Below are 223,849 nucleotides of genomic sequence, written 5' to 3'. Positions count from 1 at the left end.
GACGAGCACTGCCAGGCACAGTGCAACGACTGCCCCCGCCCCCGCGCGCCGTCGCAACACCGGGTCAGGTTATTCCCGACCCGGTCGATCGCCCGCTGCTCCACTCTCCCCAGCAGCTGACGTCTCGGTGGGCAGGACCAAGAGCACGTTGCCGCGATAGTGCCACTGATCGCGGCATCGCCTTCGTGTCTCGGCTGGTTGCCTCTCGGCCCATAGATTCGGGCGAGGCCAGCGTCGTTGACGCATTCTGGCCCCAGGGCCGCGTGTCCGACCATTGTCCGCGTCGCCCACGCCGTGCTCGTCGGTGTCCCCGCTCGGCTGAACGCTCCCCGCGGTGCGGGAGGCTGACGTGCTGAACGCCGGGCCGGATGGTGGCTGCGGGGTGCTGAGCCGGTACCTGGCGTGCCCGAGTCGCCGACGGCCCGCTCGCGGTCGACGCCGAGAGGGCTGTACGGCGTCGCCCACGCATCGCGGCGCTCAGCACAGCATCGGCCACCGGCTCGCGCGCGCTCGGGCTGCCTCCGGACGGTGCTGACCCTGTTCGCCACGTGCGGCGATCTGCCTGGCACCAGCCCGCGCGCAGTCCTGCGGGCGTGCACCCCGTCGCAGCGCGGCCCGCCACCAGCGGCGGCGGAACCGCTGCTCAGACGACCCGGAGCGCGCCCGACCCGCCGTCAGGACAGGGCGGGCGTCCGGGACTCCAGCGCGCTGGTGAGCAGCGCGACCAGCGTGGCGTGCTGGGCGTCGGCCGACGCGATCTCCTCGTCGGACCCGTCCAGCGCGACCGCGGCCAGCCCCGCCTTGTCGTCGATCAGCTCGGCGATGCGGGCGTCGATGGTCTGCGCGGCGAGGATGCGCCAGGCAGTGACCGGCATCGACTGACCGATGCGGTGGCACCGGTCGATGGCCTGGGTCTGCTCCGCCGCCGTCCACGGCAGCTCGGCGAGCACGATGTTCGACGCGACCTGCAGGTTGATGCCGACGCCCGCCGCGGTCAGCGAGCAGACGATGACCTGGACCTCGGGGTCGTTGACGAACGCGTCGATGTTCTTCTGGCGTGCGGTGCGGGACTGGTCGCCCCGGATCGCCGACCAGCGCACTCCCTGCTTGTCGAACGTCGCCTGCGCCTCGTCCATGACGTCGACGTGCTTGGCGAAGAACACGACCTTGCCGGCGCTGCGCGCGAGCTGCGCGGCGTAGTCGGCGGCCAGGGCGGCCTTCGCCTGCCCGATCCGGCGCATCATCGTGAAGACGTTGTCGCCGTTGGGGGAGTTCTCGGCGTCCTTCTGCTCCCACGTGGCGACCAGGCGCACCAGGTCGCGGTCGATGCCGTCGACCTCGCGTTCTCCACGGCGGGCGGCGAGGGCCTCGTCGTAGCGGGCCATCATCCGCGCGGCGAGGTCGCGCTCCGCGGCGCGGATCGACCGTCCGGTGGGGCCGTCGAGCTCGACGGGGAGGTCGGCGATGCGCCGCTCGGGGATGTCGGCGGCGACGTCGACCTTGCGGCGTCGCACGATCCCCATGTCGACGACGGCCTGGCGCGCCTCGGGGTAGAAGTCCCGGTCCGCCGGGGTGAGCCCGGTGTCGGTCAGGGAGTCCATGAGGTCGCCGAGGGGCTTCTTCTCGTCGATCCAGCCGAGGAACTCCCAGATCGCGAGGAAGTCCTCGATGTCGTTGATCAGGGGCGTGCCGGTCAGGGCCATGAGCAGGGGACGGCCCGCGAAGGACCGGATCCGCTCGGACAGCGCCAGCACGTGCTGCGACCGCTGCGAGCCCTTGTTCTTGATGAAGTGGGCCTCGTCGACGACCATCCCGCGGAACCCGAAGTCGCCGAGCCAGCCGACGTGCCGGTCGAGCACGTCGTAGTTGACCACCACGATGTCGGCGAACCCGTCGACGGAGTCGCCGTTGCCGTGCACGGCGGTCACCGTGCGGCGGGGGCACCAGAGTCCGGCCTCGCGGACCCAGTTGGTCTTGACGACGTTCGGCACGACGACCAGCAGCGGGTACGCCTGCGCGGCCTCCGCGGCGAGGAGGGCCTGCGCGGTCTTGCCCAGGCCGGGCTCGTCGGCCAGCAGGAAGGTGCGGTGGCCCTCGGCGACGGCCTCGACGACCTCGGCCTGGTGCGGCATGAGGTCCTGCCCGGCGCGCGTGTGCAGCGTCTCGGGCTCGGGGAGATCCATGCACGCCGGAGCACCGGCGCCCGCCCGCTCGAAGGAGCGCAGCAGGGGCTCCAGGAGCTCCCAGCTCGCGAGCCGCGACGGGCGTGGGGCGGTCGGCCGCGCGATCGAGTAGTCGGGCTCCATGAAGGGGTTGGCGAGCTGGCGCGAGATCACCGACTGCGGGACGACGCCCGAGCGCACCGGCACCACCGGCTCGTCGTCGGGCTCGGGCTCCGGCTCGGGCTCGACCTCGATGCCGGCCTTGCGCAGCATGTCCCGCTCGAGGGAACGGGCCTCGTCGGAGACGACGGCGTCCTCGGAGAGCAGCACCATGAGCCGCGAGTCGCGGACGGCGCTCATGGCCAGCGACGTCGCGACGTCGTCGAGCCGTTTGAGCTGCTCGGCCCGCTTGGTCTCACCGAGCGACTCGTCGGCCCGCACCCGGGCACGCTCGTCGCGCAGCATCAGCGCGACCGCCTGGAACTTGGTGCGGATCGACTCGGTCACCCGGCCGTTGCCGAGCGCGGTCTTGACCTCGCGGACGGCGCGCTGGAGCACCGACAACACGTCGTCGCCACCCCGGCGACCACCACGCCGTCGGTCGTTGCCGGCGCCGCCACGGCGAGCCCTCGTGGGCTGGCCTCCTCGAGCCACGTACTCCTCCTCCGTGCACGACGCCGTCGTGCTGGCCTGTCGTGAGACAGCGAGGGCCCGAGGATGCCGACCCGGTGGGAGCGACCTCGACCCGTTGCCCGGGAGCCCGCCGCAGAACAGGACCGCTCTGCGAAGAACCGGTGCGTCACCCGGACCGTGCGACACCACGAATGGTCCCGCATCCGCGACTATACGCGGACCGGACCCGGACCGGCACGGGACACGCGCGAGGTCAGGCCACGGCCTTGGACTGCTCGACGGCGAGCCGGTCGACCAGGTCGTTCATCTCGTCCCCGGAGTGGCCCTTCACCCAGCGGAAGGAGATGTCGCCCCGGTCGTTGACCAGCGTGATCAACGGCTCCCACAGGTCCCGGCTGACCACCGGCCTCTTCGCGCTCGTCACCCAGCCGCGCGCGATCCAGCCCTTCCACCAGCCGTCGCGGAAGCAGTTGACGACGTAGGTCGAGTCGCTCACCACCACGAGCGGGCCCTCGAGCGAGCGCACCGCCTCGAGCGCTGCGCGGATCTCCATGCGCTGGTTGGTGGTGGGTGCCTCGCCGCCGCTCGCCTGCCGGCCGTCCTTGGTCGCCCAGGCCCAGCCGCCGGGCCCGGGGTTGCCCGAGCAGGCGCCGTCGGTCCAGACCTCGAGCGCGCCCTCGGCGGCGGGCATGTCGGCCCGGGCGGGCTTCGCGGCCTTCTTCGTCGGGGACGCCTTCGGAGCTGTTCCCGACGACGCTGTTCCCGACGACGACGCCGGCTGGTCGCCCGCGTCGGCGCAGGCCACGTGCGCCCACCGCTGGCCGGCCTTCGCGATCTGCTCGCCGGGGGAGACGGGCGCGGCGCACACCCCGCACGTGGTCGCGTACTTCGCGGTCATCGGCACCGCGCCAGGGTAGGTCGCGCCGCGCGCGGCCCGGCCGACCCGGGCACGCGGCTCCCGAGCCGTCCGCGAGTGGTACATGGGGCAGGCCGACGGTCGCGGCGGCCTGCCTGGTGTGTATCTCGCGGAGGGCGGGCGGCGTGCGGCCACGGCGGTCGGCGCTCGTCAGCGCTTCCCCGCACTCCAGGCGTAGGGCAGCTCCGAACCGTTCAGCACGTGGTCGCCCACGGTCTGCAGCTTGTAGATCAGCGGGTTGTGCGTCGAGATCGTGCGCGCGTTGCGCCAGTGGCGGTCGAAGCGCAGCGACTCCGACGTGATCGACGCGCCGCCGACCTCGAACAGCTGGGTCGTCGCGTCGAGCACCGTGGGGATCACGGCGGCCTGGGCGCGGGCGACGTCGAACTCGACGCGGTCGAGCAGGTCGTCGTCGTCGTGCCCGGACAGGATGTGGTCGAGCTGGTCGGCGATGTCGAGCACGATCGTCCGCGACGCGTACGCCGCCGAGGAGAGGCGGCCGATGACCTGCTGCACCAGCGGGTCGTCCTTGGGCAGGTCGGCGGCGGCGTGGGTGAAGGAGCGGGTGCGGCGGCGGACCCAGTCGGCGACGTCGTCGGTGGCGCGCTGGGCGATGCCCGCGAGCACGGCGAGCTGCACGAGCTGCAGGTAGGCCGTGCCGTAGGTCCGGCCCGGTGTCCCGTAGCCCGGCCCGAGCACCCGGTCGGCCGGGACGAACACGTCGTGGAACTCGGTCGTGCCGCTCGCGGTGAGCCTCTGGCCGAACCCGTCCCAGTCGTCGTGCTGGGTGATGCCCTCGGCGTCGGCGTCCACGAGCACGGCGAGCCGGTCCCCGTCGCGGTCGGCGGCGACGATGATGTGGTCGGAGTAGAGGCTGCCGGTGCTGTAGTACTTCGTGCCGTTCAGGCGGTAGCCGTCTCCGTCCGGGGTCAGCGTCGTCCGGTACCGGTCGATCGCGCCGACCCCGGGCTCGGAGATCGCGTTGCCGACGAGGCGGCCGTCGGCCACGGCCCGCAGCCACCGCTCGCGGTCGGGACCGGGCTTCTCGAGCAGCTGCTCCTCGACGAACCACCAGTGCACCCGCAGGGCCTGCGGGAGGTTCGACTCGGCCGCCGCGAGGGCGATGAGCTGCCGGAAGAGCTGGCGCACCGACGCGCCGTGACCGCCGTCCTCGACGGGGACGCGCAGGGCACCGAAGCGCACCTCCTTCAGCGCGGCCACCTCGTCGAACGCAAGGGAGCGGTCGTGCTCGCGCTGCAGCGCGCCCTCGGCGATGCGCGCCAGGACGGGGGCGAAGAGCTCGTCGAGCCGGGCATCGGAGGTAGTGGTGCCGGTGGGTGCGGTCGTGGTCACGGGAGATCCTTTCGCAGGCGGGGACGGCCCTGCAGCAGGCAGGGCGCGTGGCAGGAGGGCGCCCGGCACCGCGAGACGCGGCGGCAGGGCGTGGAGCGGGGGCGGCGACGAGAAGGTCAGCCGCGACACAGCGCGGAGGCGACGCGGGCGAGGTCGATGTGACCCCGCGTCGTCAGCAGCACCGCCGCGATCATGGATCGACCCTAACCCGCCGTCCCGACGGGTCCAAGGCCGTGTGCGGAGGGCAGGCTGGGGACCATGCCGATCGCGCCGGCCCTGTCCGTGTCCGACGAGGTCCGGGCGGCGGTCGTCGCCGGGAGACCGGTCGTCGCCCTGGAGACGACGATCATCACCCACGGCCTGCCCCGGCCCCGGAACGTGACCGCGGCGCGGGACGCGGAGGCGCTGCTGCGCGCGGCGGGGGTCGTGCCGGCGACCGTCGGTGTGGTCGACGGGCGGCCGACGGTCGGGCTGGGCGCTGCGGAGATCGAGCGCCTCGGCGCGGCCGACGAGGTCCACAAGATCGGCACGCGGGACCTGCCGGTGGCGGTGGCGCAGGGCTGGTCGGGTGGCACGACGGTCTCCGCGACCGCGCTGCTCGCGCACCGCGCCGGGGTCGGGGTATTCGCCACCGGCGGGCTCGGCGGCGTGCACCGGGGCGCGTCGGACACGTTCGACGAGTCGGCCGACCTCGTCGCGCTGGCCGGGCTCCCGATCCTCGTGGTGTCGGCCGGGGTGAAGTCGATCCTCGACGTCGGGGCGACCCTCGAGCGACTGGAGACGCTGCAGGTCACGGTGCTGGGCTACCGCACGACGACGTTCCCCGGGTTCTACGTGCGCGACTCCGGCTTCGGGATCGCCGACCGGGTGGAGACACCGGGGGAGGTGGCCGCGGTGGTCCGTGCCCGGGACGCCCTCGGGCTGCGCTCGGCGGTGCTGCTCGCCAACCCGGTCGCCGCGCCCGACGAGCTCGACGCCGAGCTCCACCGCGCCGTGCTCGACGGCGCGCTCGCCGACGCGCAGGCCCGCGGGGTGCGCGGGAAGGACACGACGCCGCACCTGCTCGACCATCTGCACCGCGCGAGCGAGGGCCGCAGCCTGGAGGTCAACCTCGCGCTGTACCGGGCCAACGTCGCGCTCGGGGGAGCGGTCGCCCGGGAGCTCTCAGCGCTCGACGACCGCGGCGAGGTGCGCCAGTGACGACGCCATCGCCGCCTCGTGCACGCCCGGCTCGATCCCGGGCGGCACGTCGACGGCGGTGACGACCACCTCGGTGCCCGTCGGCACCGGGGCCAGCGACCACGTCATGGTCATGACCCCGGCGAACCGCGGGTCGTCCGCGACGAACTCGGTCCGCCACACCACCCGCTCGCCGGTGAGCTCGCCCAAGCCGACCTCCACCACGTCGCTCGCCGCGGTCGACTTGCCGGGCGCGCCGGTCGGATCGAGGTAGGTCAGCTCCATCCGGAACCCGCCGCCCGGCCGCAGGTCCCAGTGCTCGATCCGACCCCGCATGCCGTCCGGCGGCAGCCACGCCATGAGGGCGTCCGGGTCGACGAGGGCGCGGTGGACGGCGTCCGGAGCAGCCGCGACCACCCGCGCGGCGCGGTCGGTGCGGGCCATGCGGCCGATCCTTCCCGACGACGGCCGGCCCTCGCGTTGCCACGGCACGCACGCGCCTGCACCATCACCGGGGAAGTTGGGCTACACAACCGGATCGGGGTCTCGCATGGCGACGCAGCAGCGCGGACGGACCGCCGCGATCTGGTTCTTCGGCGCCCTCGGCGGCATCCTCTGGGGCTTCGACACCGGCGTGATCTCCGGGGCGCTGCTCTACATCCCCGACGACATCCCGCTGAGCCCGTTGCTCCAGGGCCTGGTCGTGTCCGGCCTGCTCGTCGGGGCGATGCTCGGTGCCGGGATCTCCGGCCGGCTGGCCGACAGCCTCGGCCGACGACGGCTGATCTTCGCCGGCGGTGTGGTGTTCGTGATCGGCACGCTCGGCGCGGCCCTCGGGCTGAACGCGGCGATGCTGATCGGGTTCCGCTTCGTCATGGGGATCGGGGTCGGGATCATCTCCGTCGTCGTCCCGATGTACCTCTCCGAGCTCGCGCCGAAGGAGATCCGCGGGCGCCTGACGTCGCTGATGCAGCTGCTCGTGACCATCGGCATCTTCCTGGCCTACGTCACCGACTACGCCTTCTCCGACAGCCACGGCTGGCGCTGGATGATCGGCATCGGGGTGGTCCCCGCCGTGCTGCTCGCGGTCGGGATCTACACGCAGCCGGAGAGCCCCCGGTGGCTCGTGGCGAACAAGCCCGGCGGCGAGCAGGACGCCCGGAAGGTGCTGACCCGGCTGCGGGGGAGCGAGGCGGCGGCCGACGCGGAGCTCGCCGACATCCACGCCTCGGTCGGCGACGAGTCTGCCTCCGACGACCTCGGCCCGAGGGCGCTGCTCGGGCCCCGCCTGCGCCCGGTGTTCGTCGTCGGGATGCTGCTCGTGTTCTTCCAGAACTTCGTCGGGATCAACACGATCATCTACTACGCGCCGACGCTGCTGACGAACGTCGGCTTCGCGGCCGGCGGCGCCATCCTCGCGAACGTCGCCATCGGTGCGGTGAACATGCTGATGACGCTGCCCGGCATGTACCTCATCGACCGTGCCGGTCGGCGTCCGCTGCTGTTGTTCGGGGCGCTCGGCATGTGCGCGGCGATGATCCTGCTGACGGTCACCAACCTCGTCGGGCTCGCGCAGGGGCCGCTGCTGCTCACGCTGACGCTGGTCGGGATCGTCGTCTACATCGCCTCGTTCTCGATCTCCTGGGGCCCGGTGCAGTGGGTGGCCCTGCCCGAGCTCTTCCCGCTGCGGGTGCGGGCCGCCGGGGTGAGCATCTGCGTCACGTTCAACTGGCTGTTCAACATGGCCGTGGCGCTCGCCTTCCCGTCGCTGCTCGACGCCTTCGGGGCCGGCTGGAACTTCCTGTTCTTCGCCGTGATGACGTTCCTGGCGTTCGTCTTCGTCCAGCGCCTGCTGCCCGAGACGAAGGGCCGCAGCCTCGAGGAGATCGAGCGCTCGCTGACCGGGGAACCGGCCCCCGCCGCGCAGGCGTGACGACGGCGGGTGGCCGCGCCACCCGCCGTCGGGAACCCGCCCTTCCGCCGTCGGGGTCGGTCAGAAGGTCAACGACGTCTCGTGCGGACCCTGGTCGAAGCGCCGGCGCCCGGCACGGGCGATGAGGAACAGCACGGTGCCGACCACGAGGTAGACGGCCGCGAGCAGCCAGATCTCCGCGGACTGCTGGAAGAGCAGCGCGACGCTGGCGATGATCGTTAGTACCGGGACGACCCGGGGGATGGTGAAGTGCGGGTGGTCGACCCGGTCGTCCTTGAGCACCAGGCACGAGACGTTCGTCGAGATGAAGACGAACACGAGCAGCAGCACGGTCATGTCCGCGAGGGTGCCGATCCCGCCGACGAAGCTCATGCCGATGGTGGCGCCGCCGACCACCAGGATCGCCACCCACGGCGTGCGGAGCGAGGGGGCGACGTTGCCGAAGACGGACGGGAGCAGCCCCGCCTCGGCGAGCCCGTAGGTGGCCCGGCTGGCCATCACCATGAACAGCAGGGCCCCGTTCGCGATCGCGACCAGGGCGATCAGGGAGAACACCCAGCCCGGGATGGCGAGGCCGGAGGCGGTGATCACCTCGAGGAGCGGGCCGGTGGACTCCGCCATGCGCAGCGGGTCCACGACGATCGCGGAGCCCAGCGCGATGAGCAGGTAGATCACGCCGGCGGTGCCGATCGCGCCGAACAGGGCCCGCGGGTACGAGCGGCTCGGTTCCTTGACCTCCTCGGCCATGTTCGCGGCCGCCTCGAAGCCGAGGAACGAGAAGAACGCCGTCACCGACGCGGCGAAGGCGCCGTACAGGATGGGCTGGTCGGGGGACGGCGTGAGGACGCGGGCGACGTCGCCCCCGCCGCCGCCGAACACGATCGCCGCCACGACGATCACCAGCACCAGGCCGCTGACCTCGATCACGCTGGCCACCACGTTGGCCGAGAGCGACTCCTTCACCCCGCGCAGGTTGATGGCGGTCAGCAGGAGCAGGAAGATCACGGTCACCGGGGCGGCGGGGACGTCGACGAGTTCGGTGAGGTAGTCGCCGGAGAACGCGCTCGCGAGCAGCGCCGCCGTCGTGATCCCCGAGGAGAGCATGAAGAAGCCGACCAGGAACGTGAGGAACGGGACCTTGAAGGCCCGTTCGGCGTACCGGGCGGCGCCGCCCGCGTGCGGGTACTTCGTGATCATCTCCGCGTAGGTGCCCGCGGTCAGCAGCGCGAGGACGAGCGCGAGGACGAGAGGCAGCCACAACATGCCGCCGACGTCCTCGGCCATCGTCCCGACGAGCGTGTAGATGCCGGCGCCGAGGGTGTCCCCGACGATGAAGAAGAACAGCAGGACGGTGCCCACCGTGCGTTTCAGCCTGGTCTCGTGGGCCGCGGTCGCGGTCCCTGCGGGGGCGTCAGCCATCGGGCGATCGTCACATGCAGTGCGCCGAATGTCTGTTTCGTCCTCGTGACCCTCGGTTCCGCTTTCCCGACGACGGGTCACGATCGCCACTCGACCGAGTGTTGCTCACGCGTTCGGCCTAACGTGAACCGCTCCCCTCTGCGACATTCGGCGCATGATGCTCTCGTCGGCACCGTCCCGATCCTTCGGCTTCCGGCGTCGTGACCGGGCCCGTTTCGTCGCCTCCTACGTCCGGGACAAGACCCTGGGGATGGTCACGGACGTGCGGTCGCACCGGCTGCGTCTCGCGGCCTACGAATGGTCCTACTCGGTCGCGCGGTTCGCGGGGCGCCGGCCGGCGCCGCTGAAGGGCCTGCACATCGACGAGGTCGACTCCCGCTTCGGCCGCTTCGCGGTGCGCCCGGGCACCATCGACGCCGCCTGTGCGTCGCCCGCCTTCGAGCGTCCCGACGTCGACCGCCTGCTCGCCGAGCTCGACCGCCTCCGCGCCGCCGGGCGCACCGTCACCTTCCTCGACATCGGGGCCGACCTCGGCACCTACACCGTCACCGTCGCCCGCCACGACCCGGCGGTGACGGTGGTGGCCTTCGAACCCGCCTACGAGTCGCACGGCCTGCTCGCCCACAACGTGGAGCTCAACGGGGTCGCCGATCGCGTGCACCGGGTCCGCGCGGCCTGCGGCGACGGCACGGTCGACCACACCGTGCTGACCTTCGACGCCGAGGAACCGGGCAGCAGCGGCGTGCGGGCCGACCTCGTCGCGGGCGCCCGGCACGAGCAGGTGGCCGTGACGACGGTCGACGCCACGCTCGCCGGGCTGCCCGAGGTGCGGGCCGACGACGTCGTGGTGCTCAAGATCGACGTCGAGGGTTACGAGATCCCGGTCCTCGACGGTGCCCTCGCGACGACCTCGCGCGCCGCGGAGGCGTTCCTGCTGGTCGAGGACTTCGTCGACCACGCGGTGATCGGCTACCTGCAGGCGACGGGCTGGACCTTCGTCGACAAGCTCACGCCGTACAACAGCTTCTGGCGCCGCCGCCGCTGAGGGAGCCCGCTCCGTGATCACCGGGCCTGAGGGCCCTCCGGGGTCCGGTGATCACCGGCCGGCGGAAGGACGGTCCCCACGCGGGCGCTCCGCGCGCGATGATCGGGCCTCCCTGCCGCGACGACGCCGACGGAGCGTGGAGCCATGACCGTGATCCGGGGGGCCGGCCCGCTCGAGGGCACCGCCCTGGGGGAGTTCCTCGCCGGCCTGGACCGGTCGTTCGCCGACTTCGCCGAGCTCCACCGCTGGTCGGTCGAGGACCTCGACGGGTTCTGGCGCGCGATCCGCGACCACTTCGGCGTCGAGGGCCTGTCCGACGAGGTGCTGGTGGGCCGGGAGATGCCGGGTGCGACCTGGTTCCCGGGCAGTGCGATCAACTACGCCGCCCACCTGCTGCAGGGCGATCCGCAGCAGTCGGCGGTCGTCGCGTACTCCCAGACCCGGGAGAGGCGCGAGCTGACCTTCGGCGACCTCGCCGACCGGGTCGCGCGGTGCCGGGCCGGCCTGCGGCGGCTCGGCGTCGGGCGCGACGACCGCGTGGTCGGGTTCCTGCCGAACATCCCCGAGGCCGTCGTCGCCTACCTCGCCTGCGCGTCGCTCGGCGCCGTGTGGGCCGCGTGCGCCCCGGAGTTCGGGGCCCGCAGCGTGATCGACCGGTTCGCGCAGGTCGAGCCGACCGTGCTCCTCACGATCGGCGGCTACGTCTACGGCGACAAGCCGATCGACAAGACCGCCGACGTCGCGACGATCCGGGCCGGGCTGCCGACGGTGCGGCACGTGGTCGCGGTGCCGTACGGGTCGTGGGAGGTGCCGGACGCGACGCCGTGGGACGACCTGCTGGGGGAGGCGGCCGAGCTCGCGTTCGAGCCGGTGCCGTTCGACCACCCGCTCACCGTGCTCTTCTCCTCGGGCACCACCGGGCTGCCCAAGGCGATCGTCCACGGCCACGGCGGCATCCTGCTCGAGCACTACAAGAACCACGCCCTGGCGCTCGACCTGCGCCCCGGCGACCGCTTCTGCTGGTTCACCACCACGGCCTGGACGATGTGGCCGATCCTGGTCTCCGGCCTGCTCTGCCGGGCGGCGATCGTGCTGGTCGACGGCAACTTCCTGTACCCCGACCTCACCGCGCAGTGGCACATCGCGGCCGACGCCCGTCTGACCCACCTCGGCACCAGCCCCGCCTACCTCATGGCCTGCCGCAAGGCCGGCGTCGAGCCACCGGCGGTCGGGGACCTGTCGTCGTTGCGGCTCCTCGGGATCACCGGCTCCCCCCTTCCCGACGACGGGTTCGACTGGGCCGCCGAGCAGCTCGGCACCGGGGTGCTGGTCAACTCGATGAGCGGCGGCACCGACGTCTGCTCGGGCTTCGTCGCCGGCAACCCGTGGCTGCCGGTGTACCGCGGAGAGCTGGCCGGGCCGTGCCTCGGCGTGGACGTCACGGTGTTCGACGAGGCGGGCCGGGAGGTCGTCGACGAGGTCGGCGAGCTGGTCATCCGGGCACCCATGCCGTCGATGCCGGTGCGGTTCTGGAACGACCCGGGCGACGCCCGCTACCGCGAGTCCTACTTCGACGAGTTCCCCGGCGTCTGGCGCCACGGCGACTGGGCGATCCACACCGCCCGCGGCAGCTTCGTGATCACCGGCCGGTCCGACGCGACGCTCAACCGCGGCGGCGTCCGGCTCGGGACAGCCGAGTTCTACGCCGTCGTCGAGGAGCTCCCGGAGGTCGCCGACTCCCTCGTCGTCCACCTCGAGGCCTCCGACGGCGGACCGGGGGAGCTGCTGCTCTTCGTCGTGGTCGCGGGGGGAGGGGTTCTCGACGACGGGTTGCTCGCGCGGATCCGCGGCGCCCTGCGCTCCGAGCTGTCGCCGCGCCATCTGCCCGACGTCATCGAGGCGGTCCCCGCGGTGCCGCGCACGATGACGGGCAAGAAGCTCGAGAAGCCGGTGAAGCAGATCCTCCGGGGCCGGCCCGTCGAGGAGGTCGCGAGCCCCGGGGCCGTCGACGACCCCTCGGCGCTGACGGCGTTCGCGGAGCGGGCGGCCTTGTCCGCGAGTGCTCCGTGAGGCAGGCCGTGTGGCCTGTCGGCGTGCCTGGCGTGCGTCTCGCGCCGGTGGGAGGCGGTGCTCCGTTCGCGAGTGCGACATGAGGCAGGCCGTGCGGCCCGTCGGCGTGCCTGACGTGCCAGTCGCGGGCCCCGCGAGCCGTGGTCAGCCGGTCGGAAGCGTGAGGGACTGTCCCGGGAAGATCATGTCCGGGCGGGTCGCGATGTCGGGGTTGGCATCGGCGAGCGAGCGCCAGCCGCCGGAGACGCCGTGGGAGCCCGCGATGGAGGAGAGGGTGTCGCCGGTCCGGACGGTGTAGTCGCCGCCCCGGGCGGCGTGCTTCCCCGACGACGACGTGCTGCGCTCCGGGGTACTCCGGGTCTTCGTCGCCGGGGTCTTCGTCGCCGGGGTCGACGAGGAGGACGAGGAGGACGAGGACGGGGTCCCGCCCTTCTTCCCGCACACCGGCCACGCGCCGATGCCCTGCCCGTCGAGGACCTTCTCGGCGACCTCGATCTGCTCCTCGCGGGACGCGTTCTGCGGGGCGCCGCTGCCGCCGAACGCCTTCCAGGTCGACTGCGTGAACTGCAGCCCGCCGAAGAACCCGTTGCCGGTGTTCGCGGCCCAGTTGCCCGAGGACTCGCACTGCGCGATCGCGTCCCAGTTGACGGACGGGGCGGCGTCGGCGGCAGGAGCGACGACGGACCCGAGGGCGGCGAGGGTCAGCGGTCCGGTGGTGGAGGCGACCACGGTCCGACGGAGCGGGGTGGTGGCGCGGGGAGCGCGGTGTTTCGCAGGCACGGCGCGACGGTAGGGATCTCCTCCGGGCGGCCCCGGCGATCCTGAGAGCCGGGGGCGAGCGGGTGCGCCGATCTGCGCCCGGAACGCGTCCGGCGACCGGTGACGCCGCCGAAGGGCCGAGCGCGCGGAGCCGGATGCGCCGTCGTCGCCTCAGCGTGGATCCGTTCGGCGCGTCGGCCTGCGCCGAGCGGGCCCGGCGCGCCGACCTCCCGGGTGGAGGTCCGTCGCGCGGATGTGCCCCGCCGAGTCGATGTCCTCCGGTCGCCCTCGGTCCACGGTGGCGGGACGACGGAGACCGCAGGAGAGGCGGAGCCCGGGGTGATCAGGACGTGTCTGACGAGACTCGCCGCGATGTGCGGAGCGGGCGCCTGCGTGCTCTCCGGGTGCGCCGCCGTGACCGATCCGGGTCCGCCGCTGACCCTGACGGTGTCGGCGGTGACCCCGGCCCCGATGACCGTGTGGTTCGACGTCCGTGAGCGGAGCCCGTCCGGTCTGAACGGGCCCAGCGTCGACGCCACGCCGGTGGAGCTGACCCCGGCGCATCCGTCCGCCGTGGTGCCCGTGCCCCGTCGGGCCGGCAACTGGGTCTGGACCCGGGTCGCGGGCCCGGCCGACCGGAACCCGCGCACGATCCTGAGCTGCGAGCTCCGTGCACCGGACGGTCGGGTCCTCGCGGTCGACGCCACCGACCCGCTCGGACCCTCGAGTGAGGACGCGGCCTGCGGGGGCGCTGGCTGACGACGTGGCGCGGTCGGGAGGTGCGCGTCACACCCGTCGTCGCAGACGCGCGAATCCGGGGCAGAGTTTCCCGGCATCCACCGTCTCCACCACGAGGAGCCGCGCGATGACCGCGACCACCGGCATGCAGAAGGGCGACCTCGGGGCCGCCCCGGCCGACACCCACGGCGCCATCTCCAAGAAGACCGTCGAGTTGGACGGCGTCAGCGTCACCGAGGTGACGTTCGGTGTCGGTGCGAAGTGGTCCACGGACCTCAAGCCCGACGTCGGCACCAGCTCCTGCGAGCTGCCGCACGTGGCGCTGGTGCTCTCGGGCACCCTGCACGTGGTCATGGACGACGGCTCCGAGGACGAGTTCGGCCCGCACAGCGTGATGCTGTTGCCGCCGGGCCACGATGCCTGGAGCGTCGGGGACGAGCCGTGCACCTTCGTCGAGTTCTCCCGGGGCAACGACCTCTACGCCTGACTCTCACCCCGACCCGATCGCGATGCCGCCGAGGAGCAGGTCGGCGAGGGTGTCGGCGTAGTGGTCGAGGTCCGTGTCGGGGTGCGCCTCGGCGTACCCGAGCATGGCGTCGACCGCGCCCTGGTACGTGACCGCCATCAGGCGCGGATCGAGGTCGCGCAGGCTCCCCTCCGCCTGGCCGCGGCGGAACAGCGCCTCCTGGGCCCGGTAGGTCTCCTCGTAGTCCGCGAGGCTCAGGCGCCTCGTACCGTCCGGGGACCGCAGGTTGCCGGTGATCTGGGCGAGCGCCGTCAGGGCCTCGCGGTGGGTGAGGTGGAGGCGCGCCGCGTGGTGGATCGCGGCCCGGATCACCTGCGGTACCGGGGCGGTGAGGTCCAGCGCCGCGCCGATGGCCTCGCGGACGGTCCGCACGGTGGCGGTGGCCGTCTCGGCCATGAGGTCCTCCCGCGTCCCGAAGTAGTGCGACACGAGGCCCTTCGACACGCCGGCCCGCTCGGCGATCCGCGCCAGCGATGCCTGGTCGTAGCCGAGGGTGGCGACCGTCGCCACGGTCGCCTCGAGGATCTGGGTCCGCCGCTGGTCCTCGCTCAGCCGCCGCCGGGGGCGTTCGGTCATGCCCCCAGCGTCCCCCGTGCCCGGGCCCGTCCCGCGAGGACCCCGACGCCCACCATCAGCGCGGCGACGACGACCATCTCCCCGCGCATCCACCCCGGGAACGCCGGCAGGAGCGCCTCGACCACGTTGACCAGGGCGAGAACGGACGCGATCACGACGACAGCGGTGAGCGCCCGTCGCGCGCCCCGCCGCGCGGCCCGCAGACGCAGCGGCAGCGCGACCGCGAACACCCCGACGATCACCGCGTGCCCCCACGCCTCACCCGTGGCCAGGGTCGGGGCCGCCCCACTCAGCACCGCCAGGACGACGAGCGTCGCCACCGTGATCGCGACGTAGGCCGCGACGAGCGTCGAGACGCCCCGGAGGTCGGGAACCACGCGAGCAGCATTGTTGGCCATGCGGTCAATATTACTGACCATCGGGTCAATAGCAATCACGGTGTGACGACCTGCGCCCCGTTCGCCAGCGTCGCGATCGCCACGGTCCCGAGCGCGCCGTGACGGTCGAACATCGTCACCGTGCCGAGGGCGATCCCGTCGGACTCGACGCGCGACTCCGCGAACACCCCGACCCCGTCGCCGGCGGCGGGCACGCGCGCGATCGCCAGCGTCAGGTCCGCGTTGATGTACTCCACCCCGAGGGTGCCCCAGCTCGAGGTCAGGTTGGCCGCGTCCGCGATCGCCGCGAGGTGGGCGAGGCCGCTCGGTTCCTCGCCCTCGACGATCGGCGCGGCGGGGAACCAGGTCGCCTTGCGGTGCGCGTTCTCCTGGCGGCGGTCGTCGGTCCAGTCGCCGTCGCTGCGGTAGAGCGTCGGCTCCTCCGGGTCCGGGACCAGCTCGGCGGGCGGCGCCCCGGGCACCGCCGGCAGCGGCGCCGTCCACGTCGTCCCGCTCGTCGGTCCACCCGTGGCCAGCAACAGCAACGACCCGCGGGCGACGGTCCCCGACGCCTGCACCAGCGTCACGTCGACCAGCCGCAGCCGCCGCCCGCCCCGGACGACCGTCGCCTCCACCGTGCCCGGCACCATCGCGCCCGGCCGGAACAGGTCGACGGTCCAGCGCACCGGCCGGAAGCGGTCGGCACCGTCCAGCCGCGCCGCTGCCCGCTCGGCGCCGCGCGCCAGCAGCCCGCTCACCGCGGTCCCGCGCAGCTGGCCCGGCCCGTCGGAACCGCCCCACCCGCTCGTCGCCCGCGGCAGCGGCACCAGGTGCTCGCCGTCGGCCCGGAAGAACGCCGTGGGTCGTGTGGTCATGCCGATGATCGTCGCAGCCAGTCCGCCGCCATCGAGCCGAGCACCCCGAGATCCTTGTACGAGCGAACCTCCTCCGGCAGCGTGTCGAGCACCGACACCAGCCGCGCCGACCAGGCCGGCACCGTCGCGACCTCCGCCAACGGCAGCAGCCGCACGCCGATGAGGAAGAGCACGGCACCGGACATCGGCAGCCGCACCAGGTGCTGGACCTCCGTGCGGAGGTGCACCTCGGACCCGACGTCGTGGACCTCCAGCCGCGCACGCCGCGGCCCCCACGCGGGGTGGGCGTCGAGCGAGAGGTCCGGCCGGTCGTCGAGCTGCAGGCCCCAGTTCAGCCGGCGGTACGCGTCCCCGGGCTGCATCCGGAGCAGGAACCGCTCCGCCCGCGCGAACACCTCCGGCGAGGGCACCGGTCCGTGCAGCTCCGCGAAGCTCATCCCGTGGTCGAACGCGAGCGACCACACCGACGCGAACACCACCATGCCGGCATCGAGCCACAGGCGGTCGTCGCGGGCGCCGAGCACGACGACGTCCTCCTCGACCTGTCGTCCCGCGAACGTCAGCGGGTGCTCGGGCAGGGTCGAGGCGTCCCCGAACACGAACTCCTGCTCGACACCACGCCGCGGATCGGTCCACCGGTACCGGAGCCCGTCGCGCTCCAGGGACACCCCGTCCTGTTCCCGCGCCGTCCGGTCGAGCAGCCACACGAGCGCGTCCCACGACGCCGCCGCCGCGTGCGGGGCCGCGACGAAGCGCCGGGGCTCGGCGTCGAGGATCCGCGACCGCAGCGCCAGCACGTCGGCGTGGTCCGCGCCGACGTGCAGCATCGGCGCCGATGCGGGCTCCACGTTCGCGCTGATCCGGTAGGTGTCGCGCGCGAGCGGGAAGGGATAGGCGCCTTCCCCCGTCGCTCCGCCCACCTCGGTCACAGGTCCAGCTCCAGCGTCTCCCCGGGCGCCGCGCGCGACACGCACGGCGCGATGCGCCCGTGCTCGGCCGCGTCGACGTGATCGTGGTGCTCGGCGGTCCCGGCGAGGAGCGTCGTCAGGCACTCCCCGCACACGCCCTGTCGGCACAGCCGCGGCGCCGGGAGCCCGATCCGGTCCACCGCGTCCAGCAGGGACTCATCGGCCGCGACCCGGACCCGCCGTCGGGAACGGCGCAGCAGCACCTCGAACGGTGCTCCTGCGGGCTCGTGCACGAACGGCTCGGCGTGGATCCGCGCGTCGACCCAGTGCGCGGCCCGCGCCGCCGCCGCCACGGCGGCGATCAGCCCCGGCGGGCCACAGGTGTACACGTGGCTGTTCCACGGCGCGTTCCCGACGACGGGTCGCAGCAGGTCCGCCAGCTCCCGCCGGTCGCGCGCCACGGTGAGCGGACCCAGTTCGCGGAGCGTGCCGAGGTGGGGCGCGCCGACCGCGAGGACCTCGAAGGAGTGCCCCCAGAACGCGTGCCAGCGGGCGTGGCCGAGCAGCGGCGTCACGCCGACGCCGCCCGCGACGAGGACGTGGTGCGCCGCGGTCTCGACCGGCGGGAACCCCGAGCGCGGCGAGCGGGCGTGCACCGGGTCGCCGACCTCCAGCCCGTGCAGCCGCGCCGATCCGCCGGAGCGCCGCGCCACGGTGATCTCGTAGGTCTCCGGGGCGATCCCGAGCCCGGTCAGCGAGTACGGGTTGACCCGGCCCGGCGCCCACTCCACCGGCAGGTGCGCACCCGGCGGGTACGACGGCAGGTCGTCCCCGACGAGGGTGAGCGCGCGGAGACCGGGGGAGGGGGTCCGTACCGCCGTGACCTGCAGGATCACGCGGGCTCACCGAGGTACGCGCCGTGCCGGCGGGACACGTGGTCGGCGACCCGGAGCGCGAGACCGCAGCCCGGGCACCGCACCGACCCACCCGACGTCGGGAAGAGGTGGTGGCAGTGGGCGCAGAAGACGGTGCGGGCGTCGCGGTCGACGACCTCGACGGTGATCTCGGCGTCGAGCGCCCCGTGGGCCAGCGCCGCCGCGCGCAGGAGCAGGACCTCTCGCTGGGGGCCGACGATCCGCAGCCGCCAACCCGTCGTCAGCCGGGCGAGGGCCGGGCCGACGTCGTCGACGCGCACCGTGGCGGCGTCGAGCACGAGGCACGGTGCCGGGTCCACGCCCGGCACCGTACGCATCGCAGGTGAACCCGCGTCGGCGCACCGGCAGCACCTCGAGGGCAGGCGACCGGGCCGCACTCGGCCGACGTCGGCGCAGCCGACGGCAAACCCCGGCGCCGTCCGCGCCGAACGCGGACCATGGCCATCACCCGGGATCGTCCCCCCTCCTGCACCTCGGGAACGGGCGGTCGACGGCGGAGGGTGGGTGTGGCCGTGGCAGCGCTCGTGGTCACCTCCGGTCTGCTCGCCGGCTGCGGCTCGTCGGGTGCCTCCTCCACACCCACGTCGGCGCCCCCGTCCGCGCCCACGGCCGAGCCGGCTCCGACCCCCCTGGCCGAGGCGCCGGAGCCGGCGGTGTCCCCGCCCGCGCAGGCCGCGTTGCCGGGCACGCTCGTCCCGCTGGCAGGAGCGCCGGAGGGGATCGCGGTGACGGCGGCGGGCACGGTGGCGGTCAACGTCCGCAACCCCGACGGACTCGACATCCTGGCACTCGGCCCCGGCGGCTCGGCCCCGATCACCGCGACTCCGAGGTTCATCCCCCTGCGGAGCGAGGGGCGGCACCTGACCCTGGACGGCCCGGACGGCCCGGCGCTCTCGGCCGGGGAGAAGGACGGCACCCTGTCGGTGATCGATCTACCCGGCGGGCAGATCGAGTACACGGTGCCCACGACCGGACCGGCGCCGCACGAGGCCTTCGCGGTCGGGGACGGCACGATCTTCGTGGCCAACGAGTTCGGCAACTCCTTCTCGATCATCCGCGACCGCAGGGTCGTCCGCACCGTGCCGACCCCGCTGCAACCCGGCGGGGGCGCCGCGACCGCCGACGGCCGCTACGCGGTCGGAGTGGGCGTGCGGGGTCGACAGATCACGGAGTACACCGCGACCGGCGACGTCGTCGGCACCGCCGACTGCGGCGCCGGACCCACCCACACCGTGGCCGGCGACGACGACCTGTTCTGGGTCAACGACACCAACGGCGACGCCGTCCTGGGCTTCGAGGCGACGCCCGACGGGCCCCGCCAGGTGGCGACCATCCCCACCGGCGCGGGCTCCAAGCCCTACGGCGACGCCTACGACACCGCACGCCACACGCTGTGGGTCACGCTCACCGGCAGCAACGAACTGCTCGGGCTCACCCTCTCGGGAACCCAGGTCTCGCACCGGGTGGCGATCCCGACGGTGCGCCAGCCCAACAGTGTCGCCGTCGACCCCACCACCGGCGGGACCGTGATCACCGGATCCACCACCGACGGCGGACTCCAGTTCCTGCCCTACCCGGACGCGCTGCGCTGACGTGCTCGGTGAGTGTCGCCGCGTGTCGCCGACGGCGCCACTACTTGATCAGGCCCTGGACCTCCCGGAACGCGGGGTTCGTGCTCGCGCCGAGCCATTCGAAGACCACCATCTCGGTGGTGACCACGTCGACGCCGTGGTCGCGCATCCGCGCGATCGCGGCGTCGCGGTTCTCCGGCGCCCGGCTGCCGACGGCGTCGGCCACCACGGCGACCTCGGATCCGTTCGCGCGCAGGGCGAGCACGGTCTGCAGCACGCACACGTGCGCCTCGCATCCGCACACCACGGCCCGCGCCCGCGGCAGCTCCAGCGCCGCCGCGAACGTCGACTTCCCGACGGCAGGTGCGGGCAGGAGTTCCGCGATCTCGGCGACCGTGGGCCCGAGCTTCGACGGGTCCTGTTCGGTCGTCGTGACGGGCACGGCCAACCGGGACGCCGCCCGGACCAGCCGCCCGGCGTTGCGCAGCACCTCGGGCGCCCCCGAGATCGCGGGCATCAGCCGCTCCTGCAGGTCGACGACGAGCAGGACCGAGTCCTCCGCGGTGAGCGCCGGCATGGTGCGCGACCCTAGGCGAGGTCGCAGAGCTTGGTGTCGGAGTCGAGGTCGTCGAGGGTCGCGCGAAGGGTGTCGACCCGCGCCTGCGCCTGGTCCACGAGGGTCCGGGAGACCCACGCCCAGTCGTCGCGGGCGGGGTCGGCGGGCAGCGCGGCGAAGAGGTCGGCGATCTCGCGCACCGAGAGCCCCACGCGCTGGGCCACCTTGGCGACCTTGATCAGACACGGCGCCGACGCGGCGAACCGACGCTGGTTGCCCGAGGTGCGGACCGCCGTGACGAGGCCGTGGCGTTCGTAGAACCGGACGGCCGAGGGCGCCACGCCGGCCTCGAGGGCCACCTCGCCGACCGTGAGCTCGGACAGTGCCGTGGTCATGTCGCCAGCGTGGCTTGACTTCAACCAATGTTCAAGGTCGAGCCTCGGTCCCATGACAGCGACGAACATCGTGATCATCGGAGCCAGCGTCCGGGACGGTCGGGTCGGGCACCGGATCGTCGAGTGGGCGGCCGACCGCGCCCGGGCCCATCCCGGCCGGCCCACGGTCGAGGTGATCGACCCGGCATCGTGCGCGCTGCCCGCGGAGTCCTCGCTCGAGCCGGGCGGCGGGCCCCGCTCGGGTGTCGCCGACCTGATCGACCGCGCCGACGGGTTCGTCCTGGTCACCCCGGAGTACAACCACAGCTACCCCGCCGCGCTGAAGCGGCTGATCGACGCCCACTACACGGAGTGGATGTTCAAGGCGGCCACCGTCGTCTCCTACGGCGTCCAGGGCGGGCTCCTCGCGACCGAGCACCTGCGCGGGGTCCTGGCCGAGCTGCACGTCGTCACGACCCGGCGGGTCGTGGGCCTGCGCTGCCCCTGGGAGGACCTCGACGACACGGGCTACCGGCCCGACGACCGGACCGGACGGGCGGCCGACGCGGCCCTCCACGAGCTGCTCTGGTGGGCCGACACGCTACACGACGCCCGCCGCGACCGTCCCTTCGTGGCATGAGGAGCCGCGGCCGGACGGTCGGCCTCGTCCTCGCCCTGGGCGGGCTGCTCGTCGTGCTCGACACCACCGTCACCGTGGTCGCGGTCCCGGCGATCGTCTCGGACCTGGGGACGACCCTGCCGGTGGTCAGCTGGGCGACCACCGGCTACCTCCTCGGCGTCGTCGCGGTCATCCCGACGGCGGGTCGGGCGGCCGCCCGGTTCGGCGACCGGCGCGTCTACGTCGGCGCGCTCGCGGCGTTCACCGCGTTCTCGGTGGCGGCCGGACTCGCCCCGACCCCGGCCCTGCTCGTCGCCGCCCGCGTGCTGCAGGGGCTCGCCGGCGGGCTGCTCAACCCGGTCGGCCAGGCCATCGGGCTCCGGGCCGTGCCCCGCTCCGAGCGCGGCCGCATGATGAGCCTCCTCGGACTGCCCGTCCTCGTCGGACCGGTGCTGGGCCCGCCGCTCGCGGGATGGCTGGTCGACGCGGTGTCCTGGCGCGCCATCTTCCTGATCAACCTCCCGGTCGGACTCCTGACCGTGGCGCTGTGCCTGCGGTTCGTCCCCGCCGACGTGCCGGACGACGGTGCCCGCGCGGGCCTCGACCGGGTCGGGCTGGCGCTCCTTCCGGCCGGCGCCGTCGGTCTCGTCGCGGGCGCGACCCTGCTCGGCGATCCCGGGTTCCCGACGGCGGGTGCGGTCGCGGCCCTCGCGTCGGGTGTGGTCCTGGTGCTCGCCTTCGTGGGGCACGCCCGGCGTACCCGGGAGCCCCTGCTCGCGCTTCGCCTGCTGCGACATCGGGCGACCGGGGCCGGGCTCGCGGTGCTGGTCCTCTTCGGGGCGGCCTACTTCGGGGCGATCACGGTGCTGCCGCTGATCGTGCAGGCGGTCCGCGGGGACCCGGCCGCGACGGCCGGTGCCCTCGGCATCCCCGCCGCCCTCGCCGTCGGGGCGACCCTGCAGGTCGCGACGCGCCTGGTCGACCGGGTCCCCCCGCGCCGCATCGTCCTCTCGGGGACGGTCGTGGCCGCGGTGGGACTCGCCGTCCTCGCTGCGGCGACCGCGGCCGGGGCGAGCTACGCCGTGCTCGTGGCGGGCACGGTCCTGCTCGGACTCGGGTCGGGCGCCACCGTCGCGCCGACGATGACGACGGCCCTGCGCGACCTCGAGGGCCCGGACACCGCCCAGGGCACCACCCTGCTCGCCCTGGCCCAGCAGCTGGCGGCGGCGCTGGGCGTCGCGACGGTGACCGCCGTCCTCTCGGCGTCCTTCTCCCGCGTCGTCGACGGCGGGGTGGACGAGCTGGTCCGCCTCGGGCCCGGACCGCGGTCCGCCCTCGCCGGGTCGCTCGACGCGGCTGCGGCCACGGGCTACGTCGTCCCGGCCGTCCTCGCCGGCGTCGCGGTGGTGGCGGCCGCCGTCGGGTTGCGGCCCCGGGAGGTGGCGCTCGGGCGGACGGACCGGTAGATCACTGCCCATGACCACAGCATCCGGCGTCCCGCGCGGCAGCTCCGCTCCGCTGCGTGCCGCAGCAGCGGGCGTTCCGCGCGGCAGCTCCGCTCCGCTGCGTGCCGCAGCAGCGGGGCGGACCGAGCGGGTCGAGCACTACCGGGAGCGGTTCGGCACGTTCCTCACCGTCGAGGTCGGGCCGCTCGAGGAGGAGCTGGCCCGGCAGGACGTCGGCACGCCTTTCAACCCGCACCTCGACGAGGCCGGCCGGATGCACCCGGCCGTCTGGGAGGCGCGGCGGGAGGCGCAGCGCCGATCGGCGGCGGCCGGGCTGTACGCGCCGCACGTCCCGGGGCCGGACACGACACGGTTCACCCGCCCGGAGATGCAGCACGTCGAGGAGTTCGTCTACCACCGCAGCGGGCTCGGCCTCGGACTCGCGGCCCTGGCGTGGACCGAGGGCCCGAACGACGCGATCGAGTACTGCACGCCCACCGCGCGCGAGCACTGGGTCGACCCGTTGAAGCGCGCCGAGATCACCGCGGCGTTCGCCAACACGGAGCCCAGCGTCGGCACCGACGTCCTGGCGATCTCCACCCACGCCCGCCGCGACGGGGACGACTGGATCCTCGACGGCCACAAGGCCTGGATCACCAACGCGCACTTCTGCGACGTCATCCAGGTGACCGCGGTGACCGACCCGGGCACCGGCACGCGGAGCCTGACGATGTTCCTGGTCGACGCGAACGCACCGGGCGTCACCCGAGGCCGCGACATCCCGACCATGCTCGACGACGGCCTCACCGGCGAGCTCCACTTCGACGGGGTGCGCATCCCGGCCGAGGACGTCGTGGGGGAGCCGGGCGACGGGTTCGCGCTCGCCATGACCTGGATCAACTGGCGCCGGATGATCCGCGGCGGGATGTGCGCCGGGTGGGGGCAGTGGCTCCTCGAGCGCGCGGTCGACCGGGCGCGCACCCGCACCGTCGGCGGGCGCCCGATCGCCGACCAGCAGGTCGTCGCGCACATGCTCGCGGACATGGACGCCGACGTGTACACGGCGCGGGCGGCGTCGCTGCAGCTCCAGGTCGATCTCGAGGCGCTGCCCGGCGGACCCGCCGCGGTGCCGCTCGATCCCGCGGGCCCGCGCCTGATGAGCCTGCTCAAGGTGATCAACGACGAGGCGTTCTTCCGGGTCGCCGACCGCGCGATGCAGGTGCACGGCGGCGCGGGCCTCCGGAAGGGCTCGCCGGAGGAGAAGCTCTTCCGCATCGCGCGCAACCTCAAGATCCCAGCCGGGACCGACGAGATCCAGCGCAACGCGATCGCGCGGGGGCTGCTGCGGTGAGCCTGGCCGCCGTCACCGGCCGCTTCCAGCCCGTCCACGCGCAGCACCTCGAGCTGTTCGCCCACGCGCTCGCCCACCACGACGAGCTCGTGGTGGCGGTGACCAACCCGGACCCGCAGGCCCGTCGTCGGGAACCGACCTCCACCCACCGGCACACCGACGCGGCGAACCCGTTCACGTACTTCGAGCGGGTCCGGCTGCTCACGGCGGCGCTGGCCGACGCGGGCCTGAGCGCGACGGTCGTCCCGTTCGACCTCACCCGTCCCGAGGTCTGGGCCGGTTACGTGCCGCTGGACGCCCACCACTACGTCCGCGCGTACTCGGCGTGGGAACGGGAGAAGGCCGAGCAGCTGCGCGCCGGCGGTTACACGGTGACCGTGCTCGACGGCGACCCCGCCGTGAAGCTGGACGCGACCGACATCCGACGGGGTTTCGACGACGGGTCGTGGGAGCCTCTGGTCCCCGCCGCGACCGTCCCGCTGCTGCGGACGCTGCTGTGAACGCGTACGGCGAGAACCAGCCCCGGCTCGTCGACGACCGGATGCCGGTCGTCCTGGTGGTCCTCGACGGGCTCGGCGACCGTCCGGTCCCGGAGCTCGGCGAACGGACCCCCGCCGAGGCCGCGCACACCCCGGTGCTCGACGCGCTGGCCACCCGCGGCTGCTCCGGGTGGCACCTGCCGTTCGGGTGGGGCCGCGCGCCCGCCTCGGAGCTCGCGCACTGGTCGATGTTCGGGTTCGGCGCGGTGCCGTTCCCGGGCCGGGCGGTGCTCGAGGCGCTCGGCGCGGGCCTGGAGGTCCCTCTCGGGGTAGCGGTGTCGTACGCCGCGCTGCGCCCCTCCCGGGTCGAGCAGGACCAGGTGTGGATCACCGGTCGGTGTGCGCCCGACGACGCGGCCGACGCGGCGGCGCTGTTCGACGCGCTGGCGCCGGTGACCGCGGAGCACGGCGTCGAGCTCCGGTCGCTCGGACGGCGCGGGGAGGCGCTGCTGACGCTGCCGGGTCACGACGACTGGGCCGTGACCGACTCCGATCCCTTCTTCGAGGACCGCCATCCCTGGCTGGCCGTGCAGCCGTGCACCCCGACGGCCGGCCCGACCGCCTCGAATCTGACCGCGTTCCTGCTCGCCGCCCGACGGATGCTGGTCGGGCACCCCGTGAACCGCCGACGCTGGGGGCGTCCGCCGCTGGACGTGCTGACCACGAAATGGTCGGGCCGTCGTGACCCGGTGCCGTCGTTCACGGAGCTCACGGGCGTCGCCGGAGCGGCCGTGACCTCGACCGGGCTCTACCGCGGGATCGCCGCCCTGCTCGGGATGTCCGCGCGGCACCTGGCGCCCGCGCCCGACGTCGGGATCGACCTCGCGGCCCGGCTCGCCGCGGCCGGGGACCTGATCGCGGCCGGCGCCCGCTTCGTCCACGTGCACACGAAGGCCACCGACGAGGCGGGCCACACGAAGCGGCCGCGCGCGAAGCTCGAGGTCCTGGAGGCGGCCGACCGGGGTCTCGCCGGGCTGCTCGACCTCGCCGACCACGCGGTCGTGGCCGTCACCGGCGACCACGCGACGCCCTCGACGGGCGGGGTGCTGCACACCGGCGACCCGACCCCGCTCGTCGTCGCCGGCCCCACCGTGCGGCCCGACCCGGTCACCGCCTTCGGCGAGTCGTCCGCCGCCGCGGGCTGGTACGGGCGGGTGGGTGCCGACGAGCTGCTGCCGCTGCTGTTCGGCCACGCGAACCGGCCCGACTTCCTCGGTCACCGGCCGTCGCCGCGCCGCACGCTCGCGCTCCCGGACGACCCGGAGCCGATGGTCGTCCCGTGACTCAGGTCAGGGCCATGCCCGGGACGCGGGCCCGGATCGCGGCCAGCTCCCGTTCGTCGGAGATGCCCTGGACGTCGTACCTCGGGGTGTGTACGGCGCCTCGAGCGCGCGGACCTCGTCGTCGGTGAGCTCGACGTCGAGCGAGGCGACGGCGTCGTCGATCTGAGCGATGCTGCCCGCGCCGACCAGCGGTGCGGCGACCACGGGCTGCCGGTGCAGCCAGGCGAGCGCGATCCGGGCGCGGGACACGCCGTGGGCGCGGGCGATGGTGCCGACGGCGTCGACGACCGCACGGTCCGCGGCCTCGGTCGACGGCGGGTAGAGCAGGTCGGCGTAGTCGCCGTCGGTCTCGGCGCGGGCGGTGGCCCGGGCGTCGTCCCAGGGCCGGGCGAGGCGGCCGCGGGCGAGCGGGCTCCAGACGATCGTGCCGACGCCCTCGTCTCAAGCGCGGCCTCGGCGACGCGCTGACCGCGGCCCACCACGCGGCGGCGGCCGCGGAGTCCCACGGCCCGGTGATCGCCGCGATCGCCGAGCTCCTCGCGGCCGGCGAGGCCGACGGGAGCATCCGTCCGGGCCTCGACCCCGACGACGTCCTCATGCTCATGAGCTCGGTGTGGCGGGTCCCCGAGGGCGGGCAGGCGGAGCGTCTCCTCGACCTCGTCGTCGCGGGCCTGCGGGCCGACAAAGCGGACGAACCGGGTGTATCAGGGCCCTGACCTGCAGTTTCCTCGTCCGTGGGGCGGCGTTGGTGGCACACTTCGCGCATGACGACGACCGCGGACGCCCCCGCCGTCGACACTGCCGTCGACACCGCCCCGGCGCCTAGCGCGACGCGCCCGTCGGCGCCCGCCCCGCCGCGGCAGGACCCGTCGTCGGGAACGGGCAGTGGGACCCCCTGGCTGCTGGCGCTGCTGGTGCTCGTCACCGGCATGTTCATGTCGGTGCTCGACGTCAGCATCGTCAACGTCGCCATCCCGGCGATGCAGAAGGACTTCGGCGTCACCACCGACGACATCCAGTGGGTGTCCACGGCCTACTCGCTGGCGCTCGGCGTGATCGTCCCGGTCAGCGCGTGGCTGGGGGAGCGGCTCGGGCTCGGCCGCGCCTACGTGTTCTCGCTGGTCGGGTTCGGTCTCGGGTCGGCGCTCTGCGGGCTCGCCTGGGACATCAACTCGATGATCGCGTTCCGCATCCTGCAGGCGATCCCGGGCGGGATCATCCCGGTCGTCGCCCTCTCGATGGTCTATCAGATCGTCCCGCGGGAGCGGATCGGCGCGGCGATGGGTCTCTACGGACTCGGGATCGTCTTCGCGCCCGCCGTCGGGCCGACCCTCGGCGGCTATCTCGTCGAGTACGTCGACTGGCGGTTGATCTTCTTCATCAACGTCCCGATCGGCATCGTGGGTGCGATCGCGGCCGTGGTGTGGCTGCCCATGGGCAAGGGCGTGCGCGGCAAGCGCTTCGACGTCCTCGGGTTCCTGACGATCGCCGTGGGCCTGTTCTCCCTGCTGCTGGCGCTCTCCGAGGGGCAGTCGTGGGGCTGGACGTCGTACCCGGTGCTGATCCTGCTGACGGTGGGGCTGCTCTCGCTCGCCCTCTTCGTGGTGATCGAGCTCGAGGTCGACCAGCCGTTGCTCGACGTCCGCGTCTTCTCGTACTGGGCCTTCACCAACTCGCTGCTGCTGATCGCGGTGCTGTCGGTGGGCCTGTTCGGGGTGCTGTTCTTCATCCCGCTGTTCCTGCAGCAGAGCCAGGGGCTGGGCGCGTTCGACACCGGCCTGCTGCTCCTGCCGCAGGCCGTGGTGATGGGCATCCTCATGCCCGTGGCGGGCCGCCTCTACGACAAGATCGGGCCGCGATGGCCGGCCGTGATCGGGTTGACGATCCTCGCGCTCGGGACGTGGATGCTCCGCGACCTGTCGATCGACACGTCGTGGTCGGAGCTGCGGTGGATCCTCGTGTTCCGGGCGGTCGGGATGGGTCTCGCGATGATGCCGATCATGACCGGTGGCATCTCCGCCGTGCCGCCCGACCGGGTCTCCGGCGCCAGTGCGTTCAACAACGTCACCCAGCGCACGACCTCGGCGATGGGCCTCGCGGCGCTCACGGCGCTGCTGTCCTCTGCCCAGGCCCAGGAGGGCAGCGACACCGGTGCGGCGATGCACATGTCGGCGCACACCCCGATGCTCCAGCAGTACATGAGCTACTCGCAGGTGGAGGCGCACGCCTTCGTGACGGCGATCGACGACATCATGATGGTGACGGCCGTGCTCACCGCGCTGGGCGTGCTGCTCGCGTTCCGCCTGCGCTCGGGACCCGCGCCGAACCCGTCGTCGGGACCCGCCGTCATGGAGTGAGCGTGCGCGCCTCGGCGAACGCGTCCCGCAGCGGTGTGGGCTCGACACGCGAGAGGCGGGCACCGAAGGTGAGGTAGAGCCCGGCGAGCCCGATCCACGACCAGGCCCCCATCGTGAGCCGGCAGGTGGTGGGGGAGACGGCCTCGACGACGGCGCCGCCGGGCGCGAACTCGGAGACCGTCGGCGCCGGGAGCGCGAGATCGGCGGACCCGAGGCAGGGCCAGGGTGCGGGATGGTCGCCGCGGTCGGGGGTGCGGCGGACGAGGTCCACCGGGTCCTCGGGGAGGGCCCGGGGCTCGAAGCGGGCGTTGGTCGGGGCGTGCAGCCGGACGCGGTCGAGCCGGAGGACACGCCACCCGTCCTCGCCGTGGGCGACCAGGTACCAGCGGGCGGCCCAGACCACGAGGTGGTGGGGTTCGACGCGCAACTGCTCCTCGCCGTGCTCCAGCCGGAGCGTCCGGTGCTGCCGGACGGCCCGCCCGACCTGCTCGACGAGGTCGGCGTCGATCGGCTCGGCCGGGAACTCCCACTGGTTCGGTACGACCGTGACGGTGAAGGCGTCGGCAGTGTGCTGCAGACGACGGGGGAGGGCCCGCGAGACGGTGTCCCGGGCCCGGCGGGCCGACTCCTCGATGCCCACGAGCGTCGCGGTGGCGATCTGCAGCGCGACGACCGTGGCCACGGCCTGGTCCTCGTCGAACACGATCGGCGCGATCGCCCCTCCGGGTCCGAGCCGGTAACCGCCGTGCACGCCCTTCACCGGTTCGACGGCGTAGCCCAGCGCGCGGAGGGTGTCGACGTCCCGGCGCAGGGTCCGCTCCGACACCTCGAGTCGCTCCCGCAGCTCCCGCCCGGAGTAGGTGCGACCGGTGCCGAGGAGTGACAGGAGCGTCAACGTCCGCGCGGAGGTGGTGGTCACGGGACGCAGCATGGCGGGTGGAGCGGTCACCCGGTGGCCGCATCCGGCCGGTCAGGGCGGACTCCTCGTCCCGACAGTGAGGCGCATAGGCCGTCGAGTGGCGTGTCTGGCGCAGGGCCCGGTCCGGAAGTTGCTCCATCTGCCGCTTGATCTTCTCGAACATGTGTTCGATGATGAGTTGTATGGCGATCGAGGCAGGGTGGGACCCCGACATGGGGTTACCGCTGCCTGCGCCACCGTCGTGGGACGAGGACCCTGACGAGCCCGCGTTCGAGCCGCTCGATGGCGACGAACTCGCCTGGCTCGAGTACCTCGACCGCGTCGTCCCGGTCGGCGAGCAGTGCCCGTGGGACGACGAGCCCGAGGAGCTGGTTGCACCCGAACCGGGTTGGGCGGTCCCGGGAGTGTCGGACGAGGCGCCGCCCGAGGAGGGCCTGTCGGCGCAGTCGCTGGCCGAGCTCGCGGAGTTGTCCGACGCCGTCCGAGCCCAACGGCTGGCCGGGGCGCGGGTGTACCGGGCGTTCACCGCGGTCCGCGCGGGGAACGTGCTGGCCGAGTCCGGGTACCGCAAGTTCGCGCCGCTGCTCGAGGACCACGTGCGCCTCGACCGGGTCGCGGTGGTGCGGCTGGATCGGCACGCGGAGGCGTTGCACGACACGGTCACTCCCACCGGCGCGACGACGCCTGCTTCGCTGCCCGCGACCTCAGCCGCGGTGGAGGACGGGGTGGTCGATTCCGATCATGTCGAGGTCATCGACAAGGTCATGACCCGGCTGCGAAAGGTTTCCGGGTTGGACGACGCCGTACTCACCGTGGCCGAGGAGCAGCTCGCCGCGCTGGCCGCGACGCATTCCCCGAAGCGGTTGTATGCGGCGGCCCAGGTGATCGCGGATCGGCTCGACCCGGACGGGGCCGCCCCGAAGGACGACGATCCGGCGGGGAACGAGTTGCACTACGCGACGCGGCGCAACGGGAATCTGCACGCGAAGCTGGTGCTGCGCGACCCGGCCGCGGCGGCGTTGTTCGACGACGCGATCCGCGCCGCCACCCCGCCCCCGGCCTCGGCGGCGGTGGCCGACCCCGACCTCGAGCCCGGTCAGGTAGTGCGGGACGAGGCCCGTGACACCAAACCCGCCCGGGAAGCCTGCGGGATGCTCGACCTGATCTCGGCGTCGCACCGGGCGGGGTTGGATCACACCGACGACGAGCAGGCCCCGGGCAGCCCCACCGCCTCCATGCCGCTCCCGGACCTCGACGACCCCGACACCAGCCGCGGCGACACCGACGTCGACGAACCCCTCCCCGGCAACAGCACCACGCATCGGGCCACCGACCGCGAGGCCACCGACCGCGAGGCCACCGACCGCGAGGCCACCGACCGCGAGGCCACCGACCGCGAGGCCACCGACCGCGAGGCCACCGACCGCGAGGCCACCGACCCCGAGGCCACCGACCCCGAGGCCACCGACCCCGAGGCCACCGACTACGAGCGGCCGCCCTTCGGTGCCGGGGCACCCGACCCGGACCCACCCGAGGATCCCGGCGACCAGCCTCCGCCGCACCGGCCGTGGACTCCACCGGATCCGGCGGCGATGACCCTGCCCGGGCGGGAACGGGTCACCCTCACCGTCACCCTGAACTACGAGACGCTGCGCCAACAACTCACCGACACCAGCACCGCGCTCGCACTACTCGGGGACTCCACCTGGATCCGCCCCGAGACCGCGCGCCGGTTGGCGTGCGACGCCGACGTCATCCCGATCGTCCTCGGCTCGAAGGGTGAGGTCCTCGACGTCGGCCGCAAAACCCGGGCCATCCCCACCGCCACCGGCCGCGCCGTCACCGTCCGGGATCGGCACTGCGCGTTCCCCGGCTGCCGCCGCCGCGCCCGCACCGCCCAAATCCACCACATCCAGCATTGGGCCCACGACGGCGAGACCGAGCCGGACAACCTGGTGTGTCTGTGCCGGTATCACCACGACCTGGTCCACCACAGCGGCTGGGACGTGATCATGGTCGATCACCTGCCCTGGTTCCGACCACCGGCCTGGCTCGACCCCACCCGCACCCTCAGACACAACCGACCCTGGCAGCTCGTCAGGCCGTCGGGTGGAGATGGTGGATGTCGAAGGGCTTGTTCGTGACGAACAGGAAGGTGCAGTCCTCGTCGTCGGTGGCGCCGTGCTCCATCGACCCACCCTCCGGGAACCACACGAAGCTGCCCGGGCCGTAGGTGCCCTGATGTGTCCGCAGCGTCCCGGAGAGCACGTAGATGCCGTGTCCGCAGGGGTGCGTGTGCCACGGGTTCGTGAAGCCGGCCCGGTAGACCATCTTGACCATCATCATGCCGGTCTCGGGGTCGTCGACGAGCGGGACGTGCTCGAGCACGGCGTCGATCGCGGGCACCGGGAAGTCCTGCCACTCCGCGGTGGTGGTGTCGGTGACGACGAGCTCGACGGGCTCGGGTGCGGCGGTCATGGGCGAGGAGCTTCCGCCGCCGTCGTGACGGGGCGATGTCGTCCGGAGGGCGGGTAGATCACGCCGCGCCGGCGAACCCACTGCCGACCAGCGGGCGCCACGTGCGCGCCAAGTCCCCGGGTCGACGCTCGGCCGCACACCGTCACCTCGCTCGACCTGGGAGTTCCCCGTGCGCTACACGACCTTCGGCCGCAGGACCGGACTGCAGATCTCCCGGATCGCGCTCGGCACCGGCAACCTCGGGACCCGGTGGGGACACGGCACCGAGCCCGACGAGGCCCGGCGGATCCTCGACCGGTTCGTCGAGGCCGGCGGCACGGTCATCGACACCGCGAACGTCTATCAGGGCGGGCAGTCCGAGGAGCTGGTCGGGGACTTCGTGAGGTCGGTGCGGGACGACGTGGTGCTCGCCTCGAAGTTCGGCTTCGGCCCCGACCCCGCCCGACCGTCGTCAGCGAAGGGCAACGGGCTCGCGAGCATGCGCTCAGCCGTGGAGGGCGGCCTGCGGCGCCTCGGCACGGACCGCCTCGACGTGCTCTGGGTCCACCGCCCGGACGGGCTGACCCCGATCGACGAGGTGCTGCGCGGTCCGTCGGGTCTGGTCGACGCGGGCAAGGTCCTGCACATCGGCTTCTCGAACTTCCCGGCGTGGCGGGTGGCCCGAGCCTCGTTGCTGGCGGACGTCCGGGGGCGGGCGCCGGTCGCCGGGATCCAGACCGAGTACAGCCTCGTCGAGCGCGGTGCCGATCGGGAACTGGTCCCCATGGCCGAGGCGCTGGGCCTGGGCGTGGCGATGTGGTCCCCGCTCGGCGGCGGGCTGCTCACGGGCACGTACCGCCACGATGCCTTCGGACGGGCCTCGGAACTCGGGATGCTGGTGCACGCCGAGTCCTCGGCCCGGACGACCGCGGTGCTGGACGCCGTGATCCGGCTCGCCGGTGACCTCGACGCCACCCCGGCGCAGGTGGCGACGGCGTGGCTCCTCGAACGTTGCCGGCGTCTCGTCACGCCGGCGTTCCCGGTCGTGGGCCCGCGCTCCCTCGCGCACCTCGACGACTACCTGGCCGCGCTGACCCTCACGGTGACCCCGGCGCAGTTCGACGAGCTCGACCGGCTCAGCGCGCCCGAGCCGGGGAGCCCGCACGACGGGAACCTGGCGTCACTGGACGCGGTCCGGGGCGGTCGGCGCGACCGGCTCGACGTCCCCGTCGTGCCCCCGTGGCCTGATCACGCCACGACGGGCAGCCCGGCGGCCTCGATCCGTGCGCGGGTGCGGGCGACCGCGCCCCGGGTCGCGCCCCGGCGCCGGCCACCGGTGTCGGTGCGGCCGTCGGAGGCGTCGATGGGGGCGGCGGCAGTGTCCGCGACGAGGGCGCACCACCAGAGCGTGTCCACGGTGGCGGAGTCCTCCGGCTCGAACGCGCTGAGGTCCACGCCGACCTGCTCCGCCTCGACGTCGGCGGCCAGCTGGTGCGCGACCAGCCCGAGCACCCGCGACGGGTAGCCACGGACGCGGAGGAATCGGGCAGCGTCCAGGGGCGGGAAGCGGGTGCGGACGGCGACGGGGGAGCGGCCGAGGTCGAGCAGGACCGCGGCGTGGATCAGCGGCTCGCGGTCCACCCCGGGCAGCTCCGCGAGCCGGATCGCCTCCCGGGCCGTGGCCTGCGTGTGGCGCCACCGCTCGGGGAGCGGGTCGGCCAGCAGGGTCTCGGCGAGCGCCCGCGACGCGGCGAAGGACGGCAGGTCCGGCGGCACGGAGGGCGACGCTAGCCCCGTCCGACGATCACCGCGACGCCGACGACCACCATCACCGCTCCCGCCGTCGGGCGATGCGCAGGTCGATGCGGACCAGGCCCGCGAACACCGTCATGGTCGCGGCCGCGCCGCCGACCCAGATGCCCCACCCGAGCGCGCCGGCCAGCAGCGCCTCGCCGCCCGTCAGCGCGAGGGCCCGGTAGGCCTCCCGGACGCCGAGGTAGAGCCATCCCCACCAGGCGAGGTAGGCCGGCACCTGGAGCAGCCCGTTCCGGAGCATGGGCCCGCTGGCCGGATCGGCGTTGGCCATGGCGAAGGCCGGGAGGGCGGCCAGGCACACGAAGCCCCCGAGGACGACGAGCACCATCACGTTCACCCGCAGCAACTCGGTCACGACGCCGACCCTCGCGGCCCGGCCGCGCCGCGGGGAGCGGGAGACTACTCAGCGGCCGGTCCACCGTGGGGCACGCTTCTCGGCGAACGCCCGCGGCCCCTCCTTCGCGTCCTCGCTCGCGAAGATCCGCTTTCGGACCTCGGCGTTGGCGGCCCAGGCGTCGTCGCCGAGCTCGTCCTGGTGGGCGGCGGCGATCATGAGGCCCTTGGACTCGCGGACGGCGACGGGCGCGTTCGCGGCGATCGTCGCCGCCATCGCCCGGGCGGCCTCGAGCGCGGTCCCGGCCGGCGCGACCCGGTTCGCGAGCCCGAGCTCGTAGGCCCGGGCAGCCGTGATCGGCGCGCCGGTCATCGCGATCTCGAGTGCGACCGCCCGTGGAATGCGCTGCGGCAGCCGGATCAGCCCGCCCGCGGCCGCGACGAGCCCGCGAGTGACCTCGGGCAGCCCGAGCTGGGCGCTCTCGTCGACGACGGCGAGGTCGCAGGCGAGCATGAGCTCGCAGCCGCCCCCGAAGGCCAGGCCGTTGACGGCGGCGATCATCGGCGTGGCCACGGCCTGCCGGGCGAACCCGCCGAAGCCCCACTCCGGGTGGTCGGCGTCGGAGAGCGTGTCGCCCTGGGCCACCGCCTTGAGGTCGGCTCCGGCGCTGAAGGCGCGGCCGGTGCCGGTCACGACGATCACCCGCACCGCCTCGTCGTCGTCCGCGGCCCGCAGCGCCCGCCCGAGCGCCGTCGCGACCGAGGAGTTGATCGCGTTCAGCGCCTTCGGGCGGTCGAGGGTGATGACGGTGATGCCGTCCTCGTGCTCGACCCGGACCTCGTCAGACATCGGCAGATCCCTTCCCGTCGGCAGCGGTCGGGCGCTGCGCTCCGTCTCCCGTGATCGCGGCGCGCGCCGCCGCGTCGTCGGCACCCTGCACCACCGTCGCGAGGGTGCGCAGCGTGTCCCGGTCGGTGTCGTCCCGCACCGCGATCGAGAACTCGACGTCGGTCACCACCGACGCGTACCGGTCGAGCAGGCGCCGACCGATCTCGTCGTGCCGCCCGATCACCACGAACCGCTCCAGGGTCTCGTCGTCGATCATCGCCGGCAGGTCCTCCCACCGCTGCGCCTTGGAGAGCTCCTTCGCCGCGTCGGCGAGGTCGGAGAGCCCGAGGTGGTCGAAGGCGGCGCGGTAGCCCGGCGTCGAGGCGTAGAACGCGATCCGGGCCCGGGCGTCCTCGACCTTGCGTGCGAGCTCCTCGTCGGTGCGCGCGGAGGCCACCAGCGGCTTCATGCACACGCGGAACCCGTCGAGGGACCGCCCGGACCGGGCCGCCCCACGACGGACCGCGGGCAGCATCACCTCGTCGATGTAGCTCGGGGTGCACACCGGGTGCGGGCGCATCCCGTCGGCGACCTCCCCGGCCACGGCGCACAGGCGGGGGTTCACCGCGGCGAGGTGGATCGGGACGTCCGGGTGCTCGATCGGGCCGGCGTCGAACAGCGGGACCATGAGGTCGAGCCGGTAGTGCTCACCGTGGAACGCCAGCGGCGTCCCGTGCTGCCAGGTCCGCCACACGGCGCGCACGGCCTGCACGTACTCCCGCATCCAGGGTGCCGGCGGGTGCCACTCCATGCCGTAGCGCCGCCGGATGTGCCCGCGCACCTGGGTGCCCAGGCCGAGGGTGAACCGCCCGCCGGAGAGCTTCTGCTGGGTCCAGGCCTGCAGGGCCGTCACCGTCGGGCTGCGCGGGAAGGCGATCGCGACGGCGGTCGTGGTCCGCAGCCGCTGCGTGGCCGCGGCCGCGAGGGCGAGGACGACGAACGGGTCGTCCTTCGTCTCCTCCACGGCGATCCCGCCGTACCCGATCTCCTCCAGGAACCGGGCGGTCTCCGCGACCGCGTGCAGGTCCAGCGGCGTCTCCGGGGCCCGCAGTCCGGGATCCACCTTGCCGAGCGGGAGCAGGGTCTCCAGGCGCACGCGGGCGAGCCTTCCCGACGCCGGGTCCTGGTGCACCCTGGGAGCCATGTCCGACGAGCAGGGTGGCGACCCCGTCTGCTGGGCCCACCTCCTGTGCCCCGCGTGCGGGGCCATGCCCGATCCGGAGGACCCGGCGTCGGGAACCTGTCCCCGGTGCGGCGAGGAGATCGAGCGATGACGACCGAGAACACGCGGGACCTCGAACAGGGGATCGTCCGGGACTTCACCGAGAACCTCTCGTACGGGCGCTACCTGCACCTCGACGAGCTGCTCGCCGCGCAGCACCCGCGCAGCGACCACCACGACGAGATGCTGTTCGTCATCCAGCACCAGACCTCGGAGCTCTGGCTGAAGCTCGCGCTGCACGAGCTCGCGACCGCGTGCGACGACCTCGCCCGCGACGACCTGCCGCTCGCGCTCAAGCGGCTGGCGCGCGTGAAGCACGTGCAGCGCCAGCTCATCGAGCAGTGGTCGGTGCTCGCCACCCTGACCCCGAGCGAGTACGGGGAGTTCCGCGGGTTCCTCGGCACGTCCTCGGGGTTCCAGAGCTACCAGTACCGCGCCGTGGAGTTCGTGCTCGGCAACAAGAACGCCGCGATGCTCGAGCTCTTCGCCGACGACCCGACCGCGCTGCGGGTGCTCACCGAGGCACTCGAGCGGCCCAGTCTCTACGACGAGTTCCTGCGCCTGCTCGCCCGGCGCGGCCACCCGGTGCCGGCGGAACTGCTGGAACGGGACGTGACGAGGGCGCACGTCGAGAACGCGGGCCTGGTGGAGGTGTTCCGCGGCATCTACGCCGATCCGGACCGCCACTGGGACCTCTACGAGACCTGCGAGGAGCTCGTCGACCTCGAGGAGAACGTGCAGTTCTGGCGGTTCCGCCACCTCAAGACGGTCGAGCGCACCATCGGGTTCCGCACCGGGACCGGCGGGTCGAGCGGGGCGGGCTTCCTCCGCCGGGCCCTGGAGCTGACGTTCTTCCCCGAGCTGTACGCGGTACGGACCGCCCTCTAGACGTCGTCCTCGCGGGGCGGCCGCTCGGCGACCACCGGGTAGTTCCCGGTGATCGCGTTGCGCTCCAGGGCCGCGACCCGGATGCGTTCCCGGAAGTAGTACCAGCCGCCGATCAGTGCCGGGACGATGATCACCAGGGTGGCCACCGTGTACGTGCCGATCGGGTAGTCGAACGCGGTCAGCACCAGCACCGCCAGGAGGAACGCCAGGGTCAACCAGCCGGTGACCGGCGCGCCGGGGAGCCGGAACGACGGTCGGTTCACGCGCCCCTGCTTCCACCAGGAGTACAGCCGGAGCTGGCAGAGCACGATCGTCGCCCAGGAGGCGATGATGCCGAGCGAGGCCATGTTGAGGACGATCTCGAACGCCTCGCCGGGCTCGAAGGCGTTGAGGACGACGCCGAGCAGCGTGATGCAGGCGGTGAGCACGATGCCGCCCCAGGGGACACCGTTGCCGTTCATGCGGGCGGTGAACCGCGGTGCGCTGCCGTTCATCGCCATCGAGCGCAGGATGCGGCCGGTCGAGTACAGGCCCGCGTTGAGGCTGGACAGCGCGGCGGTCAGGACGACGAGGTTCATGATCGAGCCCGAGCCGCCGACGCCGATGTGCGAGAAGAACGTGACGAACGGGCTCTCGCTCTTCGAGTAGTCGGTGTAGGGCAGCAGCAGCGCGAGCAGCACCAGCGAGCCCACGTAGAAGATCGCGATGCGGGCGATGACCGAGTTGATGGCCCGCGGCATGACCTTCTCGGGGTTCTCGGTCTCACCTGCTGCCGTGCCGACGAGCTCCACCGCGGCGTAGGCGAACACGACGCCGCTCACCACGATCACGAGCGGCAGGGCGCCGGTGGGCAGGAAGCCGCCCGTGTCGGCGACCATGCCGAACCCGGTCGGTCGCCCGTCGACCTCGAAGCGGCCGACCAGGAACACGGCCCCGACGATGATGAACAGGACCAGGGCGGCGACCTTGATGAGGGCGGCCCAGAACTCGATCTCGCCGAAGAGCTTCACCGAGATCAGGTTCATCGTCAGGACGACGAGGAGGGCGATCAGCGCGATCGTCCACTGCGGGATCGACTCGAAGGCCGTCCAGTAGTGCATGTACGTGGCGATCGCGGTGGTGTCGACGATCGAGGTCATCGCCCAGTTCAGGAAGTACAGCCACCCGGCGGCATAGGCGGCCTTCTCGCCGTAGAACTCCCGGGCGTAGGAGACGAACGAGCCCGAGGACGGTCGGTGCAGGACCAGCTCGCCCAGCGCCCGCAGGATGAGGAAGACGAACACCCCGCAGAAGGCGTACACGAGGAAGAGGCCGGGCCCGGCGCTGGCCAGCCGACCACCCGCGCCGAGGAAGAGCCCCGTCCCGATCGCCCCGCCGATCGCGATCATCTGGACCTGGCGGGGCTTGAGGGCCTTCTCGTACCCCTCCTCCTCGTGGGCGAGCGACGCGTCGTACTCGTCGGCGTTGGACGACGACGTGGCCGTCGGGCGTGCCATGGGTACCTCCCCGGTCGTGATCGGCAGCAACGCTAACCATCACGTATGCGCTTGCGGTCACCGGGCGTCACATCCGTGTGAAATCGCGGCGGGGCCCGCACGCGCCGCCTGACGCGGCTCCCGTGCCCCGACCCCGGCCGACGCGCCGCGTGTCGGGCTCTCGCGCTGACGCCCCGGGGACGCTAGCCTGCGCCGCTGACCAGCAGGTTCACACACAAGCCTGGTACGGGGAGGCCGTCATGGCGGGCAAGTTCGAGGTCTACGAGGACAAGTCGGGCAAGTTCCGGTTCCGGCTCAAGGCGAGCAACGGGCAGATCGTGGCGAGCGGCGAGGCCTACGAGACGAAGGCCGCGGCCAAGAAGGGCTGCGAGTCCGTGCAGAAGGCCGCCGACGGCGCGGCGGTCACCGAGGTCTGAGCGCGCGCGGTCCCGCGGGGCCGGCGACCCGTCCGATCGGAGGGTGGGTCGCCGGGCCCGCGTCGTGCTTCGGGCGACACCGTCGGTGGGTGCTGGCAGAGTCCCGGGGACCGTCACCGCCGACCCGGAGGCCCCCGTGAGCGAGCTGGAAACCCTGCGGATGCTGATCGGCGGCAAGCCCGTCGACGCGATCTCCGGGAAGACCTTCGAGTCGCAGAACCCCTACACCGGCGAGAGCTGGGCGGTCATCCCCGACGGGGACACCGACGACATCGACGCCGCGATCGCGGCCGCCCGCTCCGCCTTCGACGGCGAGTGGGGCTCGATGACGGCGTTCGCCCGCGCGGCCTGCCTGCGCAGGCTGGGCGACCTCATCACCGCGAACGCCGAGCGGCTCGCCCGCCTCGAGGTGAACGACTCCGGGAAGCTCTACCGCGAGATGCTGGGTCAGCTCAACGCGCTGGGCGGCTGGTACCACTACTACGCGGGCCTCGCGACGGCCATCGAGGGCGCGCAGCCCCCGTCGCCGAACCCGAACTACCTGGTCTACACCAAGCGCGAGCCGGTCGGCGTGGTCGCCTGCATCACGCCGTGGAACTCGCCGCTGCTGCTGATGAGCTGGAAGGTCGCGCCGGCGCTGGCCGCCGGGTGCACCGTGGTCGTCAAGCCCAGCGAGCACGCCCCGGGATCCACCCTCGGGTTCGCCGAGCTCATCGAGCAGGCGGGCATCCCGGCCGGCGTCGTCAACGTCGTCACCACCCTGCGCGGAGAGGTCGGCGGCCACCTCGCCGCCCACCCCGGCGTGGACAAGGTCGCCTTCACCGGCTCGACCGCCACCGGCATCAAGGTCGGGCACGCCGCGATGGACAACCTCAACCCGGTCACCCTCGAGCTGGGCGGCAAGTCGCCCCAGGTCGTGTTCCCCGACGCCGATCTGCAGGCCGCCGCGAACGGCCTCGTCGCGGGCGTCTTCGCCGCGACCGGGCAGACCTGCATGGCCGGCTCGCGCCTCGTCGTGCACGCCGACGTCCACGACGAGCTCGTGCGGCTCGTCGCCGAGCGCGCCGAGCAGATCAAGCTGGGCGATCCCTTCGGGGAGGAGACCGAGATGGGGCCGGTCGCGAACAAGCCGCAGTACGAGAAGGTGCTGGGCTACCTGGAGACGGCGCGGAACGAGGGCGCGACGATCCAGTACGGCGGGTCGGCCGAGGAGGCGCTCGGCGGCTACTTCGTGAAGCCCACGGTGCTGACGGTCAAGCCGAGCGACACGGTCTTCCGCGAGGAGGTCTTCGGGCCGGTCCTCTCGGCGGTGACGTTCACCGACGAGGAGGAGGCGATCAAGCTCGCCAACGACACGCCGTACGGCCTCGCCGGCGCGGTGTGGACCAAGGACGTGCACCGGGCGCACCGGGTGGCCGGCAAGATCCGCGCGGGCACGGTCTGGATCAACGCCTACCGGGCGGTCGCGCCGAGCGTGCCGTTCGGTGGCTACAAGATGTCGGGCCTCGGGCGCGAGAACGGCCACGCCGGGCTGGAGCCGTACCTGGAGACCAAGTCGGTCTGGGTCGAGCTCTCCGGCGGCACGCGCGACCCGTTCACGCTGGGCTGATCTCCGGACTGATCTGCACCTGCGGCTCCCGCCCCGGGATGAGGACGGTCAGCACGACGCCGAGCGTGCTGCCGTCCTCGTCCCACGCTGCGGTCCGCAGGACGAGCCGCCGGCCGTGGCGGACCTCCTCGATCGTGCCGGCGCCGGGGTAGGGCGGATCGAAGCGCACGCGGTGCAGCCCGGCGCGCGTGTCCACGTCGGTCGCGAGCGATGCCGCCGCGCGCAGCAGGGCGTCGTCGTCCAGGTCCCGGGGTAGCCCGGCGGGGCCGAGGACGCGGCTCAGGTGCAGTCGCAGCACGCCGACCACCACGAGGCGCCGGGCGGCGGGATCGACCATGTCGCGCAGTCTCACCGAGGAGGAGCGGTCGTGCCGGAGAACCTGATCAGGCGGATCCTCGCCGACCACCTCCGCGAGGGGGAGCTGACGCCGGGGCAGGAGATCGTGCTCGACGTCGACCAGGTCCTCATCGAGGACGCGACCGGCTCGATGTGCGCGCTGCAGTTCGAGGAGCTCGGCGTCGACCGCGTCGCCGTCTCGCCGTCGGTGATGTACGTCGACCACAACGTGCTGCAGATCGACGGCCGCAACATGGACGAGCACCGCTACCTGCAGACCTTCGCCGCCCGCTACGGCCTGCACTTCTCCCGCCCCGGCAACGGCATCTCGCACTACGTGCACCTGGAGCGCTTCGCCCGGCCCGGCGCGCTGCTGCTGGGGGCGGACTCGCACTCGACGATGTCCGGCGCGGTCGGGATGGTCGCCTTCGGCGCGGGCGGGCTCGACGTCGCCGTCGCGATGGCCGGGCACGGCGTCGCGACCGCCGCACCCGCCGTCGTGAACGTGGAGCTGCGGGGGGAGCTGCCGCCGTGGGTGGCGGCGAAGGACGTGATCCTGGAGCTGCTGCGCCGGCACGGGGTGCGCGGCGGGCAGGGGCGGGCCTACGAGTTCACCGGGCCGGGCGCGGCGACGCTGTCGGTGCTCGAGCGCGGATCGATCTGCAACATGATCACCGAGCTGGGCGCGCTGGCCGCGGTGTTCCCGGCCGACGAGCAGGTCCGGTCGTGGTTGCGCGCGCAGGAGCGCGAGGACGACTTCGCCGAGGTCGCCGCGGACGCCGACGCGACCTACGACGAGCACGAGGTGATCGAGCTCGGCGACCTCGAACCACTGATCGCGTGCCCCTCGTCGCCGGGGTCGGTGGTCCCGGTGCGGGAGGTGGCGGGCACGGAGGTGGTGCAGGTCTGCGTCGGGTCCTCGGTGAACTCGTCCTACGAGGACCTCGCGATCGTCGGCGCGGTGCTGCGCGACGAGATCGTCCACCCCGCGATCGAGATGACGGTGACGCCGGGCTCGCGGCAGATCCTCGACCGGGTGGCCCGGGGCGGCGTCTACGCCGACCTGGTCGCGGCCGGGGCGCGGATGCTCGAACCGGTCTGCGGGCCGTGCATCGGCGTGGGCCAGGCGCCCAGCGCGGGCAAGCCGTCGGTGCGCACGTTCAACCGCAACTTCCCCGGCCGGAGCGGCACCGCGGGCGACGAGGTCTACCTCTGCTCGCCGCCCACCGCCGCCGCGACCGCGTTGCACGGCGTCATCACCGACCCGCGCGACCTGGGCGAGGTGCCCTCGTTCGACCCGCCGTCGATGAACCCGCGCCGCGTCGACGACCAGATCCTCACGCCCCTTCCCGACGACGAGGCGGCGCAGGTCGAGGTGGTCCGCGGCCCGAACATCGTGTCGCCGCCCGCCGGGGCGCAGGTGCCCGACCGGCTCGCCGACCCGGTGCTCATCGTGGTCGGCGACGACGTCTCGACCGGCGACATGGCGCCCGACGGCATGGGCATGAGCGACTGGTCCAACATCCCCGAGTGCGCGCGGTCGATGTTCGCCCGCCAGGACCCGGGGTTCCACGACCGGGCGCTGGAGCGGGAGCACGGCGTTATCGTGGGCGGCCACAACTACGGGCAGGGGTCCTCGCGGGAGCAGGCGGCCCAGGCGGCGCTGGACCTCGGGGCTCGAGCCGTGGTGGCGGCGAGCTTCGCGCGCATCCACCGGGCCAACCTCATCGCGCAGGGGATCGTGCCGCTGGAGTTCGTCGACGCCGAGGACCACGGGCGCGCCGAGACCGACCAGACCTGGACCGTCGAGGGGCTGCGCGACGCCGTGGAGTCGGGCACCGAGGAGCTGACGGCCGCCACCGACGCCGGCGAAATCCGGCTGCGGCTGCGCCTCGCGCCCCGCGAACGGGCCACGCTCCTGGCGGGGGGCACGATCGCGCGGCTGCGGGGTGAGCGGGGCGAGCGGGGCGACGGGACGGCCTGAGCCAGGAATCGTCGTCGTCCGCCCGAGGTTGCACCCCGTATGACGAGCGTCGCGGAGGACCTGACCACGGACTGGCAGCGCTGGCACGACGAGCGCGAGGCGATGTTGCGCGAGCCGCACGGCTGGCTGTCCCTGACCGCCCTGGAGTGGTTGGACGACACGGCCCGCCCGATCGCCGACCTGCCCGGGACGTGGCGCGCGGCGGGCGACGGCACGGTGGAGATCACCGCCGCGGCCGCCGACGGGGTGGTGGTCGATGGGGCGACCGTCGACGGCACCGCCACGGTCACGCCGGTCGACGGGGCGCCGGGTGTGCTGGTCGGGGTCGGCGAGCGCGTCGTCGAGCTGGCGCGGCGCACGGACTCCTACGCGCTGCGGGTGCGCGACCCCGAGGCGCCGACCCGGCACGCGTTCACGGGTGTGCCGACCTTCCCGGTCGACGAGCGGTGGGTGGTCACCGGACGGTTCGAGGCCTACCCGGAGCCGCGGCGGATCACCGTCGGCGCCGTGGTCGACGGGCTGGCGCACTTCCCGACGGCGGTCGGCACCGTCACCTTCACCCTCGACGGCGCCGAGCAGCAGCTGATCGCGCTCGCGGGCAAGGGCGAGGGGCTGTCGCTGCACTTCCGGGACGCCACGAGCGGAGTGTCGACCTACGGCGGCGGCCGCATCCTGCGGACCGGTGACCCGGACGCCGACGGCACGGTCGTCGTCGATCTCAACCGCACCGTGAACCTGCCGTGCGCGCTCACCGCGTTCGCCACCTGCCCGCTGCCGCCGGCCGACAACGTCCTGCACGTGGCGGTCGAGGCGGGCGAGCGGAGCGACCGCTGACCGATCTCCGCGATCCGCCGTGCGCAATTCGTGTTTCGGGCCGGATCGACCGGTGTGAAGCGGGTATGAACCTCCCGATCGTGATCGGACCGAGATCGAGGAGGACACCATGTCGCGCACCACGCGACGCCGCGTCGGCTACACCGCCGCCGCTGCCGTGCTGTCGATCGGCGCCCTGACCGCCTGCTCCGGCGGCGGTGACGCGGCCGCGCCCGCGCCCGGCGCCGCCCCCTCCGGCGCTCCGGCGGCGTCCGGGGCTCCCGGTACCGCCCCGGCACCGGGTCAGCCCGCCCCGGGCCAGCCGGGAGCGGACGGGGCCGCCGGCGGGGCCTCGGGGGGCGCCGCGGGCGACTCCAACGGCCAGGCGGGCGGCCCGGACCCGAGCAACAACGGGACCGGGACCAACGGCACGCCCGGCAGCAACGCCCAGTCGGGCCAGGGCGGCGCCGGCGGCACCGGTGGCGCGGGCTCGGGCACCAACGGCACGGGCGGCACGGGCTCGAACGGCTCGGGCGGTGCGCCCAGCCAGACCCCGTCCGGCGGTGTGCAGACCGGTGGCGGCAGCACCACCGGCGTCGAGCACCCGGAGCTGTTCGGGTTCGGCGGTCTCGCGCTGCTCGCGGCCGGCGGGGTCGCGGTCGCCGCGACCCGTCGTCGCACCGAGGACTGAGGCCTGACGACCGGACCGGAGGGCACCGACGCCGCGGCGTCGGTGCCCCCCGCCCGTTCCCGACGGCGGGTGGTGCTGCTCGCGGTGGCGGCGCTGCTCGCCGTCGTCGGGATCGCCGCCGTGGTCGTCGGGGTGGCGCTGCAGCAGCGGGCGCCGGTCGAGCAGGACGCGGGCGCGTTACCCGTGCCTCCGACCACCAGCGCCGCGGCCACGCCCACCACCCCGGCCGGGCCCCCGCCCTCGCCTCCGGCGCGCATCGTCGTCGGGAAGATCGGGGTGGACTCGCCGGTCGCGTCGGTCGGCCTCAACCCCGACCGCACGATGGAGGTCCCGGCGAAGGGACCGCTCTACGATCTCGCGGCCTGGTACCGCTACTCGGTCACGCCCGGACAGCAGGGCCCGTCGGTGATCATCGGACACATCGACTCGGCGGAGAACGGCCCGTCGGTGTTCTTCCGGCTCGGGGCACTCGCGCCCGGCGACACGGTCGACGTGACGCGGGCCGACGGACGGGTGGTCACGTTCGCGGTGTACGCCACCCGTGCCGTCGCGAAGGACGCGTTCCCCACCGCCGACGTCTACTCCGGGACCGCCGGCCCCGAGCTACGACTCATCACGTGCAGCGGCTCCTTCGACGCGGCCGCGCGCAGCTACCGCGACAACACCGTCGTGTTCGCCCGGGAGATCTCGCTACGGTGACCGCATGGTCCGACCCCTGCACCCCGGGGACCTGATCGCCGCGGGGTTCGGGCTGGTCTTCGTGGTGGCGAACTCGCAGCTCCTGGGGCCCGCGCGCCTGCCCGTCGTCGTCGTGGGCGTCGTCGCCGCGGTGGTGATCGTCGTGGCCGTGCAGCGCAGCCGGGGGTTGCCCGGGGCGGTCGGGCCCCCGATGCACCGGGCCGCCTACCTGCGCATCGTCGCGGTCGAGGTGGTCGCGCTGGTCGTCGGCGCGCCGCTGCTGGCCCGCGTCGCCCCGCAGCTCCCGATCGCATGGGTGGCCCTGGTCGTCGGGCTGCACTTCGTGGCCTTCGCCGTGTGGTGGTTGCCCGGGGAGCGGACGTTCCTCGGGATCGGCGGGGTCATGACGATGCTCGGGGTGATCGGCCTCGTCGTCGGCCTGGCCGGAGGCGCCGGGTCGGCCGACGTGGTCGCGCTCGTCGCCGGGTTCGGTTCCGGCATCACGTTGCTCCTGCCCAGCACCGTCGCGGCGGTGCGGTTGTTCAGCGCACGAGCAGCATGACGACCACCGCGAGCAGCGCCAGCACCCCGAGCACGACCAGGGCCACACCCGCCGTCCGGAAGCCCGAGCCCCGGGACGGTTCGGCGGGGGACGGGGGAGCGGCGTCGTCGGTGCCCCGGCCGGCGGGTCGGTCGGGCTGGGCGTCGATGACCTCGGTCGTCTGCTCGGGCGACGGGGCGGCGTAGCGCTCGGAGAGGTCGCCGAGGGTGCGGCTCAGCGTCGCCGCGTCGGGCCGGTCACGGGCGTCGAGGGCCATCGCGCGCAGCACCACGTCCTCGAAGGAGATCGGGATCGACGGGGTGATCTGGCGCAGCGGCACGGGCGGCTGGCGCAGGCGTTGCGCGGCGACCTCCGCCGCGCCGACGCCGCGGAACGGCGGCTGCCCGGTGAGCAGCTCGTAGAGCGAGCAGCCCAGCGAGTACACGTCGGAGCGGCCGTCGAGCCGTTCGCCCCGGACCTGCTCGGGCGACATGTAGGCGACGGTGCCGACCACCTTGCCGGTCTCGGTGAGCCCCGGGACGTTCTCGGCCTTGGCGATACCGAAGTCCATGAGCTTCGGGGTCCCGTCGGCGAGGAGCATGACGTTCTCGGGGTTGACGTCCCGGTGCACGATGCCGTGCTCGTGGGCGTGGGCCAGCGCGGACGCGACCGCCGCGCCCACCCGCGCCGCGTCGACCAGGCCCGGCCCGCCCGACTCCCGCACCGTCTCGCCCCAGGTCCGTCCGGTGATGAGCTCCAGGACGACGTACGCGCCGTGCGGGGAGGTCCCGACGTCGTGCACGGCGACGACGTGCGGATGGCTCAGGACGGCCGCCGCCCGCGCCTCGTCCCGCAGACGCCGGGCGTCGGTGTCGTCCCCGCGCCGGTCCTCCGGGAGGAGCTTGACCGCGACGACCCGCCCGAGTTCCCGGTCGTGCGCGCGGTGGACCTCGGCCATGCCGCCCCGGCCGAGCAGCTCGACCAGCTCGTAGCGGTCACCCAGCACGACCGGACCGCGAGCATCGGCGGGGTCGTCCGCACGGTCGTCGGCACGGTCGTCGGCGCCGTCGTACGCGCCGGTGTAGGGCCGGGTCACAGCCGGCGGGTCCGCTCGGCGTCACCGCCGCCGAGCAGCGCGTCGAAGAGGTAGCGGTGGTCCACCATGGCCTGGCGGCGGTCCTCGAGGGACTGGTCGGCCTGCTCGTCGGCCACCGCGACCGCGTGGGCGGACCGGAAGTGCTCCACCAGGTCCGGGTAGTCGACCGAGACGAGCTTCTCCCGCTCCTCGAACCGCTCGGAGGGGTAGCCGCGGTCGCGCATCACCTGCTGGACGAGCAGGTCGGCGTCGCGCAGCCCGGTCGGCGGGTTCTCGACGAACGTCGACTGCGCGGACTCCCAGGCGCGGGCGTAGCGGTCCCGCTCGTCGGCGCCGAGGTCGCGCAGCTCCAGCTCCTGGCGGCGCTTGAGCCGGGCCCGGAGCTCCTTCTCACCGTCGCGCTTGCCGTACTGCTCGACCACCCGGTCGTACTCGTCCCCGAAGCGGCTGCGCAGCGAGGCGGTGGTGGCCCGCGCCCGGTAGCGGGCGACGAGGATCAGCACCACCCCGAGCACGATCACCACCACGGCGACGATCACGATCGTGAGCACGGTCCCGTCCACCACTGACTCCCTCCGCCGGTCCCGCCATCACACCACCCGATCGGGCGACGTGTAGACGTCCGGACGTCGGTTCAGTGCCCGTGTCGTGTCGTTCCGAACCCGCGAACTCGACTCACCCCGCCAGGGCGTCCAGGGCCGGGCCGTCCACCCGGTGCGTCGTCCACCCGTCGAGCGGCTCCGAGGCGAGCGTCGCGTAGAAGTCCAGCGCGGGGGTGTTCCAGTCCAGGACCGCCCACTCCAGACGGGCGTAGCCCCGCCGCAGGCAGGTGCGCGCCAGTTCGGCGAGCAGGGCGCGGGCCACGCCGTGCCGGCGGTGGGCGGGGGAGACGTAGAGGTCCTCGAGGTGGATGCCGTGCACCCCGGTCCACGTGGAGTAGGTCAGGAACCAGATCGCGGCGCCCGCCACCTCGTCGTCGTGGACCGCGACCGTCGCGAACACGGCGGGGGTGTCACCGAACAAGGCCTCGTGCAGGTGGTCGACGGTGAGCAGGCACGAGTCCGGCTCCCGCTCGTAGTCCGCGAGGTCGTGGACGAAGCGGACGAGGGTCGGGACGTCGGTGGGCTCGGCTGGTCGGATCGTCGGCGGCACGCCACGATCATCGGTCATGACGGCACTGGTCACCGGCGGCGGGACGGGTATCGGGCGGGCGATCTCGGAGGCGCTGGCCCGCCTCGGCCATCCCGTCGCCGTGCTGTACAGCCGCTCGGACGACGACGCCGCGGCCACCGTCGAGGCCATCACGACGGCGGGTGGCGCGGCCCGCGCGGTCCGTGCGGACGTCACGGACGAGGGCGCGGTGCGCGCGGCCGTCGAGGAGGTGCGGGCGTCGCTGGGGCCGGTGTCGGTGCTGGTCAACAACGCCGGCGGGACGGAGCACATCCCGATGGCGGACCTCGACGCCGTCACCGACGAGGTCTTCGAGCGCCTGTTCCGGCTCAACACGCTGTCGGCCTGGCACTGCGCGAAGGCGTGCGCGGCGGACCTGCGGGCCGCCGACGACGGGTGCGTGGTCAACGTCGGCAGCATCGCCGCGGCCGCCGGACGCGGGTCCTCGGTGCCCTACGTGGTCTCGAAGGCCGCGCTCTCCGGACTGACCCGCGCCCTCGCCAACGCGCTGGCGCCGGTCCGCGTCAACGAGGTGGCCCCGGGCCTGGTGCTGACCCGGTGGTGGGCGGGCCAGGAGGAGCGCGGCCGCACCCTCGCGCAGTCCGCGGTCACGGGGCGGGAGACGACCGTGGAGGACGTCGCCGCGGCCGTGGTCGGGCTCGTGACCTCCCGCGCGATCACCGGCCAGACGCTCACGGTCGACGGCGGCCAGACCCTGTAGGTCACACCCCGGGGCGGCACACCCGGCAGCCCCGGTAGCCCGCCTCCCGGGCCGCCGTCGCCGACCGGAACGGCACCCGGTGCGCGTCGGTGATCCGCCGGGCGTGGTGGCACGAGGGGAGGCACGCGATGCCGGTGGTGTCGCTGCCGACCAGCACCACACCGGCCGTCGTGAAGGCGGCGAGCCGCTCGAGGTCCGCGCCCTCGTCGGCGAGCAGGCGGGCCTTCGCGGCCTCGCCGAGCATGTAGCGGCCCAGCGAGCCGTCGGCCCTCGTCACACGGTGGCACGGCACGATCAGGGGGACGGGGTTGCGGGCGAGCACGGTGCCCACCGCGCGGACCGCGGCGGGCCGTCCGACCTCGCGGGCCACCCAGCCGTAGGGCCGGGTCTGCCCGGCCGGGATCGAGGCGGTCGCGTCGAGCACGTCGCGTTCGAAGGGCGAGCAGGCGCGCAGGTCGACCCGGGTGCGGGCCCCGACGGCCGGCACCGCCGCGTCGTCGGGGACCAGCGGGCGGCCGAGCCGGCGGCGGTACTCGGCGCGGAAGCCGGCGTGGTCACCGTCGTCGGAGACGGGGCGCACGTAGGTCACGCCCTCGGACGAGCGCGCCACGAGCACGTCGCCGAGCGGTCCCGTCGTCGTCGTGAACGTGTCGACCACCTGGCGGGCGAGGTCCGGCCCGACGTCGGGCGGGGTGAGGCGGGCGAGCAGGGGGTCGCTCATGGGGCGCTCCGATCGGGGGAGGCGAGCAGGGTGCGCAGGCGCGCGAGCCCGCGGGAGACGTGCGAGCGGGCGGTGCCCTCGCCGACGCCGAGCGCGGCCGCGACGGCCGGGACGTCGAGGTCGGCGACGTGGCGCAGCACCACCGCGTCGCGTTGGACGGCGGGCAGCGCCGCGAGGGCGGCCGCGAGATCGGGGTCGCCGCGGGTGGCGACCTCGGCCGGACCCGGTTCCCGCGCGGCCCGCTCCGGGAGCGGCGCGCCGGAGAGCGCCGGGCGCCGGGTGGCGGTCCGGACCGTGTTGCGGTGCTCGTTGAGCAGGACCGTGACCAGCCAGCCCCGCAGCTCGAGCGCGGCGATGCGCTCGGCGTCGTAGTCGCGCAGCGCCCGGAACGCCCGCAGGAACGCCTCGGCGGCGAGGTCCTCCGCGGCGGGCCGGTCGCCGGTCAACCGCAGCGCGGTGCCGAGGAGCAGCCCCTGGTAGGCGCGCACGACGTCCGCGAACCCGGCGTCGAGGTCGACGACGAGGGCGGCGACGAGGCCGGGGTGCAGGTCGTTCACGGTGGGGAGAACACCGCGTCAGGTCACACCGTTGCGCCACGCCCACGCGACGAGGGCCGGGCGGCCGTCCACGGCGAGCTTGGAGATCAGGTGGTTGACGTGGGTCTTGACGGTCGCCTCGCTGACGTAGAGCTTCGAGGCGACCTGGTGGTTCGACAGGCCCTGCGCGACCAGGCGCAGCGTGTCCACCTCACGGGCGGTCAGCCCGTCCGGGATCGCGGTCGGCGCGGCGACGGGTGCGCCCACGAGGGCGACCAGCCGCGCCTGCACCGCCGCGTCGAGCACCGAGCCACCGGCGGCCACCGTCCGGATCGCCGCGCACAGCGCCTCCCCGGTCGTGTCCTTCGTCAGGTACCCCGCGGCCCCGGCGCGCAGGGCGGGGAGGACGGCGTCGTCCTCGGCGTAGGTGGTCAGGATCAGCACGCGCACCTCCGGCGCCCGCTCCGCCACCGCTGCCGTGACCTCCGCGCCGTCGAGGCCCGGCATGCGCAGGTCGACGAGGGCGACGTCGGGCCGGTGGTCGGCGATCGCGGTCACCGCCGCCGTCCCGTCCGGGGCGGTGGCGACGACGTCGAGGTCGTCCGCCGCGCCGAGCAGCATCGACAGCCCGTCCCGGACCACGGCCTGGTCGTCGGCGAGCACGATCCGGATCATGCGGTCACCCTGCCCGACACCGGTGCCCGCAGCGTCACCCGCCATCCGCCGTCGTCGGGACCGGCGTGCAGCGTCCCGCCGACCAGCGCCGCGCGCTCCCGCAGCCCGACGAGGCCGTTCCCGCCGCCGTCGGCACTGGGTCCCGACGGCGGGTGCGGCCGGGCGTTGGCCACGTCGAGCACCAGCTCGTCGGTGACGCCGAGGGTCACGGTCACCGCGGCGCCGGGGGCGTGGCGGTCCGCGTTGGTGAGGGCCTCGCGCGTGGTGGCGTAGACGGTCTCGCGCAGCCGCTCCGGCGCGGCGTCGAGATCGCCGGTGACGGTCAGGGTCGCGGCGTGGCCGTCGGCGAGCGAACGCAGGTCGGCCGCGGTCGGGGCCGGTGTCTCCCGCAGGGCGGCGACGGCCTGCTTCGCCTCGGCGAGCCCGGAGCGCGCCAGGTCGGCGGCGGTGTCGACCGAGGTGACCACGGCGTCGTCGGGACCGAGGCGTTTCGCCAGGACGGCGCGGATGGCCTGCAGGTGCAGCGAGAGACCGGACAGGCTGTGGGCGAGGACGTCGTGCAGGTCGCGGGCGATCCGCGCGCGCTCCTGGGCGGCGGCCCCGGCCAGCTCGGCCTCGCGGAGCGCGTCCCGTTCGGCGAGCAGGGCGACGACCCGGGCGTGCTCCCGGTGGAGCCGGGCGCGGTTGAGCGACTGGGAGGCGACGACGGGGACCACGAGTCCGAGGAACAGGCCCCAGGACGAGCCGACCGCCAGCGCGAACACGATCGACAGCGCGACGCCGAACCCCGCCGCGAAGCCCCACACGAGGCGGGAGTCCAGGACGATGCGCCCGAGGACCCCTGCGGCGACGAACACGCCCGCGTAGGCCGCGCCGACCGGGACGAGGTAGGTGGCGACGAGCGAGGCGACGGCGCAGAGGGCGAGCAGCGCCGTCCGTCGCCGGTCGCCCGCGGCGGCCTCGGTGGTAATCCGGGGGTCGCGGGCGGCCGCGACGGAGCACCCGGCGCCGGCGAGGACGAGGCCCGCCGCGACCAGCGACCCGGGCGTGAGCGGCCAGACGGTGCCTGCGGCGAGCCCGAGCCAGAGCAGCGGGCGCAGCCCGTCGGCGAGGCGGGCGCGGGACGACACCTGCTCGTCGCGCGGCACCCCGGCCGTCTGGAAGGCCATGCGGGGCGGCGGTTCCCGGCGCGCGTTGGTCGTGGCGGTCACGCCGTCGAGTGTGGACCCGCGGCGCTTGCGACACGACGGGTCTCCACCCCGTCTCCACCCGCGGGCGGACGTCGCGCGGTCCGCGCCGCAGCACGCTGGGTGCACCATCGACGGAAGGGGCGGGAGCCATGAACGGGGCGTTCTCGGCGGTCATCGGGGTCGCGGTGCTGTGCTGGGTGATCTGGAACCAGCTGCGGGTCCGGGAGTTCACGCCGCGGCGGGTGCGGGTCGCGGCGATCCTCGGGATCGTCGGCCTGGTCGAGGTGGTGCAGGCGGTCGGGACGCACCCGGCGTCGGCGCTGGGCTGGACGCTGCTGGTCAGCGGACTGGTCGTCGGGGCGGTGCTGGGTCTGCTGCGGGCCGCGACGGTGAACCTCTGGGTCGCCGACGGGCGGGTGTTCACCCAGGGCCACTGGGGGACGGCCGGGCTGTGGGTGCTCGGGATCGCCGTGCACGTGGGGCTGGACCTGCTCGCGGGCGTGGTCGCGCCGTCGGCCGCCACGCTCAACTCCTCGAGCATCCTGCTGTTCATCGCGGTGAGCCTCGGCGCGCAGGGCCTGGTGACGCTGCAGCGGGCGCGGTCCCTGCCGGGCGCGCCGGCGATGACGATGGAGCGGGCGCGCTGATCCGCCCGCTCAGCGCACCAGGCCGGCGCGGAACGCCAGGGCCACGGCCTGGACCCGGTCCCGCGACCCGGTCTTGGCCAGCACGTGGCCGACGTGGGTCTTCACCGTCGCCTCGCTGACGACGTGCCGCTCCGCGATCTCGGCGTTGGTGAGGCCCTCGCCCATCAGCACGAGCACCTCCCGTTCGCGCGGGGTGAGCAGGTCGAGCTCCGGGGCGGCGGCCGACCCCGGCGCGGTGGTCGGCGCGGCCAGCAGGGGGGCGGCGTGGGCCAGGAGCCGCCGGGTGGAGACGGGGTCGATCACGGAGTCGCCGCGGGCCACGGTGCGGACGGCCTCGATGAGGTCCTCGGGGGCCGCGTCCTTGAGCAGGAAGCCGCTGGCGCCGGCCGCGATGGCCGCGGTCACGGACTCGTCGAGGTCGAAGGTGGTGAGCACGACGATCCGGACGCCGGGACGGGACGCGACGGCACGCCGGGTCGCCTCGATCCCGTCGAGGACCGGCATGCGCACGTCCATGAGGACGACGTCCACCTCGATCGTCGCCAGCAGGTCCAGCGCCTCCTGCCCGTCGCCGGCCTGGGCGACGACGGTCAGGTCGTCGGCCGACTCCAGGACCATGGCGAAGCCCGCCCGCACCAGGTGCTGGTCGTCGACCAGCATCACCCGGACCGCGGTCACGGTGCCCCGACCGGGAGGGGCAGGCGCACCCGGACCGCGAACCCGCCGTCGGGCCGGGACCCGGCCTCCAGCGAGCCGCCCTGCAGGGCCGCCCGCTCGCGCATCCCGACCAGGCCGTAGCCGTCGCGGGTGGCGGCGGGGCGGGGGCCGCGCGGGCCGTCGTCGCGCACGGCGACCTCGAGCTCCGGTCCCCAGGCGAGCGTGACGCGGGTCGGGGTCGCGACCCCGGCGTGCTTGACCACGTTGGTGAGTCCCTCCTGCACGACCCGGTAGACGGTCAGTCCGGTGCCGGCCGCGAGGGGACGCGGCGTGCCGGTGACCTCGAGGGTGACGGGCAGCCCGCCCGCCCGGACCTGCGCGACGAGCGCCGGGACGTCGTCGACGGTCGGGGCGGTCGCCCCGTCGGGGTCGTCGGCGTGGCTGTCGCGCAAGGTGCCGAGCAGCGCGCGGATGTCGCCCAGCGCGTCCCGACCGGCGTCGGCGATGCCCCCGAGGACCTCGACCGCCCGCTGCGGGTCCCGGGCGGCGGCGAACCGGCCGCCGTCGGCCTGGGCGATGATCCCGGACAGCGAGTGCCCGACGATGTCGTGCACCTCCCGCGAGATGCGGGAGCGCTCGGCGAGCAGTTCCAGCCGGACCTCCTGACGGCGGCCCTCCTCGAGCAGCCGGGCCCGCTCACGCAGCTGCTCGACCGACCGCAGCTGGGCGCGACGCAGGGCTCCGAGGAGCCAGACGATGACGCCGAACAGGGCGCCGACCAGCGCGAGGACACCCGCCGCGGACCCGGCGCCCGGCGCTCCGAGCCGCAGGACGACGGGCAGCACTCCGCCGAGCACGAGCACGGCCGCGGTGACCGGTCCGGCCCAGCGGGGCCCGTGGACCACCACCGAGTAGCCGATCACGAGCACCGGCAGCACGATCGTCGCACTGACGCCGGGCACCGTGAGCATGGCGATCGCGGCCGCGACGGCGACGCCGACCGCGACGGGCAGCGGGGCGCGCCGCCGGACGACCACGGGGAGGGCGAACAGCACGGCGCAGACCAAGCCCGCGACCCGGTCGGCCCGCGCCACGTGGCCGTCCGTCGCCCAGCCCAGCGAGACGGCCGCGACGAGCGCGGCGAGCACGGCATCGGCCACGAGCGGGTGCCGGCGCACGGCCTCGACGGCCCGGTCGAGCCAGGTGCGACGTTCACCGACGGTGGTCATGATCGCGGTCATCGTGCCTCACCCGCCGTCGCGGTGCGCTCGACCACGGTCGGCGCGACGACGTCGACCGCATACCGGCACCCCGGGGTGCGCCCCACGACGACGAGGCCGACCGGCCCGGCGGCGATCAGGTCGGCGGGGAGGAACACCGCCCGGGGTCGGTGCGGGACGGGGGCGAGCGGTGTGTCGGCCGTGATCGACACGAGGTGCTCCTCGGGCCGGGCACCGCGGGTCGGTGCCGTGTGCTGCCACGATGATCGCCACGGCCCCGGAGATCCTCGGTCCACGGAACGATCTCCGGCCTCCACCCGTGGGGGGAGGAGCGTCAGGCGCAGAGGGAGCGGACCGCCCGCTCGAGGCCCCGCCGGTGCAGCGTGTCGAGCGACCGGGCCGCCGCGACGCGGACCGCCGCCGAGGTCACCTCGCCCCGGCAGACGGGATCGGTGCGCGCGGCCTGCGCGGTGGCGAGCGCCTCGACGAGCCGCGGGGTGACGGCGTCGAGGGTGGTGCGGACGGCGGCGAGGTCGGGCGGCGTGGTCGGCGCCGTGGTCGGCCGGTCGGTCCAGTCCTCGAGCAGGCCGTACTGCACGACCTTGCTCGCCGCGATCTGGTCGCCCAGCACCGCGGCCACCTCCGCCGGGTCGAGACGACGGGAGGCCCCGGCCGCGGCCGCGGCGTCGAGGACGACGCGTTCGCGGGCGGGGTCCTCGACGGCGGCCTTCGAGACGTACTTCGACGCCGCCACCGTGTCGGCCGTCGCGAGCCGGTCGGCCATCACCCCGACGACGGGATCCCAGGGACCGGCCGCGGCGTCCGGCGACGCGATGGTGCCGCACCCGGCGCAGCAGGCCAGCAGGGCCAGCACCGCCAGGAGGACCAGCCGTCGGGTCATGGTCGATCAGCGTAGGGACCCGGGCGGGTCAGGCCCGCCGGAGGGCGATCACGCTGCCTTCCTGGTCGGCCGCGACGTACACGGTGCCGTCCTCGTCGACCTCGACGCCGGCGAACGGGGCGATCGGCCCGGGGATCATCATCGGCAGGCCGTTCACGGTCGGACGCACCGTGCCGTTCTCGCCGACGGGCAGGTCGTCCGCGACGACCTGGGGTCCGCCGCCGTCGAAGGGCAGCCACACCACCCGACGGCGACCGACCTCGCACACCAGGAGGCCGTCGCCGTCCACCGCGATGCCCTGGGGGATGCGCAGGTCGTCGGCGAACACGGTGCGGGTCGAGTCCGGGCCGATCAGCTCGACGGTGCCCCGTGCCTCGTCGGAGACGTAGACGCGGTCGTCGGCGGTCACCGCCACGTCGCTCGGCCGTCCGAGCCCCGTCGCGAGCTCCAGGGTCTCGCCGGCCCGGGGGAGCCCGAGCACGCGGCCGCCTCCGGAGTCGGCCACCACCACGCCGTCACCCCGGGCCGCGACGCCCGTGATCTCCCCGAGCCCCTCGGCCCACGTCTCGGACGCGGTCCACGCCCCGGCGGCGTGCCGGGTGACCATGCCGAGGTTGTTGGTCACGAACATCGCCGTGCGGTCCGGGGACGCGCAGAGCCCGCGGACGTAGCCGGGGAAGCCCGGGTCGGTGATCTTGTCCGTCCGCTCCAGGGTGAGGTCCGAGGTGATGCGGGCGGCGCCGAGCCCGTCCGCGACGCAGAGGCCGGCCGTCGTGGCCGCGAGCCCGTAGGGCGCCATCAGACCCGGGGCCACGATCTCCCGCGACCCGCCGTCGGGAAGGAGTTCGTACACCGCCCCGTCGATGTAGTACGAGGCGAAGAGGCGGCCGTCCGCGGTGAGATCGAGGTTGTCCATCCCGGGCCGACCGTGTCCCACGGACTCGGTGACCGACGTCCCCGGGTCGAAGGCCACGACCTCGCCCGAGCCACCGAGGCCGACGTAGATGCGTCCGTCGGGCCCGGTCCGGCAGGAGCACGGCGCGGCGAGGCCCTCGAGGACGGTCTCCACCTCGCCGCCGTCGATCGACACCCGCGCGACGGCGCTGGCGAAGGGCAGTGCGGTGTAGAGGAGCCGGTCCGGGCCGATCGTCAGGCCGTTCGGACCGTCGAGGCCCGCGGCCACCAGGCGCGCGGGCCGGTCGTCGCGGTACACCTCGAGGATCGAGCCCCCGGGGATGAACTGGCCCACGAAGATGCGGTCCTCGAACACGGTGATGCCGTTGGCGCCGAGGACGTCGTCGGCGATGACGGTGTAGACGCCGTCGCGCAACGCGGTGACGCGGGCGTCCATGCACTCGGCCACGTACAGGACGCCGTCGCTGTCGAACGCGAGGTCGTCCGGCGAGACGATGGCGCTCCCGCGGGCGGACACGACGGTGACCGCGCCGGTGTCGGGGTCGATCCGCGAGACCTGGTTGCCGAAGGCCGAGGCGTTGTAGAGCGCCCCGTCCGGGCCGATGCGCAGGCCGTTCGCGCCACCGATGGGCCGAGCCGGCGTCCGGCCCAGCATCTGCCGGCGCGGTGCGAGGTCCGGGCGAGTGTCGTCGACGGTCATGCGCGACTCCTGTGTCGAGTGGGTGGCCCGCCCCGCCGGGTTGTGGTGAAGTGAACTCGTTTCAGTCGGAGGTCGTCAAGACGGGGAGTGGGCATGGCGGAGACGGGGCGGCGGGTCGTCGTCACCGGAGGGGCGAGCGGGATCGGGCGGGCGGTGGTCGAGCAGCTGCTCGACGACGGCGCACGGGTCACGACGCTGGACCTGCGCACCCCGGCGTCCTCGCCCGTCGTCCGAGGTGACGCGGTGCTGTCGCTGAGCTGCGACGTCGCCGACGAGGACGCGGTCGCGTCGGCCGTCGAGCAGGCGGCCGCCCGGATGGGCGGGGTGGACGGGCTCGTCACCTGTGCCGGTGTGACCGACGGGTCGCCGACGGACGAGATGAGTCTGCGGACGTGGCGGCGCCTGCTCGACGTGAACCTCACGGGCACGTTCCTCGCCGTCCGCGCCTGCCTGCCCCACCTCCTGCGCGAGGACGGCGCAGCGGTGGTCACCGTCGCCTCGGTCGGTGGCCTGGTCGCCGCCGGTCGGTCGGCCGCCTACGACGCCACCAAGGGCGGGGTGGTCGCCCTGAGCCGGAGCCTCGCCGCCGAATACGCCGACCGGGGACTCCGGGTCAACTGCGTGTGCCCCGGTCTCGTCGCCACCGACCTCGCCGCGCACAGCGCGGCCGATCCGGCCGGCCTGTCGTCCGTGCCGCGCACCGCGATCGCGGGTCGGGTGACGCCCCTGCTGCGCCGCCCCGGCTCGCCGGGGGAGATCGCCGGCATGGTCGCGTTCCTGCTCTCCGACCGGGCCGCGTTCACCACCGGCGCGTCCTTCGCGGTCGACGGCGGCTACACCGCGGTCTGACCGCCACCCCGACATCCGTTCCTCGAAGGAGAGGCACATCGTGCTCGCGTACCGCATGACCGCGCCGGGATCGGCGGAGCTGGTGGAGGTGCCGCTCCCCGAGCCGGGCCCGGGTCAGGTCCGTCTCGACGTCCTGGCGGCCGGCGTCTGCCACTCCGACCTCGCCGTCCTGCACGGCGGGGCGGCGCGGTGGGAACTGCCGTTCACGCTCGGGCACGAGACGTGCGGGCGGGTCGCGGCGCTGGGGGAGGGCGTCGACGACCTGGCGGTGGGGGAGCAGGTCGTCGTGCACGCCCCCTTCGGCTGCGGGCACTGCCCGCGCTGCGCGGCGGGCCGGACGAACTACTGCGACCTGCGGGCGAGCCTGCCCGCCGCGGGTCTCGGGCTCGGACTCGACGGCGGGATGGCGCAGGCGATGGTCCTCGACCGGGCCCGGGTGGTGCCCGCGGACGGGCTGGACCCGGTGGTGGCCGCGACGCTGACCGACGCCGGCCTCACCTCGTTCCACGCGATCCAGGGCGCCCGGGAGGCGCTCGCCGAGCCGGACGCGCTCGCCGTCGTGATCGGCGTGGGTGGTCTCGGGCACCTGGCGATCGGCCTGCTGCGGGCCCTCGGGTCGCCGACGGTCGTCGCGGTCGACACCCGTGCGGAGGCGCTCGGCCTGGCCCGGGAGTGCGGCGCGGACGTCGCGGTGCTGCCGGGCGACGCGGCTGCGGCCGTGACGGGGGCCGGTGGTCACGGGGCCGACGTGGTCTTCGACTTCGCAGGGGCACAGAGCAGCCTGGACCTCGCGGTCTCCCTGCTCCGGACGGCGGGTGAGCTCGTCGTCGTCGGGAGTGGCGGCGGCGCGCTCACGGTGTCCAAGCCCGGCGTGCTGCCCTCGGGGGCCGTGGTGCGCGTGCCGTTCTGGGGCTCGCGGCCCGAGCTGGAGGCCGTCGTCGGGGTGGCCCGGGGCGGCGCGCTCACGCCCCGGACCACGATCTACCCGCTGACGGACGCGGACCGCGCGTTCGAGGACCTCCGGGGAGGTCGGCTGCTCGGCCGCGCGGTCCTGGTGCCCGCGGGGACCCGGCGGCGGTCCTAGCGGGCGCCCCAGCCGCCGTCCACCCAGAGCTCCGAGCCGGTGGTGTAGGTGGCGTCGTCGCTCGCCAGGAAGGCGACCGCGGCGGCCACCTCCTCCGGGCGGCCGAGGCGGGCCATGGGCGTGTGGTCGAGCATCGCCCGGTGGCGCTCGGTCCCCTCGAAGCGTTCGAGCAGCGGTGCGGTGCCGATGAAGCCGGGGACCACGGCGTTGACCCGGACGCCGCGTCGGGCCCAGTGCAGGGCGGCGTTCCGGGTCATGGCGCGGACCGCGCCCTTCGCCGCCGCGTACGAGAAGCTGTTCCCGAACCCGCCGGTCGCGCCCAGGATCGAGGCGACGTTGACGATCGAGCCGCCCCCGGCGGCCTCGATCACCGGACCGACGTGCTGCATGCCGAGCCAGACCCCGAGCTGATCGGTCGCGACCACCTGGTCCCAGCGATCCCGGGTCTCGGTCTCGACGGTACCGAGGCTGCCGATGCCGGCGTTGTTGACGAGCACGTCGGCCGCGCCCCACCGCTCCTGCACGGCCGTGACCGCGCGGGACCAGTCCTCGGGGTCGGCCACGTCGAGGGTCGCCACCAGCGTCGAGCCACCGAGGGCGGCGGCGAGCTCGTCCAGCCCGGTCCCGACGACGTCGGTGAGGGCGACCGAGGCGCCCTCGTCGACGAGCCGGCGCGCGATAGCGGTGCCGAGACCTCCGGTGGCGCCGGTCAGGACGACCCGGCGCCCCTCGAGTCGACGCACCGCGGTCAGCGCTCCGCCGGGGCGGGCACGGGGGCAGGCCCGTCCTCCTCGGACGGGGTGCCGTTCACGAGCCGCTTCCCGGCACTCTCGGTGATGGTGAGCAGCATCAGCAGCCCGACCACGGCGGCGAACACCGCATAGAAGGCCGGGGCGATCGTCACGCCGGTGGCCGCGACGAGGGAGGCAGCCACCAGGGAGGCGGTGCCGGTGCCGATGATGCCGCCGAGGTTGAAGCCCAGCGAGACCCCCGAGTACCGCACGCGCGTCGGGAACTGCTCGGCGTACATCGTGTAGACGACGCCCTGCTGGATGGCGAAGGGCACGTTGAGCACGAGCGCGGCGATGATCGCGAGCAGGAGCGAGTTCTGCTGCATGAGCCAGAAGCAGGGCACCGACAGCACGACGAAGCCGATCATGCCGGTGGCGGCCACCCGCTTGCGGCCGAAGCGGTCGCTCAGGGCGCCGGCCCAGGGGATGAGCCCCATCGGCACCAGGATGATGAGCACCGTCAGCCACAGGCTGCTCGAGAGCGAGTACTTGAGCACCCCCGAGAGGTGGACGACCAGGTAGACCGAGGCGAGGGCGCCCGTCGTCAGGGTGGAGTAGGCCAGACCGATGATGCGCAGCAGGCTGCCCTTGTGGTCGCGGACGACCTCGGTGAGCGGCGCCTTGGGCGGGGCCGACTCCTCGACCATCTTGAGGAACAGCGGCGAGTCCTCGACCTTGAGGCGGTAGATCACGGCGGCGACGAGCAGCGGTGCGGCAATGAGGAAGGGGATGCGCCAGCCCCAGCTCGCCATCTGCTCGGCGGTCGTCAGCGCGCTCACGGTCCCGACGACGGCGGCCGCGCCGGCGAGGCCGATCGCGACCCCGATGGACGTCGAGGAGCCGAACAGGCCGCGTCGCTTGGACGGCGCGGACTCGGTGGACAGCGACACGGCACCGCCGACCTCCCCGCCCGCCGAGAGTCCCTGCAGCAGGCGCAGGAGGGTCAGCAGGACCGGCGCCGCGACACCGATCGAGGCGTAGGTCGGGAGGAGCCCGGTCAGCGCCGTCGCGATCCCCATGAGCGCGACGGTCGCGAGGAGCACGGTGCGGCGGCCCCGGCGGTCACCGATGCGACCGAAGATCAGACCACCGAGCGGCCGGATCACGTACGCGCCGGCGATCACCCCGAGGGTCGACAGGAGCGCCACGAAGCCCTGGGTGGCGGGGAAGAAGAGCTTCGCGAGGACCACCGCGAGGGAGCCGTAGATCGCGAAGTCGTAGTACTCGATGGCGGTGCCGACGGCCGCAGCCGTGCTGGCCCGGCGGGCGACCACCTCCCGGTCGGTCCGGGTGCTCGTCGTCATGCGGCGCTCCTTCGCGCTCGGCGCCGGGGACCCGTCGTCCTCGACGAGACGTGACGGTAGACACTGAACTGACCTCAGTTCAAGTCCCAGAATGCCGCTGTCGACGCTTGACATCGAACCCGGTTCAGCTCAAGCTTCGACCTGAACTCAGTTCAACTTAGGAGGCTCCGATGGCAGTCGAGGACGACATCCAGTTCGAGCGCGACGGGCACATCGCCCGGGTCTGGTTCAACCGGCCGCACAAGCGCAACTGCATCACGGTGCCGATGCTGCACCGGCTCGACGAGATCATCACCGAGATCGAGGGCGACGACGAGATCCGCGCCGTGGTGGTCCGCGGCCGCGGTAACACCTTCTCCTCGGGCTTCGACCTCGACAGCCTGCAGTCGGACTTCATCGGCTCGAGCACGGCGATGGACGTCGCCGTCGTCTCGGCGAAGGTGTGCGACCGCTTCTACAACATGTCGAAGCCGTCGGTCGCGGTCCTCGAGGGCTACGTGACCGCGGGTGGCTTCGAGGTCATGATCTCGTGCGACTTCGCGATCGCCGACGACGCGGCCCTGATCGGCGACTTCCACATCCGCCGGGCCCTCTTCGGCGGCGCCGGACCGATCTACCGGCTGCCGCGCATGATCGGCATCCGCAAGACCAAGGAGCTCATGCTCACCGGCAAGCTCCTGACCGGCCAGGAGGCCGCGGCGTTCGACCTCGTCAACACCAGCGCCCCCGCCGACCAGCTCGACGCCACGGTGGAGGAGTTCGTCTCCCACCTGACCGACAAGAGCCCGTTCCAGATGAAGCTCACGAAGATGGCGGTCGACCGCGGTCTCGACGCGGACATCGCCTCGCTGATGGTGCTCGAGCACCTCGCGGTCGGGGTCACGCTGAACTCCGACGACGCCGCCGAGGGCGTGTCCGCCTTCCTGGAGAAGCGCGACCCGAAGTGGACCGGCCGCTGAGCCGGTCCTGATCGACGCCGGCGGCCCGCTCGGGCTGCCGGCGGGGCCGCCCGGGCCGACGACGATCCGGTGGGAAGGAACCCGATGACGCAGGAGACGGTGCCGGTGCGCACCGACGACGCGGACCCCGCCCTCGCGGGTCGCGTCCGCACGGCGCTCGACGCCCCGGACGCCGGGCCGTTGACCGTCCTCGAGGGTGGCCGGTCGGGGCTCACCTACGTCCTGCACGACGGCGGGTCGGGGCACGTGGTGAAGGCCGTCCCGCCCGGGCGGCCGGCGAGGGGCCGCCACGACGTCCTCCGCCAGTCGCACGTGCTCTCGGCGCTCGCCGGCCGTGGGCTGCCGATCCCGGCGGTGACGGCCCGGGACGAGGTCGCGCCGGCCTGGTTCGCCATGGAGCTGGCGGCGGGGGAGGCGGTCGAGCCGGTGCTCGACGTGGCGACCGCTCTCGCTCCCGACCTCGCCCGGGAGCGGATGACCCGCGCCGCCCGGGTGCTCGGTGCCCTGCACGCGGTGCCCCTGGACGCCCTCGCCGAGGGGGTGCGGACGGCGGGTGGGGCGCTGCCCGACCCGGCGACGCCGGGCGACGAACTCCTCCGCTGGGAGGAGACGATGCACGCCGTGCCGCTCGAGCTGCGGCCCGGCTCCGAGGAGCTCCTCACGGCCCTGCACGCGGACGTCCCGGACCCCGCGGCGCCCGTGCTGGTGCACGGCGACTTCCGCCTCGGCAACCTGCTCTGCGCCGGGGTCGAGCCCACCGCCCTCGTCGACTGGGAGATCTGGGGCGTGGGCGACCCGCGGGTCGACCTCGGCTGGTTCGGGGTCTTCACCGACGGCACGCTCTTCCCCGGCGTGGGTCGGGTGGTCCCGGGGCTGCCGTCCGAGGACGAGCTGGGCGAGCTCTACCGCGCCGCGGGCGGGACGCAGCCGCAGACGCCGTGGTTCCGGGCGCTGGCCCGCATGAAGATGGCGGCGATCATGGGGCACAACCTGCGGCGTCACCGTGAGGGCCGCCACCACGACCCGGTGCAGGAGCAGCTCCCGCCGACCATCGCGGCCCTCATCGAGTCCGCGCGGGGGCTGCTGGACGGCGCGTCATGACCGTGAACTCGCCCGCCGAGCTCTTCGACCTCACCGGGCGCACCGCCGTCGTCACCGGCGCCTCGTCGGGCCTCGGCGCCCGCTTCGCCGCCGTGCTGGCCGCGGCCGGCGCGACGGTGTGGACCACCGCCCGCCGCAAGGACCGGCTGCACGAGCTCGCCGCCGACCAGCCGTTGTTCCGCCCCGTCGCCGCCGACCTCGGCACCGAGGACGGCCGCCGGACGGTGATCGACACCGTCCGGGCGGGCTCGGGCACCATCGACCTGCTGGTCAACAACGCCGGGGTGGACAGCGGCGCGAAGCCCGCCGACGAGACCTCCGAGCGCTTCGCCGAGGTCCTCGGCACCAACCTCGTGGGTCCGTTCCACCTGGCCCGGATGGCCGCCGAGGTGCCCGGACCGCAGGGCCTGGCGGTGGTCAACGTCAGCTCGATCCTCGGGCTGGTGTCGGCCGCGCCGATGGGCGGGGCGAGCTACGCCGCGTCCAAGGCCGGACTGCTCGGGCTGACCCGCGAGCTGGCCGGTCACTGGGGCCGCCGCGGGGTCCGGGTCAACGCCCTGGCCCCCGGCTGGTTCCGCACCGAGATGAACGACGAGCTGTTCGCCGACGAGCGCTCCGTGCGCTGGATCGGCCGCAACACGATGCTCGGCCGCGCCGGGGAGCCCGCGGAGCTCGACACCGCGCTGCTCTTCCTGTGCTCGCCGGCCAGCAGCTACCTCACCGGACAGATCCTCACCGTCGACGGAGGGTGGACGGCACGATGACCACCGTCAGCGAGACCGAGCTCGACGAGTTCACCGAGCGGGCCCGGGAGTGGCTCGCGGACACCGTGCCGCCCCGCGGCGACGACGACCGGCGCTCGGTCGCGGTGTTCCACGACCTGCCCTTCGAGGAGGAGCGGGCGCTGATCGACCGCATCCGCGGGTGGCTGCGTACGCGCTTCGACGCCGGGTACGGCGCGCTCTCCTGGCCCACCGAGCACCACGGCGCCGGCCTCTCCGGCCTGCACGAGGAGGCGTTCGCGGAGGTCGAGCGCGAGTTCTCGACGCCGGGTCAGCACGAGCTGACCTCGGTGTCCACGGCCCTCGTCGCCCCCACGGTGCAGATGTTCGGCACCCCGGCGCAGACCGAGGAGCTGGTCCGCCCGCTCCTGCGCGGCGACGTCACCGCCTGCCAGTTGTTCTCCGAGCCCGCCGCCGGGTCCGACCTCGCCGGGCTCGCCACGAAGGCCGTCCGCGACGGCGACGGCTGGGTGGTCACCGGGCAGAAGGTCTGGAGCTCGGGCGCCCAGTTCGCCGACTGGGGCGAGCTGATCTGCCGCACCGACCCCGACGTGCCGAAGCACAAGGGCCTGACGGCCTTCCTGCTCAAGATGGACACCCCCGGCGTCGACGTCCGGCCGCTGCGCCAGATGTCGGGCGGTACGTCGTTCTGCGAGGTGTTCCTCGACGAGGTGCGGATCCCGGACTCGTGGCGGCTCGGCGAGGTCGGCGGCGGCTGGGGCGTCACGCTCGCGACGCTGGGCTTCGAGCGGGGCCACTCCGGGGCCAACGCCGACCTGGGCGGCGGGTTCGACCAGCTGCTCGACGACGCACGACGGCTGGGCCGGCTCGCCGATCCCGAGGTCCGCCGGCTGCTCGCGGCCGTGTACGCGGCGGAGAAGGTCGCCGCGGTGTCCGCACAGCGCGACCGGGAGGCCCGCCTGGCCGGCGAGGAGAACGGCGCGATCGGGTCGCTGCGCAAGCTGGCCTGGACCGAGCGCCTGTCGCTGGTCTCGCAGGCCGCGGCGGCCGTCCTCGGGTCGAGGCTGATCGCCGACGCCGGGGACGGCAGCTACCGCTGGACCGAGCACGTGCTGGGCGCCCCGGGCTACCGGATCGCCGGCGGGTCGGACGAGGTCCAGCGCACGATCATCGCGGAGCGCCTGCTGGGGCTGCCGCCGGAACCCCGCGCCGACCGCGGGGTGGCCTGGAAGGACATCCCCAAGTGACGACATCAGTGGTCGACGCCGTCGCGGCCGCCCGCCCCGACCCGCAGCCGATGGCCGGGCGCACCGCCCTGGTCACCGGCGGCTCCCGCGGCCTGGGCCGGGAGATCGCGATCGCGCTCGCCGCCGCCGGCGCCGACGTCGCGGTCGCGTCGCGCAAGAAGGACGCCTGCGTCGCGCTCGCCACCGAGCTCTCCGCCGCGACCGGGCGCCGCGTCACCGCGCACGCCGCGCACATGGGCCAGTGGGACCAGGTGGACACGCTGCTCGACGAGGTCGAGCAGGAGCTCGGCCCGGTCGACGTCCTCGTCAACAACGCCGGGATCGCGCCGACCTACCCCTCGCTGGAGAAGGTCTCCGAGGAGCTGTTCGACAAGGTCTTCGCCGTGAACGTGAAGGGCCCGTTCCGGCTCACCGCGCTCGCCGGGGCCCGGATGGCCCAGCGGGGCGGCGGGGTCGTCCTCAACATCTCCTCGATGGGGTCGGGTCGCCCCACGGCGGGCGACCTGCCCTACACCGCCGCCAAGTCGGCGCTCAACACGCTGACCGCGGGGTTCGCCCAGGAGTACGGGCCGACGGTCCGGGTCAACACGATCCTCGCCGGCCCCTTCGCCACCGACATCAGCCGGTCGTGGGACCCGGCCGTCGTGGCACGGATGGCGCAGGACTGGCCGTCGGAGCGCGTGGGGGAGCCCGCCGAGATCGTCGGGGCGGCGCTGTACCTGTGCGGGCCCGGCGCGAGCTACACCACCGGCGCGCTGCTGGCCGTCGACGGCGGACGGCTGGCCGCGCCGTGACCGCGCCAGGAGCAGACATCAGGTTCGTGGATCCCTCGCTGCTCACCGACACCGCCGAGGGCCCCGCGCTGCTCGGCAGCCGGTGCTCCGACTGCGGTGCCCACACCTTCCCCCGCCAGGGCGGCTGCCCCCGCTGCACCGGCGCGGACATGCAGGACGTCCCGCTCGCGCGGACCGGCACGCTCTGGTCGTTCACCACGCAGGGCTTCCGCCCCAAGCCGCCCTACACCGGCACCGAGGCCCACGAGCCCTACGCCGTCGGCTACGTGGAGCTCCCCGGGCAGCTGCTCGTGGAGTCCCGCCTGACCGAGGCCGACCCGGACCGCCTGGAGATCGGCATGCCGGTCGAGCTGGCCCTGGTGCCCTTCAGAGATGTTCCTGACGACGCCGACGGCCCGGTCCACACCTTCGCGTTCGTGAGGAGCACACCGTGAGCGGGGTCGCGATCGTCGGGATCGGGATGCACCGGTTCGGCCGTACCGAGGGCGTATCCGGCCGCGCCCAGGCCGTGCACGCCGCGCGGAGGGCCCTGGACGACGCCGGCCTCCGGTTCTCGGACATGCAGTTCGGCTTCGGCGGCTCGCACTCCGCCGGGGACGCGGACACCCTCGTCTCCGAGCTCGGGCTCACCGGGCTGCCGTTCATCAACGTCGCGAACGGGTGCGCGACCGGGGGGTCCGCCCTCATCGCCGCGGACGCCGCGATCCGCTCCGGGACGCACGACCTCGGCATCGTCATCGGGTTCGACAAGCACCCGCGCGGCGCGTTCGACACCGACCCCGCCGACCACGGGATCGGGTCCTGGTACGGCGAGACCGGGATGATGGTGACGACGCAGTTCTTCGGGATGAAGATCCAGCGCTACCTGCACGACCACGGCATCAAGCCCGACGTGCTGGCCGAGGTCTCCGCCAAGGCCTTCCGCAACGGCGCCCGCAACCCCATGGCGTGGCGCCGGAAGGAGATGGCGGCCGCGGAGATCGCCGCGGCGCCGATGATCTCGCACCCCCTGACGCAGTACATGTACTGCTCGCCGGCCGAGGGGGCGGTCGCGCTGGTGCTCTGCCGCGCCGAGGACGCCCACCACTACACCGACCGGCCCGTGTACCTGGCGGCCGCGACCTTCCGCAGCCGCCGCTACGGATCGTTCGAGGTCTTCTCGCCGTGGCTCGCCCTCGACCGCGCCGACTCGCCGACCGTCGAGGCCTCCGCGGCGGCGTTCGCGGCCGCGGGGATCGCACCGTCGGCGGTGGACGTCGCCCAGATCCAGGACACCGAGTCCGGCGCCGAGCTCATGCACATGGCCGAGACCGGCCTGTGCGCCCACGGCGAGCAGGAGGAGCTGATCCTCTCCGGCGCCACCGCCATCGAGGGTCGCCTGCCGATCAACACCGACGGCGGCTGCCTGGCCAACGGCGAGCCGATCGGCGCCTCGGGCCTGCGCCAGGTCCACGAGAACGTGCTCCAGCTGCGCGGCGACGCCGGCGAGCACCAGGTCCCGGGCAACCCGCAGGTCGGGTTCACCCACGTCTACGGCGCGCCGGGCATCTCCGCCTGCACCGTGCTCACCCGCGAGGAGCCGTCATGAGTTGGGGATTCGAGTCCGAGCCCGAGGTGGCCGCGGAGCTCGAGTGGGTCGAGGAGTTCGTCCGCGACGAGATCGAGCCCGTCGACCTCGTCGTCGAGCACGCCTGGAACCCGCGGGACCCGGTGCGCAACGCGCTCATCAAGCCGCTGCAGGAGCAGGTCAAGGAACGCCGGCTCTGGGCCTGCCACCTCGGCCCGGAACTCGGCGGCGAGGGCTACGGCCAGCTGCGCCTCGCGCTGCTCAACGAGAAGCTGGGCCGGACCCACTCCGGGCCGGTGGTGTTCGGGTGCCAGGCGCCGGACTCCGGCAACGCCGAGATCCTCGCCCACTACGGCACCGACTTCCTCAAGAAGACCTACCTGGAGCCGCTCATCGCGGGTGACATCGTCTCCAGCTTCTCGATGACCGAGCCGCACGGCGGGTCCGACCCGACCGGCTTCCGCACCACCGCCGTCCTCGACGGCGACGAGTGGGTGATCAACGGCGAGAAGTGGTTCTCCAGCCACGCGCTGTTCGCGGAGTTCCTCATCGTCATGGCCGTCACCGAGCCGGACGCCGAACCCCACCGCTCGATGTCCATGTTCGTCGTCCCGGCCGACACCCCCGGGGTCGAGCGGGTGCGGGACACGTCGGTCTGGGGGCACGAGGAGCCGGTCGGCACCCACCAGTACCTGCGCTACACCGACGTCCGGATCCCGGCCGAGAACATCCTCGGCGAGCGCGGGGAGGGCTTCGCCGTCGCCCAGACCCGCCTCGGCGGGGGCCGCATCCACCACGCGATGCGCACGGTCGGACTCGTCACCGCCGCCTTCGAGATGATGAAGCGGCGGGCGGTGTCGCGGACCAGCAAGGGACGCCGGCTCGCCGACCAGCAGCTGGTCCAGGCGATGATCGCCGACACCTGGATCGAGCTCACCCAGTTCCGTCTGCTCGTGCTGCAGACCGCGTGGCGCATCGACCGCTACCAGGACTACCGCAAGGTCCGCGCCGACATCGCGGCGGTCAAGGCGGCGATGCCGAAGGTGCTCGCCGACGCGGCCGGACGGGCCATCCAGATCCACGGCTCGCTGGGGATCTCGAAGGAGCTGCCGTTCGGCAAGTGGGTCCTGGAGTCGTACCACATGGGGCTCGCCGACGGCGCCACCGAGGTCCACAAGGTCAACCTCGCCCAGGCCCTGCTGCGCAGCACCGAGCCCGACGACGGGCTCTTCCCGCCCTACATCCTGCCCACCCGCCGCGCCGAGTCCCGGGAGCGCTACGCCGAGGTCCTGGCGGCGGCGGCCGACGACGGGGAGACCCCGTGAGCCTGCGCATCACGCCCGACGCCGACGCCGAGGACCTGCGCGCCGTCGTCCGCGACCTCCTGGAGCGCCGGGGCGAGCCGTCCCGCGATGCCGAGCCGACGTGGGACCCCGACCTCTGGCGGCGCTTCGCCGGCGAGCTCGGGGTCGCCGCCCTCGACGTACCGGAGGACTTCGGGGGTGCCGGCGCGAGCTTCCGCGAGGTCGCCGTGGTCGCGGAGGAACTCGGCCGCCGACCGGTCCGGCTGCCCTGGTTCTCCACCGCCGTGCTCGCCGTCGGGGCCCTGCTGGAACTCTCGGGCACCGAGGACCTGCGCCGCGAGCTGCTGACGTCCCTCGCGAGCGGCGAGCGGACCGGGACCTTCGCGTTCCGCGAGGACCACGGCGAGTGGGACCCCGACCACCTCGGTACCCGGGCGGAGGGCGACGACGACGGCGGGTGGCGGCTCTCCGGCACGAAGCTGCAGGTCGTGGAGGGGGCGACGGCGGACCTCCTGTTCGTGGTCGCGGCGGTCGAGGGCGAACCGGCCGTGTTCGTGGTGGACGGCGCGGCCGAGGGGCTGGTCCGCTCGCCGCTGCGCGCCCTGGACCCGAACCGGCAGCTGGCCGACGTCCTGCTCGACCGCGTCCCGGCCCGCCGCGTCGGCCACCCGGGCGACGCCCGCGAGGCCGTCGAGGGCGTCCTGCGCCGGGGTCGGGCCGCGCTCGGCTGCGAGCAGGCCGGCGGCGCGGCGGCGGCCATGGAGCTGTCCGTCGCCTACGCCGCGGACCGGGTCCAGTTCGGCCGTCCGATCGCGACGTTCCAGGCGATCAAGCACCGGTGCGCCGACATGGCCGTCCGGGTCGAGGCCGCCCGGTCCGCGTCCTGGTGGGCGGCGGCGGCCCTCGCCGAGAGGTCGCCGGAGGCGCCCGCCGCCGTCGCGACGGCGGCGCTGGTGTGCGGCGAGGCGTACGCCTGGGTGGCGGCCGAGACCGTCCAGGTCCACGGCGGGACCGGGTTCACCTGGGAACACGTCGCCCACCTCCACGTCCGGCGCGCGGCCACCGACGCGGCGCTGCTCGGCGCCCGGCACTCCGAGGCGCTGCTCGGGGCGATCGGGCTGCCGAGCACATGAACCCGGTTCAGGCGCTGACTAGGGTGGAGGCGACCCGTCTGCCGAAAGGGCCGCCCATGAGCATCGCCGCACTCACCGAGACCGACGACGGCCCCCGGTCCAAGCGGCCCGCGATCCTGGCCGCCGCGGTCGAGTGCTTCGGAGAGGCCGGGTACGAGGGCACGAAGTGGTCGGCGGTGGCGGACCGGGTCGGGATCGGCCAGACCGCGCTCTACCACTACTTCGAGTCCAAGGCCCACTGCCTGCTCACCGTCATGCGCCTGGGTCTGCGCAACTCCGACGCGGCGTTCCGCGCGGCCACGGCCGACGCGCCGACCGCTCTCGAGGGCCTGCGTGCCGCCGTCGCGGCGGCCTACGCGCTGTCGCCGCAGGAGGTCCAGCAGAACCGGATCCTCGTCGCCAACATCGGTCTGCTCGCCGCGTCCCGCTCCTCCGAGCGGGAGGAGACCGAGCGGCTCGCGTCGCGGGACCTCGTCGCCCGCGTCGAGCGCAACTGGGTCGAGCTGCTCGAACGCGGCATCGCCGAGGGGGAGTTCCCGGACCGGGACCCCGTGGTCATGGCCCGCACCCTGCTGGGACTGATCACCGGCGTGTGGCGCTGGTACCGGCCCGGCGGGGCCATGGACCTGGACGACATCGCGCACTTCATGGAGGGCTGCGCGGCCCGCATGGTCGCCGCCGAGGCACTGTGACCGTAGAGGAGGACGGCAGATGATCATCGAGGAGTACTACGGGCGGCTCGACGGGACGGACCCGCTCAGCGGGCTCGACCTGGTCGCCCCCGACGTCGAGTTCCTCATCGCGATCCCCGGGCAGGACGTGCGGGGCTCCGGCCGCGCCGACCTGGAGGCCTACGTGGCCGGACGTCCCGCGGTGGGTCGCCGCCACCACGTCCACCGGCGCGCCGTCGACGGTGACCTCGAGATGGTGCACGGCATCGTCACCGAGGCCGATGGCCGCGGCACCGGCTCCTTCACCGCGACGGCGCTCGTCACCGACGGGCTGGTCTCGCGCTACCAGGCCTTCTTCCGACCCGACTTCGGCATGTTCACGCTGCCCGAGGGTGGCTGAGGTGGACGCCGACGAGGTCCTCACCACCACGCGGGCGGTCCGCCGCCGGCTCGACCCCTCCCGCCCCGTCCCGCTCGAGCTGATCCGGGACTGCATCGACGTGGCGCTGCAGGCCCCGGCGGGCTCCAACCTCCCGCGGACCCGCTTCGTCGTCGTCCGCGATCCCGTGCTGCGGAAGGGCCTCGCCGACCTCTACAGCGAGGTCTACGAGGGCACCTACCGCGAGTCCGAGGGCTACATCGGGCGGGTGGCGACCGACGACGCCGGGGCCGCCCGCACCCAGGAGCGCTCCGCACGGTCCGCGGACGCGCTGGCGGACGCCCTCCACGAGGTCGACACGATCGTCATCACCTGCCTGGAGGGCGCCCGCCTCGACGGCGCCTCGGCGATGGCGAGCGCGTCCCTGCTGGGCGGCGTGCTGCCGGCGACGTGGAGCTTCATGCTCGCCGCCCGGGCCCGCGGCCTCGGCACCTGCTGGACCACGATGCACATGGCCCGCGAACGCGACGCCGCCGAGCTGCTGGGCATCCCCTTCGACCGGGTGCAGCAGGTGTGCCTGACCCCGGTGGCCTTCACGACGGGGGAGAAGTTCGGCCGCGCCCGCCGACCGGCCGTCGACGACGTCCTGCACGTCGACGGGTGGGACGACTCGCTGCCCTCCGCCCCGGACGTCCGGGGTCTCGCGGCCCGCTGACCCTTGCCGCCGACCGTCGGGCTGCCTAGTCTCGAGTTACCCGAACTGAACTCATATCAGGAGTTGTGGTGATCGACGCCGATCCGGCCGCGCCTGCGGCCCCCTTCCTGCGCCGCTGGTTCGCCAGCCTCGACGGGGACACCCCGGACGACATCCTCGACATGATCGCGCCGGACTTCCGGTTCTCGATCGTCTTCGGCACCGGAGGCGGGGAGGCGCGGGACTTCGCGGGCGGCCGCGCGGCGATGGAGGGCTACCTCGCCCAGCGCGAGAAGAGCGTGCTGACCCACCACGTCCTGAGTGCCTCCACCGTCGCCTCCGACGAGCTGGTGTTCGGCCAGGCCCGCCGCGGGGACGCCTTCGAGTCCACGTTCGTGGCGGCCGCCCGGCTCGACGCCGACGGCCGCGTCACCGACCTGATGATCGGGCGCTCTCCCGAGCTCGACGTCGAAGCCCGCTGACCCCCGCCGTCGAGAAGGAGGAACCGTGTTCAACCTCGTCCTGCTGGCCGCCCGCCCGCCCGAGTGGACCCACGAGCAGTTCATCGACTGGTGGCGCGGCGAGCACGCGGAGATGACCTACCCGCTGCCCGGGCTGCGGGCCTGGCGGCACACCGCGGTCACGAGTGCGCTCGAACCCCGCTCCGAGGGCTGGGACGGTGTCTCCGTGCTCAGCTTCGACGACGAGGCCGCCGCCCGTGCCGCCCTGGCCAGCGAGGAGTGGGCGGCCGCCGTGCGCCACGTCGGCGCCATGAAGGGCAAGCGGATCGCGCTGCTGGGCGACGAGGTCGAGCTGGTCGGGGCCGACCGGTGAGACAGCTCCACGCCGACCTGGAGCGGCGCGCCGCGCTCGCGCCCGACGACGTCGTCGCGATCGACGCCGAGGGCGAGCACCGGCTCGCGGACGTCCTCGACCGGGCGGCGGTCCTCGCCGCGGAGCTCGAGACCCGGACCGGCCCCGGGCCGACCGTGATGGTGCAGGCCGACAACTCGTGGCGGACCCTCGTCGCGGCAGTCGCCGTCGGACGTCTCGACGGGACCCTGGCGCTGCTCAGCCGGCACACCACGCGGGAGGAGTTCGTCGGGGCGTGCGAGGACGTCGACCCCGACGCCGTCGTCCTCTCGTCCGAGGTGGCCGCGACGATCGCACCGGGTCCGCGGGACGCGGAGGTCCTCGACGGCTGGGACCTGACGGCCCGCCGGGCGCGCGGAGACGGTCGCTGGGGCGGCGGGGCCGTGATCGGCCTGACGTCGGGGTCCACGGGCCGCGCGAAGGGCGTCGTCCAGTCGGAGGACGCGTTGCGCTACGCCGGGCGGGCCACGATCGAGGCCGTCGGACTGCGTCCGGGCGACACCGTCGCGGCGCTCGTCCCGCTCTCGTCGGCCGCGGCGATCTGCTTCGGGCTCTACCTGCCCCTGCTGCTCGGCGGCCGGGTCCTCCTGCTGGACCGCTGGGACCCTGCGGTCGCGGTCGACCTCATGGCCGAGCACGACGCGCGCTGGACCATGTGCGTGCCGACCATGGCGCTGCAGATGGGGACCGCGGCCCGTCGTGGCGGTGAGCTGTCCGCGATGACGGCGATGACCGTCGGCGGCGGGCCGATGGACGCCGGCGCGCTCGGCCGCGCCGAGGAGCGGCTCGACACCCGGTTCCTGCGGGTGTTCGGGATGTCGGAGTGCCTCGGCCACACCACCTCGCGGCCCGACGACGATCCGGTGACCCGGCTCGGGACCGACGGCACCCCGTTCCCCGGGACCGAGCTGCGCGCCGTCGACGAGACGGGCACGCCGCTGTCCGCCGGGGAGACCGGCCGGGCCCAGGTCCGCGGGCCGTCCCTGTTCGTCGGGTACGCCCGGGCGGGCGAGGTCGTGCCGCCCGCGCTGACCGAGGACGGCTTCCTGCCCACCGGCGACCTCGTCGCCGTCGCGGCCGACGGGACGGTGTCGATCCGGGGACGCGAGAAGGACATCATCATCCGCGGCGGCCGCAACATCGACGTGACCGAGGTCGAGTCGGCGGTGGCCCGCCACCCGCACGTCGACCAGGTCTGCGTGGTCCCGGTGCCCGACGACGTCCTGGGGGAGCGGATCGCCGTCCTGGTCGTGACCGGCCGGGACGACCTGGAGCTCCCCGAGATCCAGCGTCACCTCGCCGACCTCGGCCTCATGAAGGGCAAGTGGCCGGAGTACGTGTTCCGGGTCGAGGGCCTCCCGACGAACCGGGTCGGCAAGCTCTCCCGGGTCGACGCCGCGAAGCTCGCCGACCAGCTGCGCGCGGTCCGGGCCTGACGGACGTGGGCCGCCTCGCCGAGCAGGTGGCGGTCGTGACGGGCGCGGCCTCCGGGCTGGGCCTGGCGGCGGCCCGTCGGCTGGCGGACGAGGGGGCGGTGGTCCAGCTCCTGGACCGCGACGCGGACGCGGTGCGGGAGGCCGCGGCGGCGCTGCCGGGCTGCACCGCCCACGAGGTCGACGTCACCGACGCCCGCGCCGTCAGCGCGACCTTCGACCGCATCGTCGCGACCCGCGGGAGGGTCGACGCCCTGGTGAACAACGCCGGGGTGGTCGGCGCGCAGGTGCCGATCCACCTGACCCCGGACGCGACGTGGACGTCGGTCATGCGGGTCAACGCCGACGGCGCCTTCTTCGTCCTGCGGGCGGCACTCGGGGCCATGGTCGCGGCCGGGCGCGGGGCCGTGGTGAACATGTCGTCGTCCTCCGGGCTGTCGGGCAAGCCGAACCTCGCGCCCTACGGCTTCTCCAAGGCCGGCATCGTCGGGCTGACCCGGACGGCGGCCGTCGAGTACGCCGCCCACGGCATCCGGGTCAACGCCGTGGCCCCGAGTGCGGTCCGCACGCCGTTGGTGGAGGCCCACATCCGGGCGGCGCCCGACCCGGCGGCCATGGAGCGGCTGATGGAGTCCCAGTCGCCCCTGCCCGGCATGGGGACGCCCGAGGACGTCGCCGCCGTGATCGCGTTCCTGCTCTCCGACGACGCCGCCCGGATCACCGGGCTGACCGTGCCCGTCGACGGCGGGTACCACGCCACCTGACGGCTGGGGAGTCGGGCGGATCCGTCCAAGCCGCACCGGTCCGGCGTCGGGAAGGCTGTCGTCCCATGACGAGCCCCGTACGTCGGATCATCGCGGACGTCGCGATGGCCGACCCCACCGCCGACCGCGCCTTCTGGACCGAGCTGCTCGGCCTGGACACCCCGATGGACCAGGGCTGGGTGGTGAACCACAGCGCGACCGGGATCGCCCAGATCCCGCAGGTCCAGCTGCTCACCCACGACGCGAGCGCGCCGGTCGACCCGGTGCTCTCGGTCGCGGTGGAGCCGGCCGAGCACGAGACGATCTACCGCCGGATGATCGACGCGGGTCTGGAGATCGTGCACCCGATGACCACCGAGCCCTGGGGCGTGCGGCGATTCTTCGTGCGGACGCCCGGGGGTGTCGTGGTGAACATCCTCGAGCACCACGACGCGTGATTGCATGTCGCGCGGGGCGAGCGGAGCGACGGGGAAGGACACGAGTGCGGACACTGATCACGGGCGCGTCGAGCGGGCTGGGCGAGGGGATGGCGCGGGAGTTCGCCGCGCGGGGCCACGAGCTGGCCCTGGTCGCGCGGCGCACGGAGCGGCTGGAGGCGCTCGCGGCGGAGCTGCGTGCCCGGCCGGGGTCGGCGCAGGTGGTGACCGCGCAGCTCGACGTCACCGACGACGCCGCGGTGGCCCGGGTGTTCCCGGAGGTGGCGGGGGAGCTCGGCGGGCTGGACCGGGTCATCGTCAACGCGGGGATCGGGGAGGGGCGCACGGTCGGGTCCGGGCAGCCGGACGCGAACCTGCGGACCGCCCGCACCAACTTCGTCGCCGCGATCGCTCAGGCCGAGGCCGCGATGGAGCTGTTCCGGGCGCAGGGCTCGGGGCACCTCGTGCTCGTCACCTCGGTGGCGGCCGACCGCGGTCTGCGCGGCGCGCAGACGGTGTACGCCGCCGCCAAGGCCGGTCTGTCGACGTTCGCCGAGGGGCTGCGCTCCGACGTGCACGGCACCGGCATCGTCGTCACCGAGCTCGCGCCCGGCTACATCCGCACCGACCTCAACGAGGGCATGACGATGCCGTTCGGCGTCGACGCGGCGACGGGGGTGCGGGCGATGGTGGAGGCCATCGAGCGCCGGCCCGCCCACGCCTACGCGCCGCGCTGGCCGTGGTCGCTGCTCGGGCCGGCGCTGCGCATCATGCCGATGCCGCTCGTGCGGGCCCTGACCTGACCGTCACTCCACGAGGGCCTGGGTCCCGACGACGACGGCGAGCTCGAGCCGCTCGGCGTCGGGGGTGCCCGGGTCGGCCGTGTAGACCATGATCCGGACGTCGTCGGTGGCGACGACGAGGGTGTCGCAGTCGAGCGTGATCGGCCCGACCGTGGGGTGCTCGATCGTCTTGCGCTTCGACACCTCGGCCATCGGGTCGGGCAGGTCGGCGTCCCACAGCTCGGCGAACCGGGGGCTGGCGGCCGCGAGCCGTTCGACCATCCGCCGCAGCGCGTGGTCCGCGGGATAGCGGCTGGCCGTCATCCGGAGCGTGGCCACGACGGTCTCCTCGAAGACCCGCTCGCCCTCGGCGGTGTAGGCGACCCGCCCGCCCGGGCCGACGAAGTGCCGCCAGAGGGCGTTGCGCTCCAGGCCCTGCCAGGACGTCGTGTCGCCCATCAGCGCGTCGTAGGGCGCGTTGGCGACCAGCAGCGTCAGCGCGGCGTCGAAGACCGCGACGGGCGTGTGCTCGAGGCGGTCGAGCAGCCGCTGGACGCTGCGGGTGATCCGCGACGGCAGGACGTCCCGCCCGGGGGCGGCGTGCCCGGCGAGGGCGAAGAGCAGGTCCCGCTCGGCGTCGGAGAGCCGCAGGGCCCGGGCGAGCGCCTCGACGACCTGCGCGGACGGCGAGGTGGCCCGGCCCTGCTCGAGGCGGGTGAGGTAGTCGGCCGAGATGCCCGCGATCCCGGCGAGCTCCTCGCGGCGCAGCCCGGCCGCGCGTCGCCGCTGTCCCGCGGGCAGGCCCGCCGCCGCGGGCTCGAGCCGGTCGCGCCAGCGGCGCACCGTGCGCCCGAACTCCGAGGTCATGCCGTCAGTCTGGGCCGTCCGGCCGCTCCTGTCGTGGTCCTCGCAGTCCCACCTCCCGATCGGGGTGGACCTCGGCGCCTACCCTGGACGGGTGCTCAAGGAGAAGCTCCGCAGCGATCTGACGACCGCCATGAAGGCTCGCGACCAGGTGCGGGTCGCGACGTTGCGGATGGCGCTGACCGCCGTGACCAACGCCGAGACCGCGGGCACCGAGCACCACGATCTCTCCGACGACGAGGTCATGACCGTCCTCGTGCGCGAGACGAAGAAGCGCCGGGAGTCCGCCGAGGCGTTCGACGGAGCCGGTCGGGCCGAGCTGGCCGACCGGGAGCGCGCCGAGGAGCAGGTGCTCGCCGAGTACCTGCCCCAGCCCCTCACCGACGACGAGCTCACCGCGCTGGTCGCCGCCGCCATCGCCGAGACCGGCGCGGAGGGCCCGAGGCAGATGGGCCAGGTGATGAAGGTGGTGCAGCCGCAGGTCGGCTCGCGCGCCGACGGCAAGCGGGTCTCCTCCGAGGTGAAGCGCCAGCTCTCCTCCTGAGTGCGACAGCGCTCCTAGCCGACCGCCTGCACGAAGAGCACGACGGCGAGGACGAGGCCGGCCACGGCGATCCCGATGCGCAGCACCCGCGGGGGCAGGCGGCGCGCGATCGCCGGGCCGGCGTAGTTCCCCACGAACAGCCCGGCCATCAGGGGGAGCGCCGCGCTCCACACGACGGTGCCGAACACGATGAAGCCGATCGCCGCCACCGCGTTCGAGGCCCCGAGCAGGACGTTCTTGACGGCGTTGACCCGGACGAGGGTGTCCGCCAGCAGGTGCGTGAGCAGGGCGAGCATGAGCACCCCCGCCGCGGCGCCGAAGTAGCCCGAGTAGACGCCGATGAAAACCGCCCCGACCACCGTGGACGCGTTCGGCCGCCCGTCCCGCCGCCCCTCCCCGGGCGGTGCGGCCCGCGGCGGCCGGAGCAGCACCAGCGAGGCGAACGCGACCAGGAACGGCACGATCAGCGCGAACGTGTCCGACGGCGTGACCAGCACCAGCGCGCCGCCCACCACCCCGCCGAGCACCGTCAGCGGGATCAGGCGCACTACCCGGTCGCGCTGCCCCCGCAGTTCCCGCCGGGAGGACGCGATGGAGGCCGAGCTCGAGACAGCCAGCGCGATCGTGTTCGTCTGGTTCGCGACGACGGGTGGCAGGCCCGCGGCGAGCAGGGCGGGGTAGGAGAACAGGGAGGCCAGCCCGGCCATCGACCCCGACAGCCCCGCCGCCACCCCCGCGAGCAGGAGCAGCAGCGTCGTCGGCACGGCTGTGATCAGATCACGGCGTGGCAGACATCCGGCCGGTCGAGGTGACGGGCACCATCCGACTCGGCCAGTTCCTCAAGCTGGCGGGTCTCGTCGAGCACGGGGCCGACGCGAAGGACGTCGTGGCGTCGGGTGAGGTGACGGTCAACGGACGCGCGGAGACGCGGCGCGGGCGACAGCTCGCGGGCGGCGACGTCGTGGCGTGGGGCGCAGATCGGGCCCGCGTGGTGACCCCGGAGTAGCCGGTCTTTTGCGTATGCAACGAAACCCGGAGGCGCCGTCCCGGCGAACCGGGTGGAACGACGACGACCCCCGGGTTCCGCCGAGATGAGCCCTGCCGAGAGGTCGTAGGCAGGGCCGTTCTCAGCTTAGGGCCCCACACCGTCCGGAGGGGTGATCAGGTCCCTCGGGGTCACCGGAACGGCCGAACGCCCGCGGGGTTCCGAGCCGCTCCCGAGCGGCGCGGCCGGCCGGTGGGGGACGATCCGGGGGCGCGCGACGATCACCCCCGTCGGACCAGCCGGCTGCTCCGATCGCGCCGCGCAGCGTCACATGATCGTCACGCGGCGGACCGAGCGTCACGTTTCCGCCCCTCGCGACATGCCGTAGCGTGAAGAGCCTGTCCGATACGAGGCATTCGGTGACGGAGTGCGCAGAGGGTAGGTGCGGAGTGTGACCGAGGAGCGTGCCGAGAGCGGCCGACGGGCCCGGCTCCGACGACGCCAACAGCTCGGTCGCACGGGCGCGCGCTTCCCCCGATCGGTGGTCGTGGAGGAGTCGGACGACACCGCCGCCGATTTCCCGGACACCCCGGAGGTCCTCGACGCCCCGGCCGCCCCGGACACCGGTGCCCGCCGGCGTCCGCAGCTCGGCCGCACCGGCGCCCGCTTTCCCCGCACGATGGTCGTCGAGGAGCTGGACGACACCGCCGGCACCCCCGACACCCCGGACACCGGTGGGGGCGCGGCCGCCCCGGCCGTTCTCGGGCCCGACCCGTCGTCGGGCATCGTCGTCGGCCGCACGGGAGCCCGGTTCGGCTCGCGGAGCCGGCAGGTGCGCCGCGTGATCGCCCAGCGGGCCGCCGACGACGCGGCGGTCCCGGTCCAGGCCGCGCCGCTGCGCGAGAAGCGCTACGACCCGATCGCCCCGTGCCCGGACGAGGCTCCCACCGCGCCGCTGCACCTGGCCGAGCTGAAGAACCGCGCCGAGGGCTTCGAGTCCCGGGTGTCGGTGCGGCCCTACGTCCGCACCCGCGGTCGGACGCGGGCCCGGCCCGACCTCATGGTCGAGACCCTGATCTCGCTGCCCAGCCCCCGACCGCCGCTCGACGACCCGGAGCACGTCGTCATCGGCGGCATCTGCGAGCACGCGCCGCGGTCGGTCGCCGAGGTCGCCGCGCTGATGCGGGTGCCGCTCGGGGTGGCCCGGGTGCTCATCGGGGACATGGCCGACGACGGGGCGGTGCGCATCCACCCGACGGCGGCCGGCCCGCAGCACGGCCCCGACCGCGAGGTCATGGCGCGGGTGCTGCGGGGGCTGCACGGACTGTAGGGGCGCGCACTCCGACGGCCCCGGCGAAGCCGGCACCACGAGATCCCGACCGGCGATCCGATGGTGCCGTCCGTCCCGGTCTGACGGAGGATGAGGGCATGACGGCGGTGGCGGACCAGCGGTTGACCGGATACGCCCACGGCGGCGGGTGCGCGTGCAAGATCCCGCCGGGGGAGCTGGAGTCGTTCGTCCGCACGCTGGCGCCCGCGCCGACGGCCGAGCGGGTCGGGGAGCTCGTCGTCGGGCTGGAGGACGGTGACGACGCGGCCGTGGTGACGATCCGCGACGGCCTCGCCCTCATCGCCACGACCGACTTCTTCACGCCCGTCGTCGACGACCCCTACGACTGGGGCCGCATCGCCGCCGCCAATGCGCTCTCCGACGTCTACGCGATGGGCGGGCGGCCCGTCGTCGCGTTGAACCTGCTGTGCTGGCCGCGGGACGTGCTGCCCTACGAGATGGCCGCCGAGGTGCTGCGCGGCGGACTCGCGGTCGCCGACGAGGCAGGTTGTCACGTCGCCGGCGGCCACTCCGTCGACGACCCGGAGCCCAAGTACGGCATGGCCGTCACCGGCACCGCCGACCCGGCGAAGCTGATCCGCAACGACGCCGGGCGCGCCGGGCTGCCGCTGACGCTCACCAAGCCGCTCGGGCTCGGCGTCCTGAACAACCGCCACAAGGTCACGGGCGAGGTGCACGCCGGGGCCGTCGAGACGATGACGACGCTGAACGCCGCCGCCTCCCGCGCAGCCGTCGAGGCGGGCATAGTCGCCGGGACCGACGTCACCGGCTTCGGGCTGCTCGGCCACGCCTTCAAGCTGGCCCGGGCCTCCGTTGTCACCGCGGTCATCGACGCCGCCGCCGTGCCCTACCTCGACGGCGCCCGCGAGGCCGTGCGGGAGGGCTTCGTGCCCGGCGGGTCGCGCCGCAACCTGGACTGGGTCGCGCCGGAGTCCGACCTCGAGCGCGCGTCCGAGGAGGACCGCATCCTCCTCGCCGACGCCCAGACCTCGGGCGGGCTGCTGCTGGTCGGGGAGCTCCCGGGGCACCCCGTCATCGGCGAGCTGGTTCCCGACGACGGGGTGCGGCTGCGGGTGCGCTGACGGGCGCGCGTCCCTACAGGGCGCTCTGGGCCCACAGGTCCTGCGCGGCCTCGCGGACCTCCTCGACCGGCACGTCGTGCGTGGCGGACGCGTGGTGGCCGCACCAGCCCTCGAGCACGCGGCGCCCGCACACCTGGCAGCCGCCGTGCCACGACACGAGGACGCGGTGCCAGACGCGGGTGAGCGGGGCGACGTCGGCGAGGTTCGCGTAGGTGAACACGGCCACCGTCGGGGTGCCGACCGCCCCGGCGACGTGGCGGGGCCCGGAGTCGTTGCCGATCATCAGGCGGGCCCGGGCGAGCAGGCCCACGAGCCCGGGCAGCGTCACGCCGCCGACCACGGTCTCCGGCGCGTGCCCGGTGACCGCCGCGTAGCCCCGCGCCACCTCGGCGACCCGGTCGCCCTCGGACCCGCCGCCGACGACCACCACGCGGGCCCCGTCGAGGGCCGCCGCGACCGCCCCGAGCCGGTCCTCCGGGTAGCACCGGCGAGCGTCCGTGGCCCCGGGGTGGACGACGACGAGCGGCTCGTCGGTCTCGGTGACGACCTCCCGCGAGGCCGCGAGGTCGGCCTCGGTGACCGTCAGCCGCGGCTCGATGCGGGGCGTCGGGGCGCCGACGGCGGCGGCCAGCTCATTCCAGCGCAGCGTGTCGTGCTGGTAGGGGGTGTAGGGCACCCAGCGCTCGAGGCGCGGCGCTCCCGGCGCGGCGGTCCCGGCACTCACGCGGGCCCCGAGCCGGGCGAGCAGCGGGTTGGAGTTCCCGCCTCCGCCGTGCATCTGGATCGCCAGGTCGAAGCCGTACGCCCGCTGCTCGGCGGCCCAGGCCTCGACGACGTCGGCGGGCGCGTCCGGGCCGGGACCGACCCGCACGCCGGGGACCGGCGGCACGAACACGACGCGGTCCACGGGGGAGGGGCGCCCGGCGAGCAGTGCCTCGTGGTGCGGCTGGCCGAGCAGGGTGATCTCGGCGTCCGGGTAGGCGGCGCGGACCGCCGACAGGGCGGGTTCGGACACGACGAGGTCGCCGAGGCCGTTGGCCCGCAGGATCGCCAGCCGGCGCACGTCCGGCACCAGGGGCGCGAGGTCGGCGGGGACACCGAGGGCCGGGCCGTACGCGACGGCGGGGGACGTCACCAGGGCAGTCACGGACCCGTGGTGCCCGCAAACACCCCGCGCCACCGGCGGAGAACGACCGGTGGCACGACGGGCGCGCCGAACGGGTGTGCCCACACCACATCGCCCGGCGCGGCCGTGGTGTGGGCCTCACCTACCGCGGTCGCCGCGCGCGACCTACCGTCGGAGCCGTGAGCACCCCAGGAGAAGACCGGGCCGCCGTCGTCACCGGGTCGGCCAGCGGGATCGGCCGCGCCGTCGTGGAGCGCCTCGTCTCCGACGGCTGGCAGGTCCTCGGCGTCGACCTCGAGGCCGCCGAGGACCTCAAGGGCGCGGAGACCCTCGGCGCCGACCTCACGACCCGGGAGGGCAACCGGGCGGCCGTCGACACGGCGCTCGAGGCCTTCGGCCGGATCGACCTCGTCGTCCCCAACGCCGGCTTCCAGCACGTCTCGCCGGTCGCCGACTTCCCCGAGGACCGCTGGGACGCCCTGCTGCAGATCCTGCTGACCAGCCCGTTCCTCCTGGCCAAGTACGCCTGGCCGTCGCTGGTCGAGGCCCCGCGCGGCGGCCGCTTCATCCCGATCGCCTCGGCGCACGCGCTCGCGGCGAGCCCGTACAAGGCCGGTTACGTGTCCGCCAAGCACGGCGTGCTCGGGCTGGTGAAGACGCTCGCGCTCGAGGGCGCCGCCCAGAACGTGACCGCCGCGGCGGTCTGCCCGGCCTACGTGCGGACGCCGCTGGTCGAGAAGCAGATCGCCGACCAGGCCAAGGCCCACGGCATCAGCGAGGACCGGGTCATCGAGGAGGTCATCCTCACGCCGCACGCGGTGAAGCGGCTCATCGAGCCCAGCGAGGTCGCCGACGTCGTCGCCTTCCTCACCACGCCGGCGGGGTCCACCTTCACCGGCGTGCCGGTCACGATGGACATGGGATGGACCGCACGCTGACAGACTGTCCCGCGTGACGATCCGGGACATCGCGTCCGAGCGGTGGCTGACGGTCCCGAACCTGCTGTCGGTCATCCGGCTGGCCGGGGTTCCGGTCTTCCTGTGGCTGCTGCTCGGTCCGCAGGCCGACGGGTGGGCGCTCGTCGTGCTGGTGATCTCCGGGGTCACCGACTGGCTCGACGGCAAGCTCGCCCGCTGGCTGGACCAGTACTCCAAGCTGGGGGAGGCCCTCGACCCGCTGGCCGACCGGCTCTACACCCTCGCGGCCCTGGTCGCGTTCGTGGTGCGCGACATCGTGCCGTGGTGGGTGGTCGTGCTCATCGTCGGCCGGGACGTCGTCGTGTCGGCGGCCCTGCCGCTGCTGCGCCGCAAGGGCTATCTCGCCTTCCCGGTGCTCTACATCGGCAAGGCCGCGACGTTGTGTCTGCTCTACGCCTTCCCGCTGCTGCTGCTCGCGCAGATGGACTGGCCGGGGGCCGACCTCGCCCGCCCGTTCGCCTACGCCTTCACCGCCTGGGGCATCGCGCTGCACCTGTGGTCGGGGGCGCTCTACGTCGTCCAGCTGATCCGGACACCCGCACGCTAGGCTCCCCCGGCCCATCAGCCCTGATCATCCGAGGAGTCGCAGTGGTCCCCGAGGGTCTGCAGTACACGGCGGAGCACGAGTGGATCGCGTCGGCCGGCGACGAGGACACCGTGCGGGTCGGGATCACCGACTTCGCCCAGGAGCAGCTCGGCGACGTGGTGTTCGTCCAGCTCCCGACCGTCGGCGACACCGTCTCGTCCGGCGACTCGATCGCCGAGGTCGAGTCGACGAAGTCGGTCTCGGAGATCTACGCCCCCCTCGCCGGCGAGATCACGGCGGTGAACTCGGACCTCGGCGACACCCCGGAGCAGGTCAACTCGGACCCCTACGGCTCCGGATGGATGTTCGAGCTGCGCCTCTCGGACGCCGGTGAGCGCTCCGAGCTCCTCGACGCCGAGGCCTACCAGGCCGTCGTCGACGGGGCCTGAATTCCACCCGACGGTGCGTGACCGATCCGGTCACGGCGCGTTGACATCGATAGAGCAGGTCGAAGCGGGACCGACCCACGGCGTGATGGTGACGCACGGTACCGTGACCACGGCCTCGTCCCCACGCTCCCGACCGGGCGCCGTGGGGGTGGCCCGGCCGGGTGACGCACCCGAGTGAGGGACACGCACGAGCCGGTACGAGCAGTGGACGCGAGCATCGACGGAGGAGCACGGTGAGCACAGGCGGTCCGGTCCCCCCCGAGCGTCAGGGCGAGACGACGTCGGTCTTCCGGGCCGATTTCCTCGCCGAGACCGGCGAGGAGTCCCGGGGCGGCGTCTCCGGGGTCGACTCCTTGCCCGCCGGCTCGGCCCTGCTGGTCGTGAAGCGTGGCCCCAACGCGGGCTCGCGCTTCCTGCTCGACCGCGACACCACCAGCGCCGGTCGGCACCCCGACAGCGACATCTTCCTCGACGACGTCACCGTCTCCCGGCGCCACGCGGAGTTCCGCCGCGACGGCGCGGAGTTCGTGGTCGTCGACGTGGGCAGCCTCAACGGCACCTACGTGAACCGGGAGCCGGTCGACACCGCGGTCCTGGCCAACGGCGACGAGGTGCAGATCGGCAAGTTCCGGCTCGTCTTCCTCACCGGGCCGCGCGACGGTGGCTCGGCCGGACAGGGCGCCGAGTACTCGTGACCCCGGCGAGCGCAGCGACGGGGGTTCGATGACCGCGGCAGGGTTGCCCCAGGGCGACTCGCGGGGCGCGCTGTCCATCGGCGCCGTGCTCGACGCCCTCCGCAGCGACTTCCCCGAGATCACGATCTCCAAGATCCGGTTCCTCGAGTCCGAGGGTCTGATCTCCCCGGCCCGCACCCCGAGCGGCTACCGCCAGTTCTCGCACGCGGACATCCGGCGGCTGCGGTTCGTGCTCTCGGCGCAGCGGGACCACTACCTCCCGCTCAAGGTCATCCGGGCGAAGCTCGAGGAGTTCGACGCCTCGCCGACGCCCGACGGCCCGCTGCTCACCGCCCCGCCCGACGTGGCGGGGCCGGCCGGGGCCGCACCGCCGCAGACCGGTGGTCCCGGTGGGGGCGGGGGGTCCGACGACGGCGGCCCGCGCCGCTTCGGCACGGTGCCGCGGCCGCGTTCCCTGAGCGCCGTGGGCCCGTGGACGCCGGCCGGCCCGACCGGTCCGACCGACGAGGACCCGGACCGCGCCTTCGGCGCGGTGGTCGCGGACGAGGGCGTCGGCGGGGTCGACCGGGAGACCGTGCTCGCCGAGGACGGCGTCGACGAGGCCCTGCTGACCTCGCTGGAGCACCACGGGATCCTGCGACCCGACGTCTCGGGCCGGTACGAGCCGGAGGCCCCGGTGATCGCCCGGACCGCGGCGGCGCTCTCGGCGCTCGGCGTCGAGCCCCGGCTGCTGCGCGGACTGCGTGCAGGCGCTGACCGCGAGGTCGGGCTGCTCACCCAGCTCGTCACCCCGGTCGCCCGCTCTCGCGCCCCCGAGGCCGCGCAGCGCGCCCTCGACCTCTCGGGCGAGCTGGCTACGCTCTCCGGACGGCTGCACGCCCTGCTCGTGGGCTCCGGCCTGCGCCATGGTCTGCGTCGCTGACTTCTCGTCGAAGGACGGTGGCCATTCCGGTACCGGCGGCCCGTGCGTGCGTCCACGCTCTGTCGCCGGTCCTCGGGCCTGTCGCTTGTCGCGGGTTCCCGCGAGCCGCCCGTCGCCTTGTCGTTGTGAATCACAACGACAGGGCGACGACGGCGGGGATGAAGCCCGCGACAAGATGTGGCGGGCACCGTGTGGCGGGCGCGGTCGGGGCGGAGCCGTAGCGGCCGGACGAGCTGACGCCGCGAGGCGAGGGCCACCGGGCCGGCCCCGCGACCCGCCGTCGGGAAGGCTCCCGGCGCATCGCCGGGCGGGCCTTCGCCACCGCCCCGGGAGGCCCCGGAGCGTGTAGCGTTCCCCTCCGTCGACTCCGGTCGCTGCTGCCGGGGCGATCTTCGGAGATCACGGTGCGTCCCCAACGCACCACGGCCGAACAGGAGGCGAGACGCATGAGCGAGATGCGTGTCGTGGGCGTACGGGTCGAACTGCCTGCGAACCAGCCGATCCTCCTCCTGCGGGAGTCCGACGGTGACCGGTACCTCCCGATCTGGATCGGCTCGGTCGAGGCCACCGCGATCGCCCTCGAGCAGCAGGGTGTCAAGCCCGCGCGGCCGCTGACGCACGACCTGCTCAAGGACGTCCTGGGCGCCCTGGACCGCCGCCTCGAGCAGGTGCGGATCACCGACCTGCAGGAGGGCACCTTCTACGCGGAGCTCGTCTTCGACGGCGACGTGCGCGTGTCGGCCCGGCCGAGCGACTCCGTGGCCCTCGCGCTGCGGGTCGGCGTGCCGATCCACGCCGAGGAGGGCGTGCTCTCGGAGGCCGGGCTCGTCATCCCCGACGAGCAGGAGGACGAGGTCGAGAAGTTCCGCGAGTTCCTCGACACCGTGTCGCCGGAGGACTTCGCCGGCACGTGATCGAACGGGTGGTCGAACGGCGCGTCATCCCCGACGCGCCGCTCGTCTCACCGTGAAGTTCAGGTAGAGACTTGACCGCGCGTCGCGTTGACCCCCGTGGACGCCCCTCGTACGGTCGTCTGACCAGGGCCGGAAAGCCGGTCGACGGGGTCGAGGAGGCAAGTGTGGCGGGAGCCGATGAGCGGCCCGGGCAGGGTGCCTCGTTGCAGCCGCTGGGTCCCGCGGGGGAGCAGGGTTCCCTGTTCCCGGACGAGCTCTTCGGCGAGAGCCCGAACGACGACGTCCTCGGGTACCGCGGGCCGGCCGCCTGCCAGATCGTCGGCATCACCTACCGGCAGCTGGACTACTGGGCGCGCACCAAGCTCGTGGTGCCGAGCATCCGCACCGCGACCGGGTCCGGCTCGCAGCGGCTCTACTCCTTCAAGGACCTCGCGGTGCTCAAGGTGGTCAAGAACCTCCTCGACACCGGGGTGTCGCTGAACAACATCCGCACCGCCGTGGAGCAGCTGCGTCGCCACGGCGTGCGCGACCTCGCGAAGATCACGCTGTTCTCCGACGGGGTCACCGTCTACGAGTGCACCTCCCCGGAGGAGGTCGTCGACCTGCTGCAGGGCGGCCAAGGCGTGTTCGGCATCGCCGTCGGCGGTGCGATGCGTGAGCTGTCCGGCTCGATCGCGCACTTCCCGGCCGAGCGGGCCGGGGCCGGCGCGGCCGTCGTCGAGCACGCGCCGGAGGACGAGCTGGCCTCGCGGCGTGCCCGCGGCGCCCGCTCGGCGGGGTAGACCTCACGCCGCCGGTGGGCTGACACGGCGTCCGCGCGACGGTAACGTCACCACCGTTGGTCGCTCATCCCACGCGGGAGAGTCCTGCAGTCAGAAGCCTCTGGACGCAGGCGCCGAAGGAGCAACTCCTCCCCGGAATCTCTCAGGCATCCCGTACCGCGTGGGACAGACCACCTCTGGAAAGCGGTGGACCCCGTCGGCGATGACGGTGGCCCGCCCGCCGATGGTGCAAGCCGGCCCGACGTCCGACGTCGGGGCTGAGGTCCGGTGAAGCTCTCAGGCGCCCGCGCTGGACCCGAAGCGGGCAGTGGCAGAGGGGGAGGGATCCCGGTGTGCCCGTCGTGGCGCGCGCCGGGGAGACCCTGACCGCCGGATGCCGGGAGGCCCCCCGTGAGCCCCAGCAGTGACCGTCTCTCCCTCGCCGCCCTCGAGCACGGCCGGCCGTTCTCCGAGCGCCACATCGGCCCGGACGCCGGCGAGCTGGCCCGCATGCTCGAGACCGTCGGCGTCGGCTCCCTCGAGGAGTTGGCCGACGCGGCGATGCCGACGTCCATCCGCACCGACCCCGCCGACTGGCCGACCAGCGGCGACCGGGACCGGGTGCCGCCGCCGGCCGCCACGGAGGCGGAGGTGCTGGACGAGCTGCGGGCCCTCGCCGACGCGAACACCGCGCTCGTGCCGATGCTCGGTCTCGGCTACCACGGCACGATCACCCCGCCGGTGATCCGCCGCAACGTCCTCGAGGACCCGGCCTGGTACACCGCTTACACGCCGTACCAGCCCGAGATCAGCCAGGGCCGCCTCGAGGCGCTGCTCAACTTCCAGACCGTCGTCTGCGACCTCACCGGTCTCGACGTCGCCGGCGCCTCCATGCTCGACGAGTCCACCGCGGCCGTCGAGGCGATGATGCTGCTGCGCCGCGTCGTGAAGAACCAGGGCGACCGCTTCCTCGTCGACGCCGACACGTTGCCCCAGACGATCGCCGTGCTGCGCACGCGGGCCGACTCGCTCGGGATCGCGATCGAGCTGGTCGACGCCACCGCGGAGCTGCCCGAGGGCGACTTCTTCGGGCTCCTGCTCGCCGCCCCCGGCGCCTCCGGCGCACTGCGCGACCACACCGCCGTCATCGCCGCCGCGCACGAGCGGAAGGCCCAGGTCGTGGTCGCGTGCGATCTGCTCGCGGCCACGATGGTCACCCCGCCCGGCGACCAGGGCGCGGACGTGGCGGTCGGCTCCACGCAGCGCTTCGGGGTGCCGCTGGGCTTCGGCGGCCCGCACGCCGGGTTCCTCGCCGTGCGCCAGCAGCTCGCCCGCCAGCTGCCCGGCCGGCTCGTCGGCACCTCGATCGACGCCGACGGCAACCCCGCCCACCGGCTCGCCCTGCAGACCCGCGAGCAGCACATCCGCCGCGACAAGGCCACGAGCAACATCTGCACGGCACAGGTGCTGCTGGCGGTGATCGCCTCGATGTACGCCGTCTACCACGGCCCGTCCGGCCTCACCGACATCGCGCGCCGCACCCACCGGATGGCCGCCGTGCTCGCCGCGGGCCTGGTGAAGGGCGGCGTCGAGGTCGTCCACCGCGAGTTCTTCGACACCGTGCTCGTCCGCGTGCCGGGGCGGGGCGCGGAGGTGACCGGAGCCTGTCGTGCGGAAGGCGTCCTCGTCCGCGAGGTCGACGCCGACCACGTCGGCGTCTCGTGCTCCGAGGTGACCACCCGCGAGCACCTCGCCGCCATCTGGCGGGCCTTCGGCGTCGGCGAGATCGAGATCACCGACCTCGACGCCGCCACCGAGGACGCCGTGCCGACCGGGCTGGTCCGCGCGTCGTCGTACCTCACCAACCCGGTGTTCCACCGCCACCGCAGCGAGACCTCCCTGCTGCGCTACCTGCGCGCGCTGTCGGACAAGGACGTGGCGCTGGACCGGAGCATGATCCCGCTGGGCTCGTGCACGATGAAGCTCAACGCGACCGCCGAGATGGAGCCGATCACCTACCCCGGCTTCGCGAACCTGCACCCGTTCGCCCCCGAGTCGGACGCGCCGGGGATGCTGCAGGTCATCCGCGACCTCGAGGCGTGGCTGGTGCACCTCACCGGCTACCACTCCGTCTCGTTGCAGCCCAACGCCGGCTCGCAGGGCGAGCTCGCCGGGCTCCTCGCGATCCGGGCGTACCACCACTCCCGCGGCGACCTGCACCGCGACGTGTGCGTCATCCCGTCCTCGGCCCACGGCACGAACGCCGCGTCGGCGATCTCGGCGGGCATGCGCGTGAAGGTCGTGAAGACCACCGAGCGCGGCGACGTCGACCTCGACGACCTGCAGCGCGTGATCGGCGAGGTGGGGGAGCAGCTCTCCGCCATCATGATCACCTACCCGTCGACGCACGGTGTGTACGAGCCGGGCGTGCGGGACGTGCTCGCCGCCGTGCACGACGCCGGGGGCCAGGTCTACGTCGACGGCGCCAACCTCAACGCGCTCGTCGGCCTGGCCCGCCCGGGCCGCTTCGGGGCGGACGTCTCGCACCTGAACCTGCACAAGACCTTCTGCATCCCGCACGGCGGCGGCGGACCCGGCGTCGGGCCGATCGGCGTCGCCGAGCACCTCGCGCCGTTCCTGCCGAACCACCCGGCCCAGCCGTCGGCGGGCCCGGAGACCGGGATCGGCCCGGTCGCCGGCGCGCCGTGGGGTTCGGCGTCGATCCTGCCGATCTCGTGGGCCTACGTCCGGCTGATGGGCGTCGACGGGCTGCGCCGCGCGACGCTCACGGCGGTGGCGGCGGCGAACTACGTCGCGGCCCGGCTGCGCGACTCCTTCCCGGTCCTCTACACCGGCCCGGGCGGGTTCGTCGCCCACGAGTGCATCCTCGACCTGCGGCCCCTGACGAAGTCCTCGGGCGTCACCGTCGACGACGTCGCCAAGCGCCTCGCCGACTACGGCTTCCACGCCCCGACGATGTCGTTCCCGGTCGCCGGCACGCTCATGGTCGAGCCGACCGAGTCGGAGAACCTCGCCGAGATCGACCGGTTCTGCGACGCGATGATCGCGATCCGCGCCGAGGCGGCCAAGGTCGAGGCGGGGGAGTGGCCGGCGGACGACAACCCGCTGGTGCACGCACCGTTCACGGCCCGCTCGGTGCTCGTCGACGAGTGGACCCACCCGTTCACCCGCGAGGAGGCGGCGTTCCCGGCGGCGGGTCGGCCCGACAAGATCTGGGTCCCGGTCCGGCGCATCGACTCCGCGCACGGCGACCGGCACCTGGTGTGCTCCTGCCCGCCCCTGGAGGAGCTGGCGGAGGCCTGACCCCCCTTCTCCCGCGCGAGGGGAACCCTCGTGCCACAAGAGCGCTCGCATCCTCCCCTCGCGTTCGGCCCAGCCGGGCGTGAGGGGAGGATCGGGTCGTTCTCCTGGGCCGAGGGTTCCCCTCGTGCAGGAACGGGCTGGGCGCAGCACCCGTGAGGGTGACGTGAGGCAGGGTGCGGGGCGCCCGGGCCTGCCTGGTGTGCGTCTCGCAGCCGGCCGGGTGGGCGCAGGCTCCGCGAGGGTGACGTGAGGCAGGGTGCGGGGCGCCCGAGCCTGCATGGTGTGCGTCTCGCAGCCGGGGGGCGGACTCCGAGGGGCCGATGAGCGAAGGGCGCCCACGGCCCGCCTAGTCGAGCGAAGGTGCCCTTCGGTCGACGGTGGCGGGCGTGCGCTCCCGGGCGATCCGCGTCCCGACCAGCACGGCCACGCCGGCCGCGGCCACCATGCACACGCCCACCACCCACAGGCCCGCGCGCTGGGAGCCCGACAGGTCGGCGAGCCACCCCGTGACGTACGGCGCGGCGAACCCGGAGATGTTGCCCAGCGAGTTGACCAGGGCGATCCCACCGGCGGCGGCCGCCCCGGTGAGGAACCGCGACGGGAGCGCCCAGAACGGGCCGAGCGCCGCGCACACCCCGACGGCGCACACCGTCACCGCCGCCATCGCCGTCCACGGCGAGCGCAGGTAGAGCGCGATCGGGATCGCGATGCCGCCGAGCAGCGCGGGCGCCGCGACGTACCAGGCGGTCGCCCGGACGGTGCGGGCCGTGTCCGCCCGCCGGCCCCACAGCACCATCGCGACGGCGGCGATCACGTACGGCACCGCCGTGACCGCACCGCGTTCGACCACCGACAGCTTCGTGCCGAACTGCTGCTCGAAGCCGGCGACGATCGTCGGGAGGAAGAACCCGAGGGCGTAGAGCCCGTAGGTGACCCCGAAGTAGACGAAGGCCAGCGCCAGGATGCGGGGACTGGTGAGGGCCCGGCGCAGCGGCCAGTGGCCCCCGACGGCGGTCTCGCGGGCCTCGGCCTCGAGCCGCGCGGTCAGCCAGGCCCGCTCGTCGTCGGCCAGCCAGCGGGCGTCCGTAGGCCGGTCGGTGAGGGCGACGAACGTGACCACGGCCAGCAGGATCGCCGGGATGCCCTCGACCAGGAACATGACGCGCCAGCCGGTGAGCCCGAACAGGCCCTCGCCGCCGGAGATGATCAGCGAGGACACGAGGGAGCCCACCGCGGTGGACACCGGCACCGCCGCCATGAACATCGCGACCGCCCGCGCCCGCTGCTCGGCCGGGAACCAGTAGGTCAGGTACAGGATGATCCCGGGGAAGAACCCGGCCTCGGCGACGCCCAGCAGGAAGCGCAGGACGATCAGCCAGGTGCCGTTCGGCACGAACGCCATCGCCGTCGCGAGGATCCCCCAGGAGATCAGGATGCGGGCGAGCCAACGCCGCGCGCCGAAGCGGTGCAGCGCGAGGTTCGACGGCACCTCGAGCAGCAGGTAGCCGAGGAAGAAGATGCCCGAGGCGAGGCCGAACGCCGTCGCCGTGAGCCCCAGCTCCCGGTTCATGCCGTTGGGGCCGGCGAAGCCGATGTTGACGCGGTCCAGGTAGTTGACGAAGTACAGGACCATCAGCAGCGGCATCACCCGCAGCGCGACCTTCCGCAGGGTCCGTCTCCCGATCGCGGCGTCCGGCGTCGTCGTCGACATGACCGACACGAGATAGGTCGGACCGGCCCGACGTCAAGCCCCCGTCAAGTGCGCAGTCAGGCGCGCACGATGACGGCGGGAACGGGCGCCGCGGCGAGGATCGCCCCGACCCGGTCGCCGAGGAAGAACCGGGTCGCCGCGCCCCGGGAGCCCCCCACCACGAGCAGGTCGCCGGCGGTCCAGTCGGCGGCGTGCACCGCCGCGTCCCAGCCGCGCCCGAGGAACACCCCGGTCTCCGCGTCCGTGATGCCCCGGGCCGCGAGGGCCTCGGCCTGGGCCGCCGCGATCCGGTCCGACCACTCCGCGAGGACGGGTTCCTCGGCGTCGAGGCCGACCTCCGGCGGGATCACGGCCCGGCGGCGGACCGCGAACGAGGCGACCCGCAGCGTCGCCGACGACCGGTGCGCCAGGTCCACGGCCGCCCCGAGGACGGCGTCGGCCGCCGTGGTCCCGTCGAAGGCGCACGTCACCCGGGTGACCGGTAGCCCCGGGACCGACGAGCCGCCCCCGCGGGCGAGCACGACGGGTACCGGGCTGCTGCGCGCCACCCGGGTCGCGATCCGTCCGGACCGGTCGGCGTCGGTGCCGAGCACGAGCGTGCTCACGTGCTCGGCGGCCGCGGCCCCGGTCAGGGCGTCCGCCACCGAGCGCCCGTGCACGGTGGCCCGCCGCGCGACGAGCCCGGTCGCGGCGAGCACGCCGTCGACCGCCGCCCACGCGGGCGCGGCGTCGGTCCCGGTCCCCGGCGTGACGACGAGCGCGACGGCCAGCTCCTCGCCCCACGCCGCGGCGAGCCGGGCCCCGAGCCCGACCGCACCGCCGGCGTCGTCGCGCGCCCGCGGCGACAGCCCGACCAGCACCGTCATCGGTCGTCCTCCGCCGCACCGACGGCCAGGGCGGAGCGTCGCGAGCCGTAGACCGCCCAGAACACCAACGCGACGACGAGCCAGACGGCGAACACGACGATCGTCACCCACGACAGCCCGGAGATCAGGTAGAGGCAGGCGAGGATCGAGAGCACCGGCGTGACGGGGTAGCCCGGCACGCGGAACCCGCGCGGCAGGTCCGGGGCGGTCCGGCGCAGCACGATCACGCCCACCGACACCACCGTGAACGCCACGAGCGTGCCGATGGAGACGAGGTCGGCGAGGACGTCGAGCGGGACGAGACCGGCGAGCAGCCCGACCGCCACGGCGACCACCACGGTGTTGCGGACCGGCGTCAGCGTCCGCCGGTCGACCGCCGAGAAGACCGCCGGGAGCATCCCGTCCCGGCTCATCGTGAACAGGATGCGGGTCTGGCCGTACAGGGTCACGAGCGTGATCGAGAAGATCGACACCACGGCGCCCGCCGCGAGGACGACCGACGGCCAGACCGAGCCGGTGACGTCGCCGAGGATCGCGGCGAGCCCCGCCTCCTGGCCGTCGAAGCGCGGCCAGTCCTGGGCGCCGATCGCGGTCACCGCCACGAGCAGGTAGATCACGGTGACGATGACGAGCGCGAGGACCAGCGCGCGGGGGAGCGTGCGCCGCGGATCCACGGCCTCCTCACCCGCCGTCGACACCGCGTCGAGGCCGATGAAGGAGAAGAACACCGTGCCCGCCGCCGCACCCACGCCGGCGGCGCCGAACGGCGCGAAGTCGGCGAACCGGTCGGCGGAGAACGCGGTCGCCGCGATCACCGCGAACATCAGCAGGACCGCGAGCTTGACGACGACCATCACCGCGTTCGCCGTCGCCGACTCGCTCACGCCGCGGACCAGCAGCAGCGCGCACAGCACGACGAGCACCATCGCGGGCAGGTTGACCACGCCGCCCGCACCCGGGGCGCCCGACAACGCGTCCGGGATGCGGACGCCGATGGTGTCGCCGAGCAGCGCGTTCAGGTACTCCGACCAGCCCACCGCGACGGCGGCCGACGACACCATGTACTCCAGCAGCAGGCACGCCGCGACCGCCATGGCGGGCGCCTCGCCGAGGGTGGCGTAGGCGTAGGAGTAGCTCGAGCCGCTCACCGGCACCGCGGAGGCCAGCTCGGCGTAGCAGAGCGCGGTGAGCCCGGCGGTCACCGCCGCGACCACGAAGCTGACGACGACGGCGGGTCCGGCCTCCGGGGTCGCCTCGGAGAGCACGAAGAAGATGCCGGTTCCCACCGTGGCCCCGACGCCGAACGCGGTCAGCTGGAACAGCGTGATGCTGCGTCGCAGCTCCCCGGAGTCGGCCTCGGACCCGGACTCCGTCGTCGTGACCGGCTTGCGGCGCAGCCAGGCGTGGGCGGGCGGGGCCAGGGGCACCCGCGCACCCTAACCGGACGGATCAGCCGCAGGAACGCAGAACCGACACGTCGGGATCGGCGCCCCGCTCGAAGGAGATGTGGACGTGGTCGCGGTGGTTCGCGGTGTCGCCGCCGCGGTCCTCCATGCCCTTCCAGCCGGAGCCGGTGTTGATGCGCTGGTCCCAGATCGCGTACGAGACGCCGAGCGCGTCCTTGTTGTCGACGACGCAGTCGGCGATGGCGTCGCCGTCGCGGGTCATGAAGTCCAGCGCGTAGCCGCCGGGGTGGTCCGAGGCGTTGCCGCGGCTGCCGACGCCGAGCACGTCGTGCCCGGGGAACACGCACTCCAGGGCGTTCCCGACGGTCTGCACCGAGTCGGCGACCCCGCCGTAGCCCGAGTCCGCCCCGCAGCTGGTCACCCGGGCGGACCGGTCGGCCTCGGCGGCCGCCGCGCGCTCCGCCTCCGCGGCGCGGGCCTGCTCCGCGGCCGCGGCCCGCGCGGCCTGCGCCGCTTGCTCGGCCTGACGCCGGGTCCGGTCGCCGGCCTTGAACAGGTCCGCGGTCACGGGGTCGGAGGCCGGGTTCACGACGACGGGTGCGACGGCCGGGGCGGCCGCGCCCGGCTCCAGCCGGGTGCCCTGGGCGGAGAGCTCGAGCGCCGCGTCGCCGTCGCCGGGCAGCTGGAGCACGGCCGGGGTGACGGCGGCGAGGGCCACGGTGGCGACCCCGGCGGCGGCCAGGCCGTGTCGCCGGGCCTCGCGGGCGGCGGGAGCCCGATGCCGACGGGCGGGGCGCCCCTCGCCGTCCGGGGTGTACCCGGCGCGGGTGTGCCGGTCGGCCACGAGGGCGGCGAGGTCGAGGACGGTCGTGGGGGCGTCGACGGCCGTCACCGCGCCGCGGTCCGCCGGGGAGCGGAACGAGGGGCGACGTGCCGGCGCGGGGGAGCGGTGCCGGGACACGCAGGAGCCTTCCGGGGTCGGGGAGCGGACGTGCTGCGCGGAGACGTCCGCCGTCCCGGCCGTCGGGGTCGGCCGGTCGGGCGTGGGAGGGTCCGCTCACGGCGTGGTGGGGAGCCGGCGCCGTTCGACGAGTCGTGACCTTCCCGTGACTTCTCCTTGACCCACGGTAGGCGTCGACCCGTCGTCGGGAAGACGGCGGAGACGGCCGGAGACGGCCGGAGCCGCCCGCGCGGCGAGCGGGCCCGGTTTCTCAGGGAACCTCTCAGCGAGGTGAGGCGGGCCGGGTCAGCAGGTGACGCGGGCCGCGAGGGCGCGGCCGAGCAGCGTGCCCGAGCGCCAGGCCGTCTCGACCTTCGGGGACCCCCAGCCGTCGCCGACCACCGCGATCAGGTCGTCGTCGAGGTGGAACGGGGCGTCGGCGGGGGTGTCGTGCGGCGCGGCGGGGCTCGCGAACGTCCAGCGGTGGGCGTGGGTCCAGCGGGGCGCGGCGTCGAGGCCGAGCAGCTCGCCGACGGCGCCGACGACGTCGTCGATCACGCCGTCCGGGTCGTCGAGGTGGCGTCGGGCCAGGTCGCCGGTGGTGTGCGCGACGAGCACCGGGGCGTCGTCACCGCGCCGCGACCCGTCGTCGGCGACGAGCGAGAGCACCGGGTGGTCGTTGACGAAGGCGGCCGGGAGCTCGGGCCACGTGCGCTCGTCGTACCCGAGGGCGACCGCGATGACCGGTTCCCACTCCCGGTCGGCGACGGCCTGTGCCGCGCGCAGCGGGGCCGCGACGAGCCGGGCGGCCTGCGGGTCGGGCATGGCGAGCACGACGGCGCAGGCGGGCTCGCCGTCGACGGCGGGGCCGGGCGTCACCGCCGAGACCTCGCGGCGGGTCTCGATCGTCAGCCCCTCGGCGAGGTCGGCCACCAGGGAACGGAGCCCTCCGGGGGCGGCCCACCGCTGCGGCCCGGACTTGGCCTCCGCCGTGCCGTCCGCGGCGTACGCCTGCAGCGTGTCGGTCCAGGGGCGCGCGAGGCCGCGGCGCTCCCAGTCGGCGACCTGCTCGGCGAACGCGTCGTCGGACACCGTGAAGTAGGCGGCGCCGAGGTCGACCGGCCGTCCGTCGTCGGTGCCCCGCGGCAGCGGCGGGCTGGCGAGCCGCCCGCCCACCCGTCCGCTGCGCTCCAGCACCCGCACCGGGACACCCGCCGCGGTGAGCGCCCGCGCGCACGCGATGCCGCTGATCCCTCCGCCGATGACGAGGACGTCGGTGCGGGGCTGCGCGCTGTCGGCCATGTCGCTCAGGTCCCCGCCGCGTGGCTCACCCATGCCTGCGCGGGGCGCTCGGTGATCGGCCCGGGAGCGCGCAGTCGGCGCGAGCACGTCGGGGCCGGGGCCTTCACGAGGCGGCTTCACCCTCGGACCGGTGCACCCACTCGTGGTGCACCTGATCCAGGTCCCTTGTGGATCCGTTGCGCGCGACCGACCATCAGTCGGTCGCCGATCATCCGGACACCCGTCCGCGTCGGCGGCCGGACGGCACGGGGGCCGCCGTGAGCAGCCGCGCCTCGGCCGGCGGAAAGGACACCCGTGATCCGGGCTCTCCCGGGCGCCGCACTGACGGTCGCCTGCCTGACAGCACTCGCCCTCGGGCTCACCTCGTGCTCTTCCTCCTCGTCCCCGACGACCGGCCCGACCACGCCCGCCTCCACGACGCCGGCCGCCGCGACGTTCCCCGCGGACGTCGTGGCACAGATCGACCGCGACGCCCAGGCCTCGCTGACCGGCGGCATCACCGGCACCGTCGTGAGCATCGTCGACCCCGTCCGGGGCACGTTCCTCAAGGCCTACGGGACCGCCGACACCGCGGGCACCCCGATGACCACCGACGTGCACTACCGCATCGCGAGCGTCAGCAAGACCTTCACCGCGGACGCCGTGCTGCAGCTCGTCGGGCAGGGCCGACTCTCGCTCGACGCCCCGCTCGCCCAGTTCGTGCCCGACATCCCGAACGGGAACGCGATCACGGTCCGCGACCTACTGGGCATGCGGGGTGGGGTGTACGACTTCACCGCCGACGCGGACTTCGACCGGCGCTACGAGGCCGACCCGACGCTGCCGGGCTGGACCCCGCAGGACGTCCTGGCCCTGATCCGCGCCAACCCCGGGAAGGCCAAGCCACCGAACACGAGCACCGTGTACTCGAACTCCGAGTACGTCCTGCTCGGGCAGATCCTGGAGAAGGTGACCGGGAAGCCCGCCGCCGAGGCCCTCGACGGGGTCGCGGGCTCGCTGGGCCTGCCGCAGACGTCCTGGCCGGTCGGAGACGACCTCCCGGCGCCGTTCACCCGCGGCTACCTCTCCACGGTCGACGGGACGACCCCGCCGCCCTACCGCGACGGCACGCTCTCGAACCCTCTGGTCCCCGACACCGCGGGCGCCCTGGTCTCCACGGTGCCCGACATGACCCGGTACGCACCCCTGCTCGCGACCGGGGCGGGCCTGCCGCCCGCCGTCGCCGCCCAACGCCAGGCGTGGACGCCGCTGACCACCTCCGGCGTCCGCGTGCAGTACGGGCTGGGCATCACCCAGCTCGGCGACTGGGTCGGGCACGACGGATCGATCATCGGCTACAGCGACATGGTCTTCTACCTGCCGAGTGCGCGGGCGACGGTCGTGGTGATGGTCAACGCCGCGGACGGGAACGCGGTGCCCTCGCAGGCGCTGTGGGGGCAGATCGTGAAGCTCCTCTACCCGACGTCGCTGCCGTCCTGGTGATCCGAGCTGCGGTCCTGCCGCGATGATCGTGCGACGGAGCGAGTGGCGACCTCACCTCCGAGGCGTGCGACCTCGTGCCGGCGAGCGCACGTCCTAGTCGCGCGAGCCCGACCGGGCCGCGTGCGTGGAGTCGCGCACCGTCCCGACGTACTCCTCGATGAGGTCCTCCAGCGCGACCACGCCGACCGTCGTGCCCTCCTCGTCGACCGCGCGGGCCAGGTGGGAGCCCTCCCGGCGCATGGAGGCCAGCGCCTCGTCGACCGCCGCCGTCACGGTCACGCGCGGCAGGGCCCGGACGCGGTCGACGGGGACGACCTCGTCGGGGCCGCCGTCGAGGTCGAGGACGTCCTTGATGTGCAGGTAGCCCTCCAGCTCCACGCTCGGGGCGATCCCCGTCTGCTCGGGCAGCAGCGGGGAGGTCCCGGGCTCGAGGGCGTGACTGTCCAGGCGCGGGTGCGCGTCCGGGGCCTCGGGGGCCTGCACCGGGTAGCGGGAGAACCCGGTGGCCGCCACCGCCTCCTCGAGCGCCCCGACCGTGGGGTGCGCGGGGAGCACGGTGAGCCGCTCGCGGGGGATGAGGACGTCGGCGACGGTGCGCTCGGCGGTGTGCAGCGCCTGGGTCAGCCGCCGGGTCTGGGAGGCGTCGAGCAGCCCCTCACGGCGGGACTCCGAGAGCATCTCGGCGATCTCCGAGGGCGTGAAGGCCGACTCCCGCTCGTCCTTGGGCTCCACCCCGAGCAGCTTGAGCACGTGGTTCGCGATCCAGTTGAGCAGGTAGATGATCGGCCGCGCCACCTTGAGGAACGCGACCAGCGGCGGCACCAGCCACACCGAGGTCCGCTCCGGGCCGGCGATGGCGATGTTCTTCGGGACCATCTCGCCGATCACGATGTGCAGCACCGTGACGATCAGCAGGGAGATCACGAAGGCGACCGGGTGCAGCAGCGCGTCCGGCACCCCGATCGGCTCGAACACCGCCTCGAGCAGGTGGGCCAGGGCGGGCTCGCCCAGCGATCCCAGCGCCAGGGAGCAGATCGTGATCCCGAGCTGTGCCGAGGCCATCATCATCGACAGGTGCTCGGTGGCCCGCAGGACGGTAGCGGCGCCGGAGGTGCCGGCGTCGACCATCGTCTCGAGCCGGTCGCGCCGCGCGGAGATCAGCGCGAACTCGGCGCCGACGAAGAACGCGTTGGCCAGCAGCAGCCCGACCATCGCGAGAAGAGCGACGTAGTCGTTCATCGATGCCCCCTCGCTGCGCTCGCCCCGCTCATGGCGTGATCCCCGCCGTCTCGCGCTCCGGCTCGGTCGCCGCGTCGGCGGGCCGGGTGATCCGGACGTCGGCGATCCGCCGCCGGTCCATGCGGGTGATCGCCATGCGCCAGCCCTCGTGGGTCACGGTGTCGCCGACCGACGGGATGCGGCCCAGCTCGGCGAGCAGGAAGCCGGCCAGGGTCTCGTAGACCTCGGAGTCGGGGAAGGACCACCCGACCACCTCGGCCAGCTCGTCGGGCCGCAGCGTGCCCGAGACGATCCAGGTGTCGTCGCCGGTCTCGCGGAACCGGGCGGCCTCGCCGCGGTCGTGCTCGTCGCGGACGTCGCCGACGATCTCCTCGACGAGGTCCTCCAACGTGACGATGCCCGCCGCGCCGCCGTACTCGTCGACCACCACGGCCAGCTGGAACCCGGTGCCGCGCAGCCGGTCGAGCAGCTCGTCGCCGTCGAGGGAGTCGGGCACCGTCGTCGCCGTGCGCATCACGTTGCGCAGGAACTGCTGCCCGCGACGCGACCGCGGCTCGGCGAACGCCTGCTTGACGTGCACCACGCCCCGCACGTCGTCGAGGTCGCCGTCGACGACGGGGAAGCGCGAGTGGCCGGTGCGGATCGCGGCGGCGAGCAGGTCGTCGACGGTGTCGTCGGTCGAGAGCGTCGCCACCCGCACCCGCGGGGTCATCAGTTCGTCCGCGGTCCGCTCCCCGACGCGCAGCGTCCGGGTGAGCACGGCCGCGGTCCCCTCGTCGATCGTGCCCTGCTCGGCGCTGGTGGCGACCAGCGAGCCCAGCTCCTGGGGCGAGCGCGCGGAGCGCAGCTCCTCGGCGGGCTCCACCCCGAGCCGGCGCACGATCCAGTTCGCCGCCCCGTTCAGCCCGCCGATGAACCACGACAGCGCCCGGGAGAACCCGGCCTGGACCCCCGCCACCGCCCGGGCCGTGCGCAACGGGTCGGAGATCGCGAGGTTCTTCGGCACCAGCTCGCCGAACACCATCGACAGCGCCGTGGCCAGGACCAGGGCGATCACCGCGGCCGTGCCGCCCGCCGCCCCCGTCGGCAGCCCGACGTCCTCGAGCAGCGGGGAGATCAGCGTCGCGATCGCGGGCTGGGCCAGGTAACCGGTGACCAGCGTGGTGATCGTGATACCGAGCTGCGCCCCGGAGAGCTCGAACGACAGGTTGCGGTGCGCCTTGGCCACGGCCTGGGCGCGCCGGTCACCCACCTCGCTCGCGTGGTGGTCGACCTGGCTGCGTTCCAGCGTGGTCAGGGAGAACTCGGCCGCGACGAACACCGCGGTACCGAGGGTGACCGCGACGACCCCGACGAGGCCGAGCACGGAGAGCAGGACGTCCACGAGGAGAGAGTTACCCCTTGTTCAGCCGGGCCGGGAAGCCCCCGGTGGCGATCGGACCCCAGTGCTCGACGGTGAGCCGGATGATGCACTTGCCCTGCTTCGCCATGGCCTCCTTGTACTCGTCCCAGTCCGAGTGCTCCCCGGAGATGGAGCGGAAGTACTCGCAGAGCGGGTCGAGCGCGTCGGGCAGGTCGAGCACCTCGGCCGTGCCCTCGACGTGCACCCACGGGCCGTCGAAGTCGTCGGAGAGCACGCACATCGCCACGCGCGGCTCCTTGCGGATGTTCGCGACCTTCGCGCGCTCGGGGTAGGTCGACACCAGCAGGCGGCCGTCCGCATCGATGCCGAGGGTCACCGGCGAGGTCTGGTCCCCGCCGTCGCCGCGTCGGGTCACCACGATGGCCTTGTGCCGCGTGCGCAGGAACTCGATCAGTTCCTCGCGTCCGACCCGGTCGTTCGTCGCCGTGTTCGCCACGGACGTCAGCCTACGGGCGCGCGCCACCGCACGGCGCGTCGTGATCAACGGTGCTCACTAGGCTGGTCGGGTGGACAGCCTGCGCGGTCGCCGCGTCCTCGTCGTCGGTGCCTCCTCCGGCATCGGAGCGGCCGTCGCGGAGGCGGCGGGCGCCGCCGGCGCCCGGCTCGGGCTCGTGGCCCGGCGTCGGGACCGGTTGGCGGAGCTGGCGGACACGCTCGGGGGCGCCGCCGTGGCGGCGGGCGACGTGACCGACGCCGCGTCGATCGGTGGGGCCGTCGACGCGGTCGCCGCCGAGCTCGGCGGCATCGACGACGTCGTGCTGGCCGCCGGGATCATGGCGCTCGGTGCGGTCGGGGAGACCGACCCCGCGGTGTGGCGCGACGTGCTCGACGTCAACGTCACCGGCCTGCTCACCGCCACCCGTGCCGTGCTGGGGCACCTCGGACCGGGCGGCACCGTCGTGATCGTCTCCTCGATGTCCGGACGGCGGGTGGCCTCGGCTGCCGGCGGCGTCTACGCCGCCAGCAAGCACGCCGCGCACGCGGTGGCCGAGACGCTGCGTCTCGAGGTGGGGCCGCGCGGGGTGCGGGTGACGACGGTGTCGCCGGGGTTCGTCGCCACCGACCTCGTGGCCGGGCAGGAGAACGCCGACGCCTTCGGGGAGCGCATGCACGACGAGGGTCTCGAGCCCGCCGACGTGGCGGCGGGCGTGGTGCACGTGCTGGGCCTCCCGCCGGCCGTGGTGGTCGTCGAGTACGCGGTGCAGTCCGTGCGGCAGCTGGGGTACCGGGGAGACGACCGGAATTGATGCAGCCCGTGACCTGGCGGACAGCCGGTGGCCGTCGCGTGGGTGATCGTGACGAGAATGGGACCTCATGAGCGGGTCCCCGTTCGTCGACTTCGACCGCGCCTCCTGGGCGGCCCTGCGGGACGAGTCCGACGACCTCCCCCTGACCGCCGCCGAGCTCGAGGAGCTGCGGTCCCTCGGTGACCCGGTCGACCTGGACGACGTCCGCGACGTCTACCTGCCGCTGTCGCGCCTGCTCGACCTGCACGTCCGGGCGAGCGCGGGGCTCCTCGAGGCCTACCGGACCTTCCTGCGCCAGGACGAGGAACGGACGCCGTTCGTGGTCGGGATCGCCGGGTCGGTGTCGGTGGGGAAGTCGACCACCGCCCGCCTGCTGCGTCTGCTCCTCGCCCGCTGGTCGGACCACCCGAACGTGGCGCTGGTGACCACCGACGGCTTCCTCTACCCGAACGCCGAGCTCGAACGGCGCGGGATCATGGCCCGCAAGGGCTTCCCGGAGTCCTACGACCGGCGGGCGCTCCTGCGGTTCGTCTCCGACATCAAGGCGGGCAAGCCCGAGGTGCCCGCCCCCGTCTACTCCCACCTGGTCTACGACGTCCTCGACGAGCAGCGGCCGGTCACCCGGCCGGACATCCTCGTGCTGGAGGGGCTCAACGTCCTGCAGCCGGCACCGCAGACGGGGGAGCGGGCCAGCGCCCTCGCGGTCAGCGACCTCATCGACTTCTCCATCTACGTCGACGCGCACCCCACCGACGTGCGCCGCTGGTACATCGAGCGGTTCCTCGCGCTGCGCCAGACGGCGTTCCGCGACCCGGCGTCGTACTTCCGCCGCTACGCCGAGATGGACGAGGCCGCTGCACGCGAGCGGGCGTCGCAGATCTGGGACGAGATCAACGGGCCGAACCTCCGCGAGAACATCGCGCCGACCCGATCCCGCGCGGGCCTGGTGCTCACCAAGGGACCTGATCACGCCGTGCGACGGATCCGCCTGCGCAAACTGTGATCGACAGGGCCGAACGGGCTACTGCCTCTGCGACGAATCGGACGAAAGCGGCAAGAAACACGCGCCCGGTGGTGACCTCAGGGTCCCCGGGGTGGGATGATGAGGTATGGCAACGACCTCGTCCGACCTGGCGGCCTCCCCGATGGGAGTGGGGGAGCGGACCGACCCGCACGATCCGATGCTCCCGGCACGGCTCCGGCTCGCCGTCGGCCGGCTGAACCGACGGATCCGCGTCGACTCCGGGGCCGTGCTGCCCCCGCTGCAGACCTCGGTGCTCGTGACCCTCGAGGAGCACGAGCCCCTGCGGCTCTCCGAGCTCGCCCGCCGTGAGGCGGTCACCCCGCCCACGATGAGCCGCGTGCTGGCCGCGCTCGACGACGCCGGGCTGCTCGTGCGCACCCCGGACCCGCAGGACGCCCGGTCCGCACTCGTGGAGCTGTCCGCGGACGGCCGCGCGATGATCGAGCGGCTGCGTACCGAGCGGACCGCGATGCTGGCCGAGCGCCTGGAGCGGCTGCCGGAGGGGCACCGTGAGGCCCTGGCCGCCGCCCTGCCGGCCCTCGAGGCACTCGTCGCGCAGTCGTCCTAGGCCGATCGGTCGTGTCACCCGCGGGCCGTCTTGTCGTGCGCGACCGGTCCGGGCATGCTGGGCCGCCGCGATCACGTCCCGGCGAGCGCTCCCCGGGACCCCGGACGGCGGGACCACGGTGAGCATCGACGACCCCCAGCACCCCTCGACCAGGAACGTCAAGGACGAACCGGCCGACGCCGCGGACACGGTCGGCACGGCCGCGACGGACGACCTCGTCGTCGCCGACGTGGTCGCGGTCGACGACGAGGTCGTCTTCCGGGCGCCGGTGCGTCGCCTGCAGCCCCCCCAGGTCGCCGACGAGCGGGAGGCGCTCGAGGGCTGGCTCGACTACTTCCGGGCGCAGGTGGTCTCGTCCCTCGACGGGCTGCCGCACCGCGCCCTGCGCCGTCGGGTCCCCGAGTCCGGTGCCTCGCTGGTGGGCATCGTCCGGCTGCTGACCGACCTCGAACGCACCTGGCTGGTGGAGCGCTGGGGGGAGCGGGGCGGTCGGGCGGCCTACACCTTCAGCTACGTCGACGACGCCGACGCGCCCTTCCGGTTCTCCGAACTGGACGACCCCGCGATCCTGGTCGGCGCCTACCAGGAGGTGTGTGAGAAGGGCCGCGACGCGCTCGCCGGCGCCGAGTCGCTCGACGACGCCGTCCGCGACGACCGCCGCGGGCACATCGAGCTGCGTTGGATCCTCCTGCACCTGATCACCGAGACCGCTCGGCGGGCCGGGCAGGCCCAGACCCTGCGTGAGGTCCTCCTGGCCACGGAGGACCAGCGGGCTACGACCCCACCGACGGCACCGCCTCCACCGTCACCGTGAAGTCGTCGGAGAAGCACACCCGACCCGCGATGCCGCGCGACTCGTCGATCGGCTGCTCGTAGGACCACGCCCCGTCGACCACGCTCGTGTCGCCGGTCCGCACCGTCCAGTACGTGGACACGCCCTTGTAGGGGCAGACGGTGGTGGTGTCGCTGCGCACCAGCTCGCCCCGCACGTCGTCGGGCGAGAGATAGAACCGCACGTCCAGGCCGGTCTCGTCGAGCAGGACCGCCGACGTCGTCGACGCGATCTCCGTGCCGTCCGGAGCGGTGACGGTGACCCGACGGCTCGTCGGGCGCAGGTCGACCCGGTGGTACGGGTCGGGCAGGTGCCCGAGCACCTCGACGTCCTCGTCGAACCAGTGGTCCGCCGCGCTCATCGGCAGCGCCACGAGGCCCGCGAGCCAGGCGGCGTCCGGCTTCGGGTCGGGGTAGGCCCACACGGCGTCGGGGATGGTGCGCGACCCGACGGTCAGGTGCCGGTAGGAGGCGTCGCCCTTGAACGGGCAGTGCGTGACGGTGTCGCTCGGGCTGAGCAGGTCGGACCGCACGTCGCCCTCGGGCACGTAGAGCTGCGGGCCCAGCCCGGTCTCGAAGAGCAGGGAGCCGGCCGCGGTGTCGAGCACGACGACGTCGTCCACGACGGCCCGCACGCGCCGGCGGAACGGCTGGAGCAGCAACGAGTGCGCGGGACCCTCGACGGTGAAGGTGCGGGTCTCGGGCAGGTTCCTCGACAGCGGTCCGCCGAAGCGCGTCAGTGCCATGGGTCCTTCGTACACCTCCTCACAGGCGCGTGGCACACACCGCGAACACCGGGTCGCCCGCCGAGGGACGCTGCTGGTCGACGGGCTCGGCGAACGCTCCCGACGCCGCGAAGTAGTCCCGCACGATCCGCACGTGCCCGGCGTCGTCGGTGGAGAGCCAGCCGCGCACCGCCTTCGTCGGGAAGCAGCGGTTGGAGAACGTGATCGCGAACGGCCCGCCCGGGCGCAGGACGCGGGCGACCTCGCGGAACACCTCGACGGGCCGGGTGAGGTAGTCGACCGACACGGTGCTGACGACCGTGTCGAAGGAGGCGTCGGCGAAGGGGAGGGTGGGGTCGGTGTTGAGGTCGTGCACCACCCGCTCGTGCGCCCACGTGTTGGCGCGCAGCTCGGCGTGGTTCATGCCGAGCACGGTGAGGTGCCGCGGCGGGGTGGAGAGGTGCGAGACCCACGACGACATGAGGTCCAGGACGTCGCCGTCCACCCCCACCTCGTCGTAGTAGGCGCTCACCGCCGCGACGGCGGCGTCGTCGATGTGCTGCACCAGCCGCGGGGGGCCGTAGAAGACGGCGTCGTCGCGGGGATCGGAGCGGTCGAAGAATCCCCGGGGGAACGTCAGGTCGGTATCGGCCACAGCGGTGATGTTCCCGAACCGGTTCGCGGGCACTCCCGTCCGGTGACCCCGGAACCCGTCGACGCCACGGCCCCGCCCTTCACCGGCCCCACGATGATGACCCAGTCCTGGTGCGACGCCGCCTTCCTGCACTGGGCCGTCGAGCCGGCGGAGGTGGCCCCGTTCCTGCCGCCGGGGGTGCATCCCGACGTTCCCGACGGCGGGTCGAGCACCTACGTCGGTCTCATCCCGTTCCGCATGGTCGGCGCCGGGGTGTCGCGCGGGCCGTCCATCCCGTTCTTCGGCACGTTCCTGGAGACGAACGTGCGGCTCTACACCGTCGACGAGCGCGGCCGGCGCGGCATCGTGTTCCGGTCGCTCGACGCGGACCGGCTCGCCGTCGTGCTCGGAGCACAGGTGGCGTTCGGGCTGCCCTACCGCTGGGCCCGGATGGACTTCCGGCACGTCGAGGGCGAGCTGACCTATCGGGCGACCACCCGGGTGGGCGGGCACCGCAGCCTCGTGCGGGTGCGGCCGGGGGAGCCGGTCGCCGACGACCTGACGACGTTCCTCACCGCCCGCTGGGGCCTGCACGAGCGCCACCTCGGCCTGCCGCTCTACGTGCCGAACGTGCACGAGCCCTGGCCGCTGCGCGCCGCCGAGCTCACCGCGTTCGACGACGAGCTGGTCGCCGCGGCCGGGTTCCCGCAGCTCGCGGGGCGCGCGCCGGACCTCGTGCACTACTCGCCGGGGGTCTCGGTCCGCTTCGGCCTTCCCGGTGCGCGGCCGTCGCCCTACGGCGTGAGGGGAACCCTCACCTCATAAGAGCGCTCGGGATCTCCCCTCACGACGGCGTGCTCAGGCGGCGGCGAGCCACGCGGCCCACTGGGCCTGGAGGCGCTCGGCCACCGTCTGGTCGCCGAAGAGCAGGGCACGGACCTCGTGCACCGGCGGCGTCCCGCTCGTCGCGAACACCGCGACGCCGGGGACCGGGTCGTCGAGGAGGATGACCGCGGCGCTGTGGTGCCGGCCGCCGCGGCGCTCCAGGCACGTGCCGGACATCGCCGGGAGCCCGCGGAAGGTGTGGAACTCCTGACGCGGGGCGACGACTCCGACCTGGGACAGGAAGCGGGCGTGGGCCTGCTCCGCGGTGGACTCCGAGGTGCGCCCGCGCGACGGCCCCCAGGCGTGGAGCTCGCTGCCGGGCGGGTCGGGGAAGTGCTCGAGGTGGGCGGCGAGGGCCACGAGCACCGTCGTCATCCGCTCGGCGAACGCCTCGGGGTCCGCCGCGCCGGTGGAGCGGCAGGTGACCACCGTGGTCCGGTCGGCCCGGCCCGCCACCGTCCACGCCGTCGACACGGTCGCCGGGCCCTCGTCGATCTCGGTGGTGAGCCCGTCGTCGTCGTGGGTGATCCGCACCGGCTCGTCCGCGGTCACCACCACCACGGTCTCGCCGCCGTCGCCCCGGGTCTCGAGCCCCGTCGGACGGAGCCAGAACGCGAGCGCGGCGCCGAGGGTGGAACGCACGCGACCCGGGTCGGCGGCGATCTCGACGGCCAGGTCCACGGAGGTCACGGCGTCACCCTGCCCTACGGCCCGGCGGTCACGTCGTGGGGATGACCGGCACGAGCAGGTGCGAGGCGTGCTCACCGCCGACGTGCACGACGGCGCCGACGGCCGGCCGCCGCAGGTCCGGGTGGTCGTGCGCCATCGTGCCGAGCTCGGAGTCGGAGACGGCGAACTCCAGCCGCAGGCGTTCCCCGGGCGCGAGGGTGATGCTGGTCGGCCAGATCTCGACCTCGAGCAGGGTCGGCTCGCCCGGGACGAGCGGGAGCTCGCGCGTGTGCGGGTGCCACGGGCGGTGGGGCTCGGAGAGCTCCGGGTCGGTCTCGCGGTGCGAGGCCCGCAACCACCCCATCGCCATGGGCACGTCCTGTCCCTGCGGCCCGACCGCGGGGATCGGGACGCCGTCCGCGTCGAGGTGGTGGAGCCGGGCGAAGACGTCGAGGTCGTCCTGCTGCGCGGTGAGCCAGAGTCGCAGCGCCACGGGGCCGGTGAGCTCCAGCGGCTCGGTGACCGGAGCGGTGTCGAACGTCGACGGGTAGGGGACCGTGTCGGCGTCCGGGCGGTCGAAGCCGAGGGCGCCCCCACCCAGGTACAGCTCGCGCCAGTCGGTCCCCGGCAGCGGGAGGTCGGTGGTGTCGCGCCACGTGGTCTCCCGGCCGTGGCGGATCGCCAGCCGGACCGGGGCGACCCCGTCCATCCGGTCGGCCTCGCCCTTGAGGAAGCGGTCGAGGAAGCGTTCCTGCAGGTCCAGCGCCCAGTCCTCGTAGTAGGGGTCGATGTGGGTGCCGGTGAACGCGACGAGCCACTTGTGTTCCGAGGCGGCCCGGCGCCACCCCTCGACGTTGCCGCGCAGGTGCAGCTGGACCCCGCCCCAGTTCGCGCCGGAGAGCAACGGGACCGTGATGTTCCCGAGGTCGGTCGCGCGGGCCCGGTGGTAGTCGTCGAGCAGCGGGTGGGCGGGCAGGACCTCGCGCCAGTCGTCGCCCTCGGGGCCGGTGCGCTGCGGCTCGATCTGCCGGGCCCACCAGAAGTCGATGAAGCCGTGGTCGTAGAGGCCGCCCTGGTAGGCGGCCTCGCGGTAGAAGTCGGTCGAGCCCTCCCACGCGACCACCGCGGCCAGGTGCGGCGGTTGCAGGGCGGCGGCCCGCCACCCCATCATCGCGAGCCAGGAGATGCCGCTGGAGGCGACCTTCCCGGTGGACCACGGCTGCGTCCCGGCCCACTCGATGACGTCGTGGAAGTCCTCGGCGTCCCGGGGGCCGTAGAGGTCGAGCGGGCCCGGGGACGCGCCGGTGCCGCGGGTGTCGGCGCGCAGCACCGCGTAGCCGCGGTCGGTCCACCACACCGGGTCCGGGGTCTCCCAGACCATGTGCTCGTGGTGGGGCACGTGCTCGTACTGCGGGTAGCGCTCGGGCCAGTGCACGCCCTTGCCGTACGGGCTGATCGAGGCGATGACCGGGACCGGGTCCTCCCCGTCGGGACGGAAGACGTCGACGACGACGGGGGTCCCGTCGCGGGTGGGGACGGCGATGTCCCGCTCGTTGCGCATGGTGGTGGCTTCCTCTCCGGCGTGGGTCCCGGCAGTCTGCGCACCGCATGGCAGCTAAGCCAAGTGGACTTGCGTTAGTGTGCGGCGATGGGCGCTCCGGAGGTGCGGCGCCGGCCCGGCGGCCGGTCCGCCCGGGTCCGGGAGGCCGTCCTCGACGCCGCGATCCAGGTGCTCCTGGCCCGCGGGCTGGCCGACTTCCGCATCGCGGCGGTCGCCACGCTCGCCGGGGTGCACGAGACGTCGATCTACCGCCGCTGGGGGAGCCGGGAGGGGGTCCTGCTCGACGCGCTGCTGCGGACGACGGAGCACGAGCTGCGGGTGCCCGACACCGGGCGTCTGCGCGACGACCTCGTCGCCTACGCCGTCGCGCTCGCCGCGTTCCTGGCCACGCCGGTCGGGCGGGCGCTCGACCAGGTCCTCGCCCTCGGCGACGACCTGCCGGCGATGGCCGAGGCCCGCCGACGCTTCTGGGCCGAGCGGTCCGCGGGCTCGGTCGCCATGGTCACGCGCGCGATCGGGCGCGGCGAGCTGCCGGACACGGTCGACCCCCGGCTGACCGTCGAGATGCTCGTCGGCCCGGTGCACTTCCGGTTGCTGCTGGCACGCGAACCGGTCGACGCCGGGTGGGCGCGGCGCCTCGTCGACGCGCTCCTGCGCGGGATCATGACCTCCGAGGTCATGGCGACCGTTCCCGCGCCGCCCTACCGTCCGGGTCCATGACGACCGCCGGGACCACCGCCGGGGCGATGCTGCGGGGCTGGCGCACCCGCCGTCGTCGCAGCCAGATGGACCTCGCGCTGGAGGCGAACGTCTCCACCCGGCACCTGAGCTTCGTCGAGACCGGCAAGGCGCAGGCCAGCCGCGCGCTGCTGCTCGACCTCGCGACGCGGCTGGAGGTGCCGTTGCGTGAGCGCAACGCGCTGCTGCTCGCCGCGGGCTACGCGCCCAGCTACGCGGAGTCGACGCTCGGCGACCTGGCCCCGGTCCGGGAGGCCCTCGACCACCTGCTCGCCGGCCACGAGCCGTACCCGGCGCTGGTCGTGGACCGCCGCGGGGACGTGGTGCGGACCAACCGCGGCGTCGGGCTGCTCCTGGCCGGGGTCGACGAGCGGTGGCTCGCCCCGCCGGTGAACATCTACCGCCTCGCGCTGCACCCGGACGTGCTCGACGTCCGCAACCGGGCGGCCTGGTCGGCGCACCTGCTCCACCGGCTCGACCGTCTCGTCGACCTCACCGGCGACCCGCGGCTGGTGTCGCTACGTGCGGAGGTCCGGCCCCACGTTCCCGACGCCGGGTCGGTGCGGGTGCTCGACCGCGCGGCACAGCTGATGCTGCCGCTGCACCTCGGCCACCCGGAGTTCGGCGAACTGCGCCTCTACTCGACCATCACACATTTCGGCGCGGCTTTCGACGTCACCCTCGACGAATTGTCGATCGAGTCGTTCGTCCCGGCCGACGCGCACACCCGCGACGTTCTCGGCCGCGAAATCGGATGAAAGCCGCGAATCGTCCACGCGCCCGCAACATCTGTCCCGCCCGACACATCCCGGTCTCACGGCCGTCACAGCGCCTCGTCATCTTCGGGGTCCGCGCTCCCGATCCGACGGGGCGCCAGGCGCGAGACCGGGAGACGACATGGCCTCACCGACCCGGACCGACGAGCGGCCACCGGTACACCCGGTGGACGAGCTCCTGCCGCTGCCGCGGCTGATCGTCCTCGGGCTGCAGCACCTGTTCATCATGTACGCCGGGGCGATCGCGGTGCCCCTGATCGTCGGACCCGCGGTCGGCCTCGACGAGTCGGACATCGCGATCCTCGTCAGCGCGGACCTGCTGGTGTGCGGGGTCGCCTCGATCATCCAGTCGGCCGGCATCGGCCGGATCCTCGGCGTGCGCCTGCCCGTGGTGGCCGGGGCCACCTTCACCGTCCTCAACCCGATGATCATCATCGCGAACTCGTACGGCGGCCGGGACGGGCTGCCCTACGTCTACGGCGCGATGATCATCGCCGGCATCTTCGGCCTGATCATCGCCAAGCCGTTCTCGATGGTGATCCGCTACTTCCCGCCCCTGGTCACCGGCACCGTGATCGCGATGATCGGGCTGTCGCTGATCGGCGCGAACATCGGCCTGATCGCCGGGGACAAGACCTCCACCTTCACCCCGGAGATCCCGGAGCTCAACGCCGCCGGGCAGCCGTTCCTCGACGCCGACGGCGCGGTCGCGATGACCACCAACCCCGACGCGGGACAGGTCTCGCACATCGTCCTCGCGGCCGTCGTCGTGCTCATGATCGTCGTGTTCGCGCGCTTCCTGCGCGGCTTCCTCGGGCAGACCTCCGTGCTCATCGCGATCGTCCTCGGCACGATCATCGCGATCCCGATGGGACTGGTCGACTTCTCCTCGGTCGGCTCCAGCGGCTGGTTCGGCATCGCCCCGCCGTTCCACTTCGGCCCGCCGAAGTTCGCGGCCGCGGCGATCATCTCGATGTGCATCGTCATGCTGGTGACCTACGTCGAGTCGACCGCCGACATGCTCGCGGTCGGTGAGCTGACCGGACGCGACCTGCGGCCGAACGACCTGGCCCGCGGGCTCGCCGTCGACGGGCTCTCGGCGTTCCTCGCCGGCTTCATGAACTCGTTCCCCGACACCGCCTACGCCGAGAACGTCGGCCTGGTGAGCATGACGAACGTCCGCAGCCGGTGGGTGGTCACGGTCTGCGGCGTCGGTCTGGTGATCCTCGGGCTGGTGCCCAAGGTGGGTGCGATCGTCGCCGCCCTGCCCGGACCGGTGGTCGGCGGCGCCGCGACCGTCATGTTCGCGATGGTGACCGCGGTCGGCATCCAGACCCTGCACAAGGTGACCTTCGGCGGGCCGAACAACCACAACCTGCTGATCATCGCGGTGTCGTTCTCGATCGGCCTGATCCCGACGATCCAGCCGAAGTTCTACCAGCACTTCTCGTCGGACTTCCAGGTGATCTTCGGGTCCTCGATCACCTCGACGGTCATCGTGGTGTTCGTGCTGAACCTCGTGTTCAACCACTGGCTGCCGAACTTCCCGCGCCGCACGGGGGCCGTCGAGGAGGCGGTGCAGGCGGGCGCGGTGACGGGGGGCGCGCCGCCGGACGAGGGGGCGACGGCCCCCGCTGCGCGGGAGTCCGAGGACGGCGTGGCCCGTCACCGGGCCTGAGACCGGCGCCGCTCAGCCGACGCCCTGGATGCGCTCCGCCGCCCGGCGGTGGCGCACCAGGACGTCGTCGAGGTCGACGGCCACGGGTCGGGAGTCCCGCACGACGAACCGGCCCGCGACGACCGTGTCGCGGGCCGCGTTCGGGCCGCAGCGCAACCAGGCCTCGACCGGGTCGGTCAACGCGCCGGCGTGCGCGAGGCCGACCCGGGGCCACACCACCAGGTCGGCCGCGGCCCCGACGGTGAGCTGCCCGATCTCGCCCTCGCGGCCCAGGCAGCGGGCGCCGTCGCGCGTCGCCAGGATCAGGACGTCCCGGGCGCTCATCGCCGCGGGCCCGGCCCGGAGCCGGCCGACGAGCAGCGCCTGCCGGGCCTCCAGCCACAGCGACGCCGCGTCGTTGGACGCCGAGCCGTCGCACCCGAGCCCCACCGGGGCGCCGGCCGCGCGCAGCTCGGGGACCGGGCAGATGCGGGCGTTGCCGAGGATCGCGTTCGACGACGGGCAGTGCGCGACCCCGGTGCCGGCCGCGCCGAGCCGGGCGATCTCGTCGGCGGAGGGGAACAGGCAGTGGGCGACCCAGCTGCGGTCGCCCAGCCAGCCGACCTCCTCGAAGTGCTCCACCGGACGGCGGCCGAACGTCTCGAGGCAGTACGCGTCCTCGTCGGCGTCCTCCGCGAGGTGGGTGTGGAGGCGGACGTCGAGGCGCTCCGCGAGCTCCGCGGTCCGCTTCATCAGCTCGGGGGAGACGCTGAACGGCGAGCACGGCGCGAGCGCGACCCGGCACATCGACCCGGGGGAGGGGTCGTGGTGGGCCGCGACGAGGCGCTCGGAGTCGGCCAGCACGGCGTCGTCGTCCTGCACCACCGAGCGTGGTGGCAACCCGCCGTCGTCGACCGAGCGGGTCATCGATCCGCGGGTCGGGTGGAAGCGCATCCCGGCCTCGCGCGCGGCGACGATCTCGGCGGTCCAGAGGTCCCCGCCGCCCGCCGGGGCGACGTAGAGGTGGTCGGTCGTGGTCGTGCACCCGCCGAGGGCCAGCTCGGCCAGCCCGACGCGGGCGGCGAGGTAGGACGCCTCCTCGTCGAGACCGGCCCACAGCGGGTAGAGCGTGGTGAGCCAGGCGAACAGCCCGCCCCGGATCGCCGGGCCGTGGCTGCGGGTGAGGTTCTGGTAGAGGTGGTGATGGGTGTTGACCAGGCCCGGCGTCACCAGGCAGCCCGTCGCGTCGAGGGTCTCGACGGCGGGTGGCGGCGGGCCGGTGCCGACCCCGGAGACGAACCCGCCCGTCACGGCGACCCAGCCGCCCGGGAGCTCGGTCCCGTCGTCGTCGCACAGGACGACGAGGTCGGCGCCGGCGACCACGAGGTCGGCGAGCTGGTCGGGGCGGGGTGCGGTCACGGGGTCGATCCCATCGCGGCGATGTTGCGGGGGCGCTACACCCCCGCAACCGCTCAGCCCACCGCGGTGCCCAGGGCGATACCGATCCCGTAGGTCACCGCGAGCCCGATCCCCCCGCCGATCACCACGCGGAGCATCGCCTTGAGCGGGGCGGCGCCGCCCAGTCGCGCGCCGACCCAGCCCGCGACCCCGAGCGCGATCAGGACGGCGACCACGCAGACCGGCACCCGCCAGGTGGCGGGCGGCAGCAGGATCGCCACCAGGGGGAGCAGGCCGCCGAGCGTGAACGCGATCGCCGAGGTGACCGCCGCCTGCGTCGGGCTGGTGAGATCGTCCGGGTCGATCTTGAGTTCGGCCTCCACATGCGCGGCGAACGCGTCGTGCTCGGTGAGCTCGCGGGCGACCTGCATCGCCGTCGCCGGGCGCAGCCCCTTCGCCTCGTAGATCGCGGCGAGCTCCTCGAGCTCGTCCTCGGGGTCCTCCCGGAGCTCGCGCTCCTCCTTGGCCAGCATCGAGCGCTCGGCGTCGCGCTGGCTCGACACCGACACGTACTCGCCCAGCGCCATCGACACCGCGCCCGCCACCAGACCGGCCACCCCCGCCGTCAGGATCGGACCGCTCTCGATGGTCGCTCCGGCGACGCCGACGACGATGCCGGCGACCGACACGATCCCGTCGTTCGCGCCGAGCACCCCGGCCCGCAGCCGGTTGAGCCGGTTCTCGTTCTGCTCGACGTGCGGCTCGTCGTCGTGGGTCGGCAGGACCTCCGCGCTCTCCTCGCTCACGGCGACGAGTCAAGCAACGATGGACGGACCGTGCCAGGAAAGCGAGGCTTGCCTGATTCCGCCGATTCGGCAGTGCAGGCTCACCTCACCGGATCTCCGACTCGCCCTGGTGGCGATGTTCGTCCGGTTCGCGTCGAATGCGGACCGCAGTTTCCGGGGCAATCGGAACGCGTTCTTGAGCGTGCCGGAAAGGCGAGGCTAACCTCCGGCGGCGATGAGCATTCCCGAGATCACCGACCCGACGGTCCGTCCGCTGCCCGAGTGGCCCGTCGGCACGAGGGGGGTCCTGCGCGCGGTCCGCGCGGGCGGCGCCCGCCGTCGTCGGCTCGCCGAACTGGGCTTCGTGCCGGGGGCGTCGATCGAGGTGGTCGGGCGGGGTGCCGGGGGTCTGGTCGTCGGGGTGAACGCCGACGCCCGGGTCGCGATCGACCGGGCCGGTGCGGAGGAGCTGTGGGTGGCCGTCCATGACTGAGGTGTCCGCACGCCGACCGCGGGGAGCGGCGGCGGTGCTGCTGGAGAAGCCGTGCTGCGTCGACGGCGAGGACGCCGCCCCGGTCGGCGCACCGCGGGTGGTGCTCGTCGGCAACCCCAACGTCGGGAAGTCGACCCTGTTCAACGCGCTGACCGGGGCCCGCCAGCACGTCGGGAACTGGCCGGGCAAGACGGTCGCGGTCGCGTCGGGGGAGTGGCGGCCGGGCGCCGGTCCCGCCGTCGGGCTCGTCGACCTCCCCGGGACCTACAGCCTCGTGCCGGACTCGCCCGACGAGGAGCTGACGCGGGAGCTCCTCGTCGACGCGGACCGCCGTCCGGAACTCGTCGTCGCGGTCCTCGACGCCTCCAACCTCACGCGCAACCTGTACCTCGCCGCGCAGATCGCCGACACCGGCGTGCCCGTGGTCGTCGCGCTGACCATGGTCGACGTCGCCCGGTCGCGCGGTCTCGACGTCGACCCGGACGCACTGGCGGGCGCCCTCGGCGTGCCCGTGGTCCCCGTGGTGCCGCGCAGCGGTCAGGGCGTCGACGTGCTCGCGGGTGTCGTGGCGTCCGCGCTGACCGCACCCGCCCCGTTCGCCGCGCCCTCGCTGGGCGCCGCGCTCGACGGCGCGGTGGCCTCCGTCGAGCCGGGTGGCCCCGCCTCGCGGTGGCGGGCGCTCGCGGCCCTCGAGTCCGCCGACGGTCCGGCGCGGGAGGTCGCCGTCGGGCTGGTGGAGCCCGGCACGCCGGACGACGAGGTCGCCGAGGAGGTCGAGCTGCTCGTCGCCGAGGCCCGCTACGCCTGGGCGCACCGGGTGCTGGAGACCGCCGTCCGGCGCCGGGGCGACCGCGTCACCTGGTCCGACCGGGCCGACCGCGTCCTGACCTCCCGCTGGTTCGGCCTGCCGATCTTCCTCGCCGTCATGTGGGGGGTGTTCGAGGCGACGACGTCGATCGCGGCGCCGCTGCAGGACGCCGTGCAGAACCTCTTCGACGGCCCGGTCTCCGACGGGCTCGGGTGGGTGCTCGGCGCGGTGTCGGCGCCGGAGTGGCTGGACGGGCTGGTGCAGGACGGGCTGGTCTCCGGGGTCGGGCAGCTGCTGAGCTTCGCGCCGCTGATGGCGATCATGTTCGTGCTGCTCGCCGTGCTGGAGGACTCCGGCTACATGGCCCGGGCGGCCTTCGTCGTCGACCGGCTCATGCGCGTGGTGGGCCTGCCGGGCAAGGCGTTCCTGCCGATCATCGTCGGCTTCGGGTGCAACGTCCCCGCCCTCGCGGGCACCCGCATCCTGCGCAACCCGCGGCAGCGCCTGCTGATGAACCTGATCATCCCGTTCGTCTCCTGCAGCGCCCGGCTCACGGTGTACGTGCTGCTCGCGGGGATCTTCTTCGGCAACCAGGCCGGCACGATGGTGTTCGGGATGTACGTGCTCTCGATCGCGCTGGTCGTGGGCATGGGCTGGGTGCTGCGCCGCGTCCTGTTCCGCGACCTCGCCCACGAGCCGCTGCTGCTCGAGCTGCCGCCCTACCGCCGGCCCGCGCTCCGGGTCACGGCGATGCAGACCTGGCAGAAGCTCCGGGCCTTCCTGCGGACGGCCAGCGGCATCATCGTCGCGACGGTGACGGTGGTCTGGCTGCTCTCCTCGCTCGCCGCCCCGGGAGCGGCGGCCGGGAGTTCCTTCGGGCACGTCGCGCCGGAGGAGAGCCTGTTCGGGTCGGTCTCGCGGGCCGTGGCGCCGGTGTTCGCCCCGGCCGGGTTCGACGACTGGCACGCCTCCGCCGCACTCATCACCGGGTTCGTGGCGAAGGAGGCCGTGGTCGCGACGACCGCCCAGACCTACTCCGCCGAGGAACCCGCCGACGTGCACCAGGCCGGCGCGCTCGGGCCGGCCCTGCGCGACACGTTCACCGCCACCTCGGGCGGCCACGTGGTGGCGGCGGTGCTGGCGTTCATGGTGTTCCTGCTCGCGTACACCCCGTGCATGACGACGGTGGCCGCCCAGCGCCAGGAGATCGGCACCCGCTGGACGCTCGCCGGGATCGTCATGCAGCTCGGCGTCGCCTGGGTGCTCGCCGTGGCCGTCTTCCAGGTCGGGGTGCTGCTCTCGTGAGCGCGCTGCGTCAGGTGCTCGACGAGGTCCGCTCGGGGCGGGCGCGGGGTCTCGACGACCTGGCCCGCCGGGTCGGCGTCTCCCGCGACGAGGCGTCGGCGATGGTCGACCACTGGGTCCGCAAGGGCCGTCTCGACGTCACCGACCTGAGCGCGGCCTGCTCCTCGGGCGGCTGCGGGTCCTGCCCCTCCGGCGACCACGGCAGCCCCGGCTGCGGCACGACGGGCCCGGTGCTGCTGGCCATCAGCGTGCGGCAGCCCTGACCCCACCTCTCCGTGGCAGGAAAGCGTCGTTGCTGTCATCGGACGCCAGGATCGCCGCATCCTCGACGGCGGGTCCGGTCGGGCGGGTCGGGCCGGCACCGGCTCGCTCGCGAGGGTCACGTGAGACAGGGTCCGGGCGCCCGGAACCTGTCTGACGTACGCCTCGCGGAACGCGCGTCGGCCGGTTCGCCGGAACCGCCCCCACGGGGGACGACGCCCGGTCACGCTCGTCGTCATGACCGATCTGATGCCCCCGGCGCCGGACCTGCCGCCGCTGCTCACCGATGACGACGTCCGCGACCGGGTGGAGTCCCTCGTCGGGGCGGCCCGGGCCGACCGCACCCTCTGGCTCGTCCCGATCGACGGCGACCGCCGACAGCCGCCGATGCTCATCCCGATCCGCGACGTGCCCTACCTGCCGGGTGACCTCGTGGCGTCGCTCGGGACCGTGATCGGCGGCTTCCTCCCCGCCCTGTCCACCGACGCCGGACCGGGATCGCTCGTCTTCGTGCTCGAACGATTCGGTCCGGCGACCGTGCACCCCGCCGACCGCGACTGGGCCGAGGCACTCGTCGCGATGTGCGCCGCGCGTGGCGTCGTCCAGCGCGGCGTGTTCACGGCGACCTCGGCGGGGGTGGTCCGACTCGTGTGAGCCCTCGGTGTGACCGGCCCCGCCTGTGACGCGCACCGAGGGGTGCGGCACCCGCCGGGCCCCGGCGGCCACGATGGTCGACATGCCCGACACACACCCGGCGGCGCTGACCCACCCGGCGGCCTATCCCGTGCTGCGCGAGGTGGCTCCGCGCTACTCCGACCTCGGGCCCGACGGCACCGTCTCGGCGACCGGGGTGACGCGCTGGTTCGAGGACGCCCGCGTGGGGCAGGAGCTGCCGGCCTTCCGGCGCCTGATCGAGGACGGCGAGTTCGGCGCCTTCCGGATCCTGCTCGCCGCGCAGTCGGTCGAGCGGCTCGACCGGATGCCCTTCGACGGGAAGTACCGCATCGGTGTCGGGGTGCGGCGCATCGGTGGCTCGTCGTTCACCTACGGCTACGCGGTCTTCTGCGACGACCGCTGCGTCGCGCTCGGCAGCACCGTCACCGTCTTCGCCACCGAGGCCGGGTCGGCGCACCTGCCCGACGCCCTGCGGACCGACCTCGGGGCCCTCGTGCTGGACGAGCCCGACGCCCCGCCGTCCTACCAGCCCGGGGCGGACCGCCGGGACCGCGCGTCGTACCCGTTCGCGGTGTCGTTGCGCGCCCGGGTCGGCGACATCGACACGAACCGGCACGTCAACAACGTCACGTTGGTCAGCTGGTACGCCGACGGCGTCGCCACGTTGCACGACGAGCTCCTGACCTCCGGCTGGGGCGGGCCGCCGCCCGAACTCGGGCCGTCGGGCTACCACGTGCAGTACGTGGCCGAGGTCGGCTACCCCGCGCAGTACGAGATCGGCGTGGCGGTGCTCGAGGTGGACGACACCACCGTGACCTACGGGCTGGGGGTGTTCCTGGGGGACCGCTGCGTGGGGTTGGCCGACGCCGTCGGGCCACGCCGTGCGCACGACGGGACCGCGCTCGAGGGGACCGTCCTCGACGGGTGGCGCATGATCACCTCATGACCGACCGCATCGAGGTCTCCCGCCGGATCCCCGCCGACGCCGCATCCGTCTTCGCCGTCCTCACCGACCCGATCGGACACGTGGCGATCGACAGCTCCGGCATGCTCATGGACGCGACGGGGGAGCGGGTGACCGCGACCGGCGACTCGTTCGTGGTGCACATGGACCGCGAGGCCCTCGGCGACGTGCCGCTCGGGCACTACGACGTCACCGTCACCATCTCCGCCTTCGAGCCCGACCGCGAGATCGCCTGGACCATCGAGGGCACCGTCCGGCCCTCGATCGGCCACGTCTACGGCTACCGGCTCGACCCGCAGGACACGGAGGAGGGCGGCACCCTCGTCACGTCGTACTACGACTGGTCGGACATCCGGCCGGAGTGGCGGGAGAAGGGAATCTTCCCGGTCATCTCCGCGCAGGCCCTCAAGGGGACGCTCGGCATCCTCGAGCGCGTGGTGCGCCGCGGCTACCGGTGAGCACCCTGTGAGGTGAATGACGAGCCGGGAGTCGTATCCCGCTTAGGCTCCGATACGTTCACCAACCGTGACCCGACGCGCGGCGCTCGCAGCCCTGATGGCGGTAACGGCCCTCTCCCTGTCCGCGTGCGGTGGCTCCGACGAGAACGCACCGCCACAGACGGTCCGCGTCGAGCGCGCCTCGGTCAGTTCGGGGGTCGACTCCGGCGGCTCGGTCTCCGCCCTCGGCGCGACCAACCTCGGGTTCCCGACGGCGGGTCAGCTCACCTCGGTGCGCGTCAAGGTCGGGGACCGGGTCGAGGCCGGCGACGTCCTCGCGACGATCGACGACTTCCAGGCCCGCCAGGCCCTCAAGCAGGCGCAGGCCGGGCTCGCGGGCCAGGAGGCGCAGTACGACCAGACCAAGGACGGCACGTCGGTCGACGGGGCCCAGAACTCCGTGAACGCCGCCGCCTCGGTGGTCTCCGCGACCAGGCGTCAGGTCGACGCGACCCTGAAGGCCGACGACGCCGCGGTCTCGGCGGCGAGGTCGGCGCTGCCCCAGGCCCAGGCCGGGTACGCCCAGGCGGTCGCCCAGCTCCAGGCCTACCAGACGTCCTGCGCGTCCGGCGGGGCCTACCCGACCGCTCCCGCGGCCTCGTGCCAGTCGATCCCCGCCGCCCAGTACGCCGTCCAGTCCGCCCAGCAGGGTGTGCAGCAGGCCCAACAGGCGCTCCAGCAGGCCCAGCAGAAGCGCTCCGTCGACGCCGCGGCCGGCGACCTGCAGGTCGCGAGCGCCCGGCAGGGGCAGGTGAGCGCGCAGAACGGCCTGGACTCGGCCAGCGCCTCCCGGCCCAACAGCCTCGACGCCGCCGCGGCGGCCGTGGACAACGCGCGGACCCAGGTGGAGATCGCCCGCCGCAACCTCGCCAACACCACCCTGCGCGCCCCGGCGGCCGGCACCGTGTCGGCCCTCAACGGCGCGGTGGGGGAGTACCTGCAGCCGAGCTCCGGGACCTCGGCGCTCGCACCCGGGTCGGACGCCACGATCCCCGGCGCGGCCCAGGCCGCCGGGGGAGCGGCCGGTGCCGCGGCGGCGGCCGCCTCGCCGACCCGTCCCGGCGGGACGCAGTTCCTCGTGCTGCAGAACGTGGCGGAGTTCCAGGTCGTCGCCCCGTTCCAGGAGGTCGACGCGGCGAAGATCGCGCCGGCCCAGCGCACGGTGGTGTCCCTCGACGCGATCCCGGACCGCACCTTCGCCGGGTCGGTGCTCGCCGTCGCGCCGTCCGGCACGGCGATCGGCGGCAGCATCGAGTACTACGTCACCATGGCGCTCACCGACACCGACCCGCGCATCCGCGACGGTCAGTCGGCCCGCGCCACCGTCGTCACCGCCCAGTCCGACCGGCTGTCGGTGCCGAACTCGGCGCTGCGCCGGGAGGGCAGCGCGACGGTGGCGACGGTGCAGGAACCCGACGGCCGCCAGGTCCCGACCCCGGTCACGACCGGCCTCGTCGGCGCGGACCGCACGGAGATCCTCGGCGGACTCACCGAGGGACAGCAGGTCATCATCGGCGGAGGGGCGTCGTGAGCACACCACAGGAGACCACCGACGCCGCGGAGGACACCGCCACCCCGGCGGAGGGCACCGCGGCGCCCGCGAAGCGCCGCCCGCTCAAGCGCTCGACGAAGATCGCGCTCGCGGTCATCATCGTGCTCGCGCTGCTGGCGGCGATCGGCTTCGCGGTGTCGTACTTCCTCAACGCCAGCCGCTTCGTCTCCACCGACAACGCGCAGGTCGACGGCACCCAGATCCCCATCGTGGCGCCGGCCAGCGGCACGCTGACGGGCTGGGAGGTGACCGTCGGGACGGTGCTGCACAAGGACCAGGTCCTCGGCCGGGTCGAGCTGCAGGGCGCCTACGTCCAGCCCCAGCTGCCGATCCGGGCGCCCGCCGACGCGACCGTGGCCACGACCAACACCGCCGAGGGCGCCTACCTCACCGCCGGCAGCCAGCTCGCGATCGCCTACGACCCGGCCGACGTCTACGTCACCGCCCGCGTGGACGAGACGGACATCGACGAGGTCCAGGTCGGGCGGCCGGTCGACTTCACCGTCGACGCCTACCCGGGCCGGACCTTCCGCGGGTACGTCGACCAGATCCAGGGCGGCGCGGCCGCGGTGTTCTCGCCGTTCCCGCAGTCGAACTCCGGTGGCAACTTCCAGAAGGTCACCCAGGTCATCCCGGTCCGCGTCGGGATCACCGACATGCAGGGCGCGGACCTCATCCCGGGCATGAACGTCACCGTCGACATCCACAAGCCGGGGGAGTAGCCGGAACGGCCCCCACGGAGCGGTCGCCGCGATCATGCTGCCCTGGTGCCCACCGACACCGAGGAGCACCATGACCGGTATGACCGAGCTGGTCGCGAGCGACCTGTACACGGTCGACGACCTCGACGCGATGCCCGACGACGGGCGCCGTCGTGAACTCATCGACGGGATGCTCTACGTGAGCCCCGCACCCGGGTGGGCCCATCAGGAGATGGCGCTCGCGCTGTACCGCCTGCTGCACGGCGTCTGCCCCTCCGAACTACGCGTCCTCGCCGCGCCGTTCGCCGTGCGGACGACCCTGCACGACGAGGTCGAGCCCGACGTCCTCGTCGCCCGCTACGTCGATCTGACCCTCGCGAACCTGCCCGTCGCGCCGCTCCTGGCCGCCGAGGTCGCCTCCCGCAGTACCCGCCTGTACGACCGGAACACGAAGCGCGCGCACTACGAGCGTCTCGGGGTGCGGTCGTACTGGATGCTCGACCCCACCGGTCCCGGTCGGATCGAGGTCCTCGAGCTCGCCGACGACGGGTCCTACCGGGCCGTCGCGCAGGCCTCCGGCGACGAGGCGATCTCGGTCGAGCGTCCGTTCGAGGTCACCGTGTGTCCGGCAGACCTGCTCACCGGTCTGCGACCGGGCTGAGGTCGTCGGACCCCACTGGTAGGACGGTCGCATGACGACGCTGGGGGGCCGGCCGCGCACCGCGCTGCTGGTGATCGACGTGCAGAACGAGCCGATGGACGGGGCGGTCCGTCGGGACGAGGTGATCGCCCACGTGTCGGACCTGGTCGAGCGGGGCGATCGTCCGCGGGTACGACACGACGCTCGTGGCCGACGCGCACACCACGATCGACCTCACCGCCTACGGTGCACCGCCGCCGGACGGCGTCATCGCCCACACCGACCTCTACTGGCGCGGTGAGTCCCGCCCCGGGCGCCGGGCCGAGGTCGTCCCGACCACCCGGGTGAGCTTCGTGCCGCCGTGAGGCGGCCGCTCGATCACCGGGTCGGCAGGCGCCGGAGCACGCGCTCCCGGACGTCGTCGGGAAGCTGGGTCAGGGCGGGGAGCAGCTCGGGGAGCAGCTGGGGCGCCGTCATGACCGCGCGGAAGGCCAGGCCGATCGTGACGTCGTGGTCGGGTCGTCGGACGACGACCCGGTCACCGGCCCGTACCGGGCCGGGCTCGACCACGCGCAGGTAGGCGCCGGGGACACCCGCCGTCGTGAACTCCTTGACCCAGCCCTGCCGGTCGAGCCAGGCGGCGAAGGTGCGGCAGGGGATGCGGGGCACCGTGACCTGCAGGACGAGGGCGTCCCCGACGTGCCAGCGCTCGCCGATCCGCGCCCCCGTGACGTCGAGCCCGCGCGTGGTGAGGTTCTCGCCGAACGCGCCGGCTTGCAGCGGGCCGAGGACCGGCGCCCACTCGTCGAGGTCCTCCCGGGCGTAGGCGTAGACGGCCTGGTCCGGGCCGCCGTGGTGCTCGGTGTCGCTGATGGGGTCGTCCGCGAGCCCACTGCGTCCGGCCCCGGGCACGCCGACCGCCACCGCGCCGTCGACCGGGCGCTTGTCGATGCCCGAGCGCCCGGTCTTCGCGAGGATCGCCCGCTCCACCCCGACGTTCACCGACTCGATCACGCCCACCCGGCGACGGTAGTCCGTGGGGGACCATGACGGGGGTGGACGCGGGTCGGATCCGGATCGGGACGTCGGGCTGGACCTACGACCACTGGCAGGGGACGTTCTACCCCGACGGGCTGGCGAAGCGGCGGCGCCTCGAGTACCTGGCGACCCGCCTGGACGCGGCCGAGGTCAACGGGACCTTCTACTCGCTGCAGCGCGCGTCCACGTTCCGCGCGTGGGCGGCGGCGACGGGGGAGGAGTTCCGGTTCGCGGTCAAGGGGAGCCGCTACATCACCCACATGAAGCGGCTGCGCGACGTGGACGAGGCGCTCGGTCGCTTCCTGGCCTCCGGCCCGCTGGCGTTGGGGGCGAAGCTCGGGCCGGTGCTGTGGCAGCTGCCGGCGGCGACGGCGTGGGACGCCGACCGCATCCCGGCGTTCCTCGCGGGCCTGCCGCGCAGCACCGCCGCGGCCGCCGACCTCGCGCGGCCGTACGCGGAGCTCGTGCGCGACCCGTGCACCGACGTCGACGCCGACCGGCCCCTGCGCCACGCCCTCGAGGCCCGGCACCCGAGCTTCCGCGACCCCGCCGTCGTGCGCGCCCTGCGGGAGCTGGACGTCTCGCTCGTCGTCTCCGACGGGGCGGGGGCGTTCCCGCGCTTCGACGACGTGACCGCCGACCCGGTGTACGTCCGGCTGCACGGCGACACCGAGCTCTACCGCAGCGGCTACTCCGACGAGGCCCTGGCGCGGTGGGCGGAGCGCGTCCGCGCCTGGGCGGCGGGGGAGTCGTCGGCCTCCGGGGACACGGTCGCGCCCGGCGACCGCGTCGCCCAGGTCCCCCGCGACGTCTGGGTCTTCTTCGACAACGACGGGGACGCGCACGCGCCGAGGGACGCCCTCGCGCTCGCCGCGCGGTGTGCTCGCCCGTCCGGCCCATGACACGCGCCACCTCGGGGCGGGCCTGTCGCCCCTGCGGGTGACGGCACCGGATAAGCTGCGTGAACCCCTGGTTCAGTCGTGAGGCAGGCACGTCGTCGTGTCGTCCCCGCTGAGGAAACCAGGTGAATTCGAGGGACCTTCTCGCCTCGTCCGCGAGCCTGTCGCACGAGCTTCTCGCGATCGTCCACGGTGAACCGCCGTCGATGGAGCACATCGCCTCCGGGCTGGCCGAGGCCGCCGGACGGGTGGTGGGCGACCACGACGTCGCGGTCACCCTGCTGCTCGACCGCTCGCGCTCGACGCGAGCGGCGACCGCCCCGACCGTCCGGGAGCTCGCCGAACTCGAGGCCCGCCTCGACGCGGGCCCCACGATCTGCGCCCTCGACGAGATGCGGGTCGTCGGGGCGCGGGACGACACGACGCGGACCCCGAGGCCGTGGTCCGAGGCCGTCGAGCGGGCGGGCTACCACGACGTGCTGGCGGTACCGGTCGTCATCGACCGCCGCGCCGTCGGAGCGATCACGCTCTACGGGCGGCAGGACGCCGACCGGGACGACGTGCGGGAGATCGGGGAGCTGCTCGCGCACCAGGCCGCGCTCGTCGTGGAGAGCGGCCGCCGGCTCCTGCAGCTGCGCGAGGCCGTGGCCAGCCGCGACGTGATCGGGCAGGCCAAGGGCATCCTCATGCACCGGTTCGGCATCGACGCGGCGACGGCCTTCGGCCGGCTCGTGGAGGCCTCGCAGGACATGAACGTCAAGCTCGTCGACATCGCCCGCTGGTACGTCACCGACCAGGACGGGAGTACGCCATCCCCCCGTCCGTCGTGATGCCGTCGATCGTTGAGGACGGTCCTGGCGGCAGCGAGGTCTGCACCATCCAGGACCTGCACCCGTCGGCCGCCCGGGCAGCCGACCTGGTGCGCGGGAGGTCTACCCGACCGCCCCGCGCGGCTAACACCCGTCGTCGGGACCCGGTGAGCAACCTGTACGTGCGCGGCACCCCGACACCCGGGAAGGTGTGAGACATGGCGACGGAGCGGGAGTGGCAGGCGGCCAGGCGTCGGTTCGTCGAGGAGTCGGACGGCGCCGGGGGACCGGGCCCCGCCGGACAGACGCTCGTCAAGGAGCCGGGCCCGCTCGGCGACCAGTTCCTCGACCTCGCGCGCGACCTGTTCGCGGTGCCCGCCGAGCGGGGCGTCGTGGGCGTGCTCGAGCAGATCGTCCGGCGCGCGCACGAGCTCACCCCGGAGGCCGCGATGGTGTCGGTGACCCTGCGCGAGCCCGACGGCAGCTACCACACCCCGGTCGAGACCGACGAGCTCGCGACGCGCGCCGACCACATCCAGTACGAGACCGGGGAGGGGCCCTGCGTCGAGGTCGTCGCCTCCTCGAGCTCGGGCAGCACCTCCAGCCGCGACCTCGCCCACGATCCGCGCTACCCGCGCTTCGGGCCGCGCGTCGCGCAGCTCGGGATGACCGCCGTGATCGCGACCGGCATGTTCCCCGATGGCGAGCCGCCGAGGCTGGGCGCGCTGAACCACTACTTCCGGTCCGCCGAGCACCTCGACGACGTCGACGAGGACGTGCTGCTGCTCCTGGCCGCGCACGCCGCGGTGGCCCTGCAGGCGGCGCAGCGGGTGGAGGCCGAGCGCCTGCGCAGCGTGCAGCTCACCGAGGCGCTGCAGTCCCGCGACGTCATCGGCCAGGCCAAGGGCATCCTCATGGAGCGACGGGGTGTCGGTGCCGACGAGGCGTTCGACATCCTCCGCCGCGCCTCGCAGGACCTGAACGTCAAGATCCGCGACATCGCGTCCACCATCGCCTCGCGACGCGCGGAGCTCTGAGGGGCAGGGGTGGGCCGACCTGCCTCCTCGTCGGTCCGATCTGACATAATGTCGATTATCGGATCGCTCTTGAGGTGCGCGGAGCGTTCCCGACGTCGGGTCGGTGCCGGTCCGGTCCGGTCCGTCGCGAGGTGCACGTCAGGCCGATCCCGAGGCGCCCGGACCTGCTCCGTGTGAGTCTCGCGCCGCGCGTGCCACGCCGGCGGTCCGGTCGACGTCCGCGAGGTGCACGTCAGGCATCCTTCGGGGCCGCCGCGCCTGCCCGACGTGACCCTCGCGCCGCGGGTGCCAGGCCGGACCTGGTCCCCTGTTGTTGGTGCCACCAACGTCGACCTCTAGTGTTGGCGTAACCAACACCGACGAGGAGGCTCCGTGCCCACCGCCTGGTCCGACCTGGAGACCACGACCCTCACCCGCGTCGCCGCGCACGCCCAGACGCTGCTGGCCCGCCGGCTCGCGGACGCCGGGTCGAGTCCCTTCGAGTACCGGGTGCTCGCCGTGCTGGCCGGCGTCGAGCACCGCACCCAGGCCGACCTCGGCCGGGCCGCCTCGCTCGACCGCAGCGACGTGACCGCGACGGTCCGGGCGCTGGAGGGCAAGGCCCTCGTGACCCGTCGTCAGGACCCGGAGCACGCCCGCCGTGTGCTCGTCGCCCTCTCCCCCGCGGGCACCGCGACCTTCGCCGAGCTCGCGATCGTCGTGCACGAGGCGCAGGCGGACGTGTTCGGCGCCCTGAGCAGGGACGAGCGCGCGCAGCTCACCGCGCTGCTGCGCCGGGTCGCTCCCTGACTTGCGTTCGAGTGCGCTCGAACTCCTAGCGTGGGCGCCATGAGCCTCCCGATCACCACCCTCGGCGACGGACTGCGGGTCAGCGCGCTCGGCTTCGGCGGCATGGCGCTCTCCGACGTCTACGGCGCCACCGACCCGGACGAGGGGGTCCGCACCCTGCACGCCGCGCTCGACGCCGGCGTCACGTTCCTCGACACCGCCGACGTCTACGGCACCCCGCGTGAGGGCACGACGGGCCCGTCGGGCACCAACGAGGAGCTCGTCGCCCGCGTGCTGGCCGACCGGCGCGGCGAGGTGCAGCTCGCCACCAAGTTCGGGATCACCGGGCAGGTCGGGAAGGGCGCGACGCCGACCCGGGGCGACCGCGACTACGTCCGGCAGGCCTGCGAGAACTCGCTGCGTCGGCTCGGGACCGACACGATCGACCTGTACTACATGCACCGCCGCCAGCTCGACCTGCCGATCACCGAGACCGTCGCGGCGATGGCCGAGCTGGTGACCGAGGGCAAGGTCCGGCACCTCGGGCTGTCCGAGGTGACCGCGACGGAGCTCGCCGAGGCCGTCGCCGTGCACCCGATCGCCGCGGTGCAGAGCGAGTGGAGCATCTGGTCGCGCGACGTCGAGGCGAACGTCGTGCCGAAGGCGGTGGAGCTCGGTGTCGGGTTCGTGCCCTACAGCCCGCTCGGGCGCGGCTTCCTGACCGGCACCATGACGGCGGACCGGGTCGCGAGCACGCTGCTCAGCAAGTCGCCGCGGTTCTCCGAGCACCTCGACGCCAACCAGAAGGTCGTCGACGTCATCCGGGAGGTGGCGGGCGAGCTCGACGCCACCGCCGCGCAGGTCGCCCTCGCGTGGGTCTACGCCCAGGGTGCGGCGTTCGGGGTCCCGACGGTGCCCATCCCCGGCACCCGCTCCGCGCAGCGCGTCGTCGAGAACGCGGGCGCGGTGTCGCTCACGCTCTCGGCCGAGCAGAAGTCCCGGCTCGACGCGGCCGCCGACCTCGTGCAGGGCGGCCGGAACTTCTCCTTCGCCACCGACGACTGGATCTCCTCCGGCCGCGAGTGAGACCGCGGAGTCGTCAGCGCGCGCGCAGGCCGTCGGTCAGCATCGAGCAGGCGGGTGGCCCGGGAACCACTGGTCACCGGCCGGCTGAGAGCACCTTCACGACCGGACCGCCTGCACGGACCGCACGCGGCGGTCCACGATCTCCGCGTGGAGATGCGGCGGATCCGGCTCGGCGAGCTCGAGGTGGCCTACCTGACGGCGGGTCCCGACGACGGGCGGCCGGCGCTGCTGCTGCACGGTTACCCCGACACGGCGTGGTCCTGGTGCCATCTCGCCCCGGTCCTGGCCGACCGGGGGTACCGCGTCGTCGCCCCGTTCCTGCGCGGCTACGGCCCGACCGGGCTCGCCCCCGACGGCTGCTACCAGAGCGGGGCCCTCGTCGCGGACGCCGTCGCCCTGCGCCGCGCCCTGGGTGACGACCGCCCGGCGCTGCTGGTCGGGCACGACTGGGGCGCCGTCACCGCCTACGGGGCGGCCGTGTTCGCCCCCGACCTGTGGGACCGCGTCGTCACGATGGCCGTGCCACCGCTGCCGACGGGGGCGGCGGTGCGCGACCCGGGCCTCGTCGGGAAGCAGCTCCGCGCGAGCTGGTACATGGGCTTCCAGCAGCTGCCGTGGCTCTCCGAGGCCGTCCTGGACCGGCTCGTCCCGCAGCTGTGGGCCGACTGGTCGCCGGGCTACGACGCGACCGCGGACGTCGAGCGGGTCCTGGCCGCCCTCGACACGCCCGCCCGGCGCACCGCCGCGCTGCGCTACTACCGGGCGTGGCTGCAGCCCTGGCACCGCTCCCCGCGGTACCGACGCGAGGAGCGGGCGGTGTTCGGGATGCCGCGACACCCGCTGCTGTACCTCTTCGGTGCCGACGACGGGTGCGTGCGGCCGGAGCTGAGCCGGCTCGCGTCGTCGCTGTGCGCGACCGTCGAGGTGCCCGACGCCGGTCACTTCCTCCCCGTCGAGCGCCCCGGGGCGGTCGCGGCCGCCGTCACGGGGTTCCTCGACGCCTGACGGGCTCAGGACGCGTCGAACCCGGCGACGAGCCAGCGCTCGTCGGGGCCGGGTTCGAGCACGACGCGGGCACTGCGGGCGACCGTCTCCCCCGGTTCTCCGCCCCGGGCCGTCGTCTGGGCGTAGAGGACGAGGGTCTCGACGCGGTCCGGCGCCGCGGACACCACGGCGACCCGCGCGACGGCGGCCGAGGAACTCGCCCGGGTGCCGATCGCGGCGGGCACCACCAGGCTCGCCACGATCGCCCGGTTCTGCTCGGCGAACGGGCCGGTGGTGGCGGAGTCGATGCGGGCGACGTCGTCGTCGAGGGTCCGCCAGTCGTAGCCCAGCAGCACGGGGGTGAGCTCGCCCGCGGCCCGGGTCGCCTCCCGGGTGGCGTCCTCGGTGCGTGCGGCCGCGACCACACCCCGGGCGAGCAGCCCGACGACGACGGCCAGGACCAGGGCGACCACCCCGAGCGTCGCGACGAGGAGCCGACTCCGGGTCACGGCAGCTCTCCCACGTCCGCGACGAGCCAGCGGTCGTCGATCCGGGACAGCGCCACGGTCGCGCGGAACGGGCGCGGGCCGCCGTCGCCGCCGACGAGGCCCACCGCGAGGGCCCGGGCCGCGTCGCCGTCGAACTCCTCCAGCCCGATCGTCCGGACCAAGGTGGAGGTCGAGCCCGTGGCGGCGGCCGCCGCGAGCCGGTCGTGCCAGGCGCCGGTCGCGCCCGCGACCGCCCGGCTCCGGGCCTCGGGGTCGGCGGAGGCGGCCCCGAGATCGAGCAGGTGGGCACGGGCGGCGGCGACCGCGGCCGCCCGGTCCTCCTCCCGGGCACCGACCCGGACGTCGAGCACCCCGAGGACCACGGCCGCGACCGTCAGCAGCGCGCCGAGGACGAGCAGGACGACGACCGGCGTCGGTCGCGGCCGTCCCGGCTGCGTGCCCACCGTCGCGCCCCTCTCCCCCGGCCGATCCACCCCGGTGGATCATGCCTGCTGCCTCCCTGGCGGCGCAGGACGACGACGGATCTCGAGGAATGCGCCGCGCAGACCACCGACACGCCGGGCCACGGGCCCGAACGGGTCAGTGATCCATGCACCGAACGGGCCCTTGTACAGCTCTTTTCGGCTGCAAACCGGCGGATGAAGGCGCACCAGTGGTGCCGTTCGTCGCCGCTGGGCGACCGGTGACAGTGCCGCGGCGGCCCCGGCGGGTCGTGGTGGCTGCCACTGAGGCGATGCGATGCGCCGTCGGTCGACGCGTGCTTCCCTCGCTCGCTGTCCGTCGGTCACGGTGACATCACACGATGGCGTGTAGCCGAGGCCGGCCCGGAGTCACTGATCGGGGCCTGCCTCACGACGTGGGGTGATCGACGCGGCGGGGGGTCGCGAGGGTCGGTACGCCGGTCCGATCATCGAGGGGGATTCGGGGCACGGGTGGGCGAACGAGTGGATCAGCAGGACCAGCGAGCGGCGCAGCACGGGCGCCGGAGGACGACGTGACGCCCGGGCCGGTCACGCGTGGGCGCGAGGCGGGCGAGCTCGCCCCGTTCCTCCTGCGCCACGACGCGATGCTCCAGCCCCGCGCCGCGATCCTCGGCCACGCCTACGGTGCCGGTGCCCACGACGTCTTCCTGATGACCCGGGCCGCCCTGTACGACCGCTGGCCCCAGCTCTGCAGTGCCCCGGACGACGTGCGTTCCCTGGAGCTGACCCTCCTGCTCGTCCGCACCGCCCGCAGCGTCGGCGCCCAGGCGACGCCCGCCCCGCACCGTCCGCGCCCGGCGCTGCCGCCGCCGGCCCGGGCGGTCCTGGCCGCCCGCTCGCTCGACCCCGCGTGGCGCCACCCGGATCCGTGGCGGCTCCTCGCCGTCCACGCGGCCCGCCCGCTGCGCGCCCTCGCGCACCTGGACCCGCTCGCCCGCGACCTCGCCGTCCTGCGGTGGCTCGACGTCCCGGCCACCGAGGCCGGCCCGGAGCTGGGGCTCCCGGCGGCGGAGTTCGACGCGCGCCTCCGCGCGGCGATGGCGCAGTGGGACGCCGTCACCGCGGCCGCGGGCGGGGAGCCGGTGCCGTGACCGACCCGGTGAACGACCCGCGCGAGCTCGACCGGCTCGTCGCCTCGGCCCTCGCCGGCGAGCGCGGCGCGATGAACACGCTCCTGCGCATCCTGCGGCCCCTCGTCGTCCGCTACTGCCGGAGCCGCCTCGGCGGGTACGACCGGGTCAACGCCTCGCCCGACGACGTCGCCCAGGAGGTCTGCCTCGCGGTCCTGCGGGCGCTGCCGACCTACCAGGACCAGGGGCGACCCTTCCTGGCCTTCGTCTACGGCATCGCCCAGCACAAGGTCGTCGACGCGCACCGGTCGGCGGGTCGCGACCGCTCGGACCCCGTGGACGAGCTCCCCGAGGAGCAGGACGTCCACGACGGCCCGGAACAGCACGCGGTGAACCTCTCGGACTCGGTCGAGATGGCGGCCCTGCTGGCCGAGCTGCCCGAGAAGCAGCGCGAGGTGCTGCGGCTGCGCGTCGTCGTGGGACTCTCGGCCGAGGAGACCGCGGAGGCGGTCGGCTCGACGGCGGGCGCGGTGCGGGTCGCCCAGCACCGCGCGCTCACCCGGCTGCGCCAGCTCATCGTCGAGCGCGGGGATGCTCCCCCGCGTCCCGACGACGGGCCCGACGCGGCACCGCGTCGACGCGGCGGGACCCGCGGTCCGCGTCGTCGTGCCGAGGCGCCGGCGGTGGCGTCCGCCCCGGGGGAACCGACGGTCGACTGGCACGCGGCGCCGCGGACCGGTCACGAGCTGCTCGACCGGTTGCTCGACGCCGCCGACGCCCACGTGCTGCGGGCGACGACCGAGGGGCTCGCCGCGGAGGGCGGCGGCCCGACGGGGGTGGCGGACCGCCGCGGCCACCAGGACGTCCTCGCCGCCGAGGACGCCCGGATGGCCGCGGCCGCCGCGAGGTGGGCGCCGCCCAGGTGAGCACTCAGGGCGGCTACCGCCACCTTCTGCTCACGAGGCGGGGCGCCACCCGCGCAGCGGGAACCCGGAGCGGCCCTGCTCGTCGAGCTTCACGCCGAGCACCTGGTGGAGCTGGATGTTGTTGAGGTCGAAGCCGACGGCGCACGCGGGCATGTAGAGCTTCCACACCCGGGCGCTCCCCTCCCCCGCCTCGGCGACGCACTCGTCCCAGTTCGCCTCGAGGTTGGCGGTCCAGGCCTTGAGCGTCTTCGAGTAGTGCTCGCGCAGGTTCTCCTCGTGGCGGATCTCGAAGCCGGCCCCGTTCATCCGGGAGACGAGGTAGCCGACCGGCAGGAGCTCGCCGTCGGGGAAGACGTAGCGGTCGATGAACGGGTCGGCGTGGGCCCGGTGGTGGGCGTCCGGCCGGGTGATGCAGTGGTTGAGCAGTCGGCCCCCCGTCCGCAGCTTCGAGTACAGGAAGCTGAAGTACCCCTTGAGCTGCGCGCGGCCGATGTGCTCGGTGAGACCGATGGACGCCACGGCGTCGAACTCGGTCTCGGCGACGTCGCGGTAGTCGCCGTGGCGGATCTCCACGAGGTCGGACAGGCCGCGGCGCGCGACCTCCTTCTGCGCCCACAGCGCCTGGTCGCGCGAGAGGGTCACGCCGAGCGCCCGCACGCCGTGGTGCTCGGCGGCGTGCATCGACATCTGGCCCCAGCCGCACCCGACGTCGAGCAGGCGCATCCCCGGCTGCAGGGCGAGCTTGTCGGCGACCAGCGCGTGCTTGGCGAACTGCGCCTCCTCGAGCGTGGCGGTCTCGCTCGGGTACGCCGCGCAGGTGTAGGCCATCGACGGGCCGAGGACCATCTCGTAGAAGCGGTTCGAGACGTCGTAGTGGTGGGCGATGGCCTCGGCGTCGCGCGACTTCGAGTGCATCCAGCCGTGCTGGCGGTGCTCCTGGGGCGGCGGCGCGAGATGGCGGTGGCGCAGCCGGATCGGCGCGAGACGCAGCGCCATCTCGGCGAGCGTGCGCGGCGAGACGTCGGAGATCGTCAGCTCGCTCATCGCGGTCAGGGCGGTGTAGAGGTCACCGTCGACGTCGAGATGGCCGGACACGAACGCCCGGGCGAGGCCCAGGGAGTTCGGGGATCCGGCCAGGTAGGCCAGCGCGGTCTCGCTGCGGACGTCGACGGTGGCGACCGCATCACCCCCGTCGGGGCGCGAGACGCTGCCGTCGTACGCGCGGACGGTGATCGGGGCGTCGGCCCCGAGCACCGGGCGGAACAGATCGGCCACGGCTGGTGCGCTCATCACTCCTCCTACGAATTCGTCACGCACTTGGTGTAGAGGTCCGGCAGGCGTCCGGCGGGGTCGTAGCGGGCCTTGAGCGCCCGGTAGGCCGCGCCGCCGTAGAGCGCGTCGAACTCCTCGCGGGTGTAGCTCGCCGTCGAGTACAGCGACTTGTGCCCGTCGAGCTCCATCAACTTCCGCTCGATCAGCCGGTTGTGGTGATCGCGCGCCATCCCCGGCCGCAGCAGGGCATCAGACCAGAAACCGACGTTGACGTAGGTCCGGTGCGGCTCGAGGGGGTAGAGGGGCCAGGTGCGGTCGCCGCGCAGCTGCAGCGGGCAGACCCACACCGGACTGATGCCGATCTCACGGTGGAAGAAGTCGAGGAACTCCGCGAGGTGCTCCACCGGCACCTCGACGTCCTGGATGATCGGCTCGACCCCGCTCGCCCCGGTGGCCCGCATCTGGATCCGCTCGGAGAGCCCGTACCGGCGGTCGAGGGCCACGAGGCGTCGGTAGACGTCGCTGCGGCGGTAGCGCGACGGCCACACGCGGCGCACCAGCGGGTGCTGCACGCCCAGCGCCCGGGAGCACCAGAACCAGTCGGTGTCCCAACGCCACAGGTAGTCGTGGACGGACAGGAAGTCGGTGCTGCGCTGCTGGATCGAGCGGTAGTAGATGCCCTGACCGGTGTAGTCCGACAGGTACGGGGCCTCGTCGACGAACCGGCCGAGGGTCAGGTACTGCTCCCCGGCGGAGAAGACGGTGCCGTCGACGAGGTCGACCGGCTCGCCGTCGTGGCGGCGCTCCGCGGTGATGCGGGCCGTGGCGTCGGCCATCGAGGCGGCGTCGGCGAAGCGCAGGTGGCGCAGCGCCACGAACGGCCGTACCGGGGCGAGCTCGATCGTCAGCGCCACCGCGTAGCCGAGCGTCCCGTAGGAGTTGGCGAGCCCGGCGTGGAGGTCGGCGTGCTCGTTGTCGGGCGTCGCGTGCACGATCTCGCCGGCGCCGGTGAGGACGTCGGCGGCGAGCACGGACTCGTGGGGCAGGCCGTCGCGGAACGACGTCGACTCGATGCCGAGCCCCACCACCGCGCCGCCCAGGGTGATCGTCCTGAGCTGCGGGACGACCAGGGGCATGAGGCCGTGCGGCAGCGTCGCCGCGACGAGGTCCTCGTAGGTGGTCATGCCCCCGACGTCGGCAGTGCGGGCCGCCGGGTCGACGTGCAGGACGCGGTCCAGCCCGTCGACCTCGAGGCCGCCCGCGCCGTCCCGGAACCGGAAGAGGTTCGAGGTCTTCTTGTGCAGCCGCACCGGCGCGTCCGCGGGCAGCGCCGCGAGCCGCTCCCGGGCGGCGGTGACCGCCTGCTCGTGTGCCGTCGGGAACCCTGTCGTCGTGTTCGCCCGGCTCACGGCCCGGAGACTATGCCTGGTACGCACCACCGGCACCCGTGTTCGGGGTGGGATCCTTCACGGTGAGCCGACACGAGAGGTGGGGAGCATGGGCGAACTCCGGACCTATCGGGACAAACGGGACCCGGGCCGGACCCCGGAGCCGTTCGGTGAGGTCGGAGGCGCCGACACCGACGCGGGCGGCCGGTTCGTGATCCAGGAGCACCACGCGCGGCGGCTCCACTACGACGTCCGCCTCGAGCGCGGCGGCGTGCTCGTGTGCTGGGCGGTGCCGAAGGGGTTGCCGGACGGCCCCGGTGCGCCCCGCCTCGCCGTCCACACCGAGGACCACCCGCTCGAGTACCTCGACTTCCACGGCGAGATCCCGGCGGGCGAGTACGGGGGCGGGTCGATGACGATCTGGGACTCCGGCTCCTACGAGACCGAGAAGTGGACCGACGACGAGGTCGCGGTCGCCCTGCGTGGCGAGCGGACCGACGGCCGGTTCGTGTTCTTCCGCCCGAAGCGCACGGACGATGCGAAGGACTGGCTGGTGACCCGGAAGGCCGAGGCGACGGCCCGGCCGCCCCGGGACGTGCAGTCACCGCGCGTGTCGGTCGGGGGCCGCGCGCTGAAGCTGTCGAACCTCGACAAGGAGCTCTACCCCGGGACCCCGAAGAACGCGGTGATCGACTACTACGCGCGCGTCGCCGACACCCTGCTCCCCCACCTCGCCGGTCGGCCGCTGACGCTGCGTCGCTTCCCCGACGGCATCGACGGCGAGTCCTTCTACGAGAAGAACGCGGGCCGCAACGCCCCCGAGTGGCTGCGGACGGTCGTCGTCCCGACGCCGGGCTCCTCGCGGGGAGCCGACTCGGCCCGCTTCGTCGTCGTGGAGGAGCTCGCCACGCTGGTCTACCTGGCCAACCTCGCGGTGCTGGAGCTGCACGTGCCGCAGTGGCGGGTGGACGACGGCACCGGTACCGACGTCCCGCAGCCTCCCGACGAGCTCGTCTTCGACCTCGACCCGGGGCCCGGCACCGGGCTGCTCGAGTGCGCCCGCGTCGCGCGCCGGGTCCGGGACCGTCTGCACGACGACGGGCTCGCGCCGGTGGTGAAGACCAGCGGCTCCAAGGGCATGCAGATGACCGCCCCCGTCGTCGTGACCGATCCCGGGCGCACCTCGGAGTACGCGCGGGCGATCGCCCAGGAGCTGGCCCGGGAGACGCCGGACGACGTGACGGCGGTGATGGCCAAGGACCGCCGGGGCGGGCGGGTGTTCATCGACTGGTCCCAGAACAACACGGCCAAGACGACGGTGGCGCCGTACTCGCTGCGGGCACGGGCGGCGCACGGCGCGCCGACGGTCTCCACGCCGTTGACCTGGGACGAGGTCGAGGCGTGCGACGACGCCGACGCACTCGTGTTCTCCCCCGCCGCGGTGCTCGACCGCATCGCCGCGCACGGCGACCTGTACGCGGGTGCGCTCGCCGACGGGGTGGAGCTGCCGGAGGGCTAGAGGAGGCCGCCGACGGCCTTGCCGAGTCCGTTCACGGTGTTCCCGGCGCCCTTCACGAGCCCGGTCACCGGCCCGTCCTTCTTCTGGCTGCCGCCGCCGTCGTCGTCCGACGTCGACGGCTTCGACCCCGAGGTCGGCTTCGTCGCGCCGGTCGGCTTCGTGGCGCTCTTGCCCTCGTCCGTCGTGGTGCTCGTCGGCTTCGCGGGCGTCGTGACCGCGGCCGTGGTCGTGGGGGTCGCGGCACGCGGGGTGATCGTCGCAGGGGTCGGCGGCGGCGTCGGCCGTACCACGGCCGCGGGCTGCGGCACCGGCACGACGACGGGCGCTGCCGCAGGGGCGCCCGGCACGCCGAGGATGCCGCCCGTGGCCGGGTCGCCGACCTCGGTGGTGCCACGTCGGTCGGCGGACTGCCTGCCCTGGCCGCCGGCGCCGGACTGCCCGCCCTGCAGCGGGCCAGGGGCGCCGGCGGTGAAGGTGTCGACGGTGGGCAGCGGGTCGCCCGAGCGGTCGTTGGCCACCGCGGCGATCGCCACGGGCACGGCCGTGACCGCGGCGGCGACCGACAGGATCGCCAGGCCCCACCCGCGCAGCGGGCTGTCGGAGGCGGACCGTGCAGGCCCGACCGAACGGGCCGACCGGGCGGCCGGCCGGCGACGGTGCGTGGTCGCAGCGGCGGGCCCGTCGGGGGCTCCTGCCTCGTCGAGGTGGCGCTGTGCCCAGGAGGGAAGACCGGCGGGCTCCCCCGAACCCTCCGAGCGGCGATGCCGCGAGCCCGTCATTCGTCCCCCGAGTCCGAATCCTGGCCACCATCGATGACTCCGGGGACACTACTCCATGTGTACGTATCCCCCCAAGGTGGCGAGGGGGTGACCACTGATCTTCGTGCCGACGTCGTGATCACGCCGTGTCACGATCGTGATCGGCAACCGGGCTCACGCGCGCGCCCGGGCGACACGTCCGGGCCCTCGGGCCGACACCCGTCGGCCGCCCGGGTCGGGCAGACTGCGGCCGTGCTGCCGCTGGTCCGTTCCCACCCGTACCTCGCCGCCGCCCGACCGCGGGCCTTCGCCCACCGCGGGTGGCACGTCGGGGAGCTCGCGGGCCTCGAGAACACCCTGGCCGCGTTCACCCGCGCCCGCGAGGAGGGTTACGCCTACGTCGAGACCGACGTGCACGCCACCCGCGACGGCGTCCTCGTGGTCCACCACGACGCGACCCTGCGGCGCGTGGCCGGGCACCCCGGGGTGCTGCGCGCCCTGGACTGGCCCGACCTCGCCGACGTGCGGGTGCGGGGCCGGGAGCGCCTCCCCCGCCTGGAGGAGGTGCTCGAGGCCGAGCCGGGCCTGCGGTTCAACGTCGACATCAAGTCGCCCGGCTCCCTGCGCCCGATGCTCGCCCTGCTCGAGCGCGACGACGTCGCGGAGCGGGTCGCCGTGGCGAGCACCGACGAGGGCCGGCTGCGGGCGGTCCGGCAACGCTTCGGCGACCGGGTGGTCACCGGGGTCTCCGCCCGGGCGGCCCTCTCCCTGCGGGCCCGCTCCGTCCTGCCGGGCCCGCTCGCCCGGCGGGTGCCGGTCGGGGGCGACCTCGCCCAGCTGCCCACCCACTTCGGAGCCCTGTCGGTGATCGACCCGACGATGCTGGCGGCGGCGCACGCCCTCGGCGTCGAGGTGCACGTCTGGACGATCGACCGGCCGTCGGAGATGCACCGCCTGCTCGACCTCGGCGTGGACGGCCTGATGACCGACCGGCCCGACCTGCTCCGCGAGGTCCTCGCGGTCCGGGGCGAGTGGCCCGGGAGCTGACCGACCGACGGGCCGCGCGCGACCCGGTCGCGGCCCGTGCGGTGTGACGTCCCCGGGCGACGGGTAACACCGAGATGAACACATCGATGTGTGCCAGGGGTCGCGAACCGTCGCACGGGCCGGCGTGAGACGGGTCACGACCACGTGTCCGACGGGTGTCGTGGGAACGAACACGGCGGGCACCGCGTTGGGACCTGGGTCGCCCCCGTGGAGGGCGAACGCACGCAGTCGAGGAAAGGACAGCACTCATGGCCGACCGCGTCCTCCGTGGCAGCCGCCTCGGAGCCGTCAGCTACGAGACCGACCGCGACCACGACCTCGCCCCGCGCCGCGCCTTCGCCTACCGCTGCCCCAAGGGACACGACTTCGAGGTCCCGTTCTCCGACGACGCCGAGGCCCCCGTCACCTGGGAATGCCGCCTCCACGGCGAGGAGGGCAAGCGGATCGACGGCACGGAGCCCGAGCAGAAGAAGGTCAAGCCGCCCCGCACCCACTGGGACATGCTGCTCGAGCGTCGCTCGGAGCCCGAGCTCCAGGAGCTGCTGGAGGAGCGTCTCGACCTCCTCAAGGAGCGTCGCGGAGCCTGATCGCGCCCGGTACGACACCTGGCCCCGCCACCGTCCGGTGGCGGGGCCGTGTCATCTCCGGGCCCCCCGGGCGAGGCGGTCCCGCACGGCCCACGCCGTGATCCGCCAGAGCGCCTCGCGGACGACGGCCCCGCTCATCTTCGAGGCGCCCGCGCAGCGCTCGGTGAACACGATCGGCACCTCGCGCACGGTGTGGCCCGCCCGCTGGACGCGGAACGCCAGGTCGACCTGGAAGCAGTAGCCCTGCGAGGACACCGGGCTGGCCGTCACCTCCTCCAGCACCGTGCGCCGGAACAGCCGGAAGCCGCCGGTCACGTCGCGGACCGGGAGCCGCAGGGCCCGCCGCGAGTACACGTTCGCCGAGCGGGAGAGCGCGTTGCGGTACCAGGGCCAGTTCACCACCCGCCCGCCCGGCACGTAGCGCGAGCCCAGCACGAGGTCGGCGCCCTCGGTCCGCGCCGCGGCCAGCAGCGCGGGGAGGTCCTCGGGGGCATGCGAACCGTCGGCGTCCATCTGGACGATCCAGCCGACGTCCTCGGCTGCATGCGTCGCCATGACGTGGGCGAACGCGTCGACGTAGGCGGCGCCGAGGCCCCGCTTGGGGCGGTGGTGGAGCACCGCCACCCGGGGGTCGCGCGACGCGAGTCCGTCGGCGAGCTCGCCGGTGCCGTCGGGGCTCCCGTCGTCGACGACGAGGAGCCGCACCGCCGGCACGGTGTCCAGCACCCGTTCGACGAGGCCGGGCAGGTTCTCCCGCTCGTCGTAGGTCGGCACCACGACGAGCACCCCACTGCCGTCGGGTGCCGGTCCCGCCGTCTGCACCGGGATCTCCTGCGACCGCGACGCGCTCATGCTGCTCCAGCCTCCCGTCGCCGCCCACGGAGGACACCCCCGACGACGACCGCCGCCACCCCGAGCCCGGCCAGCACCCACTCGGGGCCCGCCCCCAGCCGGGTGGCCAGGGTAGTCGTGGTGCGCAGCGGAACCGCGTCGACCAACACGCCCGGAGTGAAGAGTTCACCGGTCCGGTCGAGCACGGTGCCGTCCGGCGCGATGATCGCGCTCTGCCCGCTGGTCGCCGCGATCACCACGGCGCGGTCGTGCTCCACCGCGCGCAGCCGGCTCATCCCCTGCTGCTGGTAGGTCATGTTCGTGTAGCCGAACGTGGCGTTGTTGGTCGGGACCGTGAGCAGGTCGGCGCCGGCGGTGACCGCGTCGCGGACGTCGTCGTCGAACACCACCTCGTAGCAGGTCGCGACGCCGAGCCGGGCGGGCCCGGCGTCGAGCACGGGGGCGCCGGTGCCGGGCTCGAAGTCCGTCACCCGGGCCACGTCGGACGAGAACACCGACGCGAGGCCGCGGATCGGGATGTACTCCCCGAACGGCAGCAGGTGCCGCTTCACGTACTGGTCGGTGGGACCGATCCGCGGGGTCCACACCACCGCGGCGTTGCGCGGGCCCTGCACGATCGTGCCGTCGGTGTCCCGTGTCCCCTGGAGCACCGCTCCGACCACCACCGGCGCACCGATCTCGTCGGTGACCGCCTGGATCTCGGCGCCCGCGTCGGGGTTGCGGAACGGGTCGATGTCCGAGGAGTTCTCCGGCCAGATCACGAGGTCCGGACGGGGGCTCTGCCCGGCCGCGACCCGCGCGGCGAGCAGCTGCGTCTCCCGCACGTGGTTGTCCAGCACGGCCCGCCGTTGGCTCGCGAAGTCCAGCCCCGCGCGGGGGACGTTGCCCTGCACCGCGGCCACGGTGATGGTCCGGTCCCCCGGCGCGGTGGCCGGATGGGCCGGGACGGCGAGCCCGACGACGGGGCCGACGAGGACCGCGAGGACCGCTCCGGAGAGCGGCAGGACCCGCCGTCGGGAACGGAGGGAGCGCAGGAGCGCCCAGAGCCCGGCGCCGGAGAGGACCACCGCGAAGCTCACGAGTGGCGCGCCGCCCAGCGAGGCGAGCTTCGCGTAGGCGCCGCCCGCCTGCCCGAACGCGAGCTTGGACCAGGGGAAGCCCCCGAACGGCTCCCGTTCGATCAGGGCCTCCCCCGCCACCCACAGACCCGCGATCCACACCGGGGCGCCGGGCAGGCGGGCGACGAGCGGGACGAACGCGAGCGGGATCGCGGCGGCCAGCACCACGACGAGCAGCGCGAACAGCCAGACCGGGCCGACGTAGGTCCCGGTCCACGACAGCAGCGGGTACTGGTACGCGACCGCGCCGAGGGCGCCCCAGCCGAGCGCGCCCTTCCACGACCGGTCCGCGACCGCGGCGACGAGCAGCGCGATCCCCATCGGCGCCGCCCACCACCAGCCCACCGGCGGGAACGACGCGTAGAGGGCCAGCCCGGCGACGACGGCCGCGGCCGCGCGGAGGAGCGTGGCGGCCCTACCGCTGAGCGAAGGGCCCCTCCGTTCGGGTAGATCGCGCGAAGGAGCCCTTCGCTCGGAACCGGACCTCAGCACGACAGGAGCTCGTGCGGCCGCGTGTTGACCGCCTCGCAGCCCTCCTCGGTGACCACGACGATGTCCTCGATCCGGGCGCCCCAGCGACCGTCGAAGTAGATGCCCGGCTCGATCGAGAACGCCATGCCGGGCTCGAGGGTCAGCCCGTTGCCCGCCACGATGTAGGGCTCCTCGTGCACCTCGAGCCCGATCCCGTGGCCCGTGCGGTGCACGAAGTTCTCGCCGAACCCGGCGTCGCGGATGATCGCGCGGGCGGCCTCGTCGACGCTCTCGGCGCTCACCCCCGGGCGCGCGGCCGCGACGGCGGCGGCCTGGGCGCGCTGCAGCACCGCGTAGGCCGCCACGATCTCGTCGGTGGCGCCGCCGACGACGTAGGTGCGGGTGCAGTCGGAGTTGTAGCCCTCGGGCAACGGGCCGCCGATGTCGACGACCACCACGTCGCCGGTCTCGATGACCCGGTTGGAGACCTCGTGGTGCGGGCTCGCGCCGTTCGGGCCGGAGCCGACGATCACGAAGGCGGCCTCGGCGTGCCCGGCCTCGACGATCGCCGCGGTGATGTCCGCGCCGACCTCGGCCTCGGTGCGCCCGGCCCGCAGCAGGCCGGGGACCTGCTCGTGCACGGCGTCGATCGCGGCGCCGGCCCGGCGCAGGTACTCGACCTCCGCGGGGTCCTTGCGCATCCGGAGCTCGCGCAGCACCGGCGTGGCGAGCTCCTGGGTGGCCAGCGGCAGGGCGTCACGCAGGCCGAGGACGTGCAGCGCCGGCATGTCGGAGGCGACCGCGACCCGCTTGACGCCGTCGAGGCAGGCCGCGACCAGGCCGTGCGGGTCCTCGCCGTCGACCCAGTCGAGGACCCGGATCCCGGCCTGGTCGACCCCGCTGCCGTCCAGTCCCGGCCGCTCCAGGCGCGGCACGACGAACGCGGCCTCGTCCCGGGTCGGCAGCACGAGCGCCGACAGGCGCTCGTGGGAGTGCTTGACGACCCCGGCGAGGTACTGCAGGTCCGGACCCGGGGTGACGACCAGCGCGTCGACGCCGGCGTCCGCGGCGAGCCGGCGGGCACGGTCGAGGCGGGCGGTGACCTGGTCGGCGAGCGGAGCCATGGTCGGAGCCTAACCGCCGCGACGGTGCCGTCCCGGTCAGTGCCCGGGGATCTCCGAGACGTGCGCGGCGACGATCCGCCACCCCGCCCGGGTCCGCGCCCAGGTCTGCGTCTGGCGTCCCTCGGCCCCGGACCCCGGGTACGTGAACAGGGTGCTGACGACGGCGGCGTCTGGGCCGATCGGCAGCACGACGGTCCCGGAGAGCCGGCGGCCCGGCGGCACCCCGGGGTGCTCCGCCCGCCACGCCGCGATCTCCGCGGCGCCCTGCTGGCGGTCGGCGACCCCGTAGCGCACGCAACGCGCGTCGTCCCAGAACAACTCGGTCAGCGTCGCGACGTCGGCCTCGCGCAGCGCGCGCTCGTACCGGGCGAACACCGCGGCCACCTCGGCGGCGACGACCTCGTCGTCCAGGGCCGCCCCGGACGACGCGGTCGGCCTCGTCGGTCTCGTTCCCGGCGGCACGGTCACGCGGGCTCCGCGGGCGCCCGCTCGCGGGACACCGCGGGCTCGATCGGCTCGGCGGGCTCGGCGGTTTCGGCCTCCCCGGTGGACTTGATGGACGCTGCGGATCCGGTGGCCTCCGGAGCAGCGCCCGAGCCGCCGTCGTGGGCCCGGCGGTGCACGAACCCGAAGCCGAGCAGGATGATCCCGGCGAACAGGTAGCCCAGGGCGATCTGCCCGCCGACGCCCCAGCCCACCGACTCGGCGTGGATGAGCCCGACGAAGCCGAGCACCGCGCCCGCGAGGGCGTAGGCCGCCGCCGCGAAGAACTGCTTGTCGATGATGAACGCGGTGATCGACCCGAGCACGAGCCCGGCGAGGATCGCGCCACCGCCGAGCAGGGCCGTGCCGTGATAGACGAGGCCGGCGTTCGACAGGGCACCCTCCCCCACCCGCTCGGCCGTGGTGCCGGCCGCGTCGAGGGCGTTGTCCATGAGGCCGGTGGCCCAGGACGCGATGTTGGGGATGATCGCGAAGACCACGGCGACGGCGTGTCGCGACGGCGTCTCGCGGAAGGCCTGGGCGCCGATGAGCAGCCCGATGTACAGCAGGATCGGCACGATCGCCGGGAGCGGCAGCAGGGCCCCCAGCAGCGAGAACATCCCGAGGAAGCACAGCAGGGCGATCACGACGCCGGACGCGAGCGAGTAGGTGGTGCGCCCGCCCGCCGACTTCCATCCGGGGTGGCCGATGTAGACCGCCGGCGGGAACGGGCAGCCGAGGGCCGACCCGACGACGGCCCCGGCGCCGTCGGCGAGCAGTACCGAGCGCAGGTTGTACTCGTCGCCGGCGACCGCGGCGGACTCCACGTTCGTCATGCCCTCGGTGAAGTTGTAGATGCCGAGCGGGATCGCGGTCGCGAGCAGCGGGGCGACGTCGACGAGACCCGCTCCGAGTCGGCCGAGGTCGATCGACGGCAACGAGACGGAGACGTCCTGCGCGGCGGTGACCACCTCGGGCACCGACATGTACCCGCCGATCCAGCCGATCGCGGTACCGACCAGCAGGGCCGCGAGCCCCACCGGGATGTTCCCCGGCAGGCGCAGGTCGGTGAAGAACCCGATCAGGATGATCACCATGACCGGCAGCGCGATCCACAGCGCCGTGAACATCTGCGCGGCGGGCCGCATCGAGATGAACGCGATGGAGACGCCCGCGAGGGTGCCGAGCATCGCCGCCTGCGGGGTGTAGCGGCGGATGTACGGCCCGACGAAGGCGCCGAGCAGCACGATCAGCCCGATGATGAAGCACCACGCGAGCCCGGCGGCCCACGCCACGAGCGGGTTCCCGGTGGTCAGCGCGATCGGCAGCATGATCACGAAGACGACGATGAACATGTGCGGCACCGAGGGGCCGTAGGGCATCGCGCAGACGTCGTCGCGGCCCTCGCGACGGGCGAGGCGCCGCGCGAGCCAGGTGTAGTACACGTTGCCCAGCAGCAGCTGCACGCCCAGCGCCGGGAGGATCACCCCGAACACCTCGGCGCCCGGGATCTTCACGACGCCGACGCAGAGCGACGAGAGCACGAGCACGTTGACCAGGGTGTTGAACCCGAGTCCGAAGAAGGCGTTGGTGTCCCCGGCCACCCACCAGGGCAGGCGGGTCCGCTCGCTGCTGGACGAGCTGGTCGACGTGCTCATGACGGGGTCCCTTCGAGGGCGGGGGCGGGCAGCACGGCGAGCAGGGCCTCCGAGGGCGCGACCCAGCCGAAGATGCCGCCCTGGGCGGCGATCATGGCGAGGCCGACCCGCTGGAACTCGGGGAAGTAGGAGCCGACGCAGTCGGACAGGACGAGGCACTCGTAGCCGCGGTCGTTGGCCTCGCGGACGGTGGTGTGCACGCACACCTCGGTGGTCACGCCGGTGACCACGAGCCGGGTGATCCCCCGCGCCTCGAGCTCCTCCCGCAGCGCCGTGCCGTGGAAGGAGCCCTTCCCGGGCTTGTCGATGACCAGCTCGCCCGGCGCGGGGGTGAGCTCGTCGACGATGTCGTGGCCGTACTCGCCCCGGACGAGGATGCGGCCCTTCGGCCCGGGGTCGCCGATCCGCAACGACGGGGACCCGCGGTGCAGCTTCGCGGGCGGGCAGTCCGAGAGGTCCGGGACGTGCCCCTCGCGGGTGTGCACGACCGTCATCCCGAGCGCGCGGGCGGTCGCGAGGACCCGTTGCAGCGGCGGGATGACGCCGCGCAGCAGCGACACGTCGTTGCCGAGGGTCTCGCCGAAACCGCCCGGTTCGCAGAAGTCGCGCTGCATGTCGATGATGACGAGCGCCGTCGTCGCGACGTCGAACTCGAAGTCGCCCGGGTCCGCGGTGACCTTCACGACCGCACCCCCGCGAGCACGGCGTCCGACGTCGCGACCGCCCCGAACACCCCGCCCTGCATGGTCACCATGTGCAGCGCCGCGGTGTGGTTGGCCGGGTCGGTCGCCCCGGTGGCGTCGGAGAGGATCAGGCACTCCAGGCCGCGGTCGTTGGCCTCCCGCATCGTCGTGTGCACGCACACGTCGGTCGTGATGCCGGTGAGGATCAGGTGCGTGATGCCGTGGGTGCGGAGCACCAGGTCGAGCTGGGTCGCGTAGAACGCGCCCTTGCCCGGCTTGTCGATCAGGACCTCGCCCGGCCACGGCGCGACCTCGGGCACGATCTCCCAGCCCGGCTCGCCCCGGACCAGGATGCGGCCCGTCGGGCCGGCGCTGCCGATCTCCGCGCCGATCTGCGCCGAGCGCCACCGCTTGTTCGCGGGCAGGTCGGACAGGTCGGGCGCGTGCCCCTCCCGGGTGTGGACGACGAGCATCCCGGTCTCCCGGGCGAGCGCGAGCATCCGTGCGGTGGGTCCGAGCCCCGCGCGGGTGAGGGCGATGTCGTAGCCCATGCGGTCGACGTAACCGCCGGGCCCGCAGAAGTCGATCTGCCAGTCGATGCAGATCAGGGCCACGCGGCCGGTGGGCACGGACCCGTCGAAGGGCCAGGCGTACGGCGCCGCGTCGACCGGGCCGATCACGGCCGGTCGGGGGACCGGGGGCGCGGTTCCCGTCGTGGGAAGGGAGTCGGTCGTCACGGGGCCTCCTGGATCGGCGGGTTCAGGGCGGGCAGCAGCGTGCGGGCGGCGGCGAGCAGGGCGCGGTCCGCGTGGGCGGGGCCGAGGAGCGTCACCCCGACGGGGCGACCGTCGGGGGTCGTCCCGGCCGGCAGGGCGAGTGCCGCGAGGTCGAGCAGGTTGGTGGCCTGGGTCCACCGGCCGAGCACGAGGTTGCGGGCCACGGGCTCGGCCGCGAGGTCGGCGCGGGTGAAGGTCGTGGGCACGGTCGGGAGCAGGAGCAGGTCGGCGCGCTCGAAGAGCCGGGCCGTCCACGCCCGCAGCTCCTGCAGCCGGTGGCGGGCGCGGAACGTGTCGACGGCGCTGAACTCCGCGCCCCGGGCGATGACGGTGCGGATCACGGGGAGTACCTCGTCGGGGTGCGCGTCGGCGAACTCCGCCAGGGCGGCGAGCCGCTCGGCCGCCCACGGCCCGCCGTAGAGCAGGTCGCCCGCCTCGCGCAGCGGTCCGGTCGGGGTCTCGACGACCGCCCCGGCCGTCGCTCCCGCGCGGAGCACCGCCGTCGCGAACGCCGCGGCCGTCGCGTGGTCGCCGGCGAACGCGTCGGCGACGTCGAGGTCGCCGGGCACGGCCAGCACCGGCCGGGCCACGGGCGCTGCCGGGCGGTGACGGCGCGACCAGGGGTCCGCCGGGTCGGGCCCGACGAGGACGTCGAGGGCCCGGGCGGCATCGTCGAGCTCGCGGGCGAAGACGCTGACGCAGTCGAGCGACCGGCAGGCGGGCACCACCCCGGAGGTCCCGACGATGCCGCGCGTCGGCTTGAGTCCGAGGATCCCGTTGAGGGCGGCCGGGACCCGGCCCGAGCCCGCGGTGTCGGTGCCGAGCGCGAGCGGGACGACGCCGGCGGCGACCGCCACGGCGCTGCCCGAGCTCGACCCCCCGGAGATCAGGTCCCCGCCGAACACGCTCTCGGGGGCGCCGTAGGGCGAGCGGCCGCCGTTGAGCCCGGTGGCGAACTGGTCGAGGTTGGTCTTCCCGACGATGATCGCGCCGGCCTCGCGGAGCCGCCGGACCGCGCCCGCGTCGGTGTCGGCACGGCGGGCGAAGGCCGGGCAGGCGGCGGTGGTCGGCAGGCCCGCGACGTCGATGTTGTCCTTCACCGCCACGGGTACGCCGTGCAGCGGGCCCCGCTCCCCCGGTGCCACGGCCTCCAGCTCGGTGGCCCGGGCGAGCAGAGCGTGCCGGTCGGCGACCGTGATCCACACCCCGTCGTCGCCCCGGTCGGCGATCCGTGCCAGGACGGCCTCCACGGTGTCCGCGGGGCGCGTCCCGGGGGTGAGGGCGGTGCTCGGCATACGGTCGATTGTCGACCGTTTGATGTCGGCGGTCTGCCCGCACGGTTACGCCTGTGTGACGCCGCCGGTCGGCGGCGGCCGTCAGTGGCTGGACTCGTCGAGCTCGGACACCAGGTAGGTCCGAGCTCCGTGGGTGGTCAGCGCCTCCAGCGCGGCGACGGCGTCCCCGCCCGCGACGGCGTCGTACAGCGCCCGGTGGCGCCGGACGCCCTCGGCGGCGCTGCGGACCTCGGCCTCCCGACGCATGTTCGTCGCCATGTAGAGCTGCAGCTGGAGCAGGACCGGCTCGTAGACCCGCAGCAGGTGGCGGTGCCCTGCCAGCGCGACCAGCGCGAGGTGGAACTCGCGGTGCGCGTCCGCCCGGTCGGCACCCGCCGCCGTCTCGATGCGCCCGATGGTCCGCTCGAGCGCGGCCAGCCGGTCCGCCGGCGGCGGACCGTCGGCGAGCGCCGTGCCGACCGCGAACCGCTCCAGCGCGTCCCGCAGCCCGAACAGCTCCTCGATGTCACGGGGCGAGAGGTCCACGACCCGGACGCCCCGCCGCGGCAGGTGCTCGACCAGGCCCTGCTCGCCGAGCAGGCGCAGCGCCTCGCGCAGCGGCGCCCGGCTGGTCCCGAACCGCCGGGTCAGCTGCTCCTCGACCAGGCGCTCCCCGGGGGCCAGGGCGCCCCGCAGGATGTCCGCGCGGATGCGGGTGACCACGAGCTGGACGAGGCTCTGCGCGCCGAGCCCCGGGCCCTCGTCCGGCGGGGCCTCAGCGGTCACGGTGCGCTCCTCGTCCGGCGGGACGACCTCCGTCCGGTCGCCCCTGCTCCCGGAGAGTTTCCCAGACGCGACTAGGTAGTCGCCCCCTGTCCGGGCCCGCCCGGCCGGGTGAGGGTGACCGCATGACGAACCCCGGTGATCCCACCGCCCTGCTCGAGCGGCTCGACGGCGAGCTCGCCGACCTCGGCGCCCGCCTCGCCCGCGTCCGCTCCGACCTCGGGGTGCTGCGCGGGTCCCCGTTCCCGACGACGGGTGCTCCCGCGGCTGCCACGCCCGGCTCCGGTCCGGTGCCGTCCCCGCCGTCGACCGCGGCCCCGCCGTCACTCGGGCCGTCCGGACCGCCGGCCGGGTTCCCGGGTGGGGTGGGGCCGTGGATGCCGTCGCGGCCCGCCGTGCCCCCGGCTCCCGCCCCGGTGTGGGCCCCGCCGCCCGCCGGGCGGAGCGACTCCCGCGCTCCCGGTCTCCCCCGCCTCCCCCGGCTCTCGGGAGCCCGGCTGCTCGCCGCGACGGGGGCGGGCGTGACCCTGCTCGGCGTCGTGCTGCTCCTCGCGCTGGCCGCCTCGCGCGGCTGGTTCGGCCCGGGGGCCCGGCTCGGGCTGGGCGGGCTGGTGGGTCTCGCCCTCCTCGGCGCCGGCGTGGTCCTGCAGCGCCGGCGCGGCGCGGACGGGGCGGCCGACCCGGGTCCCGTCTCGCTCGCGGCCACCGGCATCACGGCCCTGTACCTGACCGTGGCCGCGGCGACCTCGCTGTACGACGTCCTGCCGGTCGTCGCGGCGGTGGTGCTCGCCCTGCTCGTCGCGGGTGGTGGCCTGCTCCTGGCCGACCGGTGGCAGCGCCGCGGCCTGGCGCTCGGCGTCGTCGTCGGCGTCGACCTGCTGGTGCCGCTGGTGGTCGACGCGGCCGGTCCGCTGCTCGTCGTGCTGCTCGTCGTCGTCATCGTCGTGACCCTGCCGGTCGCGGCGCGCCGTGGGTGGCCCGTGCTCGTCTCCGTCGCGGCCGGTTTCGCGGCCCTCACCGCGCTGATCAGCGTCGGGGCGGTCGGCCTCGCGGGCTCCTCGCCGGTCGGGGTGGCCGCTGCGGTCACCGCGCTGGTCGTCGTCGGGATCGTCGCCGCGCTCGTCCTCGTGGCGGCCCCGGGGGCCGACCGGACGAGCACGGCGGTGGCCGGGCTCGCCGTCTCCGTCCCCGTCCTCCCGCTGCTGGGCGCCGCGTCGGCCCTCACCCGGCCCTGGGGTGCGGTCCTCGACGTCGTCGTCGTGCTCCTGCTGCTGACGGCCGGGGTCGCCGCCGAACGCGGCGCGGGCCGGGTCCCCGCGACGCCGGCGCTGTCGGCCACCGCGGTGGTCGCGGCAGGCGTCGTCGGACTGCAGGCGGTGCCGCTGGCGCTGACCGGGACCGCCCAGGGCGGGGGCCTGCTCGCCGTCGCCGCCGTCCTGGCCGTCCTCGCCGCGCGCACCGGCCGGACCGTCGTGCTCGCCGTCGCCGCCGCGTTCGGCGTCGTCGGGGGCGGGCTCGCGCTGGCCCGCGACCTGCCGCTCGACGTCGTCGTCGGCGGGGAGATCCGGGCGACCGGGACGCTGCTGGCGATGGCGGCCGTCGGGGTGCTCCTCGCCGCGGCGTCGGGTGCGCTGCTGGCGGCGGTCGCCCGCGCGGACCTGCTCGGTGGCCGGGACCGGACGGCCGTCGTCGTGGGCCTGCTCGGGGTCGTGGGGCTCTACGGTGCCGCCGGCGTGGTCGTCACGCTCGCCCTCGCGGTGGCCCCGAGCCGGGCGGGGTTCCTCGCCGGGCACGTGCTGGTGACGATCTCCTGGACGGCGCTCGCGCTCGTCCTGCTCGTGCGCGGGGTCGGGGCGGTCCTCCCCCGCGTGCTGGGCGGCGTCCTCGTCGTCGCAGCGGTGACCAAGCTGATCCTGTTCGACCTGGTGGCGCTGGACGGCCTCGCGCGGGTCGTGGTGTTCCTCGGCGCCGGACTCGTGCTCCTGGTCGCCGGGACCCGGTACGCCCGGCTGGTGACGTCGGCGGAGGCCGACCCTGGCACCCTTGCGCACCATGAGTGAGGGAGCCGACGGTCCCGTGATGCTGCTGGACTCGGCGAGCCTGTGGTTCCGCGCCTTCTACGGGGTGCCGTCGTCGCTCACCGCCGACGACGGCACGCCCGTCAACGCGGTCCGCGGCTTCTGCGACATGGTCGCCCGCCTCGTCCGCGCCCGGCAGCCCTCTGCCGTCGTGGCCTGCCTCGACCGGGACTGGCGCCCGGCCTTCCGGGTCCGCGCCCTGCCGTCGTACAAGGCCCACCGGGTGGACACCTCGTCGGGCGTCGACCCGTCCGACCCCACCGTCGGCGGCGGCCCCGACGCCGAGGCCGCGCCGCCGGAGCTGGGCGTCCAGGTCCCGGTGATCCTCGACGTCCTGGCCGCCGCGGGCATCCCGACGGCCGGGGCGGAAGGCTTCGAGGCCGACGACGTCATCGGCACGCTCGCGTCCGGCGAGGCGACCTCGGCCGTCGAGGTCGTCTCCGGCGACCGCGACCTCCTCCAGCTCGTGCGCGACGAACCGACGCCGGTGCGGGTCGTCTACATCGCCCGCGGGGTGTCGAAGTACGAGGTCTACGGCCCGGAGGAGGTCGCGGCGAAGTACGGCGTGCCGGTCGGCCGGGCGGGCGACGGCTACGCGGAGATGGCGATGCTGCGCGGGGACCCCTCCGACGGCCTCCCGGGCGTCCCGGGCGTGGGCGAGAAGACCGCGTCGCAGGTGGTGTCGAAGTTCGACTCGTGGGCCGAGCTCATCACGGCCGTGGTCGACGGCGGCGACGCCCGGCTCTCCTCCGCCGTGCGCCAGAAGCTGGTCAAGGCGGCGCCGTACCTGACCGTGGCCCCCGAGGTGGTGCTCGTCGCGAAGGACGCGCCGATCGACTGGACCGGGACGACGCGGTCGCTCCCCCACGAGCCGGCCGACCCCGACGCGCTCGCCGCCCTGGCCGAGCGGTGGAGCCTCACCGGCTCGGTCGACCGGCTGACCGCGGCCCTCGCGGGCCGGGACGCCTGACGCGGCCGGCCACCTCCGTCGCCTCCGTCGAGTCGGTCGCGAGGGTGACGTGGGGCAGGCCCGGCAGCCCAGGAACCTGCCTGAGGTGCGTCTCGCGGGGCGGGCGACGGTCCGGTCGGGACCGGTCCCACCGCGAGGTGCACATGGTGCAGGTCCAGCGGCGTCGGGTGCTGCCTGATGTACGTCTCGCGGTCAGGCCGGGTCGCGGGGGTGCCGGCGCAGCACCATGGGCGGCGCGGCGGCGTACCAGGCCTCGGTGACCAGTTCGCCGAGCTCGTCGAGGGCGATGCGGTCGAGGTGGACGAGGACACTGGCGTGCCCGTCGAAGTGCGGGGTCGTGAACCAGGGGTCGCCCTCCGCGACGAGTGCCTCCTTCGCCCCGAGGTCGGGCACGCGGGCGCCGAGCACCGGCCCGGGCTGCTCGGTCCACCCGAGGTCGGCCAGGTCGCGCGTGCGCAGCGGTCGCTCCCAGACGACGAGCTTCTTCTTCACCTTCCAGGACACGGACCCGCCGTACGTCCCGAGCTCCTCGACCTCGGGCAGGGCCAGGGCGAGGCGCCGCACGTCGTCCCAGGTCGCCATGCGGGCCGACCCTAGCCCTCCCCCGGTGGCAGGAAAGCGTCGTTGCTGTCGCCCGGCGACAGCAACGACGCTTTCCTGCCACCGCGAGGAGGAGGGCTCAGCGCGGCTGGCCCACCTCGTAGGTCCCGGACTCGTCGACCACGTCCACCGGGATCCGCGCCGGGCGTCCGTCGACCGTGCCGGAGCAGAAGAACGTCGTCCCGGGGCGGACCCGCTCGTCGTCGGGGCAGCTCACCCCGGTGACCTGCCGCTTCCAGTCGCGGGTGACCACGTCGGTCACGCCGCGCTCGACGGCGGCCCGGTCGAGCACGTCGTACCGGGCGAACCGCGGGCCGACCACGAACGCGAGCAACGCCACGACCACGAGGGCGACCACGACGACGCCCAGCACGACACCGAGCACGATCCGCCGCACCCGCCGCCGTCGTGCGGGGTCGGGGGGTGGCGCCGCCGGTGGGGCCCACCCCGGCGCGGTCTGCTGCCACGGACCGGGTGCGAAGGCGGGCGGCCAGGCCGCGCCGGGCGTCGGGTCGGGCGCCGCGCCGGTGGCCCGGACCGGGACCGCCTCGCCCGGCGCGGGCGCGGTGAATCCCGAGGGCGGGGTGGCGTCCTCGTCCCGTCCGGCCGAGGGCGGCGCGTCACCCCAGCGCACCCCGGTCGTCCGCGACAGGGCCTCGCCCGACGGCGCCTCCCCCGCATCCCCGGTGGCCCCGGTGACCTCGGTGGCCTCGGGGGCGTCCTCGGGCACCGGCGCCGACGACTCCCCCGCCGTGTTCGTCACGCCGCTCACACTCTCACGGCGTCGCGTCGATCAGGTCTCCCCCACCGCCACGACCCCCCGTCGGACGGCCCGCCCGGCCTCGGCGGCGGCCCGCCCCACCGGGTCCTCGGGGCCGCAGACGGCACGGATCTGGTCGAGCAGGTCGAGCACCTGTCGGCACCAGCGCACGAAGTCGCCGGCCGAGAGCTCGAGCCCGTGGGCCCGCGCCGAGGACAGCACCACCGACAGCGCGTCCCCGCGGGCCCAGCGGTGCACCGGCCAGGCGAAGCCGAGGTCGGGCTCGCGCGTGCGGTCGAGGTGGTGGCGGCGCTCGTCGTGGACCAGGTCGGACCAGAGCCCGACGGTCGCCTCCACGGCGGCCTCCACGGCGTCGGGCACCCGGGGGATGCCGCCGTCGTCCCGACGCGAGTCGTAGACCAGCGACGACGCGACCGCTGCGAGCTCGGCCGGCTTCAGCCCGAGCCACACCCCGTGGCGCAGGCACTCCGCCACGAGCAGGTCCGACTCGCCCCAGAGCCGGGACAGGCGGTGACCGGCGGGCGTGAGTTCCTGCTCGCCGCCCGCGTCGCGCTCGGCCCCGCCGGCGAGGTAGCCCCGCTCGGTGAGCAATCCGCGGATCCGGTCGAAGTTCCGCGCCAGCGAGTGGGTGGTCGACCGCACCCGCTGCTCGAGCTGCTCGGTCTCGCGGGACAGGCGGGCGTGCCGCTCGGCCCAGCGCGCCCGGTCCTCGCGGTCGGCCCGGCCGTGACACGGGTGGGAGCGCACCGCACGGCGCAGCGACGCGAGCTCGGGGTCCTCGGAGGCCGACCCGCCCCGCCGTCGCGAACGCCCCGGCGCCTCGATCCCGGTGTCACGCAGCGCGTTGGCGAGGTCCCGGCGGACCCGCGGCTCCTTGTGGTCGACCCGCTTCGGGAGCTTCATCGACCCGAGCGGGGTGACCGGGTCGGGGAAGTCGGCGATGGAGAGCCGCCCGGCCCAGCGGTCCTCGGTGAGCACCAGCGGGCGCGGCTCCATGCCCCGCCCGGAGCGGTCCACCCCGGGGTCCAGCACGACGGCGAGGCCCGCCCGCTTGCCCGACGGCACCGAGATGACGTCGCCGCGACCGAGCGCCTCCAGCGACGCCGAGGCCTCCGCCTTCTGCTGCGTGCGGCCCTGCCGCGCGAGCTGCTTCTCGCGTTCGGTGAGGCGCCGGCGGAGGTCCATGTACTCGGCGAAGGCCTCGGCCGAGGCGCCCTCGCCGTCCGCGGCCCCGTTCCCGCCCATCGCCTCCGCGTAGCCCTCGAGGGCCTCCCGGTTGCGCTCCACGCGCTTGGCGAGGTGGACCACCGAGCGGTCGGCCTGGAACTGCGCGAACGACTGCTCGAGCAGCTCCCGCGCCTCGGTGATCCCGAGCCGGTCGACCAGGTTGACGGCCATGTTGTAGCCCGGCCGGAACGACGAGCGCAGCGGGTAGGTGCGCGTGGACGCGAGGCCCGCGACCTGCGCCGGGTCCATCCCCGGCGCCCACAGCACCACCGCGTGGCCCTCGACGTCGATCCCTCGCCGACCTGCGCGTCCGGTGAGCTGCGTGTACTCGCCCGGGGTCAGCTCGACGTGGGACTCGCCGTTGTACTTGACGAGCTTCTCCAGCACGACGGTGCGCGCGGGCATGTTGATCCCGAGCGCGAGCGTCTCGGTGGCGAACACCGCCCGCACCAGGCCCTGGACGAACAGTTCCTCGACCGTCTCCTTGAACGCCGGCAGCATCCCGGCGTGGTGCGCGGCCACCCCGCGCTCGAGCCCCTCGCGCCACTCCCAGTAGCCGAGGACGTCGAGGTCGGCGTCCGGCAGGGCGGCGCAGCGGCGGTCGACCACCGCACGGATCCGCTCCACCTCGTCGCGGCCGGTCAGCCGCAGCCCGGAGCGCACGCACTGGGTCACGGCGGCGTCGCAGCCCGCACGGCTGAAGATGAACGTGATCGCGGGCAGGAGACCGGCGGCGTCGAGGCGTTCGATGACGTCGACCCGTGACGGCGGGCGGTACCCCGGCCCCCCGGACCGCCCGGTGCGGCCGGGCCCGGAGCCGCGGTCGTCCCGGCGGCGGGCATCGCGACCGCCCCGCGGCGGCGGCCCGGACCGGCCGCGCCGGTGCCCGCCGCCGTCGCGGTCGACCTCGGCGACGGCCTTGGCGAGCGTCGGGTCGACCTTCACCCGGTGGTCGCCGTCGCCCCGGGACTCCTCGGCGAACAGGTCGAACATGCGGGAGCCGACCACCATGTGCTGCCACAGCGGCACCGGGCGGGTCTCGTCGACGACCACGGTGGTGTCGCCGCGGACCTCGACGAGCCAGTCGCCGAACTCCTCGGCGTTGGACACCGTCGCGGACAGTGACGCGAGCTGCACGTAGCGGGGCAGGTGGAGGATGACCTCCTCCCACACGGCGCCGCGGAAGCGGTCGGCGAGGTAGTGCACCTCGTCCATCACCACGTAGGCGAGCCCGTCGAGCGCCGGGGAGTCGGCGTAGAGCATGTTGCGCAGCACCTCGGTCGTCATCACGACGACGGGTGCGGACCCGTTGACGGCGGTGTCGCCGGTCAGCAGACCGACGGCGTCCGCGCCGTGCCGGGCGACGAGGTCGGCGTACTTCTGGTTGGACAACGCCTTGATCGGCGTCGTGTAGAAGCACTTCTGACCCCGCGCGAGCGCGAGATGGACCGCGAACTCACCGACGACGGTCTTGCCGGCGCCGGTGGGCGCGCAGACGAGCACACCGTGTCCCTCCTCCAGGGCGAGACAGGCACGCCGCTGGAAGTCGTCGAGCTCGAAGCTCAGGGACGTGACGAAGGTGCCGAGCTCGGGGTGCGCCGAGCGGGTGCGCGCTGCGGCGTAGGCCTCGGCGGGAGAGCGGGCCACGCCCCCACCGTGTCACACATCGGTGGGGGCGCGCTGCGGAAAGGGTCTCAGTCGGCCTTGCGGGTCTCGTCGGGAACGGTCTCCCGGGGCTTCTCGACGACGGGCGGGTCGGCCCGGGACGCCTCGACCGGCTTCGGCGCCGGCCCGGGCGACTTCGCGCGCTCGTCGTCCTCCTTCATGCCGCGGGTCTCGGCCTTGAAGATGCGCATCGACTGCCCGAGGCCGCGGGCCATGTCGGGGAGCTTCTTGGCGCTGAAGAGCAGCACGACGCCGACGATGGCGACGATGATCCATTCGCTCACGGGAGAGCTCCTTCCGTCCTCCCGTCCGACTGTACCGGGGACGAATCGGGCGCCCTACGCTGCTCCATCCGGACGCCCAGGGCAGCCGTCCGCGCCCGGAGCAGGCCCACCCGGTCGGTCACGAACGCCCCGAAGGCGCCCGACACCGCCGACGTGCGCCGCAGCGCCCGCAGGGTGCCGCCGACCAGCAGCACGAGGACCACCAGGGCCACGACGACGGCGACGATGCTCCACACGATGGGACCGATCACGCCGGGACCCTAGCGCGACCGCGCCCCTCCCCCGTCGCTCCGCTCGGCTCCGCCCGCCTCAGCCCACGCCGTAGGCCGCGAGCGCCTCGCGCGCCCGCGCGGCCCGGTCCGCAGCGAGCTCGGGCGGCCACAGCACCTCGACGGTGTCCCCGAGGCCCAGCAGCAGCCGCACCATCCAGGCCCGGTCGTCGTAGCGCATCCGCACCCGGGCCGACCCGTCGTCGTCCGCGACGACGTCCTCCATCGGGTAGTACTCGGCGACCCACCGCGCCTCGGGGGCCAGGCGCAGCGCCGCGAGCGGCCGGCCCTCGTCGGGGGCGAGCAGGCCGGTGGCGTCCGCCGGGACCTCCCGCAGCTCCGCGTCGGCCGGCGGCCGGGCCGGTTCGTCGAGGGTCTCGGCGTCGTCCACACGGTCGAGCCGGAACATCCGGACGCCCTCGGCCCGTCGGCACCACGCCTCGAGGTAGGTCGAGCCGTCGACCATCATCAGGCGCATCGGGTCGACGTCGCGGCGTCCGACGGCGTCCCGCGAGGCCGAGTAGTAGGTCAGGCGCAGCGCCCGGTGCCGGGCGACCGCGTCGCGGACGGTCGCCTCCGCGCGGGCGTTGCCCGGCGTGCGGCCCATGCCCACGGCCACGGTGCCCGACAGACCGTCCGAGCACGCCGACAGGGGGTCGTCGGTGCGCCCCGAGGCCTGCTCGATCTTGGCCAGGGCCCGCTGCACCGCGTCGGTGTCGACCACCCCCGGCGCGTCGGCGAGGGCGCGCAGGGCGACGGCGAGGGTGGCGGCCTCCGGGCCGGAGAGCCGCAGCGGCCGGGAGAGCCCGGCGTCGTAGACCACCGTGACGGTGTCGCCCTCGAAGGAGAGGTCGACGAGGTCGCCCGGCCCGTAGCCCGGCAGCCCGCACATCCACAGCAGTTCGAGGTCGCGGCGCAGCTGGCTCTCGCTGATCCCGAACTCGGCCGCCGCCTCCGCCACGGGCACGCCCGGGCGCGCGAGCAGCCACGGGACCAGCGTGAGCAGGCGCGGCAGCCGTTCCGCGACGCCCTCCGCGCTCATCGGTGCGCCTCGGAGAGCGTGGCGGGGGCGTCGGCGCTGGCGCGCAGCGCGGCGATCACGGCGTCCCGCAGTTCCGGCGGCTCGAGCACCACCGCGTCGGGCCCGTGCCCGGCGATCCAGCGGGCCAGGGACTCGAGGCGGGCGAGGTCGAGCTCGACGACGTCGGGGTCGCCCTGCGGGTCGGGCCGGCCGGCCCGGCGCAGGCCGGCCGCGCGCCCGGGCACCAGCCGCACCCGGGCGGTTCCCGACGGCGGGGGTGGTCCGGCCGAGCGGGCCACGAGGTCGACGAGGTCGACCCCGTCGGGGCGGGTGACCGCGCCGCGGGGCCCGACCGTGGCGACCTCGCCCTCGATGCGCGAGATGCGGAAGCAGCGCACGTCGTCCCGGTCCCGGTCGTGGCCGACGAGGTACCAGCGGCCGCGGTAGGACACGACGCCCCAGGGCTCGACGGTCCGCTCCCGGGCCGGGGCGGCGGGGTGACCGCGGTGGGCGAAGCGGACCGCGCGCCCGGCCCGGGCAGCGGCGAGCAGCGGGGCGAACGCCGGCTCGGTGGTGCGCACCCGCGGCTGGACCTCCGAGGCCGCCGTGGGATCGACCTCGACGCCGGCCGCGCGCAGCTTCGTCACCGCGGTCCGGGCGGCGCCGGCCAGCTGCGGGGAGTCCCAGAGCCGGGCGGCGAGGGCGACCGCCGTGGCCTCGTCGGGCGCGAGGTCGATCGGGGCGAGCTCGTAGTCGCCGCGGGCGATCCGGTAGCCGTCCACGGTGTCGAAGATCGACTGCTTGCCGGTCTCGAGCGGGACGCCCAGCTCGCGGAGCTCGGCCTTGTCCCGTTCGAGCATCCGGTAGAACGCGTCGTCGGTCGCGGCCTCCTCGTAGCCCGCCACCGTCGTACGGATGCGCTCGGCGGTGAGGAACTGCCGCGTCGAGAGCAGCGCCAGCACCAGGTTCACGAGACGCTCGGCACGAGCGGTCGGGGCGGCGGGCACGCCCCAGAGGGTACGTGCGCCGCTCGATCTTGTGTTCGACATCCCGGATCCCGGCGCGTCCGGGGTGCCTCAGGCCGAGTCGGCGCCGCCCCGCGAGGCCGAGCGGATCTCCAGGGCGCCGTCGCCGTTGCGGTCGACCTCGAAGGTGTAGGTCTCCCGGGAGGTCCGCCCGCTCGACGTGACGAAGTCCAGGACGGCACGCGCCGAGGTGCCGTCGACCTGCACGTCGGTGGCGCTGACCGAGGTGATCCCGCCCCAGAACCGCTGGTAGCCGCCGTAGCCGCCCGAGGCGTCACGGGCGTCCCCCGACAGCAGCGCCCACGCGCCGGGGATGTCGCCGGGCAGGCTCGCGTAGTAGGCCGTCACGGTGCGACGCGTGTCGTCCTCGGTGACGGGGGCGTCGGGATCCCCGCCCGACGGGGCGTCGGTCGCCGGGCTGCCCGGCGAGAGCGGCGCGCCCGCCACCGGCGGCACCGTCTCCGTGCTCGTCGGCAGCGGCACGTCGGTGGTGGGGACCGCGGGCGTCGCCGGTGCCGCGGCCACGGTGGTCCGCGACGCCGGGGTGCGGGCGTCCTCGGCCGCGGCGAGGGCGGCCCCGACGCCCGCAGCGAGCACGACGGCGGTCGCGGCCGCGACCGCGAGCACCCGACGGCGGCGGCGGGAGCGGGGACGGGCCGGCGGGGTCGCGGCGACGGTGCTGTCCGCCGGGGACAGGGGGAACCAGCCGTCGGACCCGTCGTCGGACCCGTCGTCGGGACCCGCGACGGCGGGCGTGGCGTCCGGGGAGGTCGGCGGGCCGGTGACGACGGGCCGGCGGCCCGCGACGTCCGCGGTGGAGGGATCGCCCGGCTCCGCGGGGGTCGGGGTGAGCGGCGCGGCCGCTGGGGCTGGCAGGGCCGCTTCGGACTCCCCCAGCGCCGCGCGGGCCTCGAGGGCCGAGCGCAGGAGGGGGGTGTCGGGCCGGTGGCGGGCCTCGAGACGCAGCATCGCCGACAACGGCCGCCCCAGCACCCCGGCGCGGGTGGCCGGGCGCAGCCGTCCCTCGGCCATGGCGTGGAGCACGGCGAGGGTGTTGTCGAGCCGCCCGCAGACCAGTTCGTTCTCCACCGCCGCGTAGAGCGTCGCGCCGAGGGAGAAGACGTCCGAGGCGGGCGTCGGGTCGCCGCCCCGGGCGACCTCGGGCGCGAAGTAGCCGGGTGTGCCGGCGACCAGGCCGCCGCCCGTGGCGGTGGTGTCCCACGAGGCGCGGGAGACGCCGAAGTCGGTCAGCTTCGCGATACCGTCGTCGGTGATCAGCACGTTGCCGGGCTTGACGTCGCCGTGGACGATGCCCGCCTCGTGCACCGCCGAGAGCGCGTCGGCGATCTGGGCGCCGATCCGCGCGACCTCGAAGGGCGGGAGCGGCCCGCGCTCGGCGAGCACCGCCGCGAGCGAGCGCGACGGCAGGTACTCCATGACGATCCACGGCATCGAGCCGTGCATGACGACGTCGAACACGGCGATCGCGCGTGGGTGCATCACGCGGGCGGCGATCCGGCCCTCGCGCATCGCCCGGGCCCGGGCCACGCGGATCTCGGCCTCGTCCCCGTCCCGCGGCGGGGTCAGCTGCTTGACCGCGACGGTGCGGCGCAGCCGCCGGTCCCACGCCGACCACACCACGCCCATCGCGCCGGCCCCGATGCACTCGCCCACCCGGTAGCGACCGGCCAGCACGGTGCCCTCGACGTCGGGATCCGGGGTCACCGGCGCGGCGTCGTGCAGCGTGCTCGGCTGGTCGGCGGGCGTCACCCGGGACGTGCGGTCCTGGTGCTCCATCGGCTGTGTGCCGTCCTCGTCCTCGGTCGATCGGTCACGGTGTGGTGGTGGGGATGACCCGGGACCGGCCGACGCGAGGCGTGAGCGCTGTTACACGGTCACAGCGTCGCGATGAGCCGGTCCACCCGTTCGTCCACCGCGCGGAACGGGTCCTTGCACAGGACGGTTCGCTGCGCCTGGTCGTTCAGTTTGAGGTGGACCCAATCCACGGTGAAATCACGACCGGCGTTCTGGGCGGCGGCGATGAAGTCGCCGCGCAGCTTCGCGCGGGTGGTCTGCGGCGGGGTGTCCTTCGCGGCCTCGATCTCGCCGTCGTCGGTGACCCGGTCGACCAGGTCCTTGCGCTGCAGGAGGTCGAACACGCCGCGGCCCCGGCGGATGTCGTGGTACGCGAGGTCGAGCTGCGCGATGCGGGGGCTGGACAGGCCGATGTCGCTGCGCTTGCGGTAGCGCTCCACGAGCTTGTGCTTGATCGCCCAGTCGATCTCGCGGTCGATGAGCGAGAGGTCCTGACGCTCGACGGCGTCGAGGGTGCGGCCCCACAGCTCCAGCACCCGGTCGGTCACCGGGTCGCTCCCGCGGCGCGCGACGTGCTCCACGGCCCGCTGGTAGTACTCGCGCTGGATGTCCAGGGCCCCGGCCTCGCGGCCGCCCGCGAGGCGGACGGGGCGGCGGCCCGTGAGGTCGTGGCTGATCTCACGGATCGCGCGGATCGGGTTGTCCAGGGTGAAGTCCCGGAACTGGACGCCCTGCTCGATCATCTCGAGCACGAGGTGGGTGGTGCCGACCTTGAGCAGGGTGGTCACCTCGCTCATGTTCGAGTCGCCGACGATCACGTGCAGGCGGCGGTAGCGCTCGGCGTCCGCGTGCGGCTCGTCGCGGGTGTTGATGATCGGACGGCTGCGCGTGGTGGCCGAGGACACACCCTCCCAGATGTGCTCGGCGCGCTGGGACAGGCAGAACACCGCTCCGCGGGGGGTCTGCAGGACCTTGCCGGCGCCCGCGATGAGCTGGCGGGTCACGAGGAACGGCAGCAGCACGTCGGCGATCCGGGAGAACTCGCCCGACCGGCCCACGAGGTAGTTCTCGTGGCAGCCGTAGGAGTTGCCCGCCGAGTCGGTGTTGTTCTTGAACAGGAAGATGTCGCCGCCGATGCCCTCGTCGGCGAGCCGGCGCTCGGCGTCGAGCAGCAGGTCCTCGAGGATGCGCTCACCGGCCTTGTCGTGGGCCACGAGCTGCTCGAGGGAGTCGCACTCCGCCGTCGCGTACTCGGGGTGCGACCCGACGTCGAGGTAGAGGCGCGAGCCGTTGCGCAGGAAGACGTTCGACGAGCGCCCCCACGACACGACCCGCCGGAACAGGTAACGAGCGACCTCGTCCGGGGACAGCCGACGCTGACCGTGGAAGGTGCAGGTCACCCCGAACTCGGTCTCGATGCCGTAGATCCGCCGCTGCATGGTTCCAGCCTAAGCCCCCGAGGCCGCTCGCGGCGCCCCTCGACACCGGCCCGTAGGGTCAGCTCCCATGCTTCCCCGGCGACGCGCACGCCGCGCGAAGGCAGTGTTCCGCACGGGTCTGCGGCGGAGCCGCCGGTCCCTCCGGCCGGTCGGCGCGCTGGACCACCGCATCACCGCCGCCGTCGGGAACCTCCCGGCCACCCGGCTGGACGCCGGGCTGCTCACCTTCACCCGTTCGGCCAACCACTCCGGACTCTGGTTCGCGGCCGCCTCGGTCCTCGCCGGCCTCGGGACCCGGAAGACCCGACGGGGCGCGCTGCGGGGCGTGTTCGCCATCGGGCTCGCGAGCTTCGGCGCGAACGCGGTCCTCAAGCCGCTGTTCCCGCGCCGCCGCCCGGCCGCGGACCTGCTCCCGCCCTACCGCTCCCTGCCGGACCGGCCCACCTCGTCCTCGTTCCCCTCCGGCCACTCGGCGTCCGCCTTCGCCTTCGCCGTCGGCGTCGCGCTCGAGAGCCCCCGCGCCGGGATGGCCCTGGCCCCGGTCGCGGCCGCGGTCGCCTACTCCCGCGTCCACGTGGGCGTGCACTGGACCAGCGACACCGTGGTCGGCTCCGCCCTCGGGGTGGGGGCCGCGCTGCTCACCCAGCGCTGGCTGCCGCGGCGCCCCACCGACGAGGCGATCGCCCGTCCCTGGCTCGACGCGCCACACCTCGAGCAGGGCGACGGCCTGTCGATGGTGGTCAACATGGGGTCCGGGCGCCCCGGGGTCGACCCGGCCGAGGAGATCGCGGACGCCCTCCCGAAGGCCACGATCGTCCGCCTCGAGCCGGGCGACGACCTCCTGGGCCGCCTGCAGGAGGCCGCGGCGACGCCCGGCACCGAGGCGCTCGGGATCGCGGGCGGCGACGGGTCGGTCGCCGCGGCGGCCCGCATCGCCGAGGACCTGGACCTGCCGCTGGCGGTCATGCCCGCCGGCACGCTCAACCACTTCGGCCGCGACGTCGGCGTCTACGACTTGCAGGAGGTCGTCGACGCCACGGGCGCCGGCGAGGCGGTCGCCGTCGACGTCGGCGAGCTGCGCGTCTACTCGGCCTCAACCGGGCCCGAGGGCGGCGAGCGCGTCGTCTTCATCAACACCGCCTCGTTCGGCGGCTACCCCGACATGGTCCGGCTGCGCGAGAAGTGGGAGAAGCGGTGGGGCAAGTGGCCGGCCGCGTCCGCCGCCCTCGTCGCGGTGCTGTGGACCGCCCGGCCCATCCCGTGCCGCATCGACGGCCGGGAGACCTCGATCTGGATGCTCTTCGTCGGGAACGGGCCCTACGCCCCGGCGGGCATGACGCCCGCCTACCGGCCGCGGCTGGACACCGGGCTGCTCGAGGTGCGCTACCTGCGCGCCGACCGCCGCTTCTCCCGCGCCCGGGCCGTGGTCGGCCTGCTGCTCGGCACCCTCGGGCACATCCGCACCTACGTCGAGCACACCGCCAGTTCCCTGGACGTGGAGCTGCTCGACGGCCCGCTGGAGGTGGCCACCGACGGCGAGGTGATGGTCTCGGGCGAGCGGCTGGTCTTCTCCGTCGCCGACCACCCCGTGCCGGTCTACCGCCGCGACGAGACCCGCTGGCCGGAGCGCGCCACCGCCTGGTGACGCGCTGTCACTGCCCCTGACGAGCGAACGGCACTCTCGCGCACATGGATGCTGCGAGAGTGCCGTTCGTTCGATCAGGAGGGGGTCAGGCGTCCGCGCCGCCGGCGCCCGAGACCTCGTCGCCCGCACCGGTGTCGCCGGCGTCGGGTTCGGCGTCCGCCGACCCGGCGTCGGGCAGGAGCCCGGAGAGCGCGGCACCGGTGATGCGGCGGAAGGAGCGCCGCCGCCGGCGGGACCGGTCGAGCAGGGCGACCTCGAGGGAGTCGACGCCGAGCGTGCGCTCCTCGGAGGACGACCCGTTCTGCGCGAGGAGCGCCTCGACGGCCGTGCGCAGGGCGCCCTGCGTGTCGAGCGACGCGTCGTAGGAGGACTTCAGCGCCGTCGAGATGGGCTCGGTGGTGCCGCCCATGACCACGAACTGCGGTTCGTCGGAGATCGAACCGTCGTAGGTGATGCGGAAGAGCTGGTCGGAGTCGGCGTTCTCGCCCAGCGCCGCGACGCACAGCTCGACCTCGAACGGCTTCTGCTGTTCGATGAAGCTCGCGCCGAGGATGTTGGAGTACGCGTTGGCCAGCGCGCGCCCGGAGACGTCGCGGCGGTCGTAGGAGTAGCCCTGGACGTCCGCCCAGCGGACACCGGCGCGGCGGAGGTTCTCGAACTCGTTGTAGCGCCCGACCGCGGCGAACCCGAGCTGGTCGTAGATCTCGGAGATCTTGCGCAGCGACTTCGAGCGGTTCTCCGCGACGAACAGGACCCCGTCCGCGCAGCTCAGCACCACCACGCTGCGACCGCGGGAGATGCCCTTGCGGGCGAGCTCCGAGCGGTCGCGCATCAGCTGGTCGACCGACGCGTAGAACGGCATCGTCATGGCGGGGAGGCTCCCTCTTCGGTGCTGTGGGGTCGGGTCAGCTGGTCGCGCGCTCGCGACGGCCCGCGATGACGGCCTCCGCGACGGTCTGGACCTCGTCGGCGGGCAGCTGGACCGCGCCCTGGGCGTCGATCGCCACGACGATCGGGAAGATGTGGCGGACGGTGTCGGGGCCACCGGTCGCCGAGTCGTCGTCGGCCGCGTCGTAGAGGGCCTCGACGGTGTTGCGGACCGTCGTGGCGCGGTCGGCGGTCACGTCGTGGAGCTTCTTCAGCGAGGACCGGGCGAACAGCGAGCCGGACCCGACCGCCGCGTACCCGCCGTGCTCCTCGTAGCGCCCACCGACGACGTCGTAGGACACGATGCGTCCCGCGCGCGCCGGGTCGACGGCGTCGAGGTCGTAGCCCGCGAACAGCGGGACGTAGGAGAGCCCCTGCATCGCCGCGCCGAGGTTGCCCCGGATCATCGAGGCGAGCCGGTTGGACTTGCCGTCGAAGGTCAGGCCGACGCCCTCGAGCTTCTCGTAGTGCTCCAGGTCGACCGCGAACAGCCGGATGGCCTCGACGGCCAGGCCGGCGGTGCCCGCGATGCCGGCCGCCGAGTAGTCGTCGGTGATGTAGACCTTCTGCATGTCCCGCTGGGAGATGAGGTTGCCCATCGTCGCCCGGCGGTCGCCCGCGATGACGACCCCGCCGTCGTAGGCCGCCGCGACGATCGTCGTGCCGTGCGGCACCCCGCCCGCGACCTCGGGGGTGACCCCCCGCGCGGTGGGCAACAGGTCCGGCCGGACCGTCGAGAGGAAGTCGATGAACGAGGAGGTGCCGGAGTCGAAGTAGGCGGGGGCCAGCCCGGTGATGCTCCTGGGGTCCATCGGCGGTCGTCGCTCCTCTGCTCGTGGTACCGCTGGTCAGACGGCGCGGCGGGCCGGAACGCTAGTCCCGGCCCGCCGCTCGTGCACTGCCGATGCGCCGGGTTTCGCGCGTGGCGAACCCGGCGGACCGGGTCGGCTACTCGCCGCCCTTCTGGACGTACGCGCGGACGAAGTCCTCGGCGTTCTCCTCCAGGACGTCGTCGATCTCGTCGAGGATGCTGTCGGTCTCCTCGCCGAGCTTCTCCCGGCGCTCCTGGCCGGCGGCGGTGGTGTCCTCGCCGCCGTCTCCGTCGTCGCCACCGCCCTGCCGCTGGGTCTGTTCCTGCGCCATGGCTGCCTCCCGGGACCGCTGTCGGTGCTGCTGGGAGCGACCCTACCTGTCCGGGGCCGCGCCCGACGTCAGGAACATCATCCGTCTTCCCGACGCCGCGCCCGCCCTAGCCGCGCGTCAGGGCCTCGACGAGCGCCGTGGCGTTCTCGGCGTTGTCGATGAGCTCGCCGACGTGCCCGCGGGTGCCCCGCAGCGGCTCGAGGGTGGGGATGCGCACGAGCGACTCGCGACCCAGGTCGAAGATCACCGAGTCCCACGACGCGGCCGCGACCTCGCTGGGATAGCGCTCCAGGCACCGGCCGCGGAAGTAGGCGCGCGTGTCCTCCGGGGGCTGCGTCACGGCGGCACGCACCTCGTCCTCGGTGACGAGCCGCTTGATCGATCCCCGGGTGACCAGGCGGTTGTAGAGGCCCTTCGCCTGCCGCACGTCGGAGTACTGCAGGTCGATCAGGTGCAGCTTCGGCGAGTCCCAGGGCAGGTTGTCGCGCTCCTGGTAGCTCTGCAGCAGCTTGAGCTTGGCCACCCAGTCCAGGCGGTCGGTGCAGCGCAGCGGGTCGGTCTCGAGGTCGTCGAGGACCTGGCCCCAGATGTCGAGGGTCTCGCGGGTGACCTCGTCGACGTCCTCGCCCTGGGTCTCCTGCTCGTGCTTGCAGGCGCGCTCGTAGTACTCGCGCTGGATCTGCAGGGCGGTCATCTTCCGCCCGTTCGCCAGCTCGACCTCGACCTTCAGCGACGGGTCGTGGCTGATGCGGTGCACCGAGCGGACGGGCTCGAGCAGGCGCAGGTCGTCGAAGCGGACACCGTCCTCGATCATCGAGAGGACCAGCGCCGTCGTCCCCACCTTGAGGAAGGTCGAGTACTCGGAGAGGTTCGCGTCGCCGATGATGACGTGCAGACGGCGGTACTTGTCGGCGTCGGCGTGCGGCTCGTCGCGGGTGTTGATGATGCCGCGCTTGAGCGTGGTCTCCAGGCCGACCTCGACCTCGATGTAGTCGGCGCGCTGCGAGAGCTGGTAGCCGGCCTCGTCGCCGGAGGCCCCGAGCCCGACGCGGCCCGCCCCGGTCATCACCTGGCGGGTCACGAAGAACGGGGTGAGGCCGGAGATGATGCTGGGGAAGGGCGTCTGCCGGTTGCACAGGTAGTTCTCGTGCGAGCCGTACGAGGCGCCCTTGCCGTCGATGTTGTTCTTGTAGAGCTGGATGCGCCCGGTGCCCGGGACGACGGCGGCGCGCTCGGCCGCCTCCTCCATCACCCGCTCCCCCGCCTTGTCCCAGATGACCGCGCCGCGCGGGGTGGTCACCTCGGGGGCGGAGAACTCGGGGTGGGCGTGGTCGACGTAGAGCCGGGCGCCGTTGGTGAGGATGACGTTGGCGGCGCCGAGGTCGTCGAGGTCGCCGGTGTCCGGCGGCGGGCCGGCGCTCGGGCCGAGGTCGAAGCCGCGGGCGTCGCGCAGCGGGGACTCCACCTCGTAGTCCCAGCGAGCCCGACGGGCGCGCGGCACCTCGGCGGCGGCGGCGTAGGCGAGGACGACCTGCGTGGAGGTGATGACGGGGTTCGCCGTCGGGTCGCCCGGCACGGAGATGCCGTACTCGATCTCGGTGCCCATGATGCGGCGCGCGGTCATGCTCCCGACCCTAGTTGGCCCTCCCGCCCGATGCCGCCCTGCGCCACAACACCGTGAACGCGACCAGGGCGAGGAACGTGGCCCCCGTCATCGTCAGGCCCATCGGCAGCGGGGTCGTCCCGCCGCCGAGGCCCACCAGCGGGGCCGAGAAGCCGCCCACGATGAACTGGGCGGTGCCCAGCAGGGCCGAGGCGCTCCCGGCGTGCTCCGGGTGGTCGGCGAGGCTCAGGGTGGTCGCCGCGGGCAGGGCGGTGCCGACCCCACACACCGTGACGAACAGCCCGACCAGCACGCCCCACACCCCGAGATCCAGGGAGCCCGCGAGGACGGTCGCCGACCCGGCGAGGGCGATCGCCAGGCCGACCGGGACCATCCGCTCGGGGCGGACCTTCTCGGCGCCGACGAGCCGCCCGGAGACCTGCACCGCGCTCACGATGCCCACGGAGTTCACCGCGAACACGCCGCTGAACTCCTGGGGCGAGAGGCCGTAGAGCCCTTGCAGCACGAAGGTCGAGCCGGAGATGTAGGCGAACATCGCCGCGAACCCGAGGCCCGCGGCCGCGACGCACGCGAGCACCCTCGCGTCGGCGAGCAGGACGCCGAAGGCGTGCCGGGTGGTCCGCCAGCCGCCGGTGCGCCGCCGGTCGGGCGGCAGCGTCTCCGGGACCGCGAGCAGCACGCCGACCAGCACGACGGCCCCGAACGCGGCCAGCACCACGAATACCCCGCGCCACGAGGTGAGCCGCAGCAGCTGGCCGCCCAGCACCGGCGCGACGATCGGAGCGACCCCCGACACCAGCATCAGCGCCGCGAAGGCCCGCGCGGCGGCGGGCCCCTCGTACAGGTCCCGGACGACGGCCCGGGCCACCACGATCCCGACGGCGCCGCAGAGGCCCTGCGCCAGCCGCAGGGCCACGAGGGTCCCGACGTCGGGTGCGGCGGCACACGCCGCCGAGAGGACGACGAAGCCGACCGCGCCGACGATCAGCGGCCGGCGGCGGCCGAGCACGTCGGAGAGCGGCCCGGCGACGAGCTGGCCGACGGCGAGGCCGACCACGCACGCCGTCAGCGTCAGCGCCACCAGCGACGCGGACGCCTCCAGCTCGACCGCGACCGCCGGGAGGGCGGGCAGGTAGGTGTCGATGGAGAGCGGTGCCGCCGCCGAGAGCGACCCGAGGACGACGGTGCGGGCGAGTCCGCCGCGGGGCTTCTCGGCCCCGCTCACCGCCGGTCGTCGACGGCGACCGGGGACGCGCCGTCGTCGGGAACGGAGAGCCAGCGCAGCAGGTGTTCGTGGATCCGCGGGTCGTTGAGCAGGTGGAAGTGGTGCGACGACGGGAGGGTCTCGACGTCGGTGATCGCGCCGCGCGCGGAGTCCACCGGGACGAGCAGGTCGCCGAGGATGTTGGCGAGCGGGTGGTGGGGGTTCGCGGTCAGGCAGGCGGCGACGCTGTGGTGGCTCGACGAGGCGAGCAGCGGCACGTCGGTGTCGGACACCCCGGCGACGAGGTCGCGGATGCCGGCCGAGCGGCGGTCGAGGAACTCGCCCCAGGTGCGGGACCGGGCCCAGCGGGAGAGCTGCGTGGCGAGCTGGTCGACGCGGTGGGCCAGCGGGGCGCCCTCGTGCGGGGAGCCGAGGTAGACCATCCGGCGCACGGCGTGCACCCACGGCTCGCCGGACAGGACCGCGGCGTGGCAGGCGTGGCGGAGCACCAGCCCGCCCATCGAGTGCCCGACCAGGTCGAGTCGGCGGATCGGGACCGGCCACGCCTCGAAGACCTCGGCGAGCAGCACCGAGAGCGCGGCGCCGTTGTGGGCGATGCGCATCCCGGTGTTGTAGCGCAGCAGCAGCGGGACGGCCCCGACCGTCGAGGCGATCCGCTCGGCGTAGCCCTCCCCCGCGCTGTCCTCGTCGGCGAGGCGCCACGCGTGCTCGGTCTCGCCGAGGCCGTGGACGAACAGCACGACGTGCGAGAGATCGCGCTCGGGGTGGTCGGTCACCGCCGCGGCGATGTCGTCGAGGCGCAGCTGCGCGTGGGGGTCCTCGTCGTGCAACGTGGAGGTGTAGAGCGCCATCGGGACCGCGAGGTCGTTGTCGAGGGCCACCATGTGGTCGCCGACCAGACCGTTGATCGCGCCCGTGAGCACGGCGCCGGCCGGGCGCGAGGTGATCGGTGTCCAGTCGGCCCGCCCGGAGGCCTCGCGGTACACCTCGGCGGCGAGCCCGATACCGCGGCCCGCGGCGTGCCCGATGCCGCGCACGGCGGAGTAGACGCCGGCGGAGATGCCGTCGTGCAGGACCTGCACGGGCTTCGAGGCCGGACCGAGACCCACCGTGCGCAGGGCGGCGAACACCGTGTCGGAGATCGCCCGGTGGGTGCCCTCGACGGGCCGCGAGATGATGTCGACGGCCTCGGACGCGACACCGGCCGCCCCCCGGACCTCGTTGCGAGGGGCGGGAAGCGGCCGGTGGTCGGTCATGCCGTCAGACGGTACCTGAGGTCACAGGTACTGACCCGTGTTGGACGCGGTGTCGATCTCCTTGCCCTGCGTCGAGCCCTTGCCGGTGACGAGCGTGCGGATGTAGACGATCCGCTCGCCCTTCTTGCCGGAGATGCGGGCCCAGTCGTCGGGGTTGGTCGTGTTCGGCAGGTCCTCGGACTCGGCGAACTCGTCCACCACGGCGTCGAGCAGGTGCTGCACCCGCAGACCGGACTGCTTGGTCTCCAGGTGCGACTTGATCGCGGACTTCTTCGCCCGCCCGACGATGTTCTCGATGACCGCGCCGGAGTTGAAGTCCTTGAAGTACAGGACCTCCTTGTCCCCGTTGGCGTAGGTCACCTCGAGGAACCGGTTGTCGTCGGTCTCGGCGTACATCCGCTCGACGACCCGCTCGATCATGCCGTCGAGGCACGCCTGGCGGTTGCCGCCGAACTCGGCGACGTCCTCGTCGTGGACCGGCAGGCCCTCGATGAGGTACTTGCCGAAGATGTCGATCGCCGCCTCCGCGTCGGGACGCTCGATCTTGATCTTCACGTCGAGCCGGCCCGGCCGCAGGATCGCGGGGTCGATCATGTCCTCGCGGTTGGACGCGCCGATCACGATGACGTTCTCGAGGCCCTCGACACCGTCGATCTCGCTGAGCAGCTGCGGGACGATCGTCGTCTCGACGTCGCTGGACACGCCCGACCCGCGGGTGCGGAAGATCGAGTCCATCTCGTCGAAGAACACGATCACCGGAGTGCCCTCGGACGCCTTCTCGCGCGCCCGCTGGAAGATCATCCGGATGTGCCGCTCGGTCTCGCCGACGAACTTGTTGAGCAGCTCGGGGCCCTTGATGTTGAGGAAGTGCGCCTTGATGTCGCGGCTGTCCTCACCGCGCTGCTCGGCGACCTTCTTCGCCAGCGAGTTCGCCACCGCCTTCGCGATGAGCGTCTTGCCGCAGCCGGGCGGGCCGTAGAGCAGGACGCCCTTCGGCGGGCGGAGCTGGTACTCGCGGAAGAGGTCCGCGTGCAGGAACGGCAGCTCCACCGCGTCGCGGATGGAGTCGATCTGCCGCGAGAGGCCGCCGATGTCGGTGTACGCGACGTCGGGGACCTCCTCCAGCACGAGCTCCTCGACCTCGGCCTTGGGCACCTTCTCGTAGGCGTAGCCCACCTTGGTGTCGACCATGAGCGAGTCGCCGGGCTTGAGCTCCGGGGAGTCCGGCCCGAACAGCGAGTCGGCGAGGTGGATGACCCGTTCCTCGTCGGCGTGCCCGATGATCAGCGCGCGCGTCCGCGAGCCGTCCTCCTCGGTGAGGACCTCCCGCAGCGAGCAGACCTCGCCGATGCGCTCGTAGTCGCCACCCTCGACGACGGTGAGCGCCTCGTTGAGGCGCACCGACTGGCCACGCGTGAGTTCGGCGGCCTCGACGGCGGGGGACACGGCGACGCGCATCCTCCGGCCGGACGTGAAGACGTCGACCGTCTGATCCTCGTGGAGGGTCAGGAACACGCCGTAGCTCGACGGCGGCTGCGCGAGACGGTCCACCTCCTCGCGGAGCGCGACGAGCTGGGCCCGCGCCTCCTTGAGGGTGTCGGTGAGCTTGTCGTTGCGCTCGGTCAGTTGGGACACCCGCGCCGCCGAGTCCGCGAGCCGCTGCTCGAGGATCCGGGTGTGGCGCGGGGACTCGGTCAGTTTCCGACGCAGCAGGGCGACCTCTTCTTCGAGGAATCGCACCTGCGCGGCCATGTCGGCCGCACCGCGTTCGCGGCCCTGGTCGGATCGGCCCCTGGGGTCGTCGTTCATGCTCACGGCGCCCTCCTCCCGCTACTCCGTGGCGTCACCGTACCCGGGAATCCGGGTGTCCGTGGAGTAGCGAGCCGGTGACGGACTTCTCGCGCCGTTGGCTTGCTTTTGTCACCGAGCGTGCTTCTTGCGGGTTCAGACGTGTGCTACCGACTCCGCGTCGGGCGGCGCTGCACCCGCGGCGGGGTGACCCCGTCGGCGAGCCGGCGGGCGGTCACGAGGAACGCGGTGTGGGCGATCATCCGGTGCTCCGGACGAACTGCCAGCCCGACGCTGTGCCAGGGCCTGACCAGCGATTCCCAGGCCTGCGGCTCGGTCCAGCCGTTCTGGTCGCGCAGGGCCTCGGTGAGGGTCGAGAGCTGGGTGGTGGTGGCCACGTAGCCCACCAGCACGCCCCCGGGAACCAGGACGTTCCGGACGGTGTCCAGGACCTCCCACGGTGACAGCATGTCGAGCACGACCCGGTCGAACGTGCCGGTGGCGTCCGCCATGTCACCGAGGTGGACGTGCCAGTTCGGCGGGTGCTCGCCGAAGAACCGGACCACGTTGGCCTCGGCGTGCTCGAGGTGGTCGTCGCGGATTTCGTAGCTCGTGACGGTGCCCTCCGGCCCCACCGCGCGCAGGAGACTGCAGGTCAGGGCCCCGCTGCCCGCCCCGGCCTCGAGCACGTTCGCTCCCGGGAACACGTCGCCCCACATGACGATCTGCGCCGCGTCCTTCGGGTAGATGACCTGCGCGCCGCGCGGCATGGCGAGCACGTAGTCGGGCAGCAGCGGCCGCAGCGCGAGGTAGGGCGTGTTCGCCGCGGAGTGCACGACGCTGCCCTCGGGGGCGCCGATCAGCTTGTCGTGCGCGATGGCCCCGCGGTGGGTGTGGTAGCTCTGCCCGGGCTCCAGGACGAGGCTGAAGTGCCGGCCCTTCGGGTCGGTCAGCTGCACCCGGTCACCCGGGAGGAACGGCCCGGACCGGGCGGGCCCGCGCCGGTCGGTCTCCGTGTTCCCGACGGCGGGGTCGGTCGCCCCGGGCGCGTCGTCGTGCGGTGCGGGGAGGGCGGCGTCGTCGGCCGCCACGTCGGGGTCACCGTGCCCGTCGGCGATCGTGTCGTCGCCCGTGGTGTCGGCGACCGTGTCGTCGCCCGTGGTGTCGGCGACCGTGTCGTCGGCCGTCATGTCGTCGGCGAGCGCCGGCTCGTCGTGCACCGGCCCGTCGTCGGGCTGTTCGGCGGTGGCGTCGGTCGGGTGCACGGCGGTCAACCCTAGGCGGCCACCTCCAGGGCCCCGGTCGCCCCCTCGCCGGACCATGATCGCGATTTCGTGCGCGACGCGCGCAAGCCCTGATGCGACGCGCTCACGAAGTCCTGATCTCCGCCCTGCCGCGGGTCGCGAGCACCTCCTGGACGGTGCGGACGAACCCCTCGGGGTCGTCCCGCAGCTCGAACCAGTTCGTCCGGATCACGATCCAGCCCTCGACCATCAGCGCGTTCTGCCGACGCGCGTCCCGGAGGAAGGCGCGCAGATCCCGGTGGTAGGCCCATCCATCGATCTCCACCACCACCAGCTGGTCCACGAACGCGAGGTCGAGGACCGCCCGGCCGTAGGCACGGAGCCGGACCTCGTGGTCGGCGGTCCACCCTCGGATCCCGGCCGCCCGCAGGCTGCTGTGCGCCCGACGTTCGGCCTCGGACCGCGCTCCCCCGCCGGCGAGGACGAGCAGCGTGAACGCGAGGGCCGCTCCGTGTCGGCCCGCCCCGAGCCGATGGGCCCGCCACATCGCCTCGAGGTCGACGCCCGCCTGGAGCGCCTGGTCCATGAGGCGCGCACCGAGGGACAACCCCAGGGAGACGACGGCGGCCAGCACGGTGGCGGGCTTCTTCGTCACGGCCACCCCGTCGACCACCACGCGTTCGCCGTCGGGCACGGCGCGGTGCACGAATCGGACCCCAGGTCGTGGCTTCAGGCGCGTGCCGTGCGGGACGGCCACCTCGATCACGGCCGGACAGATGTCCGTCAGGCGCCACCAGAAGGCGGCCGCGCACCCGACGACGGTGCCGACCTGCCCCACCGACAGCGCGACGGCCCGCACCCGGGAGCGGGGCGTCACGGCGTGGTCGGCGGCCCTCAGGACGCCGTGCAGGTCCTTCTGCCACTCCCCCTTCTTCACCCGCGTGGCGATCTGGGCGCGCGTGAACCCGGCCTCCGTCGCCTGCGCGGTGCTCAGCAGCCCGTCCTGGGTACGGATGAGCGTTCGGACCCGGTCGTCCCGGTTCGGCTGTCCCACACGGGCTCTGACGCAGCCGGTGCCGCCGCGGATCCCTCCGACGCGTCCCTCGTGGACTTCGTGAGCGCGTCGCAGCACGGCCTGGGCGTGTCGCTCACGACGTCGCGATCACCGGAGCGGCGTCCCGCTGAGGAGGACCGAGGTTGTCGGGGGTCGCCTCTACCGTGCGGGACATGATCGAGACGACGAGCCCCACCGTCCCCGCCCCGCGCGCTCCGCAGGAGGGCCGGACCCGGCGGCGGCCGGCACTGTCCCCGTCCCGGGCCGGGGACTTCAAGCAGTGCCCGCTGCTCTACCGCTTCCGGGCGGTGGACCGCCTCCCGGAGCGGCGCAGCCCCGCCCAGCTGCGCGGGATCGTGGTGCACGCGGTGCTGGAGCGGCTCTTCGCGCTCGACCCACCGCTGCGCCGACCTGAGCGGGCTCACCGGCTCCTGGCCGAGGTGGTCGCCGAGCTCGACGACGACGACCACGCGCTGCTCGGCGACCCGGCCGCGGCGGCCGCCCTCGTCGACGCGTACTTCGCGATGGAGGACCCCCGGCGGCTGCGGCCCGAGGCGTGCGAGGTGTACCTGGAGACCGAGCTCGCGTCCGGGGTCGGGCTGCGCGGCTACGTCGACCGGCTCGACGTCTCGCCGGAGGGCGACGTGCGGATCGTCGACTACAAGACCGGGTCGGCGCCCCGCGAGGTGTTCGAGGCCCGGGCCCTGTTCCAGCTGAAGTTCTACGCGCTCGTCCTGCTGCGGGCCCGCGGCGTGCTGCCCCGCCAGCTGCGGTTGATGTACCTCGCCGACGGCCAGAGCCTCACCCACGCGCCGTCGGTGGCCGAGCTGGAGCGGTTCGAACGAACCGTCGTGGCGCTGTGGGCCGCGATCCTGCGTGCGGCGCCCACCGGCGACTTCCGGCCGAACCCGGGTCGGGCGTGCAGCTGGTGCTCCCACCAGGCAGTCTGCCCAGCGTTCGGCGGTACGCCGCCGGACTACCCCGGCTGGCCCGGTGACAGCCGCGACGTGCGCCCCGACGAGACCGTGGAGACCGCTCCCCCATGACCGCCCCCGTCCCCGAGCCCTACTTCCGTCTCCTCGACGACGACCGGCAGGACGGCACGCGGGTGGAGGCCTCCGCGTCGACGGCCGGGCCGTGGTTCGCGGACGCACAGCACATGGGCCCGCCCAGTGCCCTGCTGGTGCGGGCCCTGGAGCGGTGCTCGGGGCGCGACGACGTGCGGCTCGCCCGGGTGACCGTGGAGGTGCTCGGCAAGGTGCCGGTGGGCGAGCTCGTCGTCCGCGCGGAGGTCACGCGGTCCGGGCGCACCATCGAGCTGGTCACCGCCGAGCTCGCCGCGCCCGACCCGGCGACGGGCACGACGCGCGCGGTCGCCCGGGCCCACGCCTGGTTCCACGGTGTCGGTGACACCACAGGGGTGGTCACGGTGCCGGGCACGGCGATGCCGACGATGCCGGGTCCCGAAGCCGGGTCCTCCCGTGACATCCCCGACGGCTGGCTGCCGGGCTACCTGACGTCGGTGGACTGGCGGTGGATCTGGGGCGGGCTCGACGTCGACGGGCCCGGGCAGGCGTGGGGTCGACTGCGGGGGCAGGTGGTGGAGGGCGAGGAGCCGTCCCCGGTCCAGCGCCTCGCCGCGGTGGCCGACTCGACCAACGGGTGCGCGAGCCGGCTCGACCTCCGGCGCTGGCTCTTCGTCAACACCGACCTGACCCTCCACCTGCACCGGGTGCCGAGCGGCGAGTGGACCGGACTCGACGCCGACAGCGTCATCGGACCCGAGGGGACCGGTACGGCGTACTCGGTGCTGCACGACGAGCAGGGGCCGGTCGGCCGCGCCGCCCAGGCGCTGACCGTCCGACCCCGCTAGGAGCCCGTCGGAGAGCCCGCAGGGGCCAGCTCAGCGGCCGGCCACGCCCATCCGCGCCACGGCGGGGTCGGCCGACGAGGGCGACTCGGCCGGCGGCGGGGTGGCGCCCGGCATGGAGCTCACGCCGCCGTGCCCCGGCAGCACCGCGCGGCAGGACTGCAGGGAGGAGGTCACGATGCCGGTGCAGCCGAGATCGGCGAGCTCGTCCATGACGTCGTTGACGCGGCTGCGGCGCACCATCGACCGGACCGCGACCCAGCCCTCGAGCGACAGCGGCGCGACGGTCGGCGACTGCACCCCGGGCGTGATCTGGACGGCCTCGTCCTGGACGACCTGCGGGCAGTCGTAGTCGAGCATCACGTACTGCCGGGCGAACACCACGCCGCGCAGCCGCTCGATGAAGCGGTACTTGGCCTTCGTGATCTCCGGCGAGTCGGGTTGCTGGTCGAACTTGGCGTTGCGGTCGACGATCACGGCCTCGGACTCGAGGATCGGGTCGCCGATCGGCTCGAGGCCGTGCTGGGCGAGCGTGCGGCCGGTCGAGACGACGTCGGCGATGGCGTCGGCCACCTCCAGCTCGATCGAGACCTCCACGGCCCCGTCGAGGCGGATGACGTCCTTGGCCGAGATGCGCTGCTGGGCGAGGTTGGCGCGCACCAGGCGCGGGAAGGAGGTCGCGATCCGCTTGCCGGCGAGGTCCTGCACCGTCCAGCCGCGGGCCATCGGGGCCGCATAGCGGAACTGCGAGTTGCCGAACCCGAGTTTGAGCACCTCGTTGACCGAGGCCGACGACTCCTCGGTCAGGTCGTGCCCGGTGATCCCCAGGTGGAGCTGGCCCTCGGAGACGTAGGTCGCGATGTCCTTGGGGCGGAGGTAGAAGAACTGCACGCCGTTGTTGCGGTCGTGCAGGGACAGGTCACGGTTGTCCGACCGCTGCCGGTACCCGGCGTCGCGCAACATGCGCGACGCCTCCTCGGCGAGGGACCCCTTGTTCGGGACGGCGACGCGGAGCATGGCTCTCTCCTGGCGGCACCGCGGATCGCCGCGATGCCCGAGTCGATTGGTTCAGAGGTACTTGTACACGTCGTCGAGCGTCAGCCCGCGACCGAGCATGATCACCTGCGTCCGGTAGAGCAGCTGGGAGATCTCCTCGGCGAGCTTGTCGTCGGTCTCGTGCTCGGCGGCCAACCACACCTCGCCCGCCTCCTCCAGCACCTTCTTGCCCTGTGCGTGGACCCCGGCGTCGAGCGCGGCGACCGTGCCGGAGCCCTCGGGTCGATCGCGTGCCTTGGTGCTGAGCTCCTCGAAGAGCCCCTCGAACGTCTTCACGTCGGAAAATGGTCGCATCATCCGCCCGGTCGGGCTGCACCGGCGGGGGCACCTGCTCCGGACGGTCCTGGACCATCGGCGGAGTGCAATCGCGGAAGCACCACTCACTGCTCCGAACGAACTAATCGACGTTCGCCGACAGGAGCAACCGCACGTCGCTCAGCGTGAACCCTTCGAGGGACGCCCGATGAGTACGCCGTGGCCCGTCCGGGACCGGCGGGCCCGCGGGGACGACGAGCACCCACGCGCCGGCCGCCTCCGCCGAGGCCGCGCCGGTCGGTGAGTCCTCCACCGCGACCGCGGTACCCGGGTCGACTCCGAGCAACTCGCAGGCCCGGCGGTAGGGCGCCGGGTCGGGCTTGGTGGCCGTGACCTCGTCGCCGCACACGGTCACGTCGAACCACTCGCGGCCGATCTGGTCCAGCGCGACCTCGGTGAGCTCGCGGTAGGTGCTCGTCACCAGGGCCGTGGCGAGGCCGGCCGCGCGCACCGTCTCCAGCGCCGCGCGCGCCCCGGGCCGCCACGGCAGGCCTTGCACGAAGACCTCGTGGGTGCGGTCGAGCAGCCAGCGACCCGCCTTCTCGACCGAGGCCTCGTCGTCGGGAAGGCCGACCTCGCGCAGCACCGTGGCGGAGGTGCGACGCAGGCTGGAGCCCGTGAGGTCCTCGCGGGTCGCGAGGGAGAGCTCGCCGCCCAGGTGGGCGGCGAGCTCCGTCATCGTGATCGACCAGAGGCCCTCGGAGTCGACCAGCGTGCCGTCCATGTCCCAGAGGACCGCGGCGAGACCGGGAGACGTCATGCGTCGAAGGCCCTACGCGTTGAAATACTTGGCCTCCGGGTGGTGGACCACCAGCGCGTCCGTCGACTGCTCCGGGTGGAGCTGGTCCTCCTCGGAGAGCTCCACGCCGATGCGGCTCGGGTCGAGCAGCTCCACGATCTTCGCCCGGTCCTCGACGTTCGGGCAGGCGCCGTAGCCGAGGGAGTACCGCGCCCCGCGGTAGCCGAGCTTGAAGTACTCGTTGACGTCGGCCGGGTCCTGGTCGGCCATCGTCGAACCGTCGGCGAAGGTCAGCTCCTCGCGGACGCGGCGGTGCCAGAACTCGGCCATCGCCTCGGTGAGCTGCACGCCGAGGCCGTGGACCTCGAGGTAGTCGCGGTAGGAGTTCGCCGCGAACAGCTCGTTGGCGAAGTCCGCGATCGGCTGCCCCATCGTCACCAGGTTCATCGGCATGACGTCGACGCTGCCGAGCTCGGTCGCCTCCTCCCGGGTGCGGAAGAAGTCGGCCAGGCACAGGCGGCGGTCCCGCTTCTGGCGGGGGAACGAGAAGCGGTGCAGCTCGTTCGCGTCGGGCTTGGCCTCGTCGAGCACGACGACGTCCTGGCCCTCGGAGATCACCGGGAAGTAGCCGGCGACGATCGCGGCGTGCGCGAGGATGCCCTCGGACTGCAGCCGGTCGAGCCAGTAGCGCATGCGCGGCCGGCCCTCGGTCTCGACGAGCTCCTCGTAGGAGGGGCCGTCCCCGCCCTTGGAGCCGCGCAGGCCCCACTGCCCGAAGAACGTCGCGCGCTCGTCGAGCAGGGCGGAGTAGTCGGCGAGGCGGACGCCGCGCACGACGCGGGTGCCCCAGAACGGCGGCTGCGGGACCTCGATGCGGCGGGCCACGTCGGAGATCGCGTCCGGGTCGACGGCCTCGACCTCGTCCTTCTCGGCCTCACGCTTGGCCTTGATGCGCTCCGAGCGCTCGCGGCGCTCCTTGCGCTCGGCGGCCTTGGCCTTCTCCTCCTCGGAGGGGCCCTCCCCCGTCATGACGGAGTCCATGAGGCGCAGGCCCTCGAAGGCGTCCTTCGCGTACCGGACGTCGCCCTGGTACAGCTCGCCGAGGTCGTTCTCGACGTAGGAGCGGGTCAGCGCCGCGCCACCGAGCAGCACCGGGTACTTCTCGGCGATCCCGCGGTCGTTCATCTCCTTCAGGTTGTCCTTCATGACCACCGTCGACTTGACCAGCAGCCCGGACATCCCGATGGCGTCGACCTTGTTCTCCTCGGCGGCCTCGAGGATCGCGTTGATCGGCTGCTTGATGCCGATGTTGACGACGTCGTAGCCGTTGTTCGACAGGATGATGTCGACGAGGTTCTTGCCGATGTCGTGGACGTCGCCCTTGACCGTCGCCAGCAGGATCTTGCCCTTGCCGGAGTTCTCGGTCGCCTCCATGTGCGGCTCGAGATGGGCCACGGCCGCCTTCATCACCTCGGCCGAGGCGAGCACGAACGGCAGCTGCATCTTGCCCGCGCCGAACAGCTCGCCGACGACCTTCATGCCACCGAGCAGGTCGGTGTTGATGATCTCGAGCGGGTCCTTCTCCTCCATGCCCGCGTTCAGGTCCTCCTCGAGACCGTTGCGGTTGCCGTCGACGATGCGCTGGGCGAGGCGCTCGAACAGCGGCATGGCCGCGAGCTCCTCGGCGCGCTGGTCCTTCGACGACTGCGCCGAGACGCCCTCGAAGAGGTTCATGAAGTGCTGCAGCGGGTCGTAGCCCTCGCGGCGGCGGTCGTAGACCAGGTCCAGCGCCGCCTCGCGCTGGTCGTCCTGGATCTGCGACATCGGCAGGATCTTCGCCGAGTTCACGATGGCGGTGTCGAGGCCCGCGTCCACGCACTCGGAGAGGAACACCGAGTTGAGCACCTGCCGTGCGGCCGGGTTGAGGCCGAACGAGATGTTCGAGAGTCCGAGCGTGGTCTGGACCTCGGGGTGGCGCTCCTTGAGCTGCCTGATCGCGTTGATCGTCTCGATGCCGTCCTTGCGGACCTCCTCCTGACCGGTGGAGATCGGGAAGGTGAGGCAGTCGATGATGATGTCCTCGGTGCGGATGCCCCAGTTGGTGTTGAGGTCCTCGATGAGGCGGAAGGCGATGCGCGTCTTCCACTCCGCGGTGCGGGCCTGGCCCTCCTCGTCGATGCAGAGACCGACGATGGCGGCGCCGTGCTCCTTGGCGATCCGCATGATCTTCTGGAACCGCGAGTCGGGCCCGTCGCCGTCCTCGTAGTTCACCGAGTTGATCGCGGAGCGGCCGCCGAGCTGCTCCAGGCCGGCCTCGAGCACCTCGGGCTCGGTGGAGTCGAGCACGACCGGCAGCGTCGAGGCGGTCGACACGTCGTGGGCGAGCCGGTTCATGTCCGCCGTGCCGTCGCGGCCGACGTAGTCGATGCAGAGGTCCATCCAGTGCGCGCCCTCACGGGTCTGCGCCTTGGCGATGTCCACGCACTTCTCGTAGTCCTCGGCGACCATCGCCTCGCGGAACGCCTTCGAGCCGTTCGCGTTCGAGCGCTCGCCGATCATCAGCAGGCCGGCGTCCTGGCGGAACGGCACCGAGTGGTACATCGACGAGATGCCCGGCTCGGGCTTCGGGTCGCGCGGGGTCGGCGTGAGGTCGCGGCAGGTCTCGGCGAGCGCGCGGACGTGCTCGTTCGTGGTCCCGCAGCAGCCGCCGACGAGCTGCAGGCCGTAGTCGGTGATGAACGAGGCGCAGTAGTCCGCCAGCTCCTGGGGCTGCAGCGGGTACTCGGGGCCGTTCGGTCCGAGCTCGGGCAGGCCGGCGTTGGGCATCACCGTCACCGGGATGCGCGACTGCCGCGACAGGGCGCGCAGGTGCTCGCTCATCTCGGCCGGGCCGGTGGCGCAGTTCAGGCCGATGCCGTCGATGCCGAGGGGCTCGAGCGCGGTCAGGGCCGCCGTGATCTCGGAGCCGACCAGCATGGTGCCGGTGAGCTCGACGGTGACGTGGCAGATGACCGGGACGCGGCGGCCGTACTGCTCCATCGCCCGGTAGGCGCCGAGGATCGCGGCCTTGGACTGCAGGAGGTCCTGGCAGGTCTCGACGAGGATCGCGTCGGCGCCGCCCTCCAGCTGGCCGAGGACCGACTCGACGTAGGCGTCGCGCAGCTTCGCGTACGGGGCGTGGCCGAGGGTCGGCAGCTTCGTGCCGGGGCCGTTGGAGCCGAAGACGAAGCGCGGGCGGTCGGCGGTCGCGAACTCGTCGGCCGCCTCCCGGGCGATCCTCGTGCCGGCCAGCGACAGCTCGTAGATCCGCTCGGGGATGTCGTACTCGTTGAGGTTCGGCCAGTTGGTGCCGAAGGTGTTCGACTCGATGACGTCCGCGCCGGCGTCGAGGTGGCCCAGGTGGACCTGCTTGACGGCGTCCGGGCGGGACACGTTCAGAATCTCGTTGCACCCCTCGAGATCCTGGAAGTCCTCGAGGGTCAGATCCTGGTCCTGCAGGGCCGTTCCCATCGCGCCGTCACCGATGAGGACGCGGGAGTGCAGGGCTTGCAGGAAAGGTGACTCACTCGGGGTAGTCATCACACGATCGTAACGTGACGAGCGGGTCAACCGTCTGCCCTGCGAGCCTCGTCACGACCCGTAAACTGGCCCGGTGTCCGCCTCCGACGACGCCGGAATCCCTGCTCGAGAGCTGAACGACCCGGTCATGCTGTGTGCGTTCGAGGGCTGGAACGACGCGGGGGACGCCGCGAGCACGGCCGTCGAACACCTCGCCCTGAACTGGGACGCCACGGAACTGGGTGCGATCGACCCCGAGGACTACTACGATTTCCAGGTCTCGCGGCCGACCGTGCGCCTCGTCGACGGGATCAGCCGGGCGATCGACTGGCCGACCACGCGCTTCACGCTCTGCCGTCCGCCGGGGTCCGAGCGGGACCTCGTGCTCGTCCGCGGTATCGAGCCGAACATGCGGTGGCGGTCCTTCGTGGGCGAGATCGTGGCCAAGGCCGAGGAGCTCGGCGTCACCACGGTGATCACGCTCGGTGCGCTCCTGGCCGACACCCCGCACACCCGGCCGGTCCCGGTCACCGGGTCGTCCTTCGACAAGGAGTCGGCCGCCCGCTACGGCCTCTCCAGCTCGCGCTATCAGGGACCCACCGGCGTGACCGGCGTCCTCAACGACGCCTGCGTGCAGGCCGGCATCCCCGCCATCTCCTTCTGGGCCGCGGTCCCCCACTACGTGTCGCAGCCGCCGGCGCCGAAGGCGACGATCGCGCTGCTGCAGCGCGTCGAGGAGGTCCTCGACGTCGAGGTCCCGCTCGGCGGGCTGCCCGAGCAGGCCGAGAAGTGGGAGCGCACCGTCTCCGAGATGGCCGACGAGGACGACGAGGTCCGTGAGTACGTCAAGGCCCTCGAGGAGGCCGGCGACGCGGAGTCCGACCTCCAGGAGGCCTCGGGCGACGAGATCGCCGCCGACTTCGAGCGCTACCTGCGCCGCCGCGACCCGGGCGGTCCGGGCGACGTCGCCGGTGGCTCCAACTTCGGTGGTCCCTGGGAGCGGTAGCCCCCTCTGTGGCAGGAAAGCGTCGTTGCCGGCGTCGGATGCCGGCAACGACGCTTTCCTGCCACGAGGGATGGGTTCAGCGCAGCGTCCGCGCCGACTCGAGCGACAGCACGGGGCCGCGCGGCAGGAGACCGACCACACTGCGCGGGGCCGGGCGCGGCTCGCCCAGCCCGAGCGCGGCCGCCGCAGCCCGTCCGGCGACCGGGAAGACCCGGCCGACCTGGTCCACGACCACCCCGCGCTCGGGATCGAACGGCTCCCCCGGGCCGACCGGCACCACGTACGCACCCGCCCCGGCGATGCGGACCGACGTGACCGCCCCCGGGGCGCCGGGCTCGCCGAGCGGGGTCGGTGGCACCGGTGCGGGCAGGTCGGCCGCCACCGAGACGGTGGTGCGGCCCTCGACCGTCGGGGACGTGCAGGCGACGGGCGCGTCCTCGACGCCCAGGACCTGCGGGAAGGTCCGGGGGTAGGCGCCCAGGTCGACCCCGACCGCGCGGGGCAGGCCGTCGGCCACGGCCACGGGCACCTCGGCGACGCGGGGGTCGGCGCCGGGCGAGGCGAAGCGGACCAGCTCGGCCACGACGTCGGGCACCTCCTGCACCCCGCCGTCGAGCACCACCAGGAACCGGGCGGGTGCGCTGCCCGCGATCCGGGCGACCGCGCCGATCGGCAGTCCCAGCACGCGGGTGCCGGGATCGGTGGGCGCGAGCCCCGCCCCGGGGACGCGCGGCGGCACGAGCGGCGCGCCCTCGGGCAGGGTCGCGAGCAGGGCCGAGCCGGCCGGACGGGCCGGGACGCCCGCGATGGTCAGGCCGCGCACCACGGCGCCCGCCGCCGGGTCGACGGCGGCTCGACGGCCCTCCGCGACCAGCCAGGTCCGCCCGTCGTCGCCGCGCAGCAGCAGGGACTCCCCCGTCGCCAGGGGACGGCCGAGCTCGGCCTGACCGCCGAGCACGATCCCGCGCACGCCGGGACCGGCCGGGACGTCGCAGACCGCCCAGACGTCGGGCGTCGGAGGGCTCGCCGTGTCCGGCAGCACCGAGGGCGCCCCGGTGAGCCCCACGGGCACGGTGCGCTCCACGCCGGCGAGCGCGTCGTCGCGGACGGGCGTCGGGTCGGCCGGGGCGAGACCGGCGTCCGGGTCGGCGCGCCGCGGGTCGACGTCGGCGGCGAGCAGCCGGGCCGAGGTGAGGTCGGTGGTGGGTACGAGGCGCGGCGACGGCTCGCGTGCCACGACGTAGAGCGCCCCGCTCGGGACGCCCCGGACGATGGTCGCCGCCCGCCAGTCGGTGTCGCCCCGCACCAGCCCGACCACGGCGGCCGCCGCGAGCCCGAGCGCCGCCAGCACGGCCCCGACCACCACCGCCCGACGGCGGGTGTGCTCCGGATCGCGGTCGGCGTGCGGGTCCCGCTCGACGAGGGCCTGGTCGAGCCGCCGCGCCGCCCCTCGCCGCGCCCGGGCCTGGGCGGCCGTCGCGGGGGGCGCGGGGCGGGACATGCGCTACTCGGCGATCGCGTGCGCGCGCAGGTCGTCGAGGTCCACCCACTCCAGCGTGCGCGCGTGGGTGGCCTCGAGGACGACGGGCGGAGCGACCCCGCCGTCGAGGGCCTCCTTCCACCGGCCCGCGCACAGACACCAGCGGTCGCCCGGCGTCAGCCCGGGGAACCCGGTGTCGGCGCGCGTCAGGTCGTTGCCGCGGGCGGCGGAGAACTCCAGGAACTCGGCGGTGACGCGGGCGCACACGGTGTGCACGCCGGCGTCGTCCGCACCGGTCTCGCAGCAGCCGTCGCGGTAGAAGCCGGTGACGGGGTCGTGGCTGCAGTCGGCGAGCTCGCCGCCGAGCACGTTGCGGGCCATCGGGGTCCTCCTGGTCTCGACCGTCAGCGCAGGGTGACGCCGAGCAGGGCGTCGATCGCGGTCGCCGCCCGGGACCCGCCGTCGGGAAGGGTCCCGGAGCCGGGTCGCCGGAGCGCCTCGTCGGCCCACGCGTCGATCGCGACGAGGGCACCGGGGCTGTCGAGGTCGTCGGCGAGGTGGCCGCGGACCTTCTCGATCGTGTCGGTCGGGTCGGGCGCCGCGTCGAGCGAGACCGCCTCCCGCCACCGGTGCAGCCGGGCCTGGCCGCCGGTCAGGAGGTCGGCGGTCCACGAGCGGTCGGTGCGCCAGTGGCCCGAGAGCAGCGCGAGGCGCACGGCCATGGGGTCGACCCGGTCGGCTCGCAGGCGGGAGACGAAGACGAGGTTGCCCTTCGACTTCGACATCTTCTCGCCGTCGAGGCCGATCATCCCGGCGTGGCAGTAGTGGCGGGCCATCGGGTGGATGCCGGTGAGGGCCTCGCCGTGGGCCGAGCCGAACTCGTGGTGGGGGAAGGCGAGGTCGGACCCGCCGCCCTGCACGTCGTAGGCGTCCCCGAGGCGGTTCATCGCGATCGCGGTGCACTCGACGTGCCAACCCGGCCGGCCGTCGCCGAGGTCGGAGGACCAGGACGGCTCGCCCTCCCGGGCGGTGCGCCAGAGCAGGGCGTCGAGCGGGTGGCGCTTGCCGCGCCGGTCGGGATCACCGCCGCGCTCCGGGAAGATGCGCTCCATCTCCGCGGTCGAGTACCGGGAGACGTAGCCGAAGTCGGCGGTCGTCGTGTGGTCGAAGTAGACGTCGGGGTGCTCCGGGTCGTCCGCCCGGTAGGCGGCCCCGGAGGCCAGGAGCTTGCCGACCAGCTCGGTGATCTCGTCCATCGCCTCGACCGCGCCGATGTAGTCCTGCGGCGGGAGGACCCGCAGCGACTCCATGTCCTCGCGGAAGAGCGCGGTCTCGCGCATGCCCAGGACGACCCAGTCGTCCGAGTCGCGCTCCGCCCGCTCGAGCAGCGGGTCGTCGATGTCGGTGACGTTCTGGACGTAGTGCACGTCGTGCCCCGCGTCGCGCCAGCACCGGTTGACGAGGTCGAAGGCCAGGTAGGTCGCGGCGTGCCCGAGGTGGGTCGCGTCGTAGGGGGTGATCCCGCAGACGTACATCCGGGCGCCGGACGCGCCGGGCGCGGTGGGGCGGATCTCGCCGGCCGAGGTGTCGAACAGCCGCAGCGGGGGCGGTGTGCCGGGCACCGGGGGGACGTCGACTCCAGACCACGAACGCATGCCGCCGACCTTATGCCCACCCGCGCCGTGACCGGTGGTGAACGGTCCGGGCAGAGGCACTCGGAGGGTCCCGGTCGGGTCCCGTCGCAGGTCCGCCGCGGGCGAGCACGACGGGCCTGTCCCGGAGGAACCGGGACCCGACCGGGGATGGCGGGAGTCGCGGGGGGGTTCGACTCCTGCCGTATCCCAGAGTAACCGACCCGCTAGGACCGATCGGGTGGACCCATTCGCCGGAACCGGTTACTTCCAGCACATTCGTGACAGGGAGCCACAGGGTGATCCTTTGTCTCCGGCTCCTCAGCGCCGGCGACTGTGGAGGTAGTCACTCACGACCGCCGCCCCGAGGCCGTCGAGGTCCGGAGCCACGACCCGTCCGCCGCTGCGACGGGCGACCATGTCGACGAAGGCCTCCAGCCGCGGGTCCTCACCCAGCATGAAGACCGTCAGCGCGGCCTTGAGGCGGGCGATCGCGTCCACCTCGTTCAGCGTGGCCCGCAGCGTCTCCGGCGTCGGCGGGTAGTCGAAGACCGCGTGCCCGTCCGGCTCGAGGTGCGCGGTCGGCTCGCCGTCGGTGACCACGAGCACGACCGGCGCCGCGTCGGAGTGCCGACGCAGGTGCCGGCCCGCGAGCAGCAGGGCGTGGTGCAGGTTGGTGCCCTGCTCCCACACCCCCTCCAGCCCGGTGAGCTGCGCGAGGTCGACCGCCTGGGCGTGCCGCCCGAACGTGATGATCTGCAGGGCGTCGCCACGGAAGCGCGTCGACACCAGGTGGTGCAGGGCCAGGGCGGTGCGCTTCATCGGCACCCACCGGCCGTCGGCCACCATCGACCACGACGTGTCCACGCACAGCGCGACCGCCGCCCGCGTGCGCTGCTCGGTCTCGACGATCTCCACGTCGGTGACGTCGAGGGCCCGCGTGTCACCGCCTGCCTTGCGCAGCTCGGCGTTGAGCAGCGTGCGGGAGGTGTCCCAGCGCTCGGTGTCGCCGAACGCCCACGGGCGGGTCGCCCCGCTCGCCTCCCCCGCGGCGCCGGAACGCTGCGTCTCCCGCTCGCCCCGGCGGGTCGAGAGCGATCCGACGACGTCGCGCAGCGCGGACTGGCCGAGCTGGCGCAGCGCCTTGGGCGACAGGGTCAGCGCCCCGTCCGGGCCGCGCTCGAACACGCCCTGGTTCTCCAGCTCGCGCTCGAGCTCCGCGAGCCGCTGGGCGTCGACTCGGGCCTGCCGGCCCAGCGACGCCTCGAGGGCCTCCAGGTCGATGTCCTCCATGCGCGCGCCCGGGTAGCTCTGCGAGAGCTGCTCGGACAGCGAGTCGAGCTGCGCGAGCTGCTCCATCGCCCGCGTCGCCTCGCCCATGCCCATCGGGTTGTCGCCCCGGAAGCGGCCCTGCCCGTCCCAGTCCTCGCCGGGCCGCATCGCCTGCAGCTGCGAGTCCAGCCGGGAGAGCTGCTCGGCCAGCCGCGGGTCGCCGAAGGCCGACTGCATCAGGCCCTCGAGCTCGGCCCGCTGCTCGGCCGACAGCGAGTTCATCATCCGCTGGGCGGCCGCCGACCGCTGCGCCAGGATGTCGACCAGTTCCTCGACGTTCTTCGGGTTCTCCGGGAAGTACTGCCCGTGCTTGCCCATGAACTCCGCGAACTGCTCCGCGGTGTCCTCGCCCCGGCCGTGCGACTCCAGCAGGTCGTTGAGGTCGGAGAGCATCTCGCGCACCCCCTCGACGTCCTCGGGGCTCGCGTTCTGCATCGCCTCCTTCATGCCCTGGAAGCGCTGGTCGAGGGCCTCGCGGCCCATCAGATCCTGGATCTGCTGGTACGCCTGACGCGCCTCGGCGTTGCGCCAGTCGTAGTTCTGCAACTCGTTCACGGCGCCGGCGGTCGAGTCCGGGAGCGCGTCGAGCGACATCTCCCGGAACCGCGCGTCGTCGGAGTCCTCGGCCTGCAGCGAGTTCCGCTCGGCCTCGAGCGCCTGGTCGAGGAGCTCCCGGATCTCCTGGAGCGTGCCGTCGATCCGGTTCTCGCGCTGCAGGTTGCGACGCTGCTGGTTGAGGCGGCGCTGCAGGTCGTCGAGACCCTGCTGGTCGCGCAGCCCCCGACGCATCAGCTCGCGCATCGCCTGGCGGGGGCTGGTGCCCTCCATGACGTCGCGCCCGAGCTGGTCCATCGCCTCGCGGATGTCGAACGGCGGGGCGAGCGGGTCGGGTCCGTCGTAGAACCGGCCGTAGGAGTACCGACCGGGCGAGGGCCTGCGGCCCCCGCTGTCACTGGGTTCAGCCGCCATAGGTGACCGTGTCCTCGTCGGAGTCGCTGTCCTTGGCCAGCTTGCGGGTGAGGTACAGGTGCTCGAGCGCCAGCTCGACGGCCGAGGCGAGGGGCCCTGGAGCCTCGGTGTCGCCCGCGCCGAGGCGGTCGGCGACCGTGCGGACGACCGGGATCGACGGGAGGGCGGCGACCACCTCGCGGGCCGGCACCCGCTCCCCCGTGACCACTCGGCGGCCCTCGGCGACGGCGTCGGCGAGCGGGCCGAGGTCGACCCCGGCGAGCCGCTTGCGGGCCGTCTCGGCGACCGCGCGCCGCAGCAGGTGCGTCAGGAGCTCCTCCTCGCGGCCCTCCTCGCCGGACTCGAACTCGAGCTTGCCGCGCAGCACCGGCGGCACCGCCTCGAGGTCGACCGGGCGGGCGACCGGGGCGTCCTCCCCCGTCACCGCGGCCCGGCGCAGCGCCGCCGCGGCGACGGTCTCGGCGGCGGCCACGGAGAACCGCGCCGAGACGCCGGAGCGCTGGTCGATCGCGCTCGCGCCGCGCAGGTTGCGGGTGAAGCGGGCGATGACCTCGAGCAGGTGGTCGGGCACCTCGGCGACGACGTCCGCCTCCTGCTGGATGAGCCGGACCTCCCCGGCGACCTCCAGCGGGTAGTGCGTGCGGACCTCGGCGCCGAAACGGTCCTTGAGCGGCGTGATGATGCGGCCGCGGTTGGTGTAGTCCTCGGGGTTGGCGCTCGCGACGAGGAGGATGTCGAGCGGCAGGCGCAGCGTGTAGCCGCGGACCTGGATGTCCCGCTCCTCCATGACGTTGAGCAGCGCGACCTGGATGCGTTCGGCGAGGTCGGGCAGCTCGTTGACCGTCACGATCCCGCGGTGCGCGCGCGGCACGAGGCCGTAGTGGATCGTCTCCGGGTCACCGAGCGAGCGGCCCTCGGCGACCTTCACCGGGTCGACGTCCCCGATGAGGTCCGCGACGCTCGTGTCCGGCGTCGCGAGCTTCTCGGCGTACCGCTCGGAGCGGTGCCGCCAGCCGATCCCGAGCGCGTCGCCCTCGAGCGTCACGCGCCGGATGCTCGCCGGGATGATCGGCTGCTCCGGGTGCTCGCCGAGCTCCGAGCCGGCGATGACGGGGGTCCACTCGTCGAGGAGCGCGACGAGGCTGCGCAGCAGACGGGTCTTGCCCTGACCGCGCTCCCCGAGGAGCACGACGTCGTGCCCGGCGAGGATCGCGCGCTCGAACTGCGGCAGCACGGTGCGCTCGAAACCGACGATGCCGGGCCAGGGGTTCTCGCCGGCGCGCAGCGTCGCCAGCAGGTTGTCGCGCAGCTCGTCACGGACGCTGCGCGGGGTCTTCGCGGGGTGATCGCTCGCGCGGAGCTCACCCAGGGTCGTGGGGAGGCCCTCGGGGGGCGTCGGCGTGGTGCTGGGAGCCGTGGCCTGGTTCGGGCGCGGGGTGCTCACCTTCTCCACGCTACGACGGCATCGGCTCCTCTGCCTGGCCCAGCCGATCCCACCTTCCCGACGTCGGGTCGGCGCAGGTCGCGCCCGCTGAGGGTGTCGGGTGGTCCGGCCCGCCGGAGCATGATCACGTCGAGGGGACGGTGATGGCCGTTCTGGAGATCGACATCGGCCATGACGGTCCCCTCGACGTGATCATGATCCCGGGCTTCGCCCGAACGGGTCCGGCGTGCCGGTCGGGGATCTCCCCGAGTCTCGACACCCACACGAGTTGACTGCCGCACCTGCCGACGAACTGTCCGGTTCGTCGGGGTCGACCGGGTCGGGGGGCTCGCGCGTGAAGACGACGCTGATGGTGACCGGGGTGGGGCTGCTCGCCCTGGTGATGACGGCCGGGACCGGTCGGGGGGTCCTCGGCATGACCCTCGGTGGCGCCGCGGTCCTGGCCCTGTTCGCCGGGATCGCGGTGTGGGTCCGGCGCACGATGTCGCACCACTGATGCGGGTACTGCTCGACGACCTGGCCCGCACGCCTCCGCCGCGGGCGACGGTCGCGCTCGCGGTCGTGGCCGCGGTCCTTCTCGCGCTCGCGGCGTTCGTGTCGGTCCCTCCGGCCGCATCCCGGTGCGCGCCGGTCGGACCGCCGACCCATCTCGACCGCACGCCCCTCCCGTCGTCCGACCCGATCTCGATCACCGTCGGGTCCATCGACGCGTGCTCGTCGCTCCAGCCCGTGGGCGTCGACACGCAGCGCCGCATCGAGGTGCCGTCGGTCCACACCCCGGAGCAGGCCGGCTGGTACCGGCTCGGTCCGACGCCCGGGGAGCTCGGCCCGGCGGTCGTGGTCGGGCACGTCAACGGCGACGGCCGCGAGGGCGTCTTCGCCGATCTCGACGACGTCGAGCAGGGCGACCGCATCGCCGTCACGCGGCGGGACGGGCGGACGGCGTCGTTCACCGTCACCACGGTCGTCCAGGCGGACAAGGACGAGTTCCCGACGACGGCGGTCTACGGCGACACCCGCGACGCCCAGCTCCGGCTCATCACCTGCGGCGGCGCCCTCGATCGCTCCGCCCACCGCTACGACGACAACGTCATCGTCTTCGCCGCCTACGACGGCTGGACGTCCACCCCATGAAGGAGACACCCGTGAAGCGCCTCGCATCCGCCGTCGCCGTGTCGGCGGTCCTCGTGCTCACCCCGGTCGTGCTCGCCGGCACGGCGTCCGCGCAGACGTTCTCGAACTGCACGGAGGCCGCGGCTGCCGGCGTCGACAACATCCCCGCCTCGTCGCCCGCCTACAGCGCCGACCTCGACAGCGACGGGGACGGCGTTGCCTGCGAGAAGGACGGCGCAGGGTCCGGCTCCGGGTCGGATGGCAGCACCGGGTCGACGAGTCAGGACGAGTCGGTGTCGTCGTCCGGGTCCTCCCGGCCCGACCAGGTGACGGTCGTCCCCGAGGGCGGGGCGGAGACCGGCGACGGCAGCACCGAGACCGGTTCGGGCTGGTGGGTCGGCGGGGGTCTCCTCGCCGCGGCCGCCGGGCTGCTCGGCGCCCGCCGCTCCCGCTCGCGCGTCTGACCGGCCTGCGAGACGTCTCTCATCGGGCTCCCGGGGGCAGCCGGAGCCCGATGGAAGACGTCTCGCCGAACGGTGGTGACGTCGAGGGGCAGCCGGAGCCCGATGGGTGACGTCTCGCGGGGTCGGACCGGGCGTGGCGCGCTGCTGACGTCCAGCATCCGCCGTGTGCCACCGCTGACGCCGCTCACCCCACGACCGACCTCAGCGCACGGCGCCCACCGCGACCCGCGACCCGTCGTCGGCACGCGTGCGGCGCAGCGAGAACCACATCCCGAGCAGGCCGACCAGCAGCACGGGGACGTGCACGGCCATGGCGACGCGGAAGACGTCGACGTCCCAGTCGGCGGGCGAACCGGCGCCCTGCAGGTCGAGCAGCACCCCCACGAGCGCGACGACGAGCAGCGACGAGATGAACCCGCCGACGTTCGTCATCCCCGACGCCCGGCCGATCGAGCCGGGCGGCACGGCGGAGCGGGCGACGTCGAACGCCACGAGCGAGGCTGACCCGCCGCTGGCGAGGACCACCACCAGCACCACGAGCAGCGCGAACGGCACCGGGCCGGGCCAGGCGAGGACCAGGCACCACGCGAGGGCCTGCGCCACCACCGACGCGGCGACCACGGTGACCCGCCGGTGCGGGAACCGGCCGGAGAGCACCCCGAACAGCGGGCCGAACAGGATCGTCACGAGGACGACCCCGCTGGTCATCACGCGCGCCGGACCGACCGGGACGCCCTCACCCGCCGTCAGGAACGGGAAGCCCCAGAGCAGGCCGAAGACGTTCGCCGAGAACGGTGAGGCGAAGTGGCACCAGAAGCCGAGCCGGGCGCCGGGGGTGGCGACGACCTCGCGCAGGCGCCCCTCGTCGGCTGCACCGGACACCCCGAGCGGCCCGGTCCGGACGATCAGGGCGGCCGCGACCGCCACCAGGCCCGTCGCCCCGCCCGCGACGAGGTAGGCCGCGGTCCAGCCCGAGCTCACGACGAGGCCGGCGAGCGGGATGGCGGACACGGCCTGCCCGAACTGGCCGAGGATGCCGGAGAGCTGGTTGACGACGGGCACGCGGCGCGGGGCGAACCAGGTGGGGACCAGGCGCAGGATGCTCACGAACATGACGGCGTCGCCGGCTCCGGCGAGGACCCGGCCGACGACCGCGACCGGGAACGACGGCGCCACGGCCAGCAGCACCTGCCCCACCGCGACGAGCACCGCCCCGCCCGCGATGAACCGTTTCGGCCCGAAGCGGTCCACCAGCACGCCGGCCGGGATCTGCAGCGCGGCGTACACGCCGAGCGAGAGCACGGCGAGCAGCGAGAGCACCCCCGCCGAGACGCCGAAGCGTTCGGCGGCGACGGGCCCGGTCGCGGCGAGGGCGGAGCGGCCCACGACCGAGCAGACGTACGCGCCGACCGCCGTGCCCCAGACGAGCAGCCTCACAACGTGCGGGACCCGCCGATCGGGAGTTCCCAGAGGTCGTCGCGGTCGCGGCCGGCGCGGGCCCACGCGCGCCGGGTCGCCTCGATGGGCTCGAGCACGGGTTCGCCGGAGAGCACGAACGTGCCCCAGTGGATCGGCACCACGCGACGCACCCCGAGCACCTCGGCCGCCCGCACCGCCTCGGCCGGGTCCATGTGCACGGTGCGCAGCAGCTCGCGCGGCGCGTAGGCCCCGACGGGCAGCGCGGCGATCTCGATGCGGCGGTGCCGTCCGGCGATCCGCCCGAACACGGGTCCGAAGGCGCTGTCGCCCGCGTGGTAGACCGCCCGGCCGTCGGAGCCGGTCACCATCCAGCCGCCCCAGAGCCGGTGGAACCGGTCGAACGGGGTGCGCTGCGACCAGTGCCGCGACGGCACGAACTCGACGCGGACCTCGCCGGAGAGCCCGGCGAACCCGACCGAGGACCACCAGTCGAGCTCGACGACGTCGGTGAACCCCCGGGCGTGGAAGAACGCGGCGCTGTTCAGCCCGGCGAGGATCCGGGTCGTGCGCGGGAGGGCGCCGAGGGTGCGCACGTCGAGGTGGTCGTAGTGGTCGTGGCTCAGCAGCACCGCGTCGACGTGCGGGAGCGTCGGGACCGTCCGCCCCGGCACGGTCAGCCGGGGACGGGTGCCCGGGATGCCCGGGGAGAGCACCGGGTCGACCAGCACGGTCACCCCGTCCACCCACAGCAGCGCGGACGCGTGCCCCAGCCAGGTCACGCCGAGCATGCCCGACGACGGGTGCGGCAGTTCCGCGTCCGGCGTGACCGGGATCCGGGCCGCGTCGCGCTCGGCGACCGCCTGGGGCGGCCGCGAACGGTAGAGCTGCACGACCTCGAGCGGGTTCAGCATCCGGGAGTCGAGGCGGTGGGCGAAGTCGCGCGGGCCGGCCATGCTCAGAAGGCCGGCCACGGGATCGGTGGCCAGCCGCCCGAGGGCGAGGGCAGCTCGTCGTCGTGCAGGAGCCGGTCGGTCCGCGAGCGCAGCGCCTTCACCTCGCGCAGCGTGATGTGGTCGTTCAGGGCGTCACCGAGCTCCGCGGCGTTGCCCGGGGACAGCGCCGCACGCAGCCGCTTCAGGCCGTCCTTGACCTCGTCGTCGAGCGGTTCGCCGACCCAGCCCCACAGCACGGTGCGCAGCTTGGTCTCCTGGTGCAGGCAGATGCCGTGGTCGACGCCGTAGGTGCGGCCGTCGGCGCCGGCGAGCACGTGGCCGCCCTTGCGGTCGGCGTTGTTGACGACGACGTCGAGCGCGGCCATGCGGCGCAGGCCCGGGTCGTCGGCGTGCACGAGCAGCGCGGGCTCGCCGTCGGCCCCGCGCGCCCGCAGCACCGTCCGCCACCCCGGCTGGACCAGCTTCGGTTCGACGACGTCGACGAGCTCGCGCTCGTCGTCGGTCTCGATCCACCGCTGGACCATGCCGGGACCGAACGGGCCGTCGCGCAGCACCGTCGGCGGCACCACGTGGAAGCCCGCGGCCTTGCTCACGAGGTAGGTCGCGACCTCCCGGCCGGCGAGCGTGCCGTCGGGGAAGTCCCACAGCGGCCGTTCACCGCGGACCGGCTTGTAGACGCAGTGGTCGGAGACCCCGTCGAGGGTCACCGAGCAGAACAGCGTGGTGTTCGAGGCGTCGGTCATGCGGCCCTCGACGTCGATGGTCCCCCGCCGCAGCAGGTCCTCGAGGCGGTCGACGTCGACCGGGTCCGGCGTGCTCTGGGTCCCGGTCAAGCGCTCCGTCCCGGTGTCACGACGAGCGTGTTCGGCCGCCCCATCACGACTCGGCGGCGACGCGTCGGAAGCCGTTCTGGCGGGGGCAGACGTGGCCGGCGGCGTCGAGCGGCTGCGTGCACAGCGGGCACAGACGACGCCCGGCGGAGACGACGCGCTCGGCGCGGGTGGCGAAGGCGCGCGCCCGCTCCGGGCTGAGGAACACCCGCAGGGCGTCGGGCCCCTCGTCGGTGTCGTCGAGGACGACGGACTCGTCGACCTCCTCCTCGGTGACCGCGAGCAGCTCGACCACGACGTTGCGGGACTCGGCGTCCCAGCCGAGGCCCATCGTGCCGACGCGGAACTCCTCCTCGACCGGCACGTCCAGCGGCGAGGTGTCGACCTCGTTCTCCGGGGTGGTGGGCGGGACCTCGGCGCCGAAGCGGCGCGAGACCTCCTCCAACAGCGTGCCGATCCGCTCCGAGAGCACCGACACCTGCTGCTTCTCGAGCAGCACGGACACCTTGCGGGCCGACTCGGTGGCCTGCAGGTAGAACGAGCGGTCGCCCGGCTCGCCGACCGTGCCGGCGACGAACCGGTCGGGCTGGCGGAAGACGTGGATCACCCTGGGCATGGCCCCTCGATTGGTCGTGCTGGTCGGGCCGGGAGTGAGTTCCCGGCGTGACGGCTCGTCATGCGCGCGGTCAGTTTACGCCGGTCGAGCCACCGACCACCGCGTCGGCGGTCGGCTCGGCGGCCCCCTCGGCGCCCTCCGTCCCGGGCTCCGGATCGGGCTTCGGCACCAGCGAGGCGAGATCACCACCGGTGTCGTTGACCCGCACCACGAAGGGCCGGGTCGGCGTGTAGCTGATCACACTGATCGAGGACGGGTCGACCGTGATCCGCTGGAACGAGTCGAGGTGCAGCCCGAGGGCGTCGGCCACCACCGACTTGATCACGTCGCCGTGGCTGCAGGCGACCCAGACGGCCTTCGGGCCGTGCTCCTCGGCGATGCGCGCGGCGTGGCGGCGGATCGCGGCGACCGAGCGGTGCTGCACGTGCGCGAGCCCCTCACCGCCGGGGAACACCGCCGCCGACGGGTGCGCCTGGACGACCTTCCAGAGGTCCTCCTTGCCGAGCTCCCCGAGGGTCTTGCCGGTCCAGTCGCCGTAGTCGACCTCGGCGAGGTCGTCCTCGACGACCGCGTCCAGCCCCCGCGCCTCGAGCAGCGGGGACAGCGTCTCCGCGCACCGCTGCAGCGGCGAGCGGACGGCGGCGGCGATGGGCAGCTGCGCCAGCCGGTCGACGAGCTTCTCGGCCTGGGCCCGCCCCGTGTCGTCGAGCCCGACGCCGGGTGCGCGCCCGGCCAGGACCCCCGAGACGTTCGCGGTCGAGCGTCCGTGTCGGAGCAGGATCACCGTGGTCACGTCCGCCCACCCTAAACCCGTGGTGCCATCGGGGTGATCAGGTGGCCGGGACGATGCCGCCCAGCACCGCCAGGAGCACCACCAGACCGAGCAGCACGCGGTACCAGACGAACACATAGATGGTGTGGTTCTCGACGTAGCGCAGCAGCCACGCGATCGAGGCGTAGCCGACGCCGAACGCGATGAGGGTCGCGACGAGGATCTGGCCCCAGCTCGACGTCACCTGGCCCGGGAGGGCCGGCTCCCCGATGTCCTTGAGCTTGTACAGGCCGGACGCGAACACCGCGGGCAGCGCGAGCAGGAACGAGAAGCGCACCGCGACGGCCCGCTCCAGCCCGAGGAACAGGCCCGCGCTCGTCGTCGCCCCCGAGCGGGAGACGCCCGGGATGAGGGCGAGCATCTGCCCGAGGCCCATGAGGAGGCCGTCGCGCAGGGTGAGCTGGTCGGCGCCGCGCCGCTGCCGGCCGTACTTCTCGGCCGCCGCGAGGACCAGGCCGAACCCGATCAGCACGGAGGCGTTGAGCGCGAGGTTGCGCGCCGGCCCGTCGATGAGGTCCTGGAAGAGCAGGCCCGCCACGCCGATCGGCAGCGACCCGAGCCCCACGTACCAGGCCAGCCGGTAGTCGTAGCCGCGCCGGTCCCGGTCCCGCAGACCGCGGAACCAGGCCAGGACCAGCCGCTTGATGTCCGGCCAGAAGTAGAGGAGCACGGCGAACTCGGTGCCGAGCTGGGAGACCGCGGTGAACGCGGACCCGGCGTCGTGACCGAAGAAGAAGGCCGAGGTGAACCGCAGATGGGCCGACGAGGAGACGGGGAGGAACTCCGTCAGCCCCTGGACCAGCCCGAGGGTGATCGACTCCAACCAGCTCATCTGCACGGGAACGGGACGGTATCGGACGTCGCTGCGGGTGTCGTCGGTCGGTGTCGCCGTGCCTCCCTTTACGCTCCGGGCCCGTGGAACAGCGACGCCTCGGTGCCAGCGGGCTACGGGTCTCGCGCCTCGCCCTCGGCACCATGACCTGGGGGCGCGACACGGACGCCGACGAGGCCGGCGCCGCGCTGCTGGCCTTCCTCGACGCCGGGGGCACGCTCGTCGACACCGCCGACGTCTACGCCGACGGCGAGGCCGAGGCGATCCTCGGCGGGCTGTTCGCCGACGTGATCCCGCGCACCGAGGTGGTCGTGGCCACCAAGGCCGGGGCCCGCCGCGAGGACGGCCCCTTCGGCGGCGGCGCCTCACGCTCCTCGTTGCTGGCCTCGCTGGACGCCTCGCTCGCCCGGATGGGCACCGACTACGTCGACCTGTGGCAGCTGCACGCCTGGGACCCCGACGTGCCGCTCGACGAGACGCTCTCCGCGGTCGACCTCGCCGTCTCCTCGGGCCGGGTGCGCTACGCCGGGGTGGCGAACTACGCGGGCTGGCAGGTCGCGGCCGCCGCACGGTCGGCGGGCCTGCCGCTGGTCAGCGTGCAGTCGGAGTACTCGCTGCTCGACCGCGGGGTGGAGGACGAGGTGCTCCCCGCGGCCGACTACCACGGGCTCGGCCTGCTCCCCTGGGGTCCGCTCGGGCGCGGCGTGCTCACCGGGAAGTACCGCGACGGCACCCCGGCCGACTCCCGCGGCGCGTCGGCGCACCTCGGCCCCTACGTCGACGCGCGCCGCACCGACCGGGCCGCCCGGATCGTGCAGGCGGTGGTCACCGCGGCGCACGGGCTGGGCACCTCGCCGCTCGCCGTGGCGCTCGCGTGGGTGCGGGACCGGCCCGGGGTCGTCGCCCCGGTCGTCGGGGCGCGGGACGGCGCGCAGCTCCTCGGGTCCCTCGCCGCGGAGGAGCTCACCCTCCCGCCCGCGATCCGGGGCGCGCTCGACGACGTGTCCTCCTCACCGCTGGTGCCCGTGGGCGGGGAGTCGATCGAGGATGCCCCCGCACCCTGGACCTGACGTACGGTGGTCGGCGGTCGACCAGGAGGTTGCACGTGAGTGACCCGCAGCGGTCCGTCCCCGCCGGAATGACCCTCGAGGCCGGCGTCGTCGACGGCGACTGGGAGTACCAGCCGATCCGCCTGCCGCGCGACGTGTCGCGGCTGAACGCCACGGCCGAGCTCGGGCTGCGCGCGCAGTTCGGCGGCTGGGAGCTGGCGCGGACGCTGCTCTACGCCGACGGCACGCGGAAGGTGTGGCTGCGCCGCAAGCTCTCGCGGATGCGTGAGGCCGTGACCGTCTGAGCCCTGCCCCCGCGGCAGGAAAGCGTCGTTGCCGGCATCCAGTGGCAGGAAACCCGCCTTCCCGACGGCGGGTGCGGCCGGTTCGCGAGGTTCACGTGAGGCAGGGTCCGAGGCGGCGGGACCTGCCTCATGTGGACCTCGGCGGGGACGGCCGACCGGCGAGGGGCGCCCACGGCCTGCCTGTCAGACCGAAGGTGCCCTTCGCTCAGGACGGGCTGCCGGGGACGACCACCACCCGCCCCGTCGTCGTCCGGGCAGCGATCGCGTCCAGCGCGTCGGGGAGCTGCTCGAGGGAGTACTCGGCGCCCACGAGCGGGTTGATCGCGCGCCGGGCCCACAGCGCCTCGAGCTCCCGCTGCCACGCATCGATCAGCTCGGGCGAGCGCTTCTGGTACGCGGCCCAGTGCACGCCCACGACGTCGTAGTTCTTCACGAGCGCGTGGTTGGTCGGGGCGTCGGCGATCCGCCCGCCCGCGAACCCGATGACGAGGAGGCGGCCCTCCCAGGCGATGACGCGGCGGGAGGCGTCGAAGGTGTCGCCGCCGACGGGGTCGTAGACGACGTCCACGCCCCGCCCGTCGGTCAGCTCCTTCACCGGTGCGATGAACTCGGACGCCTCGCCGACCACCAGCACCTCGTCCGCGCCGAGCGAGCGGGCGACCGCCGCCTTGTCGGACGAACCCACCGTCGCGATCACCCGTGCCCCCGCGGCCTTGCCGAGCTGCACCGCCGCCGCCCCGACTCCCCCGGCCGCGGCGTGCACGAGCAGCGTCTCGCCGGCCGAGAGCGTCGTCCGGTGCTGCAGGGCGCACCAGCCCGTCTGGTACGCCACCCAGAAGCCGGACGCCTGGGCCGCGGACATGCCGTCGGGCCAGGGGTACGCCCAGGCGAGCGAGGCGTACTCCGCGTACCCGCCGTGCGGCATCGCGGCGGGGCCGAAGACCCGCTCGCCGGTCTCGACGTCGACGCCCGCGACCTCGAGGCCCGGGGTGAACGGCAGCGGCGGTTTCTCCTGGTACGTCCCGCGGCAGTACAGGATGTCCGCGAAGTTGACCGAGGACGCCTCGACCCGCACCACCCGCCGTCCGGAACCCACCGCGGGCTCGGGCAGGTCCGTGAGCGACAGGACGTCGCGCGGCTCCCCGAACGACGTGACCGTCCAGCCGCGCATCGTCAGCCCTCCCACTCGAGCGACGGCGGCGCCTCGCGGGACACGGGACCCGGCACCCCGCGGAACCCGTACGGTCCCGGCTCGCGGCCGGGCTGCACGAACCAGCACTCCCCCGGCTCGCCGCGGTCGAGCATCGCGTCGACGGCGTCGGCGACGTCGTCCGCCGTCAGGAGCGGGAAGCCGCCGAACTGCTCCTTGATGTGCGCGATGAGCGCCGTGTCGGCGAACCCCGGGCAGAGCGCCATCGCGCGGATGCCCTCCGGCGCCAGGGTCGCGGCCGCCGACCGGACGTAGCCCACCACGGCGTGCTTGGTCAGCGTGTAGATCGCGTCGCCGGGCAGCGGGACCAGGCCGGCCAGCGACGCCGTCGCGATGATCGTCCCGCCGCCCGCGCGGCGCAGGGCCGGCACGGCGGCGTTGAGGCCGAACACCACGTGGTCGACGTTGACGCCGACGACGCGGCGGTAGGCCTCGACGTCGAGATCGGTGATCCCGGACTGGCCGCCCACGGAGCCCGCGTTGAGGTGCACGACGTCGAGCCGCCCGCCCCACGACTCGACCTCGGCGAACGCGCTCGACAGCGCCGTCTCCGAGGTGACGTCGCAGGCCACGGCCAGCCCGTCGATCTCCGCCGCCACCTTCGCGGCGGCCACGGCGTCGCGGTCGACCACGCCGACCTTCGCCCCGGCCGCCGCGAGCCGCCGGGACACCGCCTCGCCGATCCCGGAGGCGCCGCCGGTCACCAGTGCGGTCAGCACGTCTTCAGAATCCTCTCCAGCACCCGCACGCCGAAGTGCAGCGCGTCGACCGGGACCCGCTCGTCGATGCCGTGGAAGAGCGCGGTGAAGTCGAGGTCCGGGGGCAGGCGCAGCGGCGCGAACCCGAAGCAGCGCATCCCGAGCTGCTCGAACGCCTTGGCGTCGGTGCCGCCCGACATCATGTAGGGCAGCGTGTGCGCGTCGCCGTCCTCGGCCCGGACCGCGGCGGTGATGCAGTCGACGAGCTCGCCGGAGAACTCGGTCTCGACGGCGGGCAGGTTGCGGATCCACTCCCGCTCGACGTCGGGCCCCAGGATCTCGTCGAGCTCGCGCTCGAAGGCCTCCTGGCGCCCGGGGAGCACGCGGCAGTCGACGGTGGCCTCGGCGGTCGACGGGATGACGTTGGCCTTGTAGCCGGCCTGCAGCATCGTCGGGTTGGCGGTGTCGCGGGTGGTCGCGCCGACCACGCGGGCCACCCCGCCCAGCTTCGCGACGGCGCCGTCGAGGGCGGCGGCCGAGTCGGTCGGGAACTCGATGCCGGTCAGCGTCGTGACCTCGTCGAAGAAGCCCTGCACCGACTCGGTCAACGTGAGCGGGAAGCGGTGCCGGCCGAGCCGGGCGACGGCCTCGGACAGGATCGTCACGGCGTTCTCGTCGTGGATCATCGAGCCGTGCCCGGGGCGCGAGCGCACCCGCAGCTTCATCCAGGCGATCGACTTCTCCGCCGTCATGACGGGGTAGACGCGCACGTCCTCGCCGAGGGTCACCGAGAAGCCGCCGACCTCGCCGAGTGCCTCGGAGCAGCCCTCGAACAGGTCGGGACGGTGCTCGGTGAGCCAGTGCGACCCGTAGGCGCCGCCCGCCTCCTCGTCGGCGAGGAAGGCGAACACGATGTCGCGCGGGGGCACGATCCCCTCCGCCTTGAACTGGCGCGCGAGCGCCAGGATCATCGCGTCCATGTCCTTCATGTCGACCGCGCCGCGGCCCCAGACGTAGCCCTCCCGGACCGCGCCCGAGAGCGGGTGGACCGACCACTCCTCGGCGTTGAACGGGACCACGTCGAGGTGCCCGTGCACGAGCAGCGCCGGGCGGGACCGGTCGGCGCCCTCCAGACGGCAGAAGACGTTGTCGCGGCCCGGCGCGCCGGACTCGACGATCTCGGTCTCGTAGCCGACCTCGCGCAGCTTCGCGTCGACGTACCGGGCGGCCTCGGCCTCCCCCGTCGTCGTCTCCAGCTCGCCGGTGTTGCTGCTGTCGATCTGGATCAGCTCGCTCGTGAGCTGCACGACCTCGTCCTCGGCGGCACCCATGCGGCGCATCCTGCCACCCCCCGTGATCGGCAGCAGAGGCGTCGCGTAAGCTCCTTTCCTGCAGGTCCGAGTGGCGGAATGGCAGACGCGCTAGCTTGAGGTGCTAGTCCCCGAGTAGGGGGTGGGGGTTCAAGTCCCCCCTCGGACACACACGAAGGGCCGTCGATCCGACGGCCCTTTTTTGTCTTTCCCGACGACGGGTCATCCGTGCCCGTCCCCCGTTCGAACCGGAGCCTCCGATGCCGCAGGGAACCGTCCGTTGGTTCGACGTGGAGCGGGGGTTCGGCTTCCTCGCCCCCGACGACGGCTCGCCGGACGTGTTCGTGCACGCCTCCGCGGTCCTCGGGGACGGGACGGTGCTGCGCGAGGGGCAGGCCGTCGAGTTCGAGCTCGGCGAGAACGACCGCGGGCCGCAGGCGCTGCGGGTCCGCGTCACCGCCGACGCGGCCGCCGACGCCGCCGTGGGGCAGCTCGGCACCGTGACCTGGTACGAGCCGGCCAAGGGATACGGCTTCGCGAAGCCGGACGGCGGCGGTGCCGACGTCTTCGTGCACAGCTCCGCGATCGTGACCGGCGGGGTGGTCGCCGAGGGACAGCGGGTGGCCTTCGTGATGGTCGAGGGCGAGCGTGGCCCGCAGGCCGGGCACGTGATCCCGCTGGGAGCCGACGTCGGTCCACCCGCCGCGACCGGCACCGGCGACGGGGCCGACGGCACGGTGGCCTGGTACGACGAGGACAAGGGCTTCGGCTTCATCACCCCCGACTCCGGCGACGGGGACGTCTTCGTGCACGTCCGCGCCCTGGCCGAGGGGCTGACGTGGCTTGCGGAGGGCGACCGGGTCGTCTACGACGTGGCCGCGGGCGACCGGGGCCCGCAGGCCCGCGACGTGGGCCTGGTGCGGGCGGCCGAGCCGCCGGCGGCGCCGAAGCGGCCGGCACCAGCCGCGAAGCCGGCGTCGAAGAGCGCCCCCGCACGAGGTGGTGAGGGCGTCGTCGCGCGCTACGACGACGAGCGCGGCTTCGGGTTCATCACCCCGGACGCGGGCGGCGACGACCTCTTCCTCCACGTGTCCGTGGTCGTGGGGTCGGAGCCGCTGCAGAAGGGTGACCGGGTCCGCTACAAGGTGCGGCAGAGCGACCGGGGCCCGCAGGCCGACCGCGTCGAGCGTCTCTGAGCGGGATCAGGCCTTCGCCCTCTTCGGCCGCTCGGCCTGCCCCGCCTTCTCCGCCTTCAGCCGGGCCTCCTCGCGCTGGGTCTCGGCGCGCAGGTTGCGCTCGTTGCGCAGCCACTCGGGCTGCTCCTCCTTGATCGCCGCGATCTGCGCCGTCGTCAGCGGCTCGGTGATCTCGGCCCGGGCCAGCCCGGAGATCGACACCCCGAGCCGGTCGGCGACGACGGGGCGGGGGTGCGGACCGTCGCGACGCAGGTCGCGCAGCCACTCCGGCGGGTCGGCCTGCAGGGCGTCGAGCTCCTCGCGGGAGACCACGCCCTCCTGGAACTCCGCCGGGGTCGCGTCGAGGAGCACGCCGAGCTTCTTCGCCGCCGTCGCGGGCTTCATCGTCTGGGTCTGGCGGCTCATGGGTCCACGGTATCGGGCTCGCTACCCTCCCCCGGTGACCGAGCAGAGCGCCGCCTTCCGGCTCGGCTACGTCCCGGGCGTCACACCGGACAAGTGGGCGCGGATGTGGGGTGAACGCCGCCCGCAGGTCCCGTTCGAGCTCGACCTCGCGACGACCGCCGAGGTGGTGGCGCGGATCCGGGGCGGTGAGCTCGACGCCGGGCTCGTCCGGCTGCCGATCGACCGGGACGGGCTGCACGCGATCCCGCTCTACACCGAGGCCACGGTCGTCGTCGTGCCGAAGGACCACGTCGTCACGGCGGCCGACGAGGCCACCCTCGACGACCTCGCCGACGAGATCGTCCAGCGCCCGCGCGACGACACCCTCACCTGGGCGGAGCGCCCGGGCCGCGCCGCGGAGTCCGATCCGGACACGACCGCCGACGCGATCGAACTCGTCGCGGCGGGCGTCGGTGTGCTGGTCCTCCCCCTCTCGCTCGCCCGGCTGCACCACCGCCGCGACCTCACCCACCGCCCGCTCACCGACGCCCCGACCTCGAGCGTCGTCCTCACCTGGCCGGACGCCGAGAACTCCGAGGACATGGAGGAGTTCATCGGCATCATCCGGGGGCGCTCCGTGAACAGCTCCCGGACGCCGCGCCGGGAGCAGCCACGGACGCCCGAGTCGAAGCGTCGTCCGGCCCGTCGCGGCCCGCGCCGCCGATGAGGACCGGGGTCCTGGCCGCGATCCTGGCCGTGATCTCCACGTTCCCGGCCATGACCCTCGGCGGTCCTCTCGCAGTGCTCGTCGTGTACGCGGTGCTCGGTCTGCTCGCGGTCGCCGCGGTGGAGCTGCCGGTACGACGCCGGGTCCTGCCGGTCCTGGTCGTGGCCGTCACCGTCGGGCTGGTGGTGCTCGCGGTGGTCGGTCCGCCGTCGTGGGTGCCGGGTGTGGGCAGTGACCGTGCGGACGCGCTCGACGTCGCGCTGGACCGACTGGCCGGCGGGCTCTACCCCTACACCGGCGTCACCTACCTCGGGAACCCGATCACGCCGCTGCCCGGCTCGCTGGTCCTCGCGGCGCCGGTCTGGGCGGTGACCGGACACGCGGCGGGTCAGAACCTCGTCTGGACGCTCGTGCTCCTGCCGGTGCTCCACGGCGGGTGGCGGCTGCGGCGGGTCCCGACCCTGCTCTGGGCGCTCGTCGTCGTCACCCCCGAGGTGCTGCGGGAGTTCCTGGTCGGGGACGACCTCGTGACGAGCGTCGTCCCCGCCGTGGCGGCCGCCGCGTGGGTCCTGCGGGCCCGCTCCCCGCTGGTCCTGACGACGGGTGCGGTCGCCCTCGGGATCGCCACCTGCACCCGGCCGCACCTGGCGCTCGTCATGGTGATCGTGGCCGTGGCGGTGGGATTCCGTCGGGATGGCAGGAGAGCGTCGTTGCCTGCACCCGGTGACAGCAACGACGTCCTGCCACGACGGGCCGGGCTCCTCGTCGGCGGGATCGGCGCGCTCACCTGGGCCGTCCTGATCGTGCCGTTCCTGCTGGGCGGGACCGACCGGTTCTCCCCGCTGCACGTGGGCGCCAAGGTGACCGGCGAGCGCGGCCTGCACCCGGCCATCGTCGTGATCGCGCTGGTGGCGCTGGTCCTGCTGGTCGCGGTGCTCACGAGGCTGCGCCCGGCGACGGAGAGCGCCGTCGGCTGGTGCGCGACCGCCGTGCTGATCGCCCCGACCGTGCTCTCGGCCGGCTTCTGGCTTCTGCTCACCGGCAGCGTGTGGCAGGCCGACCTGACGCTCGGGGCGGGCGCCGTGCCGTTCGCCGCGTGGGCGCTCGCCCGTTCGCGAGGGGACGATCCGAGCGCTCTCGTGGCACGAGGGTTCCCCTCACGGCGGAGGAGGGCGGCTGCGTGAGCACGTTCGTCCCGTGGGGGACCTCGCACGTCGTCGTCGTGGTCCTCACCGTGCTCGGCGCGGTCGCGCTGGTGCCGTTCGGCCGGAAGGCACCCGCACCCGTCGTCGGGAAGGCGGAGCGGGTCCTCGCCGTGCTGCTCGTGGTCACGACCCTCGCCTACCAGATCTACGCGTTCGACCCCGCCCGCGCGGGGCAGACGCTGCCGCTGTGGCTCTCCGACCTGGTGCCCTACGTCGCGGCGTATGCGCTGTGGAGCGGGCGCCAGTGGGCCTACGGCATGACGTACTACTGGGCGCTGACGCTGACCGTGCAGGCCATCGCCACGCCCGCACTCGGCGGCCCGGACTTCCCCGCGCCGAGCTTCCTCGCCTTCTTCACCGCGCACGTCCTGCCGATCTGGGCGGCCGTCCTGCTCACGTGGGGCACGGGTCGGCGTCCGACCTGGACCGACTACGGACGCACCGTCGCCGCCACGCTGGTCTGGGCCGCGGTCGCCCAGCCGGTGAACCTGCTGACCGGGGCGAACTACGGCTACCTCGACCGCAAGCCCGACGCGGCCTCGATCCTCGACCTGTTCGGGCCCTACCCGGTCTACCTGCTGGTCGAGGCGGTCGTCGTCCTCGTGGTGTGGGCGCTCATCACCGTGGTGTGGAGCCGGCCGTGGACCGGAACCGCCCGAAGCTCTGGACCACGTCGTCCGGCGCGAGCAGGGGCGGCTCCGGACACACCGGACCCTGCGGCCATCCCGACGGCGAGTCCTCCCACTCCTCGCGGCGACCGTACGGAGTGAGGTCGAGCAGCGAGGTGACGAAGGTCAGGTCCTCGAGGCCGCGTCCCGCGGTCCCCCACGTCCGGTACACGGCGTCGCCGTCGCGCACGAACACCGTCAGCCACGAACCGGTCTCCGCGGCGAAGGTGGTCCCGCGCGACGAGGCGTACGGCAGCGTCCAGCCGCGGGCCTCCCAGTAGGTGGTGAGGCGCTCCAGGGGCAGGTCGGACACGTGCGCCCACGCCACGCCGTTCTCGGCGAGCAGCTCGGGCGCCGTCGCCGGGACGTTCTCGGCGAACCAGGTGCACCCGCCGCAGTAGCGCTCCGACCCGTGGTCCATGAACTGGTAGACGACGAGGGTCCGGTGCCCGCCGAAGAGGTCGAGCAGGGTCCGGGGGCCGCCGGTCGTCGAGAACGTGTGGTTGGTGGCCGGGGTCATCGGCAGCCGGCGACGGCGGGCCGCGAGGGCGTCCCGGGCCCGGGTCAGGTCCTTCTCGGCGGCGAGCAGCGCGTCGCGCTCCCGCGCCCAGGTGTCGGCGTCGACGACGGGTGGCAGGGCGGTGGTCATGTCTCCTCCAGGTGGTCGGCGAGGGCGGCCAACGGGCCGTCCCAGTCGCGGGCGAGGGCCGCGAGGTAGCGCTGGGCGATCCGCATCGGGGCGGATCGCAGTCGGTAGCGGACCCGGCGGCGCTCCCCGGGCTCGGCGGTGACCAGCCCCGCGTCGGCGAGCCGATCGAGGTGCTTGGTGACGGCCTGGCGGGTGATGGGCAGGCGGGTGGCGAGGTCGGTGGCCGTGGAGGGACCGTGGGCGGCGAGGTCGGCCAGGAGGGCACGCCGGGTGGGATCGGCGAGGGCGGCGAAGACCTGCTCGGCGGTCCGTTCCTGCTCAGCGGGCATCGAGATGGGCCACCAGCTCCCCGAGCTCCCGGTCCCAGCCCTCGGTGTTGCCACCGTGCGCCTGGTCGTGTTCCTCGGCGGTGAGCTGGGCGAACCCGGACTCGACCACCGTGAGCCGGGTCCCGTCGGGGGTCGGGACGAGGGTGAACTCCACGTGGGCGCGGCGCAGGTCGTCCTCCGGGAGCCCGGCGATGCGCCACGTCCACGCGAGGAGGTGGGGCGCCTCGACGCGCTGGATGCGGAGCTCGGCGTGCGCGTCGTGCTCGCTCCACTCCAGCCAGGCGCGGCCGCCCGGCCGCAGGTCGATCCCGGCGCGGTCGCCGAACCACGCGGCGAGCCCCTCGGCGGTGCTGATCGCCGCCCAGACCCGCTCGACGGGGTGGGCGAGCTCGATGGTGCGCTCGATCCGGTCCGGGAACGCCATGCCGACCTCCTGGTGCAACTGAACGGTTGCCACTATGACGCAACCGAAGGGTTGCCACAAGGCGCCGTCGCCCCACGGGGCGATCGGCGGTGCGCGTTCCTCCGGGCGGAGCGATCCGGGGTCAACGGGAGCTCAGCGGCGGGTGAGGTGCGGGTGAACCGGGTAGTGCCCGGTGCGTTCGCCTCTGGAAGGACTCCCCCCATGACCGCGAGGAACGACGCGCCCTCGGCGCTCGTGCCGCCCCCCGAGGACCCGACCGACGAGGGGCGTGAGGACGAGGACTCGTCCTCCGGGCAGAGCACCCTCTCGGTGATCCTCGCGTTCGCCGCCAACGCGGCGGTCGGCGTCCTGAAGCTCGTCGCGGGCCTGCTCACCGGATCGTCGGCGATGCTCGCCGAGGCGGCCCACTCCGCGGCGGACTGCGTCACCGAGGTGCTGCTGTTCACCGCACTGCGCCGCTCGGGGAAACGGGCCGACCGCGCGCACCCGTTCGGCTACGGCAAGGAACGCTTCTTCTGGGCGATGATCGCCTCGGTCTCGGTGTTCGTCGTCGGGGCGACGTACTCGGTCTACGAGGGCATCACGACGATCATCGAGAACGCCCCCGACCCGGCCGAGGAGCAGTACGCCTGGGTCGCCTACTCCGTCCTCGGGCTCTCGGCGATCATCGAGGGGATCTCCTGGCAGCAGGCGCTGCGGCAGTGCCTGCGCGAGCGCACGGAGCTCAAGCTCTCCCTCGCCCGTTACCTGCGGCTCTCCGACGACCCGACGGTCAAGAGCGTGCTCTTCGAGGACACCGCGGCCCTGCTCGGCCTGCTCTTCGCCGCCGTCGGTGTGGTGCTCCACCAACAGACCGGGTCGTCGGTGTGGGACGGCATCGCCTCCATCATGATCGGCCTGCTGCTCGCCGTCGTGGCCTTCATCCTCGGGCGCACCAACAAGAACCTGCTCATCGGCCGGGCGGCCGAACCGCGGGTCACGAAGGCGATCTACGACTACCTCGACGCCGCCCCGGAGGTCACGGCGGTCGTCGACCTGCAGACCATGCTCACCGGCACCGACAGCGTCCTGCTCTGCGCCCGCGTCGACTTCCGCGACGAGCTGACCGTCGGCGAGCTGGAGCGGGCGTGCGTCCGGCTCGACGACGAGCTCCGGGAGCGGTTCACCGACCTCGACCAGGTCTTCCTCGAGCCCGTCCCCCGTGAGGACGAGGACCTCCGGCAGGCGGTGCTCGACCGGTTCGGCACCTCCCTCGCGGACTGGCGCGCGGAGCAGGACAAGATCGGACGATGAGCGACGGTCCTCTGCACATCCACGACGACGGACCGGTGCGGGTCCTCACCGTCGACGTCCCGGAGCGGCGCAACGCCCTGACGGTGCCCCTGCGCCGGGAGTTGCGCGCCGCCCTCGAGGCCGCCCACCTCGACGACGGCTGCCGGGCGCTGGTGGTCACGGGTGCGGGGAGGCACTTCAGCTCCGGCGGCGACGTCTCCTCGATGCCGCAGGGCGACCGTGCCGACGCCCGCGACCGGCTGCACCTGATCGCGGACGTGATCTCCCTGCTGGTCGAGGGCCCGCTGCCGGTCGTCGCCGCCGTCGAGGGTGCCGCGGTCGGCGCCGGGACCTCGGTGGTCGCCGCCTGCGACTACGTCGTGGCCGGACGGAGTTCGCGGTACGGGGCGATCTTCGGGCGGCTCGGGCTGGTCGCCGACTCCGGGCTGTTCTGGACGCTCCCGCGCAAGGTCGGCGCGGGCGCGGCCCGGCGGCTCCTGCTGCGGGGCACCCTGATCGACGGTCCGGAGGCCGAACGGCTGGGTCTGGTCGACGAGCTGGTCGACGACGGGGCCGCGCTCGCCGTCGCGGTGGAGCGGGCGCAGGAGATGGCGGCGGCCGCGCCGCTGGCCCTCGCGGCGACGAAGCGCATCCTCGCCCGTCCGCCCACGAGCCTCGCCGAGGCGCTGCACGTCGAGGAGACGACGCAGGTCGCGATGTTCGAGACGGCGGACTTCGCCGAGGGCCGCGCCGCCTTCCTCGAGAAGCGGCCCGCGGAGTTCCGGGGCCGCTGATGGGCGCCCTCGACCTCGCGCAGGAGCTCGTCCGGCTCGACACCCGCGGCGGCGGCGAGCGGGTCGCGGCCGACGTGGTCGCGGCGCGGCTCGCCGACGCCGGGCTCCACGTCCGGCTCGACGAGCCGGAGCCGGGCCGGGCGAACGTCGTCGCCCGCACCGCCGACGTGACCGGCACCGAGCGGCCCGTCGCGGTGACCCTCAGCGGGCACCTCGACACGGTGCCCGCCGACGAGGCCGCGTGGTCGTTCGACCCGCTGGCGGGCGACGTGGTGGACGGCCGGCTGCGCGGCCGGGGCGCGAGCGACATGAAGGGTGGCGTCGCGGCGATGGTCGAGGCGGCCGTCGGCCACGTCGGGGCCGGCGGGGGCGACCTCCAGCTCGTGTTCACGTTCGGCGAGGAGACCGGGTGCGACGGGGCCCGCGCGCTCGACCGGACGCTCGTCGCCCCGTCGCCGCTGCTCGTGGTCGGTGAGATGACCGGCGGTCGGGTCCTGCTCGGGCACAAGGGCGCGCTGTGGCTGCGCCTGGTCGCCCGCGGCGTGCCCGCCCACGGGTCGCGCCCGGAGCTCGGCCGCAACGCACTCGTCGACCTCGCCCGCGGTGCCCTCGCCGTGCACGACCACGCCGGCTGGCCGACGAGCGACACCCACGGCCCGATGACGGCCAACGTCGGCACCTTCCACGCCGGAGTGGTGCCGAACGTCGTGCCCGACCACGCCGAGCTGTGCCTCGACCTGCGCCTCGTCCCGGGGACGGACGCGGACGCCGTCGAGGCGACGGTCGCCGGACTGGTCGGCGGGGACGTCGCGATCGAGCGGCTCGTCGACCTCCCCGTCGTCGACACCGACCCGGCGACGGTCCTCCGGTCGAGCCGTCTCCTCGCGGGCGACACGGAGCCCGGCTACGCCACGTACTTCACGGACGCGGCCGTCCTCGCCGATGCGCTCGGTGGGGCCGCCGTGATCGTCTGCGGCCCCGGCGACCCGGACCAGGCCCACGTCACCGACGAGACCTGCTCGGTCGCGCGCCTCGAGGAGGCCGTCGTCGCGTACGGGCGGCTGCTCGCGGGCCGCTGACCCCTCACTCCCCCGTCGCGCCGTCCACCACCTCCCGGAGCAGGTCGGCGTGCCCGTTGTGCCGCGCGTACTCCTCGATCATGTGGACGAGGATCCAGCGGAGGGTGACGGGGCGGTCGGCCGGCTTCGGGTCCCGGGCGACCGCTCCCAGCCCCTCGCCGGCCAGTGCCTCGGCGACCACCGCCCGGGACCGCTCCACCGCGGCCCGCCACCCCGCGTGCAGGGCGTCGGGTCCGCCCGACGCGGCCCACGGATCGTCGGCGATGACGACCGGCCGCCCCGCGAAGTCGTCGGTGAACCACGAGTCCTCCACCGCCGTGAGATGGCCGAGCAGGCCGCCGAGGGTCATCGTCGAGACCCCGACCCGCGTCGCGAGGCCGTCCGCCCGCAGGCCCGCGCACTTCCACGCGAAGGTCGCGCGCTGGAACTCCAGGAAGCCGACCAGGGTCTCCGCCTCGGGCGCGGCGATCGGCGGATCGGGGCGGTCCCCGAGCACGAATCCGGACATGGGCCGATGCCTACCAGGGCACCCCGACACCCATCGCCCTTCCGCGGACGGACCGTGATGCGGCAGGGTCGTGAGCATGGGCATCGATCAGACGACGGAGCGCCCGCCGCGCCTCGGGCTGCGGCGCGACGGGCTCGACCCGGACCCGCAGGTCACCGCGCTGCGCGAGACCGACGGGACGTGCCCGGTGACCACGCTGGTCGGGCACCGGGCGACGCTCGTCGCGGGCTACACCGACGCGCGGATCGTGCACGGCGACCCGGCGTTCGGCTTCGAGGGCCTCCCGCTGCCCCCCGGCGAGTCCGACGCCGACGAGATGGTGCGACGCCGGGCCGGGATGCTGCTCGCGCTCGACCCGCCCCACCACACCCGCCTGCGGCGCATGCTCACCGGCCGGTTCACGGTCCGGGCGATGAAGGCGCTCGAGCCGCGGGTCGTCGCGATCGTCGAGGACGCGCTGGACGCGATGGAGAAGGCCGGCGCGCCCGGTGACCTCGTCGCCGACTTCGCCCTCCCGGTGCCCTCGCTCGTCATCTGTGAGCTGCTCGGCGTCCCCTACGCCGACCGCGACGGCTTCCAGGAGCGCGCGGCGCTGACGCTGCGCTCGGACCTGCCGTTCGCGCGGCGGGCCGAGGTGATCGCCGACTCCCGCGCCTACATGGCCACGCTCGTCGCCCGCGCGCGCCGTGACCCGGGCGACGACCTGATCGGCATGCTCGTCCGCGAGCACGGCGACCGTCCGGCGTCCGAGGGCGGGATCGACGACGACGAACTCGCGGGACTCGCCAACCTGCTGCTCGTGGCGGGCCACGAGACGACGTCCAACGTGATCGCGCTGGGCACCCTCGAGCTGCTGCGGGAGCCCGCGCAGCTCGCGGCGACCCGCGCGGCGCTGGACGACGACGTCGCGCTCGGCCACGTCGTGGAGGAGCTGCTCCGGCACGTCTCCCCGGTCTCGGCCGGCTTCCCGCGGGTGGCGACGTCGGACGTGACGGTGGGCTCCCACGCGTTCCCGGCGGGCACCGTCGTCACCGCCTCGCTCTGCGCCGCCAACCGCGACCCCGCTCTCGGCGAGGGGCTCGACCACCTCGACGTCACCCGGGCGCCGCTGTCCCACGTCGCGTTCGGCTACGGCATCCACCACTGCCTGGGCGCCCCGCTGGCGCGCGTCGAGCTGCGGATCGCCTTCCGGGCCCTGCTGCGGCGCTTCCCGGGCCTGGCCCTGGCGGGCGGACCACCCGAGTACCGGCACGAGAACCTCATCCACGGGGTGGAGGCGTTGCCCGTCACGTGGTGAGTTCCCGACGGCGGGTCCGGGCATCCGGGTGTCATGCCTCTCGTCAGGATCGACCTCGTCCGCGGCCGTTCGCCCGAGGAGGTCCGCCGCCTCGCCGACACCGTGCAGGAGGTCATGCTCGACGTCTTCGCCGCCCCGCCCGGCGACCGCTACCAGGTGATCCACCAGCACGACGCCGGGGAGATCATCGCCGAGGACACCGGGCTGGGCATCGAGCGCACCGACGGCGTGACGATCATCCAGGTCACCCAGCAGGGCCGGGGACGCGAGCAGAAGGAGGCGCTCTACGCCGCGCTCGCGAAGCGGCTCGACGAGGAGGGCCTGGTGCGCCCGACCGACCTGATCGTCTCGCTCGTGCGCAACGAGCAGGAGGACTGGTCGTTCGGGCACGGCCGTGCCCAGTTCCTCACCGGGGAGCTGTAGCGGCGTTCAGCTCGGCATAGCGCCCGGGCAGCGTCAGCGCCGACCCGTCCGGTTCCAGGCCCGGCATGACCGGCTCCGGGATCGGGCGGTCCGCGGCCGCCAGGACCTGGGCGACCGTGCCGTACTGGGCGAGCTCGAGGAACGTGCAGTACTGGGGCGGCAGCATCATCACCGTCTCCCCCGCCGCCGCGAGCGCCGCGTCGACCCCGAGCCACGCGGCGGCGTCGGACTCGGTGGAGCCTCCCGCCGCCTCCTGTCCCTCGGGGCTCGCCGTCACGAAGAAGAACGTCCGGTAGCGGCGGGGCTCGAACTCCGGGGTGACCCAGCAGGTCCAGCCCCGGAGCAGGTCGGTGCGCAGCACGAGCCCACGCTCGCGCAGCATCGCCGAGAAGGCGATCTCGCGGGCCTCCAGCGCCCGGCGGGCCTCGGCCCACTCGGCGCCCGAGGTCGACGGGACCACCGACCCGTCATCGGGACCCGCGAGCAGCACCCCGGACTCCTCGAAGGTCTCCCGGACCGCGGCGCAGACGACCGCGCGGGCCTCGTCGACGCCGAGCCCGAGCCGCTCGGCCCAGACCTCCGGCGACGGTCCGGCCCAGCCGATGTCGTCGGTCGCGTCGCGCGGGTCCACCCCGCCGCCGGGGAAGACGACCATGCCGCCGGCGAACGCCATCTGGGTGCGCCGGCGCAGGAGGAAGACCTCGATCCCGGAGGCCCCGGCGCGCAGCAGGATCGTCGAGGCGGCCACCTTCGGGGTGACCGGGTCGGCCGCGCGGGAGCGGAACTCGGCGAGCTGGTCGGCGAAGCCGGGCGGGAGCGCCGTGGGGTCCATGCCCTCATCTGATCACACGGCGGGGCCGTCGCGACCACAACGAACACAACGTCCGCTACGCCCGGATGCTGTCGGCGCCGGTGACCGGCACCGCACCCTGTCGAGCGATCCAGCTCACAGACGTGCCAGGAGCGCCCGTGTCGTCCACCACCACCGATCCGCCGCCGACCGATGTCATCCCGCCGCCGCCCGGTCGGTCGCGCCGCGCGAGCACCCTCGCGACCCTCCTCGCAGTCGCCGCGGCCCTGCTGCTCGTGCCGCCGGCCGTCGGGGCGTTCTCGGGCGGCGGGGACGGCAGTCAGCTGAAGGGCCTGCGGGTCATGGTGCCCAACAGCCCGGGCGGGGGGTACGACGTGACCGCCCGCGCCGCCGCGAGCGCCGCCGAGGAGGCGGGCGTGACGGGCGCGGTGGAGGTGTTCAACCTGCCCGGCGCGGGCGGCACGGTCGGACTGCGCCGGCTGGTCAACGCCGAGGGCGACGGCCGCCAGCTCATGTCGATGGGGCTCGGCGTCGTCGGCAGCGTCTACTCCAACGACTCCCCCGTGACGCTGCGGCAGACGACGCCGATCGCCCGGCTCACGCAGGAGACCGAGATCCTGGTGGTGCCGACGGACTCGCCGTTCCGGGACCTCTCGCAGCTCGTCGCGGCCTGGCGGGCGAACCCGGGCGCCCTGCCGGTCGGCGGCGGCTCGTCGCCGGGCGGGCCGGACCACCTCGCGCCGATGCTCACGGCGAAGGCGGCCGGCATCGACCCGCGGTCGGTCAACTACGTCCCCTACGACGGCGGCGGCGACCTGCTCGCCGCGGTGCTCGGCGGGAAGGTCGGGCTCGGGGTGAGCGGCCTCGGCGAGTTCGCCGACCAGATCGCCTCGGGCGACCTGCGGGTGCTCGCCGTGACGGCGGGTCAGCGGGTGCCGGGGCTGGACGCCCCGACGCTGCGCGAGGCCGGCGTCGACGTCGAGTTCACCAACTGGCGCGGCATCGTCGCGCCGCCGGGGCTCCCGGGGGCCGAGCGCGACGAGCTCGTGGCCGCCGTGGACGCGCTGCACGCGAGCCCGGAGTGGCGTGAGCAGCTCGAGCGCAACGACTGGCAGGACGCCTACCTGCCCGGGGACGCCTTCGGCGCGTTCCTCGCAGCGGAGGACGAGCGGGTCGCAGGGGTCCTGCGGGAACTGGGGTTGGCATGACCACGGGAGTGGCGGTACGGCGGAGCTGGTGGTCCGAGCATGCCGAACTGGGCATCGCGGGCCTGCTGGGGGCCGTCGGGGTGCTCGTGGCCGTCGACACGGTCGCGGAGGGCACGCTGGCCGCGGGGTCGGGCTCCGACCCGATCGGGCCGGGCGTCGTCCCGCTCGTGCTCAGCGCGGCGCTGCTCGTGCTCTCGGCGCTGCTCGCCGTCGACGTCCTGCGCGGTGGGCACGGCGAGGCGGAGGCGGGCGAGGACGTCGACCTCGACACGCCGATGGACCTGCGTACGGTCGGGATGCTCGCCGGCGTCCTGATCGCGACCGCGCTCCTCATCCCGGTCCTCGGCTGGCCGATCGCGGGCACGGTGCTGTTCGCGGGCGCCGCGTACGCCCTGGGCTCGCGGCGGCTCGAGGTCGACCTGGCGGTGGCCGCGACCGTCTCGCTGGTCACCTGGGTGGTGTTCGACGGCCTGCTGGGCGTCGACCTCCCCGGCGGTCCGCTCATGGGGGTGCTGGGGTGAACGACTTCGGCCTGCTCGACGGGTTCGCCAACGCGCTGACCCCGACCCACCTGCTCTTCGCCGCGATCGGCGTCCTGCTCGGCACCGCGATCGGGGTCCTCCCCGGCATCGGCCCCGCCATGGCCGTCGCCCTGCTGCTGCCCGTCACCTACGCCTTCGAGCCGACCGGCGCGTTCATCATGTTCGCCGGCATCTACTTCGGGGCGATGTTCGGTGGCTCGACCACCTCGATCCTGCTCAACACCCCGGGCGAGAGCGCCTCGGTGATGGCGGCGATCGAGGGCAACCCCATGGCCAAGCAGGGCCGCGGGGCCCAGGCGCTCGCCACCGCGGCGATCGGGCACTTCGTCGGGGGCATGGTCGGAGTGGCCGGCCTCGTGCTCGTCGCGCCGCTGATCGCCTCCGTCGCGGTCGACATCGGGGCGCCCGACTACTTCGCGATCATGGTGCTCGCGTTCGTCGCCGTCACCGGCGTCCTCGGGGCGTCCCGCGTCCGGGGCTTCGCGGCGCTGGTGCTCGGACTGACGATCGGCCTGGTCGGGCTCGACCCCATCTCCGGTCAGCCACGCATGACGTTCGGCGTCCCGCAGCTCGCGGACGGCATCGACGTCGTCATCGTGGCCGTCGGGCTCTTCGCGGTCGGCGAGGCGCTGTGGGTGGCCGCCCACCTGCGGCGCAAGCCGACCGAGGTCATCCCGGTCGGGCGTCCGTGGCTCTCCCGGGACGACGTGCGCCGGGCGTGGAAGCCGTGGCTGCGCGGCCCGTTCATCGGGTTCACGTTCGGCTCGATCCCGGCCGGCGGAGCCGAGATGTCGACGTTCATGGCCTACGTGACCGAGCGTCGGCTCTCGAGGAACCGGAAGAACTTCGGGAAGGGCGCGATCGAGGGTCTCGCCGCCCCGGAGTCGGCGGCCTCGGCGTCGTCGGCGGGCACGCTCGCCACGATGCTCACGCTGGGGCTCCCGACGACCGCGATCGCCGCGATCATGCTCGCCGCCTTCCAGCAGTTCGGCATCCAGCCCGGCCCGCTGCTCTTCGAGCGGGAGCCGGCCCTGGTGTGGACGCTGATCGCGAGCCTGTTCGTCGGCCTGATCATGCTGCTCGCGCTGAACCTGCCGCTCGCGCCGATGTGGGCGAAGCTGCTGCGCGTCCCGCGGCCGTATCTCTACGCCGGCATCCTGTTCTTCGCCTGCGTCGGGGCCTACGCCGTGTCGGGCTCCCCGATCGACCTGGTGGTGCTGCTGGCCATCGGCGGGATCGGCTTTCTCATGCGCCGCTTCGGGCTGCCCGTCCTGCCGGCGATCATCGGGGTCATCCTCGGTCCCGACGCCGAGCTCCAGCTCCGCCGGGCGCTGCAGATCGCCGACGGCGACGTGACGACGCTGGTCTCCACACCCCTGTCGATCACGGTGTACGCGGTGATCGCCCTGCTGTTCGTGGTCCCGCTGGTGCTGCGCCGCCGTGGTGCGGCCGCCGCTCCGGAGCGGGAGGACGAGCTGGTCTGACCCGTCCCGAGCGAAGGGCCCCTCCGGTCGGTCCGTCCGACGGAAGGGGCCCTTCGCCCGGTCCGGGATCGCGCGAGGGTGGCGTCAGGCAGGGTCCGGGCGTGCCCGGGATGCCTGGTGTCCCCCTCGTGAGCCGCGCGGGTCTCAGCCGAGCGCGTCGAGGTCCAGCGTCACGCCGAGCTGCAGGGGCGCGGTCCCGCGGTGCTCGGCCACGGGAGGGCCGCCCACTCGTCGAGGCTCAGGAGGTGACCGGGCCACGTCGGACCGGTCATCACACTCCTTCCGACGCGGCCGATCGTCCCCCGGTTCGCCTACACGTCGGCCAGCTTCGGGGCGGCCTCCCCCAGCAGCTCGATGGAGTGCAGCAGGTCCGCGTGGCGCAGCCGCGGGTTCGTCATCTGCAGGTTGATGCGGTCGACCCCGCCGAGCTGCTCGGCCACCCGGGTCGCCTTCTCGACGATCATGTCCGGGTCGCCGATGAAGTACGCGCCGTCGGGGCCGCGGGTGGCGTCGAACTGGCGTCGCGAGGGCGGCATGCCTCCGCGCTCGCGGGCGATCGTCGTGAACATCGCCTCCCAGCCCGGGTAGAAGGCGTTCGTCGCCTGGGCGACGTCGTCGCCGAGGAAGCCGAAGCAGTGCAGCCCGACCTTCAGCTGCTCGGGCGAGTGCCCGGCCTCCGCGCCTGCCCGGCGGTACAGGTCGACCAGCGGCGCGAACTGCGCGGGCGCGCCACCGATGATCGCGATCATCAGCGGCAGCCCCAGCGCGCCGGCGCGGTAGAACGACTCGGGCGAGCCACCGACGCCCACCCAGATCGGGAACGGGTCCTGCGCCGGCCGCGGGTACACCGGCTGGTCCTTCAGCGCCGGGCGGTGCGGCCCGGACCAGGTGACCCGCTCGTGGTCGCGGATCTGCAGCAGCAGGTCGAGCTTCGAGGTGAAGAGCTCGTCGTAGTCGGAGAAGGGCAGCCCGAAGAGCGGGAACGCCTCGGTGAACGACCCGCGCCCGACGACCAGCTCCACCCGTCCGCCCGAGATCAGGTCGACCGTCGCGTACTCCTGCCAGACCCGGACCGGGTCGGCGGCGGAGAGCACCGTGACCGCGGACCGCAGGTGGATCTGCTGCGTGCGCGCCGCGGCCGCCGCGAGGATCACGGCGGGCGCGGCGTCGTAGTACTCGCTGCGGTGGTGCTCCCCGATGCCGTAGGAGTACAGGCCCGCCCGGTCGGCGGTCTCGATCTCCTCCAGCAGGTGGGCGAAGCGCTCGACCGGACCCACCACGTGCTCGGTGTCCGGATCGGTGACCTTCGCGACGAAGCTGTCGACGCCGACGTGCACGGCTTACCTCCCAAGTCGTTGCAAGTTCAACGACCAACTCGTCGGATCGGTCGGCTATTCCGTCACAGGGTGGCGGCGAGCCGCTGCGCGAGCTTCCCGACGAAGGCGGACGGCTCCTTGAGCTCTCCGCCCTCGGCGAGCAGCGCCATGTCGTGGAGCAGCGACGCGGTCTCGGCGATCCCGGCGTCGTCGGGCTTCGCCGCGTGCGCCGTGCGGAGGTTCTCCACCAGGGGGTGCTTCGGGTTGAGCTCCAGGGCCCGCTTCTGGACCGGGATCTCCTGCCCCATCGAGCGCATCATCTGCTCGAGCTGCGGCGGGAGGCCGCCGACCTCGCCCACCAGGCAGGCCGGGCTGGTCGTCAGGCGGGTGGAGAGCCGGACCTCGGAGACGTCGTCGGCGAGCGTCGTGGTCATCCAGGTGAGCAGGTCGTCGAAGCCCTCGGGCTTCTCCGCGTCGTCGGAGAGGTCGACGTCGCCCTGCGCGATCGAGGCGAACGGCTTCGCGTCCTCGCCGCTGCCGTAGGACGGGACCATCCCGACCCACACCTCGTCGACCTGGTCGGTCAGCAGCAGGACCTCGTAGCCCTTGGCGCGGAACGCCTCGATGTGCGGAGAGTTCTCCACGGCCGCCCGGTTCTCCCCGGTGACGTAGTAGATCGACTCCTGGCCCTCGGGCATCCGTGCGACGTAGTCGGCGAGCGTCGTGAGCCGCTCCGGGTCGTGCGTCGAGGCGAAGCTGGACGCCTCGAGGATCGCCTGCGTGTTGTCCTGGTCGGAGAGCAGCCCCTCCTTGAGCGCCCGCCCGCACTCGCGCCAGAACGTCTCGTACTTCTCGGCGTTCTCGCCGCGCAACGCCGTGATCGTCTGCAGCACCCGCTTCACGAGGCGCTTGCGGATCAGCTGGATCTGGCGGTCCTGCTGGAGGATCTCGCGGGAGACGTTCAGCGAGAGGTCCTGCGCGTCGACGACGCCCTTGACGAACCGCAGGTACTCGGGGACGAGCACCTCGCAGTCCTCCATGACGAAGACGCGCTTGACGTAGAGCTGCACCCCGCGCTTGGCGTCGCGGTAGTACAGGTCCATCGGCGCGTGGGCGGGCAGGAACAGCAGCGCCTGGTACTCGAACGTGCCCTCGCCGGTGAACCGCATCGTCTCGAGCGGCTCCTGCCAGTCGTGCGAGACGTGGCGGTAGAACTCGGCGTACTCCTCGTCGCTCACCTCGGAACGCGGGCGGGCCCACAGCGCCTTGCGCGAGTTGATCGGCTCGTTCGAGGTGTCGGGCGCGGACTCCTCGGTGTCCTCCTCCGCGCCCTCCACGACGGTGTCCGTGACACCGCTCGGGTCGAGCAGGATCGGCCAGGTGATGAAGTCCGAGTACCGCTTCACGATGCGGCGCACGACCGACGGGTCGGCGTAGTCGTGCAGGTTGTCCTCGGCGTCCTCCGCCTTGAGGTGCACGGTGATGCTCGTGCCCTGCGGCGCGTCGGCCACCTCGGAGAGTTCGTACGTGCCCTCACCCGCGGACTCCCAGTGGACGCCGCCGTCGGTGCCGGCCCGCCGGGTGGTCATCTCCACCCGGTCGGCCACCATGAAGCTGGAGTAGAAGCCGATGCCGAACTGTCCGATGAGCTCGGCCGTGGCCTCCTCGCTGCCCGACGCCTGGGCCTCGCGCAGCTTCGACAGCGTCTCGGCGGTGCCCGAGCGCGCGATCGTGCCGATGAGGTTCACGACGTCGTCGCGGCTCATCCCGATCCCGTTGTCGGTGATCGTGAGCGTGCGCGCCGCCGCGTCGGTGCGCAGCTCGACGTGCAGGTCCGTGGTGTCGACCCCGAGGTCCTTGTCCCGGTAGGACTCCATGCGCAGCTTGTCCAGCGCGTCGGACGCGTTGGAGATCAACTCCCGCAGGAACACGTCCTTGTCGGAGTAGATCGAGTGGATCATCAGCTGCAGCAGCTGACGGGCCTCGGCCTGGAACTCGATCGTCTCGGTCATCGCTTCCCTGCGTCCTCTCGTGGCTCACCGACGTGGTCGACTTCCACGATAAACGGACCCCCCGACAGCTATCCCGACGACGGGTCGCGCGTGGGATCGGCGCTCACCGACGCCTCCCCCTCCTGCTCGCGACCCGGCGTGCGCAGGTCGAACCGTCGGATCACCACGCGGAAGACGACGTAGTAGACGACCGCGTAGCCCAGGCCGATCGGGATCAGCCACAACGGCCGGGTGGCCTGCCCGACGTTGATGACGTAGTCGATCGCGCCGGCGGAGAAGGTGAACCCGTCGTGGATGCCGAGCGCGTTGCACAACGCCAGCGAGGTGCCGGTCAGCACGGCGTGCACCACGTAGAGCGGCCAGGCGACGTAGACGAAGGCGTACTCGAGCGGCTCGGTGATCCCGGTGAGGAACGACGTCAGCGCGACCGAGGCCATGATCCCGCCGACGACCTTGCGCTGCTCCGGGCGCGCCTCGTGCCAGATCGCGAGGGCGGCCGCGGGCAGCGCGAACATCATGATGGGGAAGAAGCCGGTCATGAACGTCCCGGCCGTCGGGTCGCCGGCGAAGAAGCGCGCGATGTCGCCGTGGGCGCCGTCGTAGTCGCCCAGCACGAACCAGACGACCGAGTTCAGGACGTGGTGCAGGCCGAGCGGGATGAGGAGGCGGTTCGCGGCGCCGAAGATGCCGCCGCCGACCACCGCGTTCGCCGCGACGGCGTTGCCCAGCGCCGTCAGCCCCGCGTTGAACAGCGGGAAGAGCAGCGCCAGCACCACCGCGAGCAGCATCGAGACCAGCGCGGTGACGATCGGGACGAAGCGCCGGCCGCCGAAGAAGGCGAGGTAGGTCGGCAGCTTGATGCGGTGGTAGCGCTGCCAGAGCACGGCGGCGACCAGCCCGACGAGGATCCCACCCAGGACCCCGTAGTCGATCGTGGCCTGCTCGCCCTTCGAGTCCAGCCGACCGGGGAGCAGGACCGGGCTGAGGGCGGTGAACACGCCCGCGAGCACGAGGTAGCCGACGACCGCGGCCAGTGCCGTGGACCCGTCGGAGCGGCGGGCCCACCCGATGGCGATGCCGACGGCGAAGATGAGCGGCAGGTTGTCGAACAGGGCGCCGCCCGCACCGGTCAGCACCGTCGCCACGTTCTTGAACGCGGCGACGCCGCCCAGCAGGTCGTCCTGCCCGAGGCGCTGCAGCAGGCCCGCGGCCGGCAGGGCGGCGATCGGCAGCATGAGGCTGCGGCCGAGCCGCTGCAGCCCCGCCAGCCCCCGTGCTCCCCGGGACGGCGTCTCGGTGGTCGCGGTCATCGGGCCCCCCTCCAGTACCGTGCGGCGGACGTTGCAGGAAGCAACGACCCGGTGTCGGAGAAGGGTGCGGGGTATGGACGCAGCGGCGATCGTGGCCGGTCTGGGCGGTGCGACGAACATCGACGACCTCGAGGCCTGCATCACGCGCCTGCGCACCGAGGTCCGCGACCCCGCCCTCGTCGACGCGGCGGCCCTGAAGGCGCTCGGGGCGTCGGGCGTCGTGGTGCAGGGCAGCGTCGTGCAGGTGGTCGTCGGGCCGCAGGCCGACGTGATCGCCGACGAGGTGCACGACCTGCTCGAGGCGAGCGGAGCGACGGGGAGTTGAGCCGGGCGGTGATCGTCGCCGCTCCCCTCGCCGGGACGGTCGTCGGTCTGGACGCCGTTCCCGACGTCGTGTTCGCCGGCGGGATGGTCGGCCCGGGCGCCGCGATCGAGCCCGCGGTCGACGCCGTCGTGGTGTGCGCGCCCGCCCCGGGAACCCTCGTCAAGCTGCACCCGCACGCGTTCGCGCTCGTCACGGTGGACGGGCTCGGCGTGCTGGTGCATCTCGGCATCGACACGGTCGGCCTGCGGGGCGAGGGGTTCGAGGTGCTGCGCGCGGAGGGCGACGTGGTGTCGGCCGGCGATCCCGTCGTGCGCTGGTCCCCCGCCGACGTCCGCGCCCGCGGGCTCTCGGCCGTCTGCCCCGTCGTCGCTCTCGACGTCGACCCGTCGCGCGTCTCGGTCCTCCCGTCGGGTGTGGTCACGCCAGGTGATCCGCTGCTCGAGGTCGCGCCGGAGTGACTCAGAGGTCGAGGGCGACGCGCAGCACGGTGTCGATCCGGGTGAGGGTCAACGGGTCCACTCGACCGGCCCGTCGCCCGAACCACGCGCGGTACAGCCGACCGAGATCGCCCGCGTAGGCGAATCGCCCGTCACCGAGCGGTACGGCGAGGAGGTCCTCCGGATCGTCCGACCGGATCGCGATCCCGAGCACCCACGGCCGGGTCGGACGGATCACGTCGTTGCCCGCCAGAACGAGCACCGTCCGGCGGTTCGCGGGCGTGCGTAGGTGTACGGCTCACCCCGACGGGCGGAGCATCGCCTCGGAGGCAGCCAGGTCGGCGTCGTCGGCCGCGGCTGCGTCCTCGTCCCAGGGCTTCTCGGGAGGGGCGCCCTGGCGCACCGCTTCGCTCATCGCGGCTCTGGCCAGCCACACGGACAGCGGCTTCCCGGCCCGGTCGGCGGCCGCCTGGAGCAGCTCGAGGGAGAACTCGTCGATCGAGAAGCTGACCCGCCGCTTGGCCGCCATGGACGCGACGGTACCTCCGGACCGGCTCACGACGGCACCTCCTGCGTGCGCCGGGTCAGCGCGTCGAGCCGGCGCTCGACGACCGTGCCCACCGGCCAGGTCGCCGCGAGCTCGGCCAACCCGTCGGCCTCGTCGAGCGCGCGGCACGAGCACTGGTCCACCCCGTCGCGCTCCAGGGAGGACCGGAGCGCCTCGGCGTACTCCTCCCGCGTCAGCGGCACCTCCGCCACCCGCGCGGTCGTCGTGGCCCGCTGCGAGTTCATCCCGGCGAACCCCCGGCCGCACCCGCACCGGCCGTCGGGATCGTCGCGGTCCTTGCGGCAGGGCGGGTCGATCCGCACCAACTCGCCCTCGACGGCGTGGTGGTAGTCGTTCCCGCGCGTGCCCTGGGTGCGGCCCGTGGCCACTAGCACCTTCATCGGAATCCCCTCGTTCGAACTGATGGTCGAAGGGATACCAGGGCCCACCGACAGCCTCGTCCGACCCGGCGTGCCCCGTGGCCCGTCGTCGGGAAGGGCGGACCTACGATGAGCCGTTCGGATCAGCAGCACGGAGGAGCAGGGCGATGACGGGCGGGACCGCGTTCGAGAAGCAGGTGCTCGAGGCCGCGGAGCGTCTCACCGGCATCGCGGAGCTGACGCCGCTGCAGTACAACCCGCGGTTGTCGGCCGACTCCGGCACGAACGTCTGGTTCAAGCGTGAGGATCTGCAGGTCGGGCGCTCGTACAAGCTGCGCGGCGCCTACAACCTCATCTCCCAGCTCGACGACGAGGCCCGCGCGGCCGGGGTGGTCTGCGCGTCCGCCGGCAACCACGCCCAGGGCTTCGCCTTCGCGTGCCGGACGCACGGGGTGCGGGGACGGGTCGTGATCCCGTCGACGACGCCGCGCCAGAAGCGCGAGCGGATCGCCGCGCTCGGCGGGGACATGGTCGACCTCGTGGTGCAGGGCGACACCTACGACGAGGCGAGCGCGTCCGCCACCGCCTACGCGGAGGAGACCGGCGCGACGCTGGTCCCCGCGTTCGACGACTCCCGCACCGTGGCCGGGCAGGCGACGGTGATCGCCGAGGTGGTGGAGCAGCTCGGGCACGCGCCCGACGTCGTCGTCGTGCCGGTCGGCGGCGGCGGTCTGCTCGCCGGCACCGCGACCTGGCTCGCGGCGACCTACCCGCGGACCAGGGTGATCGGCGTGGAGCCCGCCGGGGCGCGCAACGTCGCGGCGGCCCTGCACGCCGGCTCGCCGGTGGTGCTCGACGAGGACGGGTTCGACCGGTTCGTCGACGGCGCCGCGGTCCGCAAGGCGGGCGCCGTGACGTTCCCGCTGATCCGGCGCTCGGGCGCGCAGCTGCTCGCCGTCGACGAGGGCCTCGTGTGCACCGAGATGCTCGCGCTCTACCAGACCGAGGGGATCATCGCGGAGCCCGCGGGCGCGCTGGCCGGCGCGGCGGTGCGCTCGGACGGTCCGGAGCTTGACCTCTCACCGGGCGAGACCGTCGTCGTCATCCTCTCCGGGGGGAACAACGACGTCTCGCGCTACGCCGAGGTCATCGAGCGTTCGCTGCGTTTCCAGGGGCTCAAGCACTACTTCCTCGTCGAGTTCCCCCAGGAGCCCGGCGCGTTGCGGCGCTTCCTCGACGAGGTGCTCGGTCCCGACGACGACGTCACGCGCTTCGAGTACGTCAAGCGCGACAACCGGGAGTCGGGCCCCGCCCTCGTCGGCGTCGAGATCGGTCGGCGGGAGGACTACGAGCCGCTGCTGGAGCGGATGGCCCGGTCGCCGCTGCAGATCGAGGTCCTCGAGCCGGGGTCCCCGGCGTTCCGTTTCCTGGTCTGACCGGTCTCAGCGGTGCTCGGCCCGCACCGGTGTCACGGCGATCGCGGCCAACGGTGCGAGCGCGGCGGCGGTGAACCCGACCCCGTAGCTCGTCGCGCCGATGATCGCGCCGAGCACCGGCGGGGCCAGCGAGGCGACGATGTTCTGGGTCGTGTTCTGCACCCCGAGCGCGCGGCCCGACCAGGCCTGGCCGGCCATCTCGGCGGTCGAGACGAAGGCGAGCCCGTTGTCGGCGACGGTGACGATCGCGCCGACGGCGATCCCCGCGACCGCGATCACCGGCACCCACACCGACCCCGCCGCGAAGCCGAGCATCACCAGGGCCGACCCCACCGCGAGCTGGCGCATCGGCCGCAGGCGCGAGCCGACGCGGTCCGACCACCAGCCCGTCGCGATCCGCCCGGCCGCCCCGGCGATCTGCGACACCGCGACGAACACGCCCGCCACGCCGGGCGACCAGCCCTGCTCGCGGACCAGGTACTCCAGCGCGAAGGCGGAGATCGCGAACTGCGGCAGGACGAGCAGGGCCGACGCCGCGTGCAGGCGGTACAACGTCGGGGTCCGGTACGGGTTCCCGGTCGGCTCGTGCGGCTCCGGCGCCCGGCGCGGCGCGTCCTGGGCGATCCCGACGACGAGGCCTGCCGCGACCAGGCAGGCCAGTCCCGTCCACCCGAGGGCGACGAACGGGCCCTGCGTCGTGGCGAGCACGGGCAGGACCAGGGCGGCCAGCGCGACGCCGAGCGGTTGCGCGGTCTGCCGGATCCCCATGGCGATCCCGCGTTCGTCGGCGGAGAACCAGCCCATGATCAGCCGGCCGCTGGCCGCGTTCACCGAGGCGGCGCCCAACCCACCGACCCCCAGCAGCAGCGCGATCGTGACCAGCGACGACGGGGTCTCGAGCGCCACGCCGCCGACGACCAGCCCGGCCACGGTGAGCCCGGATGCCATCGGGATCCGCTCCCCCACCCGGTCGACCACGTAACCCCACGCGACCAGGGCGAGCAGGAGCCCCGTCGTCGGGGCCGCGACGACGATGCCGACCTCGGCGAGCGACAGGCCGCGCTCGTCACGAAGGGTCGGCACGAGGAACGGGATGCCGTACACGAACGACGACGCCGCGGTCTGGGCGAGCACGCCGACCACGAGGATCGCCCAGCGGCGTCGTGGGCGGGCCGGGGCGCTCGTCTCCGTGCTCACGGTTCGTCAGCATGCCTCACGATCGCCCAGCAGGCGAGACACCGTCTCACTCAATGGGATCGGCATCCGAACGAGTGGCCCGTTCGCAGCATCTAGGTGCGCGAAAGTGCCGTTCGTTCGACAAGGGGGCAACGCGTCAGCGACGGGCGGCCAGCAGGTCCCGGGCGGCCCGGTCCTCGGCGAGCCCGGCCCGGTGCCACTGCACGAGCAGGACCACCAGCACGCCGACGAGCGGCAGGTCGCCCATCCCCCACGAGAGCAGGGCGGCCAGGTGCTGGTCGGCGAGCAGGTCCGGCGCCCACGGCAGGCGCAGGCGGGAGTAGAAGTCGGTGACGAACACCTGCCCGCCACCGCCGTCGGCGGCCAGGGTCGACGGGGTCTGCGCCACCGGGGTGGCGGCGGCCAGCAGGATCACCCCGAAGAGGGCGTGGAAGGGCATCGAGGCGATCAGCACGGCCAGCCGCGCCACGT

231 protein-coding genes, 1 tRNA gene, 3 pseudogenes and 1 riboswitch (2 of these 236 running past the window's edge) are annotated in these 223,849 nt (G+C 73.9%); of the genes and pseudogenes, 115 read left to right on the top strand and 120 right to left on the bottom strand.

Translation table 11 applies throughout. The features are described from left to right. The 5 genes from QSK00_RS11170 to QSK00_RS30410 form a co-directional block, all read right to left on the bottom strand. Positions 1-9, bottom strand: partial view of a hypothetical protein gene (locus QSK00_RS11170; RefSeq protein ID WP_285590506.1) — the beginning only. 666 nt of this gene lie to the left of the window's left edge; 9 of the gene's 675 nt are visible here — the first part of the coding sequence; it begins with the start codon at positions 7-9; its stop codon lies off the left edge, out of view. 665 nt (positions 10-674) lie between these two features. Then, entirely contained in the window at positions 675-2,729 is a 2,055-nt protein-coding gene (locus QSK00_RS11165) for a DEAD/DEAH box helicase (RefSeq protein ID WP_285590505.1), read from the bottom strand. Positions 2,730-3,048: 319 nt separating this feature from the next. Beyond that, a complete protein-coding gene (locus QSK00_RS11160; protein WP_285590649.1) occupies positions 3,049-3,693 on the bottom strand; it encodes a ribonuclease H family protein in 645 nt (214 codons plus the stop codon). 168 nt (positions 3,694-3,861) lie between these two features. Continuing rightward, positions 3,862-5,064: an acyl-CoA dehydrogenase family protein gene (locus QSK00_RS11155; protein ID WP_285590504.1), complete on the bottom strand. Its 1,203-nt coding sequence runs from the start codon at positions 5,062-5,064 to the stop codon at positions 3,862-3,864. 116 nt (positions 5,065-5,180) lie between these two features. Further along, positions 5,181-5,258: a putative leader peptide gene (locus QSK00_RS30410; protein ID WP_352231126.1), complete on the bottom strand. Its 78-nt coding sequence runs from the start codon at positions 5,256-5,258 to the stop codon at positions 5,181-5,183. A gap of 64 nt (positions 5,259-5,322) precedes the next feature. Between QSK00_RS30410 and QSK00_RS11150 the strand changes: the two genes are divergently transcribed. Beyond that, positions 5,323-6,264, top strand: coding sequence for a pseudouridine-5'-phosphate glycosidase (locus QSK00_RS11150; protein ID WP_285590502.1), 942 nt, complete (start codon positions 5,323-5,325; stop codon positions 6,262-6,264). On the opposite strand, the gene QSK00_RS11145 is transcribed toward QSK00_RS11150, so the two are convergent. Beyond that, on the bottom strand, positions 6,229-6,687 hold the full coding sequence (locus QSK00_RS11145) for an SRPBCC domain-containing protein (protein WP_285590488.1): 459 nt from the start codon (positions 6,685-6,687) through the stop codon (positions 6,229-6,231). The two genes, QSK00_RS11150 and QSK00_RS11145, sit on opposite strands and share 36 nt — an antisense overlap. A gap of 106 nt (positions 6,688-6,793) precedes the next feature. On the opposite strand from QSK00_RS11145, the gene QSK00_RS11140 reads away from it, so the two are divergent. Then, positions 6,794-8,176, top strand: a complete 1,383-nt coding sequence (locus QSK00_RS11140) for a sugar porter family MFS transporter (RefSeq protein ID WP_285590487.1) — start codon at positions 6,794-6,796, stop codon at positions 8,174-8,176. A gap of 60 nt (positions 8,177-8,236) precedes the next feature. Here QSK00_RS11140 and QSK00_RS11135 read toward each other — a convergent pair whose 3' ends face one another. Continuing rightward, complete coding sequence (locus tag QSK00_RS11135) at positions 8,237-9,595, bottom strand: APC family permease (RefSeq protein WP_285590486.1); 1,359 nt, start codon at positions 9,593-9,595, stop codon at positions 8,237-8,239. Between the two features lie 154 nt (positions 9,596-9,749). Between QSK00_RS11135 and QSK00_RS11130 the strand changes: the two genes are divergently transcribed. Together QSK00_RS11130 and QSK00_RS11125 are read left to right on the top strand one after the other, a co-directional pair. Beyond that, positions 9,750-10,640 (top strand): FkbM family methyltransferase, encoded by an 891-nt coding sequence (locus tag QSK00_RS11130; RefSeq protein WP_285590482.1) that lies wholly within the window; start codon positions 9,750-9,752, stop codon positions 10,638-10,640. Between the two features lie 144 nt (positions 10,641-10,784). Next, on the top strand, positions 10,785-12,710 hold the full coding sequence (locus QSK00_RS11125) for an acetoacetate--CoA ligase (RefSeq protein ID WP_285590479.1): 1,926 nt from the start codon (positions 10,785-10,787) through the stop codon (positions 12,708-12,710). A gap of 144 nt (positions 12,711-12,854) precedes the next feature. Here QSK00_RS11125 and QSK00_RS11120 read toward each other — a convergent pair whose 3' ends face one another. Continuing rightward, complete coding sequence (locus tag QSK00_RS11120; protein ID WP_285590477.1) at positions 12,855-13,490, bottom strand: LysM peptidoglycan-binding domain-containing protein; 636 nt, start codon at positions 13,488-13,490, stop codon at positions 12,855-12,857. A 351-nt stretch (positions 13,491-13,841) separates the two neighbouring features. Between QSK00_RS11120 and QSK00_RS11115 the strand changes: the two genes are divergently transcribed. Both QSK00_RS11115 and QSK00_RS11110 read left to right on the top strand, forming a co-directional pair. After that, positions 13,842-14,228, top strand: coding sequence for a hypothetical protein (locus QSK00_RS11115; RefSeq protein WP_285590476.1), 387 nt, complete (start codon positions 13,842-13,844; stop codon positions 14,226-14,228). Positions 14,229-14,334: 106 nt separating this feature from the next. Then, positions 14,335-14,694, top strand: coding sequence for a cupin domain-containing protein (locus tag QSK00_RS11110; RefSeq protein WP_285590474.1), 360 nt, complete (start codon positions 14,335-14,337; stop codon positions 14,692-14,694). Positions 14,695-14,697: 3 nt separating this feature from the next. Here the strand turns inward: QSK00_RS11110 and QSK00_RS11105 are convergent, their stop codons facing one another. From QSK00_RS11105 to QSK00_RS11080, 6 genes are read right to left on the bottom strand one after another with little or no spacing between them, the layout of a single operon-like run. Beyond that, a complete protein-coding gene (locus QSK00_RS11105) occupies positions 14,698-15,309 on the bottom strand; it encodes a TetR/AcrR family transcriptional regulator (protein WP_285590471.1) in 612 nt (203 codons plus the stop codon). Beyond that, the gene (locus QSK00_RS11100) at positions 15,306-15,707 is read right to left on the bottom strand and encodes a hypothetical protein (RefSeq protein ID WP_285590468.1); all 402 of its coding nucleotides are present in this window, start codon (positions 15,705-15,707) and stop codon (positions 15,306-15,308) included. Before QSK00_RS11100 ends, QSK00_RS11105 begins: the two co-directional genes overlap by 4 nt. 35 nt (positions 15,708-15,742) lie before the next feature. Continuing rightward, positions 15,743-16,561 carry an acyl-CoA thioesterase domain-containing protein gene (locus tag QSK00_RS11095; protein WP_285590465.1) on the bottom strand — a complete coding sequence of 273 codons (819 nt, stop codon included), beginning with the start codon at positions 16,559-16,561 and terminating at the stop codon, positions 15,743-15,745. After that, the gene (locus QSK00_RS11090; protein ID WP_285590463.1) at positions 16,558-17,490 is read right to left on the bottom strand and encodes a heme-dependent oxidative N-demethylase family protein; all 933 of its coding nucleotides are present in this window, start codon (positions 17,488-17,490) and stop codon (positions 16,558-16,560) included. Before QSK00_RS11090 ends, QSK00_RS11095 begins: the two co-directional genes overlap by 4 nt. Then, positions 17,487-18,365 carry an iron-sulfur cluster-binding domain-containing protein gene (locus QSK00_RS11085; RefSeq protein WP_285590461.1) on the bottom strand — a complete coding sequence of 293 codons (879 nt, stop codon included), beginning with the start codon at positions 18,363-18,365 and terminating at the stop codon, positions 17,487-17,489. Before QSK00_RS11085 ends, QSK00_RS11090 begins: the two co-directional genes overlap by 4 nt. Beyond that, positions 18,362-18,703 (bottom strand): dimethylamine monooxygenase subunit DmmA family protein, encoded by a 342-nt coding sequence (locus QSK00_RS11080; RefSeq protein WP_285590458.1) that lies wholly within the window; start codon positions 18,701-18,703, stop codon positions 18,362-18,364. The genes QSK00_RS11085 and QSK00_RS11080 overlap by 4 nt, the downstream gene beginning before the upstream one ends. A 213-nt stretch (positions 18,704-18,916) precedes the next feature. Here QSK00_RS11080 and QSK00_RS11075 point away from each other — a divergent pair, with 213 nt between their 5' ends. Further along, positions 18,917-19,996, top strand: a complete 1,080-nt coding sequence (locus QSK00_RS11075) for a YncE family protein (protein ID WP_285590457.1) — start codon at positions 18,917-18,919, stop codon at positions 19,994-19,996. A 40-nt stretch (positions 19,997-20,036) separates the two neighbouring features. Here the strand turns inward: QSK00_RS11075 and QSK00_RS11070 are convergent, their stop codons facing one another. Both QSK00_RS11070 and QSK00_RS11065 read right to left on the bottom strand, forming a co-directional pair. Continuing rightward, positions 20,037-20,552, bottom strand: coding sequence for an isochorismatase family protein (locus QSK00_RS11070; RefSeq protein WP_285590456.1), 516 nt, complete (start codon positions 20,550-20,552; stop codon positions 20,037-20,039). An 11-nt stretch (positions 20,553-20,563) separates the two neighbouring features. Continuing rightward, on the bottom strand, positions 20,564-20,926 hold the full coding sequence (locus tag QSK00_RS11065) for a MerR family DNA-binding transcriptional regulator (RefSeq protein WP_285590454.1): 363 nt from the start codon (positions 20,924-20,926) through the stop codon (positions 20,564-20,566). A 52-nt stretch (positions 20,927-20,978) separates the two neighbouring features. Here QSK00_RS11065 and QSK00_RS11060 point away from each other — a divergent pair, with 52 nt between their 5' ends. From QSK00_RS11060 to QSK00_RS11040, 5 genes are read left to right on the top strand one after another with little or no spacing between them, the layout of a single operon-like run. Continuing rightward, the gene (locus QSK00_RS11060) at positions 20,979-21,545 is read left to right on the top strand and encodes an NADPH-dependent FMN reductase (RefSeq protein WP_285590452.1); all 567 of its coding nucleotides are present in this window, start codon (positions 20,979-20,981) and stop codon (positions 21,543-21,545) included. Beyond that, positions 21,542-22,990 (top strand): DHA2 family efflux MFS transporter permease subunit, encoded by a 1,449-nt coding sequence (locus QSK00_RS11055; protein WP_285590450.1) that lies wholly within the window; start codon positions 21,542-21,544, stop codon positions 22,988-22,990. The genes QSK00_RS11060 and QSK00_RS11055 overlap by 4 nt, the downstream gene beginning before the upstream one ends. A 10-nt stretch (positions 22,991-23,000) precedes the next feature. After that, positions 23,001-24,320: an acyl-CoA dehydrogenase family protein gene (locus QSK00_RS11050; protein WP_285590449.1), complete on the top strand. Its 1,320-nt coding sequence runs from the start codon at positions 23,001-23,003 to the stop codon at positions 24,318-24,320. Further along, on the top strand, positions 24,317-24,820 hold the full coding sequence (locus QSK00_RS11045) for an adenylyltransferase/cytidyltransferase family protein (protein WP_285590447.1): 504 nt from the start codon (positions 24,317-24,319) through the stop codon (positions 24,818-24,820). Before QSK00_RS11050 ends, QSK00_RS11045 begins: the two co-directional genes overlap by 4 nt. After that, a complete protein-coding gene (locus tag QSK00_RS11040; RefSeq protein ID WP_285590445.1) occupies positions 24,817-26,142 on the top strand; it encodes a BPG-independent phosphoglycerate mutase family protein in 1,326 nt (441 codons plus the stop codon). Before QSK00_RS11045 ends, QSK00_RS11040 begins: the two co-directional genes overlap by 4 nt. A 6-nt stretch (positions 26,143-26,148) precedes the next feature. On the opposite strand, the gene QSK00_RS11035 is transcribed toward QSK00_RS11040, so the two are convergent. After that, a complete protein-coding gene (locus QSK00_RS11035) occupies positions 26,149-26,565 on the bottom strand; it encodes an aldo/keto reductase (RefSeq protein ID WP_285590647.1) in 417 nt (138 codons plus the stop codon). Between the two features lie 41 nt (positions 26,566-26,606). On the opposite strand from QSK00_RS11035, the gene QSK00_RS11030 reads away from it, so the two are divergent. Both QSK00_RS11030 and QSK00_RS11025 read left to right on the top strand, forming a co-directional pair. Then, positions 26,607-26,858, top strand: coding sequence for an SbtR family transcriptional regulator (locus QSK00_RS11030; RefSeq protein ID WP_285590645.1), 252 nt, complete (start codon positions 26,607-26,609; stop codon positions 26,856-26,858). Between the two features lie 48 nt (positions 26,859-26,906). Next, positions 26,907-28,499: a DHA2 family efflux MFS transporter permease subunit gene (locus QSK00_RS11025; RefSeq protein WP_285590443.1), complete on the top strand. Its 1,593-nt coding sequence runs from the start codon at positions 26,907-26,909 to the stop codon at positions 28,497-28,499. On the opposite strand, the gene QSK00_RS11020 is transcribed toward QSK00_RS11025, so the two are convergent. After that, a complete protein-coding gene (locus tag QSK00_RS11020) occupies positions 28,489-29,418 on the bottom strand; it encodes a helix-turn-helix transcriptional regulator (RefSeq protein ID WP_285590441.1) in 930 nt (309 codons plus the stop codon). The two genes, QSK00_RS11025 and QSK00_RS11020, sit on opposite strands and share 11 nt — an antisense overlap. Positions 29,419-29,600: 182 nt before the next feature. Here QSK00_RS11020 and QSK00_RS11015 point away from each other — a divergent pair, with 182 nt between their 5' ends. Further along, positions 29,601-31,562: an HNH endonuclease signature motif containing protein gene (locus tag QSK00_RS11015; RefSeq protein ID WP_285590439.1), complete on the top strand. Its 1,962-nt coding sequence runs from the start codon at positions 29,601-29,603 to the stop codon at positions 31,560-31,562. Here the strand turns inward: QSK00_RS11015 and QSK00_RS11010 are convergent. After that, on the bottom strand, positions 31,516-31,896 hold the full coding sequence (locus QSK00_RS11010) for a cupin domain-containing protein (RefSeq protein WP_285590437.1): 381 nt from the start codon (positions 31,894-31,896) through the stop codon (positions 31,516-31,518). The two genes, QSK00_RS11015 and QSK00_RS11010, sit on opposite strands and share 47 nt — an antisense overlap. A gap of 169 nt (positions 31,897-32,065) precedes the next feature. On the opposite strand from QSK00_RS11010, the gene QSK00_RS11005 reads away from it, so the two are divergent. Then, positions 32,066-33,400, top strand: coding sequence for an aldo/keto reductase (locus QSK00_RS11005; protein ID WP_285590436.1), 1,335 nt, complete (start codon positions 32,066-32,068; stop codon positions 33,398-33,400). 303 nt (positions 33,401-33,703) lie between these two features. Here QSK00_RS11005 and QSK00_RS11000 read toward each other — a convergent pair whose 3' ends face one another. Genes QSK00_RS11000 through QSK00_RS10990 form a run of 3 tightly spaced genes read right to left on the bottom strand, consistent with a single transcriptional unit; the run spans position 33,704 to position 36,056 of the window. After that, positions 33,704-34,045 (bottom strand): hypothetical protein, encoded by a 342-nt coding sequence (locus QSK00_RS11000; protein WP_285590435.1) that lies wholly within the window; start codon positions 34,043-34,045, stop codon positions 33,704-33,706. A gap of 48 nt (positions 34,046-34,093) precedes the next feature. Continuing rightward, complete coding sequence (locus tag QSK00_RS10995) at positions 34,094-34,873, bottom strand: crotonase/enoyl-CoA hydratase family protein (protein WP_285590433.1); 780 nt, start codon at positions 34,871-34,873, stop codon at positions 34,094-34,096. After that, positions 34,866-36,056 carry a TIGR03617 family F420-dependent LLM class oxidoreductase gene (locus QSK00_RS10990; protein ID WP_285590430.1) on the bottom strand — a complete coding sequence of 397 codons (1,191 nt, stop codon included), beginning with the start codon at positions 36,054-36,056 and terminating at the stop codon, positions 34,866-34,868. Before QSK00_RS10990 ends, QSK00_RS10995 begins: the two co-directional genes overlap by 8 nt. 126 nt (positions 36,057-36,182) lie before the next feature. On the opposite strand from QSK00_RS10990, the gene kynA reads away from it, so the two are divergent. Next, positions 36,183-37,022: a tryptophan 2,3-dioxygenase gene (gene kynA, locus QSK00_RS10985; protein WP_285590428.1), complete on the top strand. Its 840-nt coding sequence runs from the start codon at positions 36,183-36,185 to the stop codon at positions 37,020-37,022. Here kynA and QSK00_RS10980 read toward each other — a convergent pair. Then, a complete protein-coding gene (locus tag QSK00_RS10980; protein WP_285590426.1) occupies positions 37,019-38,518 on the bottom strand; it encodes an amino acid permease in 1,500 nt (499 codons plus the stop codon). The two genes, kynA and QSK00_RS10980, sit on opposite strands and share 4 nt — an antisense overlap. 239 nt (positions 38,519-38,757) lie before the next feature. Between QSK00_RS10980 and QSK00_RS10975 the strand changes: the two genes are divergently transcribed. After that, a complete protein-coding gene (locus tag QSK00_RS10975) occupies positions 38,758-38,934 on the top strand; it encodes a YegP family protein (RefSeq protein WP_285590425.1) in 177 nt (58 codons plus the stop codon). A 136-nt stretch (positions 38,935-39,070) separates the two neighbouring features. Further along, positions 39,071-40,543, top strand: coding sequence for an aldehyde dehydrogenase (locus tag QSK00_RS10970; RefSeq protein WP_285590423.1), 1,473 nt, complete (start codon positions 39,071-39,073; stop codon positions 40,541-40,543). Here QSK00_RS10970 and QSK00_RS10965 read toward each other — a convergent pair. Further along, positions 40,530-40,880, bottom strand: a complete 351-nt coding sequence (locus QSK00_RS10965; RefSeq protein ID WP_285590422.1) for a hypothetical protein — start codon at positions 40,878-40,880, stop codon at positions 40,530-40,532. The two genes, QSK00_RS10970 and QSK00_RS10965, sit on opposite strands and share 14 nt — an antisense overlap. A 30-nt stretch (positions 40,881-40,910) precedes the next feature. Between QSK00_RS10965 and QSK00_RS10960 the strand changes: the two genes are divergently transcribed. The 5 genes from QSK00_RS10960 (at position 40,911) to QSK00_RS10940 (ending at position 45,607) form a co-directional block, all read left to right on the top strand. Beyond that, a complete protein-coding gene (locus tag QSK00_RS10960) occupies positions 40,911-42,863 on the top strand; it encodes an aconitate hydratase (RefSeq protein WP_285590421.1) in 1,953 nt (650 codons plus the stop codon). A 39-nt stretch (positions 42,864-42,902) separates the two neighbouring features. Beyond that, complete coding sequence (locus QSK00_RS10955; RefSeq protein ID WP_285590418.1) at positions 42,903-43,697, top strand: DUF1684 domain-containing protein; 795 nt, start codon at positions 42,903-42,905, stop codon at positions 43,695-43,697. 109 nt (positions 43,698-43,806) lie between these two features. Then, on the top strand, positions 43,807-44,367 hold the full coding sequence (locus tag QSK00_RS10950) for a hypothetical protein (protein ID WP_285590416.1): 561 nt from the start codon (positions 43,807-43,809) through the stop codon (positions 44,365-44,367). Positions 44,368-44,409: 42 nt separating this feature from the next. Further along, a complete protein-coding gene (locus tag QSK00_RS10945) occupies positions 44,410-45,066 on the top strand; it encodes a class F sortase (RefSeq protein WP_285590414.1) in 657 nt (218 codons plus the stop codon). Between the two features lie 4 nt (positions 45,067-45,070). Continuing rightward, positions 45,071-45,607 (top strand): hypothetical protein, encoded by a 537-nt coding sequence (locus QSK00_RS10940; RefSeq protein ID WP_285590412.1) that lies wholly within the window; start codon positions 45,071-45,073, stop codon positions 45,605-45,607. Here the strand turns inward: QSK00_RS10940 and QSK00_RS10935 are convergent. From QSK00_RS10935 to QSK00_RS10925, 3 genes are all read right to left on the bottom strand, one after another. Continuing rightward, on the bottom strand, positions 45,588-46,682 hold the full coding sequence (locus tag QSK00_RS10935; protein WP_285590411.1) for a protein kinase domain-containing protein: 1,095 nt from the start codon (positions 46,680-46,682) through the stop codon (positions 45,588-45,590). The two genes, QSK00_RS10940 and QSK00_RS10935, sit on opposite strands and share 20 nt — an antisense overlap. After that, a complete protein-coding gene (locus tag QSK00_RS10930) occupies positions 46,679-47,245 on the bottom strand; it encodes a hypothetical protein (protein WP_285590408.1) in 567 nt (188 codons plus the stop codon). Before QSK00_RS10930 ends, QSK00_RS10935 begins: the two co-directional genes overlap by 4 nt. Positions 47,246-47,357: 112 nt before the next feature. After that, complete coding sequence (locus tag QSK00_RS10925) at positions 47,358-47,852, bottom strand: GNAT family N-acetyltransferase (RefSeq protein WP_285590405.1); 495 nt, start codon at positions 47,850-47,852, stop codon at positions 47,358-47,360. On the opposite strand from QSK00_RS10925, the gene QSK00_RS10920 reads away from it, so the two are divergent. Beyond that, entirely contained in the window at positions 47,851-48,573 is a 723-nt protein-coding gene (locus QSK00_RS10920) for an SDR family NAD(P)-dependent oxidoreductase (protein WP_285590403.1), read from the top strand. The two genes, QSK00_RS10925 and QSK00_RS10920, sit on opposite strands and share 2 nt — an antisense overlap. Before the next feature lies 1 nt (position 48,574). Here QSK00_RS10920 and QSK00_RS10915 read toward each other — a convergent pair whose 3' ends face one another. From QSK00_RS10915 to QSK00_RS10900, 4 genes are read right to left on the bottom strand one after another with little or no spacing between them, the layout of a single operon-like run. After that, complete coding sequence (locus QSK00_RS10915; RefSeq protein WP_285590401.1) at positions 48,575-49,294, bottom strand: methylated-DNA--[protein]-cysteine S-methyltransferase; 720 nt, start codon at positions 49,292-49,294, stop codon at positions 48,575-48,577. Further along, on the bottom strand, positions 49,291-49,851 hold the full coding sequence (locus tag QSK00_RS10910) for an RNA polymerase sigma factor (protein WP_285590399.1): 561 nt from the start codon (positions 49,849-49,851) through the stop codon (positions 49,291-49,293). The genes QSK00_RS10915 and QSK00_RS10910 overlap by 4 nt, the downstream gene beginning before the upstream one ends. Positions 49,852-49,869: 18 nt before the next feature. After that, positions 49,870-50,505 (bottom strand): response regulator, encoded by a 636-nt coding sequence (locus QSK00_RS10905; RefSeq protein ID WP_285590397.1) that lies wholly within the window; start codon positions 50,503-50,505, stop codon positions 49,870-49,872. Beyond that, positions 50,502-51,716 (bottom strand): sensor histidine kinase, encoded by a 1,215-nt coding sequence (locus QSK00_RS10900; protein WP_285590396.1) that lies wholly within the window; start codon positions 51,714-51,716, stop codon positions 50,502-50,504. Before QSK00_RS10900 ends, QSK00_RS10905 begins: the two co-directional genes overlap by 4 nt. Positions 51,717-51,844: 128 nt before the next feature. On the opposite strand from QSK00_RS10900, the gene QSK00_RS10895 reads away from it, so the two are divergent. Continuing rightward, a complete protein-coding gene (locus tag QSK00_RS10895; RefSeq protein ID WP_285590395.1) occupies positions 51,845-52,342 on the top strand; it encodes a hypothetical protein in 498 nt (165 codons plus the stop codon). 9 nt (positions 52,343-52,351) lie between these two features. Here QSK00_RS10895 and QSK00_RS10890 read toward each other — a convergent pair whose 3' ends face one another. From QSK00_RS10890 to QSK00_RS10870, 5 genes are all read right to left on the bottom strand, one after another. Beyond that, entirely contained in the window at positions 52,352-53,002 is a 651-nt protein-coding gene (locus QSK00_RS10890) for a response regulator transcription factor (protein WP_285590643.1), read from the bottom strand. Positions 53,003-53,016: 14 nt separating this feature from the next. Further along, positions 53,017-54,228, bottom strand: coding sequence for a sensor histidine kinase (locus QSK00_RS10885; RefSeq protein ID WP_285590394.1), 1,212 nt, complete (start codon positions 54,226-54,228; stop codon positions 53,017-53,019). 8 nt (positions 54,229-54,236) lie between these two features. Beyond that, positions 54,237-54,431 (bottom strand): hypothetical protein, encoded by a 195-nt coding sequence (locus QSK00_RS10880; RefSeq protein WP_285590393.1) that lies wholly within the window; start codon positions 54,429-54,431, stop codon positions 54,237-54,239. 122 nt (positions 54,432-54,553) lie between these two features. Beyond that, a complete protein-coding gene (locus tag QSK00_RS10875) occupies positions 54,554-55,120 on the bottom strand; it encodes a chorismate mutase (RefSeq protein ID WP_285590392.1) in 567 nt (188 codons plus the stop codon). A gap of 28 nt (positions 55,121-55,148) precedes the next feature. After that, positions 55,149-56,735 carry an NHL repeat-containing protein gene (locus QSK00_RS10870; protein ID WP_285590391.1) on the bottom strand — a complete coding sequence of 529 codons (1,587 nt, stop codon included), beginning with the start codon at positions 56,733-56,735 and terminating at the stop codon, positions 55,149-55,151. A gap of 93 nt (positions 56,736-56,828) precedes the next feature. On the opposite strand from QSK00_RS10870, the gene QSK00_RS10865 reads away from it, so the two are divergent. Then, positions 56,829-57,584 (top strand): SDR family NAD(P)-dependent oxidoreductase, encoded by a 756-nt coding sequence (locus QSK00_RS10865; protein WP_285590390.1) that lies wholly within the window; start codon positions 56,829-56,831, stop codon positions 57,582-57,584. Between the two features lie 55 nt (positions 57,585-57,639). Next, positions 57,640-58,668 carry an alcohol dehydrogenase catalytic domain-containing protein gene (locus tag QSK00_RS10860; protein WP_285590642.1) on the top strand — a complete coding sequence of 343 codons (1,029 nt, stop codon included), beginning with the start codon at positions 57,640-57,642 and terminating at the stop codon, positions 58,666-58,668. Here QSK00_RS10860 and QSK00_RS10855 read toward each other — a convergent pair. Together QSK00_RS10855 and QSK00_RS10850 are read right to left on the bottom strand one after the other, a co-directional pair. Continuing rightward, positions 58,665-59,411, bottom strand: coding sequence for an SDR family NAD(P)-dependent oxidoreductase (locus tag QSK00_RS10855; RefSeq protein WP_285590389.1), 747 nt, complete (start codon positions 59,409-59,411; stop codon positions 58,665-58,667). The two genes, QSK00_RS10860 and QSK00_RS10855, sit on opposite strands and share 4 nt — an antisense overlap. A 5-nt stretch (positions 59,412-59,416) precedes the next feature. Further along, entirely contained in the window at positions 59,417-60,763 is a 1,347-nt protein-coding gene (locus QSK00_RS10850; RefSeq protein WP_285590388.1) for an MFS transporter, read from the bottom strand. Positions 60,764-60,933: 170 nt separating this feature from the next. Between QSK00_RS10850 and QSK00_RS10845 the strand changes: the two genes are divergently transcribed. From QSK00_RS10845 to QSK00_RS10760, 18 genes are all read left to right on the top strand, one after another. Continuing rightward, complete coding sequence (locus tag QSK00_RS10845) at positions 60,934-61,722, top strand: enoyl-CoA hydratase/isomerase family protein (RefSeq protein WP_285590387.1); 789 nt, start codon at positions 60,934-60,936, stop codon at positions 61,720-61,722. Between the two features lie 84 nt (positions 61,723-61,806). Then, on the top strand, positions 61,807-62,823 hold the full coding sequence (locus QSK00_RS10840; RefSeq protein ID WP_285590385.1) for a phosphotransferase family protein: 1,017 nt from the start codon (positions 61,807-61,809) through the stop codon (positions 62,821-62,823). Then, a complete protein-coding gene (locus QSK00_RS10835; RefSeq protein ID WP_285590384.1) occupies positions 62,820-63,587 on the top strand; it encodes an SDR family NAD(P)-dependent oxidoreductase in 768 nt (255 codons plus the stop codon). The genes QSK00_RS10840 and QSK00_RS10835 overlap by 4 nt, the downstream gene beginning before the upstream one ends. Next, on the top strand, positions 63,584-64,813 hold the full coding sequence (locus QSK00_RS10830) for an acyl-CoA dehydrogenase family protein (protein WP_285590383.1): 1,230 nt from the start codon (positions 63,584-63,586) through the stop codon (positions 64,811-64,813). Before QSK00_RS10835 ends, QSK00_RS10830 begins: the two co-directional genes overlap by 4 nt. After that, positions 64,810-65,607, top strand: a complete 798-nt coding sequence (locus tag QSK00_RS10825; RefSeq protein WP_352231119.1) for an SDR family NAD(P)-dependent oxidoreductase — start codon at positions 64,810-64,812, stop codon at positions 65,605-65,607. The genes QSK00_RS10830 and QSK00_RS10825 overlap by 4 nt, the downstream gene beginning before the upstream one ends. 26 nt (positions 65,608-65,633) lie before the next feature. Beyond that, the gene (locus QSK00_RS10820; RefSeq protein ID WP_285590382.1) at positions 65,634-66,041 is read left to right on the top strand and encodes a Zn-ribbon domain-containing OB-fold protein; all 408 of its coding nucleotides are present in this window, start codon (positions 65,634-65,636) and stop codon (positions 66,039-66,041) included. Further along, on the top strand, positions 66,038-67,195 hold the full coding sequence (locus QSK00_RS10815) for a thiolase family protein (protein ID WP_285590381.1): 1,158 nt from the start codon (positions 66,038-66,040) through the stop codon (positions 67,193-67,195). Before QSK00_RS10820 ends, QSK00_RS10815 begins: the two co-directional genes overlap by 4 nt. Further along, the gene (locus QSK00_RS10810) at positions 67,192-68,499 is read left to right on the top strand and encodes an acyl-CoA dehydrogenase family protein (protein ID WP_285590379.1); all 1,308 of its coding nucleotides are present in this window, start codon (positions 67,192-67,194) and stop codon (positions 68,497-68,499) included. The genes QSK00_RS10815 and QSK00_RS10810 overlap by 4 nt, the downstream gene beginning before the upstream one ends. Then, the gene (locus QSK00_RS10805) at positions 68,496-69,611 is read left to right on the top strand and encodes an acyl-CoA dehydrogenase family protein (protein ID WP_285590377.1); all 1,116 of its coding nucleotides are present in this window, start codon (positions 68,496-68,498) and stop codon (positions 69,609-69,611) included. Before QSK00_RS10810 ends, QSK00_RS10805 begins: the two co-directional genes overlap by 4 nt. A 56-nt stretch (positions 69,612-69,667) precedes the next feature. Next, positions 69,668-70,303, top strand: coding sequence for a TetR/AcrR family transcriptional regulator (locus QSK00_RS10800; RefSeq protein WP_285590375.1), 636 nt, complete (start codon positions 69,668-69,670; stop codon positions 70,301-70,303). 19 nt (positions 70,304-70,322) lie between these two features. After that, positions 70,323-70,682 (top strand): nuclear transport factor 2 family protein, encoded by a 360-nt coding sequence (locus QSK00_RS10795; protein ID WP_285590373.1) that lies wholly within the window; start codon positions 70,323-70,325, stop codon positions 70,680-70,682. Next, positions 70,675-71,376 (top strand): nitroreductase family protein, encoded by a 702-nt coding sequence (locus QSK00_RS10790; RefSeq protein ID WP_285590371.1) that lies wholly within the window; start codon positions 70,675-70,677, stop codon positions 71,374-71,376. Before QSK00_RS10795 ends, QSK00_RS10790 begins: the two co-directional genes overlap by 8 nt. A 68-nt stretch (positions 71,377-71,444) precedes the next feature. Then, positions 71,445-71,837, top strand: coding sequence for a nuclear transport factor 2 family protein (locus QSK00_RS10785; protein ID WP_285590370.1), 393 nt, complete (start codon positions 71,445-71,447; stop codon positions 71,835-71,837). A 25-nt stretch (positions 71,838-71,862) separates the two neighbouring features. Beyond that, positions 71,863-72,189: an EthD family reductase gene (locus QSK00_RS10780; protein WP_285590369.1), complete on the top strand. Its 327-nt coding sequence runs from the start codon at positions 71,863-71,865 to the stop codon at positions 72,187-72,189. After that, a complete protein-coding gene (locus QSK00_RS10775) occupies positions 72,186-73,664 on the top strand; it encodes a class I adenylate-forming enzyme family protein (protein WP_285590367.1) in 1,479 nt (492 codons plus the stop codon). The genes QSK00_RS10780 and QSK00_RS10775 overlap by 4 nt, the downstream gene beginning before the upstream one ends. A gap of 5 nt (positions 73,665-73,669) precedes the next feature. Next, the gene (locus QSK00_RS10770) at positions 73,670-74,425 is read left to right on the top strand and encodes an SDR family NAD(P)-dependent oxidoreductase (protein WP_285590365.1); all 756 of its coding nucleotides are present in this window, start codon (positions 73,670-73,672) and stop codon (positions 74,423-74,425) included. A gap of 65 nt (positions 74,426-74,490) precedes the next feature. Further along, a complete protein-coding gene (locus QSK00_RS10765) occupies positions 74,491-74,862 on the top strand; it encodes a VOC family protein (protein ID WP_285590363.1) in 372 nt (123 codons plus the stop codon). Positions 74,863-74,906: 44 nt separating this feature from the next. Beyond that, positions 74,907-75,644, top strand: coding sequence for an SDR family oxidoreductase (locus QSK00_RS10760; RefSeq protein WP_285590361.1), 738 nt, complete (start codon positions 74,907-74,909; stop codon positions 75,642-75,644). Between the two features lie 3 nt (positions 75,645-75,647). Here QSK00_RS10760 and QSK00_RS10755 read toward each other — a convergent pair whose 3' ends face one another. Then, a complete protein-coding gene (locus QSK00_RS10755) occupies positions 75,648-76,490 on the bottom strand; it encodes a helix-turn-helix transcriptional regulator (RefSeq protein ID WP_285590359.1) in 843 nt (280 codons plus the stop codon). Between QSK00_RS10755 and QSK00_RS10750 the strand changes: the two genes are divergently transcribed. Next, positions 76,489-77,031 (top strand): GatB/YqeY domain-containing protein, encoded by a 543-nt coding sequence (locus QSK00_RS10750; protein WP_352231118.1) that lies wholly within the window; start codon positions 76,489-76,491, stop codon positions 77,029-77,031. The genes QSK00_RS10755 and QSK00_RS10750 overlap by 2 nt on opposite strands. 14 nt (positions 77,032-77,045) lie before the next feature. Here the strand turns inward: QSK00_RS10750 and QSK00_RS10745 are convergent, their stop codons facing one another. After that, positions 77,046-77,795, bottom strand: a complete 750-nt coding sequence (locus QSK00_RS10745) for a sulfite exporter TauE/SafE family protein (protein WP_285590357.1) — start codon at positions 77,793-77,795, stop codon at positions 77,046-77,048. Positions 77,796-77,824: 29 nt separating this feature from the next. Between QSK00_RS10745 and QSK00_RS10740 the strand changes: the two genes are divergently transcribed. The 3 genes from QSK00_RS10740 to selD all read left to right on the top strand — a co-directional run bounded on the left by QSK00_RS10740 (position 77,825) and on the right by selD (position 80,449). Further along, entirely contained in the window at positions 77,825-78,037 is a 213-nt protein-coding gene (locus QSK00_RS10740; RefSeq protein WP_502872035.1) for an RNA-binding S4 domain-containing protein, read from the top strand. Between the two features lie 430 nt (positions 78,038-78,467). Continuing rightward, on the top strand, positions 78,468-79,346 hold the full coding sequence (locus tag QSK00_RS10735) for a DUF742 domain-containing protein (RefSeq protein WP_285590354.1): 879 nt from the start codon (positions 78,468-78,470) through the stop codon (positions 79,344-79,346). Positions 79,347-79,444: 98 nt separating this feature from the next. Next, a complete protein-coding gene (selD, locus tag QSK00_RS10730) occupies positions 79,445-80,449 on the top strand; it encodes a selenide, water dikinase SelD (RefSeq protein ID WP_285590352.1) in 1,005 nt (334 codons plus the stop codon). Between the two features lie 13 nt (positions 80,450-80,462). On the opposite strand, the gene QSK00_RS10725 is transcribed toward selD, so the two are convergent. After that, positions 80,463-81,596, bottom strand: a complete 1,134-nt coding sequence (locus QSK00_RS10725; protein ID WP_285590351.1) for a glycosyltransferase family 9 protein — start codon at positions 81,594-81,596, stop codon at positions 80,463-80,465. A 158-nt stretch (positions 81,597-81,754) separates the two neighbouring features. Between QSK00_RS10725 and QSK00_RS10720 the strand changes: the two genes are divergently transcribed. From QSK00_RS10720 to gcvP, 8 genes are all read left to right on the top strand, one after another. Further along, entirely contained in the window at positions 81,755-82,513 is a 759-nt protein-coding gene (locus QSK00_RS10720; protein WP_285590349.1) for an SDR family oxidoreductase, read from the top strand. Between the two features lie 13 nt (positions 82,514-82,526). After that, positions 82,527-83,099, top strand: coding sequence for a cardiolipin synthase ClsA (gene clsA, locus QSK00_RS10715; protein ID WP_285590347.1), 573 nt, complete (start codon positions 82,527-82,529; stop codon positions 83,097-83,099). A gap of 41 nt (positions 83,100-83,140) precedes the next feature. Then, on the top strand, positions 83,141-83,527 hold the full coding sequence (gcvH, locus tag QSK00_RS10710) for a glycine cleavage system protein GcvH (protein WP_285590345.1): 387 nt from the start codon (positions 83,141-83,143) through the stop codon (positions 83,525-83,527). A gap of 233 nt (positions 83,528-83,760) precedes the next feature. Further along, positions 83,761-84,222, top strand: a complete 462-nt coding sequence (gene garA / locus QSK00_RS10705; protein ID WP_285590344.1) for a glycogen accumulation regulator GarA — start codon at positions 83,761-83,763, stop codon at positions 84,220-84,222. Positions 84,223-84,250: 28 nt separating this feature from the next. Further along, positions 84,251-85,144, top strand: a complete 894-nt coding sequence (locus QSK00_RS10700) for a MerR family transcriptional regulator (RefSeq protein ID WP_285590342.1) — start codon at positions 84,251-84,253, stop codon at positions 85,142-85,144. Positions 85,145-85,590: 446 nt separating this feature from the next. Continuing rightward, positions 85,591-86,058: a bifunctional nuclease family protein gene (locus QSK00_RS10695; protein ID WP_026204493.1), complete on the top strand. Its 468-nt coding sequence runs from the start codon at positions 85,591-85,593 to the stop codon at positions 86,056-86,058. A 164-nt stretch (positions 86,059-86,222) separates the two neighbouring features. Further along, complete coding sequence (locus QSK00_RS10690) at positions 86,223-86,840, top strand: MerR family transcriptional regulator (RefSeq protein WP_502872029.1); 618 nt, start codon at positions 86,223-86,225, stop codon at positions 86,838-86,840. 64 nt (positions 86,841-86,904) lie between these two features. Beyond that, positions 86,905-87,009: riboswitch (glycine riboswitch) on the top strand. 221 nt (positions 87,010-87,230) lie between these two features. Further along, entirely contained in the window at positions 87,231-90,143 is a 2,913-nt protein-coding gene (gcvP, locus tag QSK00_RS10685; RefSeq protein ID WP_285590340.1) for an aminomethyl-transferring glycine dehydrogenase, read from the top strand. A 346-nt stretch (positions 90,144-90,489) separates the two neighbouring features. Here the strand turns inward: gcvP and QSK00_RS10680 are convergent, their stop codons facing one another. From QSK00_RS10680 to QSK00_RS10660, 5 genes are all read right to left on the bottom strand, one after another. Then, the gene (locus QSK00_RS10680) at positions 90,490-91,854 is read right to left on the bottom strand and encodes an MFS transporter (protein ID WP_285590338.1); all 1,365 of its coding nucleotides are present in this window, start codon (positions 91,852-91,854) and stop codon (positions 90,490-90,492) included. A 56-nt stretch (positions 91,855-91,910) separates the two neighbouring features. Continuing rightward, entirely contained in the window at positions 91,911-92,720 is an 810-nt protein-coding gene (locus QSK00_RS10675; protein ID WP_285590336.1) for a universal stress protein, read from the bottom strand. Further along, the gene (locus QSK00_RS10670; protein WP_285590335.1) at positions 92,717-94,147 is read right to left on the bottom strand and encodes an APC family permease; all 1,431 of its coding nucleotides are present in this window, start codon (positions 94,145-94,147) and stop codon (positions 92,717-92,719) included. Before QSK00_RS10670 ends, QSK00_RS10675 begins: the two co-directional genes overlap by 4 nt. Positions 94,148-94,169: 22 nt before the next feature. Continuing rightward, positions 94,170-95,018, bottom strand: coding sequence for a VldE C-terminal domain-containing protein (locus QSK00_RS10665; protein ID WP_285590333.1), 849 nt, complete (start codon positions 95,016-95,018; stop codon positions 94,170-94,172). 354 nt (positions 95,019-95,372) lie between these two features. Beyond that, positions 95,373-96,368: an NAD(P)/FAD-dependent oxidoreductase gene (locus QSK00_RS10660; protein ID WP_285590332.1), complete on the bottom strand. Its 996-nt coding sequence runs from the start codon at positions 96,366-96,368 to the stop codon at positions 95,373-95,375. 294 nt (positions 96,369-96,662) lie between these two features. On the opposite strand from QSK00_RS10660, the gene QSK00_RS10655 reads away from it, so the two are divergent. After that, positions 96,663-97,850: a serine hydrolase domain-containing protein gene (locus tag QSK00_RS10655; RefSeq protein WP_285590331.1), complete on the top strand. Its 1,188-nt coding sequence runs from the start codon at positions 96,663-96,665 to the stop codon at positions 97,848-97,850. Between the two features lie 93 nt (positions 97,851-97,943). On the opposite strand, the gene QSK00_RS10650 is transcribed toward QSK00_RS10655, so the two are convergent. Genes QSK00_RS10650 through QSK00_RS10640 form a run of 3 tightly spaced genes read right to left on the bottom strand, consistent with a single transcriptional unit; the run spans position 97,944 to position 100,948 of the window. After that, complete coding sequence (locus QSK00_RS10650; RefSeq protein WP_285590329.1) at positions 97,944-99,089, bottom strand: hemolysin family protein; 1,146 nt, start codon at positions 99,087-99,089, stop codon at positions 97,944-97,946. A 28-nt stretch (positions 99,090-99,117) separates the two neighbouring features. Beyond that, the gene (locus QSK00_RS10645) at positions 99,118-100,473 is read right to left on the bottom strand and encodes a hemolysin family protein (RefSeq protein WP_285590327.1); all 1,356 of its coding nucleotides are present in this window, start codon (positions 100,471-100,473) and stop codon (positions 99,118-99,120) included. Between the two features lie 10 nt (positions 100,474-100,483). Beyond that, positions 100,484-100,948 (bottom strand): PPOX class F420-dependent oxidoreductase, encoded by a 465-nt coding sequence (locus QSK00_RS10640; RefSeq protein WP_285590325.1) that lies wholly within the window; start codon positions 100,946-100,948, stop codon positions 100,484-100,486. Between the two features lie 70 nt (positions 100,949-101,018). On the opposite strand from QSK00_RS10640, the gene QSK00_RS10635 reads away from it, so the two are divergent. From QSK00_RS10635 to QSK00_RS10620, 4 genes are all read left to right on the top strand, one after another. Next, entirely contained in the window at positions 101,019-101,759 is a 741-nt protein-coding gene (locus QSK00_RS10635; protein ID WP_285590323.1) for an SDR family oxidoreductase, read from the top strand. A 67-nt stretch (positions 101,760-101,826) separates the two neighbouring features. Then, entirely contained in the window at positions 101,827-102,762 is a 936-nt protein-coding gene (gene coaA, locus QSK00_RS10630; protein ID WP_285590322.1) for a type I pantothenate kinase, read from the top strand. Between the two features lie 106 nt (positions 102,763-102,868). After that, positions 102,869-103,351, top strand: a complete 483-nt coding sequence (locus tag QSK00_RS10625; RefSeq protein ID WP_285590320.1) for a MarR family winged helix-turn-helix transcriptional regulator — start codon at positions 102,869-102,871, stop codon at positions 103,349-103,351. A gap of 118 nt (positions 103,352-103,469) precedes the next feature. After that, positions 103,470-104,165 carry a mycothiol transferase gene (locus QSK00_RS10620; RefSeq protein ID WP_285590319.1) on the top strand — a complete coding sequence of 232 codons (696 nt, stop codon included), beginning with the start codon at positions 103,470-103,472 and terminating at the stop codon, positions 104,163-104,165. Here QSK00_RS10620 and QSK00_RS10615 read toward each other — a convergent pair. Next, a complete protein-coding gene (locus QSK00_RS10615) occupies positions 104,125-104,928 on the bottom strand; it encodes a DUF427 domain-containing protein (RefSeq protein ID WP_285590317.1) in 804 nt (267 codons plus the stop codon). The genes QSK00_RS10620 and QSK00_RS10615 overlap by 41 nt on opposite strands. 19 nt (positions 104,929-104,947) lie before the next feature. Next, positions 104,948-105,562, bottom strand: a complete 615-nt coding sequence (locus QSK00_RS10610) for a class I SAM-dependent methyltransferase (RefSeq protein WP_285590315.1) — start codon at positions 105,560-105,562, stop codon at positions 104,948-104,950. Between the two features lie 42 nt (positions 105,563-105,604). Between QSK00_RS10610 and QSK00_RS10605 the strand changes: the two genes are divergently transcribed. Beyond that, entirely contained in the window at positions 105,605-106,366 is a 762-nt protein-coding gene (locus QSK00_RS10605; protein WP_285590313.1) for a YqjF family protein, read from the top strand. Positions 106,367-106,399: 33 nt separating this feature from the next. Here the strand turns inward: QSK00_RS10605 and QSK00_RS10600 are convergent, their stop codons facing one another. After that, entirely contained in the window at positions 106,400-107,116 is a 717-nt protein-coding gene (locus QSK00_RS10600; RefSeq protein ID WP_285590311.1) for a hypothetical protein, read from the bottom strand. Positions 107,117-107,144: 28 nt separating this feature from the next. Beyond that, the gene (locus QSK00_RS10595; protein ID WP_285590309.1) at positions 107,145-108,656 is read right to left on the bottom strand and encodes a CocE/NonD family hydrolase; all 1,512 of its coding nucleotides are present in this window, start codon (positions 108,654-108,656) and stop codon (positions 107,145-107,147) included. Between the two features lie 87 nt (positions 108,657-108,743). Here QSK00_RS10595 and QSK00_RS10590 point away from each other — a divergent pair, with 87 nt between their 5' ends. The 3 genes from QSK00_RS10590 to QSK00_RS10580 all read left to right on the top strand — a co-directional run bounded on the left by QSK00_RS10590 (position 108,744) and on the right by QSK00_RS10580 (position 111,848). Beyond that, positions 108,744-109,376 carry a TetR/AcrR family transcriptional regulator gene (locus QSK00_RS10590; protein ID WP_285590307.1) on the top strand — a complete coding sequence of 211 codons (633 nt, stop codon included), beginning with the start codon at positions 108,744-108,746 and terminating at the stop codon, positions 109,374-109,376. Then, entirely contained in the window at positions 109,373-110,152 is a 780-nt protein-coding gene (locus tag QSK00_RS10585; RefSeq protein ID WP_285590305.1) for a helix-turn-helix domain-containing protein, read from the top strand. Before QSK00_RS10590 ends, QSK00_RS10585 begins: the two co-directional genes overlap by 4 nt. Positions 110,153-110,291: 139 nt before the next feature. Next, positions 110,292-111,848 (top strand): nucleobase:cation symporter-2 family protein, encoded by a 1,557-nt coding sequence (locus QSK00_RS10580; RefSeq protein WP_285590304.1) that lies wholly within the window; start codon positions 110,292-110,294, stop codon positions 111,846-111,848. Between the two features lie 12 nt (positions 111,849-111,860). Here the strand turns inward: QSK00_RS10580 and QSK00_RS10575 are convergent, their stop codons facing one another. Both QSK00_RS10575 and QSK00_RS10570 read right to left on the bottom strand, forming a co-directional pair. Further along, positions 111,861-113,246: an 8-oxoguanine deaminase gene (locus QSK00_RS10575; protein ID WP_285590303.1), complete on the bottom strand. Its 1,386-nt coding sequence runs from the start codon at positions 113,244-113,246 to the stop codon at positions 111,861-111,863. 53 nt (positions 113,247-113,299) lie between these two features. Beyond that, complete coding sequence (locus tag QSK00_RS10570; protein ID WP_502872028.1) at positions 113,300-114,031, bottom strand: VIT1/CCC1 transporter family protein; 732 nt, start codon at positions 114,029-114,031, stop codon at positions 113,300-113,302. Positions 114,032-114,245: 214 nt separating this feature from the next. Here QSK00_RS10570 and QSK00_RS10565 point away from each other — a divergent pair, with 214 nt between their 5' ends. The 10 genes from QSK00_RS10565 (at position 114,246) to QSK00_RS30500 (ending at position 122,271) form a co-directional block, all read left to right on the top strand. Further along, positions 114,246-114,503, top strand: a complete 258-nt coding sequence (locus QSK00_RS10565) for a ferrous iron transport protein A (RefSeq protein WP_285590302.1) — start codon at positions 114,246-114,248, stop codon at positions 114,501-114,503. Then, the gene (gene feoB / locus QSK00_RS10560; protein WP_285590301.1) at positions 114,496-116,616 is read left to right on the top strand and encodes a ferrous iron transport protein B; all 2,121 of its coding nucleotides are present in this window, start codon (positions 114,496-114,498) and stop codon (positions 116,614-116,616) included. The genes QSK00_RS10565 and feoB overlap by 8 nt, the downstream gene beginning before the upstream one ends. Continuing rightward, entirely contained in the window at positions 116,613-116,879 is a 267-nt protein-coding gene (locus QSK00_RS10555) for a FeoC-like transcriptional regulator (protein WP_285590299.1), read from the top strand. The genes feoB and QSK00_RS10555 overlap by 4 nt, the downstream gene beginning before the upstream one ends. Before the next feature lie 235 nt (positions 116,880-117,114). Then, positions 117,115-117,531 (top strand): hypothetical protein, encoded by a 417-nt coding sequence (locus QSK00_RS10550; RefSeq protein WP_285590298.1) that lies wholly within the window; start codon positions 117,115-117,117, stop codon positions 117,529-117,531. Between the two features lie 82 nt (positions 117,532-117,613). Beyond that, a complete protein-coding gene (locus QSK00_RS10545; protein ID WP_285590296.1) occupies positions 117,614-118,498 on the top strand; it encodes an acyl-CoA thioesterase in 885 nt (294 codons plus the stop codon). Then, positions 118,495-118,974: an SRPBCC family protein gene (locus tag QSK00_RS10540; RefSeq protein WP_285590294.1), complete on the top strand. Its 480-nt coding sequence runs from the start codon at positions 118,495-118,497 to the stop codon at positions 118,972-118,974. Before QSK00_RS10545 ends, QSK00_RS10540 begins: the two co-directional genes overlap by 4 nt. Positions 118,975-119,041: 67 nt before the next feature. Continuing rightward, positions 119,042-120,544, top strand: a complete 1,503-nt coding sequence (locus tag QSK00_RS10535; RefSeq protein WP_285590292.1) for an efflux RND transporter periplasmic adaptor subunit — start codon at positions 119,042-119,044, stop codon at positions 120,542-120,544. Beyond that, entirely contained in the window at positions 120,541-121,287 is a 747-nt protein-coding gene (locus QSK00_RS10530; protein WP_285590290.1) for an efflux RND transporter periplasmic adaptor subunit, read from the top strand. Before QSK00_RS10535 ends, QSK00_RS10530 begins: the two co-directional genes overlap by 4 nt. A gap of 79 nt (positions 121,288-121,366) precedes the next feature. Then, positions 121,367-121,927 carry a Uma2 family endonuclease gene (locus QSK00_RS10525; RefSeq protein ID WP_352231114.1) on the top strand — a complete coding sequence of 187 codons (561 nt, stop codon included), beginning with the start codon at positions 121,367-121,369 and terminating at the stop codon, positions 121,925-121,927. A gap of 185 nt (positions 121,928-122,112) precedes the next feature. Beyond that, a complete protein-coding gene (locus QSK00_RS30500) occupies positions 122,113-122,271 on the top strand; it encodes a hypothetical protein (RefSeq protein ID WP_502872027.1) in 159 nt (52 codons plus the stop codon). Between the two features lie 13 nt (positions 122,272-122,284). Here the strand turns inward: QSK00_RS30500 and QSK00_RS10515 are convergent, their stop codons facing one another. Beyond that, complete coding sequence (locus QSK00_RS10515) at positions 122,285-122,926, bottom strand: MOSC domain-containing protein (RefSeq protein WP_285590284.1); 642 nt, start codon at positions 122,924-122,926, stop codon at positions 122,285-122,287. Positions 122,927-122,952: 26 nt separating this feature from the next. Here QSK00_RS10515 and QSK00_RS10510 point away from each other — a divergent pair, with 26 nt between their 5' ends. From QSK00_RS10510 to QSK00_RS10485, 6 genes are all read left to right on the top strand, one after another. Then, positions 122,953-123,846: a DUF72 domain-containing protein gene (locus QSK00_RS10510; protein WP_285590282.1), complete on the top strand. Its 894-nt coding sequence runs from the start codon at positions 122,953-122,955 to the stop codon at positions 123,844-123,846. 203 nt (positions 123,847-124,049) lie between these two features. Continuing rightward, positions 124,050-124,673 carry a GAF and ANTAR domain-containing protein gene (locus tag QSK00_RS10505; RefSeq protein WP_285590281.1) on the top strand — a complete coding sequence of 208 codons (624 nt, stop codon included), beginning with the start codon at positions 124,050-124,052 and terminating at the stop codon, positions 124,671-124,673. Positions 124,674-124,870: 197 nt separating this feature from the next. After that, positions 124,871-125,689 (top strand): ANTAR domain-containing protein, encoded by an 819-nt coding sequence (locus QSK00_RS10500; protein WP_285590279.1) that lies wholly within the window; start codon positions 124,871-124,873, stop codon positions 125,687-125,689. Positions 125,690-126,061: 372 nt separating this feature from the next. After that, complete coding sequence (locus QSK00_RS10495) at positions 126,062-126,478, top strand: MarR family winged helix-turn-helix transcriptional regulator (protein ID WP_285590277.1); 417 nt, start codon at positions 126,062-126,064, stop codon at positions 126,476-126,478. A gap of 39 nt (positions 126,479-126,517) precedes the next feature. Then, a complete protein-coding gene (locus QSK00_RS10490) occupies positions 126,518-127,543 on the top strand; it encodes an aldo/keto reductase (protein WP_285590275.1) in 1,026 nt (341 codons plus the stop codon). Between the two features lie 153 nt (positions 127,544-127,696). After that, on the top strand, positions 127,697-128,548 hold the full coding sequence (locus tag QSK00_RS10485; protein WP_285590631.1) for an alpha/beta fold hydrolase: 852 nt from the start codon (positions 127,697-127,699) through the stop codon (positions 128,546-128,548). 5 nt (positions 128,549-128,553) lie between these two features. On the opposite strand, the gene QSK00_RS10480 is transcribed toward QSK00_RS10485, so the two are convergent. Together QSK00_RS10480 and QSK00_RS10475 are read right to left on the bottom strand one after the other, a co-directional pair. Then, the gene (locus tag QSK00_RS10480; protein WP_285590272.1) at positions 128,554-129,036 is read right to left on the bottom strand and encodes a hypothetical protein; all 483 of its coding nucleotides are present in this window, start codon (positions 129,034-129,036) and stop codon (positions 128,554-128,556) included. After that, positions 129,033-129,479, bottom strand: a complete 447-nt coding sequence (locus tag QSK00_RS10475) for a hypothetical protein (RefSeq protein WP_285590271.1) — start codon at positions 129,477-129,479, stop codon at positions 129,033-129,035. Before QSK00_RS10475 ends, QSK00_RS10480 begins: the two co-directional genes overlap by 4 nt. Before the next feature lie 551 nt (positions 129,480-130,030). Between QSK00_RS10475 and QSK00_RS10470 the strand changes: the two genes are divergently transcribed. Then, positions 130,031-130,609, top strand: coding sequence for a hypothetical protein (locus tag QSK00_RS10470; RefSeq protein WP_285590269.1), 579 nt, complete (start codon positions 130,031-130,033; stop codon positions 130,607-130,609). Continuing rightward, positions 130,606-131,166, top strand: a pseudogene (locus QSK00_RS10465) (sigma-70 family RNA polymerase sigma factor); the annotation flags it as partial. The gene QSK00_RS10470 and the pseudogene QSK00_RS10465, both read left to right, overlap by 4 nt. A gap of 378 nt (positions 131,167-131,544) precedes the next feature. On the opposite strand, the gene QSK00_RS10460 reads toward QSK00_RS10465, so the two are convergent. Together QSK00_RS10460 and QSK00_RS10455 are read right to left on the bottom strand one after the other, a co-directional pair. After that, positions 131,545-132,804 carry an SAM-dependent methyltransferase gene (locus QSK00_RS10460; protein ID WP_285590267.1) on the bottom strand — a complete coding sequence of 420 codons (1,260 nt, stop codon included), beginning with the start codon at positions 132,802-132,804 and terminating at the stop codon, positions 131,545-131,547. Between the two features lie 8 nt (positions 132,805-132,812). Beyond that, positions 132,813-134,195: an FAD-binding oxidoreductase gene (locus tag QSK00_RS10455; protein WP_285590266.1), complete on the bottom strand. Its 1,383-nt coding sequence runs from the start codon at positions 134,193-134,195 to the stop codon at positions 132,813-132,815. Positions 134,196-134,283: 88 nt separating this feature from the next. On the opposite strand from QSK00_RS10455, the gene ligD reads away from it, so the two are divergent. Beyond that, positions 134,284-135,693: a non-homologous end-joining DNA ligase gene (gene ligD / locus QSK00_RS10450; protein WP_285590265.1), complete on the top strand. Its 1,410-nt coding sequence runs from the start codon at positions 134,284-134,286 to the stop codon at positions 135,691-135,693. Here ligD and QSK00_RS10445 read toward each other — a convergent pair. Then, positions 135,690-136,232 carry a hypothetical protein gene (locus tag QSK00_RS10445; protein ID WP_285590262.1) on the bottom strand — a complete coding sequence of 181 codons (543 nt, stop codon included), beginning with the start codon at positions 136,230-136,232 and terminating at the stop codon, positions 135,690-135,692. The two genes, ligD and QSK00_RS10445, sit on opposite strands and share 4 nt — an antisense overlap. 471 nt (positions 136,233-136,703) lie before the next feature. On the opposite strand from QSK00_RS10445, the gene QSK00_RS10440 reads away from it, so the two are divergent. Both QSK00_RS10440 and QSK00_RS10435 read left to right on the top strand, forming a co-directional pair. Then, positions 136,704-137,498: a glycerophosphodiester phosphodiesterase family protein gene (locus QSK00_RS10440; RefSeq protein ID WP_285590260.1), complete on the top strand. Its 795-nt coding sequence runs from the start codon at positions 136,704-136,706 to the stop codon at positions 137,496-137,498. Positions 137,499-137,746: 248 nt separating this feature from the next. Further along, complete coding sequence (locus QSK00_RS10435; RefSeq protein ID WP_018333474.1) at positions 137,747-138,085, top strand: RNA polymerase-binding protein RbpA; 339 nt, start codon at positions 137,747-137,749, stop codon at positions 138,083-138,085. A 51-nt stretch (positions 138,086-138,136) separates the two neighbouring features. Here QSK00_RS10435 and QSK00_RS10430 read toward each other — a convergent pair whose 3' ends face one another. The 9 genes from QSK00_RS10430 to QSK00_RS10390 form a co-directional block, all read right to left on the bottom strand. Then, positions 138,137-138,937, bottom strand: a complete 801-nt coding sequence (locus tag QSK00_RS10430; RefSeq protein WP_285590256.1) for a polyprenol monophosphomannose synthase — start codon at positions 138,935-138,937, stop codon at positions 138,137-138,139. After that, a complete protein-coding gene (lnt, locus tag QSK00_RS10425; RefSeq protein ID WP_285590254.1) occupies positions 138,934-140,547 on the bottom strand; it encodes an apolipoprotein N-acyltransferase in 1,614 nt (537 codons plus the stop codon). The genes QSK00_RS10430 and lnt overlap by 4 nt, the downstream gene beginning before the upstream one ends. Then, the gene (locus QSK00_RS10420; RefSeq protein WP_285590252.1) at positions 140,541-141,650 is read right to left on the bottom strand and encodes a M24 family metallopeptidase; all 1,110 of its coding nucleotides are present in this window, start codon (positions 141,648-141,650) and stop codon (positions 140,541-140,543) included. The genes lnt and QSK00_RS10420 overlap by 7 nt, the downstream gene beginning before the upstream one ends. A gap of 36 nt (positions 141,651-141,686) precedes the next feature. Next, on the bottom strand, positions 141,687-142,118 hold the full coding sequence (locus QSK00_RS10415; RefSeq protein ID WP_285590250.1) for an AtzH-like domain-containing protein: 432 nt from the start codon (positions 142,116-142,118) through the stop codon (positions 141,687-141,689). Further along, on the bottom strand, positions 142,115-143,791 hold the full coding sequence (locus QSK00_RS10410; protein ID WP_285590248.1) for a regulator: 1,677 nt from the start codon (positions 143,789-143,791) through the stop codon (positions 142,115-142,117). The genes QSK00_RS10415 and QSK00_RS10410 overlap by 4 nt, the downstream gene beginning before the upstream one ends. Further along, positions 143,788-144,474, bottom strand: a complete 687-nt coding sequence (locus QSK00_RS10405) for a cysteine hydrolase family protein (RefSeq protein ID WP_285590247.1) — start codon at positions 144,472-144,474, stop codon at positions 143,788-143,790. The genes QSK00_RS10410 and QSK00_RS10405 overlap by 4 nt, the downstream gene beginning before the upstream one ends. Next, positions 144,471-145,211, bottom strand: coding sequence for a biuret amidohydrolase (gene biuH / locus QSK00_RS10400; protein WP_285590245.1), 741 nt, complete (start codon positions 145,209-145,211; stop codon positions 144,471-144,473). Before biuH ends, QSK00_RS10405 begins: the two co-directional genes overlap by 4 nt. Continuing rightward, positions 145,208-146,545, bottom strand: a complete 1,338-nt coding sequence (gene atzF / locus QSK00_RS10395; protein WP_285590243.1) for an allophanate hydrolase — start codon at positions 146,543-146,545, stop codon at positions 145,208-145,210. The genes biuH and atzF overlap by 4 nt, the downstream gene beginning before the upstream one ends. 81 nt (positions 146,546-146,626) lie before the next feature. Continuing rightward, entirely contained in the window at positions 146,627-147,310 is a 684-nt protein-coding gene (locus QSK00_RS10390; RefSeq protein ID WP_285590241.1) for a GntR family transcriptional regulator, read from the bottom strand. A 122-nt stretch (positions 147,311-147,432) separates the two neighbouring features. Here QSK00_RS10390 and QSK00_RS10385 point away from each other — a divergent pair, with 122 nt between their 5' ends. Continuing rightward, positions 147,433-149,367, top strand: a complete 1,935-nt coding sequence (locus QSK00_RS10385) for a DUF2339 domain-containing protein (RefSeq protein WP_285590239.1) — start codon at positions 147,433-147,435, stop codon at positions 149,365-149,367. Then, positions 149,360-150,355 carry a 5'-3' exonuclease gene (locus QSK00_RS10380; RefSeq protein ID WP_285590237.1) on the top strand — a complete coding sequence of 332 codons (996 nt, stop codon included), beginning with the start codon at positions 149,360-149,362 and terminating at the stop codon, positions 150,353-150,355. The genes QSK00_RS10385 and QSK00_RS10380 overlap by 8 nt, the downstream gene beginning before the upstream one ends. Before the next feature lie 192 nt (positions 150,356-150,547). Here the strand turns inward: QSK00_RS10380 and QSK00_RS10375 are convergent, their stop codons facing one another. From QSK00_RS10375 to pafA, 9 genes are all read right to left on the bottom strand, one after another. Then, the gene (locus QSK00_RS10375) at positions 150,548-150,937 is read right to left on the bottom strand and encodes an MmcQ/YjbR family DNA-binding protein (RefSeq protein WP_285590235.1); all 390 of its coding nucleotides are present in this window, start codon (positions 150,935-150,937) and stop codon (positions 150,548-150,550) included. A 97-nt stretch (positions 150,938-151,034) separates the two neighbouring features. After that, on the bottom strand, positions 151,035-151,718 hold the full coding sequence (locus QSK00_RS10370) for a DUF4333 domain-containing protein (RefSeq protein ID WP_285590232.1): 684 nt from the start codon (positions 151,716-151,718) through the stop codon (positions 151,035-151,037). Between the two features lie 30 nt (positions 151,719-151,748). Beyond that, positions 151,749-154,610, bottom strand: coding sequence for a DEAD/DEAH box helicase (locus QSK00_RS10365; protein ID WP_285590230.1), 2,862 nt, complete (start codon positions 154,608-154,610; stop codon positions 151,749-151,751). Positions 154,611-154,657: 47 nt separating this feature from the next. Next, positions 154,658-154,912, bottom strand: a complete 255-nt coding sequence (tatA, locus tag QSK00_RS10360) for a Sec-independent protein translocase subunit TatA (protein WP_285590228.1) — start codon at positions 154,910-154,912, stop codon at positions 154,658-154,660. After that, positions 154,909-155,163: a hypothetical protein gene (locus QSK00_RS10355; RefSeq protein WP_285590226.1), complete on the bottom strand. Its 255-nt coding sequence runs from the start codon at positions 155,161-155,163 to the stop codon at positions 154,909-154,911. Before QSK00_RS10355 ends, tatA begins: the two co-directional genes overlap by 4 nt. A gap of 58 nt (positions 155,164-155,221) precedes the next feature. After that, positions 155,222-156,223 (bottom strand): helix-turn-helix transcriptional regulator, encoded by a 1,002-nt coding sequence (locus QSK00_RS10350; protein ID WP_285590224.1) that lies wholly within the window; start codon positions 156,221-156,223, stop codon positions 155,222-155,224. After that, on the bottom strand, positions 156,220-157,209 hold the full coding sequence (locus tag QSK00_RS10345; protein ID WP_285590222.1) for a helix-turn-helix transcriptional regulator: 990 nt from the start codon (positions 157,207-157,209) through the stop codon (positions 156,220-156,222). Before QSK00_RS10345 ends, QSK00_RS10350 begins: the two co-directional genes overlap by 4 nt. 69 nt (positions 157,210-157,278) lie before the next feature. Further along, the gene (locus tag QSK00_RS10340) at positions 157,279-159,024 is read right to left on the bottom strand and encodes a serine/threonine-protein kinase (protein WP_285590220.1); all 1,746 of its coding nucleotides are present in this window, start codon (positions 159,022-159,024) and stop codon (positions 157,279-157,281) included. 98 nt (positions 159,025-159,122) lie between these two features. Next, entirely contained in the window at positions 159,123-160,481 is a 1,359-nt protein-coding gene (pafA, locus tag QSK00_RS10335) for a Pup--protein ligase (protein ID WP_285590218.1), read from the bottom strand. Positions 160,482-160,548: 67 nt separating this feature from the next. On the opposite strand from pafA, the gene QSK00_RS10330 reads away from it, so the two are divergent. Further along, complete coding sequence (locus QSK00_RS10330; RefSeq protein ID WP_285590216.1) at positions 160,549-162,126, top strand: bifunctional phosphatase PAP2/diacylglycerol kinase family protein; 1,578 nt, start codon at positions 160,549-160,551, stop codon at positions 162,124-162,126. An 85-nt stretch (positions 162,127-162,211) separates the two neighbouring features. On the opposite strand, the gene prcA is transcribed toward QSK00_RS10330, so the two are convergent. The 9 genes and pseudogenes from prcA to QSK00_RS10285 all read right to left on the bottom strand — a co-directional run bounded on the left by prcA (position 162,212) and on the right by QSK00_RS10285 (position 172,387). Continuing rightward, positions 162,212-162,994, bottom strand: a complete 783-nt coding sequence (gene prcA / locus QSK00_RS10325; protein WP_285590214.1) for a proteasome subunit alpha — start codon at positions 162,992-162,994, stop codon at positions 162,212-162,214. Between the two features lie 37 nt (positions 162,995-163,031). Beyond that, positions 163,032-163,865: a proteasome subunit beta gene (gene prcB / locus QSK00_RS10320; protein WP_285590212.1), complete on the bottom strand. Its 834-nt coding sequence runs from the start codon at positions 163,863-163,865 to the stop codon at positions 163,032-163,034. A 136-nt stretch (positions 163,866-164,001) separates the two neighbouring features. Beyond that, positions 164,002-164,196, bottom strand: coding sequence for a ubiquitin-like protein Pup (locus QSK00_RS10315; protein WP_179793369.1), 195 nt, complete (start codon positions 164,194-164,196; stop codon positions 164,002-164,004). A 106-nt stretch (positions 164,197-164,302) separates the two neighbouring features. Further along, the gene (dop, locus tag QSK00_RS10310) at positions 164,303-165,820 is read right to left on the bottom strand and encodes a depupylase/deamidase Dop (RefSeq protein WP_285590209.1); all 1,518 of its coding nucleotides are present in this window, start codon (positions 165,818-165,820) and stop codon (positions 164,303-164,305) included. Between the two features lie 10 nt (positions 165,821-165,830). After that, complete coding sequence (locus tag QSK00_RS10305) at positions 165,831-167,045, bottom strand: multidrug effflux MFS transporter (protein ID WP_285590208.1); 1,215 nt, start codon at positions 167,043-167,045, stop codon at positions 165,831-165,833. After that, complete coding sequence (locus tag QSK00_RS10300) at positions 167,042-168,301, bottom strand: esterase/lipase family protein (protein WP_285590206.1); 1,260 nt, start codon at positions 168,299-168,301, stop codon at positions 167,042-167,044. Before QSK00_RS10300 ends, QSK00_RS10305 begins: the two co-directional genes overlap by 4 nt. A gap of 21 nt (positions 168,302-168,322) precedes the next feature. Then, positions 168,323-170,110, bottom strand: a complete 1,788-nt coding sequence (gene arc, locus QSK00_RS10295; protein WP_285590630.1) for a proteasome ATPase — start codon at positions 170,108-170,110, stop codon at positions 168,323-168,325. 146 nt (positions 170,111-170,256) lie between these two features. Further along, positions 170,257-171,075 (bottom strand): annotated as a pseudogene (locus QSK00_RS10290) (tRNA (adenine-N1)-methyltransferase); the annotation flags it as partial. 382 nt (positions 171,076-171,457) lie between these two features. Continuing rightward, the gene (locus tag QSK00_RS10285) at positions 171,458-172,387 is read right to left on the bottom strand and encodes a DUF559 domain-containing protein (RefSeq protein WP_285590205.1); all 930 of its coding nucleotides are present in this window, start codon (positions 172,385-172,387) and stop codon (positions 171,458-171,460) included. Positions 172,388-172,560: 173 nt separating this feature from the next. Between QSK00_RS10285 and QSK00_RS10280 the strand changes: the two genes are divergently transcribed. Together QSK00_RS10280 and QSK00_RS10275 are read left to right on the top strand one after the other, a co-directional pair. Next, a complete protein-coding gene (locus tag QSK00_RS10280; RefSeq protein WP_285590204.1) occupies positions 172,561-173,433 on the top strand; it encodes a RecB family exonuclease in 873 nt (290 codons plus the stop codon). After that, positions 173,430-174,260, top strand: a complete 831-nt coding sequence (locus tag QSK00_RS10275; RefSeq protein ID WP_285590203.1) for a thioesterase family protein — start codon at positions 173,430-173,432, stop codon at positions 174,258-174,260. The genes QSK00_RS10280 and QSK00_RS10275 overlap by 4 nt, the downstream gene beginning before the upstream one ends. 30 nt (positions 174,261-174,290) lie before the next feature. Here the strand turns inward: QSK00_RS10275 and hisG are convergent, their stop codons facing one another. The 4 genes from hisG to metH all read right to left on the bottom strand — a co-directional run bounded on the left by hisG (position 174,291) and on the right by metH (position 179,946). Continuing rightward, positions 174,291-175,274 (bottom strand): ATP phosphoribosyltransferase, encoded by a 984-nt coding sequence (gene hisG / locus QSK00_RS10270; protein ID WP_285590202.1) that lies wholly within the window; start codon positions 175,272-175,274, stop codon positions 174,291-174,293. Positions 175,275-175,325: 51 nt separating this feature from the next. Continuing rightward, positions 175,326-175,589, bottom strand: a complete 264-nt coding sequence (locus tag QSK00_RS10265) for a phosphoribosyl-ATP diphosphatase (protein WP_285590201.1) — start codon at positions 175,587-175,589, stop codon at positions 175,326-175,328. Positions 175,590-175,710: 121 nt separating this feature from the next. Next, the gene (locus QSK00_RS10260; RefSeq protein WP_285590200.1) at positions 175,711-176,388 is read right to left on the bottom strand and encodes an HAD family hydrolase; all 678 of its coding nucleotides are present in this window, start codon (positions 176,386-176,388) and stop codon (positions 175,711-175,713) included. Between the two features lie 12 nt (positions 176,389-176,400). Beyond that, the gene (gene metH, locus QSK00_RS10255; RefSeq protein WP_285590199.1) at positions 176,401-179,946 is read right to left on the bottom strand and encodes a methionine synthase; all 3,546 of its coding nucleotides are present in this window, start codon (positions 179,944-179,946) and stop codon (positions 176,401-176,403) included. Between the two features lie 127 nt (positions 179,947-180,073). On the opposite strand from metH, the gene QSK00_RS10250 reads away from it, so the two are divergent. Further along, positions 180,074-180,931 (top strand): PAC2 family protein, encoded by an 858-nt coding sequence (locus QSK00_RS10250; protein ID WP_285590629.1) that lies wholly within the window; start codon positions 180,074-180,076, stop codon positions 180,929-180,931. A 76-nt stretch (positions 180,932-181,007) separates the two neighbouring features. On the opposite strand, the gene eccB is transcribed toward QSK00_RS10250, so the two are convergent. The 5 genes from eccB to QSK00_RS10225 form a co-directional block, all read right to left on the bottom strand. Further along, a complete protein-coding gene (gene eccB / locus QSK00_RS10245) occupies positions 181,008-182,432 on the bottom strand; it encodes a type VII secretion protein EccB (RefSeq protein ID WP_285590198.1) in 1,425 nt (474 codons plus the stop codon). Between the two features lie 3 nt (positions 182,433-182,435). Then, entirely contained in the window at positions 182,436-182,792 is a 357-nt protein-coding gene (locus tag QSK00_RS10240; protein ID WP_285590197.1) for a DUF2237 family protein, read from the bottom strand. A gap of 23 nt (positions 182,793-182,815) precedes the next feature. Continuing rightward, a complete protein-coding gene (gene mshC / locus QSK00_RS10235) occupies positions 182,816-184,066 on the bottom strand; it encodes a cysteine--1-D-myo-inosityl 2-amino-2-deoxy-alpha-D-glucopyranoside ligase (RefSeq protein ID WP_285590196.1) in 1,251 nt (416 codons plus the stop codon). 297 nt (positions 184,067-184,363) lie between these two features. Then, positions 184,364-186,343, bottom strand: a complete 1,980-nt coding sequence (locus QSK00_RS10230) for a vWA domain-containing protein (RefSeq protein ID WP_285590195.1) — start codon at positions 186,341-186,343, stop codon at positions 184,364-184,366. Next, complete coding sequence (locus tag QSK00_RS10225; RefSeq protein WP_502872026.1) at positions 186,333-187,787, bottom strand: ATP-binding protein; 1,455 nt, start codon at positions 187,785-187,787, stop codon at positions 186,333-186,335. Before QSK00_RS10225 ends, QSK00_RS10230 begins: the two co-directional genes overlap by 11 nt. 334 nt (positions 187,788-188,121) lie before the next feature. On the opposite strand from QSK00_RS10225, the gene QSK00_RS10220 reads away from it, so the two are divergent. The 3 genes from QSK00_RS10220 to QSK00_RS10210 are packed head-to-tail and all read left to right on the top strand — an operon-like array spanning position 188,122 to position 189,364. Further along, positions 188,122-188,283 (top strand): hypothetical protein, encoded by a 162-nt coding sequence (locus QSK00_RS10220; protein ID WP_285590193.1) that lies wholly within the window; start codon positions 188,122-188,124, stop codon positions 188,281-188,283. Next, positions 188,283-188,921 carry a class F sortase gene (locus QSK00_RS10215; protein ID WP_285590192.1) on the top strand — a complete coding sequence of 213 codons (639 nt, stop codon included), beginning with the start codon at positions 188,283-188,285 and terminating at the stop codon, positions 188,919-188,921. Before QSK00_RS10220 ends, QSK00_RS10215 begins: the two co-directional genes overlap by 1 nt. Positions 188,922-188,932: 11 nt before the next feature. Next, on the top strand, positions 188,933-189,364 hold the full coding sequence (locus QSK00_RS10210) for an excalibur calcium-binding domain-containing protein (protein ID WP_285590191.1): 432 nt from the start codon (positions 188,933-188,935) through the stop codon (positions 189,362-189,364). A gap of 201 nt (positions 189,365-189,565) precedes the next feature. On the opposite strand, the gene QSK00_RS10205 is transcribed toward QSK00_RS10210, so the two are convergent. The 6 genes from QSK00_RS10205 to QSK00_RS10180 all read right to left on the bottom strand — a co-directional run bounded on the left by QSK00_RS10205 (position 189,566) and on the right by QSK00_RS10180 (position 194,846). After that, positions 189,566-190,801: an MFS transporter gene (locus QSK00_RS10205; RefSeq protein ID WP_285590188.1), complete on the bottom strand. Its 1,236-nt coding sequence runs from the start codon at positions 190,799-190,801 to the stop codon at positions 189,566-189,568. Further along, the gene (locus tag QSK00_RS10200; RefSeq protein ID WP_285590187.1) at positions 190,798-191,736 is read right to left on the bottom strand and encodes an MBL fold metallo-hydrolase; all 939 of its coding nucleotides are present in this window, start codon (positions 191,734-191,736) and stop codon (positions 190,798-190,800) included. The genes QSK00_RS10205 and QSK00_RS10200 overlap by 4 nt, the downstream gene beginning before the upstream one ends. Before the next feature lie 2 nt (positions 191,737-191,738). Further along, positions 191,739-192,569, bottom strand: a complete 831-nt coding sequence (locus tag QSK00_RS10195; protein WP_285590186.1) for an SCO1664 family protein — start codon at positions 192,567-192,569, stop codon at positions 191,739-191,741. A 43-nt stretch (positions 192,570-192,612) separates the two neighbouring features. Beyond that, positions 192,613-193,182 carry a DUF3090 domain-containing protein gene (locus QSK00_RS10190; RefSeq protein ID WP_285590184.1) on the bottom strand — a complete coding sequence of 190 codons (570 nt, stop codon included), beginning with the start codon at positions 193,180-193,182 and terminating at the stop codon, positions 192,613-192,615. 70 nt (positions 193,183-193,252) lie between these two features. After that, a complete protein-coding gene (locus QSK00_RS10185) occupies positions 193,253-193,975 on the bottom strand; it encodes a histidine phosphatase family protein (protein ID WP_285590182.1) in 723 nt (240 codons plus the stop codon). Positions 193,976-194,012: 37 nt separating this feature from the next. Beyond that, positions 194,013-194,846, bottom strand: coding sequence for an undecaprenyl-diphosphate phosphatase (locus tag QSK00_RS10180; RefSeq protein WP_285590626.1), 834 nt, complete (start codon positions 194,844-194,846; stop codon positions 194,013-194,015). An 83-nt stretch (positions 194,847-194,929) separates the two neighbouring features. Here QSK00_RS10180 and QSK00_RS10175 point away from each other — a divergent pair, with 83 nt between their 5' ends. Both QSK00_RS10175 and QSK00_RS10170 read left to right on the top strand, forming a co-directional pair. After that, on the top strand, positions 194,930-195,916 hold the full coding sequence (locus QSK00_RS10175) for an aldo/keto reductase (protein ID WP_285590180.1): 987 nt from the start codon (positions 194,930-194,932) through the stop codon (positions 195,914-195,916). 68 nt (positions 195,917-195,984) lie between these two features. Beyond that, positions 195,985-196,200, top strand: a complete 216-nt coding sequence (locus tag QSK00_RS10170) for a DUF5703 family protein (RefSeq protein WP_026204717.1) — start codon at positions 195,985-195,987, stop codon at positions 196,198-196,200. A 205-nt stretch (positions 196,201-196,405) separates the two neighbouring features. Here QSK00_RS10170 and QSK00_RS10165 read toward each other — a convergent pair whose 3' ends face one another. From QSK00_RS10165 to QSK00_RS10155, 3 genes are read right to left on the bottom strand one after another with little or no spacing between them, the layout of a single operon-like run. Next, positions 196,406-197,371, bottom strand: a complete 966-nt coding sequence (locus QSK00_RS10165; RefSeq protein WP_285590177.1) for an NADPH:quinone oxidoreductase family protein — start codon at positions 197,369-197,371, stop codon at positions 196,406-196,408. A 2-nt stretch (positions 197,372-197,373) separates the two neighbouring features. After that, on the bottom strand, positions 197,374-198,129 hold the full coding sequence (locus QSK00_RS10160) for an SDR family oxidoreductase (RefSeq protein WP_285590174.1): 756 nt from the start codon (positions 198,127-198,129) through the stop codon (positions 197,374-197,376). Continuing rightward, on the bottom strand, positions 198,123-199,439 hold the full coding sequence (locus QSK00_RS10155) for a M20/M25/M40 family metallo-hydrolase (RefSeq protein ID WP_285590173.1): 1,317 nt from the start codon (positions 199,437-199,439) through the stop codon (positions 198,123-198,125). The genes QSK00_RS10160 and QSK00_RS10155 overlap by 7 nt, the downstream gene beginning before the upstream one ends. Positions 199,440-199,503: 64 nt before the next feature. On the opposite strand from QSK00_RS10155, the gene QSK00_RS10150 reads away from it, so the two are divergent. Both QSK00_RS10150 and QSK00_RS30495 read left to right on the top strand, forming a co-directional pair. Further along, positions 199,504-199,587 (top strand) — tRNA-Leu (locus tag QSK00_RS10150). 91 nt (positions 199,588-199,678) lie between these two features. Beyond that, a complete protein-coding gene (locus tag QSK00_RS30495; protein ID WP_502872025.1) occupies positions 199,679-200,614 on the top strand; it encodes a cold-shock protein in 936 nt (311 codons plus the stop codon). A gap of 6 nt (positions 200,615-200,620) precedes the next feature. Here QSK00_RS30495 and QSK00_RS10130 read toward each other — a convergent pair whose 3' ends face one another. Further along, positions 200,621-200,998, bottom strand: coding sequence for a DUF5997 family protein (locus tag QSK00_RS10130; protein WP_502872034.1), 378 nt, complete (start codon positions 200,996-200,998; stop codon positions 200,621-200,623). Positions 200,999-201,017: 19 nt separating this feature from the next. On the opposite strand from QSK00_RS10130, the gene QSK00_RS10125 reads away from it, so the two are divergent. From QSK00_RS10125 to QSK00_RS10115, 3 genes are read left to right on the top strand one after another with little or no spacing between them, the layout of a single operon-like run. Beyond that, positions 201,018-201,725, top strand: coding sequence for a LysR substrate-binding domain-containing protein (locus QSK00_RS10125; protein ID WP_502872024.1), 708 nt, complete (start codon positions 201,018-201,020; stop codon positions 201,723-201,725). After that, positions 201,722-202,909 (top strand): hypothetical protein, encoded by a 1,188-nt coding sequence (locus tag QSK00_RS10120; protein WP_285590169.1) that lies wholly within the window; start codon positions 201,722-201,724, stop codon positions 202,907-202,909. The genes QSK00_RS10125 and QSK00_RS10120 overlap by 4 nt, the downstream gene beginning before the upstream one ends. Then, a complete protein-coding gene (locus QSK00_RS10115) occupies positions 202,906-203,700 on the top strand; it encodes a YwaF family protein (protein WP_285590167.1) in 795 nt (264 codons plus the stop codon). The genes QSK00_RS10120 and QSK00_RS10115 overlap by 4 nt, the downstream gene beginning before the upstream one ends. Before the next feature lie 34 nt (positions 203,701-203,734). On the opposite strand, the pseudogene QSK00_RS10110 reads toward QSK00_RS10115, so the two are convergent. The 3 genes and pseudogenes from QSK00_RS10110 to QSK00_RS10100 form a co-directional block, all read right to left on the bottom strand. Then, a pseudogene (locus QSK00_RS10110) lies at positions 203,735-204,247 on the bottom strand (DUF899 family protein); the annotation flags it as partial. Then, entirely contained in the window at positions 204,244-204,576 is a 333-nt protein-coding gene (locus tag QSK00_RS10105) for an ArsR/SmtB family transcription factor (RefSeq protein ID WP_285590164.1), read from the bottom strand. The pseudogene QSK00_RS10110 and the gene QSK00_RS10105, both read right to left, overlap by 4 nt. Next, a complete protein-coding gene (locus QSK00_RS10100; protein WP_285590161.1) occupies positions 204,566-205,000 on the bottom strand; it encodes an SRPBCC domain-containing protein in 435 nt (144 codons plus the stop codon). Before QSK00_RS10100 ends, QSK00_RS10105 begins: the two co-directional genes overlap by 11 nt. Positions 205,001-205,201: 201 nt before the next feature. Between QSK00_RS10100 and QSK00_RS10095 the strand changes: the two genes are divergently transcribed. From QSK00_RS10095 to QSK00_RS10085, 3 genes are read left to right on the top strand one after another with little or no spacing between them, the layout of a single operon-like run. Beyond that, on the top strand, positions 205,202-206,293 hold the full coding sequence (locus tag QSK00_RS10095) for a cation diffusion facilitator family transporter (RefSeq protein ID WP_285590159.1): 1,092 nt from the start codon (positions 205,202-205,204) through the stop codon (positions 206,291-206,293). Then, positions 206,290-207,066, top strand: a complete 777-nt coding sequence (locus QSK00_RS10090) for an enoyl-CoA hydratase/isomerase family protein (protein ID WP_285590158.1) — start codon at positions 206,290-206,292, stop codon at positions 207,064-207,066. The genes QSK00_RS10095 and QSK00_RS10090 overlap by 4 nt, the downstream gene beginning before the upstream one ends. Beyond that, on the top strand, positions 207,066-208,145 hold the full coding sequence (locus tag QSK00_RS10085; RefSeq protein ID WP_285590157.1) for a M20 family metallopeptidase: 1,080 nt from the start codon (positions 207,066-207,068) through the stop codon (positions 208,143-208,145). The genes QSK00_RS10090 and QSK00_RS10085 overlap by 1 nt, the downstream gene beginning before the upstream one ends. A 4-nt stretch (positions 208,146-208,149) precedes the next feature. Here QSK00_RS10085 and QSK00_RS10080 read toward each other — a convergent pair whose 3' ends face one another. Beyond that, a complete protein-coding gene (locus tag QSK00_RS10080; RefSeq protein ID WP_285590156.1) occupies positions 208,150-208,653 on the bottom strand; it encodes a DinB family protein in 504 nt (167 codons plus the stop codon). 76 nt (positions 208,654-208,729) lie between these two features. Here QSK00_RS10080 and QSK00_RS10075 point away from each other — a divergent pair, with 76 nt between their 5' ends. Together QSK00_RS10075 and QSK00_RS10070 are read left to right on the top strand one after the other, a co-directional pair. After that, positions 208,730-209,950, top strand: a complete 1,221-nt coding sequence (locus QSK00_RS10075; RefSeq protein ID WP_285590154.1) for a cytochrome P450 — start codon at positions 208,730-208,732, stop codon at positions 209,948-209,950. A 33-nt stretch (positions 209,951-209,983) separates the two neighbouring features. Further along, positions 209,984-210,373 carry a tautomerase family protein gene (locus QSK00_RS10070; RefSeq protein ID WP_285590153.1) on the top strand — a complete coding sequence of 130 codons (390 nt, stop codon included), beginning with the start codon at positions 209,984-209,986 and terminating at the stop codon, positions 210,371-210,373. Here QSK00_RS10070 and QSK00_RS10065 read toward each other — a convergent pair. Beyond that, positions 210,357-211,205 (bottom strand): NUDIX hydrolase, encoded by an 849-nt coding sequence (locus tag QSK00_RS10065; RefSeq protein ID WP_285590151.1) that lies wholly within the window; start codon positions 211,203-211,205, stop codon positions 210,357-210,359. The two genes, QSK00_RS10070 and QSK00_RS10065, sit on opposite strands and share 17 nt — an antisense overlap. 137 nt (positions 211,206-211,342) lie before the next feature. On the opposite strand from QSK00_RS10065, the gene QSK00_RS10060 reads away from it, so the two are divergent. Genes QSK00_RS10060 through QSK00_RS10050 form a run of 3 tightly spaced genes read left to right on the top strand, consistent with a single transcriptional unit; the run spans position 211,343 to position 214,418 of the window. Further along, positions 211,343-212,392 carry a Bug family tripartite tricarboxylate transporter substrate binding protein gene (locus tag QSK00_RS10060; protein WP_285590150.1) on the top strand — a complete coding sequence of 350 codons (1,050 nt, stop codon included), beginning with the start codon at positions 211,343-211,345 and terminating at the stop codon, positions 212,390-212,392. After that, positions 212,389-212,913 (top strand): tripartite tricarboxylate transporter TctB family protein, encoded by a 525-nt coding sequence (locus QSK00_RS10055; RefSeq protein WP_285590148.1) that lies wholly within the window; start codon positions 212,389-212,391, stop codon positions 212,911-212,913. The genes QSK00_RS10060 and QSK00_RS10055 overlap by 4 nt, the downstream gene beginning before the upstream one ends. Then, positions 212,910-214,418, top strand: coding sequence for a tripartite tricarboxylate transporter permease (locus QSK00_RS10050; protein ID WP_285590145.1), 1,509 nt, complete (start codon positions 212,910-212,912; stop codon positions 214,416-214,418). The genes QSK00_RS10055 and QSK00_RS10050 overlap by 4 nt, the downstream gene beginning before the upstream one ends. A gap of 311 nt (positions 214,419-214,729) precedes the next feature. Here the strand turns inward: QSK00_RS10050 and QSK00_RS10045 are convergent, their stop codons facing one another. The 3 genes from QSK00_RS10045 to QSK00_RS10035 all read right to left on the bottom strand — a co-directional run bounded on the left by QSK00_RS10045 (position 214,730) and on the right by QSK00_RS10035 (position 219,056). Continuing rightward, a complete protein-coding gene (locus QSK00_RS10045; RefSeq protein ID WP_285590143.1) occupies positions 214,730-215,755 on the bottom strand; it encodes an LLM class flavin-dependent oxidoreductase in 1,026 nt (341 codons plus the stop codon). Positions 215,756-215,817: 62 nt separating this feature from the next. Further along, positions 215,818-217,746 (bottom strand): molecular chaperone HtpG, encoded by a 1,929-nt coding sequence (gene htpG / locus QSK00_RS10040; RefSeq protein ID WP_285590141.1) that lies wholly within the window; start codon positions 217,744-217,746, stop codon positions 215,818-215,820. 68 nt (positions 217,747-217,814) lie between these two features. After that, positions 217,815-219,056 (bottom strand): PTS transporter subunit EIIC, encoded by a 1,242-nt coding sequence (locus tag QSK00_RS10035; protein WP_285590138.1) that lies wholly within the window; start codon positions 219,054-219,056, stop codon positions 217,815-217,817. Between the two features lie 73 nt (positions 219,057-219,129). On the opposite strand from QSK00_RS10035, the gene QSK00_RS10030 reads away from it, so the two are divergent. Both QSK00_RS10030 and QSK00_RS10025 read left to right on the top strand, forming a co-directional pair. Then, a complete protein-coding gene (locus QSK00_RS10030; RefSeq protein WP_285590137.1) occupies positions 219,130-219,381 on the top strand; it encodes a PTS sugar transporter subunit IIB in 252 nt (83 codons plus the stop codon). Further along, positions 219,378-219,839 (top strand): PTS sugar transporter subunit IIA, encoded by a 462-nt coding sequence (locus QSK00_RS10025; protein WP_285590135.1) that lies wholly within the window; start codon positions 219,378-219,380, stop codon positions 219,837-219,839. Before QSK00_RS10030 ends, QSK00_RS10025 begins: the two co-directional genes overlap by 4 nt. A gap of 1 nt (position 219,840) precedes the next feature. On the opposite strand, the gene QSK00_RS10020 is transcribed toward QSK00_RS10025, so the two are convergent. Genes QSK00_RS10020 through QSK00_RS10010 form a run of 3 tightly spaced genes read right to left on the bottom strand, consistent with a single transcriptional unit; the run spans position 219,841 to position 220,766 of the window. Then, on the bottom strand, positions 219,841-220,080 hold the full coding sequence (locus tag QSK00_RS10020; protein WP_285590134.1) for a hypothetical protein: 240 nt from the start codon (positions 220,078-220,080) through the stop codon (positions 219,841-219,843). Positions 220,081-220,116: 36 nt separating this feature from the next. After that, entirely contained in the window at positions 220,117-220,347 is a 231-nt protein-coding gene (locus QSK00_RS10015; RefSeq protein WP_285590132.1) for a hypothetical protein, read from the bottom strand. Positions 220,348-220,373: 26 nt separating this feature from the next. Then, a complete protein-coding gene (locus QSK00_RS10010) occupies positions 220,374-220,766 on the bottom strand; it encodes a DUF7715 family protein (protein ID WP_285590131.1) in 393 nt (130 codons plus the stop codon). A gap of 146 nt (positions 220,767-220,912) precedes the next feature. Here QSK00_RS10010 and ilvA point away from each other — a divergent pair, with 146 nt between their 5' ends. Beyond that, positions 220,913-222,181: a threonine ammonia-lyase IlvA gene (gene ilvA / locus QSK00_RS10005; RefSeq protein ID WP_285590129.1), complete on the top strand. Its 1,269-nt coding sequence runs from the start codon at positions 220,913-220,915 to the stop codon at positions 222,179-222,181. A 6-nt stretch (positions 222,182-222,187) separates the two neighbouring features. On the opposite strand, the gene QSK00_RS10000 is transcribed toward ilvA, so the two are convergent. Both QSK00_RS10000 and QSK00_RS09995 read right to left on the bottom strand, forming a co-directional pair. After that, positions 222,188-223,378, bottom strand: a complete 1,191-nt coding sequence (locus QSK00_RS10000) for an MFS transporter (RefSeq protein ID WP_285590128.1) — start codon at positions 223,376-223,378, stop codon at positions 222,188-222,190. A gap of 136 nt (positions 223,379-223,514) precedes the next feature. After that, positions 223,515-223,849, bottom strand: the 3' portion of a protein-coding gene (locus tag QSK00_RS09995) for a cytochrome c oxidase assembly protein (protein WP_285590127.1). The gene runs 1,507 nt beyond the window's last position; 335 of the gene's 1,842 nt are visible here — the last part of the coding sequence; its start codon lies beyond the right edge, outside the window; it ends in the stop codon at positions 223,515-223,517.

It is taken from the genome of Actinomycetospora sp. NBRC 106378 (genome assembly GCF_030269685.1).
Lineage (GTDB): Bacteria > Actinomycetota > Actinomycetes > Mycobacteriales > Pseudonocardiaceae > Actinomycetospora.
Note: the sequence above shows the minus strand (reverse complement) of the source record. Positions and strands in the feature narration are given on the sequence as shown.

Coding starts and splice junctions, on each gene's coding strand:
- QSK00_RS11160 (WP_285590649.1), bottom strand. CDS start 3,693: ATGACCGCGAAGTACGCGACCACGTGCGGGGTGTGCGCCGCGCCCGTC.
- QSK00_RS30410 (WP_352231126.1), bottom strand. CDS start 5,258: ATGATCGCGGCGGTGCTGCTGACGACGCGGGGTCACATCGACCTCGCC.
- QSK00_RS11150 (WP_285590502.1), top strand. CDS start 5,323: ATGCCGATCGCGCCGGCCCTGTCCGTGTCCGACGAGGTCCGGGCGGCG.
- QSK00_RS11145 (WP_285590488.1), bottom strand. CDS start 6,687: ATGGCCCGCACCGACCGCGCCGCGCGGGTGGTCGCGGCTGCTCCGGAC.
- QSK00_RS11140 (WP_285590487.1), top strand. CDS start 6,794: ATGGCGACGCAGCAGCGCGGACGGACCGCCGCGATCTGGTTCTTCGGC.
- QSK00_RS11135 (WP_285590486.1), bottom strand. CDS start 9,595: ATGGCTGACGCCCCCGCAGGGACCGCGACCGCGGCCCACGAGACCAGG.
- QSK00_RS11130 (WP_285590482.1), top strand. CDS start 9,750: ATGATGCTCTCGTCGGCACCGTCCCGATCCTTCGGCTTCCGGCGTCGT.
- QSK00_RS11125 (WP_285590479.1), top strand. CDS start 10,785: ATGACCGTGATCCGGGGGGCCGGCCCGCTCGAGGGCACCGCCCTGGGG.
- QSK00_RS11115 (WP_285590476.1), top strand. CDS start 13,842: ATGTGCGGAGCGGGCGCCTGCGTGCTCTCCGGGTGCGCCGCCGTGACC.
- QSK00_RS11110 (WP_285590474.1), top strand. CDS start 14,335: ATGACCGCGACCACCGGCATGCAGAAGGGCGACCTCGGGGCCGCCCCG.
- QSK00_RS11105 (WP_285590471.1), bottom strand. CDS start 15,309: ATGACCGAACGCCCCCGGCGGCGGCTGAGCGAGGACCAGCGGCGGACC.
- QSK00_RS11100 (WP_285590468.1), bottom strand. CDS start 15,707: ATGGCCAACAATGCTGCTCGCGTGGTTCCCGACCTCCGGGGCGTCTCG.
- QSK00_RS11095 (WP_285590465.1), bottom strand. CDS start 16,561: ATGACCACACGACCCACGGCGTTCTTCCGGGCCGACGGCGAGCACCTG.
- QSK00_RS11070 (WP_285590456.1), bottom strand. CDS start 20,552: ATGCCGGCGCTCACCGCGGAGGACTCGGTCCTGCTCGTCGTCGACCTG.
- QSK00_RS11065 (WP_285590454.1), bottom strand. CDS start 20,926: ATGACCACGGCACTGTCCGAGCTCACGGTCGGCGAGGTGGCCCTCGAG.
- QSK00_RS11060 (WP_285590452.1), top strand. CDS start 20,979: ATGACAGCGACGAACATCGTGATCATCGGAGCCAGCGTCCGGGACGGT.
- QSK00_RS11055 (WP_285590450.1), top strand. CDS start 21,542: ATGAGGAGCCGCGGCCGGACGGTCGGCCTCGTCCTCGCCCTGGGCGGG.
- QSK00_RS11050 (WP_285590449.1), top strand. CDS start 23,001: ATGACCACAGCATCCGGCGTCCCGCGCGGCAGCTCCGCTCCGCTGCGT.
- QSK00_RS11025 (WP_285590443.1), top strand. CDS start 26,907: ATGACGACGACCGCGGACGCCCCCGCCGTCGACACTGCCGTCGACACC.
- QSK00_RS11015 (WP_285590439.1), top strand. CDS start 29,601: ATGGCGATCGAGGCAGGGTGGGACCCCGACATGGGGTTACCGCTGCCT.
- QSK00_RS11010 (WP_285590437.1), bottom strand. CDS start 31,896: ATGACCGCCGCACCCGAGCCCGTCGAGCTCGTCGTCACCGACACCACC.
- QSK00_RS10995 (WP_285590433.1), bottom strand. CDS start 34,873: ATGTCTGACGAGGTCCGGGTCGAGCACGAGGACGGCATCACCGTCATC.
- QSK00_RS10990 (WP_285590430.1), bottom strand. CDS start 36,056: ATGGCTCCCAGGGTGCACCAGGACCCGGCGTCGGGAAGGCTCGCCCGC.
- kynA (WP_285590428.1), top strand. CDS start 36,183: ATGACGACCGAGAACACGCGGGACCTCGAACAGGGGATCGTCCGGGAC.
- QSK00_RS10980 (WP_285590426.1), bottom strand. CDS start 38,518: ATGGCACGCCCGACGGCCACGTCGTCGTCCAACGCCGACGAGTACGAC.
- QSK00_RS10975 (WP_285590425.1), top strand. CDS start 38,758: ATGGCGGGCAAGTTCGAGGTCTACGAGGACAAGTCGGGCAAGTTCCGG.
- QSK00_RS10965 (WP_285590422.1), bottom strand. CDS start 40,880: ATGGTCGATCCCGCCGCCCGGCGCCTCGTGGTGGTCGGCGTGCTGCGA.
- QSK00_RS10955 (WP_285590418.1), top strand. CDS start 42,903: ATGACGAGCGTCGCGGAGGACCTGACCACGGACTGGCAGCGCTGGCAC.
- QSK00_RS10950 (WP_285590416.1), top strand. CDS start 43,807: ATGTCGCGCACCACGCGACGCCGCGTCGGCTACACCGCCGCCGCTGCC.
- QSK00_RS10940 (WP_285590412.1), top strand. CDS start 45,071: ATGGTCCGACCCCTGCACCCCGGGGACCTGATCGCCGCGGGGTTCGGG.
- QSK00_RS10920 (WP_285590403.1), top strand. CDS start 47,851: ATGACGGCACTGGTCACCGGCGGCGGGACGGGTATCGGGCGGGCGATC.
- QSK00_RS10925 (WP_285590405.1), bottom strand. CDS start 47,852: ATGACCGATGATCGTGGCGTGCCGCCGACGATCCGACCAGCCGAGCCC.
- QSK00_RS10915 (WP_285590401.1), bottom strand. CDS start 49,294: ATGAGCGACCCCCTGCTCGCCCGCCTCACCCCGCCCGACGTCGGGCCG.
- QSK00_RS10905 (WP_285590397.1), bottom strand. CDS start 50,505: ATGATCCGGATCGTGCTCGCCGACGACCAGGCCGTGGTCCGGGACGGG.
- QSK00_RS10895 (WP_285590395.1), top strand. CDS start 51,845: ATGAACGGGGCGTTCTCGGCGGTCATCGGGGTCGCGGTGCTGTGCTGG.
- QSK00_RS10890 (WP_285590643.1), bottom strand. CDS start 53,002: ATGCTGGTCGACGACCAGCACCTGGTGCGGGCGGGCTTCGCCATGGTC.
- QSK00_RS10885 (WP_285590394.1), bottom strand. CDS start 54,228: ATGACCACCGTCGGTGAACGTCGCACCTGGCTCGACCGGGCCGTCGAG.
- QSK00_RS10875 (WP_285590392.1), bottom strand. CDS start 55,120: ATGACCCGACGGCTGGTCCTCCTGGCGGTGCTGGCCCTGCTGGCCTGC.
- QSK00_RS10870 (WP_285590391.1), bottom strand. CDS start 56,735: ATGACCGTCGACGACACTCGCCCGGACCTCGCACCGCGCCGGCAGATG.
- QSK00_RS10865 (WP_285590390.1), top strand. CDS start 56,829: ATGGCGGAGACGGGGCGGCGGGTCGTCGTCACCGGAGGGGCGAGCGGG.
- QSK00_RS10860 (WP_285590642.1), top strand. CDS start 57,640: ATGACCGCGCCGGGATCGGCGGAGCTGGTGGAGGTGCCGCTCCCCGAG.
- QSK00_RS10850 (WP_285590388.1), bottom strand. CDS start 60,763: ATGACGACGAGCACCCGGACCGACCGGGAGGTGGTCGCCCGCCGGGCC.
- QSK00_RS10845 (WP_285590387.1), top strand. CDS start 60,934: ATGGCAGTCGAGGACGACATCCAGTTCGAGCGCGACGGGCACATCGCC.
- QSK00_RS10840 (WP_285590385.1), top strand. CDS start 61,807: ATGACGCAGGAGACGGTGCCGGTGCGCACCGACGACGCGGACCCCGCC.
- QSK00_RS10835 (WP_285590384.1), top strand. CDS start 62,820: ATGACCGTGAACTCGCCCGCCGAGCTCTTCGACCTCACCGGGCGCACC.
- QSK00_RS10830 (WP_285590383.1), top strand. CDS start 63,584: ATGACCACCGTCAGCGAGACCGAGCTCGACGAGTTCACCGAGCGGGCC.
- QSK00_RS10810 (WP_285590379.1), top strand. CDS start 67,192: ATGAGTTGGGGATTCGAGTCCGAGCCCGAGGTGGCCGCGGAGCTCGAG.
- QSK00_RS10800 (WP_285590375.1), top strand. CDS start 69,668: ATGAGCATCGCCGCACTCACCGAGACCGACGACGGCCCCCGGTCCAAG.
- QSK00_RS10795 (WP_285590373.1), top strand. CDS start 70,323: ATGATCATCGAGGAGTACTACGGGCGGCTCGACGGGACGGACCCGCTC.
- QSK00_RS10765 (WP_285590363.1), top strand. CDS start 74,491: ATGACGAGCCCCGTACGTCGGATCATCGCGGACGTCGCGATGGCCGAC.
- QSK00_RS10750 (WP_352231118.1), top strand. CDS start 76,489: ATGCCGTCAGTCTGGGCCGTCCGGCCGCTCCTGTCGTGGTCCTCGCAG.
- QSK00_RS10755 (WP_285590359.1), bottom strand. CDS start 76,490: ATGACCTCGGAGTTCGGGCGCACGGTGCGCCGCTGGCGCGACCGGCTC.
- selD (WP_285590352.1), top strand. CDS start 79,445: ATGACGGCGGTGGCGGACCAGCGGTTGACCGGATACGCCCACGGCGGC.
- QSK00_RS10700 (WP_285590342.1), top strand. CDS start 84,251: ATGACCGCGGCAGGGTTGCCCCAGGGCGACTCGCGGGGCGCGCTGTCC.
- QSK00_RS10695 (WP_026204493.1), top strand. CDS start 85,591: ATGAGCGAGATGCGTGTCGTGGGCGTACGGGTCGAACTGCCTGCGAAC.
- QSK00_RS10680 (WP_285590338.1), bottom strand. CDS start 91,854: ATGTCGACGACGACGCCGGACGCCGCGATCGGGAGACGGACCCTGCGG.
- QSK00_RS10675 (WP_285590336.1), bottom strand. CDS start 92,720: ATGACGGTGCTGGTCGGGCTGTCGCCGCGGGCGCGCGACGACGCCGGC.
- QSK00_RS10660 (WP_285590332.1), bottom strand. CDS start 96,368: ATGGCCGACAGCGCGCAGCCCCGCACCGACGTCCTCGTCATCGGCGGA.
- QSK00_RS10650 (WP_285590329.1), bottom strand. CDS start 99,089: ATGAACGACTACGTCGCTCTTCTCGCGATGGTCGGGCTGCTGCTGGCC.
- coaA (WP_285590322.1), top strand. CDS start 101,827: ATGAGCGGGTCCCCGTTCGTCGACTTCGACCGCGCCTCCTGGGCGGCC.
- QSK00_RS10625 (WP_285590320.1), top strand. CDS start 102,869: ATGGCAACGACCTCGTCCGACCTGGCGGCCTCCCCGATGGGAGTGGGG.
- QSK00_RS10615 (WP_285590317.1), bottom strand. CDS start 104,928: ATGGCACTGACGCGCTTCGGCGGACCGCTGTCGAGGAACCTGCCCGAG.
- QSK00_RS10595 (WP_285590309.1), bottom strand. CDS start 108,656: ATGCGCAACGAGCGGGACATCGCCGTCCCCACCCGCGACGGGACCCCC.
- QSK00_RS10590 (WP_285590307.1), top strand. CDS start 108,744: ATGGGCGCTCCGGAGGTGCGGCGCCGGCCCGGCGGCCGGTCCGCCCGG.
- QSK00_RS10585 (WP_285590305.1), top strand. CDS start 109,373: ATGACGACCGCCGGGACCACCGCCGGGGCGATGCTGCGGGGCTGGCGC.
- QSK00_RS10580 (WP_285590304.1), top strand. CDS start 110,292: ATGGCCTCACCGACCCGGACCGACGAGCGGCCACCGGTACACCCGGTG.
- QSK00_RS10565 (WP_285590302.1), top strand. CDS start 114,246: ATGAGCATTCCCGAGATCACCGACCCGACGGTCCGTCCGCTGCCCGAG.
- feoB (WP_285590301.1), top strand. CDS start 114,496: ATGACTGAGGTGTCCGCACGCCGACCGCGGGGAGCGGCGGCGGTGCTG.
- QSK00_RS10550 (WP_285590298.1), top strand. CDS start 117,115: ATGACCGATCTGATGCCCCCGGCGCCGGACCTGCCGCCGCTGCTCACC.
- QSK00_RS10545 (WP_285590296.1), top strand. CDS start 117,614: ATGCCCGACACACACCCGGCGGCGCTGACCCACCCGGCGGCCTATCCC.
- QSK00_RS10540 (WP_285590294.1), top strand. CDS start 118,495: ATGACCGACCGCATCGAGGTCTCCCGCCGGATCCCCGCCGACGCCGCA.
- QSK00_RS10525 (WP_352231114.1), top strand. CDS start 121,367: ATGACCGAGCTGGTCGCGAGCGACCTGTACACGGTCGACGACCTCGAC.
- QSK00_RS10510 (WP_285590282.1), top strand. CDS start 122,953: ATGACGGGGGTGGACGCGGGTCGGATCCGGATCGGGACGTCGGGCTGG.
- QSK00_RS10505 (WP_285590281.1), top strand. CDS start 124,050: ATGGAGCACATCGCCTCCGGGCTGGCCGAGGCCGCCGGACGGGTGGTG.
- QSK00_RS10500 (WP_285590279.1), top strand. CDS start 124,871: ATGGCGACGGAGCGGGAGTGGCAGGCGGCCAGGCGTCGGTTCGTCGAG.
- QSK00_RS10490 (WP_285590275.1), top strand. CDS start 126,518: ATGAGCCTCCCGATCACCACCCTCGGCGACGGACTGCGGGTCAGCGCG.
- QSK00_RS10485 (WP_285590631.1), top strand. CDS start 127,697: ATGCGGCGGATCCGGCTCGGCGAGCTCGAGGTGGCCTACCTGACGGCG.
- QSK00_RS10460 (WP_285590267.1), bottom strand. CDS start 132,804: ATGAGCGCACCAGCCGTGGCCGATCTGTTCCGCCCGGTGCTCGGGGCC.
- ligD (WP_285590265.1), top strand. CDS start 134,284: ATGGGCGAACTCCGGACCTATCGGGACAAACGGGACCCGGGCCGGACC.
- QSK00_RS10435 (WP_018333474.1), top strand. CDS start 137,747: ATGGCCGACCGCGTCCTCCGTGGCAGCCGCCTCGGAGCCGTCAGCTAC.
- QSK00_RS10430 (WP_285590256.1), bottom strand. CDS start 138,937: ATGAGCGCGTCGCGGTCGCAGGAGATCCCGGTGCAGACGGCGGGACCG.
- QSK00_RS10420 (WP_285590252.1), bottom strand. CDS start 141,650: ATGGCTCCGCTCGCCGACCAGGTCACCGCCCGCCTCGACCGTGCCCGC.
- QSK00_RS10410 (WP_285590248.1), bottom strand. CDS start 143,791: ATGAGCACGTCGACCAGCTCGTCCAGCAGCGAGCGGACCCGCCTGCCC.
- atzF (WP_285590243.1), bottom strand. CDS start 146,545: ATGCCGAGCACCGCCCTCACCCCCGGGACGCGCCCCGCGGACACCGTG.
- QSK00_RS10385 (WP_285590239.1), top strand. CDS start 147,433: ATGACGAACCCCGGTGATCCCACCGCCCTGCTCGAGCGGCTCGACGGC.
- QSK00_RS10380 (WP_285590237.1), top strand. CDS start 149,360: ATGAGTGAGGGAGCCGACGGTCCCGTGATGCTGCTGGACTCGGCGAGC.
- QSK00_RS10375 (WP_285590235.1), bottom strand. CDS start 150,937: ATGGCGACCTGGGACGACGTGCGGCGCCTCGCCCTGGCCCTGCCCGAG.
- QSK00_RS10350 (WP_285590224.1), bottom strand. CDS start 156,223: ATGAGCGCGGAGGGCGTCGCGGAACGGCTGCCGCGCCTGCTCACGCTG.
- QSK00_RS10340 (WP_285590220.1), bottom strand. CDS start 159,024: ATGGAGCACCAGGACCGCACGTCCCGGGTGACGCCCGCCGACCAGCCG.
- pafA (WP_285590218.1), bottom strand. CDS start 160,481: ATGCAGCGGCGGATCTACGGCATCGAGACCGAGTTCGGGGTGACCTGC.
- QSK00_RS10330 (WP_285590216.1), top strand. CDS start 160,549: ATGCTTCCCCGGCGACGCGCACGCCGCGCGAAGGCAGTGTTCCGCACG.
- prcA (WP_285590214.1), bottom strand. CDS start 162,994: ATGACGATGCCGTTCTACGCGTCGGTCGACCAGCTGATGCGCGACCGC.
- prcB (WP_285590212.1), bottom strand. CDS start 163,865: ATGGACCCCAGGAGCATCACCGGGCTGGCCCCCGCCTACTTCGACTCC.
- QSK00_RS10315 (WP_179793369.1), bottom strand. CDS start 164,196: ATGGCGCAGGAACAGACCCAGCGGCAGGGCGGTGGCGACGACGGAGAC.
- dop (WP_285590209.1), bottom strand. CDS start 165,820: ATGACCGCGCGCCGCATCATGGGCACCGAGATCGAGTACGGCATCTCC.
- QSK00_RS10300 (WP_285590206.1), bottom strand. CDS start 168,301: ATGACCGACCACCGGCCGCTTCCCGCCCCTCGCAACGAGGTCCGGGGG.
- arc (WP_285590630.1), bottom strand. CDS start 170,110: ATGAACGACGACCCCAGGGGCCGATCCGACCAGGGCCGCGAACGCGGT.
- QSK00_RS10280 (WP_285590204.1), top strand. CDS start 172,561: ATGATCGAGACGACGAGCCCCACCGTCCCCGCCCCGCGCGCTCCGCAG.
- QSK00_RS10275 (WP_285590203.1), top strand. CDS start 173,430: ATGACCGCCCCCGTCCCCGAGCCCTACTTCCGTCTCCTCGACGACGAC.
- hisG (WP_285590202.1), bottom strand. CDS start 175,274: ATGCTCCGCGTCGCCGTCCCGAACAAGGGGTCCCTCGCCGAGGAGGCG.
- QSK00_RS10260 (WP_285590200.1), bottom strand. CDS start 176,388: ATGACGTCTCCCGGTCTCGCCGCGGTCCTCTGGGACATGGACGGCACG.
- metH (WP_285590199.1), bottom strand. CDS start 179,946: ATGACTACCCCGAGTGAGTCACCTTTCCTGCAAGCCCTGCACTCCCGC.
- QSK00_RS10250 (WP_285590629.1), top strand. CDS start 180,074: ATGCTGTGTGCGTTCGAGGGCTGGAACGACGCGGGGGACGCCGCGAGC.
- eccB (WP_285590198.1), bottom strand. CDS start 182,432: ATGTCCCGCCCCGCGCCCCCCGCGACGGCCGCCCAGGCCCGGGCGCGG.
- QSK00_RS10240 (WP_285590197.1), bottom strand. CDS start 182,792: ATGGCCCGCAACGTGCTCGGCGGCGAGCTCGCCGACTGCAGCCACGAC.
- mshC (WP_285590196.1), bottom strand. CDS start 184,066: ATGCGTTCGTGGTCTGGAGTCGACGTCCCCCCGGTGCCCGGCACACCG.
- QSK00_RS10230 (WP_285590195.1), bottom strand. CDS start 186,343: ATGGCGGCTGAACCCAGTGACAGCGGGGGCCGCAGGCCCTCGCCCGGT.
- QSK00_RS10215 (WP_285590192.1), top strand. CDS start 188,283: ATGCGGGTACTGCTCGACGACCTGGCCCGCACGCCTCCGCCGCGGGCG.
- QSK00_RS10200 (WP_285590187.1), bottom strand. CDS start 191,736: ATGGCCGGCCCGCGCGACTTCGCCCACCGCCTCGACTCCCGGATGCTG.
- QSK00_RS10190 (WP_285590184.1), bottom strand. CDS start 193,182: ATGCCCAGGGTGATCCACGTCTTCCGCCAGCCCGACCGGTTCGTCGCC.
- QSK00_RS10180 (WP_285590626.1), bottom strand. CDS start 194,846: ATGAGCTGGTTGGAGTCGATCACCCTCGGGCTGGTCCAGGGGCTGACG.
- QSK00_RS10170 (WP_026204717.1), top strand. CDS start 195,985: ATGACCCTCGAGGCCGGCGTCGTCGACGGCGACTGGGAGTACCAGCCG.
- QSK00_RS10165 (WP_285590177.1), bottom strand. CDS start 197,371: ATGCGCGGCTGGACGGTCACGTCGTTCGGGGAGCCGCGCGACGTCCTG.
- QSK00_RS10155 (WP_285590173.1), bottom strand. CDS start 199,439: ATGGGTGCCGCCGAGGACGAGGTCGTGCAGCTCACGAGCGAGCTGATC.
- QSK00_RS30495 (WP_502872025.1), top strand. CDS start 199,679: ATGCCGCAGGGAACCGTCCGTTGGTTCGACGTGGAGCGGGGGTTCGGC.
- QSK00_RS10130 (WP_502872034.1), bottom strand. CDS start 200,998: ATGAAGCCCGCGACGGCGGCGAAGAAGCTCGGCGTGCTCCTCGACGCG.
- QSK00_RS10125 (WP_502872024.1), top strand. CDS start 201,018: ATGGGTCCACGGTATCGGGCTCGCTACCCTCCCCCGGTGACCGAGCAG.
- QSK00_RS10120 (WP_285590169.1), top strand. CDS start 201,722: ATGAGGACCGGGGTCCTGGCCGCGATCCTGGCCGTGATCTCCACGTTC.
- QSK00_RS10105 (WP_285590164.1), bottom strand. CDS start 204,576: ATGCCCGCTGAGCAGGAACGGACCGCCGAGCAGGTCTTCGCCGCCCTC.
- QSK00_RS10100 (WP_285590161.1), bottom strand. CDS start 205,000: ATGGCGTTCCCGGACCGGATCGAGCGCACCATCGAGCTCGCCCACCCC.
- QSK00_RS10095 (WP_285590159.1), top strand. CDS start 205,202: ATGACCGCGAGGAACGACGCGCCCTCGGCGCTCGTGCCGCCCCCCGAG.
- QSK00_RS10090 (WP_285590158.1), top strand. CDS start 206,290: ATGAGCGACGGTCCTCTGCACATCCACGACGACGGACCGGTGCGGGTC.
- QSK00_RS10085 (WP_285590157.1), top strand. CDS start 207,066: ATGGGCGCCCTCGACCTCGCGCAGGAGCTCGTCCGGCTCGACACCCGC.
- QSK00_RS10080 (WP_285590156.1), bottom strand. CDS start 208,653: ATGTCCGGATTCGTGCTCGGGGACCGCCCCGATCCGCCGATCGCCGCG.
- QSK00_RS10075 (WP_285590154.1), top strand. CDS start 208,730: ATGGGCATCGATCAGACGACGGAGCGCCCGCCGCGCCTCGGGCTGCGG.
- QSK00_RS10070 (WP_285590153.1), top strand. CDS start 209,984: ATGCCTCTCGTCAGGATCGACCTCGTCCGCGGCCGTTCGCCCGAGGAG.
- QSK00_RS10065 (WP_285590151.1), bottom strand. CDS start 211,205: ATGGACCCCACGGCGCTCCCGCCCGGCTTCGCCGACCAGCTCGCCGAG.
- QSK00_RS10055 (WP_285590148.1), top strand. CDS start 212,389: ATGACCACGGGAGTGGCGGTACGGCGGAGCTGGTGGTCCGAGCATGCC.
- htpG (WP_285590141.1), bottom strand. CDS start 217,746: ATGACCGAGACGATCGAGTTCCAGGCCGAGGCCCGTCAGCTGCTGCAG.
- QSK00_RS10035 (WP_285590138.1), bottom strand. CDS start 219,056: ATGACCGCGACCACCGAGACGCCGTCCCGGGGAGCACGGGGGCTGGCG.
- QSK00_RS10030 (WP_285590137.1), top strand. CDS start 219,130: ATGGACGCAGCGGCGATCGTGGCCGGTCTGGGCGGTGCGACGAACATC.
- QSK00_RS10015 (WP_285590132.1), bottom strand. CDS start 220,347: ATGGCGGCCAAGCGGCGGGTCAGCTTCTCGATCGACGAGTTCTCCCTC.
- QSK00_RS10010 (WP_285590131.1), bottom strand. CDS start 220,766: ATGAAGGTGCTAGTGGCCACGGGCCGCACCCAGGGCACGCGCGGGAAC.
- ilvA (WP_285590129.1), top strand. CDS start 220,913: ATGACGGGCGGGACCGCGTTCGAGAAGCAGGTGCTCGAGGCCGCGGAG.